Genomic DNA, 230,686 nt, shown 5'->3' on the forward strand with positions numbered 1-230,686 from the left:
GTCAGGCCATCGAGCACAGGAGCCGGAATATGCGCCCGCGCTTCCGGCGACAACATCGCGCGCGGGTCGTGAACACCGCTTCCAAACGCTCCTTGAGCCATGCCGCGAAACTGCTCAGCCAATTGATCCGTAAACAAGTTTCGCTGAATGATTCCAAACACTGTAATGCCGACGGTCATGCCGAGCGACCGTACAAACGAATTCGTAGAGCTGGCCGCGCCCCGCTCCGTTTCGGAAAAGTGGTGGATCGCCGCCATGCCGAGCACAGAAAATGAAGCGCCGATCCCCAGACCGACAATGATCATATACCACGTCACCACAAGCCGTGTCGTATGTTTATCAATCGTCCCTAGAAGCCCGATCCCGACCGCAAACAGCAGCATAAACCCGAGCATCACATTGCGATAGCTCGTTTTTCCAGCCAAAAAACCGCCGAACTGGGCGGATACGGTCGTCGCCAGCATCATCGGCAACAAGATCAGCCCCGAATTTGTCGCTGAACCGCCTGTCACCCCTTGGATGAAAATCGGGATGTACACGGTGGCGACAACAAACGTTGCGCCAGAGAAAAAGGCGACAAGAGTCGTGGACGCAAACAGACGCTCGCGAAACATATGGTACGATACGATTGGCTCTTGCGCCTTCGTTTCCACATACAAAAAAGCTAGAAACAACAACGCGAACGCGGAAAACAGCCCGATGATCACGGCCGAGTCCCAGTCATACTTCTGACCGCCAAGCTCCAAAGCAAACATGAGGCAGACGATCGCCGGCACGAGCGTCATCACGCCAAGCCAGTCAATGCTTTGTTTCGAATGCTTCGACGACTCGCGATAATAAACCCAAAGCAACAAAAACGCAACAAGCCCAAGCGGAATGTTAATGTAAAACACCCATCGCCAATTTAAATAATCGGTGATATACGCCCCAAGCAGCGGACCGAAAATGCTTGACAGGCCAAACACGGCGCCGAACAAACCGCCCATTTTCCCACGTTTCTCGGGCGGGAAAATATCAAACATAATGGCAAACGCGATCGGCACCAGCGCCCCACCGCCGATGCCTTGAATAGCGCGGAAAATGCTGAGCTGCACGATCGTTTGCGCCATGCCGCACAAAATCGAACCAAGCAAAAACACGACCATGCCAAATAAGAAAAATCGCTTTCGCCCGTACATATCGGACAGTTTCCCGAAAATCGGCATCCCGGCCATCTCGGCCACCATATACGCCGACGTCACCCAAACGAACTGCTTGAGCCCGCCCAAGTCAGCGACGATCGTCGCCATCGCAGTCGCCACAATCGTATTGTCCATTGAAGCGACAAAAATGCCGAGCAACAATGCAATGACCACCAATCCCATTTTCGTTTCTTTGTTCTCCATCGTCCCCGTCTCCTTCTACCTTTGTCTTTTTTCTTCCACCGCAGCCTGCTCATCCTGAGCAAAGGCTGTACGATATTCGACAAGCCCAATTTCGCAGCCTGGGCCGATCGTCACCCGATCCCCCCTGACGACTGCGGCTTTTGTATGTTCCAAATAAATGTCATCTCCTTCAATCGTGTCTGCCACTAACGTAGCGGTCAATGGGGAAAGACGTGTCAACCAATGAACAGCCTTCCATGTTTTACCTCGTTTAATGCGAATCATCCGCCCGCCGATTTCCTTGATCGAGCTGTCGGCAAAATACAACGACAATTCCACTTGCTCCGCATTCAACGTCTGTCCGATTCGCACGACCCCGGTCAACGAAACGCTCTCCGCCTCGCAGCTCCCCGACACCGACAGCTCGCCATAGCCGAGAATGGCATCCGCTTCGACATTCCCCTCAACCTGCACCATTCCGCGCAGCTGAAGATGCTCGAGACGGGCATGGCCGCGGATGTCTGCTTCCCCGAACACATCCATTTTCTCCGCATGCACAGGGCCCTCCACGTTCGCCTGGCCAAACAGCCGAAACGTGCGGGCGGTGACCGCTCCTTTCACATCCGACGAGCCGAACACTTTCCAGCAATCGCATTCGATGTCACCTCGAATCGTCGCATCGCCGCGAATCGTGACGTGATGGAACACACCCCCGCCTGAAAGCGCCGATCCGTTAATCGTCAAGTTTCTCTCCGCCATCGTTTTCACCCTTTCTCTACCGTTCCAATTTTCGCCTCTTCATCGCATTCCAACGCATCCCGATACTCGACCCTCTCGATGCGGCACCCTGGCCCGATCGTCACGCGATTGCCGCGCACCATTTTCGCGGTCGTATGTTCAAGATGAACGGAATCCCCTTCAATGACATCGACGGTCAACTCCGCTGGAAAAAACCATTTTTTCAACAACGAGCTTCCTTGCCGCTTGACGACAATCGTTTCCCCGCCGATCTCCTTTACGCGGCTCGGGCCTAACAGCTTCACTTCGATATAGTCCGCATTCAACAGCCCGCCGACCGTGAAATGACCTTCGACCTCCATCCGTTCAGCCGAACAATCGCCGCCGATGGTGAGCTCGCCATGGACGCGAACCGTCTCCGCCGTCCATGAGCCTTTCACCTCTCCATGGCCGCGAACGGTCGCCTCTTGGCATTGCACGTTTTCTCCAATTTTCACACTCCCGCTCACTTTCATCCACTCGCACCCCATCCCGCCTGCCACATGTCCTTTCCCGGCAATATGAACGGTGTTGGCTTTCACGCTTCCTTCCACCGCCGCATTTCCTTGCACTTGTAGCTCGATGCAATCGATATCGCCATACAGCTTTCCATTCCCCGATAATTTCACCAAGTTGTACAACCCGCCGGACGCATGCCCGGTTCCGGCAATGACCAAATCTCGACGCTCCATCTTTTTATCCCTCCGAAATGTTTAGTTTCAGCTCCTCGATGAACGCTGGCACGTGCAACCGGGCAACGAGCTTCGCCCCTTCTTCCGCGTACAACCCACCCGCCCCTTCCATCAGAAGGCAGGCCGTCACCCCCATTTTGCGCAGAACAACCAGCTCGCATGATTTCCCTTGCAGTTTTGGATAATGACTTTCGAACATCCTCCATATGTTCTTCCCTTCTTCGAGACTGATCTCACCGGAGCGGAGGAGTCGGTCAACGATGTAAAAGGAAAGAAGCTCTGCAAACGACACGTCTTGGCGGTCTCCCAACTCATCATTCAACCATTGCAGCACCATATCCGAAACAATGTGACGTTTCGCAATTTCCTCTTTCGTCAAGACGACCGCCGACGGATCAGGCGCAAACATGCCCGCCAGCTCATCAAGCGACAGCTCATCTTTCAGCTCTTTGATTTTCTCAATGCGCGCCAATATTTTTTCTTTCGGGAAAAAGGTCTCTTGTCCGGTGAATGTCGATTTGCGAATAAACCATTCTTCCGGAATGAGCTTTTTCCGCTTCCAGCGGTACAGCTGACCGTACGAAATGCCGGTCAGCTCGAGCAGTTCTTTTTTCGAAATTAATTCCTGTTCCATAAGCGGCTCACCTCTCGTTATAAACATAACATAACATTGTTACGTTGTAAAGAGGCATATGTCAAAAAAATGAACGGAAGCGGTTGACAACCTGCCGTCTAGCTCAGTACAATGAAGCCAATTTCCACTGGTGATCACGATTCACAGGCAGAAAGGAGAATGAACGACATGACTTCGACATTGCAGACGCGAATCGCTGCCGCCGCGAAACAAACGAAAGCCGACCTTGTCATCAAAAACGGGAAAATCGTCAACGTGTTTACGCGCGAAATCATCGAAGGGGATCTCGCCATTGCGGAAGGGATGATCGTCGGCATCGGCCGCTATGAAGGAAACGAAACGATCGATGCCGAAGGGCGTTATATATGCCCGGGGCTGATTGACGGCCACGTGCATATCGAATCGTCGATGGTGCCCCCAAGCGAATTCGCCCGCGTCGTTCTCCCGCATGGGGTGACGACTGTCATCGCCGATCCGCACGAAATCGCGAATGTTGCTGGCGTCCGCGGCATTCAATTTATGCTCGACGATGCGAAACGGGCGCCGCTCGATGTGTATATCATGTTGCCGTCATGCGTGCCCGCCACTTCGTTCGAACATGCCGGAGCCTCCTTATCCGCTGCGGAACTGGCGCCGTTTTTCGCTGATGAGCGCGCGCTCGGATTGGCGGAAGTGATGGACTATCCGGCATTAAGGGAACAACAACCATCGATGCTTGACAAACTGGCGCTCGCGGCAAACGCCAACCGCCCCATCGACGGCCACTTGGCCGGCCTTGATGCCAACGCCATCAACGTCTACCGAAGCGCCCGCATCCATACGGACCATGAATGCGTCACCGCCGACGAAGCGCTTGAACGCGTTCGCCGCGGTATGTACGTGCTCATTCGCCAAGGATCGGTTGCCAAAGACCTCGAAAAGCTTCTTCCTGCCGTCACTGAGTACAACGCGCGCCGCTTTTTGTTTTGCACAGACGATAAACATCTCGACGACTTATGGTTCGAAGGCAGCGTCGACCATAACGTGCGGCTTGCCATTCGCGCTGGGCTCGACCCGCTTCTTTCGATCCAAATGGCCACTTTAAACGCCGCCGAGTGCTACCGGTTGCCGACGAAGGGAGCTGTCGCCCCGGGGTATGACGCCGACTTTTTGTTCGTTGAGGATTTGGAAACGCTGAACATCACCCATGTATTCAAACAAGGGGCGCTCGTGGCCGAACATGGAAGGGCAACGTTTTCCTTCCATCCGGCATCCAGTGAAACCGAACCGAAATTGCTTCAATCCATTCGTTGCCGACCCGTCACCGAAGCGGATCTTCGCATCCCGATGATGAAAGGAAACAAAGCCAATGTCATGGAGATCATCCCGAATCATTTGCATACGAACCATGTCGTCACCGAGGTGGATGTCCGGGACGGGGCCTTTTCCCCTTCGGTCGAGCGGGATTTGCTGAAGCTTGTTGTCGTCGAACGCCATCGCGGTCTCGGCATTGGCCTTGGCATCGTCCGCGGTTTCGGATTCAAAGCAGGCGCCATCGCTTCTTCCATCGCGCACGATTCGCACCACATCATCGCCGCCGGCACAAACGACCGCGACCTCATCGTTGCCATTGAACAGCTCCGCCAACAACAAGGCGGGCTTGCCGTCGCCAAAGACGGAGCGGTGCTCGCTGGATTACCGCTTGAGATCGGCGGATTGATGACAAGAAAAGATTATACTGAAGTGTTAAATGGATTGAAACAGATCCATGAAGCTCTGGACTCGCTCGGCTCAAGCCATGCCTTCAACCCGTTTATCACGCTGTCATTCCTCGCCTTGCCGGTCATCCCGGAGCTCAAGCTGACCGACCAAGGGCTGTTTGACGTAAGGAAATGGGAATTCATTCCTATTGAAGCAGTTTAAACCCTTCTATTTGCGCTGACGCTTCGATGCGATAAGATTTGGCGAGCACTCGCCTTACAGCAAGCTTCCACTCAAAACCGCCTCACCAAAAAACCAAGTCCCTTTGTCTCCTCCATTTATCAGTCGAGGGGATGAAGGGATTTTCTTCGCCTCGCCTATTTTTTCTCTTTTTTACAACGCCATGCGGCATTGGCATAATCACGTTCTTGTATGCTTCATATAGTAAAACAAACAACATTGTCTAAGGGAAGGTGCAAGGAAATTGATCACCATCAGCCTTTGCATGATCGTCAAAAATGAAGAAGATGTCCTTGCACGCTGTTTGGACAGCGTCCGACATCTCGTAGACGAGATCGTGATAGTTGATACAGGGTCCACAGATCACACGAAAAACATTGCTCAATCTTACAACGCACGAATCATCGACTTTCCCTGGAACGATGATTTTGCTGCGGCGAGAAACTTCTCCTTTTCCCACGCCACAATGGACTATATTTTTTGGTTGGACGCTGACGATATCCTGCCGGAAGAAGAGCAAACAAAATTTCTCACGTTGAAGCATTCGCTTCCTTCCGATATTGATTCGGTCACCATGATTTACAGCCTTGTCCAAGATGAATATGGAAGGACCCTCTCCAGCGTTCGCCGAAACCGTCTCGTCAAACGGTCCAACGGCTTCCGATGGCATGGGATTGTTCATGAATATCTAGAAGTATGGGGAACGATTCTCAACAGCGATATTACGGTTATTCATCAACCGACTCACTACGCTTCAGATCGAAATTTGCAAATTTATGAGAGGCAGCTGGCACAAGGAACAGAATTTTCACCAAGAGATCTATTTTACTTCGCCAACGAACTGTTCGATCACCAGCAATACGAACGAGCCATTCAGTATTATGAACGGTTTTTGCAGACAAAAAGAGGGTGGGTGGAAGATTGCATCGCCGCCTGCGGAAAATTAGCTGACTGTTTTTACACTCTTGGTAATGAAGAACAGGCTTTGCGATATGTGTACCAATCTTTTGAATACGATACCCCCCGGGCTGAATTTTGCTGTCGGCTCGGCTACTATTTTCTCCAACGGAAACAATATCGGCTCGCAGCGTTTTGGTATCATTTAGCCACTCAACTCACGATGCCATCGGACAGTTGGGGATTTTTTCATCACGCTTGTTGGACTTGGCTTCCTCACTTGCAACTTTGTGTATGTTACTTCTATTTAGGCGAGTATGAACTGGCGTACAAACATAATGAAAAAGCTAGGGAATATGCGCCCGATCATCCCGATGTTTTGCACAATCAATGTTTGTTAGAATCCATTCTTTCTGCCAAAAGCACGTTCCATTCAACAGATGAATAGTTATCCTTTAAATCGAAAGGAGGTTGTACCATTTGTTCAACCGCCATCCTATTCGTGTAAAATGCCTTTCCCCCTTATGCGGCGCCTTGCCGCCAATCGTGAAAGTATATACCGGACCCACGGGACCTACCGGACCCACAGGACCCACAGGGCCTACAGGACCCGCTGGACCAATCGGACCCACAGGACCCACAGGGCCTACAGGACCCGCTGGACCAATCGGACCCACAGGACCCACAGGGCCTACAGGACCCGCTGGACCAATCGGACCCACAGGACCCACAGGGCCTACAGGACCCGCTGGACCAATCGGACCCACAGGACCCACAGGGCCTACAGGACCCGCTGGACCAATCGGACCCACAGGACCCACAGGGCCTACAGGACCCGCTGGACCAATCGGACCCACAGGACCCACAGGGCCTACAGGACCCGCTGGACCAATCGGACCCACAGGACCCACAGGGCCTACAGGACCGGCGGGGGCTGGCGCAATCATCCCATTTGCATCAGGTACAACGGTTATTCTGACCGCGACCATAGCAGGTTTGGCGGATACTGCCAGCTTAATTGGGTTTGGAAATTCTGCTTCGAGCATTAGTCTAAGCGGAAACACCATTAACCTCGACGGTGTATCCAACTTTTCATTTACTGTTCCACGCACTGGAATCATTACAGCTGTAGCAGCTAACTTTTCTGCCACCACGGGCACAGCGCTTTTAGGAACGGCTACGATCCGGGCTCAACTATACATCTCCACCTCTCCTTCTAGCAACGTATTCACCGCCATTCCAAGCACTTTAGTCACGTTAAACCCAACTATCACATTTCCAATCTCCTTACTGCAAAATGCCAGCGGAATCGTGACAGGGTTAAACGTGCCTGTCAATACCGGTGATCGCTTGCTCATGGTGTTTTTCACTACTACTTCCGGCCTCTCTATCGCCGCATCCATCACTGGATATGCCAGTGCGGGAGTAGCCATTAGTTAGCCGCTGTGAACGACCGAGCACATTTCATTTTGGTCTTTTTCATTTGCCTAAAATGGCCTCAAACCTGTCGAACTCGGGGGAGATAAAAAAACAAGAAAAAGTCTTCCGACTTCCCCACGTATCACCGCGAAAAACAACCATAACGGTTCTTTATTTTCGATTAGAAATATGATTGCGACCTCTTAGGCACGAAAAATTAGCGGACGGCTTCACGTGGACACCGCCGTGAAAGTCCGCCCGCTTTCCTCTTAATTTATGATTGTAACATCGAAAACACTTGCTCGACATCTTTATCTCCGCGCCCCGACAAATTCACAATGATGATTTGGTCTTTTCTTAACGTCGGCGCGAGCTTGATAGCGTACGCAACCGCATGGGCGCTCTCGAGAGCTGGGATGATTCCTTCTGTTTTAGACAGCAGTTGAAACGCCTCAAGCACTTCTTCGTTCGTAACTGTATAATACTCAGCCCGCCCGGACACTTTCAAGTAGCTATGCTCCGGACCGATGCCCGGATAATCGAGCCCAGCGGCAATCGAGTATGTCGGCTGCGGGTTTCCATTTTCATCAAGGAGCACCAAACACTTGAATCCATGCAACACGGCCGGAACGCCCTTCGTTAGCGTCGCTGCCTTCTCCGGCTCGACACCGATGAGCCGCACGTCCGGTTCATCCAAGTAGTGGGCGAACGCCCCGATGGCATTGCTTCCCCCGCCGACGCAGGCCACCACCGCATCCGGAAGCCGTCCTTCTCTCTCTACAATTTGCCGCTTGCTCTCTTCGCTAATAACCGACTGAAAATGTTTCACCATCGACGGGTACGGATGCGGACCAACCGCCGAACCAAGCAAGTAAAACGTAGTTTTATAATTTTGTACAAGATCGTTCAACGCCTCGTCAACCGCATCTTTCAACCGCCCTTGCCCTTTCGAGACCGGCACGACTTTCGCTCCCAACAGCTCCATACGGAACACATTGAGCGCCTGGCGCTTCGTATCCTCTTCCCCCATATAAATCGTGCAATCGATGCCAAACATCGCGCAGGCTGTGGCGGTCGCCACCCCATGCTGGCCCGCACCCGTTTCCGCAATGACCCGTTTCGCGCCCATCCGCTTCGCCAATAAAATTTGCCCGATCACGTTGTTGATTTTATGCGAACCGGTATGGTTCAAGTCTTCGCGCTTCAAATAAATCTTCGCCCCGCCGAGCTGCTCTGTCAACCGCGCCGCAAACGTGAGCGGACTCTCGCGGCCGACGTACTCTCTCAAGTAAGTTCGAAACTCTTCATTGAACTCCGGGTCGTCTTTATATTTCAAAAACTGCTCTTCCAAGTAGTCAAGCACTTCCTGCAGTTCAGGCGGAACAAAGCTGCCGCCAAACTCGCCGAAATAGCCTTTTCTTTCCTGCACTACGCTCATCGCTCATCTCTCCTCTGCTAAATGTCGTGACAGTACCAGCATAGACTGTTTGGCCACATAAGTCAACAAAATATTTTTGAAAAATTTAAAAATACAGAACTGACCTACAGTGTTTCTTCTCTCCCATTGCACAGCGGGATGATCCGTTCCTTACCGCCCGAAGCGTTTGGGAGGACGCCATTGATTTTCAAAACCGTTGATGATGGAATAATCATACCCGTGGTGCTAGATAAACTCAAACAAGCATAAAAACAGCCCTTGCCTGCGGATCTCCTGTAGAATGAAAGTGCCAACCATCATTCGAAAGGAGAATCCCCATGCAAGAGCCCCTTCATTTTACTACAGATCGAGCCAAGATTCAAAAGCAATATGCCGCCATTTTCTTTTTTGTCTCTGCCCAACTGTCATCGATTCAGATGCACCTTCAGCGCCGCAACCGCCATTTGGTCAAACAGGAAGACGCCGTGGCCATCGCGATTCATATTTTAGGAAAGTTGCTCGGTTTTACATCCGAACGGGCATGGCATCGCTTTGTCACTGGAAATTTGTTCACAAACGGCTCGTTTCTCGAACGTTCCCGGTACAACCGCCGTTGTCGAACGCTGCGCTTCGCCATCAAATGGATCCGCCATAGTGAGCAAAACGCGGCCGACATCATGCCTATGCCGTGGTCGACAGATCGCCGCTCCCGTTGCGCCGTACCGCCAGAATGCATCGCGTCAAACGGTTTCAAGGGATCGCCGACATCGGGTATTGCACTTTCAAAAAGCAATGGTACTATGGGTTGAAGCTGCACCTTCAAGTGACCGATCAAGGGTTGCCCATGGGCTATGTGGTGACCGATCGTATCGCCGCTGAAAGCGTAATGACTCAAATTCCTCATCCCTATCACTTGGGGAACAAAGGATTCATTAGCCGTGAGTTGCAAAGAAGGTTGTACGAAGAGTACCAAATGGCGCTTTGGACTCCGTCTCGAAAAAACGAGAAACATTGCTCGTCCGAGGCATGGGAGAAATGGATCCGACAAAAACGCAACGTGATCGAGACGGTGTTCTCGATTCTGGTTGACCAATACCGGATCACAGAGATTCGAGCGAATTCCATGATCGGATTTGAAGCAACGCTCGACGGCATATTGTTAGCCTATTCCCTAGTTACACTTGGGCTAGTTGAGTTCTGACGCCCAACTAGCACCACGGGTAACGAAAAAATTATGTGGCTGACGGAAGAAGAATTTGGGGACTTATTGCATCGGATGCGGAAAAAACCGGTTCACAGCCGAGGAGTTGATTCATAGGAAAAGTATCGCCGCGACCGTGCGGTGGTGTATCTGCTTACCTACGCAGGAGTGCGGGTGGAAAAGTTATCAAATTTAAAATTAACGGACTTAGATTTAGAAATGAAACGAATCCGCATCGTTGGGAAAGGGATGAAGGTCAGTACCGTACCGATCTCGAATATCTTGCTGGCGGAACTCGAGGATTGACTCAAGTTTCGTGGGGAAATGGCGAAAAAGAAACCGCATGTGGCCGCATCGCCATACGTCTTTTACAGCCAGCGCTCGCCGAGATTTTCCGTCCGCGGCATTCAGCGGATGATCGAGAGATACAGTCCGCCGGGTAAGAAGCTGACGCCCCACATGTTTCGGCATACGTTCTGCAAGTGGATGTTAAAGGCGACAAATAATGACATTGAAAAAGTGCGACGACTTGCCGGCCACAGCCACATTGCCACGACGTCGCGGTACTTAAAGGATACCTATAGTGATTTGGCTGATGCAGTGGAGGCGTTGCCGAAGTTTTAATCTTGTTGCATGTGGAGAGGGGAGAAAAGCAACACTATATGAGGGTGACAGCGCTGGTTTATTGTAAAATGAGGGGCGTTATGGATCCTTTACATCCACGGTTCAGAGGGATCGGCTTTTCTCTGCAAAAACCAGTTTTTCTACGAAAAAAGAGACTAAACTAAAAGACCGTTTTTCTTCACAGTCGTTTGACGAAAGTGTTTCGCTCGCATATACAGTGATTAGAAAGGGTGTCCCGCTACGTTTGGGACACCCCCTTGTGTGATGTTTCTTTCAGCTTGCTGATAAAACACCCGCGGCTTTCACACGGACTCGGGCCGCATTGCCTGGCAAATAAGCTAAAGGAACGTCTTCCATATCGACGATTTCGATAGTTTCTGGGTTTGCCCCTGCTTTAACGGCCTCGTCGATCGCCATTTTTTTCGCCAATTCCAACGTTTTTTCCCTTCCCAGTTCATCCAGGGCGAAAACTCTTTCCACTTGGCCGCTTACTTGAGCGATCGCGGCCCCGATCGCGTTGGCAACCCCAAAATGGTCTGGACGGACCACTTTGGAAGCACCTTTCAGCTGATCCGGCAAAAGCACGCTTCCTCCCCCGACAAGAATCACGGGAATAGGGCCTGCACTTGTTTTCATTTTATCGATCGCTTCTTCGACCATCTCCACCATTTTCTGATAAATCCGCTTAAGCAACCCTTTATCTAAATGGGCGACTTTTTGCGGATCGCCAATATTTGCCTTTCCTAACGCAACCGCAACGTCCGTGGCCGTTAAAGTGTCGCCCCCAAACACCATCCCTTTTTCTAGGAGCTGGTATCCTACGCTATCTGGGCCAATCGTGAAACTTCCATCTTGCTGAACGCGGATAATGGTTCCCCCGCCTAATCCGATGGAGACTAAATCAGGCATGCGGAAATTCGTACGCACGCCGCCGATCTCCACAGCCAAGGACGATTCTCTTGGGAAGGAATGAATCAAGACGCCGATGTCTGTCGTCGTTCCTCCGACGTCCACAACAAGCGCATCCGATAATTTCGCAAGATAGGACGCCCCGCGGATGCTGTTTGTTGGGCCGCAAGAAATCGTCAGAATCGGATACTTCATCGCGTATTCCACGTTCATCAATGTTCCGTCATTTTGGCCAAAAAATACTTTCGCGTTAATGCCTTCCGCTTTTAATGCATTGATAAACCCTTCCGCGGCTGTTTTGGCGACATGGACCACCGCCGCGTTCAAAATTGTGGCGTTTTCCCGTTCCAGTAAACCAACGCTACCGATTTCATGGGAAAGCGAAACCGCAATGTCGCTTCCCAACACTTCCTTGATGATTTCGGCGGCTTTCTGCTCATGATCTTTCGATACCGGTGCAAAAACGGAAGTGATGGCGACGGAATCCACCTTCCCTTTTATTTCGTTGGCAATGCGGTACAGATGCTCGACATCCAGCGGTGCGATTTCTCTTCCGTCAAATTCATGACCGCCCCGCACGATATAAACATATTTTTCAAGCTGGCTGCGCAAATCTTCCGGAACTCCGACTAAAGGCTTCACCGCCAAAGTGGCGGGTGCGCCAATGCGAATAACGGCGACCTTGTTTAGCCGCTTCCGTTCTACGATCGCATTCGTGCAATGAGTCGTTCCCAACATCGCATAACGTATTTTTTCACGCGGAACCCCTGCTTTTCCGATCACTTCCCGCATCGCTTGATAGATGCCTGTGCTGACATCGACGGTGGTAGGGGTTTTTGTTTCGGAAATGACCTGATATTTCTCGTCCAAAAGCACCGCGTCTGTATGTGTTCCGCCAACATCGATGCCGATTCTGTAGCTCACTTAATCGTCGCTCCTTTCTTGACAAGCTCTTCTACAGGTGTGTATTCGACGTCATAGCCAAAATAAGCAGGCCCGCAAGTTTCGATGCCTTTTGGCGTGCGCCATTTCGGATGGCACGGGATGCCAATGACGATCGTGCGCGCTCCGTACCGCAAACCTTCCGTTGTGATCGGGAGCCCTGTCTCGCTGTCTAGTACCGCGATTAAATCAGGAGTGACGCAAAGCAGGCGATCTTCCGTTTTCGCAAGCAAATGTTCATTTTGGAAGCGGAGCTCCAACGTCTCCCCTTTGTAGTTCTCCAATCCCTCGATTTTCGCAGTTCCTCTGGCGAATCCGGTTTCCGTCTTCCGGTTCACGTCCACCACTTTGCCACGGAATAGCTCAAACCCATTCGTCAATTGAAGAATTTCATCGATAGGGTCTCGGTTGTTTTCTTTCGCCAGGCGTATCGAGCGCCCGATTTCCTCTTCCAATCGCAAAATATCGTGGATGCCGCTCTCTTTCAGGTTTTTGCCAGCCATCGGGTAGATTGCGAACATCACCGATCCGCCTTTTTGGACAGTGGCGCTTCTCGCAATTCTTTCGGCCCATAAATTATCAATCGTATTCAGCAACGTCACGTTTCCTTTTTCATCGGCAATCACCATCGGCGTGGCAGAAATCCCGTCTAAATAAAACGTCACCATTTGCAACTCTGGAAAAGCCCTTCCCATGCCGTCAACATCGACTACCGGCAATCCGAGTTGCGCCGCCAGCGCCAAAGGCAGCATGGAATTGACCCCACCGGCTTCAATCGGGAAAGTAGCGAACACTTTTTTTCCTAAGTATTTTTCCAGCGTTTGAAACGCCACTTTCGCTTCATGGCCACTCGGAATTTTCTCCACCAATACGGTTGGCGCCCCCATCATACCTGACGATACCACTAAGGCGTCTTCCGGAACTTCGTCCACCGACAGCAAAGGAATTGGGCCGAATTCTTCAATGGCTTGCAGGGCCATCAATTTGCCTACATAAGGATCTCCTCCGCCTCCTGTCCCCAATAATGTTGCGCCTACTGCAATGTCCTCTATTTCTTGTTTTCCTAAAAGCCTCACTGTTTCTCTCCCCTCTTTAGTGAATATTTTCGTTTGTTTCCAAGTTGCTTTGCTTCGACATATGGAACATTTTCATCCCAATCCAATACACAATGGCACTGACCAGCAAAGAGTTTAACGAAGGGATTCCAAACTGGATGAAATACCCGGCGAAAAAGCCTAACGCCCACGCGATCAAAGTGATTGGATTAATCGACTCGGCATCTTCCGGCAATCGACCTTGCATTCTGCTTTCATCCAGTCGTTTTCTTCCTCTTTTCAGAATAAAATAGTCTACCACCATGATCCCGGCGATTGGCGGAATCCAAACTCCCAAGAAAACGAGGAAGTTTTGAAATTTTTCGAGAATTCCCATAACAGAGAGCACCGTTCCGATGACTCCGATGATAAATGTTATCCACCCCCTGTTGATTTTTTTGTTAAAGACAGAATCAATCAAGTTGGATAAGCCTAAAGAAGCGGAATAAAGATTCAGATCGTTAATCTTTACCGTCGCAAAAATCACAATCGCTGCGCCAAGCCAGCCAGCTGTTTGCAGCACAATGGTTACGACATCGTCGCTTCCAACTGCGTGCGCCATCAACACGGCGACCATGTTAACCCCCAGCTCCCCAACGAACGTGCCGATTAAAGTCATCCAAAACACATCTTTACCGTTGCGGCAATACCGGCTCATATCCGGCGTGATGACCGCCCCGATCATAAACCCTCCGGCCACCATCGTAGCGGCGACGCCAAGGGAAAGATCCGGCCCGGGATGAGGAGAATGGATTAATTCGGCTACCGAGTGATCGCGCAACACTTGATAGATCCCGTATCCGATGACCGCCAGGAAACCGGGAACCGCAATTTTTGCTGTCCAGCTTAGCCATTTAAACCCAAAAATTACAATCTCTGTGACAAACAATCCGGTTAACGTCGCTGCTAAAGGAAATCCCAGCGCTCCGTTCAGCGCTTCATCAATCCCTTTGGCAAACACCGCGTTTTGGATGCCAAACCACCCAATTAGTCCAATCGAAATGACAGCGCCGATAATGCTGGATCCGTACCTACCAAAGCCTGTCCAACGCGCCAATAAACTCGTGGATAGCCCTTCTCTTGCTCCTGCGATTCCCATCAATAAACTGACGATCTCCAGCACCACGCTTCCGAGCATCGTCGCCCAAAAAGCTTCCCAAAATGTCATTCCGTAGCCTAATGCGGCTCCAAGCATAAATTGCGATAATGCCGTTAGCGCCCCGATTCTTACTAAAAGCACTTCCCACATTGGCAGGCGTGCTTCCGCCGGAACCCGGGAAAGCGAAAAATCATCCGTCAACATTTTCCCTGCCATTGATTCTCCCTCCTTCATTGGAAAAAGTGTCTGGATTTGTTGTTGACTAAGAATAAATCTCACATAATTACAACCTACATTCCCCCTTTCGAAGAAAGCGATAATGTGCCGATGACCTTGACTCTTACTCTTAATGCCTTGCTCGGGACATAAGCCAAAGGGATGGTTTTCGCATCTTGGATGGCAACTGTTTTAGGATTCGCCCCGGCGCTTATCGCCATATGTGTCGCTTCGTCGATCGCCGAATGTAGCATTTCATTTGGGTTAAAAGGATCCATCCAAATCATCCGGTCGATATATCCGCTCACCGGGGCAACGCAAGCTCCGATGGCATTCGCGTATTGATGGTAGTCGGGGACAATGACATCCGCCCATGGATAATGAAAACGTTCGGCCAGTTGTTGCCCGCCGCCTCCGACAAAAATGATGGGAAGCGGCTCGTACCGTGGCTGGAACCGCTGAATGGCTTGATACAATTTTTCGAGAAATTCCTCGTTGCCAAGCTGCTCTTGCTGAAAAGGGAGCGAAACAATATCAGGCATCGGGACGTTGACACGCACACCATCGATGAGCTGGTTCCGCCTTTTTTCTTTCGGGAATCCGTTTTCTAGCAATGCGACATGAACGGAAGAGCCGCCAACGTCCACGACGACGCCGTTTTTTAATCCGGTCAGAAAGGAGGAACCAAGCAAACTGTTGGTGATTCCCGACCATAACGTTCGTATCGGGTAGCGTAGCGCATATTCATAAGACATAAGCGATCCATCATTTTGCGTAAAATAAATATCGCAATTGATTCCAAAATGTTTAAACATGAACTGCAATCCATTCAGCGCGCAGTCCATCGCTTTGGATAATAACGCGTTAATGATGGACGCGTTTTCCCGTTCGATAAACCCGATACTTCCAATTTCGTGAGACAAAGTGACCGGAATTTCCGTTCCGACTAGGCTGCGAATGTGACTTGCGACCATGTTTTCATGTTCTGGATTCACCAGCGAAAACGTTCCTGTAATCACAATCGCCTCAACGGTTTCTTTGGCGCGCAAGCGAGAAAAAAACTGATCGATTAGCGAATAATCCATCGTTCCTAAAGGTTTTCCCGTTACTTCGTGCCCCCCGTCTATCTCCAAATGATTTGGCATAACGTAACGGCGAAGTGAATCATTGCCTTCAAATAACGGGGGACTGCGTTTTTTCCGCTTCCTATGCGGATTACGCAAACACTGGCGAGATTTTCTTTTTTCCTTAATGCTTGTAAACAATGGGTCGTCCCGATCATGACAGCGGCAATATCCTTTGGGTTCGTTTTTTTGCGACCGATGATTTCTGTCAAAACATCGCAGATGCCCGACACAATATCGGGAGAAGTAGGTTTTTTCACCGTTTGCACAACTTGCGAATGGTGGTCAAGCAAAACGGCGTCGGTATTCGTTTCGCCCACATCGATTCCCAACCGGTACATCTCCTATCCCTCGTTATCATTTGGTTTTATTCTTTCTTCCATCGGAATAAAATGTTCCGCTATGCCAAATTGCGCAGGCCCCACTACATCAAGCATTTTTGCGGTTTGCAGCAAGAATGGGCCTGGGATTGCGATCACCCATACTTTCACGTGATTTTCCAGTTCTTCAACGGGCAAAGGGTAGCCCGTTTCTTCATCAAGCACGCAAATCAAATCCGGTACGGTCACTAAAGTGGCGGCATCTTTTTGGATCAATAAATATTCGTTGTGAAAGAAAACTGATAAATATTCGCCAACATATGATCCGCTTCCTTCCACAATGAGCGAGCCTTTCAGCATTCCTTCGATGATATTTCTTTGCAAATCGACAATTTTGCCTTCGATCAGCTTGACTGGTTTTCCGTAGATAGATGTTTGAAAGACTTTTTGCATTTTTTCCATTACATCGTGAACGTCGATTGCGGCGGATAGGGCTTCGCCAAGCCGTATAGTTAACGTATACGTTTGGAGAATGCCCGCTTCTCTTATTTGCCATCCTTGCATCGGATAGCAAGCGATCGCCGCCCACCCTCCTAAACTGGTGACAAGATTTCGCGCTTGCTTTTCGATTTCTGTGTTTTCGTCTGATAAAAGGAGATACGTTTTGTCGGGATGATTCGAAATAACGGCGGGGCTCGCTTTCATCCCAAAGCCGTGATATGTCGTCATTTGTAGCTCTGGAAACGCTCGCCCCATGCCATCAGCGTTCAGCAGTGGAAGATTGGTCAACGCGGCGGTAATGACCGGAGATAGGGCATTCATTCCGCCAATTTCGAGACCTGCAATTGCTGATGCTGCTATGTTTTTTTCTTTTTCGATCGTTTCCACCACCTTCTTTAGCTCATTTCCCGACGGAAGATGTTCGCTGAAAATGGTCGTTGAACCCATGATGGCTACCGGTATCACCCATGCTTCATCTGGAAAATGGAACGGGGATATGAGAGGGACAGGCCCATTCTCTCTAATGACCCGTTTGGCCATCAGCTCCGTCAACTTGACGTCTCCCCCGCCGCCTGAACCTAAATACATCGCTCCTTGCGAAAGAGCAGAAACGGTTTTTTCGTCAATGTATCGTTTCATTGTTTCCTCCTGCATAATTAAAATGCAAATATCGTGCCAACATTTTAAAGTGGAAAACCATAAATTTTCTGACTTATTAATGGAATAAGTTACAATAATTAGAATATACGGAAAACTTATTAACTATCTCCGCTTGTTTAAAATCAAGTATTATCTCTGTATTTCTCTTAAATTCTCGATTTTTCGCATAATTCCTCATAATTCTCATTTTGAGAATTAGCACCGGCGTTTCATCTTTTCTAATTTCCGGTAAAGGGTGGCTAAGCTAATCCCCAACGCTTCGGCCGCTTTTCGTTTTCCTTCCGTGTTGGTGCCAAATCGTTGCAATGCTTGGATGATCAGCTGTTCTTCCATTTCATTTACCCTGTACAGCGACTTGGAGAGATGATGGAATGTTTGTGACTCTTGTTTTTCTTCCGCCATATCGCGATTTTCATTTTCGGACATTTCTCGTATCGGTGCCGGCAGGCTACTGACGGTGACAAGATCGCCGATTTCCAAGTTGACGATATACTCCACCATATTTTCTAATTCCCGGATGTTTCCGGGCCAATGGTAATCAAATATTTTTTTAAAGGCTTGGGAGGAGAAACGTTTCGGTTCTTTTCCGAAACGTTTGCAAAATTTGTTCATGTAGTATTGGATTAACTCGTATAAATCCTCTTTTCTTTCCCGCAAAGGAGGGACGTAAAGCGGAATGACGTTTAAACGAAAGTATAAGTCCTCGCGAAATTGGTTGTTGGCGATCATAGATTCTAAATCTTTGTGAGTAGCCGCTATAATCCTTACGTCCACCTCTATCGCTTTTGTGCCCCCGACTCTCTCAATGCGCCGTTCCTGCAAAACGCGCAGCAATTTAGCCTGCAAATATAAAGGCATGTCGCCTATTTCGTCAAGAAATAACGTTCCTCCCTTCGCCAATTCAAAGCGTCCCGGCTTCCCGCCTTTTTTGGCTCCAGTAAACGCGCCTTCTTCATATCCGAACAATTCGCTTTCAAGAAGCGATTCTGGTATGGCGGCGCAATTGATCGCCACAAACGGGCCTTTATTTCTATGGCTTAAGCGATGAATGGATTGCGCCAGCACTTCCTTTCCCGTTCCGCTTTCTCCCCGGATCAGCACCGTTGATTCGCTTTTAGCAATTTTCACAACTTGTTCTTTTAATGCGGCAATGGCCGGGCTTGACCCGATGATGTCATCCAATGAAAATCGCGTTCCATAGCGGAGCGATTTTTCCTGTTCTTGGCGCAATGCCGGCTTGGTGAAAAATAAAATTGCCCCTTCCACTTGCGCATCGACGAGCAATGGATGCAACCGGCAGGAAAAGTCGAGACGGGCGCCTTTGGCATTAATCACATTTACAGCAAGATTGGTCACCGGTTTTCCTTGCTTGATATATTTAGAAAGTGATTCTGATTGAACGAACTCCGTGACATGTTTGTCGATCATGATGATTTGGGAACGTCCTAAAATTTGCTCCGCTGCGGAATTTGTATGAACGATATGTCCTTTTGCATCGACAACCAAGACGGGATCTGTGATAAACGATAAAAGCCCCTCAATTTCCCTAAGCAGTTTCAGGCGTTCTTGTCTTGCTCTCTCCAAATCTCGCTCGTTCATGTTTATCACCTCTCAGATAAAGGTTCGTGTTGAATATTGTCTTTGGTTAATTTTTATCAATTTTTTCAATCATTCATATTGGTGTGTTTATATCTCACATTTCGCACCCTAACAGGGTAGAAAGAAAGGATTTTTTATTTGGTTTTTCAGAATAACTTTTCGACCAACACGACGAGCGATGGCAATCCTTTTTTTTACCATCGCTGGTCGTTCCGTATCACGTTACACGTAGATGCTCTCATCCATGCCCAATCCCTGCAGAATCCTTCGCTGATCCGGGGTAAGGGAGCGATCCAGTGCGCGTTGGATGCGCCCATCCGGCAGCTCCAGCAGGACGACGTTCACATATTGAAACAGCTGAAAAATCGCCTGTCCCGTTGGACGGGTCAGCTTGCGGCCTCCAGCGCCCTTTAACCGGCGTTCCGGTGTGATGAATTGACGCACTCGGCGCTGGAAGACACGGTAAATCGCCAAGGCCAACAGAAACAAATAGCCCAATACGGCAACCCGCTCTGGCTTTTTGACATCAATCTCATCCGTGAAAAAAGGGTCTTTCAAAAAAGCGAAGTTCATTTCCACGGAGATCTGCCCTTTATATAGCTTCAAGATCTCTTGGGCATCCATTTGTTGGCCCTTCCATTCCTTCGGAACGGTCGTCACGAGGACAAACCGGGACGCTTTCCGTTTCGCCTGTTCCCACGCGTCTTGGTCGAATTCGACGTCAAGGCGCAGGAGATGCAGCGTCTCCATCTCGGGTTCCGCCCCTTTTTTCGGCCGTCCGCGCCGTTTTTTCAGACGCACGATCTCTTCGACGACGGCCTCGACCCGATGGAACCGGGGACGGAGGGAGGCCTTCAGGGATGCTAAGGCTTGTTCGGCGTCTTCGCGGCAGGAGAATGGGTGACGCTCCCAACGGATTTGTTCCTCGCGAAGAAGCTCCGCTTCTTTGGCTCGTTCTTTTTCAAGCGTCTTTCCTTTTCGCTGGTCGAGCGCGCTCGATTCGACGACGATCAGCTGAACCGGATGGCCTTCATACGTTGATGTCGTTTCCCATACCCGGTACGTGGCGCCGTTTCTCTCCGCCAGCGCAAAGGGATCGCTCCACGGGATGTGGGCCGAATCGGCCTCGGCCAATGCTCGTTTCACGATCCGGAGCGACGAAGGGCCTCTCGTGATCAAAAAGGCGTTGGCGGCTTTCGTTTGCGCCAAGGTCTCTTTCGTCATCGCAGCGGAATCGGCCACATAAATCCATTCGTCTTCGATCTTGGCTTGTTTGAGCTGTTCATGGACTCGCGACAGCACCTCTGGATTCCACGTTTTGTCAGGCAGGTTGCCGTCGTGCACATCGCCGTAAAACGGGATGCCGTCCTCGTTGCCGACCAGTCCGAAACCGATCTGTTTTTGCCAACGATGATGGAGGTTGTAACCATGTATGATCTGTAAGGCTTCTAACGAGGCCGATTCATAGGCGCCGTAAACGGTCTTGTCCGTCGCATCGGCGTGAAAGGCTCGGAGAGGAAGGCCTTCTTTCCGGTAAATCTGAATCAAGCAAGCGCTGATGACGTTGTGAATGCCAGCCTCGTACAGACGGTCGAGGTGACGGGCCAACGCATCGTCATTCAACCAGGAAGGATGGAGCCCGGAACGGATGAGTTTCTCCAGATCGATCCCCTGAGCCCATCGTTCCAGGTGAACGAGGGCTTGCCGGCCGTCAAACATATTGTAGAGGATGGCCTGAACGGCATCGCTGGTTCGAGTCTGGCACTGTGGATCAACGGGAACGAGATGGTCAATCAATGGGGGAAGGCCCAGTTCCTTGACTAGAGCACTTATGATATTCAAATAAGAATTGCGATAGACCGCTTTGACTTGCACATCCATGAGAGAAAAACTCCTTTACGTTCCTTGTGTGTCAAGGATTCATTCGACGATGGGCGCAAAAAATCCTCCCGATTTTCGTTGAGAGGGTGCGAAATGTGAGTAAAACATCAGTTCTGTAATGGTATCTTAATTGGTTAAAACTCTTTAAATCCCTCTCCGTTCAGATAAAACTTTATGCCGTCTCTAAGTCAAAAAAATTCAGCAGACTTTAAATCCCTCTCCGTTCAGATAAAACGTAGTGATTGTGTCGAACAAGGTGTTAGCATCTCGTGCTTTAAATCCCTCTCCGTTCAGATAAAACGATATGATTTGGTTTGATCCCAAATGCCGCGGCAATTCTTTAAATCCCTCTCCGTTCAGATAAAACCCGGGGGATGGAGCCATCAGCACTCCCACGCTTGACGACCTTTAAATCCCTCTCCGTTCAGATAAAACTCGTCACAGCTAACCTCCCCTTTTCTGTTTTTTGACTTTAAATCCCTCTCCGTTCAGATAAAACAGCTTCCGCCAGGCGTTTGCGCCACTCTCGCAGCCTTTAAATCCCTCTCCGTTCAGATAAAACGCTGATTCGTTTTGCTTGTGTCGTCATGTTCATCATTCTTTAAATCCCTCTCCGTTCAGATAAAACGGTTCAAATTCACGAGGAATGCCGAACGCCAGCCCTCTTTAAATCCCTCTCCGTTCAGATAAAACGTGAATCGATACAAACGCACGCATATCATTGCTCCCTTTAAATCCCTCTCCGTTCAGATAAAACCTCAATATCCTGCATCTTGACGTGTTTAGTGCAAAATAAAAATACAGAGTTCTGCAACGAAACGTGCAGAGCCTAAGGCAAAGAAAAAAGGCTTGCCAGCCCCTAACATTTCCTCTACTGTGGAAGTTGTGAACACATAAACCAAACAGTGGAGGAGCGAAAGGATGCTGGCAATGCCCGAAATGAATCGTATCAGAAAACTGCGTGAAAAGAAAGGGTTATCGATTGCGGAAATTTCCCGCGAAACGGGATATAACTGGAGAACGGTCAAGAAATACGCGGATGGCGGCATTTCTGTCCAACCAACCATCAAACGCAAAAAGGGGATGATGGAGGAAGAAGGATACGGGCAAATCATTGATGACTGGTTGGAGGAGGATGCCAAGCTGCCGAGAAAACAACGGCGAACGAACAAGACGATGTTTGAAGCGCTTTGTCGTGACCATGGATTTCAAGGCTCGTATCGCACCGTTTGCGCGTACGTGCAAAAACGAAGACCGCAGCTCAAACTCGAGAAAGAACAGCGCTATGAACGACTTGAGCACCCGCCAGGCGAGGCGCAGGTGGATTTCGGGAAGATGACGGTGGTGACGAAGGAGGGGAAGGAAGAAGAACGATCGGTTTTGATCGTAAGCTTCCCGTATAGCAACGCTGCGTTTGCTTATCCGCTGCCGGCGGAAAACAGTGAATGCTTCCTCCATGGGTTGACGCAGCTGTTTCGTCAGGCTGGGGGAGTGCCAAAGGCATTGCGCATTGACAATTTGTCCGCGGCCATCGTGTCGATTCGAAAAGGGGGAGAACGCCAATTCACCGAGGCTTTTGAGAAATTTCAACTCTACTATCGGTTTGATGTACAAGTGTGCAATCCATACAGCGGACATGAGAAAGGAAATGCGGAGCGAAAAGTCTATTACACTCGCAACCTTTGTTTCGTCCCGGCTCCGTTGATCGAGTCGGATCCGGAGCTGGTGGAGTGGTTGCATCGCAAGATGGTCGAGGACCGAAACCGCCCTCATTATGAAAAGGGGCGGTTGATAGAGGAGCTATGGCAGGAAGAGCGGCCGGAGCTGTTGGCGTTGCCGGAACAAGATTTTCCGATCTTCTCCCTCGATCACGCTTACGTGAATAAGTACGGAGAAGTGATGGTGGATGGGAAGGCGTTCGTCGTCCATGGCCTGTCCGTCCCCAACCGGGTATTGGTGAAAAAAGAGTGGGATCGTTTCTTTGTGCTCTCTCCTGACGGAGGCATACATCTTGAGATGCCAAGGCCGTATACGAACGTGAAACGCGAGATCCCTTGGAAAGAGATTTTCGCTGAGTGGGAGACCAAACCCCAGGTTGTCGGGCATTCCCGATACGGGGCGTACTTGCCGGAAGCGATCCGAACGTATCTGGCTGGCACCCCGCCCCAGGTGGCGGCCCGTTTGAAAGGGCTGCGAGCGCTGTTGGATCGTTGCACGCTTTATGAAATCGCCCAGTGGCTCGATGAGAACCAGCGATGGGACTTGGCTCCTCATGAAATCGGGGTGTTGATGGAAGCCGAGCAATCCCATTACCCGGCCAAGTGGAAAGAATCGTACACCCCTTCCGTCCTGATCGACTATGAAACGGACTTAACGGTGTATGATCAACGTCTTCATCCTGTTCGGGAAGGGGTGTCCAGGGATGAGAGCAGAGGTGAAAGAGATTTGTAAAGCGCTGCATTTGGCCTATATCGCGGATCGATTGGAGGAGGTGATGTTCGAAACGAAAGAGCAGTTTTTGCGGGATGTATTGGCGCTGGAGCTGTCGTGCCGCCAGCAGGCGAAACAGGCCCGGCTGATCAAGAAAGCCAAGTTTCGGGAGTTGAAATGGCTGAAGGATTACGAATGGTCGGATCACATCCACTGGCCGACCACGACATCGAAGAAGGAATTGTGTGACCTTCGCTTTTTGGAGCGAAAGCAAAACGTTCTGCTTTTAGGCTCGCCCGGGACAGGAAAAACCCATCTCGCCACAGCGCTCGGCATCCAGGCGTGCCAACAAGGCCATGAGGTTCGGTTTTTCCGCGTCGCGGATCTCGTCGCCCAGCTGGAAGAGGCATTGAAAAATGGCACGCTCGGGCGGCTGAAACGAAGCATCGATGCGTGCGAACTGTTGATATTGGATGAACTCGGCTATGTGCCGTTTCAAAAGCAAGGATCGGAGCTGTTGTTTCATATTATCGCCGACTGTTATGAGCGAAAAAGCGTCATCGTGACGTCGAATCTGGAATTTGGACAGTGGAATCGGGTGTTTGGGGACAACCGCTTGACAGCTGCGCTGGTGGATCGCTTGGTTCACCATGCCCACATCCTGGCCTTTACGGGAGAGAGCTATCGACTGCGGAACGCTCTCTCCGCGATCCAGCCGTCCTCTTCCCCCGGTCTGGAACCTTAAGTCTTGAGCTGGCAAGCCTATGTATTTTTTCTTGCACTTCTCTGCATTTTTTGCTTGCAAAAAACAGGTACATGCTGCCGGGGAAGCGGGCCGTATCAAAAAACGAATCGAAAATAAACGACAAATCGTCGATCCGCACGACCCAAAACGACGTCGTCATAAGCATCATCCATAGCGAGTAAATAAGCAAAAGAGAAGCGGCCATCACGATGAGAAACATGAATACGTCCGCCGCCGACGGCACATAGCGCTCGACATACAAGCCGTATCCGATGACGCCAAGGCCGAGCGCAACATCGATGAGCCGCCAAAAAACAAGATGGCGGAAGCTGACGTAAAACATGCTGTCGACCGGCTTCGTCAACACGTAATCGAGCGTGCCGCGCCGGACGTGCTCAAGCAGTCTTGGCATGTTCGGGCGGAGGGCAAAATCGATGAACCCGCGCAGCGCATTAAAGACACCGAGCAGCACAAGCACTTCCCCATACGTCCAGCCGCCTAAGCGGTCCGTCTGGTAAAAAAAGATATGGACGGTCAACAGCGCAACCGCGATGCCGAAAAAGCTGGCGATGAAATTGCCAAAAAACTCGCTCCGGTATTCCATTTCCTCGACCAAACAAGCGCGGAAAAACTCGCGGAACACTCGTCCGTATCGTCGCATGTTCACCCACCTACCGCCTGATTTTTTCGCATTCCCGCCTTCCACAGCCATTGCAAAGCGGCAATCAAGGCAATCATCCACCCGGCAGCGATCGCAAAACCGCGCGCCACCTCTCCTCCATCCGCCGCCCCAGTGGCGATTTCAATTGGAAAACTGATCATATAGCGGAACGGCAGCCACTCACTCCATTCGCGAAGCTGCGGCGGAAGCATTTCCAGCGGTGCAATCCGCCCCGACAAAAACAAGGAAATGACGTCGATCACGCCGTACACAGCCGCCACCTTTGTCACCCAAAACGCGAGCAGCCCGCACGAGTAGCTAAGCAAAAAGCGGAGCGCCGCTCCCAACACCACCGCCAGCAAAAACAACACCACCTGGCTTCCCGTCATATGCGGGCGAAGCGCTGGCCAAAATACCGCCGCCGCCACCCAGACAGGCACTAAAATGACGGCAAACAGCCATTTATAAATGATGTTCTCCGCGATCGCCCAATGAATGGGATGAAGCGGCCGCAGCAACAAGTTCGAAAACGTCCCTTCGCGAATTTCGCGGTCCAGCTCCCATACATCCCACGCGCTCGTCATCCGCTCGACGAAAATGACCGCCATAAAGTAGAAAACGAACGACTCGCTCTCTTCTGGATGAATGTTCATCCAGACAAACATCGTAATGAGGGGCTGCGCAACGGCGCCCGTCATCCAGACGAACGTCGCCAAGCGGTATGCAAGCATTTCTATATATTTCATCCGCAACAGGGCGATATATTTGCGAATCATACACTCTCCTCCTGAAACGCGCGCGTAATCACTTCCTCAAGCGGCGGGTCTTCAATATTGATGTCGCGGACATCAAACCGCTCCAAAAGCCGCGCCGCGGCCTCCGCCGCCGCCTCGCGCGCCACCCTGAGCACAATCGTCCCTTCTTCGATTTCCGCCACTTCGCCGTACTCGCTCCAATCGACATTCGGCAGCCGCGAAAACCGAACCTCCAGCCGCTTGTACGGCGCCAACTTCTCCGTCAGCACCGCAAGATCCCCGTCGTAAATGAGCCGCCCATAGTTGATGATCATCACCCGGTCGCAAAGCGCCGCGACATCCCCCATATAGTGCGACGTCAACAAAATCGTCGTTTCATGTTCCCGATTGTAATCAACGATAAAGCGGCGCACGTTTTCTTGCGTATGAACGTCCAGCCCGATCGTCGGCTCATCCAAAAACAACACGTTCGGCCGATGCAAAAGAGCCGCCGCCAGCTCGCAACGCATCCGCTGGCCAAGGGACAAGCTGCGAGTCGGTTTGTCCAATAGCGGCGCCAAATCCAGCAGCTCGGTGAGCTCATCGAGCGTCTGGCGGAACGACCGATCGTCGATGTCATAAATCGCTTTATTGACCAAAAACGTCTCCATCGGCGGAATGTCCCAAATGAGCTGGCTTTTTTGTCCCATCACCAAACTCATCATTTTTTTAAACTCCCGCTTTTGCTCAAACGGCACAAACCCGCCGACCGTAATCTCCCCTGATGTCGGATGCAACAACCCAGCCAACATTTTCATCGTCGTCGTTTTCCCCGCCCCGTTCGGGCCCAAAAAGCCGACAATCTCCCCTTTTTCAATCGTAAACGAAACGTCTTTCACCGCCTCAATGACGCGGTAGTCGCGCCGCCATAAACTGCGCGCCGCCTCAAGCCATCCCGCTTCGCGGCGATAGACGCGGAACGATTTATGCAAATGGCTGACACGGATCACCATGTTCATCCCCCAGTATGTGCATGCTGTTGACATTCCTTTGTTATATCACATTCGAAGGACGGGCCGCAAAGAAAAAATTTTCGTCATTTTTCCTCTATGGTTTCCTTCTTTTGTCATGTATAATAGAAAAAGAATCGAACCGGAAAGGAGATTGTCGAATGGGAACCATCTCAAATGAAATGATTTGGCAAGCCATTAAAGAACTCGCCGATCAGCTCCAACAGACAAACGAACAAGTCGGACAGCTTAGCAAACAGATGCGGCAAACGAACGAGCAAGTACAGCAGCTCGGCGGACAAGTGCAGCAATTGAACAAACAAGTGGAGCAAACCCATGTGCAAGTCGAGCAACTCACCAAACAAGTGCAGCAAACCAATGAACAACTCAGCCAATTAAGCCAGCAAGTATCCGACATGGACAAACGGCTCAACGACGTCGCCAACGGCCAAAAAATTTTGGTCGAAGAGCTGTTTGAAAGCAAGAAGGAGATCAAGCGGATCAAGACGGCGTTGAATATGTATTAGACGTCAGTTCGAGCTAATTTCGTTGACTTCCTCAGCGTTTACCAACCAACATTCCTCTGCTCATCGTCATCCTAACACTTCCAGCCATCGTTGCCGTGAAAGAAGCCCGAAAGGTTCCCCTAAACGAGCCTTTCGGGCTTTCTACTATGTGAATCTCGCTTCATCATCGCCAATCTCTTTCACCATCGTCCGCTTCTGCATCACCGATGGATTTCCAAACTATATAAATGCACCTTGAAAAGTTAACTTTTCGATTACGCGGCACACCCCAAGCGCCGCAACACTTCCTCCGGGCGTTCCTGAATGTAATGAGCAAATCGTTGAACCGCTTGCAGGATCTCGTGGCGGTCTTTGTGAAAGGCGTTGGCGATCACCGTATCCTTCAGCCATTTCCACAAACGCTCGATCGGGTTGAGCTGCGGCGAGTAGGGCGGCAGATACAGGAAATGAAAACATTGTCCTTCTTCTCGCAAAAAGTCCTTCACCATTCGAGCGTGATGAATCCGGGCATTGTCCAAGACGAGCGCAATCATCCGGTTGGGATGCCGCTCTTTGAGCAGGCGCAAGAAATCCAAGAACGTCGTGGCGTTGGCGGCTTCTGCTTGGTGAAGCACGGTGTCCCCATCGTGGACGTTCACGGCGCCAAATACCGAAACATGGGCATGATGGCCGAATGTCGGCACACGTTTTTGACGGCCGACCTCGGACCAAGTGGATCGCAAGACATGATAAGAGCGGATATGCGTTTCATCGATGTACAGAAGAACGGCATCTTCTGTCTCCTTGGTGATCAAGTTTTTTTTATCAAATCCATTTGCTTTTCAAATTGCTTTTGCTCATCCGGATTCCCTTTCGCCAGCGTGTACGTAGGGCGAGTCCATGACAGACCTTGACGGTGCAGGAGTTTTCGCAGCGCTTCACGGGAAAGCCAAACACCAAAGTGCTTTTCGACATAGGATTGCAGGAGTTTGGTGTTCCACGCCGAAGCGACGTCCCAGCCCAGTTCCGCGGGAGTGGTGGTCAACACAAGCTGTTTGATCTCTTCCTGCTGTTCTTCGGTGAGAAACGGCTCCCGTCCGGGGGCGAAATCCCGATGAAGCAAGAGCTCCAGACCGCCTTCGTTGAACAGCGACACATAATGGGAAACGGTTTGTCGGCACACGTTGACCATGGAGGCCGCCTCTTTGCCCAAATAACCTTCCATGACCAAACGAACCGCCATCACCCGTTGGCGAAGAAGCGCGTTTTTGATTTTCCGTTCCTGTTTGCGAAGCGTCCGTGGCGTCCATCCGTGATCATGGGTGATGTTGAGACGTTTCATGAATGATCCCGCTCCTTTTCCATAGGTTTCCTTAGGAACAGGATAACCGGAGTGTGCACCGGTTATACGAAGGTTAACTTTTTAATGAGCATGTATATAGGCCAGCCCACTTGCTTTCTTCCCTCATCTGATTCTTTTCATTATAATCACTCATACGCAGAAAGGTTGTTATTAAGAGTCGTCACTTAATAACAACCTTTCGCACGTTTCAGGAAAAGGGCTTTCAGCTTATCTGCGTCTTTGCCCCCAGCGTCTTCGCCAGCTCGAGGAAAAAGTCGAGCGCCTCCGGATTGGCCATCGAGCCCGGGTTGACCGCCTTTTCGAGCGGGAAGCCAAGGAGCAGCTTCCGGATCGGAATCTCCATTTTCTTGCCGTTTAACGTTTTCGGAATTTGCTTCACTTCGTAAATTTCATCTGGAACAAAGCGCGGCGAAACGTGTTGCCGAATCGACTGGCGGATGCGCTCTTTCAACTCGTCATCAAGCACCGCGCCCGGTTTGAGAACGACAAAGAGCGGCATGAACGATTGTTTTCCCATCATTTCCAAATCGATGATAAGGCTTTCAAGCACCTCATCGACGGCTTCGACCGCGCGGTAAATTTCACTTGTGCCCATGCGGACGCCGGCGCGGTTGATCGTCGAGTCGGAACGGCCGTAAATGACGCAGCCGCCTTGTTCGTCAATTTTAATCCAGTCGCCGTGCTTCCAGACGCCCGGGTATGTGTCAAAATAGCTGTTCCGATACCGTTCGCCGTCCGGGTCGTTCCAGAAAAAGAGCGGCATCGACGGCATCGGCTTCGTGATGACGAGCTCGCCGACCTCGTTCACGAGCGGCTGGCCGTTTTCATCAAACGCCTGCACATCCGCGCCCAGCGCGCGGCACGAGAGGACGCCGGCGCGCACCGGCAAAATGGGGGAGCCCACGACAAACGCCGTACACACATCCGTTCCCCCGCTGCATGACGCTAGGCAAATGTCGTCTTTGACGTTTTCATACACCCAGGCAAACCCTTCAACCGTGAGCGGCGAACCGGTCGAAAGCACGGCTTTGAGCTTCGATAAGTCATATTGCTCTTTCGGCTTCAGGCCGAGCTTCATGCAGATGTTGATAAACGCCGCGCTCGTGCCAAAATGGGTGATGCCTGCTTTCTCCGCAAGATCCCATAAGACATTGCCATCCGGGTACGTCGGGCTGCCGTCATAAAGCACAATGGTCGAGCCGGCAAGCAACCCGCCGATCAAAAAGTTCCACATCATCCACCCGGTCGTTGTAAACCAGAAAAACGCGCTGTCTTTCGTCAAGTTTTCCGCAATCGTGAGCGCTTTCAAATGCTCAAGCAAAATGCCGCCATGCCCTTGGACGATCGGCTTCGGCAATCCGGTCGTGCCCGAGGAGTATAAAATCCAAAGCGGGTGATCAAATGGAACGTCTTCATAGACGAGCTCCGCTTTGTCCGCCACGACATCATCCCACAGCACGACGCCCTCATCCGGAGCTTCCATCTGCCCTCGCCAATACGGAAGCAGCACCGTCTTTTTCAATGACGGCAATTTGGTGCGCAATTCCGATACGACCGGCATTTTGTCAAACTCTTTGCCGTTGTATTGGCAGCCGTCAACCGCAAACAACACGGTCGGCTCGATTTGTGCGAACCGGTCGATGACGCTGCCGGCGCCAAAATCCGGCGAGCAGCTTGACCAAATGGCGCCGATCGAGGCGCAGGCCAAAAATGCCATCACTGTTTCCGGAATGTTCGGCATATAGGCGACGACGCGATCGCCGCGCTTCACTCCCATCGCTCGCAATGCTTTGGCGATCGCCGCCGTTTTTTCGCCGAGCTCCTGCCATGAAACTTCCCGGTACGGCACGCGTTCCGAGCGGAAAACGATGGCCGGGCGGTCAGCGCGCGCATGCCGGAAAATATGTTTCGCATAGTTGAGCGTGGCGCCTGGAAACCATTCCGCCCCCGGCATCTTCCGCTCCCGCAGCACACATTCATACGGTGTCGCCGCCTGCACGCCGCCATATTCCCAAACCGTTTCCCAAAATTCTTCAAGATGTTCAACCGACCATGTCCATAGCTCGCGATACGAATCAAATGACAGCCCCTTTTTTTCTTTCAGCCAGTCCATATACCGCCGAATGTTCGATTGCCGGATTTGCTCCTCCGTCGGCTGCCAAAGAATCGTCCCTTCCGTAATCGCTTTCATTTCATCGTGCGTCACTAGACGCCGTCACCGCCTTTCTGCCGATAGTTTGTTCAGACTATTCATATGATAACATGATTTCCTTCTATTTTGAATAGTTGTCGGTTCGACAACTCTGTCAGAAAACGATGAAACAAATTCGTTGACAACAGCGAGGCAAATGGAATATGATAAACACAAAAGTTGGTCTAAGCAAAAAAAATGTCTTTAGTAAAAAATATTAACCGGAGGGAAACTTTTATGGCACAAACAAAATACTGCCGCCTCTCCGATACGAAACCAGGCGATCGATTTCGCATCGAAAAGGTTGATGTTCCTGATCCTGTGTTAAAAAGGCGGTTGCTTGATTTGGGATTTGTACCCGGCGGGGAAGTGAAGGTTGGACAAAGAAGCCCGCTTGGCGACCCGACCGCCTATCGCGTTTGTGGAACGACGATCGCATTAAGGAAAGAAGAAAGTGACTATATTTACGGGGAGAAGATCCACCATGACTGATATGACGTATACGATTGCCTTAATGGGAAATCCGAACACCGGAAAAAGCACGTTGTTTAACGTCTTAACCGGCCTGCGCCAGCATACCGGCAACTGGCCGGGAAAAACGGTCACCCATGCGGAAGGAGAATGCCGCCACCGCGGCGCATTGTACCGGATCGTCGACTTGCCGGGAACGTATTCGCTCTATTCCAATTCAGCCGATGAAGAGGTGGCGCGTGATTTTCTTCTGTTTGAACGTCCTGACGTCACGGTCGTTGTTGTCGACGCTACGGCATTAGAACGCAACCTAAATCTGGCGCTTCAAGTATTGGAAATGACAGACCGCGTCATTGTCGCCGTCAATTTGATGGATGAAGCGAAAAAGAAAGGCATTCATATCAATACAAAAAAATTAGCCGCCAAACTCGGCGTGCCGGTCGTGCCGATCTCGGCCCGCAATCGGGAAGGAATCGATGCGCTGCTTGATACAGTGGATGCCATGGCGCATGGCCGCATCAACACCAACCCGCTTTCCATCCGGTACAGCCCGGAAATCGAACGAGGCATTGCCAAACTTCTTCCACTCGTGAAAGACGTAATGGGAGACACGTATCCTGCTCGCTGGATCGCTCTTCGTCTCCTTGACGGCGATTCATCGCTGCTTCAAGCGCTGAAGCAGCCGCCGCAACCATTGATCAAGGAGGGGAACGCGTATGCCTGCTGCGGATCCATCAAATCGGTTTGACCGCTTAATGGAAGAAGCGGCGTCACTGGCGCCGGACAATGTACGCGAGCAAATCGTTGCCGCCATCTTTCAAACATCGGCTGAGCTTTATCGGGAATGTGTCAATCACACGAAGAGCGTGAAACGCGACCGAACGGAACAGATTGACCGGATCGTCACATCGAAGCGGTGGGGATTTCCAATTATGCTGGCGCTGCTCGCCGCTGTCCTTTACATGACGATCGCCGGCGCCAACGTATTTTCCGATTCGCTCGCCCGCTTGTTCGGGACGATCGAAACGTATCTCACCATGGCGTTTCAAGCGATTCACGCCCCCGACTGGCTGCACGGCCTCATCGTGCTTGGCTTGTATCGCGGCACGGCTTGGGTCGTCAGCGTGATGCTGCCGCCGATGGCGATTTTCTTTCCCGTATTCGCTTTGCTCGAAAATTATGGCTACTTGCCGCGTGTCGCCTTTAACATGGATCGCTTGTTTAAAAAAGCGGGGGCGCATGGCAAACAATCGCTGACGATGGCCATGGGCTTCGGCTGCAACGCGGCGGCCATCATGTCGACGCGCATTATCGAATCACCGCGCGAACGGATGATCGCCATTTTGACCAACAACTTCGTCCCCTGCAATGGACGTTGGCCAACGCTGATCCTGCTTTCTTCCTTATTTATGGCGGCCGGTTATACAGGCGGATGGAACACGTTCGTGACAGCGGGTGTGGTCGTTGCCATGGTGTTGTTTGGCATCATCGTCACGTTAACCGTCTCGTGGATTCTATCCAAGACAGCCTTGCGCGGCATTCCGACCCATTACACGCTAGAGCTGCCGCCGTATCGGCGCCCGAAGATCATGGAGACGATCATCCGGGCCACCCTCGACAAATCACTCTATGTGCTGAAACGGGCGGTAACGGTTGCGGCGCCGGCTGGCATTGTGACATGGATCCTCGGCAATATTCACGTGGGAGATGCGACCGTGCTGGCGTATGTAGCCGACTGGCTTGACCCGTTTGCCAAAGCATTCGGATTGGATGGCTACATTTTGATGGCGTTCATTTTAGGATTGCCAGCCAATGAAATTGTCGTGCCGATTTTGCTGATGGGCTATTTATCCGCGGGGGCGCTCACTGAAGTCGATGGCCTGCATTCTCTAAAACAAATTTTGCTCGACCACGGCTGGACGTGGCTCACCGCCCTCAATATGATGTTGTTTTCCCTGCTTCACTACCCATGCGGCACGACGCTCGTCAACATTTACAAAGAAACGAAAAGCGCGAAATGGACATTCGTCGCCTTTGCCTTGCCAACAGCAATTGCCATGGCGGTCACCTTTACGACCGCGCAGCTGGCGAGATGGTCGGGGCTTATTTGATCTCCTGGCTTAACAGGCTGTCCCGCCCCGAACTTTCTCCTCTCTCGTCTTCTATTCCAAGGGAAAAGGGTTTATAAGATAAGTATATAGATGCAGTTTGAAGCTTCCACATTTGTAGCTTGTTTTTTGCAAAGAAAAGATACAGAGCTTTGCAAGGAAAAGTTCCATGGGCAACGTTTTGCCCTCCACCCGGGCATGAAAATCACCCTTGAAGGCGCACGCATTTTCACGGAAAAGACGAGCAGCGGTCAAGCGCCCGTCCTTCCTGTCTTAATCAATTATTCAGCGCTATACTTCCCTTACCTCCTCAATATGTGACACATCTCCTTCAACGACCACGTGAAACGTCCCACCATTCACCTCAACGATCGTCACACTCGTGCCGTACATATACGGCGGCGACCATAGGTGGGCAAGCGGTGTGTCTTTGAATGCCGCCATGAGCGTTTTCAGCACGACGCCGTGGGTGACGATCAAGACGGTCTCCCCCTCGTGCCGCTCGACGATGCGCCGCACCGTTTCAAGCGCCCGCTGCTGCACGTCACAAAACCGCTCGCCGCGCTCGGGAGCGTACAGATGGGGCGTTTTCCAAAAATAGTCGAACGCAACTGGATCCATTTGCCGAATCTCGTCATGCGTCTTGCCTTCCCAATCGCCAAGATGAATCTCGCATAGCCGCTCGTCTTGATAAATCGGAATAAGCCGCCCGCCGCGGACAAGTTCCGCCGTCTCAAGCGCCCGACCGCTTGTGCTTGTGTAAATCGCGGCCAACTCCACCGCTTCAAGCCGTTTTCCAAGCCGCATGGCGTCTTGCCGCCCTTTTTCCGTGAGCGGCGAGTCTTTCCATCCTTGCATCCGCTTTTCGACATTCCACTTCGTTTCCCCATGTCTTGTCAAATACAAGGTTGTCACCATGTCTTCCTTTGTTTCTCCTCTCTATCCATCTATCGATCATTCAACCGCCCGCTCAGGCAAGCGAAACGCAACAGATCCGCTTTTATCAGTTTTCATCTCTGCTTGAATGCCTTTTGGCAACACTGCCTTCGGATTCTGTATGGTCAAAATCAGCATCATGCGCAACCGGAAACTCGTACCCGCGTGTCATCCGCTTCGTTTCACGAGTTTCGTTAACTCGATTCTTTCTGGCGTTTCGATGCGCTCGATGGCACGAAACCCATGGTGTTTGTAAAAGCGAATGGCCGACGCGTTGCCGCTTCCGGTCGTCACGACGATCTCGCTTATCGACGGTTCTTGCCTGATAACAAAGTCGAGCAACGCGCTGGCGATCCCTTGGCGGAAACAATCCGGGTCGACCATCAACCGACAAAGGTGAAGCGTCTTTCCATTCCGCTCGCAAGCGATCGCCCCAACGAGCCGTTCACCTTGAAAATAGCCAAAAAAGCGCTCGCCGCATCGCTGCAGAGAAGCGATCGTATCGTGAAGCGGCCGGAGCGCCGTGCTACCGATGATCTGCGCCTCGATCGCATACGCGCGCCGCTGTAGGTGCAGCACCTTAACGGCCGTTTCGTAGTCTGCTATGTGAAGTTCCGCAATCATGTTCCTCTCCCTTTCAATGGCTAAAAAGCGGCCGAGCCCGGCCGCTTATCATGAATGAATCACTTCCTCCATCGCCTCTTGCAGCGAATGAAAGCCTTTTTTCTCTCGGCCGTCTTTTCGAACGGTCCATTCCTGCTTCTCAAGCGCCAGTTCACCGCGTTCGTTTTTTACAAACGGCATGTGAATGGTGATCATCTCATCGTCTTTGTTGATCGTATAGCCGATGTAATAGCGATTGCCTTCACCATGCTCTTCAAAAATACCGACTTGGTCGAGTCCATAGGCTTCCATCATCGGCTCGAGCGTATCGATGAACTCCTTGATCATGACGCTTCGCGGCGCAAATTCCATGGTTTTTCCTCCTCTTGCCTAGTCATCAAGTGTAGTTTGCGGCAAGCTGAGGAAACTCATGAGTGGAAATGACCGACTTATGACGAAGGCCCATTGCAAGCCGTGCGGTTGTACTCCTCAAGCCATTGCTGCAGCTTTTCCGCTTCGAGCGAGCGGCTGAAGTAAAACCCCTGCGCATAGTCGCAATGCATTTGCGAAAGAAGCGCCACTTGCGATTCGGTCTCCACCCCTTCGGCCAATACTTCAATATCCAGGCTTTTTGCTAAATGAATGATCGTATCGACAATCGTTGCATCTTTCGAGTTTTCCGCAATGCCTTGAATGAAACTGCGGTCGATTTTCAACAGTGACACTGGCAAGTTGCGGATATAAGCCAATGATGAAAAACCAGTTCCAAAGTCATCGATCGCGGCCTGCACACCAAGCTGCTGCAGTTCTGTTAAAATGTGCCGCCCTGTGTCGATGTTTTCCATCAATCCGCTTTCAGTCACTTCCAAAATGAGCTGGTCGGGCGAAAGCCCCGTCTCCCGTAAAATGCGCTTCACATGCTCAACGAGCTCCGGACGGTTGAGCAAAAATGGCGACAAGTTGACGGCGAGCTTGAGGCCTGGAAATTTTCTTTCCCACTCTTTCACTTGGCGGCATGCCCGCTCAAGCACCCATAACGTAATTTCAAAAATAAACCCGCTTTCCTCCGCCAACGGAATGAAATCCAGCGGCGGAATTTCACCGAGCGACGGATGACGCCAACGCAAAAGCGCTTCAACCCCCATCGCCTTTCCTTTAGCAAGTTGCACTTTCGGCTGATAGCATACATACAACTGCCCGCGCATAATGGCAAACGGCAAATCTTGCTCGATCACCCCATGCCGATGCTCGGTCGGCCGGTAAAACGCATAGCCGTTCCGCCCCCGCTCTTTCACTTCGTACAGCGCCTGATCGGCGTATTTCATCACTTGCTCGATCCGATCGCTGTCTTTCGGGAAAAAGGCGATGCCGATCGACAATGTTGATTGAATCAGCTGTTTTTCGTAATAAAACGGCTCATGAAACGAACTGACAAGCCGCTCCGCCAAGGCGGCCATCTCAGATTTGGTCACATTCGGCAGCAACAAAACGAACTCATCGCCGCCGATGCGGGCGAAAAAGTCATCGGGCCGGAGCGCCTGCTGAACGCGCTTCACCGCCTCACGCAAAAAGTAATCGCCGGCTTGATGGGAAAAATGGTCATTGATCCATTTAAATTTGTCAAAATCCAAGTAACAAAGGGCAAACGGCGTCTGGCTGGCGATCAGCTCATGAATATGCCGCTCAAAATAGCTGCGGTTGGCGATGCCGGTGAGTGAATCGAAGTAGGCGAGCTGACGAAGCTTCTCTTCATACTGTTTCCGCTCGCTGATGTTTTTCACGGTCACAATGACACAATCGAGCGTCCCCGCTTCATCGATGATCGCCTTCCCTTGTGCCTCCATCCAAACCCATTCGCCTTTCTCGCCTTGCTTGCGAAATTCGGCGGATTGCGTCTCGTATGTATCGTACAGCTCAGCCAATTTTTGTGCCACGATCGGGACGTCATCAGGGTGGACAAACGTCAGCACCTCTTCGTATGACACTGGAAGACGCGTGTTTGTTTTTCGCTTCCATGACAGCGGAATGTATGACAATTCACGATTGGGAGAAAAAATCAACACGTAATCGTTCGAATGCTCGACAATCAACTGGAGGCGCCGTTCCGCTTCGGCGAGCCGCTCTTGCAGGCCGCTCTCCTCCGTCTGACGTCGAAAGACGCATAAGATCGCCGAGACCTTTCCGTTTTGATCGATGATCGGCGACACTCCCGCAATCAATAAGCCGTCAAGCAAATCCAAGCGGAACACGGCTGGCGTCTGTTTCATACGTGCAGCCAACATCTGGCCTTCCGCCAACAGCGCTCTCTGTTCTTCTTCGCTCAGCGCCAAATCGGCAAAAGCCGGATTATGATAAATCATCACGCCTTGCAAATTCAAGATGGCTACTGCTTCTGTGAAGTGATGGAAAAAGGCTGTATATTGATCCATGCAATTGTTACCTCGCCGTTTTACCAAAATAAGCGATGTCCACACTTCCATTTTCACGAAAATCCCGGCAAAAATCAACAAATTTCGCAACTCTTTTGTCCCAAAATAAAACACCTCACCCTCGGCTCGCCGGTCACCCGGTTTGCCGCTGGCGGGCGCGAATGGGACACGTTTGGCAGCACGTTCCCCCGTTTGTTTGCACGTACAGGCAGCATGTTGTCCGCTGCATGCCGCTTGCGCCTTTAAAAAAGCGGCGAAGCGGATTGTCCTTCTGTCCGAACAGGCGGCCGTCGGCTTCATAAACAAGGAAGTGGAAATCATCGCGCAGCCGGTCGGCGATCGGGGCAAGCGACTCGTCCTCAAGCCATCGGTCATATACCCAATACACATAAATCGCAATGTTTTCCCATAAGATAAGCGGCGACACACGAGTCAGGCGACGCAGCTTGGCGACCAGCGGAGCAAACAAGCCAGCAAACACATCGCGCACGACTTGTTCTCGCCAACGACGGCGTTCTCCACGGCACGCCTCCGCTTCGGGCGGCTCAAGGTGAAAACGCGGCATCCACGTCTCCCCTTCGCCGTCCGTGTCAAGCCAAATTCGCCCAGGATTGAGCACAAGCCGCTTGTTCCATACTGACATGGCGTATAGCGTCATCGGCGCCAAAAAGCTTAATCGTTTGACGAACATCGACGCCGCGACGGCATCGTTCGCCGCCCCCATTTCAGCGCGCACATGCGCGACATAACTCGCAAGCTGTTCGTCGTCCTCAATCAACCGGGAAAACAACATCGATGACGAGACATCGGTCTCCTTGCTTGAAAAACGGTACGTTTCCAACGCTTTCATTTCGTCTTCACGCAGTCTCATCATGATACGCCTTCTTTCTGTAAAATGCGCCGCCCTTTCCCATACGGGATGCAAAGCGGGGTGCCAAAGATCGGATCGTACATAATTTGGCAATCCATCTGAAACACGTCTTTCACGAGCTGGCGGGAAATGACGTCTTCCGGCTTTCCTTCGGCATACACCGTTTTATCGCGAATGGCGACGAGATGATGCGCATAGCGGCACGCCAAATTCAAGTCGTGAAGCACCATGACGATCGTTCGTTGTTCCTTTTCATTCAGTTCAAACAATAAATCCAAAATGTCGATTTGATGCGCGAGATCCAAATACGTCGTCGGCTCGTCAAGCAAAATGATGTCTGTTTCTTGCGCCAACGTCATAGCGATCCATGCGCGTTGGCGCTGTCCACCGGAGAGCGAATCGACCGGCCGCTCGGCGAGTTCGGCAAGCCCAGTTGCCGCCAAAGCGCGCTCGACCGCCCGCTCATCTTCGGCGCTCCATTGCTTGAACCACGTTTGATACGGGTAGCGCCCTTGCTTCACAAGTTGCAACACGGTCAGTCCTTCCGGAGCCATAGGCGATTGCGGCAAAATGGCGAGCCGGCGGGCGATTTCTTTTGTCGGTTGTTTGGCAATCTCTTTTCCATCAAGCAAAACAACCCCGCCTGTCGGCTTTAGCAGCCGCGCCAAGGCGCGCAGCAACGTCGACTTGCCGCAGCCGTTCGCGCCGATGAACACCGTGATTTTTCCTTTTGGGATCGTCAAGTCTAAACGGTCAATAATGGTCGTCTCGCCGTATGATAGTGTCAACTCCTTCGCTTGCAATGCGGGCACGCGAACCCCCTCCTTTTTATGCTTTCCGATTCTGGTACAACAAATAAATAAAATATGGCGCTCCAATCGCGGCGGTAAACACCCCGGCCGGAATTTCCGTCGGCGCAAGCAGCAGCCGCCCAGCCAAATCCGCCCCCATGACTAACACACCGCCCAACAGCGCAGCGGTCGGAAGAAGAGCGCCAAACGCCGAACCGACGAGACGGCGCGCCATGTGCGGCGCCATCAGCCCGACAAAGCCGATGCCGCCGGCGAAAGCGACCGCGCCGCCGGTGAGCGCCGTGCTCAGCAAAACAAGTCCTAGCCGTTGCCGTTCGACCGCGCCGCCAAGCCCCATCGCCAGCTCATCGCCCAGCTCCTGCACATTGACATGCCGCGCGGCCAATATCGCCAGAAGGAGCAGTCCGATGACCCATGGCGCCATGAGCGAAACGTGCTTCCAAGAAGCACCATACACACTGCCGGTGATCCACACGTTTGCCTGGCTCGCCCGATAGATGGGTCCTGTGATCATCAACAGTGTCGTCAACGCCTGCATGAGCGCAGAAACGCCGATGCCGACCAACACGAGCCGAAACGGGGCGAGGCCGTTTTTCCACGCCAGCATATACACGAACCAAGCAGCGGCCGTAGCGCCGAGAAAGGCAGCAAGCGGCAGCCAGTGGATGCTGACGGTCAAAGAGTTGTTTTCATCGCTAAACAGCGCCAAAAAGGCGACAACCGACGCCGCCGCTCCGCCGGTGATGCCGAGCACATCCGGCGAAGCGAGCGGATTGCGCACCATTCCTTGCAAAACCGCGCCGGCGACAGCCAGCGCCATCCCCGCCATCCAGGCAACCAACACGCGCGGCAGGCGGAACGTCACAATCACCGTCTGATGAATTTCCTCCCCGTATCCGAGCAGCGCAGCAGCGGCCTCAAGCGGGGACATGCGCATTTCGCCGCTGCCAATGCTGATAAGGAAAAGTAAGACAGCCACTGCTATGAGCGCGGCGAGCACTGCAACAGCTTTTTTGTCATAGAAAAACGAGATATATTTTCCCATTCGGACCGTGATGTATTTTTTCATTTTGCGGCGATCCCCCTGCGGGCAATGTAGATGAAAAATGGAACGCCGAGCAAGGCGGTGACGATGCCGACCGGCACTTCGCGCGGCATCAGAACGTAGCGCGCCCCAATATCGGCCATAAGAAGCAAAATCCCGCCGAGCAAGGCGCAATACGGGAGCAGCCAGCGGTGATCAACGCCGGCGAGCGCCCGCGCCATATGCGGCACCATCATGCCGATAAAGCCGATCGGACCGGCGACAGCCACCGACCCGCCAGCCAACAATACGACTAAAAGCGCAACGGCGGCCTTGATCACATTCGTCCGCAGCCCGAGCCCTTTCGCTACATCGTCTCCCATCATTAAGATGTTGACATGGCGCGCCAGCAACAAGGTTCCAAGCCAAGCGGCGGCCAAATACGGAAAGACGGCTGCCAACAGCTCGAGCTTCCGGCCGGCGACCGACCCGGCCAGCCAAAAGAGCACTTCTTCAAGCGCTTTTTCATTCATCGCCAGCATTCCTTGCGTCAGCGAGGCAAATAAAGCCGCGACCGCCGTGCCGGCAAGCGTCATCTTCAGCGGCGTCAGCCCGTCCTTCCCCGCGGCGCTGATCACAAACACGATCAACGCCGCCATCGCCGCCCCCATAAATGCAACCCATGACAACATTTGCAATGAAGAAATGGAAAAAAAGGTGACCATCACAACAATGAAAAAACCGGCCCCGGCATTAATACCGAAAATGCCTGGCGAAGCGAGCGGGTTTCGCGTCAGCGCTTGCATGAGCGCTCCGGCCATCGCCAAACTGGCGCCAACTGCAGCCGCAATCAACGCTCGCGGCAGCCGAACCGTCACCACAACTAAATGGGCGTTCGATCCATCATTGTCGATAAGAGCCGCCACCGCCTGCCGCCAACTCGTGTCGGTATATCCGCAAACGATGCTCATCCACACGGCGGCAAGCAGCACAATCAGCAAACCGATGAGGCCAACTATTTTTTGACGGTTTGTCACCAGCATCTCTGAGATCTCCCTTGCTTCATTCTCTATCGTCAAGTCTATTTGATAATGACTATCATCGTCAATGTTTTTTTCGCATTTTCTTATGATTTTTTTAACATTTTTTCATTTATGATTGACAATGATTCTCAATTTTATTTATTATATCAACGTAAATGAAATTCATTATCAAATTCAAAGGGGGATTGACTAATGAAATCAAAGCATCTCACCCTTCTTTCCGCCTTCATCCTTTCCCTCCTGCTTCTTGCCGGCTGCGGCGGAAAGCAGGAAGAAACAACAGCCAAACCAACGGAAAACAATGGGGTGAAAGCGGAAGCGAGCTACACGGTCGTGCACGCCATGGGCACGGTCGAAATCAAAGGAACGCCAAAACGAGTCGTCATTTTGACGAACGAAGGAACCGAGGCGCTCCTCGCGTTAGGCGTGAAACCAGTCGGCGCTGTCAAATCGTGGACGGGTGATCCGTGGTACGACCATATTAAAGATAAAATGGATGGGGTCAAAGAACTCGGTTTGGAATCAGAGCCAAACGTCGAAGCGATCGCCGCCTTAAAACCAGATTTGATTATCGGCAACAAAATGCGCCATGAAAAAATTTATGAACAGTTGAACCAAATTGCCCCGACCGTGTTCTCAGAAACGTTGCGCGGCAAATGGAAAGACAACTTTCTGCTCTATGCGAAAGCGGTGAACAAGGAAGAGAAAGGGAAACAAGTCATTGCCGAATATGACAAACGCATTGAAGACTTAAAAGCAAAACTCGGCGACAAACTGAAGATGAAAGTATCGATCGTCCGCTTTATGGCCGGCGATGTGCGCATTTACCATAAAAATTCGTTCTCCGGCGTCATTTTGGATCAACTCGGCTTCGCCCGCCCGGAATCGCAAAACGTAGACGACTTCGCGGAAATCGGCGTGACGAAAGAACGCATCCCGGCAATGGACGGCGACATTTTGTTCTACTTTACATATGAGACGGGCGACGGCAAAGCGAGCGAACTCGAAAAAGAATGGATCAACGACCCGCTCTTTCAAAACTTAAATGTCGCGAAACAAGGTAAAGTGTACAAAGTGAGCGATACGATTTGGAACACAGCTGGCGGGGTGCTTGCGGCTCATTTGATGTTGGATGATATTGAAAAGTACTTCCTGCAAGGACAATAATCGCCCGCTAATCGAAAGGCAGAAGCGGTCAGTTGCTTCTGTCTTTTTCCTTTTCCAGTATTCCTGCCCTCCGGTTCGTCTTGATGCTCACTTCATTTTCCAAGGACCAAAACAGTTGCTGCTTATCGCTCAATATGGTACATTCAAAATGCAAACCTCGCACGGAAAGGAAGAAAGATGGTGAAACGCCCTGCCTTCATCACCGCATGCGTATTATCATTCAGCTTTCTGCTCTCAGGCTGCGCCGATGCCAGCAACCAAGAACAAAGCCACTCGCAGATGACGAAAACCGCCACCGGCGATATTCGGGAAACGACAAAATCGGTCGAGCATTTGCCAAGCTTTTTGAGCGCGTTTGAAGAAGAGATGGCTGTCTTGTACCAGCAGGCTGCTGAACACCGCGAGCTGCTTGAGAACATCCCGTGCTACTGCGGTTGCGGACAATCAGCCGGCCATAAGAACAATTATGACTGCTTTGTCTATAAAAATAAACAAGACGGATCGGTCGTCTGGGATGACCATGCGACCAAATGCGGCGTCTGCCTCGACATCGCCGCTGAATCGATCGCCGCTTACGATCAAGGGAAATCAATCAAAGACATTCGGCATATGATCGATGAAAAATATAAAGAAGGCTACGCCGAACCGACGCCGACAAAGCCGCTCTAATACCAACGAAAAAAGCGCCAAGTTTGGCGCTTTTTTCGTTGCAGCCATCCCTCTTTTTTGTTCCATCGAGCGTTCATTGCTTATTGGTCAAGACAGGCTGTTGAAACTTGAGTTTCCCTGCCAAAGACAATCGCCAAAGGCTTCTCAGCTTGGGCAACATCAACACCGGCTGAGCGCGGCGTACAGATCATGCAACGTGTCGATGCCGCGCTGTCGGAATTCATCAAGCAAGATGGCCCACAGCTTCACCATCGCTTCCACATCCCCATCTGCCGTATGGCGGCGAGGGCAACGGATGCCGTAACAAGCTAACGCATCGTCAAACGTCGAGCACGAATGGCCGATCAACTTCATCATCGACTGCAAGTCGACAAAACGTCCGCTCCATTTTTGCCGGTAATGGCGCCAAAGGGCATGACGCAAAAACGCCAAATCATGGCCAATATGATAGCCAATTAAGACGCCGGCGGCAATAAACGGCACAAACGTGCGCAGCGCCTCGGCAAGCGGCGGAGCAAACACCACATCCTTCGCCTCAATCCCGGTCAAGACGGAAATATGTTCCGGAATCGGCTTTTCCGGCTTAACGAGCGTCATGTACGCATCCGTCACGACTCCTCCAACCGTTTTCGCCGCCGCCATAGCCAAAATTTCATCGCCTTGCTCTAGAGAAAAGCCCGTCGTCTCGAGATCAATGATGACAAACGGAATGTCAGTCAGATGGTCATGCCAATCGATAACCTGCTGTTTTTCTTTTTGCAGCGAACGAAGCCATGTTTCCTGTTGCAGCGAATAGTCATGACCAAATAAGGCGGATGACGCCTCGCGCGGAACGCCGAGCGACAACAGGCGGAGCGCCCGTTGCCAAAAACGGTGCCGCTCATGCATAAATGTTAGCCACCCGCCGGGCAACAAAGCGCTGCAGCCGTTTTGCGGTGCGCATCGCTTGCTTCAGCTGCTTTTGCTCTGTCCGCTCAAGCGTCCGCCATAACACATAGTCACGCCCGTCCCCCGCCTCGGTGCTGTACTTAAGACGAATCGAATAGTAAACAGACAGCGCCTCGCAAACGGCGGCGGAAAGCGGCGCCGTCAATACGCCAGCCGCCTCAAGCGCCCGCCGCCGCTCTGCCGTGTCCGCCGCCGGGACGCGCGCAAAACAGGCCAACCATTTTAAGGCGTTGGTGAGCTGCACGTAACCGCTTTGTTTCATATGAACACCCCCGCTGTGCGGCCCCCATCGCTCCGTTTGCACATTGCCCAGCCAACCGAGCGGAACCGGGGGAAATTGAATGTGCTCCCCCATGCGCGCCAACAGCGGCGGCCGTTTGGCCACCGCCGAAAACAGCATCCTCCTGCCCTCCTCAGCCAATTCCGCCTCGCCATAAAGCGGCCGCATATCCATCGCGATCAACAAAAAGCGAATGTCGTTCGGCCACCCGTTGTCTAAATAGGAAGAAAGTTGTTGCTCCCAACCGCGGACCGACTGCGCCCACCGCTTGTTCGTCGCCATCACATAGCCGGGACAGTATGGATAGCCAGCTTCATGCAACATGTCCACCCCAACCGCCGCCATATGGCGGATGAATTCATAACAGGCCGCCTCTTCTTCCTCAGGACAGTCGAATAAAATGCCATGGTCTTGATCCGTCCAAATCGTCGGCTCACGTCGGCCGATGCTTCCCATCACATACCAGCACCACGCCAGGGGACGAATGCCGACCGACCGTTTCATCGTCTCCCGCTCCGCAAGGAAAAACGCGCGGCGAAGCATGGCTTCATGCACGCAAACGACGTCGCTTGCAAGCTGGTTCATTTGTTCAGATGCTAGACAGCGCCGCAGTTCGCGCGCCAGTTCATCATGACAAAAACGAAGTTCGGCGGCCGACTGGGCTCGGTTTAGCCGCTTGACCACCTTTTCTGCCAACGATTCCATACCTTTCCCCTCCTGGCTACTGCTGGGCGAGGGTCTTGGGCTGATACGCCGGATCGAGCTGTTCCGGATAGCCATAAGAACCGTGCTCGCTAATATCAAGACCTGAAATTTCTTGTTCCGCCGTGACACGCAGCCCGATCGTTTTCTTCATGGCATATAAGATGACAAATGAAACAGCAGCGACATACACCGCAGCGACGAGCACCCCGACCGTTTGCACAATCAGTTGATCAAATCCGCCGCCGTAAAACAGTCCAGCCTTCCCGACGCCCATGATCTCAACTAAACGCGGCGAAGCGAAAAACCCAGTGGAAATCGTGCCAATAATGCCAGCGACACCATGGACGGAAAAAGCATAAATCGGATCGTCAATCCCTTTGCGTTCAAAGTAGATGGATGTCCAGAACGTAAACGACCCCGCCACTGCACCGATCACAACCGCCGCCCACGGTTCGACGAACGCGCATGCGGCGGTAATGGCAACCAAAGCCGCGAGCACGCCGTTGACCATCGCGGGAATGTCCGCTTTGCCGACCAAAATTTTCGCCGTCACAATCGCGGCGATCGCTCCTGCCGCGGCGGCCAAATTCGTCGTCAGCGCGACATAGCCGAAAAATCCGTCGCCAACCGCCATCGTGCTGCCAGCGTTAAAGCCGAACCAACCGATCCATAAAATCAGTCCGCCAATGACCGTATATACTTGGTTATGCCCAGGAATGACGTTTGGAGTCTTATCTTTATTGAACTTGCCGATGCGCGGCCCGAGCAAAATGGTAGCCACGAGCGCCGCAATCGCTCCTTGCAAGTGGACAACGGTCGAACCTGCGAAATCTTGCATTCCCATTTTTCCGAGCCAGCCGCCGCCCCACACCCAATGGCCGATCACCGGGTAAATGGCGATCGTAAAAATCGTGCCGAAAAGAAAATAAACAGACAGTTTCGCCCGCTCAGCGAAGCCGCCCCAAGCGATGGCCAGCGACACGCCGGCAAAGCCGAGCTGGAATAAAAATTTGAGCTCGAGCGGCACATTCGCCCACGACAACGAGTCAAACGTTCCTTTTCCTTCTCTTAAAAACCATCCTTCCGTCCCGATGAAGCTGTTCCCAGCCCCAAACGTAATGGCAAAGCCGAACGCCCAAAACGCCAATGAGGCGATGGCAAAGCTTAAAATTTGCTTGCCAGCCACATGCCCGGAGTTTTTCATGCGCGTTGATCCAGCCTCAAGCAAAGCAAATCCTGCCTGCATGCCGATGACAAGCACCGCGCTGAGCATGACCCAGAGGGCATCCAGCCCAAGCATCAACGTTTTTTCATCCATTTACGCATCCCCTTTTTTGTCATTTATTATATCTTTTATATGTCATAATATATAACATAAAATCACCGAGAGCAACGTCTATTTTCTATTGTAAACGGTTACTAAAGAAAAAACTTTGTTAAATTTCCTTACAAAAGAAGAATGCCCCTCATCACGAAGGGCATTCCTTCCTCACAGTGTTACGCCACGCGAATCGGCTTGCCAAACGGCACGCGCGGCATATAATCGTCCGGCACAAGCCAAAACACTTCATAGTCGACTTGCAGTTCTTCATAAAAATAGCCGGTTACATCGGTGATGTAAAACAACGTATCGATTTTTTGCGCAGCGGCCCATTCCAGCACTTCGGTGTACGACGATTTCCCGTGCTTGAAATATTGAATCGTCGCCACGCCAACCGGAGATACATCGCGAATTTTAAAATCCGCTTGGACGAGCAGCGTGTCCGGGCGCAGCTTTTCAAACAGCCTCACGATATTTTGAATGAGCATTGGCCGCTCCGGACGGTTTGATGTGTCGATCGCCAGCGCGATTGAATGGTCTTTCCGCTCTTTGAGCAACGCCAATAAAGCCCGCTGCCATCTCACGATGATCATCCCCCTTATATCGGTGAATCGCCGTGCGCACTACTAGTATAGACGACGATGGCGGAAAGTACGAACTGTTTTTCTTTCCTTTTTCCCCTCCCATTTCACAAACATAAACCAAAACCCCAAGGAACAGCTCCTTGACGTTTCTTACTCCCGCGGAGAAAGGGGGAAGTCTGAGCCATTTTTGTGTCCGACCGTGGCCTCGATGGTTCCCTCCGCATACATATCGCTCACTTGTTCATGTGTTTCAGCCAATGCTGAACCAAGAAACGAAGCCGTCTCATCATTCGACGGGACATACTGCTGTCCAGCCATCTCAAGCGATTGTTTGTTTTCCGTCATCTGTATTCCTCCTTGTTCATGCCGTTCATTATATTTTAATGTAGAACAGGGGGAAAATAAAAAGAGGAAGTTTATGGATCATGTATGTATACATCAAGACAAACGCGGCAAACTAACGATAAACAATGGAAAGAGAGGATGATGGCCAATGAGACAGCCAAAGCAAAACAACAGTCTTGAACAACAAGAAAAAAAACAACAACCGGACAAAGACAGGGAAAAACAGCCGGGGTACGGCGATAAAAAACTGGAAGGTCCAAACCATCCAGCAGAATAAAGGCGGCGAATCCCAATGAGACATTTGCTTGCGTTAGTACTGAAATATTTGCTGACCGCCACGGTGATGCTTTCCATTTTACCGCTGTTTTTGCGCTTTTCATCGGCAGAGATTTTATGGTTCAGCCTTTGGCTGACGCTCGTCGCCTATGCGCTCGGCGACTTGTACGTTCTGCGGCGCCTTGGCAACGTCTCAGCGGCGATTGCCGATTTTGGGCTTGTGTTTGTAGCAGTATGGATCGGCATCGGCGCGTTTTATGACATCGCCGGCGCCGCCATCTTAAACGCGGCGTTTTTCTCTGCTCTGTTTACAGCGTTCGGAGAATTGCTGTTTCACGCCTATGTGCTGCGATTTGTCACGATCGAGCACGGTGAAAAAGACGCCCCACACATCGGCCATCAATGGCAAACGGAGACGGCAGAAGAGTTTGATGTCCGCACCGCCCGCCCGGACGGCAACGATCATGAACGAACGGAACAAAAGGATGAACAGCATCATCAAGAGCCTCCCCATCCCCCCATCCTATGAAGGAGGAACAAATGTTGGCAGCTGCAGTCCGAGATGCCAGCCGCTCCTCCTTCCTTCCAAACAGGGCTTCAACGTGAATGACTCCACCTTTGTTTGGAACATTCAATGGCTGCATCTCCACTTCGTTTTGGGTTGCGCCCTGTACAAAATGGAAGCGGGGGAGCTTCAAGTGGGAAATCATAAAACAGAGGGCGATTGAAAAAACGGGCGTCTTCTCGTTCGCTAGACACCCGTTTCGCATGAAGATCTTTGGTTTTTCAGCGCTTTCTTCTACAATCATGGGCGGATCCATCGGACGCTTGGCCGCAAGCCGAAACAGAACGATCTCCTATCCGCCCTTATGGCTTCGGTCGTTTCAGCGCGAGCAGCGTCTGTTTCAATTCCGCTTCCATCGCCGCCAGCTCGCGTTCGGCCTGCTGCCGTTTTAATCGGCCTTCCGCTTGGATTTTCAACGTTTCTTCGAGCGTAGCGATCAAATTTTCTTGTGTTCGCTTCAACGTTTCGATATCAACCAAGCCACGCTCGTTTTCCTTGGCGATTTCAATGCTGTTTGTTTTTAACATTTCCGAATTGCGCAATAACAGCTCATTCGTCGTTTCGGCAACCTGCTTTTGCGCCACAGCCGCCTTTTGTTGGCGGAACAGCGTCAAAGCGATGACCACTTGATTTTTCCAAAGCGGAATCGCATGCAAAATCGACGATTGAATCCGCTCGACAAGCGTTTCGTTCATATGCTGAATCATGCGGATTTGCGGCGCCGTTTGAATCGTCACTTGCCGGCTGAGCTTTAGGTCATGCACCCGCTTCTCAAGCCGCTCGGCAAACTGCCGCAAATCCTGTACATCCTGCCACGCCATTTGGTCGCCGGAGCGCTCCGCTTCCGCTTGCTTTTCTGGAATCGTCTTCGTCCGTAGCTCTTCGAGTTTGTATTCGGCTGCCGCAATATAAATATTGAGCGCTTCAAAATAGTCTTTGTTTTTTTCATAGAGCGTCTCAAGCATCATGATGTCGCGAAGCAGCAAATGCCGGTGCTTCTCAAGCCGATCAGCGATTTTGTCAATTTCAACGCCGATTTTTTGGTATTTCGCCACCATCTCTTGTAGCGGCTTGGCCACTGCGCCGAACAAGCGGGACAGCCACCCTTTTTTCGCCGGCATTAGGTCATCAGGGTTGACCTCCTTAATTTTGGCCATCAGTTCGCTGATCACTTCGCCGACCGGCCCAACGTCTTTCGTTTGCACATGATGCAAAATCGCATGAGAAAACTTCGACAGCTCAGCTTGCGCCGCCACACCGTATTGCAAGACGGCCTGATGGTTGGCCGGGTCAATTTGTTTGGCGATCGCAAGCGCTTTTTCCCGATGCTCGGGCTTCAACGTATCAAGTGCGCGCACCGGCGTTTCGTCTTCCTTTCGCCGCGGTTCGGCCGGCGCAGAAAACGGTTGGGCCAGCAACTCATCGAGGGAATTTGTCCGTTCCAACCCTTGCAGCCAATCTGCCGAGTCTTTCTCGTAATTCCGTCCGTCCATCGTCATTCTCCTTTCTTTGACAGCGGAAAGCGAAGTCCGTCCGCTTGTTGAAGCGACCGTCTCAGCAGTTTCGCTTCCGTTTGCAACGACCAGACGTCATTCGATAACACTTCGAGCAGCTGCCGTTCAGCCGCTGAAGTCAGCTCGTCAAGCACTCTTTCCGTCTCCTGCAATGCTTTTATCATATCGGCGCTTTGCACCGGCTGTTGCGACAAATAAGCGTATTTTTCCACCATCTCGACCGCCGTCGGCCATTCGTTTAAGAAAAACGGCTGGGCAAAGCGCAGTCGATGTGGTTGTTGCTCGATGGCGCGAATGATTCGATCGACGATGGCACTCAACCGAGAAACCGTCTGCCACATCGCTACAGAACGAAGCCGATAGCGAGCGCGACGCAGCCGCTTCCATAACGCGCGCGCTTCGCCAAGCTGGCTGCGAACATAGACAAGTTCCTCAGCGGACACATCAGCCGGCAGACGATGATGCCGCCTTTTCATGATGGCGGACACCCCCCACATCGCCCCCATTCCGGATAAAATCGAAGGCCAAAAGCGAAAATCAGCGGCGATGAATACGACGACCGCAACAATGACCCCTGCGTTCCATGAGACAAACCAACGCCATATCGTACGAAGCAGCTGCTTCATTATCCCTCTCCTTCTTTATCTTTTCTTTCATTATAGCATGTCCATTCCATGATACGTACAAGCACCCAAAGAAGTTTCATCGCCAACTGGACGGCGCGCATAGGACAATGGCCGTTTCGAATAAGCTATAGTAACAGGGCCATGGAAAGGGGAATGGGGATGAAAGCGATCGATTGGCAGCTTGTCTCCTTTGTTGCGATCTCGCTGTTGAAAGAATATTGGTGCTATGCCGGACTGCCACGCATCTACTATTGGCAGGCGGCGGATGATGACAAAAAAACTGCCTAACAGCAGAAGGAGGGAACACGATGCCGCCTTGGCACCGCCCCACACCGCCAACCACCTCCCGCGCCGCACTGACCGTCACCGGCCAAGGGACAGTCAGCGCCAAGCCAGACACCGTCCTCATTGCGCTCGGGGTGCGCACCGAACACATCCATATTCAAGAAGCTCTTGCTGACAACGCGAAACGCACCGACGCAGTCATTGGAGCGCTCAAGGCGCTTGGCGTGCAAACAGAAGATTTGGAGACGACGGCGTTTTCCATCTATCCCCAATACGAACATCACAATGGAGCCGACGTATTATCCAGCTATGGAGTCGAACATTGGCTTGAAATCACCGTCCGCGACCCTAAAAAAGCCGGCGCCATTTACGAGGCGGCCGTTGCCCATGGAGCAAACCTCGCCCGCGGCTTGGAATTCCGTCTAGCAAACGAACAAGCCTATTACCAGCAGGCATTGACGTTGGCCGTGAAAAACGCCAAAGAAAAAGCGCTGGCCATCGCCCGCGCTCTCGGCTTGCCGCTTTACGACACACCGTTGGAACTAAAAGAACAGCCGCCCGCCCGATCGACGCCGTATCATCCGGCCGTTCTCAGCATTTCCTCATCAGCACCGCCTGTGCAGACGCAAGATGTTGTCATTACCGCCGTCGTGGAAGCGGTATTTGCTTATTCGTTCATTTCGTGATATCGATTTCATGGACACGGGCGCCGCCAAACAACTCGACGCGGGTGGTTTTCTTTTTCCCGTTCGAATGGACGATGGTCACAGCGTACGCGCCCGGCAAATACGGGCCGATTTTTTTGACAAATGGGTCTTTCGTCTCCTCCTCTTCCGTTTTCACCCCATTGACGACAAGCGACGCCTCCGGATCATCAAGACGCACATGGAGAAAATAGAGAGTCGGCTCAAACACGTACCGGTCCTCAAACACGTGAATCGTAAACACCGGCGGGTGAGATGTCAATCCTTTAATATACACGTGGCCGTTCTTGCGCTGGCGGGCAAACTCCCGATCTAGCTGTTTATACGCTTCTGGATGCCGTTCCACATACGCGAACAACGGCGCCAACGTTTTCTCGTTGATCGGCACGGTTTCCTCCGTCACCCGCAACATCGCCTGCAAAGCAGCCACATCGCGGTCTTCGATCGCATCTTTTAAACGCATAATGGCCATTTCTCGGCTCGCGGCCGTCTTCAACGCCCCATACCCGCTCCAAAGAAGCGTGCTCGTCCCCCACAGAACAACGATGGCGACAAACAACCAGCCGATGAGACGGTATTGCTTTTTTCTCCTCTCTTCCCGAGACAAAACCCGAGCCTGCTGCCTCTTTTCGCTGCGCGCCAACGCCGCAGCGCCGTTCTGACCGCCGCGGCTTCCCGTTTCCCCCTCAATTGCATCCGGTTCGAACACGCGCGGTTTCATGAGCGCTTCCCCTCTCCTTCTCGCTGTCTAGTTCCACTTTATGTCAGAGACAGGGAATATATGTTACACGAACAATGGTGCGCTTTTTATTATACCCACCTGAGCGAAAAACGGATAGCCGTTTGCACCGCCTATTATCGCGAAAACGAAGCGTTCGGTCGCTCCATTCGCCGCCCGACTTGTTGAAACATCCAAGCGTATAAGACCGCGCTTCCTAGCGCCAGCATCCCAAGGACAACGAACGTCCATGCATAGCCGATCCATTCCGCCGCGACGAGCGACAGCGGCGCCAACATCCGCCCGATCGTAAAACGGAGACTGGCGGCGGCAAAATATTGGCCGCGCATCGCCTCCGGAGCCAAGCGGGAAATGAACGACTGCTGCAAGCCAGCTGTCATCAGCTCAGCCAGCGTAAACAGCGCCATGACCGCGATCAATCCGAGCAGCGAAGATGTTTGACTAAACAGCCACATCGAGATGCCGTATAAGACGGAGGAACCCACAAACGCCTGCCGCTCCGAGTAGCGAGACATCCAACGCGTCACAGCCACCGTGCATAGTGCGACCAACAGACCGTTTTCGGCAATGAGCCAACTAAAGGCGCTCGCGCCGTCAATTGTCCATCCTGCCAATGTTTCGGCTTGGACCGTTTCTTTTGTATATACCGGAATCAACAAGTCAAGCTGTGTAAACGTTTGTGCTACCAACACTCCAGCAACGATAAACAGGAAAAAGACACGGTCGCGGACAATGATGGCATACTGTTTGAACTGCATGCGCAAAAAAGACTGCCATGTCTCCCTCCTTTGTTGGCCGGCTGCGGCTAGCGGCGCCGTCTCACGCAACGTCTTGGAGAGCAGAGTTGCCATCACAAAACATGAACATGCCGCCAAAAGCAATAAGGCAAACCGATGCTCAGCATAAAGAAGGCCGCCAACAATCGGTCCGATGACAACCGAAATATTGATGGATGTGTAAAACACGGCAAACACATCGCTCCGATCTTTCTCCGGAACCACATCGGACACCATCGCCTGGCTCGCCGGCCAATAAAATGACCCGCAAATGCCAGCCAATGTCAAACAAAGAAAACCAGCAAACGGCGACGACCACCATGGGGAGCTGGCCAAAGCGAAAACGAAAAACGCCGCCCCTTGACCGTAGGCGGACAATACCATCATCCGCTTGCGTCCCAATACATCAGCGCAATAACCGCCCATCAAATTGGCAATGACCGAGAACAACTGCGAAACAATCAACAACACCCCCGCTGTCTCTGTGCCAAAGGAATCGGCAAAATAAATCGAGATAAACGGAAAAAACATCCAAAAGGTCGTATTCATGAGCGCCTCACCAAACAGGCGCACTTTTAGGTTGCGGTCCCAATCGCGTATTCGCATCCGCTGTCCTCCTAATCTTTCGTCTTTCGAATTTCTTTGGAAATTATATCATATTTTTGTAGAGGATCAGAGAAATATTTTTCAAATAAAAAAACCTGCCCATCTTGCTGATGGACAGGAACGTTGATTTGGCCTATTACTTGCGGATGAATTGCTGTGTCCAAATATAGCCGTTTTCTTCAAAACCAACACCGATGTGCGTAAAGTTTTTGTTCAAAATGTTTGCCCGATGGCCTTCGCTGTTCATCCACGCATTGACCACTTCTTGCGGGGTGCGTTGGCCTTTGGCAATGTTTTCCCCGGCAGCCGTGTACGAGATGCCAAATTTTTTCATCATCTCAAATGGAGAACCGTACGTCGGGCTGTTGTGCGAGAAGTAGTGGTTGACCGCCATATCGCGCGATTTTTCGCGGGCGACTTTGCTGAGGGCCAAGTCCACTTGAAGCGGCGGCAAGCCGTATTTCGCCCGTTCTTTGTTCGTCAGTTCAACGACTTGTTGCTCATAGGCGTTTAACCCCGTTGTTTGTTGTGTTGTTGTCTTTGGCGGCGTTGCTGTCGTTTTCGCCGGTGCTTGCGTATTCGCAGCCGGTTTCGTCGCCGGCTGTTTCACTGTTGTTGGAGCTTGCGGTTTCGCCGTTGCCGGCTGTTTTACTGCCGGTTGTTGTGCTGCCGGTTTCGCTGCTTGGAACGACACAAACGGGAAGTATTGTTGCAGCCATTTCTCGAAATCTTGAATGTTTGTGCTTGTATATTTCACTTGATATACGTTCGCTGTCGGACACGTCGTCCCAGCTGCCTCCGTTTTCCCTGTTGCCGCAAACGAAGCGCCAACAAGAGTGACCGAAGCGACGATTGTTGCTAACGTTTTTTTGTTCATCAGAATTCCTCCTTGTATCCTCTATTTGAAAGTTTCAGAGATATTGCGTCCGTCAGTCATGCTTACAAAACGAGATTCGAAGAGGGACGGTTGCGTTGTTCCTTCTCCTTCACCCTCATTATAGCACGGGTTTTTTGTAATATTTTTGGGTTAAAATGGAAAAAACGAGGACTGGAAACACCCGGAAAAACAAGCGCTTGTTTTCATTGCCAGTTGGCTGCCCATCACGGCAGTTGCAATGATTGGAAACGGCATCCTTTCACTAACTGTCATTCCTTTTTCCCCTCTATTATTCTATCCACCCACATTTTTTCAGGAAAAAGGGAGTTGACAGCCTCTTTTTTGGACCATTTCGTTTAACAATTGTTACAGTTGTGTTACAAAACAGATGACAACGTTCATCCTGTTGTGACAAACAGAAAAACCGGAGCGGCAAGCCCCGGTTTCCATTGAGATTGTACCAAATTGTTGACAGCTCAACTTCATCTACAGACACATAACATACTGCTTGACGTTGCTTCCCATCATCCACTAATTTAACAACAGAATTCGCTCTTTATACTTCTCCATCCATCGGCGGTTATATTCATCCGCCCCTTCGATATTGCCGCTTAAAAAGACTGGGGGTTCAAATCCGCTTTCCACCATAAGAACAATAGCCTCGGCGAAAACCACATGTAAAATCGCACTGCCGATCACCGTCGATGTAGGAGCGAATGGAACGGGGACATTTGGATGGGCCAAAATTGCATCCCCTTTCACAGAATGGTTGTCAATCACTAAGTCTACCACTTCGTACAATAACCGGCCGCTCTTATGCCGCGACGGCTGACTCTTCGAGTATTCCAAGGACGTGATCGCGATCGTGCAAGCCCCCTTCTTCTTGGCTGCCAACGCCACATCGATCGGAACAGGGTTGCGCCCTGACGTAGACAAAACAAAGAAAACATCCCCCGAACGAATGTCTTCATGTTCCATAAAATTTTGTGCAAAATCATTCATCCGCTCTAACCTCGACGACCGCACCGCCCCTTCATGAAGCATGAGCGGCTCGACAAAAATCGGTTTCACCGGGACAAGCCCACCCGCTCGGTAAAACACTTCCTCTGCTAAAATATGAGAATGGCCGCACCCGAACAACTGAATGATTCCACCGTTTTGAATCGCTTCGCTTACTGCATGGGCGGCCTTTTTTAGATTGTTCTTTTCATGGCTTAAAACGAGTTCCAGACGTTCGTTGATTTTTTGGAAATATTGATCGATCATCGTCCTTTCGCCCCTTAAGCGCTTGATTTTCTATTTTTCTAAACCGGGCTTACTATTTAAACGCTCCTTCAGCCAAAAAAACGGCTTCCCCTGCAAAGGAAGCCGCCCATCGGTTCAATTGTATCGCTCCTTTACTGTCCTGTATAACCTCCAACCGGAATATTGTCCTTCCGCGCCACCCCAGTGCGGTAAGCGGCTTCGATGACCGCTTGTCTAACGCGTTCGACGACTTTGCTGTTGAAGACGCTCGGGATGATGTATGTTTCGTTCAATTCATCCTCCGTCACAACAGAGGCAATCGCCTTCGCAGCGGCAAGCTTCATTTCCTCGTTAATTTCTCTCGCCCGGCAGTCAAGCGCCCCACGGAAAATGCCCGGGAAGCAAAGAACGTTGTTAATTTGGTTTGGATAGTCGGAGCGCCCGGTCGCCATGACGCGCACGTACGGTTCGGCCAACTCCGGATCAATTTCCGGAATCGGGTTGGCCATCGCAAACACGATCGGGTCGCGCGCCATTTTTTTCACGTCTTCGACTTTTAAAATGCCCGGAGCCGAAACGCCGATAAATACATCGGCGCCGGCGATGACGTCCGACAAGCTTCCTTTCAGATTATCCGGGTTCGTGAGTTGCGCATATTCTTGCCAGTACGGATTTTCGTACGTTTCATCGCGGTGGATGGCGCCGTGGCGGTCGACCCCGATGATGTTGCGTACGCCGGCCGCGAGCAAAATTTTCGTGCAGGCGATGCCGGCCGCACCAATGCCGGTTAAGACGACTTTAATGTCCTCGAGCTTTTTGTCAACGATTTTCAACGCGTTGAGCAACCCCGCAAGCAATACAACGGCGGTGCCGTGCTGGTCATCATGAAAGACCGGTATGTCAAGCTCTTCTTTCAGCCGTTTTTCAATTTCAAAGCAGCGCGGAGCGGAAATGTCTTCGAGGTTAATGCCGCCGAACGCTGGAGCGATCGCTTTTACGATTTGGATAATTTCTTCCGTGTCTTTCGTGTCCAAACAAATCGGGAACGCGTCCACTCCGGCAAATTCCTTAAACAGCATCGCTTTTCCTTCCATGACCGGCATCGCTGCATACGGGCCGATGTCGCCGAGGCCGAGCACCGCCGTGCCGTCCGACACGACCGCGACTGTATTCCGTTTAATCGTCAGCGAATACGCCTTGCGCGGATCCTCGGCGATCGCCGTGCAGACGCGCGCCACGCCCGGCGTATACACCCGCGACAAGTCATCGCGCGTTTTCACTGGAATTTTCGAGTTCGTTTCAATTTTTCCCCCAATGTGCATCAAAAACGTTCGGTCAGAAACGTTGATGATTTTGACGCCTTGAATTTTTTTCAGCGCCTCAATGATCAAATCGCATTGCTTCGTATCGAGCGCGCTGACGGTGATGTCGCGCACCGTATGCACTTTGCTTGACGAAATGACGTCAATCCCAACAATATCTCCGCCCGCTTTGCCAATGGCTGTGGCGATATCGCTGAACGAGACGATATCTTTTTCAAATTGGAGACGAATCGTAATGTTCATCGCTGCCCCGCCTGGTAATGCCATAATGATCGTCCTTCCTTTTTTCTATATTTCTTAATTTTTCATGATAAATAATCCTACGGTACAAATGTTATCCGATGAGCCGGAAAAAGACAACCCTAAACACGGAATACGGCCAAATGTAGGTAAATTTGTCATTTGTCTTTCCGCATCAACGCTAATACACGGCTTTACAATTTTGTTTTACATCCAGCCGATCACTCGCAAAGTTATAGCATAGTCGAATTGTATGAGGGTCAAAACAGAAACGAAAAATCAGAAATTCTTTATTGCAACTTATATAGCCTCATCGAAAAAGAAACGTCAAACACAAGCCAACAAAAAACTAAAGAAGGAAGTGGGACGCGCAACGGTGTAAAAGTAAAAAGCAGGAAAACACAAGACGGGAGCGAAAGAAGATGAAAGAAAAACTCCTTTTAGTGTTGGCCAACCTGTTTTGGGCCGGCAATTACATCATTGGCAAGTCGGTCATTACGGAAACGGGCCCATTTTGGCTGACGTTGATTCGCTGGTGCACCGCTTTTATCGTGTTGGTGCCCGTATCGTACTGGCTCGAGCGGCCGCGCTACCGGGATGTCATGAAACAATATTGGCTGCCGCTCGCGGCGGCCGGAGCGCTTGGCGTCATCGGCTACAACTTGCTTTTATACGGCGCGCTCGCCTATACGTCACCGATGAACGCAGCGATCGTCAACTCGCTCAATCCGGCGATCATTGTCGTGTTGTCATATGTATTGCTGCGCGAGCGGCTGTCAAAAACGAATATCGTCGGCTTTTTATTGTCACTCACCGGTGTGCTCTTTATTTTAACAGACGGGCACGTAGCACACGTCTTCCAAAGCGATTACAACCGCGGTGATTTGATGATGCTCGCGGCTGGCGTCGTCTGGGCGCTGTATTCGATCATTGGCAAAAAGCTTCCCGTTCCGCCGATTACAGCGACAACGTGCTCCGTTTTTTTCAGCTTGCTGCTGTTATGGCCGTTCGCATTCTTTTATCCGTTTCCGGCCGATCACGTAAGCACAGCCGGGCTCGCCGGGATTTCCTATATTTTCCTGTTTCCGTCCGTACTCTCTTTTTTGTTTTGGAACATTTCGGTGCAAAAAGTTGGCCCGAGCCATGCCGGCGTATATTTGAATTTGATCGCCGTGTTTACCGCCATCATCACGTTTTTGTTTGTCGGTGCTCTGTCTATCCCGCAGCTTGCCGGTGGTGCAGTCGTCTTATTCGGCGTCTATTTGGCGACGAAAGCGGCGAAAGCAAAGGCGGAACAAGTGGATATTGCAGGATGACAGTCGGGCCGTTTGAGCGACAGGATGATAAAAAATACGACCCGCCATAACAAGCGGGAACTTTCGGCCATCAAAAAACAACGCCACCCGCGGCGCCCAAAGCCCTGTTGCATGCAAAAGCGGTCTCCCTTCACCCAAAGGGAGACCGCTTTTTGGCTATTGAAGCAACCGGATAAACTCGCGCATAAACGCCGGCAAATCCGGCCACGCATGAGCGGAGACAAGGTTGCCGTCAACATGGACCGTATTGTCGGACACATACGTCGCTCCGAGCGCCTCAACCCCTGGCTTGCAAGCAATATACGCCGTCAAGCTCCGGCCTTTCAGCACATCCGGCATCGTTTCAAAAATAAGTGAAGCGTGGCAAATCGCGGCAATCGGCTTATTCGCTTCAAAGAAATAGCGGACGATGCGTTGCACGTTCTCATCGAGGCGGATGTATTCCGGCGCGCGCCCGCCTGGGATGACCAACCCGTCGTATTGCGCCGGGTCAATCTCGGCGAACGACGCATGAGCGTCAATCAAATAGCCTTGCTTTTCCACATACGTATCCCAGTCGGCAAAATCATGAACGACCGTGTGCAGTTTCTTTTTCTTCGGCGCAGCAATCGTGACTTCATGCCCCTCTTCGAGCAATCGATAGTATGGATAGTACACTTCAAGCGCCTCCACCGCATCGCCGGTGATGATTAACACCTTTTTCCCCATGTTCCTTACCCCCTTGTCCATTTTTTCCTTCTCTTTTATCATAATGGAAACAGGCGGAAAGGAAAAGCAAATTGGTTGTCGAACTTCTTATTGGATTCATCCTTTTGCCGAAACGCAAGAAGGATTGGACGCACATTTAACATAAGGAGGGAAAAAGCATGACCATCGCTTCATGGCTGGCCGCCTCGCGTCGCACCGTCGTGCTGACCGGCGCCGGCATGTCAACGGAAAGCGGGCTGCCTGACTTTCGCTCGCCGCGCACCGGACTGTGGGCTCGCTTTAACCCAAGCGAGCTCGCCACAGTCGAGGCGTTGCATCATCGCCGTGAATCGTTCATTGAGTTTTACCAATATCGCATTCGCACATTGCAACAGTGTCAACCGCATGACGGACACCGCTTGTTGGCCGATTGGGAGCGGCGCGGACTCGTCCACACGATCATAACGCAAAACGTGGATGGCTTTCATCAAGAAGCCGGCAGTCAACGCGTCATCGAGCTCCATGGCTCGCTTCGCACCGTCCATTGTCAGCGATGCGGGCAATCAAAGCCAAGCATTGTCTATTTGCACGGGATATGGACTTGCGAATGCAGCGGTGTTTTACGTCCGTCGGTCGTGTTGTTTGGCGAGCCGCTGCCGGAGAAAGCCATCGACCAAGCTTGGAAAGCGGCCCGCCAAGCGGACTTGTTCGTTGTGCTCGGCTCCTCTCTGCAGGTATCCCCAGCCAACCAGCTGCCGCTTGTCGCCAAGCGGAACGGAGCAAGACTTGTGATTATCAATTGGGAGCCGACTGACCTAGACGATCTCGCCGACGCCATCATCCACCAGCGAAAAATCGGCGAGGTGCTGAACGAGCTTAATGAGCAGTTGACGGAGGTGAACGGATGAACAAAGAAACGATATTGCAAGAGGCGCTCCAATCGATCGGCGACCATTCCCGCATCCGCCATTGGCGCCGCGTCTCGGGCGGCGACATCAATGACGCCTACCGCGTCCAAAGCGATAAGCAAACGTACTTTGTGAAAATGCAATGTTTTCCGCCAGTTGGATTTTTCGCTGCCGAGCAGATGGGCCTCGAGCTGATCAGGCAAGCACGCGCCATCAACGTTCCGCATGCCTTCGGCTTCGGGGAAACGGACGGCTGGGGATGGCTCGTCTTGGAATGGATCGAAGGAACAGAAACGGCGCAGACAGCCGAACAGCTCGGATACGGCCTTGCCCGCCTCCATCAATGCCGCGGACCGGCGTTTGGCCTTGACCGCGATACTTATATCGGGACGCTGCCACAGCGCAACGGCTGGTACGACCGTTGGCTCGACTATTACCGCGACACCCGCCTTAGACCACAAATAACGCGAGCGGCGGAGAGAGGGCATCTGCCCGCCAAGCGGCGCAAACGTCTCGAATGGCTGCTCGAGCGGCTTGACCAATGGCTCCCGGATGACTGTTTTCCGTCGCTTTTGCATGGCGATTTATGGAGCGGCAACTGGATTCCAGGGCCAGACGGAGTGCCGTATTTGATCGATCCGTCTGTTTTGTACGGCCATCATGAGTTTGACATCGCGTTTACTGAGCTGTTTGGCGGTTTTCCATCCCGGTTTTATGAGAGCTATCGTGAGCTCATGCCGCTCCCGCCTGAATATCATGAGCGGAAGCCGCTCTACCAGCTGTTTTACTTGCTCGTGCATTTGAATTTGTTCGGTGAGGCGTACGGTGGGGCGATCGATCGCGTGCTTGAACGTTATACGGAGGATTGACACTCCCCACAGCTAAATCCGTGGGATTCTTGGGTCGTTAGCGTCCTCGTCCATTTTTGTTCCACCCTTGCCACAACGATGTATCGCAGCCCAAGGTTTACCCCTATGACTTTCGTTTGCTTGTCATATGACGCATCCAGTGATTCATGGAAACAACCAAAAAACAAACGCCCCTAACGCGGAGCCCGCTCTCTGGCGGGCTCATTTTGCGCTGATCGCCTTAAGCAGTGCATCGCCATTTTTGCTCACACGCACATAGGCAAACCGAGCATGTTCTTGCCGTTTCATCCCCGTTTTTTCTGGAACGAAATACGATTCAATGCCATACACCACTTGCGGGCCGTGAAACGTGCCAGTGATGATCACATCCCCCGGCTGCGGCTTGTATCCCGGCCTTTTTTCCCCATTGACCGCATATACTCCAGCAAAACGATGCACCCCGTCCCCTCCTTTTCGCAACCCGACTTGCACCCGTCCGCTGCCGTCAAGCGACGGAATTGTGGAAATATCGTACCGAAGCTCGATATAATCTCCTTGCAACAGCGAGCGCGGGTCCAACGGTTCAATCTCAAGCTTCACGACATCACCATATTGCAATAGTCGCTCCTTTTGCCACACGGTATAACCTAAGAATGAAAATTGGGCGACCACAACAGCGAGCACAAGCAGCGAAACGCGCCGGCTCCAGCGCACTCCTCCAGTCCATGTGAAGCCATTTCGTTTCTCCAGCCAAACCGCCCATGCGAGCAACACAACTCCCGCGGCGAGCAAACTGACCGATTTATGAAGCAAATTCCACGCCAGTTCATAATATTTCAGCACAAGATAAAGCACGAAATACACCGAAGCGACCTTTCGCTCCAGCCGCCGCCCGCGAAAAAGAAAGAAGGCAAGTGCAGCAATCATGGCGATATTCAGAGCCGCGTACAGTCCATCAGCCGCAAATACATCAACGCTGGTCGCGATCCCAAGTGCGCCAAACGCCAAGACAAGCGGAGTGAGAAACGGCGTTCCACTCCAGCGTCCATACGCATACAGCCCGCCGTTGACGAAAGCCAGCACGAGCAACGCCTTTCGTCCGTCATCCATGACCAAATCCATTCCGATTCCCAAGTATAGCGTCAGCGCCACCGTCGTCAGCCGGCGCACCCCACTGTCTGACGAGCGGACCAACCCGATAGCAAGCCCGATGGCATAGATGAACAGCGCCGCCCAAGACACCTCCCACGCCATCGTCAATCCAAGCCCATATCCGACAGCAAGCAGTGTATAACGAACCGCGGCATTCCAGCGCCACCCAAGCGAGGCGGGAACAACAAACCCAAAAATGGAGATGAAAAAGAGCACATACGGCGACCATGACTCCGCCCAAAGCAAATACAAGCCGAGCAGGCTCGCCGTTGCCAATGCCGAAGCCGCCAGCGTGACAATGGCTTGAAACGCCGCCAAAAACCGCCTCCCGGCTTTCGTCTCCGCTGAAAACAGCCCAGTCCGCCGCAATAGCACAATGCCGCCGTATAGCACAGCAGCGGCTGCCATAAGACCAATAAGAAGCAACCACGTTTCAAAATGATCAGCGAGCAGGCGAATGTATTGAATCAACAAAAACAGTCCGGCAAACAAACTCGTCAACAACACATACGACCGCTGCTTGGCGATGACAAGAAAATAATAAAGCAGCCCGGCAAGCAACACCGCATAAACGTATGGCCACCATGCGTCGCGTCCATATGAAAAACCGGTCACTCCAACAGCAAGCAGCCAGCCATGCATGGCCATATAAGCGAGATGGGCGACTAACGGCGTACGGCTGACACCAATCAGCACGCCATTGATCGCTGCAAACAATAAGAGCAGACCAAACGATGACCATTCCGTCCACTCAATCCGATAAGCGGACGGAAAATAATAAAACCAGCACGAAAGTTGCAACAAACCAAGGGCGATAACCGACAGCAGCCGTTCTTTTGTCAGTGACGCCAGCACAGCAGTCGGCACAAGCCAGGCAAGAAACAACCAATAACTGTCAGCGTGCGAATTGTAAATTTGTCCAAGCAACGCCAATGCGATGCCAAATGACAACACCCCGCCGATCAACATCCAGCGCCCTAAAAAACGATGGCGGCCCAAAAGCGCCGCGCTTGCGATGTAAAATGCCGCCATCACGCCGATGCTGATCCCGACTTTCGCCTCACGTCCCATCTCAGGCCAGTTGGCGGCAAAAAAGTAAACAATACCGGCAATGATGCACAAAAACGCCAACGCATACCCCGTTTTCACGATACGGGCCGCCATATCGCTTCCCCCTTGTAACTTGATGTTTTCTATAACATATGCTGAAAAAGCTGTCTAGAAGACCAGTGAAACACGCCTTATTCCATATTCAATCGCATTTTCCTAGTTGCCACCGGCCTTCTCGGCTTTTTCTTTGTTGCGGTGAAGAACATTATGGTTGGAGATAATTTTTTAAGTGGAAAATTTCCATATCATGCTCTGCGACTTTTTTCATCAAATAATCGATGGATGTCTGTTTGGAAGAGAATTCGCGCGAAGCCATATCAAGAGCAGCCTGATGCTTATGGAGCATGTTTTCGATGTGGCGGAAGTGGCTCCGCATTTCTGTAGCAAGGTAGTCCACTTTTTCTTCAAGCCGTTGCTGTCCTTCTTTCAATGTTTGAACATCATCCTTGACCGCGTCCATATCGGTTTTCAATGTTTGAACGTCGCCTTTCACTTCATCCATGTCGGTTTTCAATGTTTGAACGTCGCCTTTCACTGCTTCCATATCCACTTTTAAGGTACGCACATCATCCTCAACCCGATGAAGCCGTTGCTCCAAGCGGACTTGTCCCTTCTGCAGCAACTGCACTTCATCTTCGAGGCGCGCTTGCCCTTCCTTGAGCGCTTGCACTTCTCCTTCGAGGCGCGCTTGCCCTTCCTTGAGCGCTTGCACTTCTCCTTCCAGACGCGCCTGTCCTTCCTGAAGCGCTCGGACATTTCCTTCGATTCGATCGAGCCGGACATGGACGGGATACAGCTTTTGGTCAAGCAGTTCGGCCATCATTTGCACTAGTTCGGCTTGTCCCATCGTTTCACCTCCTTTCTCCCATTGTATCACTATCCCGATAAACACGATAGTATGTATAAGAAAAAGAGATTTTCTCCTTCCTTTCGACAGCGTCAAGACCCAGCATAAAGCCGCAAATCCACTTCACAACCGACAAAAATGGGACAAAAATCGTTTTTTGTTATTCTCTAACTATAATCGTACTATAAACGCTCGCGCCGCTTGACGAGCGTGCGGTAAAGAGCAAGGCAGGCCGATACGTAGGCACCCCCAAGCAAAAACCCGCCGAGCACATCAGACGGATAATGCACTTGCAGACTTAACCGGCTTAAGCCGGTCAACAGGGCAAGCGCTCCAAAAACGCCGTAAATCGCGGCCCGCTCGCCGCGCTTCATGCGCGTTTGCGCCAAAAAGTACGCCAAAAGCAACAAGTAAATCGTCCCAATCATCGCATGGCCGCTTGGAAAACTGAACCCGCCGATTTCAGCATGAGGCGGTCGAGCCCGTCCAATGATATGTTTTAGCCACTCATTGATGCCATATCCCCCGCCAACAGCCACTGCTACTAACACCATCCCATACACATCGCGCCGAAAAAACCATAAACAGATGACCAACATCACGCTAATCGCGCCGATTGTTTTCCCATTGCCCAAGAAGGTGAACGGATCAAACCATTGCCATGAATCAAACAACCGCAGCCCACCTTGATCGATGGCCTTTGTCAACCCATTGGCCATCGCCGCCCAAACAAGCAAAAAAAGGGCAAAGCCTATGACCGACGTGACCCATAATCGTCGATTCATGTTGAGCACCACTCTCCTCCTTATATTTCTTTTCCAGCAAAACAAAAAAATCCTCCTTAAAAAAGCGGCGCTTTTTAAGGAGGAAACAACCATTACGGCAATTTCGTCTCTCCCATCAGGAACCGGTCGACTTCACGGGCCGCCCCCCGTCCTTCATGGATGGCCCAGACGATCAAGCTTTGGCCGCGGCGTGCGTCGCCAGCCGCAAACACCCCTTCGACGTTGGTTGTATATTTGCCGTAAGGAGCTTTCACTTTGTTGTTGGTCGTTTCAACGCCAAACTGCTTCAACAACGGCTGCTCTGGCCCTTCAAACCCGATGGCGATAAACACCAAATCGCACGGCCATACTTGTTCCGTCCCCGGAATTTCTTGAAAGATCGCTTTGCCGTTTTCATCGATGATTTTTTCCATTTGAATCGTATGCAGTTCTTTCACGCGGCCGTGCTCGTCGCCAACGATTTTCTTTGTTTGAATGCAATATTGACGCGGGTCGGCGCCGAATTTCGCTTTTGCTTCTTCATACGCGTAGTCAAGCGTAAAGACGAGCGGATATTGCGGCCACGGATTATCGTCCGGGCGCTTGTCCGGCAAAGCCGGGTGTTTGCCGAACTGGACGACGCTTTTACAGCCTTGGCGCAGCGCGGTCGCCACGCAGTCAGCACCCGTGTCGCCGCCGCCGATCACGATGACACGTTTTCCTTTGGCATCGATAAACTGGCCGTCGGCAAAATTCGAATCCAATAAACTTTTCGTCACGCCGGTCAAATAATCCATCGCAAAATGGACCCCCTCAAGCTCCCGGCCTTCGATGGCCAAATCGCGCTGCTTTTGCGCACCGATGCACAAGACGACGGCGTCGTACTGAGCACGCAGTTCGTCAGCCGTAATATCTTTGCCGACTTCAGTGTTCGTCATAAACGTGATGCCTTCCTCTTCGAGCAGACGCACCCGCCGTTTTACAATCTCCTTTTCCAGCTTCATGTTCGGAATGCCGTACATCAATAAGCCGCCGATGCGGTCAGCCCGCTCATACACCGTCACCGAATGGCCGGCTTGATTGAGTTGGTCAGCGCAGGCCAACCCGGCCGGGCCGGAGCCGACGATGGCCACCTTTTTCCCCGTGCGCGTCTTCGGAATACGCGGTTTCACCCATCCCTCGGCAAACCCTTTATCAATAATGGCCCGTTCGATTCCTTTAATCGCAACCGCTGGGTCGGAAATGGCCACCGTGCACGATCCTTCGCACGGCGCCGGACAGACGCGGCCGGTGAATTCTGGGAAGTTGTTAGTCTTTAAAAGCCGGTCAAGCGCTTCTTTCCAGCGGCCTCGGTACACCAAGTCGTTCCATTCTGGGATCAAGTTGTGCACCGGACACCCCGAAGTAAGGCCGTTCAGCTCCAATCCCATATGACAAAACGGCGTGCCACAGTCCATACAGCGGGCGCCTTGGCGGGCCAGCACCTCTTCCGAAAACGGCTGTGTATATTCTTTCCAATCATCAAGACGGGAAAGCGGGTCGCGCTTTTTTTCTTCCTCGCGTGCATATTCCATAAACCCTGTTGCTTTTCCCACGATGGTTCCCCTCCTTCTTTCCGTACACGTCCTCTCTTCTCCCCGATGCGGCCTTCCCGCCTGTTAGGCCAGTCAAAAAGCGAGCCCCGCGCGGCCACGGGGCCAAAGCAGCGCCGCCATGCCACAGCCGTCCGAAAGGAAGACCTTATTTCGCGGCCGCTTGCAACATATGGACACCGACGGCAGCCGCTTTTTTCCGTTTCGCCACCGTTTCAAACGCCACCATGACGGCTTCTTCATGTGAAAACCCAGATTGCTCGAGCGTTTGAATCGTTTCCATCATCAGTTTATAGTTGCGCGGAATAACTTTGACAAACCGGAGGATATACGCATCCCACTCTTCGAGCACTAACGCCGCCCGCGGGCTTCCCGTATAGCGGTAATGGTTTTCGACCATCCGACGCACGTCGCGAATTTCTTCCTCGTCTTCGAGCCGCTCAAACGAGACGAGCTCAAAGTTGGCGGTTTGCTGCCAGCTGTCTTCATCAGCGAGAACGTAAGCGATGCCCCCGGACATGCCAGCGGCGAAGTTTTTGCCAACCGAACCAAGGATGACGACGCGGCCGCCGGTCATATATTCACAGCCATGGTCGCCGACTCCTTCAACGACGGCATGGACGCCGCTGTTGCGCACACAGAACCGCTCGCCGGCGCGGCCGCGAATGTACGCTTCACCACTTGTTGCTCCATAGAAAGCGACGTTGCCGATAATGACATTGTCCGCTGCGGCAAACGGCGCCTCATGCGGCGGACGGACGATCACTTTGCCGCCCGAAAGTCCTTTGCCGACGTAGTCGTTCGCGTCGCCGACGAGCTCGAGCGTCATCCCTTTCGGCACAAATGCCGCAAAACTTTGCCCGGCCGATCCGGTGAAATGGAGGCGGATCGTATCGTCCGGCAGCCCATCTTCACCATAACGTTTCGAGATTTCGCTTCCCGTCATCGCCCCGACCGTGCGGTGGACGTTGCGGATGGCAAGGTGAAGTTCGACCGGCTCCTGCCGCTCCAACGCTGGTTGCACCGCCGGCAAAATATCTGTATAATCAAGCGTTTCTTCCAAACGATGGTTTTGCCCTTTACTGCAAGTGCGCGGTCCATCAACTTGGTACAGAAGACGCGACAGGTCGAGATGTTTCGCTTTCCAATGTGCTTTCGCCCGCTCGCTTACCTTCAACAAATCAACGCGGCCGACCATTTCGTCGATCGTTCGGAAGCCGAGCTCCGCCATAATTTCCCTCACTTCTTGAGCGACAAAGTACATAAAGTTGACGACATGTTCGGGCTTTCCGGTGAACTTTTTGCGCAACTCCGGATTTTGCGTCGCTACGCCGACCGGACACGTATCCAAATGGCAGACGCGCATCATGACGCAACCGAGAACAACAAGCGGCGCAGTCGCAAACCCGAATTCTTCAGCGCCAAACAGCGCCGCCATCACGACATCGCGGCCGGTCATCAGTTTGCCGTCGGTTTCTAGAACGACGCGGTCGCGCAAGCCGTTGAGCATGAGCGTTTGGTGTGTTTCCGCCAACCCAAGCTCCCACGGCAGGCCGGCATGTTTGATGCTCGTTTTCGGCGAAGCGCCCGTGCCGCCGTCATAGCCGCTGATGACAATGACATCGGCGTTCCCTTTCGCCACACCAGCGGCGATCGTGCCAACGCCGGCTTTGGCGACGAGCTTGACGCTGATGCGCGCGTCTTTGTTGGCGTTTTTCAAGTCGTAAATGAGCTGGGCCAAATCTTCGATCGAGTAAATGTCATGGTGCGGCGGCGGGGAAATCAATTCCACTCCCGGCGTCGAGCCGCGCACTTTGCCGACCCACGGGTACACTTTGTTGGCCGGAAGCTGCCCGCCTTCGCCCGGCTTTGCCCCTTGCGCCATTTTGATTTGCAGTTCATCGGCATTGACCAAATAATGGCTTTTTACGCCAAAACGTCCGGACGCCACTTGTTTGATTGCGCTGCGCCGCCAGTCGCCATTTTCATCTTTCACATAGCGGGATGGGTCTTCGCCGCCCTCGCCGCTGTTGCTTTTTCCGCCGATCCGGTTCATCGCGATCGCCAGCGCCTCATGAGCTTCCTGGCTGATCGAACCGAACGACATGGCACCCGTTTTAAAGCGGCGGACGATCGACTCGACTGGTTCGACTTCCTCAATCGGCACCGGCTGTCGACTCGAATCGAAATCGAACAAATTGCGCAAGAACATCAACTGTTCTTCATTGGCCAGTTTCGAATATTGTTTATAGAGGTTGTAATCGTTTTTCCGGCATGCCCACTGCAACAAATGAATCGTCTTCGGGTTGAACGCGTGATGTTCGCCGTTGCGGCGCCATTGCAACTCGCTGCCTGCATCCAGCACATCGTCTTCGTACCGTGCTCCAAAAGCGGCCTCATGACGCATTTTCGCTTCTTTGGCGATTTCCGCAAGCCCGATGCCGCCGATTTGCGACGCCGTGCCGGTAAAGTACTCATCGATGACATCGTTGCCGATGCCGACCGCCTCAAAAATTTGTGCGCCGCGGTAGCTTTGCACCGTCGAAATGCCCATTTTCGACATCACTTTGACGACGCCGTCAACAGCCGCCTTGATATATGTTTTCACCGCTTCACGGTAAGACAAGGGGATCGTGCCGTTTTCTGACGCTTGGCGGATCGTCTCCAGCGCCAAGTACGGGTTGATGGCGTCCGCCCCGTAGCCGATAAGCGCCGCAAAATGATGCACTTCACGCGCTTCACCGCTTTCGACAAGCAGGCTGACGTTCGTGCGCGTCCCTTTGCGGACAAGATGCTGGTGAAGCCCGCTTGTCGCCAACAAAACCGGAATGGCGACATGTGTTTCATCCACGCCGCGGTCGGACAGCACAAGAAGCGACGCCCCGTTTTCGATCGCTTCATCCGCTTGGGCAAACAGCTCATCCAGCGCCTGTTTCAAATCATCGGTAAACAGCGTCGGCAGCACCGCGCACGCAAACTCCGGGTACGGATTGGCTTTTAACGCTGCGAGCTCTTCGTTCGTCAATAGCGGAGTTTCCAAGCGGATGCGCCGCGCCGCTTTGGCGTCCGGATGCAAAATGTTCCCTTCTTTGCCAAGCAGCGTCATCGTCGAGGTGACGACATACTCGCGAATCGCATCAATCGGCGGATTTGTCACTTGGGCGAACAGCTGCTTGAAGTAGTTGAACAAGCTCTGCGGCCGCTCCGACAGCACGGCAAGCGGAGCGTCCATGCCCATGGCGCCGGTCGGATCTTTTCCTTCCGCCGCCATCGGCAAAATCGTTTTTTCCACATCTTCAAACGTGTAGCCGAACGCTTTTTGCAGTTTGACGAGCTGATTCGGCGCTTCGACGTCCTCCGGAATGTCCAGATCGCCAAGCGTGATCATTTGCTCGTGAATCCATTGGCGATATGGCTTTTCATGAGCCATTTCTTCCTTGATTTCCCGGTCGGAGATGATGCGCCCTTGCTCGAGGTCAACCAAAAGCATTTTCCCCGGGCTCAGCCGTTCCTTATATAAAATGTTGTTCGGATCGACATCAATGACGCCGACTTCGGATGAGAAAATAATGTAGTCGTCTTTGGTGACGTAATAGCGGGCCGGACGCAGGCCGTTCCGGTCCAAAATGGCGCCGATTTGCTTGCCGTCCGTGAACGAAATCGCCGTCGGGCCGTCCCACGGCTCCATCAAACAGCTATGATACTCGTAAAATGCCTTTTTCGCGTCGTCCATCTGCTCATCCCAAAACCACGGTTCCGGAATGAGCATCATCGCGACATGGGCCGGCTTCCGGCCAGCAAGAACGAAAAATTCGAACGCATTGTCCAAAATCGACGAGTCGCTGCCGTTCGTATCCAAAATCGGCACGACTTTTTCCAAATCCGCGCCGAACGCTTCCGACACAAATTGCTTCTCGCGCGCCGTCATCCAGTTGACATTGCCGCGCAGCGTGTTGATCTCGCCGTTATGGATCAAATAGCGGTTCGGATGGGCCCGCTCCCAGCTCGGGAACGTGTTTGTGCTGAAGCGCGAATGCACGAGGGCGAACGCCGAGCGGAACCGTTCATCTTGCAAATCCAAATAAAATGCATCGATTTGTTCCGGCGTCAAAAGCCCTTTATAGACGATCGTCCGGCTTGAAAAGCTTGCTACGTAGCACTCGTTGTTTTCCACGCATTTTTCAAACTGTTTGCGGATCACATACAGCTTCCGTTCAAACGCCAGCTCATCAGCCACGTCATCGCTTGCCGCGACAAACACTTGGCGGATGAACGGCTGGCTTTGCCGCGCCAGTTTGCCAAGCTTTTCACGATCGATCGGAACTGTCCGCCATCCGAGCAGCCGTTGTCCTTCCTGCGCAATGATTTCGTTCAATTTCGCTTCATAACGCTCCCGCTTTTCTTCATTTTCCGGCAAAAAGAACATCCCGACCCCGTAGCGCCCTTTTTCCGGCAAGTTCATCCCTCCGCACACCGCTTGAAAATACTCATGCGGAATTTGCGTCATGATGCCCGCGCCATCGCCCGTTTCCGGATCACTCCCTTGTCCGCCGCGGTGTTCAAGCTGGCGAAGCATATGAAGCGCCTTTTCGATAATGTTGTGCGACGGTTTTCCTTTCAAATGCGCATAAAACCCGATCCCGCATGCATCATGTTCAAATTCCGGGCGATACAACCCCTGCACTTCCGGTAATCCGTAGTGTTTCATGCTGCCTTCCCCTCCCGTTCCGAATTGTCTGTAATATTCATTGTAGTTTTCAAAATTAATATAAACAATATATAATTTAGATAAAATCCATCGCATTTTGCGATCAATCAAAAGGAGGGAGAAACATGGAGCTGCGGCAGCTGCAATATTTCGTGGAAGTCGCCCGGCGCGAACACGTCTCCGAAGCCGCCGATGCGCTCCATGTCGCGCAGTCGGCGATCAGCCGGCAAATCGCCAACTTAGAGGCGGAGCTTGGCGTGCAACTCTTTGAACGAGAAGGGCGGAACGTGAAGCTCACCCCCATCGGCCGCCACTTTTTGCCGCACGCCGAAGCGGTGTTAAAGGCGGTCGAGGATGCAAAGCAACAAATCGAAGAATATTTAGACCCGGAGCGCGGGACGATTAAAATCGGGTTTCCGACAAGCCTAGCGAGCCATATGATGCCGATGGTCATCTCCGCCTTTAAAGCGGAACACCCGAACGTTTCTTTTCACCTTCGCCAAGGATCGTACCATTATTTGATTGAAGCGGTGAAAAAGCGGGAGATCGACCTCGCCTTTCTCGGACCGATTCCCGCACGCGAAATCGGCATCAAAGGGGAAATTTTATTTTCTGAACTGTTTGCCGCCCTCCTGCCGAACAGCCATCCGCTCGCCCGCCGCGATCGGATCGTGTTAAACGAACTGCGCCACGACCCGTTTGTCACGTTCCCAAAGGGATACATTTTGCATCAAATCGTCATTGACGCTTGCCACCAAGCTGGATTTTCGCCCAACATTTCATCGGAAGGCGAAGATCTCGATGCCATTAAAGGGCTTGTCTCCGCCGGCATCGGCGTGACCCTCTTGCCGGAGAGCGCCCTGTCGGAAAGCTTGCTTCGCTACGCCGCCAAAGTGCCGATTGAAATGCCGCAAGTGAAGCGAAACGTCGGCATCATCGTCTCCGACCACCACGAATTGGCTCCGTCGGTGAAAGTGTTTTACCGGTTTGTGAAAGACTTTTTCTCCGAGCTGGAGCGGTATCAGCTCAGGTAAGAAGCACCAAAGAAAAAGGAAGGGGAGACGTCTCTTCCCCCTTCCCGCTAAACAAAATGAGAACGTTCTTTGAACGGGATTTTATTTTGCCATTTTGACCATTTGTTTCGCCGCTTTCCTTCCGGACAATCACATTCGTCCCCTGCATTCGTCTCACTTGCCGAGAATGGGAGGCCACAAATCTTTCAACATATCATCCACTACGCGCTGTGGATCATTGATCAATTTCTTCAAGATTCCTCTCCCCCTCGACCAAGAATGATAAAAGGGAATCCCGACCTAATATCTGGAAGGGAAAAACCGCGATTTTCCCCAATCAGGACAGCCGCACGACCGTCCGGCCGCGCAGCTCGCCGCGCAAAATGCGCTCGAGCGCCCAAGGCAGTTCATGAAGCTTGACACTCCACACGGCTAAAGCCGTGGGATTCTTGGGTCGTTCGCGTCCTCATCCATTTCTGGTTTGGACAACGCCCAAGTTTAGGGGTGTGTCATCACCCCGTCCCATCGGGTTAAGATGTACCCCAATGGGCGGCACACCTGTGACCAGTGCGCTAGAGGGATGGTGAAAAACGACCGATTTCGCCGAACCCGTTGCTTTCGGATGACAGAGAAGCGTTGATTTTACAGGACTTCTCAATTTGAGAAGGGAGTCCGTTTTCCGCGACTTTTCACTAAATCACCATCCTTCTAGGTTGGGCGGCGAGTCCCGAAATCGCTTTGGCGATGTTGATCGCGCCATTCAAGTCGGCGTGGACGGTGTATCCGCACTTTTGGCATCGGAAGTGGATGCCGTTCCGGTTCGCTTTCTCCCGATGCCCGCATCGGCATGTTTGGCTGGTGTAGGTCGGATTCACCCACTCGACCCGAATGCCCGCCATTTCCGCTTTATAGGCAATCATCGTTTGCAGTTGATGGAACGCCCATGAATGAAGATTTCGTCCTGCTTCTTTGGCCGAAGCGGCTCGTTTCCGAATCCCCGCCAAATCTTCCATCCGAATCACGCCAACACCGTTGGCGAGCGCAAAACGGACGATTTGACGGCTGATTTTGTGGTTCATATCCTTCATCCAGCGGGACTCTTTACGGCCGATTTTGCGAATCATATGAAGCTTCTTCGCTTGGCCCAACGTTCGCCGCAAAGCCGCGTATCGTCGGCGTATGAAGGCGCATGGATTCCCTTTGAAGAATAACGATTTGGTTCCGACACTCGCAACAGCGATATATCGCAGCCCTAGATCAACGCCCATTACCTTGGTTTTTTCCCGCTGTTAGACGTCAAATGTGACCGGGACAGCCAAGTACCATTTCGTTTTCTTTTTATAGAGTGCAGCGGTTCCTTGTTTGGCAGTCCCGTCTATGATTCGATCAAGCCATGTTTGTTGATCGGGACGCACGACAACGGGTACGCCTATTTTTTTCTCCAATGTTGGAAAAGCAACCGTGTAGAAATCTCCTTTCTTTTCTATTTTTAAGTTTTGGTTGTTAAAGCAACACCATCGTTTTTGAAACGTCTTTGCCTTCTGATTTTTTCTTTTGGGACTTTACTTCTCGAATCGTCTGATTCACGATAGCAGAAGGAAACTTTTGTGGCGAAAAGTCTTTGAATATCTTGCTCGTCGCTTGATTCAGCTCGGGATGATCTAACAGCCAATTCGCAAACGCTGTATTCACTTCTGTCATCCGTTCATACATGTCTTGTTTGGCTTTCGTTGGTTTGTGCAGTTCCAGCCTGAGTGTGATCGTCGGCATGGATTCACCCCGTTTTCTTTTGAGATTTCACATAGCGTTCAGTTGTTTTCGTTCTTCGATATTGTTGTTCCATATTATGAATTGTATCAGTTTAGTGGTTATACTGTAACATCCAAATGGTTGATCTAATCAATTCCTTTCTTCCCTTCTTCATCCGACACAAAAGCCTAACACCAGCCGCTCGCTTCCATTTTCCCTTGACTGCCTGCACGAAGGCAAACAAAACGCCAGCCTGTCGATCCAGCTGGCGTTTGTCCTTCTATTTCATTGCCGCTAACGCCCCAGTCAAGACACGGACCACAAACGAAAGTTCATCATCCGTGATGCAAAGCGGCGGCGATAAGGTGAGCACGTTGTTGTATCCGGCGACCGTCGTTCCGTTTTTGCCGATGATGAGGCCGTTTTCTTTGCATCGATTGATCACTTGATTGACAAGCGCCACATCGAGCGGCTCTTTCGTCGCTTTGTCAGCGACAAGTTCAATGCCGACAAGCAGCCCTTTGCCGCGCACATCGCCGACATACCGGTGATCGGCCAAATTCGTTTTTAGCTCATCAAGCAGCCGCTCCCCTGCTTCGCGCGAGCGGTCAAACAACCGCTCCGCTTCCATGATCTCGATGTTTTTCAGCGCCACCGCACAAGCAGCCGGGTGGCCGCCAAATGTATTGACATGGCGGAAGTAATCGTATTCTTCCGTTCCTTTAAACGCCTCATAAATCTCTTTCCGCACCGCCGTTGCCGCCAGCGGCAAATATGCGCTCGTAATGCCTTTCGCCATCGTGATGATGTCTGGCTTGACGCCGTAGTTTAGAAATCCGAACGCTTTTCCCGTCCGGCCAAAGCCGCAGATGACTTCATCGACAATGAGCAAGGCGCCGTGCTTTTCGCATACTTCTTTGACCGCTTTCATATACCCGTCCGGAGGAATGAGCACTCCGCCCCGGTGATGATCGGCTCCATGATGACCGCGGCGATCGTTTCGCTCAACTCCCACGTCATGACATCGTCAATGGCCTTTACCGCCCGCAGCTGGCGCGGATCGTCGGCTGAATCGGGGTCGCGGTAGACATCCGGCGGCGGCACATGGATGAAACCTGGCGCAAGCGGCTCGTATTTGTATTTCCGTTGCGCCTGCCCGGTCGCTGAGAGCGCCCCCATCGAGTTGCCGTGGTACGCCCGGTAGCGGGAAATGATTTTGTACCGATGATGCTCCCCCCGCTGCTGGTGGTATTGGCGGGCGATTTTAAACGCCGTTTCGTTCGCTTCCGACCCGCTGTTGGAAAAGAAGATGACATACTCATCGCCCAACAGTTCGTTGAGCTTTTCCCCAAGCTGGATTGCCGGCCGATGGCTTTGCGTCAACGGGAAATACGCCAGCGTCTTCAGCTGCTCATACGCCGCTTCGGCGAGTTCCTCGCGCCCGTAGCCGACGTTGACGCACCAGAGCCCGGCCATCGCATCCAAATACTGATTGCCAGCTACATCCGTCACCCAGCAGCCTTTCGCTTCGGCCGCAATCAACGTTGCTTGTGGATTATATGGCTTCATCGAATGCCAAATATATCGGTCATCTTTGTCGAGCCACAGATGGTGGGTTTGTTCAGTTTTCATCTCACCTCTTGCTCCCTTCCATTGAAATCGAGTCATGTTAGAGACATTATCACTCAACTTCTGTCGCTATTCATTAGACAGAGTGTCAAAACGGTGAACACATTTGTTCCACAGTTTGACCACTGCGTTCGCTCCCAACCGCGACCGCAGGATATTTTTAAGCGAAAAGCTTTTTCACGAATCCGGCATCTTGTCCGATCACCCTCAATCGGCCCAACGCTTCGCATTCCGCAGTCCGTATGAAATCCTGCCCGCATCCATTAAGTAGTCGTACGCTTTGATCATCAGCTCAATGGCCAGTCGCTTATCGGCCACCATGAAATCTGGCCCAAGGAAGCTTTCTAATTTCTCTATGCGGTGATACAATGTTTGCCGGACGATAAACAGCCGTTTCGCTGTCTCTTGTTTCGAGCCGTTGCACTGCAAGTACATCTTGAGCGTTTCTAGCAGTTTCCCGTTGTACTTCCTGTCGTACTCGATAATCGGCCCTAAATATTGGCAGACCGTTTCGTGCAGATTGCTATATTTATCTAGAACCGTGATCATCCGGTACAAATGCAAATCATCGTAAAATGGACTGGCCGCTTTATCTTTCAACCGGTTTCGAATTTTCAGCGCCTCCAGCGCGGCTCGATAGCTTTGATTCATGGCAGAAAGAGAGCTGACAAACGTTCCAACGCCCATGGACAAGGAGGAAAGACGCGTCCGTACAAAATCTAACGCCATAATGGATTCAATTCCATCTTCGACCCGCTTTTTCCACGTGGACTCACCCCGCCAATCAAGGGCGATAAACGCCAGCTGCCGGCCTATCTCCACAGAAAATAAGAAAAACCCGCGCTGCTCAAATAGCGAACGGCATAAAAGCTTGAAATATGTCGAATCAAAATTTCCTTTTTGATGAGCCCTTTCCACCTTGCAAACCCACACAACTCCCCGACGGCTGTCAAGGGAGGGATGATGATCCAACAAAAAGGAAGAAATCTCTTGGTCTGAGTATTCTCCTTCAAGCCATCCTTTCAGCCACTCGTTTTCTTCCGTGCGCCGTTTCTCCTCGGCATAAAGGTTCCGCAATAAGTGTTGCGCCAAAGCAGTCGCGGTGCGGTCCAAAATGAGAAGGTCAAACTCATTGACATCGCGGCCGTCAGGGAGAAGGGCCAGCTCCGCATACTCGGCGCCGAACAAAGAAATCGGCTTGACGACCGCATCTACGGGCCAGCCGCCGTTCCTCGAACAGATGTTGGCCTCGCGTTTCTGCCTCGGCCGATACGGAATGTACTCCACATCCCCGTCCTGCATTTTAAAAGCCACTTGATGGCCTAAACAATCATGCAAACACGTTAAAATCTCCCGATGATCATGAACGGTCAACAGCTTTTTGTTCAACTCTTGGGAATACGATTCAAGCTGGGAAATCATTTGATATTGTTGGTTGATCAAATGCGTATGGATGTCATGGGTGATTTCAACGAACGGGACTTCTTCAAGAAAAAGAATGATCGGAAAGTCGTGCTGATCCGCCAGTTTTAGCGCTTCATCAGGGATTGAAGAAGCATATGTTCCTAGTTCGATGCACAACCCGGAGGCATCGCATTCGATCAGCTGCTGAAGCAGTGATAAAAACAGTGAAGCATCTTCCCTCCACCCGATTCCGGTGGACAAAATCAGCTCTTTGCCCCGCAACAAATTGCTGATTTTCGTCACCTCGACGACATGCACCCATTTTACTGTTCTTGACAATCCGTTTTTTCCAGCGGCAACAATGGCGTTTTCAAAATGTTTTCTCCTTAAAACGTCAGCGACCGTAAGAGGAAAGCTGCATTCCATCCTTGCCTCTCCCCCTCTTGCTTTGTCTTTATTATCATAAATATTCGAAACTTTATAACTAAACTCCTTCTATAACCGAGACGCCTATTGACAAATTGTCCAATGGAACTCCATTTTTAGTTGGCGTTTTGTCTAATGTGTAGAGTGAATTTTTCCATATACACTAAAAACAATCATGTAGTCAGATTATTTCATAAATTTAAACTCTTTTCGAGAGGGGGAATAGGGATGAATCATTCCGGTCTGCAAAAAGGATTGAAAGAGCGCCATATGGCTATGATTGCCATCGCTGGGGTCATCGGCGCCGGATTGTTTGTCGGAAGCGGGGCGGTCATTCACTCAACAGGTCCGGGAGCTGTGTTTTCCTATGCTTTAGCGGGCGCCTTAGTCGTTCTCGTAATGCGAATGCTCGGGGAGATGGCGGTGGCCCGCCCGACGAGTGGATCATTTGTCGCCTACGCCCATGAAGCCATCGGCCCATGGGCAGGATTTACGGTCGGATGGCTTTACTGGTTTTTCTGGGTGATTGTCGTTGCCATTGAAGCCAATGCGGGAGCAGCGATCATCCAATATTGGTTTCCTGACGTGCCGTTATGGCTGCTCAGCCTTGTTCTGACCATTTTGATGACACTTACAAATATTTGGTCAGTAAAATCCTACGGGGAGTTTGAATATTGGTTCGCTTTCATCAAAGTGACAAGCATCGTTGCCTTCCTTATTATTGGCTTAGCGTTCATTTTCGGCCTTGCCCCGGGAAGCAATCCGGTCGGCTTGAAAAACTTGACTGGCCACGGTGGATTGATGCCGCATGGGATCGGTTCCATCCTTGTCGGCATTGTCATCGTCATCTTCTCGTTCTTTGGGGCGGAAATCGTGACGATTGCCGCCGGAGAATCGGCCGAGCCGCAAGAAGCAGTATCGAAGGCGATCAAATCGGTCACATGGCGGATTTTAGTGTTTTACATCGGCTCCATCGCCGTTGTCGTTACGTTGCTCCCTTGGAACTCGGCGAGCGTGTTGAAAAGTCCGTTTGTCGCCGTGCTCGAACATGTCGGCGTCCCTGCGGCCGCGCAAATCATGAACTTTATCGTATTGACCGCCGTTTTGTCCTGTCTCAATTCAGGGCTGTACACGACGTCGCGTATGCTTTACTCCTTAGCTGAAAAAGGAGAAGCGCCGCAACAATTTTTGAAGCTGAGCAAAAACGGCGTTCCGATTCGAGCGGTCATCGCCAGCACGTTGTTCGCCTATATCGCCGTCATCATGAACTACGTCTCTCCAGACAAAGTGTTTCTGTTTCTCGTCAACTCTTCAGGGGCCATCGCACTGCTCGTCTATTTAGCCATTGCCGTCTCACAATTGCGCATGCGGCAAAAACTCGAGCGAGAAAACAATGCCGCCTTAAAAATCAAGATGTGGTTGTTTCCGTACTTGACTTATTTTACGATTCTCGTTTTGCTTGTCATCCTAGCCTCAATGTTGTTCATCCGCTCAATGGTTTCGCAGTTGTTGCTGACGTTGCTCATCACTGCCGTAGTCATCGTTTGCTACTTCGTCTTCGCCCGGCGCCGCCTCGATCCAAACTACCAGCCGGCGGCATCCACAACAGCGAAAGATTGATCCCTATCACATGAACGAGCGCCCGTCGACACGGGCGCTCGTTTTGTGTGGAACAGATCTTTTCCGCCCCTATCGTCCAAATCGCGCCGTCATGTAAAAATGACAACTTTTCAAACTTCCGTCAGCGCCTATTATATTAGCTGCCGTTCTGTTGTATACTTATATTGAGAATAATTTCACAAACTAGGAGGACTAAACATGCTCGTCCACGAACTGACGGACATCGAACATCTATTCACTGAACAATTGCAAGAAGGATACTACATCATTCGCGAAACGTACCAAAACGTGCTCGTTGAACCGGAAGACGGCGACACCGTCCGGCAAGTGGACGCCGGAACGGAAGAAGTCGTCACTATCGTATTTGATCCCGGTGACGAATACTCCCTCCTTTGCCTTGACACCTACACTTTCGCCGACGGCATCCCGTCTTTAGCGGAGCTCAAAGAAACGATTGCCGCGGAATACGATGTCTTTGTCAACCACCGTTAGACCGCGCCGTCGTTGTAAAAAGACCTGAAACGATGGACAGCAGGGGCTTGGAACACACGAGCAATACTCACTTCAACCAAGGCGTCTTTCTCAACCTAGTCAAGGAACAGCCCGTTCGCCTAGCGAGCGGGCTGGTTGGTTCTCTCAATCCGAAACACTTTAAAGCCGATATCAAGCTCCGTCTTCCCTGTTTCACGGACGATTTTCTCCCCCGCACGGTAGATGCGCTCGCGGCCAATGTCGCAAATTGTCCGAAACCCTGCCCGATACGCCGCTGACGTTTTCGCAAGCCGCTCGGGGAGCTGCACCATCATAAACGACCGCCGGCCGCCGTCTTCGGCGTTTTGCTGCATCACCGCATGGGCTGTTGTCGCCGAGCCGGAAAAAAAGTCGAGGATGAGATCGTCGTCCCTCGTTGTCAACGCCACCATGCGCTGAATGAGCTTCACCGGCTTCGGGTAATCCATGACCGCCAGCCCATCGAACAGCTCCTTCAACTCTTTTTTCGCCTCTTGCGAATGGGATACTTCGTCATGCGTCCAAATCGTAAGCGGCGTCACGGTCGGCTTCACTTCGCTTAAAAACCGCTTCAAGCGCGGCACCCCGTTGCCGTCTTTGCCAAACCAAATGCGGTTGTCCGCTGCCAGCTCGGCGAAGCGCTCTTTCGTCACCCGCCAGCAATACCCATTGGGCGGTGAAACAACTCGGCCGCCTGGCGTCACGATGTCATAAATCTTTTCCGGAATCGGCGGGCCGACCGACAAATCGCCTGACGTCCATGGCCCCCGCGGATCATTATCCGGATTGGCATACCGCCCGTCCGCTTCCGGATGGCGCGGCAAGCCGTACCAAGCTAAACGGTCGATATTTTTCGCATAACATAGGATGAAGTCATGGTTGCGCGAGGCGAACTTGTTCATATTCACGGGAGAAAACGCCCGCTGCCAAATGAACGTTGCGACAAAGTTCCGCTCACCAAAAATTTCATCGCACATTTTTTTCAAATTCGCCTGCTCCGTATCATCAATGGAAATAAAGATCGCCCCCGTCTCGGCCAACAGCGTTCTCGCCACCCAAAGGCGCGGATACATCATATTGAGCCAGCCGGCATGAGCGTGCGCTTCCTCCTGGATCCCGCTGGAAAGAGCTGCTTTCCCCTTGCGCCAATTGTCTTTATACGTGAACGATTTTCCGGTATTGTACGGCGGGTCGATGTAAATCATTTGAATGGTTCCTGCGTGCGTTGTTCGCAGCAGCTTTAACGCCTCTAAGTTGTCCCCTTCAATATACCAATTGTTCGTCGTCTCCCACCACTTGCTCGCCGCCCCATCTAGGCGCAGCACTCCTCTAGGGGGTGTCTCGGCCAACCGCTTCGCCTCCGTCTTCCCCGGCCATGTGAACTCATACGATTCTTCCCGACCCCCACAGCCGAGTTCCTTCCGCAGCCGATCCCAATCGATGTCCCCGTCCACCACCGCTTCAGGAAAGAGCTTCTTTACCGCTTCAAGCCTTGCATCCGCCACCTGTTTCCTTCTCCCACCGACGTTTGCCATGGCACGCTCCCCTCTCCTCCCGCGCCGCTCGATCCGTAGCGCGGGACTGCTTGTCCTCGAATCTTATTTCCATTATTTCGCCATGGCGCGGCGGTTTCCTTCCTTCTTCCATAAAAACACCCCCGCCTTCTGCAAAAGAAAGCGGGGGAACGAAATCCTCTAAAACGAGGCCTCCCTTATTTCAAGAGCACCTTCATTTTACCATTGACTTTCTAAGGTTGCAACGAGCATTTTTGCACACCCCTTCCACCCCGCAAAAAAAATAAAATGTGTTTATGTTAACTTGTACAAGTGACTAAAATCGTCAATCGTCCAAACCATTGGTATATCAACACAATATTTCTGCTCCCGAAAGAAAAACCGTCATGCACACCTCCCCTGTTTTTTGACCGTTTTCGGACCGTGCACGGTTGCACTCCGCACCGAGAACCGGCCAACGAAATGGAGAAGGCGGCATGGCGGATGGCGCACGCTTATGCGATTTTCAGAGAGATGGATGATCCACCTCTTCAGGCTTAGGACAGCCGACCCGGTACATTCGCAGCGCGGCGCCGTCGACAACGAACGTTTGGGCTTTCCCATGCCGTGAAGCATAGTTTTCTAGCCTAAGCATAAAGTTCACTCCTTCATGGTATTCCTCGTTGCCGATCACTTGAAGCGACGGCGACATGAGTTGGCGCGAGAGGAAGATGATCGCCTTTTTCCGCGCCCGTGTGAGCGAGACGTTGAGGCGGTTCAAGCTGTAGATAAACTCCCCTTCCATCATGGCCAGTTCAGGATCGGCGACTCCATAGCTGATGATCACGGCTTCCGCCTCCTGTCCTTGCATTTTATCGACCGTGTCGACAAAAAACGGCGGACGCAGCCCTTGGCGTTCAAGCTCGCGGCGAATGGCGCGGATTTGGGCGCGATGCGGCGAAATGATAAACAGTCCATGGCGCCAAAACGCTTGATCGCCGTCTGATGTATCATCATACCGTTGTCCATTGTCATCAAGCAGACGCTCCCGAAGCACTTTCGTGATGCTCGCCACCCAGCGCGCTTCCGCCTCGTTTTCCTGCGTGCCGTATGCACCGTCGTAAACGCAAACAACAAGCGGATAATCGGGGTCAAGCGCCGCTTCCACCCATTCATCGGCAGAACGTGCGGCGGCAAGCGCCAACGTTTGAGAAGCAATACGCTTATTGAACGCCGTATAGTCCGACCCGTAAATCCGCTCGGCCGGGTAACGGCAAAGCGCTTCATTCATGCGGAAATTGTCCGTCAATTGGCAGGTGAACCGCTTCTCGGCATCGGCGTCAAACAGCAGGCGGAAAATCGAGTCGAACAAGGGCGGCTCCCCTTCGGTGACCGCATACGTCCCTTGAATAATTGGCGGCAGTTGGAAGTGATCGCCGACGATGAGCAGACGGCCTGCTTTTTTGACGTGGCTCAACGCCAACAATGAATCGGCAACGCGAATTTGCGACGCTTCATCAAGGACGATGACATCAAACTCTTCATTTATATATCCTTTTTCGTACGCCTTTTGAATGCTGTACAGCGTAGCGCCAAGCACCCGATGGCCGCCGTTGCTGAGCCAGTCAGAAAGTTCGCGATCCGCCACTTCGGCCATCCCTTTTGCTTTTTCCGTCTGAATCTCGCCGAGCTTGGCAATGTGGACACGGCGCCGCGGCACAAGCTCCTGAATTTTACGCAGGCAGTTTTCAATCGCCGCGTGGGTGAAGCCAGAAACAAGAATAGCGAGCCCCCGCCCCCGCTTCTCATAAATCGTCATAAGCAACTGAAGGGCAGCAGCGATAAAGTGCGTTTTCCCAGTGCCAGGCGGCCCCCAGACGAGCGTCAACGTATGGTGGAGAAAGTGGAGAAATGCCTGACGCTGGCTTTTTGTCAGTCCGCTTTGGCGGAGAAGCATCTTCACTTCATCTACATCCCAGTTTGGCCGAAACGTTTTCCGGTAGCGAGCCGGGTCGCGAATCAAACTAAGAATGCGGTGATTTTCCTGATCCAACTGTTGCAACGCCCGCAAGACGCGCGGCATAGTGAAATCAGCATGCCGGAGCGACAGCCAATACTCCTCTCCTTCCACAAGCGGGAAACGGTCGAGCCATTTGGGCAACTCGAGCTCGAGTTCAACCTTTTTGCCATGATCATGAATGGCGCGAATGCGGGTAAAGTACAAGTTGGCCCCTTTTGGCGCTGACCAGTCGCCTGCGTATTTGATATCAGGAAACGTCTGCTGCGCCTTTTCCCCTTCCTCATTGCACTCGGTGAGCAGCCAGTTCGCTTTGGGATCGAGCGCTTCAAGCGCCTGCCGGTTGTTCAGACGGAACCGCTCGCCGCCAAGGTACGTGACATGAAGCGTCACCCCGTTCTCAAGCCGCTCCGGAAGCGGGAGCAGGCGGCTTTGGCGAATATCCAAGTAGTTTAATAGCGCCTCGTAGCGCGCCATAAACGCCAACTTGGACACAAGCGGATCGCGGTAATCCGCCGAAGAGGGAAAACGGAATTTTTCCGGCCAAACGACAAGCGGAGAAGGATGGACGTTGGCAGCCCACGCGCGGATGCCTTGAATGACGCTGCTCGCCGCCCAAAGGCGCCGGCTCAGTTCCTTCTCGACCGCTTTTCTTTTCTCCTCGTCCCCTGTTTGCCATGCGTCGTGCAGCACGTCCATTTTCATGGCGTTCGTCAAACGAAACGAAAAACGCTCACTCGCCGAGTACAGAAACGGCGAGTCATTGTAGGCCGCAATATATCGCGACAAGTCTTCAAGACGGTAAGCGACATGCACGGGCAAGGCGAACAACTGGCTCGCTGCGGTTGTCAGGACAACGACAGGAAGCGGAACCATTTCGCACGGATGATCGCTGGCGCTTGATAACACACTGCTATGAAAATAAGACAGCAACCGAACCGCTTTTTCGTTATATTCCGAATCCAACAAAAGCTCATGAAACAACTGTTGCACATTTTCCCATTCATAGTTGTCGACGACGTACGCCTGCACCGACTTTTGCGCCCGCCACTCACGCGTTCGGTTGTAATCGTGCACCGTCTGAAGCAGACGATCAAGCGCATCGGCAAAATTCCGGCCGACCGCGTCGCATTCCTCGAACGAACCGGCGATAAAATGATGCATTTCCGATCCTGTTCCAAACACATCTGCCCCACCGACGCGGTACAACGATGCCGCCGCGATCTTCCCCGTCAACGGATCGCGTTGAGCGGTGAGAATAAGACGGATGTCTTCCCATATAGGCATATGTGTCACCGCACGATCATACGGAACGACTTTTTCTTGTGCGATGGCCTCAAGCTGCGCTTCAAGTCGTCGAAGTTGGCGCGCCAGCCCAGCGTTTTGTTTCAGCACATGCCTGTTTTCTTGACGTTCAAGAAATTGGCGAAACTCGCCGATCGTCTCGGGCAGCTGCCGCTCACGGATAAAGCGGGACGCGTGGCTCGATAAGTACGGAACGAGGGAAATGTGCTTCTGTTGCCGCGCTTTGTCTAAACAATAATCGTAAAACGGGCACCATTCGCAACGGTAATCCAAGTGCCAAAACAACTCGTCCGCCTGTTTTGTGGCCAGCGCTGTCAATTCGCTAGTTAAAAACTGTTCGATATACGGAAGCAGTTGACTGATATCAGCTGCTTGCGGCTGCCCTGCCCCGTACGTCCATACGCCCGCTTCGCGCAAATCAACGTTGCCCGCAATGCCGTGCTCCTCTAAAATCAAAGACAAGATTAACGCATACAACGCCGTTTGCACGCGGTGGGAAAGTTTCAATACATCTGATGATTTGATGTCGATGATCCGAAACGCAAAGCCGTCTTGTTCCGATCTGCACTCAATCAAATCCGGACGGCACGCCGCAAACCGGATCACGTGTGGATCCAACCCGTACCGTTCATAAAAGCGAGGCGGCGCGATCAACGTCGGCTGATACAAGTAGCGTTTGCTCGGCCGTTTCAGCTCTTGGATCGTCTCCACGCCATCCAAAAAGCAGTGGGAAAGCGGCATGCCTGGCAATCGCTTCCCCATTTTCACCTGGCCGGCCAAATGTGTCGAAATCACTTCCTCTTCCCACTCAACTCCGCGGAGCAACACACTCTCATGAACGCTAGGCCGCTCAAACAGCTCTTTGGGCACATCGAGCTCGCCGCGCCGTTCTTTCGCCAATGACTGAAAGTAAAAATTCCGCTCGCATTCATGGTAAAAATAGCTCGCCATTTTCGCCGGAGAAACGTAGAGCATACATTGAATCCCTTCTTTGCTAGAAATGTACGATAAATCCAACTGTCGGAATTCGACAGTCTATTAATATTATATCATATGGCCAACCCCTCCCCCTCATGCACACTATATGCATAAATTTGCTTGTCCATAGGGAACGTATGTGCTATAATGAAGGAAGATTTTGTGAAAGAGGTGACACGATGAGCGAGGAGGTCCTCTTGCAATTATTCGATCGGCTCGGCCATATTGAAGACACACTGCATTTGCTCGTCGAAGGACAAAAACGGTTGGAAAAAGAACAGCAAGCGATTCGGAAAGAGCAACAAGAAATCCGAAAAGAACAGCAGGAAATTCGAAAAGAGCAACAAGAAATGCGCAAAGAACAGCTCGAAATCCGAAAAGAACAACTCGAAATCCGAAAAGAGCAACAAGAAATCCGCAAGGAGCAGCAACAGATCCGACAAGCTCAAGAGGAGATGCGCAAAGAACAACAACAATTCCGGGTACAGCTGCAAGAGTTCCAAAAACAACAAGAAGGATTCCAAAAACAACTGGAAGAACTGCGCCGCGTACAACAAGACCTTTTTCAAGGCCAAAAACGGTTAGAAGAACAAACATACTTAAAAGCCGGCCAAAAAGAACTGTATGACCTTATGTCCGCTCTGCTTCACCGTCAAGAGGAAACTGACGCCACACTCGAAGCCCTCGCTATGGATGTACACAAGCTCCACGGTGAAGTGTCTTCCATCCAACAAAAACTTAGCACCTTGGAAGAGAAAATCGATTCCTATGCCCAATCATTCACGGAACAGCTCAACAGCATGAAACTCGATATTCCCTTCCTCTCCAACAAAACGATCGAACATGAACGGGAAATCTACAAAATTAAGAATCTTATTTTATGAGCAAATGCGGCAGGCGGGCTGTCTAAGCCCGCCTGTCCATCATTCAAGCCCTTGTCCCACTTGTTTGATCATTTCCGACACCGACGTCAATCCGCCGCCCGAGAGGCACCAATAATTTGGATTCGAGTACACAATATGGCCGTTTTGGTACGCTTTTGTCTTTTTCACCAGCGCGTTTTCAATCGTTTGTTTCACAGCTGCCCTCCCTTTAATAGCAGCGTTTCGATTCATCAAAAACAGATAATCCGAGTTTTTTTCAGCCGCGTATGTGAACGACACATTTTACATGGGGACTCAGTGGGCTGTCATATGAGTCTGGATCATTTTGTTGCAACGATTCACAAAGTCCAAAATCACAGCCAGCTCTTCTTCCGAATAACAGCGCAATAAGCGAATGGTGTCTTCCATTACCGGGTGGAACAGGGCATCGATACGGGCGATGCTTTCTGGAATAGCCTCGACCAAGACTTTTCGTTTATCATCAGCATCTTTCCTTCTGCGCACATATCTTTTTTCCTCTAATCGATTGATGATCCCGGTAACCGCACCGGAAGTCAATCCCGTATATGCCATAATTTGACCGGCCGTGACAGGGCCGTTGCGAATGATGTAATCCAAACATTTGTGATCGGTCTCGTTCAATCCAAATTTTTTGGCAACCGAAGCATGAAACAGCACGGTGTTTGTGCTGTTTTCACGCAAAGCGGTCAACAGTTTCTGTTGTGTCGGCGTAAGATGGGAAAATTCACTTGACATATGTAACAACTCCATTTATATTTATCTTATCTTAATAAAATAAGATAATAAAGAATGTACAATTAAATTATAGCACATCTTTTTCCAGGCTGTCATGAACCTGAAAAAACAAGGAGGGAAGGGCAAATGTTTGATAAGCGGAAACACGATTTGCTAAAGCTGGGAATTGCCGCGCCGTTACTGCTGAACGGAGTGGCCACCGTCGACGCGCTTACCAGACCGGAATTCGATATCATCCGCCATTGGATCAGCCACCAGAGCCTTGGTGAACGGGGTTGGCTCGGGACATGCAATCTCCTACTCTCAGGGGTGCTCTTTTGCGCTTACGCCATCGGACTCAAATGGACTCTTTATTCAGGAAGAGGTTCGAAATGGGGACCTCTTTTAATGGGAACATACGGAATCGGGCTACTGCTGGCTGCCTTGTTTCCCATCGATCCCAGTCTAGGTTGGCCCCCTGGGACGCCGGCTATCCGTAGCACATCAGGCTTGGTGCATGACATTGCAGGTGCATTGGTCTTTGGTTCATTGACAGCCGTTTGTCTCGTCTTATCAGGCAGGTTCAAAGGAGAGCGGGAATGGAAAGGTTGGCGTGCGTATTCCCTGCTCTCTGGACTGGGAGTATTCATCGCATTTGTCGCCTGCTGCGTACTCGCATCCATGGACTTCGCCCAGACGTGGCCCGAAGCACCCAGCGGTTTGTTCGAAAGAATATCTATGCTGATCGGCAACTTATGGATTCTGCTCTTTTCTGTTCGATTGTTGCGCATCAAAAGCAACAATCCACCGAGCCACGGATAAAATATGAAGCGAAATCCCAAAATAGCCCCTCGGAAGGAGGGAAAACTTTTGGTTAAAAGACGTGAGAATATTGGTACATCAATCATTGCAAGTTACAGGACAAATCATCCATTCTGAAGGTGGATTCATGAGAACATAGCAGGAAACAACAATAATTGGAAGAACGGAGTGGACATGCCAAGAAAATAAACGCATAAAATTGGCAAGCACGCTGATCTCCTGATGGCCTCTTGATCAGGGAGGATGTCTATATCGAGAGGATGAATAAAAACAGCGCCCACGCCATAGCGGGACGCTGTTTTTACACTCTTTATCATCCTTTGACCAACACCGTTTTCATCGCCGTGAAAAACTCGATGGCCGCCCGCCCTTGTTCCCGCGAGTGGGAGCTTGACTGCTTCATCCCCCCAAACGGCGCTTGCAGTTCAACCCCGGCGCTTTCTTCATTAATGCGGACGAGCCCGGCCTCGATGTCTTGAATAAACGCCAGCATCTTTCCGATATTTTGCGTAAAAATCGACGCGCTGAGGCCAAATGGCGTGTCATTGGCGAGCGAGATCGCCTCTTCAAACGTATCGACTTTGATCAAGGCGAGCACGGGGCCAAAAATTTCTTCGCGGGCGATCGTCATGTCAGGCGATACGTTTTCAAAGATGGTCGGCTGCACGTAAAACCCTTTCGCCCGCTCTCCGTCTGTCAAACGTTGGCCGCCGTAAACGAGCGTCGCCCCTTCTTCGATCCCTTTTTGGATATAATAAAGAACCGTTTCGAGCTGCTTCTGGCTGGCGCACGGACCCATCCAGACGCCATCTTCGAGTCCGTTGCCAATGTTCAGCTGTTGCACTTTTGCCAACAGCTTTTCTTTAAATTGGCCATAGACGGAGCGCTGGACAAACACGCGGCTTGTCGCCGTACACTTTTGTCCGGTTGAACGAAGTCCGCCGCTGATTGTCGCTTCCACCGCACGGTCAAGGTCAGCGTCCTCCAGCACGATCACCGGATTTTTCCCACCCATTTCCAACTGGTATTTCGCCCCTCTGGCCACCGCTTTTTGAGCGATCATTTTGCCGACTTCATTGGAGCCGGTAAAGGTGATGCCATGAATGTGAGGATGTTCGGCAATCGCATTGCCGATGACCGATCCTTTGCCCGTCACCAAATTCACAACGCCGGCCGGCAACCCCGCTTCGTCAAAGCATTCGACCACTTTCGCGGCGGTGACCGCCGTTTCCTGCGCCGGCTTAAACACAACGGTGTTTCCATAGACGATGGCAGGAGCAATTTTCCAAATCGGAATGGCGACCGGGAAATTCCATGGCGTGATGACCCCCACCACGCCAAGCGGCACGCGCGTTGTAAACATAAGCGCTTCGCTGTCCGTGGATGGAATGACCTCGCCGATGGAACGCATCCCCTCCCCAGCGTAGTAGCGCAAAATATTGACTCCCCGCTGCACCTCCCCTTTCGCTTCGGGAAGCGTTTTCCCCATTTCCCTTGTCATCGTTTCGGCGATCTCGTCAAGCCGTCTCTCCAGCATGTCAGCCGCGCGGAACAAATACTCTCCACGTTTCGGACCGGACAACTTCCGCCATGCCGTCTGCGCCTGCCGCGCCGCCTCGACCGCGGCGTTCACATCTTCCACGCCGGACTCTTGGACGCAGCCGACGATGTCATCGATGTTGGCTGGGTTGAGGCTGGCTTCCGTTTTCCCGGATGAGGACGGGATCCATTCCCCGTTGATGTAGTTCAAATATGTTTGTTTTTCTGTTCTCATCTTCATAATATCTTCTCCCCCTTTCCATTTACGTGATCGCTGCATACGATCTTGGAAAAAATGTTTGCCCTTGGTCATGATCTGAAAAATACAAGTTCATAACACTACTATAATATAGTTGAAATATTTTGTGAATTATATAAGTTGCAATTTTTTTACATGGCATTGTTCGCTCTTCTTGTCACCGTGCCAGCTTGTCAAGTGATAAAGACAGGACCTGGAGATCGGAAATTCTTTATTACAACCTATATAGATTGAATTCGGCTACGATGAACAAAACGCCGAAGCCATTGCATGGAAGCAACAAAAAAACAACCTCCCCTAAACAAGGAGAGGCTGGTTTCCATTTCACCCTGACCACCTTAATCGTGAAAATTCGTCCCGTCCGTCACTTCTTTGACGATGCCAACGCGGATGACAAAATCGCCGAAATGTTCGCCCTCCAGCCGCTCTTTCGCATAGCGGGACAAGAGAACGCGCAGTTCGCGCAAAATTTCTTCTTCACCGATGTTTTCGCGGTACAGTTTGCCAAGGCGTGTGCCGTTGAACGCGGCGCCAAGGTACATGTTGTATTTGCCGACCGCTTTACCGACAAAGGCGATCTCGGCGAGCACGTGGCGGGCGCAGCCGTTCGGACAGCCGGTCATGCGGATCGTGATTTCGTCATCGCGCAAGCCGTTTTCATCGATCATTTCCTCGATTTTATCGAGCAGTTTCGGCAAGTACCGCTCGGCTTCCGCCATCGCCAAGCCGCATGTCGGCAGCGCCACACAGGCGAGCGCGTTGCGGCGCAAGGCGGTGTACCGCCGGCCGTCGGTTAAACCGTATTCGGCGATGAGCGCCTCGATTTCCGGTTTTTTCTCGCTTGTAACATTGGCGATAATTAAGTTTTGATTCGCCGTCAACCGGAAATCGCCGGTATGGACTTTGGCGATTTCGCGCAGACCGGTCATCAGTTTGTAATCGTCATAGTCTTTGACACGGCCGCCTTCGACAAAGAGTGTGAAATGCCATGTGCCATTGACGCCTTCGACCCAGCCGTAGCGGTCGCCGGTATGCTCGAAATGGTACGGACGCGCTTCACCAAGCTTCCAGCCGAGGCGGCGCTCCAACTCCTCTTTGACCGTCTCAAGGCCGAGCCGGTCGACCGTGTATTTGAAGCGGGCGTGTTTGCGCGACGAGCGGTTGCCGTAGTCGCGCTGGATCGTCATGATTTTTTCCGCCACTTCAACGACTTGGTCCGGCTTGCAGAAACCGATCACTTTCGCCAGCTGCGGGTACGTCGCTTTATCGCCGTGGGTCATTCCCATGCCGCCGCCGATGGCGACATTAAATCCGGCGAGTTTGCCGTCCTCGACAATGGCGATCAACCCGATATCTTGCGAGAACACATCGACATCGTTGGACGGCGGAACAGCGATGCCGATTTTAAACTTCCGCGGCAAATACGTCGGACCGTAAATCGGCTCTTCTTCTCCGTCGACTTGCGGTGTGCCGGCGACTTTTTCATCATCCAACCAAATTTCGTAATACGCCCGCGTCCGCGGCAACAAATGATCGCTGATCAGCTTCGCCCATTCGTACACTTCCGCGTGCACTTCCGACTGGTACGGATTCGGATTGCACATGACGTTCCGGTTGACATCGCCACAGGCGGCGAGTGTCGTCATCAAGGCGCCATTGATGGCTTGCATCGTTTTTTTCACGTTCCATTTCAAGACGCCGTGCAGTTGGAACGCCTGGCGCGTCGTCAGTTTCAACGTGCCGTTGGCATATTTGCGGGCGAGTTCATCCATGACGAGCCACTGCTCCGGCGTCGCCACCCCGCCCGGCGTGCGGACGCGGATCATAAACTGGTACGCCGGCTCAAGCTTTTGTTTTTGCCGCTCGGTGCGGACATCCCGGTCGTCTTGCAAGTAGCTGCCGTGGAACTTCATCAGCCGGTTGTCATCATCTGGAATGCCCGCGCTGAGCGGGTCTTCCATCGTTTCGGCGAGCGTGCCGCGCAAGTAACGGCTTTCCTGCTTGATGCGTTCAACATCGCTTGGCGGTCCGTCCGGCGCTTTTAACTCGACTTTCGCCATTTTGGTCCCCACTCCTTTGGATGATTAGTAGACATCGCGTTGGTATCGTTTTTGCTTTTGCATCTCAGCGACATACGCTTCCGCCTGTTCGCGGCTCATACTGCCCTCTTTTTCAATAATCTCGATCAACGTTTGGTGAACGTCGCGCGCCATATGTTCCTTATCACCGCACACGTAGACGACGGCGCCGTCTTCCAGCCAGCCGAACAATTCTTTGCTTCGTTCTTGCATCCGGTGCTGGACGTACACTTTTTTCTCCGTATCGCGCGAGAAGGCGACATCCATTCGGGTCAGCACGCCGCTTTTCAGCCATGCGAGCCATTCCGTTTGATACAGGAAATCGGTCATAAAATGTTGGTCGCCGAAAAAGAGCCACGATTTTCCGTTGGGACCCGTCGCTTCGCGCTCTTGCATAAAGGCACGGAACGGCGCCACCCCGGTGCCCGGTCCGATCATGATGATCGGCGTATCGGGGTCTTTCGGCAGCTTGAAGTTCGGGTTCGGCTGAACAAAGATCGGCAATGTGTCACCGATTTGGATGCGCTCCGCACAGAACGTCGAGCACACCCCTTTGCGCAGGCGGCCGTGCGATTCGTAGCGGACAGCGCCGATCGTCAAATGCACTTCATCCGGATAGGCCGCCAAGCTGCTTGCGATTGAGTACAGGCGCGGCGGCATTTTCCGCAAAATCGAGATGATTTGCTGCGGCGCGGCGTCCCACGGGCCAAAGTCGCGCAGCGCATCCAACAAATCGCGGCCTTTGGCGTATTCTTTCAGCTTCGCCTCATTGCCAGGCGCGACAAGCTCTTGAAGCGCGCTGTTTTTTGATAACGGCGCCAGCTTTTGCAACAGCGCTTTTGTCAAGACCGTGATTTCAAAGTGCGAGGTGAGCGCCTCTTTGAGCGACCGCACTTCTCCATCCTTGTCGATCGTCACCGTTTCTTCCGGATTCCACTTCATTTCTTGAATGACGAGATCGACAAGCTCTGGATCGTTTTTCGGGAAAATGCCAAGCGCATCGCCAGGCTCATACTTCAAGCCCGACCCTTCAAGCGACAATTCGAGATGGCGCGTTTCCTTGTTCGAACCGCGGCCGTTTAAGTTGATGTTTTCAAGCACCTCGGCCGGAAACGGGTTTTTCCGCGAATACACGGCGACCGGTTCCGCTTTCGGAGCTGCGGCAACAGCCGACAAGAGCGGAACTGCCCCGGCGTTGGCATTCGCTTCTTTGCTTAACTCGCCAAGCACGCCATCGAGCCATTTCGCTGCTGCTTCTTCGTAATCGACATCGCAGTCAACCCGCGGATAAAACCGCGTTCCGCCCAACTCCTCAAGACGCTTGTCAAAATCTTTCCCCGTCTGGCAAAAATGTTCATACGACGTATCGCCGAGCGCTAAGACGGAGAAGCGAAGATGATTCAGCTTTGGCGCCCGTTTGCTGTGGAGAAATTCGTAAAACGACACGGCGTTGTCCGGGGGATCGCCTTCTCCGTGCGTGCTCACAACAACGAGCAGCGTTTCGACTTTCTTTAGTTCATTCGGCTTGAAATCAAGCATGGACAACACTTTCGCTTCGAAACCGCGCTCCTTGAGCGCTTTGCCGGCTTTCTCAGCCAGCTTTTGTGCATTGCCGGTTTGCGAGCCGTACAATACCGTCACTTCTTTCGAAACCGGTTTGCTGCTTCCAGCAAACAGCGCCGGCGCTTCGGCATCCAAAACGGCAACCGCCGCCTCAGCCGCGGCCAAATACCCGCTCAGCCAAAGCTTTTGCGCCGGCGTCAACGTCGGCAACAAACGGTTCAAAAGCTTAATCTGCTCCTCGGTAAACGGACTGTTGGTTACTTGCAGCTGCAACGGTGTCCACCTCACAATATAAAATAAAATGGAACGATTGGCGTTGCTTGAGCCGTAATCATTGGGCAGACGCCAAATTCTATTATTCCTATAAGTCAAGTATACTTTATCCAAGGTATCATATTTACACTTTACCGCAAAACAAAACATTAGTAAAATAAATATAAATTATTAAAACTATTATTATTTCTAATAATAGAGCCTCATCGGGACGGAGGAGAGGCGAACATGTACTATGAAGAATTAAAAACATTTATCACCTTAGCCGAGGTGAAAAACTTCACCAAAACAGCGGAAATTCTTCATTTATCGCAGCCAAGCGTCAGCCTGCACATCAAAAATTTAGAAAAAGAGTTTCAGACGAAACTGTTCATCCGCTCCCCGAAACGGCTGCGCATGACGCCGACCGGCGAGCTCTTGTACGACCGAGCTAAACAAATGGTGGCGCTTTATGAACAAACGAAACAAGACATTTTGGAGCACCATCATTCCGTCAAAGGAAAATTGAAAATCGGGGCGAGCTTTACAATCGGAGAGTATATTTTGCCGCCGCTTTTGCCCGATTTCCAAACACGCTACCCAGAGTTAGAGCTTGAGGTAATGATCGGCAACACAAAAGAAATTGTCGAACTGGTCAAATCATATCAAGTCGACATCGGCTTGATCGAAGGGCAAACGAACGAAAAGGAACTGTCCGTTCATCCGTTCATGCAAGACGAACTCGTCATCGTCGCCTCCAACCGCCACGCACTGGCGCAAAAAGGCGAGGTCACGATCGCCGAGCTGCAAAACGAAGCATGGGTGGCGCGCGAAGTCGGGTCGGGGACAAGGGAGTATTTCAACCATTTCATCCGCTCGAACGGGTTGAAAGTCAAATCGCTCATGATCATCAGCAGCAACCAAGGCATTAAAGAAACGTTGATCAACGGCAATGCCCTGTCCTTGCTGTCGCGCAGCGTCGTCGCCCGCGACATCGAGCACGGCCACCTGTCCATCGTTCACTTGAACCATCCGCCGTTTTCCCGAATGTTTTCCTATATTTATGCACCGATTATGGAAAACAAGCAAAACGTGCGCATCTTCCTTGAAACGCTGCAACACAATCGGAAATCCTGAAAAAGAACATGGGGGAGAAACTTGGAAGCCCTCCCCTATACTTCCATCTCCCCATGGCGGATGTGCGGCATTTCGATTTGAATCGTCGCGTGGCGAATGTGAAAGCGCGTTTCGACCACATCAATCGCCCGCTGCAAAACCGACTGTCCATCGCATCCTTCTTCAATGAGCAAATGGCAGCTTAACGAATCAAGCCCCGAGGTGATCGTCCAAATATGCAAATCATGGACCTCGATCACCCCATCAATGCCAGAGAGCGCCGCTTTCACTTCCGCATGGTCAATCGCCGCCGGCGTTCCTTCCATTAAGATATGCACGGTCTGCTTGACGACGGCAAATGCTCCTTTTAAAATCAACACCGCCACCGCGATGGAAATGAGTGGATCGGCCGCGTACCAATCGAACAGCCAAATGACAAGCCCTGCCGCCATCGCCCCGACCGAGCCTAACGCATCGCCGAGCACGTGAAGATAGGCGCTGCGAAGATTGACGTTTTCCTTCACATCCCCTTTGCGCATCAATACCCAAGCGCTCACGAGATTGGCCAACAACCCAACGGCGGCCACCGCCATCATCGGCCCGCTTGCGACAGCAGGTGGATTCACAAACCTCCCGATCGCTTCCCAAATAATCCAAGCAGCAATTGCCACCAACGTGACCCCGTTCACTAACGCTGCTAAAATCTCGAACCGGTAAAATCCATACGTTCTCTTCGGCGACGCGGGCTTTGACGCCAGCCACACCGCCGCCAGGCTTAACAGAAGCGAAGCGGCATCACTCAACATATGCCCCGAATCCGAAAGAAGAGCAAGGCTGTTCGTCACAAGCCCGCCGACAAACTCTAACACCATCATCCCAACAGTCAGGCTGAGGGCGACCGCCAACCCTTTTTGATTTCCTTCACGGCCATGGCCATGGTGGTGATGATGGCCGCAATGACCGTGCGCATGATGATGCATCAATCCTCTCCCCCTCATTGGTGTTGTGCGTGATCAATCGCTTGCCTTAACAGTGAAATGACATGCTCATCATCGCAAGAATAAAACAATGTCTTCCCTTCGCGACGGTATTTGACAAGCCGCAACGTCCGAAGCAGCGCCAACTGATGGGAAACGGCCGATTGCGACATGCCGAGCATTTCCGCGATATGGCTCACATGGCATTCTTCCTGTGACAACAAATAAAGAATCTTCATCCGGGTCGGATCCGCTAGGGCTTTAAAGATCCGTGATACTTCCTCAATCACACTTTCATCTAAAAACGAATGATCCTCTGCGTTCATGGCTGTTCCCTCACATTTTAATATATGAGCATTTGTTCATATATGTGAATCATAAACGTCTTTTTTTCCTCTGTCAAGCCTATTCCACGCTGCACAACTCCATCAGCCTAAACCGAGGACGCACACCCCCAACCGGCCAAACAAAAAAGCAAAGGGCGAAGAACCCTCTGCTTTTCCATTACGATCTCACACGCACCGCCGTCCCTGTCGCAATGCACATCATCATGCCGTCGCGCAGCGTTTCAAAATCAAGATCCACCCCGATGACGGCGTTGGCGCCAAGGCTTCTCGCCTTATTGACCATCTCCTTGATCGCCATTTCCCGCCCTTCAGCCAGCTTGCTTTCATACGTTCCGCTCCGCCCGCCGATAATGTCGGTGATGCTGGCGAGAAAATCGCGGACGACATTGGCGCCCAAAATGACCTCTCCCGCTACGATGCCCAAATACTCCTCAATTTCTTTTCCCTCAATCGTATTCGTGGTCGTGACAATCATGGCGATGCCCCCTTACGGCTTATCATAATTGGGTAAACCACCCCACTTCATTATACTACTTTTCATCGTATAACGGCGCGGATAAATCCGTGCGCGGTGCAGCCGATGTGGAATAAGTCCCATACAGCAACAACTGCGCGATGCCGACAAAATACTCCGATTCGCGAATGATGTGATCGAGCACCACCTTGGCGGTCGGGTTTTGGCTGACGGCCTTGCTGCGGGTTTTGATTTGCCGGCATAATCCGATGAACTGAAGGCTCTGCTCTAGGCAGTACGACACAAAATGGAGCACTTGTTGATGCAGTTGTTCAGGAACATAATGGCCGGCCCGAACGATCGATTCGATATAACGGACCGCGTGCTGATGCGTAGCCGAAAGCGCCCCCTCCCATTTTTTCAACGCTTCTACATATGGCGCTTCCAATCCAGACACAAGCTCGCGAATGACGACCGTATGTTCTTCCTCTTGGTGCTTCCAAAATTCAATCTCGTCCAAAATGCGCAGCGGCATGTGTGGGCCGTAGTAAAATTGCACGCTCTTCCCTCCCCTGTTTCCCCTCTTCTTTCAGTGTATGAGCCAATCAGTGTAGATATGCAGCATGATCGAAACAATGCCAGCCTTCGCCCTTGTTTCATAACCAATACACATCAGGCGCCCGGGGAAACTTTATGCATAGGCAACAGTGATCCACCCAATTGACCGAGCGTGATCGATCAAAAAGCTTCTAAAGCTGTAACGTTTTAAACAGCTTCATCGTTTTTATTAGCGTAAATAGCCCGGCCGGGAAAAAGGAGTTACGATGTATGGTTCATGGGAAAGAAGACAACCGCGTCAACTGGATCGAACAGGTTATGTCTTTCCGCTTGGGAGTCAGTTTACCGATTGATCTATTTTAAGGTCCAAAACCGTGAAGAAGCAGAAGACATCACACAAGAAACGTATGTCAGAGCCATCCCCTATTTACAAAAAAATCGTGTCTCTCCTGATAAACAGATGGCCTTTCTAAAAACAGTAGCCTTGAATATCATCCGGGATCGCTGGAGGCAGCACCAACGGCGGGGAACTACGGCTGATTTGGAAGCCATTAGAAACGAACACTAATCCCCCACTGCCTGCACCATGAAAAAAGGAGAACAGTCATCCCCTGTTCTCCTTTTTCTCTTCTTATTCCTGCGCGCGAACCAACTCCTCATAAAAACACAAAAATGCCGTACAAAATCGATGCGCCGATCAACTTAAGCGGCAGCTTCCCTTGCCGATATACCGCCACCGAAAGCGGCTGCCCTCGATACGCATCCAAAAACACCCAATAGACCGCAATGCCAAGCGGAAGCAACGCCACCGTATACAACAAACTGACCAGCTGGGCCGCAAAAGGCGGGTCCTCTTGCGCCATCCAACCGCTCCATCCCCCGCTGAGCACCATTTCCAACACGGTTGGGATGACCGTATTCAACACAAAATAAACGAGCATAATAAGAACTGCCATTCCCCATTTTCCTTTTAACGCCTGCCTCGCTTGCCTTCTGAGCTGTGATAATGTCATGATAGTTTCTCCTCTACGAAACGTAAAAATAGTCAATGAAATGTTATGAATGATAACTGAAATTTATCATCATTTCATTTTTATCTCCGAGCCATTTTGTACACATACAGCACCAATCCACTGATCATCGCCACTCCGACAAATGAAAACAGATACACAACCGACGACCCCGCTTGACCAAACACAACCTCATTTTGCAACATATCGACGTGCTCCCAAGCATTGGCCACATCAGGCTTGTAAAGCTTCGTTTTCCAATACCCGATGCCGATCGTTGCTGCGAAATACACGATATGAACAACCAGTGAAATCAATAAGGCTTGGATAACGGTTTTCAATTCATCTCCCTCCAAACGGTTCGAACGATCGCTTGACGTTCTCTTGGATTCAGCGGCTGGAACGCCCATCCATCATCCGACTTGATTTTGCAACACATAAACACCTTTCCGCTGTCAGAAGGCTTTCCGAGCACCCCATTGCGACCAAAAAAGCCGACACGCTTGCATCCATCGCCCTTTCCCCTGTCGATTGTCTATGTGTTTCCCTAAGTTGGAAATGGTGGATCCTTCTCTATCAAAATGACCCAATGAATCGTTTTCTACCATTTTACTATATTAACGAATATAAGAAAATCCTTCCCCGTCATTCTAACCTCCCCCGAAATGTTGATACAGCGCTTAATCCCCCGAAAAGAAGGGATGCACAACGATTGGTGACTGAAGTAAGCTTAACAATAGGCGACTTGTCTTGATCGGTCGCGCCTCGACCACCGGGCAAAGCACGCTTTGACGTTCAGCGCGTTTGAACAAAAAATGAATGAACACTCATTTTTTTATGATATAATGAACACAACCATTCTTGCGGCAAGGAGGTTCCCTGTATGCTGCTCGAGAAAGTGATCAAAAAGCGGTTTGAAACCGAGACGGTGCAAAACGTGCGCATCGCCAAGGGAACGGCGATGTTTCAAGGCGTTCGGCTCACTGTTCGCTGCTTTGTCATCGATGACGTGCTCATTGACACCGGCGCAAAATCGATGGAAAACGAATTCACTTCATTTTTTCAACAACAAGACATCGATCAAGTCGTGATCACCCATTTTCACGAAGACCATACCGGCTGCGCGGCGTTTTTGCAGCGAAAGATGGGCTTGCCCATCTATATGAATGAGCGAATGATCGACTACTGCCGCCAAAAAGCGGACTATCCGCTTTATCGAAAAGTGTTTTGGGGCAAGCGCGAACCGTTTGCCGCCAAGCCCATCGGCTCGACGTTTTCCTCGCGAAACGCAACGTGGGACGTCATCCCGACGCCGGGCCATTCCATCGACCATATGGCGTTTTTGAACCGCGAAACCGGCCAGCTGTTCAGCGGTGACTTGTATTGTCAAGAGAAAACAAAAGTCATCTTGCGCGAGGAAAACATCCCGGCGATCATCGCCTCCTTGCAGCACGTGTTGACGTACGATTTCGGCGACGTCTTTTGCGCTCACGCCGGCTATCTCCCGAACGGGCGCGAGGCGTTGCAGCGGAAGCTTGACTATTTGCTTGAACTGCAAGGGACGATCATCGATTTATACGAAAAAGGAACACCGCCCAAACAAATCCAAGCGATTTTGTTTCCGAAAAAATACCCGATCGTCTTTTTCTCGGGCGGAGAGTGGGACTCGCTCCATATTATCCGGTCGGTCATTGAGGAACATGAGGCGAAACAAGCGAGCTGAGGCGGGGCTGCTCGAGATGGCCATGATATGGCGTCGTGGGGCAGCCTTGTTACGCCCGGCGTTGCTGCTTTCTTTTCTGCCCCCATCTCCCTCAACTCTCGTTGTCTTCCATTTTATCATGGGCCGTCACATCTTTTTGGCGCTAGACGGCCCAGCGGCCGTTCAGGCAGGCGGCTGCGGTTCCCCATTGGCGCTGCGTATGTTATGCTAATAGAGAAAAATGAAGAAAAGGTGTTAGAGAATGAAGTCATGCATCGTCATTGGAGCCGGCATTTTAGGGGCCTCTGTCGCCTACCATTTGGCGAAAGAAGGCGCAACAGTCATGATCATCGACCGCGGCGACAAGGGCCAGGCAACCGATGCGGCCGCAGGCATCGTGTGCCCTTGGCTGTCGCAGCGCCGCAACCAAAAATGGTATCGGTTGGCGAAAGGCGGAGCGAAATTTTATCCTTTCCTCATGGAAGAGCTGGAATCATACGGGGAAACAGAAACCGGTTACGCACGCGTCGGGGCGCTATGGTTGCACACGGACGAACAGAAACTGGAACAGATGGAGGAGCGCGCTCTCCAACGGCGCGAAGACGCGCCAGAAATGGGAGAGATCGTGCGGCTTCATCCCCAAGAGGCAAAGGAGCTGTTTCCGCCGCTTGCCGGCGAGCATCATGCCTTGTATGTCAGCGGCGCCGCCCGAGTGAACGGTCGGGCGGTGCGAGACGCCCTCATGAATGCTGCTCAAAAGCGCGGCGCCGCCTACATCCGCGGAAACGCCCGGATCCTGTTTGAAGGCTCCCGCGTCATCGGCGTGGAAGTCAATGAAGCGAAATACAAGGCCGAAGCCGTCATCGTCACGGCCGGCGTGTGGGCTGGCGAACTGCTCGAACCGCTGGGCGTTCGGTTTGCCGTCAGTCCGCAAAAAGGACAAATCGTTCATCTCGAATGGGGGGCGGACGAGACCGGCCGATGGCCAGTCGTCATGCCGCCGAATAATCAGTATATGCTCGCCTTCCCTGGGGGGCGAATCATCATCGGAACGACCCATGAAGATGAGGCGGGCATGGACATCCGCGCAACCGCAGGCGGCATCCATGAAATATTAGACAAAGCCCTCGCCGTCGCACCGGGGCTGTCGGCGTGCACCTATGTGGAAACACGGGTCGGATTCCGCCCGCGCACGCCCGGATTTCTTCCTGTCTTCGGGGCGATCCCTCGGTTTTCCGGCCTGTACGTCGCCAATGGGCTCGGCTCCTCAGGCCTCACCGTCGGCCCGTATTTAGGAAAAGAGTTGGCGAAACTCGTCATCGGCCTGCCGACAGAACTCGATCCAAGCGATTACGACGTGGCAAACGCCATCGCACCGGTCATTCCATGAGGAGAACAGGGAAACCAACAACGCATTTTCTGCGATCAACCAGCCAACGCAGCCGTTGACCTCCCTTTCCCGCCGCCAGGACAAAGCGGGCCATGTTTGGTCAGCTTTGTCCTTCATATTTTTTCAGCTGTTCCGTCAACTTATGAAACAGTTCCATATCTTTGCGATCGAGCGCCTGATCAATTTGCAGCTTCAGCCTCGACACTTCGTGGCGTTTCAGCGCCTCATCCAACACTTGCTCGGCCGCCTTCGCCATTTTCTCATGCCGCTCGTGCCGCCTGACATTTTCAAACGCTTGATGATCAATAAGCCGAAGGTACGAAAAATTCCTTGCCTTTCCTGGAAAATGAAGCGTCAAATAGAGCGGTTCGTTCGGATGCAGCGCCAAATCACCCATAATGGCAGCGAGGCTCGTGCTTTTTTGACCGCGTCGATAAAAGACGAGCCCTTCCTCTTCCGCCATCGCGGTCGAAATGATCAGCCACCGCGCCTGCTTTTGCTCGGTTTCCGTAAAATGGACGTTCTCAAGCAAATGGGGGTGTTGAAGCAAGTATTGCAACACAAATCGGGCATCGGGATGTTTTAGGCGATAATGCTGCAAAAACGTTGTTAAGAAATGCCGCTTTTCTGAATAGGACACCCACCTTGTCATGGCCTCACCCCCTTCAGCTGCTTCTCGCCCTCAAAGCCAACAGCGGCCACAGCGCAAGCCTGCCTCAACAAGCAGCCGATGATACAAAAAGCCCTACCGCTATTCCATCCGTGTCTTTACTTTACAGTATAACCGATTGCGGTCCGCCGTGCAGCCGCAAACCGTGGTCAAGACTCCAAGCGAACATCTTTCATCCCATAACCGAGCGGCAAACGAAATAGAAAAACAACTGCCCTTGATCTTCGGGCAGTTGCTCCTTACAGGCGACTAGTATACGATCTCCCTTTAGACCGCTAAAGCACAGGCTTACGCCAACTGCAACGCAAAGTGGCCGTTCAACCCGAGCGCTTCCGCTGTAGAGGCTTGCACTTGGCGCAAAAGCGATTCGTTTTTCATCAATGATTCGCCGTAGGACGGAATCATTTCTTTCACTTTCGGCCGCCATTCTTTCATCTGTTCCGGGAAGCATTTCTCAATCACTTCGAGCATAACATAAACCGCCGTTGACGCACCCGGCGAAGCGCCGAGCAATGCCGCGATCGAACCGTCAGCCGCGTGGACGACTTCCGTGCCGAATTGCAAAGTCCCTTTGCCGCCAGATTCTGTGTCTTTAATCACTTGCACACGCTGACCCGCAACGACGATGTCCCACTCGTCGCTTTTGGCCATTGGGACGAATTCACGCAGCTCTTGCATGCGCTGTTCTTTCGATAACATCACCTGCTGGATCAAATAGTTGGTCAAGGCCATATTTTTCACACCAGCGGCCAATATCGTCAATACGTTGTGCGGCTTGATCGAGGTGAACAGGTCGAGCATCGACCCGTTTTTCAAAAATTTCGGCGAAAAACCCGCAAACGGCCCAAACAGCAGCATTTTTTGATTATCGATAAACCGCGTGTCCAAGTGCGGCACCGACATCGGCGGTGCGCCGACTTTCGCTTTGCCGTACACTTTCGCGTGGTGCTTTTCCACAACCTCTGGGTTGTTGCATACCATAAACAGTCCGCTCACCGGGAAGCCGCCGATCCCTTTCCCTTCTGGAATGCCAGATTTTTGCAACAAGTGGAGGCTGCCTCCCCCGGCGCCGATGAAGACAAACTTGGCCGCATGACGCTCCACGGCGCCCGTGTCCAAATTCCGCACCTTCAACTCCCACAAACCATCGCTTGTCCGTTTGATATCCTCGACATGACGGCGGTAGTGAATGCTGACATGTTTCCGTTTCAAATGTTCAAACAATTGGCGCGTCAATGCCCCAAAGTTGACGTCCGTCCCCGACTCGATCCGCGTCGCCGCAATCGGCTCGGTCACAACCCGATCTTCCATCATGAGCGGCACCCATTCGGCCAACTTTTTCGGGTCATCAGAAAATTCCATTCCTTTAAATAGTGGATTGGCCGCCATCGTTTCATGCCGCTTTTTCAAAAACGCGACATTGTCTTCCCCTTGCACGAAGCTCATATGCGGCAATGGGCGGATGAACTCTTTTGGATCCGCGAGCACCCCGCTGTTCACTAAATGAGCCCAAAACTGCAAGGAGACATAAAACTGCTCATTGATTTTGATGGCTTTGCTGATGTCGATCGACCCATCGGGCTTCTCAACGGTGTAGTTGAGCTCGCAAAGCGCCGCATGTCCGGTTCCGGCGTTGTTCCACTCGTTGGAGCTTTCCGCCCCCGCTTCTTCAAGCCGTTCAAACACAGCAATCTCCCATTCGGGCGCCAATTCCTTGAGCAGCGTTCCCAACGTTGCGCTCATAATGCCAGCGCCGATTAAAATGACGTCCGTTGTTTGTTTGTTCCCCATGTTTACCATCCCTATCTATGAATAGTTGTAAAAGAGCATCGAGCGACCGCTCGAAATGATTCCACCGATACCCCTTTGGATTTTGAGGGCGATTACAAGATTTATTATAACACAATTGATTAATAGCATGTCATTATTATCGAGCTCAACAAAAATATATTAATATAATTCAATATATCGTCGCCTATTCATTACATCGACGTGGCCCTCGGCAATCGCCCTTCATAATAATTTTACAAAATCGTTGAATATTTCGCCACCATCCTCGAGAAAAAATGCAGAGATTTTTCAAGAAGGCTGATGAAAAACAAACGAAATCATTTTTGTTCCATATCCGCGTCATTTTCTTCCCCTGCAAAACGATCGCGATTCCATTAACTATTTCCAAACTTCTTTTTCCGTCAAGTCAAGCATATGGGGATTCGACTCGTCCACTTCCAGTATACCCCATTCAGCAATCGGATTGTCATGCCGAATGTCATTCCGTTAGAGTTGCTTGCGCAGCTCCACCGGGAAAAAGCGAAACTGCACTACCTCGCCCCAAAGGGAAACTCGGTCGAAAACACGGACGGTTCATCGCGGAGGGCCTCGTAGCTGAAGAGAGCGATTGGTGCAATGTTGCGGTGGCATTTCTCAAATAGGCGGCTGAAATCGAAAAACGCACCCTTAGGAAATAACAGTTGTACACAATCGCCTTCTCATTCCCGTCGAATGCTGTGGAGAAATTCCGCATCGATTACTTTCCTGTCATCGACAAGATCTAACAGTTCATCGTGCGGCCGAATCTCATCATTTCCGTCGGAATAATAAAGGGTGATATGCACTCCTTCTGATTGGGCGATTTGCAACGCGGGCAAAAAATCACTGTCCCCCGTCAACAATGCCGCATGAGTGATTAATTTCTTCGTACTATGCATAACCAAATCGGTTGCTAGCATCACATCGATCCTTTTTTGCTCAAACACTGGAAACCCGCGCTCATCAATGCCGCGAAATGCTAGCTTCCCTTCCCGGACGGTAAAACTACCAAGTCGGTTTAGTCTTTTGAAAAAACGTTGTGCATGGGAGAAATAGTCTTTTTCCTCTAGAGATGGATAGGATGATTGATGAGGAAGGCAATGGTAGTAGTACGTTCGTAAAAGCAGATGGCCTTGAGCCATTTGTTGAGCAAGCTTGCTGTAATCGATTTTGGCTTTTCCATGCCATTTCAACACATGGTCGAGATATCCACCATCAATAAATAAGGCAATTCGCGAATACAAAGCATTCCCTCCCGTCCATGGCAAAGAATACAAAAGGAGCGGCGATGCCGCCCCCTCTCTTGACCTGCCATCCATCCGAACGGCAGCGGTTATTCTAAATATCATTATAATTGGAAAAACGGTGCATGTAAATCCCCCAGTTGAGACGAACAGACAATTCGCGTCGAGCCGGTTGGCCCCGAGAAGCTGTTGGATTTCCAAGGCATAGGCAGCGTTTTTGTGATGTTTGACTTGCTCTCGATTTCGGCTTGGCCTCGCTGGACACTTCATTTGCCTTTTTCAGCAACTGTTCTTTTGGTTGAACACATGTCTTTGGGTTCCCAACCGCGCCATCCGATCGATGCGATGCCTTTTCCAGCCAAAAACGGAATAAGTTCATTGCGGTCACCCGCTCGGATCATCCCACCATTTTTTATTCGAATTCCTCACCTTTTCTAGCGATGACAAATATATAAAAACAACCGTTCCAGTTCCTCCGACTCTAACTTTCGAACCAGGCTAATAAACTCCCTATGGAATGAAGGATAAATGCTGCTAATGCTTTCTATTTCGTATTGCAACGCTTCTTCAGATGGTGCCGATTGTATCCCCGTTAGTAATTGCCTTTGTTTCTCGACAGAGTACTCTTTTTCGTTCATAAATATTAGCACATTCTTGAGTTGTTGAATAAATAACGGAGCGTTCTCCGTCCATTCATCGATTCGTTTCCACCAATCCTCATTTTGCACGCTGGAGTTTTTAGATGAATTTTCCTCAAACAGCTGTTTTAATGCGTAATATAACTCCTTCGCTTCCGCTTCTGAAAGGGTAACTCCTTTTCCCATTTTCGCATGTGAGACATCCCAATCCCGTATATCATACTTCGGGGGATATCCGTTCCAACTCACAAGATTTAGTTCCTTATTCCATCCTTTGGGAGAACTAGACAACGTCGCAATTCGTTTTTTGATTTCAAACTGAATCGTTGCCAAACAAACCGCTCCCTTACTTGGAATATATACTTGAATCAAAGCCAAAGGCATCGTAATCTTCTTTATGAAAATTTCTTACAAAAGGACAAATACTTTTAAAGTTGCGGCCAGTATACATCAACTGCACTTCTTTTTTCGCCCTAGTGATTGCAACATAAAGAACTTTCTTTTCGTCATTGAGTATAGCTTCAAAATCCGCCTTGTAGCCGTCACTATTTTTATTGTCACCGGCTCGTTTATCCAGCTCTTCAATCCTCTTTTTATTCGGATAATGATCACGGTCAAAATGAATCAAAAATACATAATCAAACTCAAGCCCTTTGACGCTAAAAGCATCCGTAAACAAGATCGGCTTTTTTTGTTTGTTCAAGTCAAATCTTCTTCTACAGCCAACACAGTCTTTACACACTTGTATGGAATAAGCAGTCCCTCTTGAACCTCCAGTTGCGTTAGGGGGTATGATAAGGGAGAGACTAGCAAAAGAAAGCATTCCTGTTAGGAGCTTTTCCGGGGGACTTGATCAAAAAAAGTCCTCTTGGTATGATGCAGGGGTGTCAAACATTACTCACCATACCAAGGAGGACTTCAGATGAATTGTACACAAAACTATAAAATTGATCAAGTAACCGAACAAACGCTTGTCGTGGGAATCGATATCGCGAAACGAACCCACTACGCCTGCTTCGTGGATGACCGGGGGCGTGTGCTTCGCAAGTCTTTCCCGATCTTCCAGTCGAAAAAGGGCTTTCGGCAGCTGAATGAAGCGATTCAGGAGGCGATGCAAGCATTCGGGAAGTCGCAGGTGATCGTCGCCGTGGAACCGACCGGGCACTACTGGTTGAACCTGGCCTACTTTCTCGAGGAAAACGGGATCCCGCTGGTCATGGTCAACCCGGCGCATGTGTGCCGGTCGAAAGAACTCGATGACAATCTGCCGACGAAACACGACGCCAAAGACGCCCTGGTCATCGCCAGACTGGCGAAAGACGGACGATTCCTCGTCCCCCGGCTGTTGCACGAGATCGAAGCAGATTTGCGCGTCGGGAGCACCCTCAAAGAAAAGCTCCGCAAGGAACAGACGGCGGTGAAAAACGCGATCATCCGCTGGACCGACCGGTATTTTCCGGAGTTTTGGACGGTGTTTCGCGATCTGGGAAAAACGGCGCTGGCGGTGCTGGAGTGGACGCCGCTTCCGGCCGATGTGGCCGGCCGGACGGTGGAGGAGCTTCTTACGGTGCACCGGCAAAGCGAAGGGCTGAAATGCCCGCAGAAAGCCAAAATTCAGGCGTTGATCGACGCCGCGAAGGACTCGATTGGGGTGAGGGAAGGGACGACGATGGCCCGGTTTGAGATCGCCGCGCTCGTCCGCCAATACCGCCAATTCGAGGCCGAGATCGCGGCGCTGGACGCGGAGTTGAAGGCGTTGGTTCAAACGACGATGGGGTATCAATGGCTGAAAACGGTCGACGGGTTGGGGGACGCCACCATCATCGACCTGCTGGCGGAGATCGGCAGCTTCTCCCACTATCGGGATCCGCGTCAATTGGTGAAGTTGGCGGGCCTGACGCTTAAGGAGAACTCCTCCGGCCAGCGCAAAGGGCAAAAGCATATCTCCAAACGGGGACGGAAACGGCTGCGATCGGTGCTGTTTCGGGCGGTGATTCCGCTGATCCGGCACAATGAGGCGTTTCGCGACCTGCATGAGTATTACACGACCCGATCCGTCAACCCGTTGAGCAAAAAACAATCCATCGTCGCGTTATGCCGAAAACTGCTGAATGTGCTGTTTGCGATTTGTACGAAGAAACAAGCGTTTGACGCGGAGCGAATGATGCAGGACATCTTGTCCCAGGTTCAAAACCGGGCGGCCTAAGGCCTCCCCCCACGAACGAAATTCATGGACAACAGGATGACACCGGAGAAGCTGGCGTGATCGTCACCATGCGACCTCGAGTCCCAAAGAAAGCTTGGCCGGCCTCCGCCTGATGACGAGACCGAACGAGGGAATGTTGGCGCCAAGACGCCCGGAGACATGGGAGGGTTCGTCCTCATCAGCGATGCGGAGATCCAAGGGTGCATCGAATACGCTTCCCCCCCACGTCAGGAAAATGTATCCAGACGTGGCCGCGAAGCGCACCCTGGGTCTGTAAGATATCCACAAAACTGAAAAAGGATGTAAGGGATTTTGTCGAAAAATATTTTTTTGACACCCATGAGAGGCCGCAAAGCCTTGATGTTTTTTGCAAGCAAAAAATGCAGAGAAGTGCAAGAAAAAATACATAGGCTTGCCAGCTCAAGACTTAAGGTTCCAGACCGGGGGAAGAGGACGGCTGGATCGCGGAGAGAGCGTTCCGCAGTCGATAGCTCTCTCCCGTAAAGGCCAGGATGTGGGCATGGTGAACCAAGCGATCCACCAGCGCAGCTGTCAAGCGGTTGTCCCCAAACACCCGATTCCACTGTCCAAATTCCAGATTCGACGTCACGATGACGCTTTTTCGCTCATAACAGTCGGCGATAATATGAAACAACAGCTCCGATCCTTGCTTTTGAAACGGCACATAGCCGAGTTCATCCAATATCAACAGTTCGCACGCATCGATGCTTCGTTTCAGCCGCCCGAGCGTGCCATTTTTCAATGCCTCTTCCAGCTGGGCGACGAGATCCGCGACGCGGAAAAACCGAACCTCATGGCCTTGTTGGCACGCCTGGATGCCGAGCGCTGTGGCGAGATGGGTTTTTCCTGTCCCGGGCGAGCCTAAAAGCAGAACGTTTTGCTTTCGCTCCAAAAAGCGAAGGTCACACAATTCCTTCTTCGATGTCGTGGTCGGCCAGTGGATGTGATCCGACCATTCGTAATCCTTCAGCCATTTCAACTCCCGAAACTTGGCTTTCTTGATCAGCCGGGCCTGTTTCGCCTGCTGGCGGCACGACAGCTCCAGCGCCAATACATCCCGCAAAAACTGCTCTTTCGTTTCGAACATCACCTCCTCGAATCGATCCGCGATATAGGCCAAATGCAGCGCTTTACAAATCTCTTTCACCTCTGCTCTCATCCCTGGACACCCCCTTCCCGAACGGGGTGAAGACGTTGATCATACACCGTTAAATCCGTTTCATAGTCGATCAGGACGGAAGGGGTGTACGATTCTTCCCACTTGGCCGGGTAATGGGATTGCTCGGCTTCCATCAACACCCCGATTTCATGAGGAGCCAAGTCCCATCGCTGACTCTCCTCGAGCCACTGGGCGATTTCATAAAGCGTGCAACGATCCAACAGCGCTCGCAGCCCTTTCAAACGGGCCGCCACCTGGGGCGGGGTGCCAGCCAGATACGTTCGGATCGCTTCCGGCAAGTACGCCCGGTATCGGGAATGCCCGACAACCCGGGGTTTGGTCTCCCACTCAGCGAAAATCTCTTTCCAAGGGATCTCGCGTTTCACGTTCGTATACGGCCTTGGCATCTCAAGATGTATGCCTCCGTCAGGAGAGAGCACAAAGAAACGATCCCACTCTTTTTTCACCAATACCCGGTTGGGGACGGACAGGCCATGGACGACGAACGCCTTCCCATCCACCATCACTTCTCCGTACTTATTCACGTAAGCGTGATCGAGGGAGAAGATCGGAAGATCTTGTTCCGGCAACGCCAACAGCTCCGGCCGCTCTTCCTGCCATAGCTCCTCTATCAACCGCCCCTTTTCATAATGAGGGCGGTTTCGGTCCTCGACCATCTTGCGATGCAACCACTCCACCAGCTCCGGATCCGACTCGATCAACGGAGCCGGGACGAAACAAAGGTTGCGAGTGTAATAGACTTTTCGCTCCGCATTTCCTTTCTCATGTCCGCTGTATGGATTGCACACTTGTACATCAAACCGATAGTAGAGTTGAAATTTCTCAAAAGCCTCGGTGAATTGGCGTTCTCCCCCTTTTCGAATCGACACGATGGCCGCGGACAAATTGTCAATGCGCAATGCCTTTGGCACTCCCCCAGCCTGACGAAACAGCTGCGTCAACCCATGGAGGAAGCATTCACTGTTTTCCGCCGGCAGCGGATAAGCAAACGCAGCGTTGCTATACGGGAAGCTTACGATCAAAACCGATCGTTCTTCTTCCTTCCCCTCCTTCGTCACCACCGTCATCTTCCCGAAATCCACCTGCGCCTCGCCTGGCGGGTGCTCAAGTCGTTCATAGCGCTGTTCTTTCTCGAGTTTGAGCTGCGGTCTTCGTTTTTGCACGTACGCGCAAACGGTGCGATACGAGCCTTGAAATCCATGGTCACGACAAAGCGCTTCAAACATCGTCTTGTTCGTTCGCCGTTGTTTTCTCGGCAGCTTGGCATCCTCCTCCAACCAGTCATCAATGATTTGCCCGTATCCTTCTTCCTCCATCATCCCCTTTTTGCGTTTGATGGTTGGTTGGACAGAAATGCCGCCATCCGCGTATTTCTTGACCGTTCTCCAGTTATATCCCGTTTCGCGGGAAATTTCCGCAATCGATAACCCTTTCTTTTCACGCAGTTTTCTGATACGATTCATTTCGGGCATTGCCAGCATCCTTTCGCTCCTCCACTGTTTGGTTTATGTGTTCACAACTTCCACAGTAGAGGAAATGTTAGGGGCTGGCAAGCCTTTTTTCTTTGCCTTAGGCTCTGCACGTTTCGTTGCAGAACTCTGTATTTTTATTTTGCACTAAACACCTTGATACATCAACATTTCTAGAGGGAGGTGGGAAGCTGCCATGGAGACGTATTCGATCGGCGAAATCTCAAAAAAGACAGGTGTGTCAATCCGGACATTGCGGTATTATGATGAAATTGGACTATTGCGACCAGCTAAGGATCCGTCATCAGGACATCGAATCTATACGGAAGAAGACATTCTTCAGTTGCACAAAATTATGAGTTTGAAGTTTATCGGTCTTAGCTTGGAAGAGATTCGTCAATATATTCACCAACCAACGTACGACCTTACATTAAAAGAAACGTTAATACTAGAAAAGAACATGTTAGAACAAAAACGGAGCCAGTTAGAAAGATCCATTCAAGCCATTGAATATGCCATCACCCTTTTAGAAGAAGAAGGAGAGATTGACAGCCTTCTCTTGATGAGTTTAATCCGCAGCATTCAAACAGAAGAGGATCAAAAACGATTGATGACACATTACCTAGATCAAGAAACCATTGATGCCATCTTTCATAATGAAGAACTCAAGCAAAAAGAGAAAGAAATGATTAAGTCCTATGCTCAGTTTGTCAAACAAGTTCACGAAATGTACGGGCTCCCCATCGATCATCCTGACGTACAGCACATGATTGAAACGTTCCTGCGCTCTACTGTTGGCCTTTTGAGCTCTCAGACCGTCGAAAAGATTGCCGATCTACTTAATAAGAAAACATCGGAGTCCTTTGAGTGGGAGGAAGAATGGGATGTCCTTAGCCCTCTCCCCTTTTCCAAAGAAGAGGTGCAATGGCTTGAACAAGCGATGGATTACTACATGCAACGTCTTGAGCACACTGGTATAGATTGGGAGGAGCCACAGAAAGGAGAGAACGATGGACATGGAGAAAAAAGGTAGTCCGAAACAATTTTGGCATTTGCTCAAACAGGGACAATTGAAAAAATCGCTCATTGTTTTTGCGCTCATTCTTGGATTGATTGAAAGCGGGGTTGGTTTGATCATTCCTCTCTTCACCAGAGACTTCATTGATCTCTTAGCCCATGGCGGAATTAGGTGGCAACAAATCATTTTACTCTTATCCGCCTTTTTCGTTCAAACGGCGGCAGGTGGCGTCTCGTTTTATCTCATGTCATATGCCGGAGAAGCTCTAGTCGCCCAGATTCGAAAAAAATTATGGAACCACGTCCTTCATTTGTCTATCCCCTTTTTTGATCGCCATGAATCGGGGGAAACGATGAGCCGCATTACTCAAGATACAGCGGTCATCAAATCGCTCATTTCCGATCATCTCGTCACATTTTTTAGCGGCATTGTCTCTGTGATTGGTTCCGTCATTTTACTGATTATTCTTGATTGGCGAATTACTCTATTTATCTTTTTGGCAGTTCCGGCTGCTATGCTCATCGTCATGCCATTAGGAAGAAAGATGCATCAAATTTCTTTGCGCACGCAAGATGAGCTGGCCAAATTCTCAGGACATCTTGGCCGGATCTTGCAAGATATTCGTCTCGTGAAATCTTATAATGGTCAAGACGTGGAAGCGGAAAAAGGGGACAAAGAGATCAAAAATTTAATGAACTTCGGTTTGAAAGAAGCGAAAGTCTATGCGGTCATCTCACCGATGATTGCCACTGTCATGATGCTTGTTGTCGTGGTCATTGTCGGTTATGGCGGTGCCCGGGTTGCGTCGGGACATTTGACGGCAGGGGCGCTTGTGGCGATCATTATTTATATTTTTCAAATTGTCATGCCTTTCACTGCCATGGCGTCCTTTTTCACCACCTTTCAAAAAGCGTTGGGAGCTACAGAACGGATCAACGAAATGTTTCAAGAAAAGCAGGAACTCTCGGGATCACAAAAAGAACCCGACTTCAATCAAACATTGCAATTCGAACACGTTTCCTTTTCTTATCATAAAGACAAACCGGTGCTGAAAGGGATTCATTTTACGATTGAGCCAGGCAAAACGTACGCTTTTGTTGGTCCCAGTGGTGGTGGAAAAACGACAATTTTTTCACTCATTGAGCGCTTTTATCTGCCAAATGAAGGACGGATTTTGTTAGGAAATGTCCCTATCCACGAGATTGATTTAAAAAAATGGCGGCAAGCGATTGGCTACGTTTCTCAAGATATTCCCATTTTGTCAGGCACCATTCAGGAAAATATTTGTTATGGGTTAGAAAAAGTGCCTAGACATGAAGAAATCGAACAAGCTTCTCGTTTGGCCAACGCTCACGAATTTATCCAACGATTACCAAATGGTTATGAAACAGAAGTCGGGGAACGAGGAGTCAAGCTTTCAGGTGGACAAAGACAACGAATTGCTATTGCTCGGGCCATCTTAAAAAACCCCAAACTCCTGCTATTGGATGAAGCCACATCCAACTTGGATAGTGAATCAGAAGGTCTAGTGCAGGAAGCGCTGAAAAACGTTATGAAAGGCCGAACGACGTTGATTATTGCTCATCGACTTTCTACTGTCACCGATGCCGATACCATCTTCGTCATAGAAGACGGACGCATTACCGGACAAGGGAACCATGAATTATTACTGGCTACCCATCCTTTATATCGAAAACTAGTGAATCATCAGTTTATGCAAGGCAAAGACCGACATATATGCACAAAATAGACGAAAAACCCCCGCATCGCAAAGGTTTTGACTAGCGGCCCCGAGAGGATTCGAACCTCCGACGCACGGTTTAGGAAACCGACGCTCTATCCACTGAGCTACGGGGCCGTTTTCATCACTCTCCTTTTCCATTCTATCCATCTGCATATAAAAATTCAATAGCTGATAGAAAAACAACATATAGAAGACGGACTCCAACCCCGATCTCTCCAAGGTTCGCTCTTCGTTCCCGGCAATTTGGATTCGTCAGCTCGGATCGACCCACGATTTCCCACGGAACGTCCAAATCGTCTACCCATTTCAGCAATCAAAAACATCTCGCTCAATGCCGAAAACAACACGGATCGTTCGTTTTACAATGACTGCTCATATTCGTCTGGATTGAGGATCATATGCACTCTCGCTGCATCATCCTCGACACTCAGAAAGTGGCTCGTTTCCTTTGGTCCCAGTCCTCTAGCCGCCCCATGAATGCACCCGATTTTCTCCAGCTTCCCGCTTCTGACGTTCCAGCTGTACAGTCCCTCCTTCGAATGATAGCTGCTGCCAAAATACGCATAGTTCCCCCTCACACATAGAGCGGTCGATCCGCGCAGCTGCTCGGGCGCTTTGTATCTCTCCACCGCCTTTGCGCAAGGATCCACATGAATAAGCGAAAAATCGTCGTAAGGAAAGAGCCATAATGTCGAGGATTTCCCTTTACAAATCGCATAGCAGTCAATGATCATGGGACGATCTGTTAAATGGGAATGATATTTGAAGGCCGGGGAACCATCAAATCGAAACAAAACCAATCCTTCCGCAGAAATTCCTTTGCCAAAAACCCCTTCATCAAAGTAGCTGATCCATATCCCTTCTTTTCCAACCGCTATATCTTCAATCCCGTCGCCGCCGCAAAAGGAATGCCGGACACGGCCGTGCAGATCGAGCAAAAACACATTATCGCGCTTCCCATCGCTTCTCGCATCCGCCAGCAAAAACCGCTCGCTGTCGACCCATCGAATGATGGGAAAACGCACAGAGACGTCCGGATGGAGAACAGTTCCATTCACGACGCACTCCAACCGTCGGCGGCTTCTTTGCACAACGATCCATCCGCACCGGTCGCTCCAATCCGCATCCATCAGCCGAACCCCACTTCGTTCGGAAACAATCGAATAGAAAGTATAGGTGACGATTGGCAACATTTATCCCCCTCAGAAACGTCATCTTTACAACCACACACCCCTATTGCCCCCGCATTTCTACGAGGCGCCCTCATCTGCACGACAACGCGAATCGATAAGGTGAAGCAATGGGATTCGCTGCGGTCCTGCACCGTTGCTTCTCCTCCGATCGCAGGCAAGACGCTTCCGCCGTCACCGCTTCACAAACGCCGCAACTGGATCAGCGTCCTCAGGGAGCGCTGTACGCACGACGAACGGTTGGCCGTTTGTCATGATCAACATCCTTGGCGGAATCGTTCCCATCGTGGAAAGGACTGTTCCTCACGGAGGACATCAACAATGAGGGATATCATTCGTGAGCACGAGGCGAAAATCCTGCATGGAAGAAGAAAAAATGGAGAGCCCGGAAAGGCCCTCCGTCATACAAACGGCAGTGAATGCGAGTGAAAAACGCTCAGTGGAAAAAGGCTGCATCACAAAGTTATCGCATCATCATCTTTCATGACCGCCCTTCACCAAGTACATCACCAACCACTAGCATTTGCTTTTACTTTCTTAGAACGGTTGGCGGGTGTTTCAGCTCAGGATGCAACATTTCAAACACATCAGCAACATTTAATATCGTTCCTTCCCCAAAGGCTGGGCCGATGATTTGCATCCCTACGGGAAGGCCTTGAACAAAACCGCACGGCACCGTTACAGCAGGCAAGCCCGTCAAGTTAAACGGTCCTGTAAAACGGATGATATGGTCAAGAAAGTTCACTTCCTCTCCATTGATCCATACCGTATTCTGCCCGATTTTTGGAGGGAGAAACGGAATGGTTGGAGTGATCAAAACATCTACCCTATTGAATATTTCCATGAACTCACGATCCAATTGCAAACGAATTTGTTGCGCTTCCAAGTAGTCTACAGCGGAAGGGATTTCTCCAAGCTTTAAAAGGAAACGGACATCATCGCCAAAATCTTCTTCCTTTTCTACTAAATGATTGTGATGAATAGCGCTGGCTTCCGAAAGAATCGTGATCATTTCCGCATACTGCGCATACTGCAATGTTGGAATTCGCACGGTTTCGACAACAGCACCTTCGCGTTCCAAAGAAGCAATCGCCTGTTTAACCGCCCTTTCGACTCCTTCATCCACATGATCAAAGAAGTACGGTTCTACGCCAATTTTTACACCTTTAACAGACTCCGTGAATTGTGTGGAATAACTTGTTGTAGGGGCATCGGTGGAAGTAGGATCTTTTGGGTCGTATCCTGCAATGGCTTCTAAAATATAGGCGGCGTCCCTCGCCGTTTTCGCCATCGGACCGATATGGTCCAACGACCATGCAAGCGGGAAACAACCATATTTGCTTACTAGCCCATAGGTGGGCTTTAAACCGACAATACCGCAAAACGAAGAAGGAATTCGAATCGAACCCCCGGTATCTGTTCCTAGGGAAGCAATCGTCATATGCGCCGCCGTTGCGACCCCCGACCCTCCGCTTGAGCCTCCGGGAATGCGTTCAGGATCCCAAGGATTTCGGGCAGGTCCGAAATGAGGATTATTGTTCGTTGCTCCCCAAGCATACTCATGCAAGTTTGTTTTTCCAGGAAACACTGCTCCCGCTTCCGTCAACTTCTCGATTACTGTCGCACTGTAAGTTGGCCGAAAGTTTCGGTGAATTTTTGACCCCATCGTTGTTGTTTCATTAGCTGCGTAAAGAATATCTTTGATTGCTATTGGAATGCCATGTAGCGGGCCGCGGTAATTTCCAGATAGGATTTCCGATTCCGCCAACTCAGCTTGCTTGCGTGCTTTCTCTGCTGTCACCTCTATATAGGCATTCAGCTTATCGTTTAATGTTTCGATTTGTTCAAGTACATCGTCAACGAGTTCAACAGGTGAAACTTCTTTGTTTTTTAGAAGAGGGGAAAGTTCAGCGATTGTTTTCGTATTTAGCCGTTTTTCCACGATACACACCTCCCGGTTGGTGGACGACGCCAATATCCGCCTCATTCAACCCGAGTTTTTCGACTCCCTGTTTTAGTTGCTGAATTGCTTTCCACTGATGCTCAAGCATCATTAATTCCTGTTCGGAACACCCAATCCCTTTTTCTCTTAATTTCTTTTCTATGCTACTGCTCATTTCGTTTCCTCCCTTCTAATTTTTTATTATATATTTACAAGAGCCAGATTTCAAAATATTATAACTAAATATAATTTACTGAATATACATTCATTTATTTGACAACGCTCCCCTGAATTTTCTAAAATACAGTTATGCATCACCTATCACAAAATCGCTTGTCTTGTTCGCTGATTCGTTGCCCGTAATCCAAGGTTCTTTGTAACCGATTCCAAAATCTTAAAGTAAGGAAGGGAACGCCATGGAAGCGAAACAAACCGTGTTTGTCAATGAGTTCACTAACGGCATCTTAGACCCTCATGGAAACATGCTTGGCCCTGTGCAGGATGGGGGATACATTGTCGCCAATACTACTCCTGGTTGCTGGGGACCGATGATCACCCCTTGCATCCGCGGTGGCCATGAAGTGACGAAGCCCGTTTTTGTCGAAGGCGCTGAAGTAGGAGACGCCATTGCGATTAAGATCAAATCGATTCGCGTCACATCTATCGCCACATCCTCAGGAAATGATAAGCCAATGGAAGGGCGGTTTGTCGGCGATCCGTTCGTTGCCGTCAAATGCCCACAGTGCGGAACGATGTACCCGGAAACGAAAATCGAAGGGATCGGCCCGGAAGCCATTCGGTGCGCGAATTGTGGCGCGGACGTGACCCCATTTGTATTTACGAACGGCTACACGATGACGTTTGATCCAAACCGACAAATTGGCGTGACCGTGCATAAAGAAGCGGCAGAACACATCGCCCGACAAGGACGCTACTACATGGCGACGCCTGACAACTCCGTCCAAAACCCGATTGTTACGTTTGCGCCCCATGACTTAGTCGGAACGGTGGCCAGACTCCGCCCGTTCCTCGGGCAGCTCGGCACCACCCCAGCGCGTCCGCTACCGGATTCACATAACGCTGGCGACTTTGGCCAATTTCTGATCAACGCCCCGCATGAATACGGGATTACGAAAGAACAGCTGGAAGATCGCACGGACGGACATATGGACATTAACCGTGTACGCGAAGGCGCCGTGTTGATCTGCCCTGTGAAAGTGCGGGGCGGAGGCGTTTATCTCGGTGATATGCATGCCATGCAGGGCGACGGGGAAATCGCCGGGCATACGACCGACGTATCTGGCATCGTCACCCTTCAAGTGAAAGTGATCAAAGGGTTGACCATTGACGGACCGATTCTTCTTCCTGTTGCTGAGGACCTCCCCTACTTGGCAAAGCCATTGACAAAAAAAGAAAAAGAGATCGCCCTCGATTTGGCACAATCATGGGGAGTAAACAAGTTGGAAGAATCGTTGCCGATTTCCTTTGTCGGGACAGGTGCCAACCTCAATGAGGCAACAGAAAACGGGCTGCAACGGGCAGCGAAAACGTTAGGCATCTCTGTCCCTGAGGTGATGAACCGTGCCACGATTACCGGGGCCATCGAAATTGGCCGACATCCTGGGGTCATCACCGTCACCTTCTTGTGCCCAGTTCGTTATTTAGACAAGATTAGCTTGACCTCACTTGTGTATGACCAATACCGCGACCTTTTGGAGTAAACAAGCAAGCCAATATGCAAGCCCATTGAACAGCGAGCGGGAGGGAATGGTCTTTGCCCCTCCCGCATGCCTGTACTCGCTAAAGTAGTGCGGCTCAAATTTCCGGGCAGACATCGAGCGTTGCTTCACGTGAAACAAAGGAAATTCAAGCATGACGCGGCGTTTTCCATGTGTACCGTTTGGCCGCTCGTCTACATTTTTCTTACTCATCCTCTTGAACTAACGCCCATACCCTTTTCAAAGGCAGCTCCGCCTGCAGCGAATCGGGGAATTTATCGTAATTGCGCAATATCGCTTTCAACAACTCATCTGAGTCCCAAAGCCTTACCTTAAAAAAGTTATGTTTCGCATCTTTAATCACATAGTTTTTAAAACCGCCCCAACTCACAAGCAACCCTTGGTCGGCGCCAAATTTGCTGATGGTCCCTAACAATTCACTGAATACGTTAGAAACGACAGGGGACTGCGAAGATTTCACTTGGACGCAAAGTTTAAGAAATCCAAACCCCATTGGCCCAGTACCTGCTAAAATATCCACCCCTCCATCTGGCCCCGGAGGAGAAATTTCCGTTGTATAACCTTCTGCTTGCAAAATCGCATTCAAAAATACTCTTTACCATAAACATAGATAGCTCTACTGTATGGATATAACAGGATGACAAAAAATTTGTCGATTGTCATTTTCCTTTTCAAACAGCGCCGGCGCCAGTCCCCCGTTGACCAACGCAGAAAGCAGCGCTCCATAGTAGTAATCCGCTTTGCGAATGGCAGCCATCTCGTTCCCCTCCCAATTGATTCTGTCTAATTCGATTGTATCAAATTTTGCAAAACACTAATACACAAATTTGGTAATATATCCTAATGACACAGCAAGGATCCAGTGGCGACCGACTCCTTTTCTTTCACAAAAGCATATAAAACGGAACTCATCAGTTTGCGCCAGCTCTTTTTTCAATTCTGCAAACGCATATAACGTAAAATGGGCCGCTACAATTGATAGTTTGCTGCCTTTTGTGATATGCGCTTTCAACGCATCGCCGACTAGGCCGTTTTGTCTGTTGTCAATCATCCCTTTTGTCTTCATGCACGAATGGCTCCTTGTTCCTTTTCTTTTATGGTTTTATTTTACGAAAACAACTTGTAGGATGTTGTTGAAATTTGTCGAAACTATAGATTGATTATCATAGACACAGTTTAAGAACGAGGACTCTGTTTCGATCTAGGAACGAGTTGATCGAACTTGACGTCAAGGAGCAAGAGACCAGCCTCTTCATCGACGATGGGCGCAAAAAATCCTCCCGATTTTCGTCGGGAGGGTGCAAAAAGTGAGTGATTAAGCTTTTCCGGCTCTTCACCACAAGTTGTGCTTGATCATTCAAGGCAAGATAGGTGCGCATTGGGAAAATAGAGGATACAAAAAATGCGAATTTTCCCGTATGGTAAAGGAGCCGGAACCAAATCATCGGAGGAAAATTCACATGTACTCTCAGTTGATCAAAGAACTCATCGATTTCCCTATTATGCGCTAAACCCGAACATTTAGGTTATGATCCTGTCTGCTTGTACCATCAATGATAAAAGGAGTATTCAATGCCTGCGAAATTTTAAAAAGTGTCTCTACCCTAGGACTTGTAAGTCCCGATTCAATTCTCCCAATCGTGGATTTTGGAACTCCAATGCGATCTGCCAGTTCCTGTTGAGACATATTCAGCTGCTTTCGTCTTGTTTTAATCTGTGCAGCTATCGTTCCTTCCAATCGAAGTTTTTGAACATGTTGCTCGCCTCGAATTGCTGCATATTTCTTAAAAAAATCACTCATTGTTTTTCCCTCCCAGTCCATTAATAAAGGCAAGGGTCGAAAGCGCAATAACGTTCATATGCTGATTCAGCCGGCACAATATCCTCTCGTCTTATCGCTCCGTTATACTGCTTGTCAAAATAATGAAGCAATATGACTTTTGAAAAATTGTGAATCGCAAATATAATTCTGTGATTTCCAGTTCTTCCACCTCTTATACCCCATCTGTAAAAATGATCATAACGAGTATTCATGCTAAGATGTTTCAATGACGGAGGGGTGATATCATCCGGAAAGCTGTTGTCCTCTGGATCAGAAGGATATGGATGATGTTGAATAATCGTAAGTTGCCTTGCATATACATCAGCAACATGACACCATATACCCGGACGACCTTTTTGTCTAAGTTCTTGCTCGGCTTTACTCAGTAGATGATTTTCAAATTCCTTTACATTTCCTGTGTATATTACCTCAAACAATATCCTCTACCCTTTGCCAATTATTATACACAATGATAGCATTTATGCTACTTACATGCAATCATTTATAACTGTAGATGAGCCTTTTTCGTTACAGTAATTTCTATTGTTAGAAAGACAAGCAGGACCCCCCCCTTATACGATACGGAGCTGTTTTTTGATCACACCAACGGGAATATCGTGGCGTCATCAATGAACTCGACGACGCTGCGGCCTTTCTGCGATCGAAGCTGTTCCCGTTCGGCGAAAAGAGGGTTGTTGAGATTCGGCGATGCTGTACATGCAGTCGGGAAACACCGCCGCCCCATACCGTTTCATCCTCCCGAATGTGGCGAACGCGGTATTCATCCATCTTCAGCTGGCCTTTCGCCGGTCAAGACATCGACGATATGAACGAGAGGCTTGATGACCGGTTTGGACAGCGGCGGCGGCAACCCTAACGTGAAGAAACCTTGTCAATTCCTAGTATGTTGGTGAATTTGCACATCTACAGTCGCTAAAACATTCCAGAAAAATATGCCAAAATGGATTGAAACAGACATGGATCATCAGGAGCGGCCCCGTTTCTCGATCATACCTGCATGGTTATCCATCATTCACTCCCCCATCATCCCCACCACTTCGCGAAACACGGCCGACGGCTGCTTGCGGAGCAGTTCGGCGGCGATCGTTTTTTGCTTCGTGCCGTTCGTGATCATGAGCAGACCGTCTTCTAGGCGGATGAACAAGTTTTTGACGCGGTACGCGGTGATTTTGGACGCCTGATCCAAGTAGCGGGCGTCAAGGTCGAAGCGGATGCGGTCGGACAGCCGCCGCAGAATGCGCCAAAGGGCGATTTCGTCCTTTGATTTCATGAACAGCTCGGGCAGTTCTTTCGCCTGTTTGAGCGTGTTGAGCGTCGTCATCGCATAGACGGCGATGCCGTAGCCGACCGGGCGGATGACGTGTTGGAGAAAGTGCCAGCTTTCGACTTCGAAGCGAACGTATTCGTCATCGCTTCGTTTTGGCAGTTCGGTGATGGCCGAGCGTTTGACGATGTTCACATCGGCGATTTTGCCGAGGCACGTGACCCCGTTTTGCGGGGCGGCTCCTTGTTTCGGGTAAAGGGCGATGTAGCGCGCGTTTTGCCAGCCTTTTTTCAGCTGCTTGACTGGGATGTGGTAGAAGCGGTGCTTCACGTAGGCTTCGTAATGCCGCGCGCTTGGCACCATGCCGACAAGCACATGCTCATCGAAAGCCGACCGCCATTCTTCGATGATCCCTTGCGGTAAAATGCCTTCGTTTTGCAGTTCTTCGGGATTGTTTTCGATCAGCCGCTCGATCAATTGTTCGACTAACCGGGTCGCGTTCGGCAAAAACGGCAGACCGCCGATGTTGACGTCGTTGATGCTTTTGTACAGCGGGTGCGCTTGGTAGCTGTCCTCGTCATGCCACGGGAAGAGCACGTAGGCGCCAAAGGCGGTGCGTTCGTATGGGCCGCCGCGGCGGGCGACAAGCGAATCGCGGTAGCGGTGCATCGTGTTGATGTCGTCTTCCATCGGTCCCGGCATTCCGTACCGTTTTTCATACGCGCTGCCGGAAACGGCGAAATCAAGGCGGTATTTGGCGTCGAAAATGTAGTTGAACGTATAGTCTTTTCCTTTCTTTTCAATCGCCAGAACCGTGTCGGGCATTTGGGGGACGGTTGGCAGCCTTCCTTCGTACGGCTGATACGTCAGTGTGATTCGCTCGCCGGTGTATGGGTGTTCGTACACCCGCTTGGCGGAGCGGTTTTTTTCGAGATTGACGAACAGCCCCAAGCGGTTCACTTGGATGACATTTTGGCTGATGAGTTTGTATTTTTTCCCAAGGAGCTGTCCGAGCTTCAGAAACGTCCAATACTCGTACAACGTGGCGACGTCTTTGACGGACATTCGGTACAGCTTCCCTTGCAAGGCGAGGCCCCGGGTGATGATGAGAAACAGCTGATAGGCGTCGCGGTACCCGGGCGCCATTTGCAGGACGAGGCTCATGACGGAGCGGTCAAGCCGCCCGATCGGCCGCCAAAAAGAGTGATGAAGCCGGTTTTCGAGCGCACGGATCATCGATTGGATGCGCTCAAGCAAATCCGGATCCGGTTCAGTTTCGTACCGCTTTTGTTTCCCTTGCACGTGTTCGAACAAATCGCGCAGCTTCTCGACAAGGCGCATCATCATCCATTTGACGAACCGGTTTTCGAGCGTGTCGTACGTCAGTTCTTTTTTCGCTTTGAGCCCCGATTGCGGCATGACGGTTCGACTTCCGATGTCGATGCCGCGCTTGACGTCACGGAACACGTGCGGCCGCTTGCGCAACTCATTCCGTCCTGCCGCATCCAAACGGCCGAGCTGGTCGCCGCGCACCCTCACATGGACGGTCGACAGTTGATGGTGCGGCTGCCGCTCGATATGGCGAATGGCCTGCAAAAAATCGCCGATATGCGACTCCATAAGCCGGAAAAACTCGCTTCGGGACGGCGCGCCGCTGCGCTTCGTTTTCGCTCGCTGGTACGTGCGCTTGATGAAGTGAAACGCCAAGTTGTAGATTTCTTCGCTTACTTCGTCAAGAAGGATTTGGTAGTCTTGTTTATATGTCAGCTTCGTCGGGAAAATTTCGATCGTCACGTCCAAAACCGAGCGGCTGCCGTCGCGGATTTCGAATGTCGACAGCCCGACTTCATTCGGGAAGTGGAGGTTTCCCATCAACACCGCTTGTCCGCCAATGTCCACAAGGCTGATGGCGTTTCTCAGCGCCAATGATTCGTGATAAAACGAAAGAATCCGGTCGGTTTTCGGAACGACAAGCAGCTGATAGACGCCGTTTTCAAAGAAAATCGGGCGGTGGCCGCCCGACCAGTCGACAAGCTCACCCGCGTCCACGTCGAACAGTTTGACGCTTTGCACCTCTTCGCCGCTCGCAAAAAACTCCATCGTCTCATGGAAATCGAGGCGGCGGTACTGCTGGAGACTTTCGTATTGTTCGTGGTACGGCTTTCCTTTGATCACGAGCGTGAGATGTTTCGTTTCGATATGGACGAGCTCATAGTCGTCACGCCCCAAGCCAGAACGAAGTGAAGCCATCGTCCTCCAACCTCCGCAACATGCGCCAAATTTTCTCCGCGCTTTTTGGATAGCGGGCGTACGACACATCAAGCGCGCCGCTGTAGTCCCCGTCCGGTTCGAAGCCGGCGCAAAGGACAAACAGCTGCTTGAGCGCCCGCTCGAGCCGCGCATCGCTTCCTGAAAGGCGCGGCAAAATTTTTTGAATCAAGCAATAGTCAAACGCTTGTTGAAACTCCATAAACTGTCCCTCTTCGTTATAGGACAGGTAGAAGCAAATTTCGTCGCGGACGCGGTAGCCAATATGCGCCCCGAGCGGCTCGAGGATGCGGTTGATGTCCACGAGCTGTTTCGTCGCGTCTTCTACCAGCTTTGGATAATCGGCATATACATCTTTCAAATGCAAATACCGCGCCGCAAACAGCTCCTGTCCGACGGGCAGGGGCGCGACGGTCGGCACATCGCGCAAAAAGTCAAGATGATCGAGTTGGACGCGGTTGAACTCGATCGTGTTGGCGCGGTCGAGCACTTTTTTGCTGAAGGGGTGGGTCGTCTCGTCCATGTTGACCGTGCCGATGATGTAGACGTTCGGCGGGAGAAAAAGGTCGCGCCCCGCCGTTTCTCGCGGCAGCAGCCGCGATGACGTGATGCACCCATTTTCCCAGCGGCGGCTTTCCATGACGCTTAAGACATCGCTGAAGTAATGCTCGACGCGGGCGAGGTTCATCTCGTCCAACACGACGAAATACGGTTTGTCCGGATGCTTCTCCGCTTCGATCATGACGTTAGTGAGCGGTCCAGGCTTGAAATCGCCTTTAATATCGACATAGCCAAGCAAATCAGAGCCGTCGTTCCAGTCCGGGCGGACGGGAATCAAGGTGAAGCGGCCGTTGTCTTCCGTCGCGCCGACGCTCTCGGCCAACCATTGGACGATTTTTGTTTTCCCGGTTCCAGAAATGCCCGATAGAATGACAAACGGTTTTGTTTTTAACGATAGAAAGAGGTTGGTCACTTCCTCTTCGGTATAATAGAACCCTTTGGACGCGATGTACGAGTGAATATGCTCCACGACCGTTTGATAGGAAAGCCGAGCCCCAGGCGGCGCCATCATTTCTGTTCGCTCCACATATTGTTGGTAATAACCGATCATCGTTTCGAGATCGCGCGCGAGTTGTTCATCGGATGGCAGATCGTCAAACGAATAGGCGATATACGCCGCCACCGACCGTTCGTAGTCTTTCGCCCGTTTGCTTTCACCAAGATGGATGTCATCATCCGTCCGCACGCGTTCTTCAGTGGGAATGAGTTGGCGGATGTCCCGCTTCACCCGCTCCATTTCGTCTTTCGGCGTCTCCGTCACCCCTTGGGCGAGTGTCAAATACAGCCGACGCATATCCTCGCTGAACAAGTAGACGATATAATAGCCGCGCTGCGTGGAATCCGTCACTTCTTGGTCCATCACCGCCACCCACGGTACAGCGGCCCAATTGCCGCTCTTCCCCACCGACCCTTTCACCACATACCGGTCAGGCGGCAGAAACGGCAACGCTTTCAACGCCTCTGGAATTGCTCGCGTCACCAACTGAAACGACCGCCGCTCTTTTGACAGTTTTTCGCGTCTTTCTTGTTCGTAAATGGCCATCACTTGGCGGAAAAGATCGTGCAATGACATTGGGAATAGCTCCTTCGTGTAGAAATTTCATTCTTCGTTTCTATTTTTCTTCTATTCTACTAAAAAAGCGGCCGTCCCCACCAGCGGGAAAGCCGCTTTTCCGTCAGGAGCCAGCATCTTTTGTCATGCTTTGCCGTCAATTCGCTTGTTCGCTATTCAGCCGCCAGGGCGTCGGCTTTTGTTCGGTGCACAGTACCGCGCGGATGCTGCGGAGGTGCATAGATGGAATAGAGCTTCAGCGGGACATTTCCGGTGTTGATGACATTGTGCCATGTTCCAGCTGGAACCATAATCGCGGAACCGGCGCGCACGTTTCTTTCCAACGTCAACTCGTCTTTCCTCTTGCCCATTCGAACAATTCCTTGACCTTGTTCAATGCGCAAAAATTGATCGACGTGATGGTGAATTTCCAATCCAATATCTTCCCCGACATTCAGGCTCATCAACGTCACTTGCAAATGCGGCCCGGTCCATAAAGCAGTGCGGTACGTATCGTTTTGTTTCGCGGCCTCGTTGATCTGAACGACAAACGGCTCCGGCCCGTAATCTTTCAGCTTTATGTTCTCTCTTTCCAGCCTGTAAGGAACCGGCCAGTAAACAGGCGGCCTTCCATAGTAGTGCACAGGCGTGTAGGCATGGGACGGATATGAATAAGCATACGGGTAGGCGGGCATAAAAGAAACGGTGTGCATCTTTTCACCTCTTTCTAATTTGATCATCTTATCTTATGCACAACGGTGAGGAATTCGACTAGCGTTTTTGGTTGTCGAATAATGGTTTTATGCTCCTCCGTTAACTCAAGATCAACGAGCTTTACTTTATACGTCGGGGGCAAATAAGCAACACTAGCCTCTCCAAAAGAGGCAAGCAGCTCATAATAATCATCCATGATCCGATTCACTTGATTTTGATCAATCAGACGAAAGTTTCCTTTAGGGTTATCCGCGCGAAACATGAAAGAAGATATTGGTTCACGCTGATCATCTGAAGAAACGATCAAATCCTTCATCGGGATATTCAAGCGTCGCGACAGAAGAAATAATTTTGCACTGTCAGGAATTTGTTCCCCTTTTAAATATTTGGCAATCGTTTGTCTCGTCACGCCCATCAATTCGGCTAAATCTTGATTCTTCAACCCCATCTCTTTTTTGACCCGATTTAGATTTTTCGCGATCGTTTGTTTAACACTCTAAATATACAAGAATACCAATGAAAACACTGACAGCGACAGCGGCCGCAACGATGGTGATCGGCAGCCAGTCAGTGGCAAAAGATGAATGAGTGATCATTTCAGCCATAGCAACGCCCCTCCTTTATCCATCATCAACGAAATCCCGTCAGATTTGAAACCGTTGTTCCTTCTCGCAAACTCGCTTGTCTGATATACTAGAGTGGAAAGGAGGTGAATGTTATGGAAGAAAAAACGATATTGGCGCAAATTTTGCAAGTACTTGATCTGTACGCGGCTGACGTGCGCAAGCAGTTCGAAGCGCTCCATGAGAAATTCGACTCGCTTCAACGCCAAGTCCAAGCATTGAACGAACAAACGAACACCATGAACAAGCGCATCGAAGACATGGATGAGCGCATCGAGGAGATGGATGGACGGTTTGAGCGGCAGATCGCCCAGTTGGAGCGCACCATCAACGAACGGTTCGAACGGCTTGAAGCGAAACTCAGCCACGTCCGCATCGAACTAGTTGAAACACAAGAAACGGTCGACTTCCACTCCGTCAAAATCGCCCAGCATGATCGAAAAATCCGCCATTTGCTTCACGCTCGATAAATCCTCCACTGCCATCATGCCCCTGCCCTTCCATCAGGGCGGGGGCGTTCGCATCAAGACAGTTCGCAGGCAAGATCGGCCGCCAAGGCGGCGTTGTTTTTTACTAAGGCGATGTTCGCTTGCAAGCTTTTGCCTCCGGTTAACGTTTTCACACGGTCAAGCAAAAACGGGGTGACCGCTTTTCCGGTGATGTGCTGCTTTTCTGCTTCCTTGAGCGCTTGTTCGATGATGGCAGTGATATACGACTCCTCGAGTTCGTCTTCTTTCGGAACCGGGTTGGCGACGACCATGCCGCCTCGAAGCCCGAGCGCCCATTTTGTTTCAATGAAGCGGGCGATCTCTTCCACGCTGTCGAGGCGATAGTCGACGCGAAACGGGCTCGTCCGCGAATAGAACGCTGGCAGGACGTCCGTCTGATAGCCGATGACCGGGACGCCGTGCGTCTCTAGGTACTCAAGCGTCAATCCTAAATCCAAAATCGATTTCGCCCCGGCGCAGACGACCGCGACGTTGGTGCGCGCCAGTTCCTGCAAGTCGGCCGAGATGTCCATCGTCTGTTCGGCGCCGCGGTGCACCCCGCCGATGCCGCCGGTCGCAAACACGCGGATACCCGCCATCTCAGCGCAAATCATCGTCCCCGCCACGGTCGTCGCCCCGTGTTTTTTCATGGCGACGACATACGGCAAATCGCGGCGGCTCACTTTTTCCACATCATGGCTTGTCCCCAGCTGTTCAAGTTCGTCTTCGGTCAACCCGATTTTGATTTTTCCGTTTAAAATGGCGATCGTCGCCGGTACGGCACCGCGGTCGCGGATGATCCGCTCGACGTCTTTCGCCGTCTGCACGTTTTCCGGATACGGCATGCCGTGCGAGATGATCGTCGATTCCAAAGCGACGATCGGCTTTTGTTCGGCCTTCGCTTGAGCGACTTCTTCGGAAAAGACGAGAAAATCATTCATCACTTCGTTCCCCCTTCGCGAAAATACCGCGCATAGGCGGCTTGCAGCATGTATTCATTCAAAGCAGGATGCACCGTTTCGGCCGTTTGCAGCGTAAGCGCCGCATTGCTCATCCCGAAGCGGCAGGCAGCTTCGAGCGGATAGCCGCCTAAGACGCCGTACAAAAATCCTGCCGCAAAGGCGTCGCCCGCTCCGGTGGCATCGGTGACCGCAACCTTCGGCGCCACGATCACCCCTGTTTCCCCTTGCTTGGCGGCGTATGCGACGCCGCCCGCCCCGCGCGTGACGACGACATTCTCTGCGCCGGAGCGAAGAAGCGTCTCCATCGCTTCGTGCACGCTGCAATGATCATTGCCCGCAAGCGCCATAGCCTCTGCTTCATTCGTCACAAGCCATGTCACGCCTGTTAAGTCGGCAGGCAGCCGTTTCGTTTTTGGAACGGACACGGTCACGACACAAAGCAACACATCCTCTTGCCGGCACTGTTTGATCACCCACAAAAGGATATCCGCAGGCAAATTCACATCAAGCACGACGGCGGTCATCGGGCCGAGTTCAGACCACCGCTGCTTTATCCACTCTTTTCCCACTGTATCATAAATCGCCATATCCGCCAAGGCGAGGACCATCTCGCCGCGTTCATCGAGCACCGCTGTATACGTCCCGGTGTTCGCTTTTGACGTTCGCACGATGTGCCGTGAATCCACGTACCGACTCGTCACGTCAATGAGCCACTGTCCGTCCTGGTCGTCGCCAACGGTGCTGACGAGCGAAACGGCTTGGCCGAGCCGCCCTAAGTTTTCGGCGATGTTTCTCGCCACCCCGCCTGCCGTTTGCGTCGTGGCGACGGGATGGGACGTGCCGAGCCGAAACGGAGTGAGCAACCGTGCCTTTCGGTCGACGTTCGCCCCGCCGATGCAGACGATCGATGCCGCTTTCCCCATGCCTTTCCCCCTCTCTTCCAATGATCACAGCCGCGCGATCCCGCTTCTTCCCAAACATAGAAAACGATTTCAAAAAAACGGACAGCTGCACGCTTCGAAGCCTCACCACCCATTGTACCACATACCGACTGGCAAGAACGGCATAAAAAAGGCACCCCGCCAAAACGGCGGGATGCCGACTTTCGGACGTTTAGTTTTTGTACGCGCAATACGGACGCAGTTTGACGCCAATCAGACTGCCAAGGAAAGCAAAGACAAACCACGCCCAGCCGTGGGCGCTGAATGACGCAATGCCGCCGAAATACGCGCCGATGTTGCAGCCGAACGCCAGCCGGGCGCCATATCCCATCATTAAACCGCCAATGAGCGCGCCGATCGTCATGCGCGTCGGACGCTTCCACTGAATCGGCTTTGTGTAGCGGCCCGCGAGCGCCGCCGCCAATAAGGCGCCGACCATCAAGCTGATGTCCATCACGGTCGTTGTATCGTAGTAGAGCGGCTTCGCGAGCGCCTGCCGCTTTGCTTCATCTTGCCAGTACGCCCAAGTGGTCGGATCGACGCCAAACAGCTGCACGAACTTCGCGCCCCAAAGGGCGAAAGCGGATGTAATGCCCCAAGGCTTGCCGCTAATCATCAGCACAAGTGCGTTCGTTACAGCCAAGAGCAACGCCCCGACCAAAAGCGGCCACGGCCCTTTGTAAATCGCTTTCCAGCCATGATGGTTCTCAAGCGATGCAGCAACGCGTTGGCCGTAGCGTCGTTTTTCCGCCACGGTCACCACATAGTAGACCGCTGCCAGCAAAACCAACTGAAGCAAAAACCCTCCCAAGGCGCCGAACGCGCCAATGAACGAGAACGGCTCCCATTGCGGCATCTTCGCCCACACGTCAAAGTGAGTCGTCGCAATGACTGAGCCAGCGATGAACCCGATGAGCGTCACAATGCCGTTCGCATCGCCCCCGCCGATATGGTACAACGTCCCGGACGCGCAGCCGTCGCCAAGCTGCATGCCGATGCCAAACAGGAAGGCTCCGACGATGACCGACACCCCGACACCAAATACATAACCTGACACCGGGTGCCCAAGAACGGACCCTTTCACGAGCAGCGGCAAAAACAGCGCGCTGGCCACGGCCATCATGATCATCTGTGCCCGAATGCCTTCCCCTTGACGGTACAAAATGAATTTCCGCCATGCCGAGGTAAAGCCAAAATGCGCCTGGTACAATACAAATCCACCAAACGCCCCTAACACATACAAAAGCGCCTGTTGCCAAGAAACGCGGCTATATAAGAACAACGTTCCGCCGATCAATATGAGGCAGGAAACCACAATAATCCACGCAGTCGGATGTTTCGGGGCGTTCGTTGCTTGTTTCGCGCGAACGTCTCGTTGTTGCGCGGTCATTTCCACGATGCGTTCCCCCTTTTGCTTTGGTTGATGAACGTATTCTATAATACTATAAAACCAATTGATTTTCTACGATTTTAATCAAAAAGTTTCAATATTGCGGTTGATCGGGTATAATTGCAAACGAATCATTTTCACAAGGAAGGGGATTGGCATGTGGAATGAGTTTAAAAAATTCGCCCTTCGCGGCAATGTCATCGATTTGGCCGTCGGGGTCATCATCGGCGGAGCGTTTGGCAAAATCGTCTCCTCGCTCGTCAATGACATCATCATGCCGCTCGTCGGTTTAATTTTAGGCGGCATCAATTTCAGCGATTTGTCTTGGAAAGTCGGCAAAGCCGAAGTGAAATACGGAGCGTTTATTCAAACGGTCGTCGATTTTTTGATCATCGCTTTCTCCATCTTCCTATTTGTCAAACTGATCAATACGTTGTACGAACGAATGAAGAAGCAGGAAGAGGTCAAAGAAACGGCGCCGACGCTGACGAAAGAGGAGGAATTGTTGACGGAGATTCGGGACCTGTTAAAGCAACAGCGGGAAACGATTTGACACTCCACACGACAAGCCGTGGGATTCTTGGGTCGTTCGCGCCTTCTTCCATTTCTGGTTCGGACCACGCCCAAGTTCAGGGGTGTGTCATCACCCCGTCCCATCGGGTTAAGTTGTACCCCAATGGGCGGCGCACCTGTGACCAGTGCGCGAGGCTAGGCGGCGAAGCCCGAAATCGCTTTGGCGATGTTGATCGCGCCATTCAGATCGGCATGAATCGTATATCCGCATTTTTTGAATTGGAAGTGGATGCCGTTTCGGTTTCCTTTATCTCGATAGCCACAACGACAAGTTTTAAGTTTTGGTTGTTGAAGCAACACCATCGTTTTTGAAACGTCTTTGCCTTTTGTTTTTCTTTTGGGATTTTACTTCTTGAATCGTCTGATTCACGACGGCAGAAGGAAATCGTTGTGACGAAAACTCCTTAAAAATTTTGCTCGTCGCTTGATTCAGCTCGGGATGATTCAACAGCCAATTCGCAAACGCTGTATTCACTTCTGTCATCCGTTCATACATGTTTTGTTTGACTTTCGTTGGTTTGTGCAGTTCTAATCTTAGTGTGATCGTGGGCATGAATTCACCCCCCTTTTCTTTTGAGATTCCACATAACGAGTCAGTCAAGACTTTGTGGAGAACTTTTTTCGGTTCACTACGGTAGTTGTAAATCACTAGTTAGCGAACCATTTTCAGGAATTAATATCGTAAGCGCTTTCGGACTCTCATCCCTCATCTTGAGGCGATGATACGGTATTCCATTTTTTTACACCCAACCACCATCCCGGAGCGCCGACAACGCTTGATGGATCGGCGTCCCGGATGACCGCTGCAGACACGGTAGATTCTGACGCACCACATCCGCCCACAACCGTCCTGCCTTCCGTTTGGCCTGTTTGATCCGCTTGGACGTTGTTGAGGCCAAGGCGGCCGGCCGGGGCTCTTCCTGCTCCAACCGTCCCTTTCTCCACCCGATCCCGTCGATTCGCGCCGCCATCGCCCTAAGAAACGCCCGAAGGCCTTGGTCTTTCCAGCTGCGGCGGGATTTCACCCGGTGCGCAAACCGGCTCATCACGCTCTCCGCGTGGCCCATCGGACGCATGCCGGTCGTCTCCACCCCCTGCTCCGACAGCCACTCCCGATAGTCCCGGATGCATCCCGGCATCGACTCGATCCGGCGGATCATGGCAGCCAGCTGCTGTTCTTTCGCTTCGTCCTCCAACGTGCCGACCACGCTGTTCAGCTCCACGAGAAGCCCTTCTTCGTCTTGTTTCGCCAGCTTCTTCCGCACCTCCCGCCAACGCGGGTGGCCGGACAGACACTGACGCAGCTCCCGCGCCACATGAAATCGATCCAGCTGAAAGCACGCCCGCTTCCCAAAATACTCCCGGCAGGCCGTGATCCACGACGCCGCGTCGCCGTTGATGACCAACAGGTCTCGGCACGGATCATAGGCATATTCCTGCATCAGCCAATCCTCAAACCGTTCCCACACGTCCCCCGCCCCTTCATGGAGGCAGCGGCGCCGGTTCACGAGCTCAAGCTGCGACCCGTTTCGTCTCCATCCCTCGTGAACCGCCAAGATCTTCTCCTCTTTCGCCCGCTTCCCTTTCCCCTGGCGAGAAACAAACAGTCCATCCGCCTCCACAAACAGCACCTGGCCATGCCGTTTGGAAACAGGGCAGTGCAACGAGACAGGGGCCTTGAGCACCAACTGGCGAATGGCCTCGTGGCTCATGACCGCATACCCCACGATCGACTCGAGCGTGCGAGCCGCTTTGCGGTAGGAAGAGCACTCCACGGCCAACTCGACCGCCGTTTCCTCGAGGCAAGGGCTGATCGACTGCGCTCCATCAAAGCCTAGTTCGGCATCCAGCAAGAACGTATACGCCCCCGTTTGCCGATCATAGTCATAGTTCCGGCGGAAAGTCACTTCCCCAAACAGCGTTTGGATCGTGGTCGGCCGTTTGTCTTTCAGCTGATACCGGCGCTTGTCCCGCGCTTCCGCCAGTTGTTGATCGATCTCCTCCAAAAGGGCGGCCAACAAGACAGCGAACACCTTTTGGAGAGTTCTGACTCATTGCTCCTCCAGCTCTTTGAATAAAGGCCATTCTGTGGTAAGATGTTTCATGGACTCTCTCCCTCCTGTTTGATTGATGTTGGTCATCACTATCCTAGCAGGGAGAGAGTCCTTTTTGCATGACATTTGCTTTTTTCTACCGCGCTTCGCTTGGTGGACCCGACGAGCGTCACGAACAAAGGTTCGTAACCCTCGTCGGGGATCATTTCGGAATGTCACCCACAAATATTTTACTCACACCGCTATTGCTTAGAAGTCGGGTTCTCCTCGCTTATTCCCAAGATGAAAGGAACATAACCCCCTTCTGTCCAAGCACCAAACCATTGTCAAAGCAGCCAGTACGCAAGCGGAGCGGTGAGGATGAGCGTCAATACGGTCCGCTCGAACCAAATGACAAGCAGCCTCGGCAAGCTGAGCGGAATTTCCGTAGACAAAATGCATGGAATGACAGCGGAAAAGAATAGGATCGCCGATACGGATACGACAGCAATAATGAATTTCGTGACAAGCGGAGCTTCGGTGACAAGCAAAGCCGGCAAAAACATTTCCGCAATTTCAATGGCCGATGCTTTCGCTGCCAACAGCGGCTCGGGAATTTGCAAGAGAAGGGTGAATGGATAAAATAAATAGCCCAACCAATCAAACAATGGCGTATATTCAGCAAGCAACAGCCCGATCAGTCCGACGGACATAATGGAAGGCAAAATGCCCATCGTCATGATGAAACCATCGCGCAAGTTCTCCCATATGTTTGTCCCAATCCCTTTTGACTGCTCTACCGCCCTCATTGCTTCGGTCCAAGCTTGTTTCATATAGTTGCCCGTCACTTTTTGCTCAGGATCCCCCTTGCCATTGTAATACTCATCGCTCATGCGGCTTAACGGCCAAAGCCGGGCGGTGAGCGCCGTGACAGCAAACGTCACAAGAAATGTCACCCAAAAATACGTATTCCAGATCGACATCAGCCCTAATGTTTTCGCGACAACGACCATGAACGTAACAGACACAGTGGAAAAACCAGTGGCGATGATCGCGGCTTCTTTCACTGTATATTTGCCTTCTTTAAACACTTTATTGGTGATCAATAACCCAATGGAGTAGCTGCCGACAAAGGAAGCGACGGCGTCAATCGCCGAGCGGCCTGGCGTTTTCCAAATCGGCCGCATGACGGGTTGCATCCAAACACCGACGAATTCGAGCAACCCGTAACCGACAAGCAAAGCGAGAAAGACGGAGCCAATTGGCACAAGGAGTCCAACGGAAATGACGAGTTTATCATACAAAAACGGCCCCATATTCGGTTGAAACAGCCACGACGGACCGATACGAAACACCAACATGACCGCCACGATGAGTCCAAGAACTTTCAACACCGAAAAAACGACCGTCACGGCATCTTTGTTCCACGTTTTCTTGTAAAATGGATAAATCGCACCGAAAGCGATCACTATAAGAGCATAATACGGAACAAGTGCTGAAAACTGTGAGCGAATCCATGTCACGATGTGATCAAGCAAAATGGACGATGTGCCTCCGATCGACACGGGGACGAAAAACACGAAAATCCCGATGGCGCTGTAAACGAAAAACTTCCATGCGCCGCTTGTCGGCGTTGGAACGGATGGCTGTACGCCTGCATTTGTATCCGCTTTCATTATTTATGATCCCTCCACTTTTTTTGTAAGCGTTCGACGAAGGCAAGCGCAGCCGCTCATGTACGCTTGCCCTGACCTCTTTTCCCTGTCTAGCCGTTGACAAAGGCAACAGATTTTTTGGTTCATTTCGTATGAAACGGTTTCGTCATGCTCCTTTCGTTTCATTGCGCACCTTGCCGTCTTTCACCACCACCTCCCCGCCTTTGATCACCATCTCGACATGATTGACTCCGTAATAGTACATGATCTGCACGTAATTCGGCACGTTGAACATGACCAAATCCGCCTTTTTCCCCGGCTCAAGGCTGCCGACGAGATGCCCGCGACCGATGGCGTGGGCGGCATTGATCGTGGCAGCGGCCATCGCTTCAGCGGGAGTCATGCGCATGTGCAGGCAGGCAAGGCTCATCACAAGCGGCAGCGAGACGGTCGGCGATGAACCTGGGTTGCAGTCGGTCGCCAAGGCGACGGGAACGCCGGCGTCGATCAAACGGCGGGCGTCGGCGGCTTTTGTCATTAAGAAAAATGCCGTGCCTGGCAAGAGAACACCGATGACGCCGCGCTCCGCCATGCGGCGAACTCCTTCGTCCGACGCGCGAAGCAGATGGTCGGCGGAAATCGCGCCGACTTCGGCGGCCAGTTCCGCCCCGCCGTATGGCTCGATTTCATCGGCATGGATTTTCGGCGTTAAGCCGTATTCGTTTCCAGCTTCCAAAATGCGGCGCGCCTCATCGGGAGTGAACACGCCGCGCTCGCAAAAGACGTCGTTGAACTCAGCGAGCCCCCGCCGACTCACTTCGGGAATCATTTCGTTGATGATGAGGCGGACGTATTCATCCGGATCGTGCTTCCACTCCGGCGGAACGGCGTGGGCGCCAAGAAACGTGGAGACGACATCGACCGGATGAGTGTCATGAAGCCGCTTGGCGGCTTCGAGCTGCTTGATTTCGTGCTCAAGGCTTAAGCCGTAGCCGCTTTTCGCCTCGACGGTCGTGACCCCATGAAGCAAAAACTGATCAAGCCGCTGTTTGCTTTCTTCATACAACGTTTCTTCCGACGCTTCGCGCGTCGCCTTCGTTGTCGCATGGATGCCGCCGCCGGCGTTCATGATCTCCATGTACGCCGCTCCATCAAGGCGCATCGTCCATTCGCGTTCGCGGCTGCCGGCGTAAACGAGATGGGTGTGCGGATCGATGAGGCCAGGCGTGACCGTTTTGCCGCGTGCGTCAATCACGTCAGCCTCATCGAGACGGTCGGCAAATCGGCGGGCCAGTTCATCATCCGAACCGACGGCTGTGATCGTGCCGTTTTCGATCCAGACGCTGCCGTTTTCGATGATGTGAAGATCGCTCATCTTCTCTTTGACGAGCGGGGCCGCGGAGCCCCCCGCCAGCGTGACGAGCTGACGGGCGCGGCGAATGAAAAGCGGGCGCATGTGGCTCTCCCCTTTCTACTTGAGCATCGGCATATCGATGCCTTTTTCTTTCGCCGTCCGGATGGCGAGCTCATAACCGGCATCGGCGTGGCGGACCACACCCAACCCCGGATCGGTCGTCAACACGCGTTTCAACCGTTTTTCCGCCTCTTTCGTACCGTCAGCGACGATGACCATGCCGGCATGGATCGAGTAGCCCATGCCGACGCCGCCGCCGTGGTGAACCGACACCCAGCTCGCGCCGCCGACCGCGTTAAGAAGCGCGTTTAAAATCGGCCAGTCGGCGATGGCGTCGCTTCCGTCTTTCATTCCTTCCGTCTCCCGGTTCGGCGAAGCGACGGAGCCGGAATCCAAATGGTCGCGGCCGATGACGATCGGCGCTTTCAGCTCGCCTTGGGCCACCATGTCGTTGATGATTTTGCCAAATTTCGCCCGCTCGCCGTAGCCGAGCCAACAAATGCGCGCCGGCAGCCCTTGGAACTTGATGCGTTTTTGCGCCATGCGGATCCAATGGCAAAGATGTTCATTGTCGCTGAATTCGCGCAAAATCACTTCATCGGTTTTGTAAATGTCTTCAGGGTCCCCCGAGAGCGCCACCCAGCGGAACGGCCCTTTTCCTTCGCAAAAAAGCGGACGGATGTAGGCCGGCACGAAACCTGGGAAGGAAAAAGCGTCCTCGACCCCTTCGTCTTTCGCCACTTGGCGGATGTTGTTGCCGTAATCAAACGTCACCGCCCCTTGCTTTTGCATCGCGAGCATCGCCCGCACATGCGCGGCGATCGACTGTTTCGCACGGGCGACGTACTGCTTCGGATCGCGCGCCCGCAGCTCGGCCGCTTCTTCAAGCGCAAGGCCAGCCGGGATGTAGCCGTTTAACGGGTCGTGGGCGGACGTCTGGTCGGTCAGTACGTCCGGAATCCATCCCATTTCGACGAGACGCGGCAGCACCTCGGCCGCATTGCCGATAAGGCCGATCGAGAGCGCTTTTTTCTCTTTCTTCGCCTGTTTCGCCATCTCGAGCGCCGCCTCCAGGCTGTCAGTCATCGTGTCGAGGTATTTCGTGTCAAGGCGGCGCTGGATGCGGGCCGGATCGACTTCAATGGCGAGGCAAACGCCGCCGTTCATCGTCACGGCGAGCGGCTGCGCCCCGCCCATGCCGCCAAGGCCAGCAGTTAGGGTGATCGTCCCGGCCAGCGTGCCGCCAAAGTGCTGGCGCGCCACTTCGGCAAACGTTTCATACGTCCCTTGGACGATCCCTTGGCTGCCGATGTAAATCCAGCTCCCGGCCGTCATTTGCCCGTACATGATCAATCCTTTTTTGTCAAGCTCATGGAAATGGTCCCACGTCGCCCATGCGGGCACGAGGTTGGAGTTAGCGATGAGCACGCGCGGGGCGTCCTGGTGCGTGCGAAACACCGCCACCGGCTTGCCGGATTGGATGAGCAATGTTTCATCGTTTTCTAAACGAAGAAGGGTGTCCACAATCGCCTCGTAACATTCCCAGTTGCGCGCCGCCTTGCCGATGCCGCCGTAGACGATCAACTCATCCGGCCGCTCAGCGACATCGGGATGCAAGTTGTTGTGTAACATGCGCAGCGCCGCTTCTTGAATCCATCCTTTCGCCCGCCGCTCGGTTCCCGCAAGCGGCTGGATCGTTCGTTTCTCCGTCATCGTCATCCTCTCCTTTTCTCTCTTTGCGTTTTATTGTAAAGGAAGCGGCAAAGGAGAAGATAGGCGTGCTTCTTTTAAAAACAATAAAATTTTTTCGAAATTTCTGTTTTATATTTGTTTTATATGTCCATTTTTTTCGATATAGGTTCATTTCTTTTGAAACACGCGCCGAAGTCAGCCGCGCCCGCTGTCTGGCAAGGTGCGCTTTTTCACAAACAAAACCGCCTACCGAGGCGATGACGGTTTCGGCCGTTGTTCATCGCGGTAGGCGGTCGGCGTTTGGTTCATTTCTGCTTTAAAGACGCGGGTCAAATAATGGGCGGTGCGAAACCCGGTTTGTTCGGCGATTTCTTTGATCGGCAAGTCTGTCTGCCGAAGCAGCCGCTTCGCTTCCTCAAGCCGCCGGTTTGTCAGCCACTCGCGAAACGTCACCCCCCGCTTTTTCGACAACAAATGGCTGAAATATGCGGGGCTGCGCCCGGCGGCGGCGGCGGCTCGCTCAAGCGTCAACGACGGATCGCGAAAATGCGCCTCCATATAACGGAGGCCGCGCTCCACGGCGTCGACGCGCGCGTTTTCCTCGGCCCGTTTCGCCTCATGGAACAGTCTGTATAAAAATAAAATCAATTCTTGAACGATGCGATACAAAACACGGTTGTACAAAATTTCTTGAAAGATGCGCATATATTCCCGCTCAGTCCCGCCGCGGTCAAGGCCATACGTTTTCATAAATCGGCGGATTTGCGCCAAAATGCTTGTCAGCCGCGTCCGCACCATTTCCGGGCTCGGAAACGGCGGGGACCAATGCCAAAACTCGCGCTGCAGCCATCGCTTCACTCCTTCGTGGTCGAACCGCTCCAACATCTCGATCCATTGCCGCTGCTCCTCGGGCGTCAAAAACGGATCGAGCTCGCGCCACTGTTCGTATTCCGAAGCGGGAGCGATCACTTGCCGGTAGCCGATGAAAAACGTCGTCTCCAGCAACCGGCGGGCCGCTTGGTATTGCGCACGCACCGTTTGCTTGGCATTAGGCGGCATCGCGACCACCGCGAGCGGCTCATGATGTTCTTCCTCCCAATCGCGCAGCAGCTTCCATGCCTCTTCTTTCCCGTCGCCCGGCAAATCGGGAAGCAGGCAAACTGCCATCTGGGTGAGCGGCAATATCCGCGTCTGTCCGCGAAACGGATAGTTCGTTAAAAAGCGGATCACTTCTTGAGACAAGGCAGGCTGTTCCGCTTGCACGAGCCATACATGAGCGGAGGACGCGGAAGGAAAATCGCAAAATAATGAGCGGTAGTCGCCGTGATGGCCGTCAAAACCCGCTGGCAGGCTCGAGCGGCTGTTTGAGGAAAGCGAAGTCGCCGTCCTCAGCGCTTGCTTTAGCTTCGCCGGCTCGAGCGGCTTGACGAGCAAATCAACGCATTGCCAGTCGATGGCTTGTTTCGCCCGCGCAAACGTCGCCTCGGCCGTTGCGGCAATGACGCGTTGGCAAAACAAGCGGACGTGGGATGTCGCCTTCGGCCATCGTTCATACGGAATCATATCCAGTTCGACGTATAACAGTTCCGGCGCCTCCCGCTCAAGAAGCGCCATCATCTCCTCCACATTGGCCGCCGTGTACACATGCTCGATTGGCAGCGAATACGCGGAAACGAGCCAGCGGATCGCCTCCCGTTCCTTGTCGTCCCGTTCGGCAATAACCAATTTCACGTTCTCACCGCCTTGGCTGTAAGCGTTGGAAATGAAGGATCGTCTCCATGCAAAAGGCAGCGGCTAACGCCACCGTTTTCCCGCCTTCATCCAAGAGCGGGTTGACTTCGCAAAGGTCAACGCTGACGGTGTTCGGATGGGAGACGATCCGGCGGATGAGGGCGCGCGCCAAAGATGGAGCGAGTCCAAACGGCGACGGCGCGCTCACTCCCGGCGCAGCCGCGGCGCTGATGGCGTCCATGCAAATGGTGAACATCACGGCATCGTGATGAGCGGCAAACTCCTCGATTTGTGCATAGGCGGCCTCAATCGGCCCTGCGGTCAGCTCGTCTTCCATCATGTACCGGCAACCGTACTTCTCGGCCGCCGCAAACAGCGCCGCTGTGTTGCCGAGCCGTTGAATGCCAAGGCAGAAGTAGCTGGCTCGGCCGTCTTGATCCAATATTTGCCGAAACATCGTTCCCGATGTCGGACCGTCATCGTATGGACGCAAATCGAAATGGGCGTCAATGTTGATGATGCCAATGCTTGCCTTGGGCCCGAGCGCTTCGCGAACGCCTAAGTAATGGCCGTACGCCGTCTCATGGCCGCCGCCGATCACAATAGGCGCAATGCCGCTTCGCAACAGGCGGGCGACCATCGTTCCAAGTTCCGCCTGGCTTTGTTCGAGTTGTTCATCAACGCAAACGACATCGCCTGCGTCATAGACGACCACCCCTTCCGGAAGATGCCAAGGCAGCCGCGCCAGTGCCGCTTTAATGGCGGCCGGCGCCTCTTTCGCTCCTTGACGGCCTTGGTTGCGGCGCACTCCTTCGTCGCACGCAAATCCAATGAATGCGGCGGCGCGCTCCAATGATTCGAATCGATTCGTTAAATCAAGCAGGCGAATGCGCTGATGAAGGCGAAACGCCCGCTCATCGCTCACGCTGTCAATCCGCCCCGTCCAACGGAAGGCGTCTGGCGGTTGATACATGAGACCATCTCCTTTCCATCATCAGCTTCTTGTTTCTTTCGCTGCCGCTTTGCCGTTCTCCTCCTCACGGACGTGAAAAGAGGAAATCGCCGCCGTTTGGCGAATAAAAAAACATGATTGACAACAGAAAGGGTGTTCCAGATGAAGCCAATGACCAACTTGCACGATGTCATCGCCGGTCAAAGCGCGCCGCCGCCGTGCGACAAGTCGCTTGGCGTCCGCTTGACGGAAGCCCGAGACGGCTGTGCGAAAGGCGTATGGACGATCAGCGAATCGCTGCTCAACGGCAACGGGGTGATTATGGGCGGATTTGTCGGAGCGGCGGCGGACATTCTCATGGCTTATGCGGTGACGACCTTGCTTCGCGATGACCAAATGCACGCCTCCATTAACTTGCAGACGACGTTTCACCGCCCGGTGGCGGCTGGAGAAGCCGAAATCGAGGCTAGGGTGGAAAAGTTCGGGAAAACCGTCGCTTATGTGACCGCCATCGTGCGGCAAAACGGCAAAGACGTGGCGAGCGCGACATCATCGGTGCTGATTATGGATAAACCGTGAAAAAAGCGCTTTTATCCATGGACCAAAGGGGAATCATGCGCGGAAAGCCGATGCCAAAGCGGCCCGGGCGCAACGAGCGAAGCACCGGAGAAAACGCTGTCAAAAACAGCCTCTCTCCGGCGCTTTTCGCTGCTTGTTAGGTGCGGACAAACGTTTTCGGCATGACGACGGCCACGACTTGGCCGCGAGCGCACAGTTCGCCGTTGGCGAACACTTCCGTATCAACTTTCCATTTTTTTGGATGAATTTCTGTCACCGTCCCGACGGCGACAAGGGGCACCCCGTGCGGCGTCGGTTTGACGAAATCAACGTGAAGCGACGCCGTGACAAAGCGCGGCGGCGTTTCCCCACTGCCTGGTTCATGGCCGTTTTTCCGATGCAACGCCAGCGCCGCTGATCCTGTCCCATGACAGTCAATAAGCGAGGCGATCAGCCCGCCGTACACAAACCCAGGAATCGCTGTATGCTCCGGGCGCGGCGTATACACCGTCACCGTCTTGTCCCCTTGCCATCCGGTGCGGAAATGGTGGCCGTGTTCATTCAGCCGCCCGCAGCCATAGCACCAGGCAAATTCATCCGGATAGTCGTCTTGAATGGCGTGAATAACTTGCGGCTCCATCTCATTTTCCTCCTCTCTCTTTTTACTATACGTGGTGCGCCTCCCATTTTCCTGCTTCTTTGGCCAAACAGCGCTGAAACGGACAAAGGCGGCCCATGCGGCCGCCTTCTCCTTGCCGGATTTATCGTCCCGGCTCGTAAAACTCGATCCATTCCCCATCCGGGCCAAGGAAAAACAAATATTTCGCCCCGTTCGGAAGCGTCGTAATGTCGTCCCAAACAAGCGGGACACCGAGCGACTTGAGCCGTTCTTTCTCTTGCTCGATGCCTTCCACCGTAAACGCCACATGGTGCACTTTTCCTTCCGTCGGCAAGTTCGGGTTGTACCCTTCGATCAACTCAACGATGATCGAACCGTCAAGTCCTAAAAACGCCAGTTTCATCGTTCCGTTCGTATGGATCATCTCGCTTAGCAGCTCAAGGCCGACGACATTTTGATAAAACTCCTTCGATGTCTCAATGTCTTTCACTTGAATGCCGACATGCTCGAACTTTTTAACTGCCATTGCTCGCTCTCCCTTTCCATTATGGACTTGAAAACACCGACCATAAATACGGCGTCATGCGCGCAGGGAAAATCTCTTTTTTCCCGAGCTCTGTCCATATGTAGCGGTCAAGGGCGTACGGTCCGTCCGCCTTCCATTCGTCCGCCTCGCTGTTGGTCAACAAAACCGAAAAGGCTGTTCCTTGCGCTTTTCCATACAAATGAACGTATCCGTCCCCGCGGTCGACATGCACCGCCGCTTGCGGGTCAAACCGGATGAGCTCCGCCTGCACGCAGCGCATCACATGAACAGCGAACGCCGCGGCCGGCAAGTGCGACACCATGCAGGCGCGGAGAGAATAAAGTTCCGCCACCGTTTCTCTCACCTCCCATCAATCAAAAACCCCCTGCGCCTCGGAATGATGCGAAGGGGGTCATGAGCCATTCTTATCATCCAAAGCGAAACCGCTTTGCGGGTGTTAGCACCTTGCCGGCGGCAGGTTGCTGTGGGGTCATCAAGCCCGTTCTCTCGCCCACTCTTGATAAGGCGTATGCAATTTGTCTTTTATGTGATCATACACAACCCGCGACAGCAACCATTTTTCGCTTATTCCGCCACTTCCGGCTGTTCTGATGTGACTCCGACGTCTTTCCATGTCAGCTTCGAGCTTGGATCGACCGTGAAGTTGGCGACGCGGTTGTTGACCGCGTAGAGGGCCGAACGATACAACGTTGGAATAACCGGCACTTCTTCGTTCATCAACTTTTGCCACTCACTATAAATTTTCCGGCGGTATTCTTTGTCAAATGCCTGCTCGGAATGGCCTTTTTCAAGCAGTTCATCGTTTTTCTCATTCACCCAGCGCGAGTAGTTGAACATGACGTTGCGGCCGTACAATCCGTACGGGTCGACGTCTGTTCCCGTCCCCCACGCGGCGGCGTACACATCGACTTTCGGATCGTCTTTTTCAACCATGTCATAGAACGAGTTAAATTCCGCCAAGCGGCCGTCCACTAATTGGACATCCAAGCCGACATCTTTCCAGCCTTGCATATAAAACTTCGCCAACGGCTCGGCAATGTCGCCGCCGCTCATCGCCAAGAAGTTGATCGTGAACTTTTTGCCGTTCGGGTCTTCGCGCAGGCCATCGCCATCCACATCTTTATAGCCGGCCTCGTCGAGCAGCTGTTTCGCTTTTTTCGGGTTATACGTGTACCCTTTGATTGTTTTATCATGATAACCCGGGAACGACGGCGGAATGAGCGTTGTCGCCGGGAAGCGCAAGCCGTGGTACAGGCGGTCGGCCACCTCTTGGTTGTTGATGGCATATGCCATCGCTTGGCGCAGCTTTTTGTTTTGGAATTTCGGGTTGTCCATCACATTTTCTTGCTTTTTCGCATCCCAATGGCCGAGTTTAAAGCCGATGTAGTTGTAGGCCAAGTCGACTTTGCCAATAAACTGAATGTTTTTCGTTCCCTTCGCATTCGGATATTGATCCGTCGGGAATTCCGCAATGTCGATATCGCCTTTTTTCAACGCTTGCAGCACCACTTTCGGGCTGACGACTTTCAGAATGACCCCTTCCAAATTCGGCTTGCCGGCCCAGTAGTCATCGTTTCGGACGAACTCCACCGATTCGCCTGGCACGATTTTCTTCACTTTAAACGGGCCAAAGCCGATCGGATTTTTTCGGATTTTATCCGATTGCGCCAATTGTTTGATTGGCACGTCTTTCAAATAATGCTTCGGCAGCGGGTACGCCCAAATGCCGGTCAACACAGACGGGTTCGCATGCTTCCATGTGATCGTCAACGTCTTTTTGTCGACCACTTTAATGCCGGCGATTTTATTGGCTTTGCCGCTATGGTATTCGTCCATGCCGACGATGTCTTGGATGAGCGCGTCGCCGTAGCGGACACCGGTATAATCTTTATGGCCGATGACCAAATACGCATACTCCAAGTCTTCCGCCGTCACCGGCTGGCCGTCATGCCAGTTGACATTGTCCTTAATGCGAATCGTCATCGTTTTTTTGTCGTCGGACAGCTCATACGTGGCGGCGCCATCGTTCGTAATTTCATAGTCGCCGTTCGTACGGAAAAGCGACTCATCAAAAAATTGCAAAATTTCAGCATCTGGAGCTCCCGTGTAAAATGCGTAGCTGAGCGTTCCTTCAAATGGCGTGTCGGACACAAGGCCGTATTTCAACACGCCGCCATCGATGATTTTCCCGTCGTTTTTCACGGTCATCGGGAATTTGCTGATGTCTTCTTTTTGCGCAGCCGGTTTGTTTTTGTCTCCTCCTCCAGTCGTCGACGAGTTGCTCGTGCATCCGGCGAGCACGAGCAAGAGCGCGGCCAGCGCCGCCAACCACTTTTTCTTCACTGTTTTCTTCCCCCTTTATCCTAATCGTTGTCTTGCATCAGCCGCACGTTTTAACGCTTGGCCGATGAAATTTATGCACAGCATCATCACTAAAATGAGCAATGATGCAGGCAGCCATACCCACCATTTGTTTTGCAGCACGTCCGGGTTGGTCGCATAGCTGACCAACGTCCCCAAGCTCGGCGTGCTTTCCGGCAGGCCGAATCCAAGGTAAGTGAGCCCGGATTCAATGCCAATGTTGCCGGCTAAATTCAACGTCAAATTGACGATGATAATGGAGCTTAAATTCGGCAAAATTTGAAACAAAATGATTTTCCAATCCGGCGTTCCAAGCGTCTTTGAGGCGCTTACGTAATCCAACTCGCGCTCAGCGAGCGTTTTCGCACGGATGAGCCGAGCTTTGCCGGTCCATAAAAATGCACTCATAATCAAAATAAACGTCATGACGTTGTATTTCGGCACAATCGCCACAAACACGATGACCAGCATCAAAAATGGCAAGACAAGAATGAAGTCGATGATGCGCATAATGACATTGTCAACCCAACCGCCGAAATAGCCGGCCACCAACCCGACAACGAGGCCGATCGCCCCAGTGATCAACGTAATGGCCAGCCCGATCGTAAAGGAATTGCGGGCGCCGATAATCAGTTGACCGAACACATCGCGGCCGCCGTAGTCAGTACCGAGCCAATGTTCCGCCGATGGCGGCGAGTGGATGGCCAAAAAGTCCACTTTCACAATTTCCTCTTGATCTAAAAAAATCGAAGCTCCATAGACGATCAGCAAAATGATGGTCAATATAATAAGAGAGACAAGAGCGAGCCGATCACGGACGAGCTCCCGCCACATAATCGAGAGGGCGGAAGGGCTTTTTTCAACGGTTATGTCGACTGGTGCAGGGCTGTTGACCTCGATTTTCATGTTCAATGCCTTCCTCCCTTCCTACTCAATGCGAATGCGCGGGTCGACCGCACTTAAAATGATGTCGGACAACAATGTCCCCACTAGCGTCGCCACGCCGGAAATCATGACGAGCGCCGTCACGACGCTGTAGTCGCGCTGCATAATCGACTGCAAAAACAACTGACCAAGCCCAGGATAGCTGTAAATCGACTCTAAAAAGACCGACCCGCCAATAAGCCCAGTAATTTCATATCCCAAAAAAGCCGCGATCGGCAAAAACGAATTGCGCAAAATGTGCCGCCAGTAAACGTGCCGCTCCGGCACTCCTTTGGCGCGTGCCGTTTTCACGAAATCTTTCACTTTCGTATCGATGATTTCGCTGCGCAAATATTGAATGGTCACAACCGTGTTAATAAGCGCTCCGGACAAGGCCGGAAGCATGAGATGGTTCAGTTTGCTTAAATAGTAGGCAAGCGTCCCTTCCTCAACTTGAATGTCCACACTCCCGCCGGTCGGAAACCAACCGAGATGAAAGCCGAAAATAAACAACATAATCAACGCAAAGATAAAGAGCGGAGTCGCATAACCAATATAGCTGTAGCCGACAATGAGCTTGTCAGCCCACGTGTCGGTCCACCGTCCGGACACGATGCCAAGCGGAATGGCGATGAGATAGGTCAAAACTAAAATAGCCGCCGATAACAATACGGTATTTCCTATTCTTCCGGCCAGCAAGTCCGTGACCGGCTGCTGATGGGTGTAAGACAGGCCGAGATCACCGTGAAGCATGTTTTTCACCCAGCGGATGTATTGAATATGTACCGGGTCGTTTAACCCAAGCTTTTCTTTCATCTCTTCCAACGTTTGCGGATCCATTTTCGGATTGGCTGCCAGTTGGCCGGTCAACGCATCGCCCGGCATCGCCTTTGCCAGCAAAAAAATGAGGACGCTTAACAAAAACAGCTGCGGAATCATGATCAAGATTCGACGCAAAATAAACTTCAGCATCGTTTCGCCTCCTTCTTTACGGAATGGCTACGGAATGAGTCGGCGAAATGGATTTAAGCGGATACGCCCGGCCGCTTTCATCAAAATAGCGCGAATACGCTTGCGCATATTCCATCTCCACCTCACGGCGCAACGCCGCCTGTCGACCGCGCTCACGCGGGTCAGCGTTCGGAATCGCGGACAAAAGCCGCTTCGTATAAATGTGTTGTGGATTCGTGAAAATATCTTCACTCGTCCCTTCCTCGACAAGCCGGCCGCGGTACATAATGCCGATCCGATCGCACATATGGCGGATGATGCCCAAATCATGGCTGATGAACAAATACGTGAGTCCATATTCTTGCTGAATATCTTTCATAAAGTTCAACACTTGCGCCTGCACCGAGACATCAAGCGCTGAAACCGGCTCGTCGGCGATGATCAGCTTCGGGTTGAGCGTGAGCGCACGGGCGATGCCGATGCGTTGGCGCTGTCCACCCGAAAACTCGTGCGGATACTTATAGATCGACTCGGCGCTTAGCCCGACCCGCTCAAGCACATACTGCACTTTGCGCCGCTCTTCTTGTGGCGACAATTTTTCAAAGTTGCGCAACGGCTCAGCGACAATATCGAGCACACGCTTGCGCGGGTTGAGAGACGAGTACGGGTCTTGAAAAATCATTTGGATGTCTTTTCGGTACGCATGAAACTGACGCCGATTCAGCTTTGTCAAGTCCGTCCCTTCAAACAGCACTTCGCCGGCCGTTGCCCGAATGAGGCCGATGATCGTGCGTCCCGTCGTCGTTTTGCCGCAGCCCGATTCCCCGACAAGTCCGTACGTTTCCCCTTGATTCAAAGAAAGGCTGACATCGTCGACCGCCTTGACATAGTCGACGATCCGGCGGAAAAAGCCGCCGCGCACCGGATAATGCACTTTTAAATGTCGCACGTTAAGAAGCACCATAATCGACCTCTCCTACTATTTGATGACCATCGGGAAAATAAAAGTATTGGTAGCATGTGCAACGCACCCAATGCCCCGGCTCCACTTCCCGCAGCTTCGGATCCGGTTCGTGCCGATCCGCCCCAATCCAGCTGATGCGCGGCTGGAAGCGGCAGCCTTGCCGCGGCAGCTTATGCAACGGGGGAACGATCCCTTGAATGACATGAAGCCGTTCCTTTTTCGTCTGCGCGGACGGGATCGACTGCAACAACGAGCGAGTGTATGGATGAAGCGGGCGGTGGAAAATGGTGTCGACATCCGCCAGCTCAACGATTTCCCCTGCGTACATGACGGCCACCCGATCCGCCATTTCCGCCACGACCCCTAAATCATGCGTGATCAAAATAACGCTCGTTTTCATTTGCTGTTGCAGTTCTTTCAAAAGTTCCATAATTTGCGCCTGAATCGTCACATCAAGCGCCGTCGTTGGCTCATCGGCGATGAGCAGCGCTGGCTCGCAAGCGATGGCAATGGCAATGACAACCCGCTGCCGCATCCCCCCAGAGAGCTCGTGCGGATAGAGATGGTACACTTTTTCCGGTTCAGGAATGCCGACCCGCTCAAGCAAACGGATCGTTCGTTTCTTTTTTTCCGCCGCCGACAGCCGTAAATGATAATCCATGCTTTCCTCGATTTGTCGTCCGACGGTCATGAGTGGGTTGAGCGCCGTCAACGGATCTTGAAAAATCATCCCAATCTCTTTGCCGCGGATTCGGTTCAATTCAGAAACGGACAACGACAGCAAGTTCGTCCCTTTAAACTGCAGACGCCCTTCCACTTTTGTCTTCTCGGGCGGGTGCAGCCCCATGATCGAAAGGGCAAGCGCACTTTTTCCGCACCCCGACTCGCCGACAAGGGCGACGACTTCGTTTTCCGCGATCGTCAAGGAAACATCATCGACTGCCGCATAATACTTGCCGTCGATCTGAAACGAAACTCGCAATCGATCAATTTCCAAAAGAGGTTGTTTTTCCAACGCACCTTTCCCCTTTGATTTAGTTTAACGAAATTTTAGACTATATACAATTTTATAATAATATTCTATCACATCTTTTTGTCAGTTCAACATTTTTTGTAACTTTATCCTTCTGTTGTATGTTTATTTAGCATAATGTTTTATAAAATAATTAAGGACATACAAAAGATTTTTCAGCTTTTTCTCTTTATGTTCGTCCAACAAAAAAATTCGACTTTGCTCGACAGGTGTAGGAGCTGGTGTATCGTTTATGAAAGAAAAATATGTAAACAATAACTTTTATCGCTAAACTTGATGCGAATGGTTCGTCACCCTCTCCTGCTCGACAAAATGCCGCGGAGAAGTGAGACGTGCGCTGCATTCATCGTTTTATACGGTCAGTAAAAAATACAGCAGCCGTTCGACAAAAATAGATAAAAACAGATAAAAACATGGTAAAATGGTATAGTGCACCTATTTTTTTGAAGATTGGAGGATTGCTTCCGCATGGATAAGCAGTCGATCATGACGCATTATGGGGCCCTTTATTTTTTTATGCCTGCTGTGCAATGGGTGGTTAATGAACATGGAGTAATTGCCGATATGAATGACTATGCGGGTGCATCGTTGGGCTACGATCGGATTGAACTCATCGGCGCCCCATTTCAAACTATTTTCCATCCTGACGACTGGGCGTCCCTCGTCCACTTGCTTCCTCAACCGACCGATGAAGCGGTTCGCACATTCACGGCCAGAACGGTGCATAAAACCGGCAAATTATGCCCTGTTCGCGTGCATATGCGTTGGAAAGCATTGAACGGTACGCCGTTCCTCCTCGTCTCGTGCTCTGACATGACCGCTGAAACGCATGCGGAGCGGCTGCTCGCTGAACAGACTCACATTTTGAAGCAAATCGCCAAACACGAGCCGCTCGATGCCATTCTCACGTCCATTGCCAAGGCGGCCGAAGCATTGCGGCCTCCAGCCATTTGTTCGATTTTGCTTGCCGATGACAACGGACGACGCCTTTACCATGGAGCAGCGCCAAGCTTGCCATCCGCTTATATCCAAGCCATGAATGGAATCGAAATCGGGCCGCAATCTGGATCGTGCGGCGCGGCCGCCTATCAAAAAGAGATCGTGATCGCAAGCAATGTGGCAAATGACCCCCGCTGGACGTCTTATGCGCAATTGGCGTTGGCGCACGGATTGAGAGCTTGCTGGTCCATGCCCATTCTCTCGTCATCCGGCCATGTGCTCGGAACGCTGGCGTTTTACTATCCGACCGAGCGCGAACCGGAACCGGAAGATATGGAGATTATGTCGGCGCTGTCATCGCTCGCGAGCCTCGCCATGGAACATGAGGGAACAAGGAAAGCTCTCGAAGAAAACAGGCGGCTGTATGATTCCCTGCTCCATTACCATTATGATGAGCTCACTGGATTGCCGAACCGGCGGCGATTTTTGCAACTTGCCGAGGCAATGCTGCTGAAACTAAACGAAACGAAACAACACGGCGCCATTTTGTATATTGATTTAGACGGCTTTCAATATATTAATGATTCGTTCGGCCATCATATCGGCGACAAGCTGCTTCAACAGACGGCCGCTCGGCTTCGTGAGCGCGTCCGCCCCCATGGCATCGCCGCCCATATGAGCGGAGATGAATTCATCGTGTTGCTCGCGCCAGTCGCCGGACACCAAGAAGCATCAGCCATAGCGGAAGATTTGCTGGCACTCATCGCCCAGCCGTTTTCGTTGGCCGAACAAACCATTTTTATAACGGCCAGCATTGGCATCGCTCTTTTCGACGGTGAGCAAGCCAATGTGGACACGGCCATCCGCCAGGCGGACATGGCCGCCATGGAAGCGAAACGAAAAGGCAAAAACAGCTATTGTCTTTATGAAGAAGCGCTGCGGCATCAGCGCCTTCCTAATGTATTTTTGTTAGCGGATTTGCACCAAGCAGTCAAACAAAACATGGATGGGTTCGTCCTATTGTACCAGCCGATTGTCGATGTGCGAACAAAAACCGTTTCCGCTATGGAAACGCTCATTCGTTGGCATCACCCCACCGAAGGCGTTGTGCCGCCAGGGGATTTTATTCCGCTCGCCGAGGAAACGGGTCTCATTATTCCCATCGGCGAATGGACGATCCAACAGGCCTGCCGGCAGCACGAACGTTGGCGTCAGCAAGGATTCGCGCCGATTCGAATGGCCGTCAACATTTCCGTCAAAGAGCTGCACCATCCGCAATTCGCCGCCCGCGTGGAAGCCATTTTGGCGGAGACGAATATGAAACCATCGTGGTTGGAACTTGAAATTACAGAAACGATCGCCATTTATCAAGAAACGACCGTTTTGACCAATTTGCGCCGGTTGAAAGAGATGGGGGTGCGCCTGTCCATTGATGATTTCGGCACTGGCTATTCCTCGCTCGCCTATTTGAAACAATTGAACATTGACACCGTGAAAATCGACCGTACCTTCATCGCAGATTGCCCCCATTCGCACTATGGCAGCATCATCACAAGCACAATCATCTCCCTCGCCCGCCATCTTGGCATGAACGTTGTCGCCGAAGGAGTAGAGCGTGAGGAACAGCTCGAGTACTTAAGGCAAAAAGGTTGCCACGAGGCGCAAGGCTACTTGTTCCGGCCCCCTATGCCGGCAGATGAAGCAGCGGGCGTGCTAGCACGCAGCATCGAGCGAAGGACGTAAAAACGCGGATGCCTGTCATCAAGGCATCCGCGTTTTTCCATCATTTAAACGCCATCGCCGCCCGCACCGCTTTTTTCCAGCCATCGTAAAGCATCGTTCGCTTGTCATCATCCATCTTCGGCTCAAACCGGCGCTCAAGCTGCCATTGGGCGGCGATGTCATTCCGGCTGTTCCAGTAGCCGACCGCCAGCCCGGCCAAATACGCCGCGCCCAAGGCCGTCGTTTCATTCACAATCGGACGTTCGACCGGAACGGCAAGCAAATCGCTCTGGAACTGCATGAGGAAATTGTTTTTCACCGCTCCGCCATCAACGCGCAGCGTCGTCAGCGAGATGCCGGAATCGGCTTCCATGGCGGCGAGCACATCTTTTGTCTGGTAAGCGAGCGATTCCAAGGTCGCCCGGATGAAATGCTCTTTCGTTGTGCCGCGCGTGAGGCCAAACACCGCCCCGCGCACCTCGCTGTCCCAATACGGCGTGCCAAGACCGACGAACGCCGGTACGACATACACCCCGTCGGTCGACTCGACTTTTTCAGCGTACGCTTCGCTGTCAGCCGCGGTTTTGATCATCCGCAAGCCGTCGCGCAGCCATTGAATGGCCGAACCGGCGACGAAAATGCTGCCTTCAAGGGCGTATTCAACCTTGCCATCAATCCCCCAGGCGATCGTTGTCAGCAGCCCGTGTTTCGACTCGACCGCTTTTTCCCCCGTATTCATCAGCATAAAGCAGCCGGTGCCATACGTATTTTTCGCCATCCCTTCCGTAAAGCACGCCTGGCCGAACAAAGCCGCCTGCTGGTCGCCCGCGGCCCCAGCGATCGGCACCTCCACACCAAAGAAATGATGCGGAACCGTTTTCGCATATACTTCCGACGACGGCCGCACCTCCGGAAGCATCGCCTTAGGCACGTTTAAAATCGCAAGCAATTCGTCGTCCCACTCAAGCGTATGAATGTTAAACATCAACGTGCGCGACGCGTTTGAATAGTCGGTCACATGAGCGCGGCCGCCTGAGAGTTTCCAAATGAGCCACGTATCGATCGTGCCAAAAAGCAATTCGCCGCGCTCCGCCCGCTCGCGCGCTCCCTCGACATGGTCCAAAATCCATTTCACTTTCGTCCCGGAAAAATAGGCGTCAATGAGCAAACCGGTTTTTTCGCGAAACAGCGGGTCATATCCTTTCGCTTTCAGCTCGTCGCAAATGCCAGCTGTCTGGCGAGACTGCCAGACGATGGCGTTATAAATCGGGTTGCCGGTGTCTTTCTCCCACACGACCGTCGTTTCCCGTTGGTTCGTAATGCCGATTGCGGCCACCTGTTCCGGCTTCACTTGCGCCTCAGACAACACGCTGGCAATGACGGCAAGCACCGAGCCCCAAATTTCGTTAGCATTGTGCTCAACCCAGCCGGGCTGCGGGAAATATTGCGTAAACTCTTTTTGCGCCATATGAACGACTTCGCCCTTTTGATTGAACAAAATGGCGCGTGAGCTCGTTGTGCCTTGGTCAATGGATAAAATGTATTGATTCATGGCTTTCCCCTTTCTCCCTTCTTTGGCTCATTTGGCGTATTACTTATGCGCCGGTTAAAGAGATTGACGGCTTGCGGCGCTCACTGTTTTTCCTTTTGCGATCTTCGCCGCCGCCAAAACGATTGCGGTTGCCGCCAGCACTACCCATAGGGCGCCTGTCGGTTTTCCTAAGAAAACGGCTTTATACACTAAACTGCCTAACGCGCCGCCGAGCAGCGGTCCGACGATCGGCACCCACGCATACGACCAATTCGATGACCCTTTCCCTGGAATCGGCAACAAAAAGTGGGCTAAACGAGGCCCAAAGTCTCGGGCCGGATTGATGGCATATCCCGTCGTGCCGCCGAGCGACAGGCCGATCGCCACGATCAAAAAACCGACGACAAACGGATTGAGCCCATCAGCGAATTTGTTGGCGCCAATAGCCAAGATGGCTAAAACCAACACAAACGTTCCAATGATCTCGCTAAGCAAGTTGGCCGCCGTATTCGGCACGGCCGGCCCGGTGGCGAACACGCCGAGCTTGACGCCTGGGTCGTCTGTTTCTTTCCAGTGCGGCCAATAGTGGAGATAGACAACAGCAGCCCCTATCATAGCACCGAGCACTTGCGCCACCACATAGCCAGGGACATCTTTCCACGGAAAATCACCGCTTATGGCCAATGCCACTGTCAACGCCGGGTTAAGATGGGCGCCGCTATACCGGCCGACAGCGTATACGGCCACGGCCACTGCCAACCCCCATCCCATCGTAATGACGATCCAACCAGAATTGGCTGCATACGATCTTTTTAAATTCACGCCGGCGCACACCCCGGCTCCAAAAAGGATGAGCAATGCGGTGCCGATGAGTTCTCCTAAAAATGGCGACATTTGGCCTCTTCCCCCTTTTCATTCGAGATTTTTCTTGTCACTTCCTGCTAGAGCACCCCTCCGGAGGGTTGCAAGTTGGGCAAAAAAGCAAAAACCCACACACTCCCCCGTCCATCAACGAGGAATATGTGTGGGTCTCCGCTTCTCCACCACAACAAGATTAACTTGCTTTCAGCATACCACCATTTGAAAACGCTGTCAACCTATTTTTTCGGCAAAATTTGCACGTAATCGAAGTCGAGCGTATCGACCGCGTCTTCGATATGAAGGCGGGTGATGAACCGGTACGACCGACCGGGGCGCGATGGCGGCAAAGTTTCCGGAATCGTATAGGAAAACGGGATTTCCTTTTTCTCGCTCGGCTTGATCGAAAACGCTCCGGCCGCCGGAATGACGGCGACAATGTCATCCAGTTCCTTGCCGTTTTCGATCGTTTTTTGCACGAGCTCCACATCGAGCCGCTCGATCATTTGTTCCACTGTCCCGCCGTAAATGTGGACGATCCCTTGAATCATTTCCCCTTGGCGCCATAACGATTTATTTAAGATCAAGTCGACGTGCGCCGACCCGACTCCGACTCTTGACATCATTTTGCGCAATAACACCGTAGTCACCTCTTTGTCTCTCTTGTCATATCATCATACGAAAAAACAAAGCCACCTGTTTCAACGCGAGCCAAAAAAATAAACAGACGATGCTGGCCCGGCACGTCTGCCCCTGGGAGAAACAGGGACGAATGCGGCTTGTTTTGTTACCGCTTACAAGAGAGATTACCGCATTCGCCTTCCGCTGTCAATTGGTTACTCGTACACATTTTCGTTTTCGATAATGTAATCGATCCGAATGACCGGGACGTCCTGTTGCTCGACTTCCGCAACAATCAAGCCGACGCGGTCATTATAGATGCAAAACATATCCTGCCCTTTCCGAAACGCCGACTCTCCGTACGAAAGAACCATGTGGTAAATTTTATTGTCGCTGAAATAGCGGCGGCTGACCCGGTTGCCCAATCGAACGATCACTTCTTTTCCCGCGATTTTTCCGCGGTACATCCGTTTCTCCCCCTTTTTGTCGTTCCTATTCCAATGTATGGCCGTTGTTGCCCGCTCATGACTTTTTTCTCCCCAAGCGGCCCGTTTTCCTTTGTAACCCATGGTTTTTCAGACAGGCAGACAACTTTTTTCGGAAATTTCCTTTCTTTTGCTTGACGCGGCCACCCTCGGTAGTGTATAGTAAAGTCATCACATAACAGAATATATTTCAGGCGCTCATCATGAAGAAGCATCTTGGATGGCTGTGAAGTATATTTTGTTATTTGATAAAAATCTTGAGGTTAGCCAAACAGGCTAAAGGTATTAGGAGGAATTCAGTATTATGCAACGTGGTAAAGTAAAATGGTTCAACAACGAAAAAGGCTACGGTTTCATCGAAGTGGAAGGCGGTTCGGACGTATTCGTCCACTTCACGGCGATCCAAGGTGAAGGGTTCAAAACGTTAGAAGAAGGCCAAGAAGTTTCGTTTGAAATCGTCCAAGGAAACCGCGGACCGCAAGCAGCGAACGTTGTCAAATTATAAGGCTTCGTTGACATAGACGAGAGAACGGGAGCGGAACGAAAGACATCCTGCAGCATCGCAGGATGTCTTTTTCATTTGATTGGCATAAATTTCACCAAACGGCGAACAATAAGGAAAGGGAGGTGTTCATATGACGAGGCGCGATGCCGACGTACATACAGGATACAACGACTTGAAGCAAGTGGAAATGTTCGTCGAGACGGCGGAGAAAATGGTCGGCCAGGCGACGATGCAACTGGATCCGGAAATGCTTGACCATGCCGAACAGGCGGTGAAAAACGCCCGCGACCAACTGGCGCGCGCCCGCCAAGAAGCCACGGGCGTCGACGGGGATTTTCTCGACCGCTGCGAACAAACATTGGCCCGCGCTGAGCATCAGCTTCGCGAGGCGCAACAATAGCCCGAACGAGACGGAGCTTCGCTTGGCGAAGCTCTTTTTTTCGCTACACTCCCAATCGAGCGGCAAGCGGCAACGAACAAAACATACGCGCCTGCCGAAATGCTTGTCGGCGCGCATGAACAAAGAACGCCCTCAGCCGCAGCTTCCTGCACCGTTCGGTCCTACTGGCGAGGATGCGGCGGCGCTGATAGGAGCATCTCCCCGTACTGCCGCATTTGTTCCCCGACCGTGCATTGCTGGATGCAAAACGACTGGGCGTACGTTTTGCCGTACTCTTTCCGGAAGGTGCTTTTTAAAAAGCAGCCGTCGCAGTACGTTTCCTCCAGCCAAGCGATTTGGTCCAATATTTCTTTGCGTCGGTTCCGCTTCTGTTTCATACGTCCTTACCCTTTCTCTGTCAATTCCGTTCGACTCGTGATGATCTGCCCCCTAAGCGCCTTTTGAGCGAGCGAATCCGCCTCTTTATTTTGCTTGCGCGAAATCGGTTCATATGCCGGCTCGATGCCAAGCTCGCGCATTTTGGCTTCAATGCGGTCAAGCCAGATGTTGAAATCGTCCTCAAAACACGGCCAATCGCCGGACAGCTGCTTTAACACGACGTGGGAGTCGCCGCGGAACGTCACCGGCAAATGGTGAACGCCGAGCTCTTCAAGCAGCTGCATGACAAACCAAAACGCCGCATATTCCGCTTCGTTATTCGATTTGATTTCGTCAAGCTTTCGGTTGGCGCGCAGCCGATAGCGATGGTCGTTTTGCTTATAGTATACGACCGCGCCAGCGCCGCCTTGGGACGTCTCGTGGTCAAAGCCGCCGTCGAAATACACAACGATCTCATGCGGCTCGCCAGCGATCTCCTCTAGCAGCTTTTTCAGCTCTTTTTTTGACCACACCGTGCCATTTCGATCGACGAACTCCACTGTTTTCGTCCGCCCGGTTTTTTCAAAATCATCCGCCAAAGCGAGAGCCTTTTTTGCATCAACCCAATCGGAAACAAGAAACGCCTCTTGTTTTTTCGGTGTGATATACGTCCAGTGGATTTGTACGTCCAACGCATTGTCACCCTTCCGCGCGGCGATGATCAGAGCTGGTTTTTATTTTACCACACTTGCGCCCTTGTTCATTACCTAATATTATGCGCAATTTCTTCTTGTATCAACCATCTTGCCGCAGGCGCCCATCTTTTTTTCCAAAATAATCTATCTTTTTCGGCCTATTTGTGGTACACTAGCGGCTAGCACCTAAAATGAGATGGGGCGCAAGCATAGGAAGAGGGAGGATTCGAATTGAAGCGTCAAACCATAGCCGATCTGAGTCTGCTAATGGTAACGTTCGTCTGGGGCGCGACGTTCGTCGTCGTCCAAAATGCCATTTCGTTTTTGGAGCCGTTGTCGTTTAACGCCGTTCGCTTCAGTTTGGCCGGCTTGCTGCTTCTCGCTTGGATCGCTGCCGCTTCCCGTCCACTCTTCGGCCAGTTGTCATGGCGGCTCATCGGCGCTGGGGCGTGGATGGGGCTATGGCTGTTTTTCGGCTACGCATTCCAAACAATCGGACTGTTGTATACCACTTCCTCGAAAGCCGGCTTTATTACCGGACTGAGCGTTGTGCTCGTTCCCTTGTTTTCCTTTTTGATTTTGAAGCAAAAACCGTCTGTGAATGCGGTCGTTGGAGCGGTGCTTGCCGCGTTCGGCCTGTATTGGCTGACAGGGGGAGCGGAGCTGTCGTTCAATCACGGTGATTTCTTTGTCTTTCTTTGTGCTGTTTCCTTTGCCATGCACATTATCGTCACCGGCCGCTATTCCTCTCAGTATTCGACGATGCTGTTGACAATGGTGCAAATTTTTACTGTCGGCATCCTCTGTTTCGTCTTTGCCTTTTGGTTTGAAGATGCCGCCCAAATGTGGAACATGGCGGTGCTCCGCCGTCCGGAAGTATGGGGGGCGCTCGCTGTGACATCGCTTTTGGCGACGACCGCGGCGTTTCTCATCCAAACGGCGGTGCAAAAATATACGACTCCCGCTCATGTCGCGCTCATTTTCGCCATGGAACCGGTGTTCGCCGCTTTGACCGCCTGCCTTTTGGCTGGAGAGCGGCTGTCGCCATCGGCCTGGCTTGGCGGCGTGGCGATTTTGGCCGGCATGATTTTCGCCGAACTGCCAAGCATGCGTCTCTGGGGCAGGCGGTGGCGGGAAAAACGAAACATCCCGTCATAGCCGCAACGGCTGCTCTCAACGAAAAAACAGGGCGGCTTTTTGGCGGCTAGAGGCGTGCCGTTGTCCATCATCCCATGTCGCCGACCCCTGACGCGCTTCGCTGCCTGAGGCCGTCAGCTGCAGCGCCGACAACCCCAATGCGATAAAGCGCCCGCGGCCATGCCTAAGAGCGCCCCGCCGACGACTTCGATCGGCTCGTGCCCGAGCCGGGCGCGCAGCTGCCGCTGTCGTTTTTGATAAACGGTTTGTTTTGGGTCGCCTTCCAACTTTTCCACTTCCTCGGCGAGCTCGTTCAGGCGAAGGGCGAGTTCGCCCGCTTGGCGCCGCACCCCTTGCGCATCGTACATGACGATCAGCCCAAACAACGCGGCCAAGGCAAAATCGATCGTGCGCACGCCTCGCTCGAGGGCGATAAATGTCGCTAAGGCGGAAACACCGGCAGAGTGGGAGCTTGGCATTCCGCCGGTTTCGAAAAAGAGCCGCCAGTCCCACCGGCCGGTTTCCAGCTGTTTGATCGGGATTTTCAGAAACTGGGCGAGCGCGATTGTCGCGAGCGCCGTCTTCAGCCCCTTGTTCATCACGCTTTCCTCCTTTTGCTTATATTTTGGCCAAGGGCAGCCATACTATCCATAAAGAGCGGAGGTGAGAGCAATGACCAAAAACGGCGGCCGAAACCGCGGCACGAAGGCGCCGGGCGTCAACCCGCAAGGCTTTGGCCAAGACGGAACGTTCACCCCGGATCCCAAAAGCAAGCTTGAGAACGCAGCGAAAAAGCTTAACACAAAATAAAAGCAGGCTTCCCGATGTGGGAGCCTGCTTTTTGCCGTTATCGCTTCACTTTCGCCAATTTTTCGCGCAGCACCATTTGCAAAATGCCGCCGTGGCGATAGTAGTCGATTTCGACTTCGCTGTCAAAGCGGACGATCGCTTCAAATTCTTTCTTCTCGCCCGTATCCGGGTCCGTCGCCGTCACTTTGACGAGGTCGCGCGGTTTGACGCTTTCATCAATGTGAATGTCGAACGCTTCTTTGCCGGTCAAGCCGAGCGTCTCCGCATTTTCGCCTTCTTTGAATTGCAGCGGCAGAACGCCCATCAAGACGAGGTTCGAGCGGTGGATGCGCTCAAAGCTTTCGGCGATCACCGTTTTAATGCCAAGCAAGAACGTCCCTTTCGCCGCCCAGTCGCGCGAGCTGCCCATGCCATAGTCTTTGCCGGCGATGACGACAAGCCCAGTGCCGTCTTGTTTGTATTTCATGCACGCATCGTACATCGACATCACTTCGCCGGTCGGCCAGTACGTCGTATAGCCGCCTTCCGTGCCCGGCGCAATTTGGTTGCGGATGCGGATGTTGGCGAACGTGCCGCGCATCATCACTTCATGGTTGCCGCGCCGCGAACCGTACGAGTTGAAATCTTTCGGCTCGACGCCTTTCGAGATCAAATATTGGCCTGCCGGCGTGTTTTTGCCGATGGAACCTGCCGGCGAAATATGGTCGGTCGTGACCGAATCACCGAACTTGCCGACGACGCGCAAGCCGGTGAGCGGTTCAACTTTGCGCACTTCCGGCGACAAGCCTTCAAAGAACGGCGGATTTTGAATGTACGTCGAGTTTTCATCCCATTGGTAAAGCGGCTCGTCCGTCGTTTCGATGGCATTCCAACGCGGATTGCCGTCGAACACGCGCTCATATTCTTTGCGGAACAGTTCCGGATCGACTGCTTGCTTGACGACATTCTTCACTTCTTCCATCGACGGCCAAATGTCGCGGAAGTAGACGTCATTGCCGTCTTTGTCTTTGCCGATCGGTTCGTTGAGCAGGTCAATGTCGACCGTGCCGGCGAGCGCATAGGCGACAACAAGCGGCGGCGATGCCAAATAGTTACCTTTGACAAGCGGGTGGATGCGGCCTTCAAAGTTCCGGTTGCCGGACAGGACGCTTGTCACGAGGAGATCGCTTTCCGCGAGCGCTTTTTCGAGCTCCGGCGCAAGCGGACCTGAGTTGCCGATGCATGTCGTGCAGCCGTAGCCGACGATGTTAAAGCCAAGCTGCTCGAGGTATGGAAGCAGTCCTGAGTCACGCAAGTAGCCGGTGACGACTTTCGAGCCCGGCGCGAGCGACGTTTTCACGTATTTCGGCACTTGCAAGCCTTTTTCCACCGCTTTTTTCGCCACTAAGCCAGCGGCGACGAGCACGTACGGGTTCGACGTATTCGTACAGCTCGTGATGGCCGCAATGACGACGGCGCCCGTTTTCAATTTCACTTGTTCGCCGTTCAGCTCGACCGTAATTTCCCGCTCCAAGTCCGCTTCCGTCAAGCCGAAGCCTTGGTTGCCTTGCGGCGCTTTCACCGCGTCGCGGAACGATTGTTTCATTTTCGAAAGCGGGATCAAGTCTTGCGGCCGTTTCGGGCCAGACAAGTTCGTTTCAATTTCCGACAAGTTGATTTCGACAACGTCCGTAAACACCGGCTCCGGCGCATCCGGCGTGTAGAACAGGCCGTTTGCCTTGCAGTACGCTTCGACGACTTGAACGTGATGTTCATCGCGGCCGGTCAGGCGCAAATAGTCAAGCGCTTCGGCGTCGACTGGGAAGAAGCCGCACGTCGCCCCGTATTCCGGCGCCATATTGGCGATCGTCGCCCGGTCAGCAAGCGGCAAGGTCGCAACCCCTGGTCCGAAAAATTCGACGAATTTGCCGACGACGCCTTTTTTCCGGAGCACTTGCGTCACCTTAAGCGCCAAGTCGGTGGCCGTCGCTCCGTCCGGCAATTTGCCTGTCAGGCGGACGCCGATGACTTCCGGCACCGGGAAGTATGACGGCTGGCCAAGCATGCCGGCTTCCGCCTCAATACCGCCGACCCCCAGCCGAGGACGCCGAGGCCGTTGATCATCGTCGTATGCGAGTCCGTACCGACAAGCGTATCCGGGAACGCTTCATACTCGCCGTTTTCCCCTTCGACTGCGTGAACGACGCTTGCCAAATACTCCAAGTTCACTTGGTGGACGATCCCCGTTGCCGGCGGAACCGCACGGTAGTTGTTAAACGCTTTTTGCGCCCATTTCAGAAACTTGTACCGCTCGGCGTTCCGTTTGAATTCCAAATCCATGTTGTACTCGAGCGCATCGTCCGACCCGTAGCGGTCGACTTGCACCGAGTGGTCGATGACGAGGTCGACCGGAATTTCCGGGTTGATTTCGTACGGGTCGCCGCCTAGATCCGCCATCGCTTTGCGCATCGAAGCCAAATCGACGACGGCCGGCACGCCGGTGAAGTCTTGCAAAATGACGCGCGACGGCTTAAACGGCACATCGATGTCTTTCATTTCCGGCGTTCCCCATTTCGCCAAGTTTTCGACGTGCTCTTTCGTGATGACGCGGCCGTCGACTTGGCGAAGCACCGATTCAAGCAACACTTTGATCGAGTACGGCAGGCGGCTCACCTGGCCGATGCCCGCTTCTTCAAGCGCTTGCAAACGGTAATAGTTGTATTTTTTACCATTTACCTCGAATGAAGCGCGGGCATTGAACACATCTTGTTTCGCCATATGTATTACCCCCTTCACTTCACAATAATACTATACTATTTTTTCGCACAAAAGTCGAAAAAATAGCATGAATTCTCCCAATCCCCATAAAGTTCGGCACGACTTTATCTTATTATAGAACAGGACAAGTTGTAAATAATGACTTCCAATGTCTCGCCCATATTACTTCCTTACCGCAGCAAAAGAGGAATAAGGCGCCCGTTTCGTCGCAAACTAGAAGCGGAGGTGAAACGAATGGCGAAACGGAAAGCAAACCACGTGATCCCTGGCGTCAACTACCCCCACTTAACTAACGTTTGAAGTGGGGGCTTGCAACTCCCCAGAAGTGCGAACGGACGTTATCCTCCTTCCTTGACTTGGGGTTGCATGACGGGCAGGTTGACGACTACCCAACGACACAGGTCATGCCTATGTCGTTCCTTCAACGATGTACTCGATTCCTTTTCGTTGAAGGTTCATCGCCCCAATGCGGTCATCGTTTGAAGTGTATCCGCATGTTCGGCAACAAAAGGTGTGTATGCGTTTCTTTCGGTTGTCTTTTTCTTTATGCCCACACTTTGGACATGTTAAAGACGTGTAATGTGGAGCGACGACAATCACTTTTGCCCCATGCAAACGTGCCTTATACTCCAGCATTTGACGGAATTGATAGAAAGCCCACGTTACGGTTTCATATCGGTCATGAATACATATGCGTTCTGTTTTTTTCCGAATGCCTGTTAAATCTTCTAATACAAAAAGGGTGCGTTCTCCATATTGACGAACGAGTGCCTTCGTGACGGCATGGTTCACATCCGTCATCCAACGGTTTTCTCGTTGTCCAATGGTTTTCAGCTTCCGACGTGCAGAAGCCGTCCCTTTTTGTTGGAGGGTTTTTCGCATTTGTTTGTACTTTGCACGTCTATGTTTAATGTTTCGCCCGTGAAAAAAGGTTGTTTTCCCTTGTGAATCATAAGCAACGGCAAGAAAGTTCAACCCTAGATCGACACCGACCACTTGGCGAATGTCGTGTTCATCTACGGTTGGAATGGTTTTGATCATAGGGATGTGCAAAAAGAATTTGTTATGCTTATAGACGAGTTTGGCTGTACCAAACGTCCAAGAGCCATCAAAATATCGTTCCATGCCTTTTGGTTCAAACGGTACTTTGATTCGTCCTTCTAGCGTATTGACAGAAAACACTCCTTGAACAAGCGAATAATCTCGATTCCACACGAGATCATATTCCGGCTTTTTAAAGCGAACCAATGTCCATTCATGCCCATTGCTTTTTAAGGAACGGTATCTAGCGATGACAGTCTTAATTACTGATTGTGCCATTTGCGAACGCAATGCGTAGTTGGCTCGAAGTTGGCGATAGGTCATGTCGTGCAACTTGGCTTGTGCAAGTATGTTTGTGTCAAAAATGACAGCAGATACAGCGTTGCATGCTTGTCGATAAGCAGAAAGGGCAGCTTTCAATAATTCTGCTTGTTCCGCTGTTGGGTAAATTTTGATTTTGGCGGTTAACGTCACATCCATTTGTCTCACCTCTCTTTCACTAAATGTAGTATATCATATTGATTTTTTAGTGATGCAAAAACAAAAAAGCGATTTCTCCCGCACTTATTCCCTTCGGTCATTGAAGTGGGGGGTCTCCTCGCTAAAGATGATGAACCGCTGACAGAAGCCCAGCGCCAAAACAACAAAAAACGAAAAAAGAATCAATAGCGCGGCGGCCGTACCGCCATCCCGGCCTGCCATAGCATGCAAAAAGGGAATGGCCGCCGCGGGCATTCCCTTACTCGTTTCGGTTGATGTCATCGACAATCGCCTGCAGGTCGCTGCGGAATTTTTCGAGTTGCGCGCGCTGCGTCTCGGATGCGACTTCGAGCGCGTTTTCAATCTGGGCAAACGCCTCGTTTACTTCCTGCCGCAAATGGGCCAATTGGTGGCCATAGTCGGCTTGGTCGCGCACTAAATGGTCATGCCATTCTTTCGCTTCCATCGTCGCCTTTTGCGCCGCCTGAAACGCGTCTTGTTTCGTTTTATGGTAAACCATGGCTCGTTCCTCCTTTTCCGGTCATGGCGGTCATCCATTACTTATCGTCTCAAACCGGGCGCAAATTATACGCTGAATAAACGTCAGCCGCCGCCGGCATGCTAATAAAAAAGGAGGGACAAGGAGATGGCGAACAAAAACGACGGCAAAGATATGCGCAAAAACGCGCCCAAAGGCGACAACCCTGGGCAGCCAGAGCCGCTTGACGGTTCGAAAAAAGTGAAGAACCGCAATCACACGCGGCAAAAGCACAACACAAGCCACGATATGTGACGCTAACAAGCGGAATTGCCCTTCTCGTTTAGCCGCGCCCGGCTGCCGCCGGGCGGGCTGAACGGCTGTTATTTGTTTACATAATAAAATTATTGTAAAATCAACAAAGCGGGCGGTCTCTAGAACATCCCGTTGCCGCCCGCCTTGGGTTCATTCCCATTGAAGCGAATCATTCTCACCCGGGCAACAAGCCGGCCGACGACGATTATGATTCGGCTGTTTGCCGCTTTAGCGCTTCATACAGCTCCACGAATTCAGCGGCTAAATCCTTGACCGTGATCGCCGTCATTAAATGATCTTGGGCATGCACCATCAGAAGCGTCACCACCGGCTGTCCGCCGCCCGCTTCTTGTTGCAGCAGCGCGGTCTGCAGCCCATGGGCCGCCTGCAGTTCCGCTCCCGCCTGTTCAAGCAGCCGGCGCGCCTCGGCAAATTCTCCTTTTTTCGCTGCTGCAATCGCCTCCATTGCATAACTGCGGCCGTTTCCGCCATGAAGAATCAGTTGGAATACAGTTTGTTCATATATTTGCATAACGCCATCTCCTACATGTTAGTAAATTGCCGGTAGTTGATCAGCCGGACTCCGCGCTCGGCGAGCGCCTCAGCAAGCTCCGGATTGGTCAAGACGGCAAGCTCCCTGACCCGCTGTTGGCAATAGGAACTTCCTACAGCGAGCGGGACATCAATGTACGCTGGATGGCACATCACTTCCGCCGTCTGCCCGTCGTCAATCCGGTCAATGAGGGTCAAAAAATGGTCCTTTGTCAACCCGTCGCCGTAAAAGTCGGGAAAAAAGACATCGACGGTTGTCAGCCGATGCGGCCGTGCCGTCCGCACTGGGCGGATCGGCAGCCGATAACGTTCGGCCAATTGTTCCACAACCGGAAACACATTCGGATGCTCATGAACGTGATGATGGCTGTCGATATGCGTTGGAGAGAGCCCGAGCGAGAAAAACCGCTCCAATTGGGCAGCAAGCTCCCGCTCGATATCGCTGCGTCTAGCGCCGGCAAGCGCCTCCCCGCGCCGCGGAAACTCCCCGTTTTCGTTCACAAGCGACGGAACATCGGCCAGCGGCCGGCCGCATGTCAGCACAAAATGAATGCCGACGCCGAGTTCCGAATGTTCCTTCGCCAGCCGGGCGGCGTGTTCTGCCGCTGGCATGTTGGCCATCAGCGTCGCCGACGTGACGACACCGTGTTGAAACGCTTCCAAAATTCCGTAGTTGACCCCTTTCGAGTAGCCGAAATCATCGGCGTTGACTATGCAATAGCGCGGCATTTCGTTTCTCTCCTTATTTACAGCGAGTGCGTTGTTCCCGCTCCGCTTGAGATCATTGGATCGGTCTGCTCTTCAGCCGCTTTTTGTTTGTCCCAAATCGAGAAAAATGGATAGTAGATGGCAAACGCGATGAAGAAGTTGACGATTTGCAAAATGCTCCCAGAAATTTTGCCTCCCGTCGCTAAATAGCCACTGATCACGATCGGTGTCGTCCATGGTACAGCCACCCCGCTCGGTTTGGCGACAAGCCCGGTCGCCATCGCCGTGTAGGAGACAACAACGAGCACGACAGGCACGAGAATGAATGGAATGATAAGCAACGGGTTCATGACGATCGGCATACCGAATGTAATCGGTTCATTAATATTGAAAATGCCAGGCGCGATCGCGAGCCGCCCTAAGCTTTTCAGCTGCCGGCTGCGCGCCCGAAGCATCATGGTCAACGCCAACGCCAATGTCGCTCCTGAACCGCCGATGTAAATCCAAAGATCGAAAAACTGTTGCGTGATGACGTTGGGCAGCTCGGCATTCGGATTTTGCTGGAACACCATCCGGTTTTCGTCCATCAGCGACAGCCAAATCGGCCCCATTACTCCTCCTACGATCGCCGCCCCGTGCAAACCAGTCGACCATAGTAGCTGCACAAGCAATACAGCGACAATGGCGCCAAATAAACTGCCGCCGAGCACACTGAGTGGTTTGTTTAGGAGTACAGAGACAATATTATGGAAACTTTCAAACGGCGTCATTTCCAAAATAAGTCGAGCCACCCAGACAACGACGAGAACAGCGGCTCCCGGAATCAAAGCGACAAAAGAGCGGGCCACGGCAGGCGGCACTCCATCTGGCAGGCGAATGACAATGTTTTTTTGGATGATTTTTCGATAAATTTCGGTCGACACAATCGCCAAAATCATGGCGACAAACAAACCTTTGCTGCCGACCCATTGCACCGGAATTCCCCCGCTGACCATAATGGCTTCTTTCGCTCCTTCCGGCGTGAACGGCACTTTATACGGAGTGGCGAGCAAAAAGGCGGCAAGTGAAATCGCCCCGGCTGAAAGCGCATCAACTTTGTACTTTTCCGCCAACCGGTAAGCGACTCCGAAGCTGACGACAAGCGCCATAATATCGAACGTCGCCCCGACTGGGTACAGCAGCTTATCTAACCAATGTTCGCCGAACCATTTCGCCATCCATTCGTTATAGCCAGGAATCGGTAAAAAGCCAAGAATCAAAAATAAAGACCCGATGATCAATAACGGCATCGACAAAATAATTCCGTCACGAATCGCCTGCAAATGGCGCTGTTCGGCAATCCTGCCGGCGACAGGCATCACACGCTCTTCCAACACACGAATGAACCGATCCATTGACCCTGCCCCCCTTTATTGTGTTAGACGCAAAGCAAATTCCAATACCCCCGCGCCGTTGACCCGCCCATAGTCGGCCGGACTGATGACATCGACCGGAATGCCGCGGGCCTCACCCTCTTTTTTGAAGGCGGCGAGCTTATAGCGGATTTGCGGGCCAATCAGCACAACATCCGCCTGATCGAGATGGCTTTTCGCTTCATCGGCCGACACAGCCCAAATGTTCGCCTCAACCCCTTTTTGCTTTGCCGCCTCTTGCATTTTCGTTACAAGCAAACTCGTCGACATACCAGCGGCGCAAATGAGCAAAATGTTCATCATTGTTCCTCCTTTGTTTGGTGATCACCATCTTAACAAGCAAATTCCATGCCAACAATAAAAAACCACCGAAACAGCGAGATCGGTTCATTGTGTGTCAGTCAGCGATAACTGTGTATTGAAATCGTTTTCAATCTACAGCGCAAAACAAAGAAACAAACGCCTTATGTGTCCCGTTTTTGCTGCAGCGAGCGGAAGAAGCGAATAATGTGACACAGTTCGCTCTCGCCGATGCGGACGCCATATCGCTGTTCAAGCGGAAACAGCCCCTCCTTCACGATCGTATACAGCGGTTCGTGTTCACGACAACCATCACCCATCTCAGCAGCGCTCGATGATTCACCGGCCAACAGCCGATCAAGCAGGCAGCACAAATGAAGGACAAGCCCGGCCATATCGCGAGACTGCGCCGGAAATCCAATCTCTTGGCTGATCGACGCAAGCACCGCACGGATCGACGGGATCGCCTGTCCCGGGGAGAGGTGGCGAAGATGGCCGTCGAGTTCTCGTGTCATATGCATATACGTTTCCTCACTATCGACAAGCGCCTGTATCTCTTTGATGGCTTTCAAACTGAGCACTTCGTCCAAAGCAAAGTGCGGAATCCGTTCATCGAGCTGGAAATGGCTGACGATGGCAACGATTCGAACATGTTTGGCCATGTTTGACAACCGATTTTGTGCTTCTTTTTCGTCAACGATATGAATAGGAATAATTTCCCACCATTGTTCATCAAGGTGCAAGTAAGTTTCCAGTATATGCTTTAATGCAAGCGCACTTCCTTTTCCTGTCAAACAAGCCGTAACAATCGCCAGTCGATCTTGCTCCGCCCCCTCCTCTTCCCAAAACGGTTGGCGTACGTAATATGGCGCTGCGGTTTTCACTTCGTTATAAATGTCGGCAAGAGAATAGCCGAGCATCGCTTTGCGGGCGGCTTCCAATACATGCGGCGTACTTGCTGCAGAAATGATTTTCACTGGAATGGCAAGCTCTTTTTCTAAAAAATGGGCAAAAGACACGAGCGATCCCATATCGACAAGCAGCAGCGCCCCTTTCATCGATGCAACCGGCTGCAAGATGGCTTTTACTTGCTCGTACACTTGTTTCGGATCGGCATCGAGCGGCATATCGACTGCTTGCACACATGCGGCTGCCAACAATTGGTTGACGACATCCGCCATAGCTGACGCAACGCCGTTGCCATGCATGATGACAACAACCGCCACCCGCTCTTCCTGTTCTTCTTTTTTTTCGTCACGGTGCGCGAAAAACATAGTCAAAAACCCCGCTTCATCGATGGGAAAATCCATGTGCATCTGTTCTTCCATGAACTGCAAGCAGTCCAAAGCAACGGCAAACTCTTTTTTATAAGCGGTGCGCACCTGGTTGAGCCGCGGATGGGTCACTGCGTTCCCAGCCCGAAGGCGATTGAGCGCCGTTTGAATGTGCAATGCAAGCGCATACCTGACCTTCTCCGGCAACCGGCATTCCAGTTTGTCCTCCGCGTAGGCGATCAGCGCCTCGGTGAAGGACAGGACGTCAGGCGCGATTATTTTCTCCAGATCGCGGCGATCGCGTATGCGGCGATAGAGCCCTTTCATATATTGCGAAATGTAACGCTCAATGTCCATCTCAAGCAGCAAATCCAGTTCATCGCCCGTGACGCCCTGCTTTTTCAACTCACTGTATTTGCGCTCAATATTGTCATAAATCGATTGCTGGTCCTCATTCCCCAGTTCTGGTTGGCATTCGCCTCCATGCGCCGAAAACACGCATCGACCGTGCGGCAACGGAAAAGTAGCGGCCTGCGGATGCTTTTTCTCAAGCAGCAACCCGCTTTGCACCTCAAACGGCAAGTCCGCGCGCTGAATGCGGACATCGTCTTTCTTTCCGGTAACATAGTCGGCATACGCCTTGGCGCAAACGAGCTGAATGTCGGCTTTCAGCTGTCCGACGTTGTTGGGACATGGGTAAAACAAAAAGGCGCGCAACGCATTGGCAGAGACATGAATGTCTTTCCCGAGACGCACCGCTTCTTGTTGAAAAAATTGCACGACGAGGCAATATCGTTCCTCGAGCGTCCGCTTCTCAAGCGGCGGCAGCCAAATATGCATCGGAATGCGGCGACGAAACGTTTTCAGCAAGCTGGATTCCGGGTTTTCGGTCGTTGCGCAAATCAACAGTACATCAGCCTTTCGTTCCGTATCCGTTTCCCCTAGACGGCGGTAGACGCCGCGGTCAATGAAGGTAAACAGCATCTCCTGCCCTTCCGCTGGCAGGCGGTGCACTTCATCTAAAAATAAAATGCCTCCGTCCGCCTTCTCAAGCAGCCCTTTTTGTTCATGCGCTCCCGTGTATGCTCCTTTCCGGATTCCAAACAGTTGTCCGAGCAACAGTTGCGGATTGTTGGCGTAGTCAGCACAGTTAAAGGTGACAAACGGCGCCGCGGGCGAAAACCGGCGAACGGCAACGGCAAACTCATGAAGTAGCTGGGCAAACATCGACTTTCCCGTTCCTGTTTCTCCGACGATCAGCAACGGCAGTCCTTTCGGTGGATACAAGATGGCCGCTTTGCCCTGCTCGATGGCCATGGCCAGACTCGGCTGCTCAGCAGCGAGCCGGTCCAACCGCGGCGCTGCCGCTCCATTGCCGGCGGCCGCAAATCGCACCGGCCTCCCCGGCCGTTTTTGCACTTTTCCTTCCCTCCACAATCGATTCAAATCGCGGCTGACATTGGCTCGATCCAATCCAAGAGCATCAGCTAGTTCCTCCGCGCTCACCCACCGCTCTCCGCTCTTCTTCCACTGACACAGCGTGTTATAGATGAGATTGATTCTTTTCACGATCGCTCCCCTCCTCGTTACACACATTCGCAGCCGTTGGCTAAAATTCCTGCCGAATCGTGATGAAACAACGCCTGCCCGCTGCCATCCGCAAAATAAAAGAAAGAGGCCCCATTTGGCCTCTTTCACTTGGCAAATACATGATGCCCGATGCGGATCGTCACCGGACGCGACAGCATCCATTTGTCTTTCGTAATTTTCGGGTTGTAGAAATAGAGCGAACCGCGGCGATCAGTTGGGAATAAGGCGAGCGCCTTGTCGACCGCCTCGTAATCTTGCTTGGTCGGCCGAATGCGGGGCAGTTTTCCCGTTTTCACCGGCACAAATGCATAGCCCGATTTCGTTTTTTGATAAATGACGCCGCGCACCGTTTTCGGAAATTCAGGATGTTGAGTGCGGTTCAAAATGACGAGCGCCACTTCCACTTTGCCGGCGAACGGCTCGCTCGAACCGGTCTCCGCTTGCACGAGCTGGGCGAGCAACTTCCGATCAGCCGCGCTTAATGAAATGGCCTTCTTCTTTGCCGGCGCCGAAGCCGATCTCTTCGCCGCAGCCGGCACTTTCAGCCTTTCGCCGATATAAATCACATTGCTTTTTAACCCGTTCAATGACTTTAACGAGGCAACCGTGATATGATATTGTTTGGCGATCTTTGACAACGTATCGCCTTTTTTCACTTGATAGTATGTATACAGACCAGCCGCTTCGACCGACAGCCCATGAGAGCTTAACGCCATACAGCAAGTGATCGCGAGCGCTGCAATCATCTTTTTCACTCTGCGCATCCCCCTCATCGTTGCCTTTTGGCTTTTTTTCTGTTTTCTAGATTAGCAGGCAAAGAAGGGAACGTCACTGTATATTTTTTCCACACAAAGTGGCCGGCGACTTTCAATCCATTGGCGCTGTAGGGCGGGACAAGCTTTTTTACAGTTGCATTACGGTTATGTAACAGTCTGTAACGAATCAAGGTCCTGTCGGATATCCCCCTGAAACTTGCCAAACAGCGCGCTTTTCGACATAATAATAGACGAATCTCGCTCAAAGCGCGGGTGGAAGCAGCATAACGATCAGCGCATCTTGCTTAAAGAGCCTTAACGACTCGAAGCTGCTTGAGAAGAAAACATTGAATCAACGCATTGGGGTGAGGATCGTGCTGACCGGGTGGTTTCTTTGGTTTATTTTGTTGTGGGTCGTCTTTTTGCTTGTCATGATGTCGATCGGCGGCTTTTTCATGTTCCGCAAGTTTTTGAAGCGGCTGCCGAAAGAAGATGGAAAATCGGAGCTCGACTGGCAGGAATATTACATTGAACAGACGCGCCATTTATGGGGGGAAGAAGAAAAAGCGCTGCTTGAGGAATTGGTTCGCCCTGTGCCGGAATTGTTCCGCGACGTCGCGCGGCAAAAGATCGCCGGCAAAATCGGCGAGCTTGCCTTGAAGGAGCAGGCGCCGCGCATCACACGCGACTTGCTGATCCGCGGCTACATCATCGCAACCCCCAAGCGCGACCATAAGTTTTTGATCCGGACATTGCAGGCGAAGAACATCGATCTTGCCCCTTATCAACATTTATTGGAAAGCCGCTGATCGGCCTCTCGATTTGGTCCGAATACGAGCGGCTTTCGTCTTTTTCAACATAGCAAAGCTGCCCAAACAAACGGCTGGTTGGTACAGGCGGCTTCACGGCGGCGAAATTCCGAAAAAAGCAAAATGGCTTGGCGCAATAAAAAGGGAGCTGTCCATCAGCGGGACAGCTCTTTATGTCAGCACTGGCGGTTTCAGCTGCGCCGCCAGCTTTCTGTATGAAACGTACATCGCGATCCGCCATGGGACAATCATCGAAAACGCGAGTAAATAAAACATGCCGCTTAACTGGCGGTAGTCGATGGTTCTTCCTAAATACGTTTTCAAGCCAAGACGAATGACAATCAACCCAAGCAAAATCCAAATAAAGGATTTTGAGCGTTTCAAATAAATATCGTTACCGCGGATTTCAAACTTCGACGTTTTAATGAGAAACAGCGAGAAAAACAGGCCGAGAATGACCGCTTCGATGAGCTCCCCACGCGTAACGCGAAAGACTGGATCGATGAACATCAGCGCCCCGGTGCTCATAAACAGCGGCGGCAAAATAATTTTTTTGGCATTCGTCGGCTTTTCCGACGCCTTCATGCGCACAAAAAAGATGAAAAACGCCATCACAACGGCGATGAGCGATGTAATGAACGCCAAAGCCATCACCTTCTTCCGACAAAATTCACGGACAACGCCATTATAGCAAAAACCGCTCGGCTTGCCTACCGTCCTCTCCAGCCGCCCCGCCTTCACCAAACACCGCGCTCGCTTCATCCCTCTCGCTTGCCAAGAGGAGCGCAGCCAGCTGTCTTCCGGCGGTCATAAGCGGCGCCTTCGTTTACAAGCGTGCCTACAAAAGGCGGGCGATCGCCTCGAGCACGCGGGTTTCTTCAAACGGCTTGACGATAAAGTCAGCGGCGCCGGCTTCAATCGCCTCAACGACCATGCGCTGCTGCCCGAGCGCCGAGCAGATGATGATTTTCGCCCCGGGATCGATCTCCTTAATCGCCCGCACCGCTTCAATCCCATTCATGACCGGCATCGTAATGTCCATGATGACAAGATCGGGGTGCAGCCGGCGATACAGCTCGACCGCCTCTTTGCCGTTTTCCGCCTCACCGGCTACGGTGTGATCCGTTTTTTCCAGTATGCGCGCCAGCGTTATCCGCATAAACTTTGCATCGTCAGCAATTAAAATGGCAGCCATCTTTCCATCGCCCTCTCCTCAACGATATTCCTCCAACAACAGCCGCTAAAAACCAGTAAACCCTCCAAACAAGCTTGTCGTATAAGCAATCAGCTTGGTCATCCAGTCAAAATACAAAACGACGCCCATCGCCACCATGACATAGCCGCCCGCCTTCATGATGGATGCGCTATGGCGGCGGATCCATTGCAGCTTGCCGATAAAAAACGACAACAAGAAAAACGGAACGGCAAATCCGAGCGTATAAGCAAGCATATACACCATTCCTGAGCCCGGGTTGGTGGCGGCTAGAGCGACAACCGCCACCAAAATCGGCCCCATGCACGGCGTCCAACCGGCGGCGAACGCCATGCCGATCAGCACGGAGCCGACATATCCCGACGGCCGTTCACGAAACGAAATGCGCCGGTCTTTCAGCAAAAACGCCGGCTTCCACAGCCCGGCGACGACGAGGCCGAGAGCGACGATCACGACCGCGCCGATTTGCCGGATCGCATCTTGATAATCAACAAACAGCCTTCCAAGCAGCGAGGTGCCAAAGCCAAGCGAAATAAAAATGAGAGAAAAGCCAAGCAAAAAACAAAGCGTATGCCATAAGCTGCGGCGGTTCATCATCGCGTTTTCCTCTTTCAGCTCGCTGACCGACACGCCGGTGATATACGATAAAAACGCCGGATAAAGCGGCAGGCAGCACGGAGAAATAAACGACAAAAACCCGGCGCCGAACGCTAAAAATAGATTGAGATCATTCATTGGTGAACCAGCCCCTGCTTTTTTACTTTTTATTTTAACAGAATTCCTTCTTCCCGTAACGTGTTTCTCATTGTTCCTGGTCAATTTTTCTATTTTCCATTTTGGCGTTCACTGATAAAATAGTATAAAGCACCATACACAATACTTCAAGCAAAGGACGGTCGATTCGTGCCGAAATGCAAATTGTTGACCTTGATTGAACAAAAGCGGATGGAGCTTGTCGACACGGTGGCCAAAATGGGGTTAAACTCGGCGGCGGCCATGAAAATCAGCAAGGAACTCGACACACTGCTCAACGCCTATCAGCATGAACAAATGAAACAGCGAAAACAAAGCGCCTCCCGCTAGGCGGGACATGGCGCTTTCTTCTTTTTCTTCCAAGCAGGGGCGGCAAAACGCCGCCATTTACGCATGGACGTCGACAAGGCCGTTTTGCAACAAGTACATTTGGTAGTAAAGCCCTTTTTGCGCCAGCAGTTGCTGATGTGTGCCGCGCTCGATAATTTCGCCTCGATGGAGGACGAAAATTTGATCGGCATCTTGGACCGTTGATAAACGGTGGGCGATGGCGATTGTTGTCCGCCCTTTCCGCATGCGCATGAGCGCATCTTGAATCGCTTCCTCTGTTTCGGTGTCAATATGGGCGGTCGCCTCATCGAGCACCAAAATTTTCGGATCGGCAGCGATCGTGCGAGCAAAGGAAAGAAGCTGGCGCTGACCGCTTGATAACGTCGCCCCGCGCTCGGCGAGCACATGGTCGTAGCCGCCGGGCAATTGTTCAATAAACGCATCGGCCTGCACGAGCCGAGCAGCCTCCTTAATGGCTTCGTCGTCCAGTTCCTGATTATACATGCGAATGTTCTCTTTGACCGTCCCGTAAAACAAAAACGGATCTTGCAAGACAAGACCGAGGCGGCGGCGCAGCTCGACGCGCGAGTAATCGCGGATCGAGCGTCCGTCAAGCAAAATATCGCCGCGGTCAAACTCATAAAAGCGCATAAGCAAATTGATGATCGAACTTTTGCCGCTGCCGGTATGGCCGACAAACGCGACCGTCTCGCCTGGACGGATGACAAACGACAGCCGTTTCAGCACATCCCGTTTGCCGTCGTAGGAAAAGCTGACATCCCGAAATTCGATTTCCCCGCGCTCGATCACATGCGGCGACCAATTTGGATTGGCCGGCGCCTCTTCTTGATGATCAAGAAGGGCAAACACGCGAGAGGCGGAAACGATCGCCTGCTGGTAAAGAGACAGGCGCATCATCATTTGCGTCACCGGTTCGAAAAAGCGCTCCAAATAGTTGACGAACGCGTACAATACACCGATCTCAACTGGACTGTCAAGCGCCGTGATGCCAAAAAAGCTGAGCACGACCATGATCGACAACATATACACCACATCGATTGCCGGTCGAAGCAGCAGTCCATCGAGGTGGATGTTTTTCATCCCCGCCTTGTAATGCGCTTCATTGACGGCGGCAAACTCTTGATATAAACGGCGCTGCTGGCGGAACGCTTGAATGACGGCCATTCCTTGCAGCGATTCGTTCAATTTGGCGTTCAGTTCGCTCAGCCGCTCGCGCATCTCTTGATAAAACACCGAGCTGTAGCGTCGGTATGTGTGCATGATGAACGCGATCGCCGGAAGGATGAACAGGCAAAACAAAGCAAGCTTAGCATCAAGCGAAAACATGGCGACAAACACGCCGATGACAAACAAGCCGTTTTGCACAAAGGCCGCTAGGACGCTGATGAACATGTCCTTGATCGCTTCTGTATCGTTCGTCACCCGCGAAACGATGCTTCCGCCCGGCGTCCGGTCAAAATAGCTCATCCCGAGCCGGTGCACTTTCGCAAACACATCCATCCGCAGCGCTTGAATGACGTGCAAAGCGAGCCGCTGAAACTCGACAAGCTGGAAGTAGGAAATGATTGTTTTCAAGACGAGCACACCGAGATAGGCGGCGGCCAGCGCCGCCACCGGTCCAAAAGCAAGGCGGCCCGGCACCAAATAGTCATCAATGAACACTTTCACCAAATACGGCCCGGCAAGCTCCCCGGCCGTTGCCAACAGAAGAAGCGCAAATGCAAGTGCAGTTTCCTTTTTGTATCTTCCCATATAAGCGAGCAGCCGCCATAAGACGCGCCGCTGCTCTTTTGTTGTCAGCCATCGGTCGTTCATCCACTTCCCCCTATCTCACAAACAACTTGTATTTTCAGGCTTTTCGCTCCGCTCGTTTTTGACGAGATCTCGAACGTTCAGACCTGTTGTCACTCCGCAAGCGCCTCAAGCTGCTGGCGTCGGTGCATGTCACGATACCAGCCGTCTTCTGCCATCAGCTGCTCGTGCGTTCCGGCCTGCACAATTCGCCCCCCGTCAAGGACGAGAATCCAATCGGCATGCTCAACCGCACTTAAACGATGGGCGGCGATGATCGTCGTTTTTCCGCGCCGCTCCTGTTTGAGCGCCGCTAAAATCCGCGCCTCGGTCTTCGCGTCCACGGCCGACAACGCGTCATCAAAAATGAGCACTTCTGGGTCAATGAGAAGCGCCCGGGCGATTGACAGCCGCTGTTTTTGCCCACCGGATAGGGAAACGCCGCGCTCGCCGATGACCGTCTCATACCCGTCGGGAAACTGCAAAATGTCATCATGAATATCGGCCAGCCGCGCCGCTCGGACTATCTCATCCTCTCTTGCTTCCGGTTTCGCAAAAGCGATGTTGTCGCGGATGGAAGTGGAAAACAAAAAATGGTCTTGCGGCACGTAGCCGATCGCCGAACGGAGCGCGAAAAGCGTATAATCGCGGATGTCGCGGCCGCCGAAGCGAATCTCGCCGTCATAACCGTCAAACTCGCGCAGCAGCAGGCGAAGCAGCGTCGTTTTTCCCGCCCCCGTTTTGCCGACGACGCCAAGCGTCGCCCCGCGCTTGAGCTGAAAACGAATGTCCCGAAGCGCCGGCTTCGCCTCCCCCGGATAGGCAAATTGACGAACATCATACTCAACGTCGCCTTGCGGAGCGATGTGAAGGGCATCAGGACGTTCGTTGATTTCATCTCGTTCAGCCAACAGCGCCCGCACCCGGTCGTACGAAGCGCGCCCTCGCTCAACAATGTTAAACAGCCAGCCGAACGCCAACATCGGCCAAATGAGCAAGCCAAGGTAGGCCGTAAACGACACAAGCTCGCCGATCGTCAATTCGCCCGCCAGAACCATTTGACTGCCAAACGCCACAGCGAGAAAAAACGACAGCCCAACAAGCAGCCCGATCGTCGGGTCGAACAAAGCGTCAATTTTGGCGACGGCGATGTTTTTCGCCACGACGTCTTCCGATTGGCGGCGAAACGCCTCGACATCGTGTTCCTCATAGCCGAACGCCTTGATAACGCGAATGCCGCTGATGCTTTCTTGCACTTTGTCGTTCAGCGATGAAAACGCCTCTTGCGCCGTTAAAAACCGACGATGGAGCATCGTTCCATAGCGGCTCGTCGCCGCCGCCATCACGGGCATCGGCAATAGGCTGATCAACGTCAGCTTCCAACTGATCGAAAACGCCATCGTTGCCAACACGAACGCGCCAAGCGTCACCGAGTCAACAAGCGTCAAAATGCCGCTTCCAGCCGTCTGCTGAATCGCTTGCAAATCGTTCGTCGCATGGGCCATTAAATCGCCGATCCGCTTCCGCTGGTAAAACGACGGCGACATGTTCGTAAAATGTTGGTATAACTCGTTGCGCAGCTGGCGGGCGAGCTTGACCGCCGAACCGAAAATGAAAATGCGCCAAGCATAGCGGAGCCCATAAAGCGCCGCCGCAACCGCGGCTAGGACGGCGAGCCAGCGGATGAGCACTTCTTTTGTCATCGTGCCGTTTTTCATATGATCGACCAACAAGCCGATCACTTTCGGCGGGATTATCTCCAAAAACGCCACGATGACAAGCATGAAAATGCCGGTGATATACGCCTTCTTTTCTTGGCGGAAAAACCAAAACAAATCGCGAAACACGCGCATAAGGCCCGCCCTCCTTTCATTTGGCTGACGAACAATCGCCATATTATTGTAACAAAACTAAAAAAATTTTGAAAGAACATTTTGACAAAATAAAAAGACACTCTCGATCGAGTGTCCGTTTCGCTTATTTCAGTTGATTGTTCATCATTTTCATCATCTGGTTGATTTTCTTCTGCGACGGAGTCATGCCCATTTGCATCATCATCATCCGGATCATTTGTTCATTGATCGGCGGGTTTTTCTTCAAATAATTGATCATCGTTTTGCGGGCGACGAAAAATCCGATCGCCACCCCGGCGATGAGCGCCAGCACGCCAACGAGAATCGTACCCCACATAACAGCGATTTTCCTCCTTCTTGTTGTCTCCCTAACAGTGTACTAAACGATGCGTCATTAGACAATATTTCGCGACAAAAATCTTTTCATTACGCAAATTTTCTTCCTTGCCGAGGCGCGGACAGCCAACAGTAATCGGCAAAATCAGCGTCGACCGCCAAAAACGTCGGCGAAAGCCGAGCGAGCGCCTGGCCGATGTCCGCGGCAAGCGGCGCGCTGTCAGCGACAAGAAGCAAACGGCGCTTTTGCACGACAAGCAACGCTTCCTCGCCGGCGTCGTTTTGCAAAACAAACATATTGCGCTCCAAATTTTTGCCGACGCGGCCGGCAAAATATTGCTTTAAGCCGAGTTCCAGACGCGAAAATGACAGCCGTTCGGTGATAAATTCGACTTGCTTGCGGCAAATCGCCTTCAGCGGCGCTTTCGCGTATTGATGCTCACGAAGCAGTTCGACAATTTTTTCCGCCCGATGGCGGTAATGCGACGCCACATCGTCATTCAATAAATAAATCCAATAGCGGATCATGCCCCATCCCCCATTTCTGTTCATCTATTTTCTATTATAGAAAAGGAAAGGGGAAAAATATGTCTATTAACGGCAAGTTTTTTCACTAACATTGTCGATTTTTGTTTGCGGCGGCCATGAGGCCGCAAACAGGCAACACGTCACGAACTAGCTTTTGCCCTCGATTCAACCCCGAAAATACTTGACCCAGGCGCAGCCATCTTTCACAAAAACAAGCTGCCCCTGCAACAACGCAAGGACAGCTTTCCCGGTTACTTGCCGAGCAGCGCTTTTGTGCGGTGGACGACGTTGTCAACCGTAAAGCCATACTCGGCCATGATTTTCTCTCCCGGAGCGGAAGCACCGAATCGGTCGATGGCCAAAATGTCGCCCTCGGCGCCGACGTAGCGCTCCCAACCGAGCGACGCGCCCATTTCAATGGCGAGCCGCTTCGTCACGGCCGGCGGAAGCACTTCATCGCGGTACGATTTTGGCTGCGCTTCGAAACGGTCCCACGATGGCATGCTGATGACGGAGACATGGATGCCCTCAGCGGCGAGCGCTTCTTGCGCTTTTACGGCCAGACCGACTTCCGAACCAGTCGCCAACAGCAGCGCCTCTGGAGCGCCGTTTTTCGCCGGTGAAACGACGTACGCCCCTTTTTTCACGCCTTCATACGCCAACTCAGCTGTTGCCGCCAACGTCGGCACATCTTGACGCGTCAAGACGAGCGCGGTCGGCTTGTCCGTCGATTCGAGCGCCAGCCGCCATGCCGCCGCCGTTTCATTGGCATCAGCCGGTCGAATGACTGACAAGTTCGGCATCGCCCGAAGCGAAGCGAGATGTTCGACCGGCTCGTGCGTCGGGCCGTCTTCGCCGACGGCGATGCTGTCGTGCGTCAAGACGTAGGTGACTGGCAAGCCCATGAGCGCCGCCAAGCGAATCGCCGGACGCAAATAGTCAGAGAACACGAAGAACGTGCCGCCGAACACTTTCAACCCGCCATGAAGCGCCATGCCATTGAGCGCCGCCCCCATGGCAAACTCGCGCACGCCAAACCAAATGTTGCGCCCTTCGTAGCTGTCCGGCAGGAAGTTGCCGCCGCCTTTGATCAAGGTTTTATTCGAGCTCGCCAAGTCAGCCGAACCGCCGATAAACTGCGGCACCGCTTTGGCGATGGCGTTGAGCACTTCCCCGGACGATGAGCGGGTCGCCAGGCTTTTGCCCGCTTCATACACCGGCAGCGCCGCCTCCCAGCCTTCCGGAAGCTTCCCTTCAATCGCCCGCTTCAGCTCGGCGGCCAATTCCGGATGCGCCCGTTCGTACGCGGCGAACTGTTCGTTCCATTCCGCTTCTTTTTTCGCTCCTGGCTCTTGCACCGTTTCCCGGAAGTGAGCGTACACTTCTTCCGGTACATAAAAATCTTCGGCAAACGTCCAACGGTACGCTTCCTTCGTCAGCTTCGCCTCCTCCGCGCCGAGCGGAGCGCCGTGGACGCCGGACGTGCCCGCCTTGTTTGGCGCGCCGTAGCCAATCGTCGTTTTTACTTCAATGAGCGTCGGCCGGCTGAGGTCCGCCCGCGCTTCTTCCAACGCTTTCGCAATTTCTTCAATGTTATTGCCGTCCTCAACGCGCAAATATTGCCAACCGTACGCTTGGAAACGTTGGGCGACGTTTTCCGAGAACGACAAGTTAAGCTCGCCGTCAAGGGAAATGTCGTTCGAATCATACAGAACGATCAAGCGGCCGAGCTTCAAGTGGCCGGCGAGTGACGCAGCTTCGCTCGCCACGCCTTCCATCAAGTCGCCATCGCCGCAAAGGGCGTACGTATAATGATTGATGATCTCAAACCCGTCGCGGTTGTATGTAGCCGCCAAATGCCGTTCCGCCATGGCCATGCCGACCGCCATCGCAATCCCTTGGCCGAGCGGTCCCGTCGTCGCTTCCACGCCCGGCGTATGGCCGTATTCCGGATGGCCCGGCGTTTTGCTTCCCCATTGACGGAATTGTTTCAAGTCATCCATCGATACGTCGTAGCCGCTTAAATGGAGCAAGCTGTACAACAGCATCGACCCGTGCCCGGCCGACAAGACAAACCGGTCGCGGTTGAACCAGTTTGGATTCGCCGGGTTATGATTCATAAATTTCGTCCAAAGCGTGTACGCCATCGGCGCCGCGCCCATCGGCATGCCCGGGTGCCCAGATTTCGCTTTTTCGATCGCGTCAATCGACAGCGTTCGAATCGTCGTAATCGCCAACTCCTCGATTGAATGCGCCATCGTCTTCCTCCCTTTCATCAACATGGTGTCATTTACTATCATATAGAAAATCGATCGGCTTGTACAACGTTATTTTCCGGGCCGCCCCTCTTTCGATCGTTTAATGGAAGCGCCGCCGCTGGCTTTCCTTTAATTTTTTCGGCGTCACGTCGTTGCCGGTTGGGTCAATGACCGTCACCGTATGCAGCATATCGGTCATCGTCTTGCGGAACGCTTGAATGTATTCGCGGCGCAGCTTCGCTTGTTCCAGCGTCTCCTCGGCCGACAAGCCGCCGGTTTTCGCTTTTTTTGCCAGTTCATTGATGCGGGCTAATTTATGTTTGGCAAGCATTGATCATCTCTCCTATCTGCCATATTCTCACTCTGTTTTATCTTATCTGATCAACCAGGAAAATGGCAACGATGGCATCTTCGTTTCCTTTTGCCCGCTCACCGCTTTAGGGCCAGGCGCCGCACACAATCAACACCGCCTTTGTTGCTCGTCCATATATTCCTGGTAACGGCGATGGACGGTCGCCTTGGACGCCTCGTAGCCAAAGCTTCTCAGCGTCGCGGCAATATCAGCAAACGTCAGTCCGCGCTCGCGCAAGCGGACGATCTCCTCAACCGGCAGATCGATTCGGTCGCGCCCGGCGTTTTCGCCCCGGCGCCTTAAGTTCCGCTCCGGCCGGTAGCCGCGGGCGATGGCCCGCTGCATGCCGCGCTTAATTTTGGCGTTATGTATTTTTCTTTGGTACTCCTCGACAATAGCGATGATGGATAACACCATCTCATCGGCCTCCGACAGCGGCATCTCCCCGCGATGGCTGGCGCTGTATATTTTCACCCCTTGCTTTTTCAAGCAATGCAGCACCGCCATGCGCGCATGGCCGCGCCCAAGCCGCGTTTCATCTTGAATGAGCAGCACATCGACCTCGCCTTCCTCGCAAAGCGAAAGCAGCTCCAACACGCCGTCGCGGTCGGCTTCATAACCGCTCGCCTGCTCAGCGATCACTTTGACGACTTCCAATCCACACTCGGCCGCCAGCCGCTCGAGCTCATCTCGCTGCCTCGCGAGCGACGTTTCCTGTTCAGCTTTGTCCGTGCTGACTCGGCAGTAAATGACCGCCCTCATGGCCCATCCCTTCTTTCCATCACTGATTGACGGCCACCGAGCCGCCCTGCTTTGATTTTAACACAGGAATGACAATTTGTTCACCGGCGGCAAGGCGCGGGCTCGGCAAATGGTTGGCATCGACGACCCAGCGGATGAACTCATCAGGCGGCATATGATGCTCCTGCTCGTACTGTTTTGCCAGCCCCCAAAGCGTATCGCCGGGAGCGACCGTGATCGTCACGTATTCTTTTTTATCGACCGGGCTGCTGGCGTAAACGAACCCCGCCAACACGAGCGCAAACAAAAATGAAAACAGAAAGTAATGCAGCAACGTTTTCTCCATTTCCCCCACCCTTTTCCAGAATGTTTGTTCGCTTGCTTTCATTATAACCAAGAACATTTGTTTGTGTCAACAAAAAATTCGAACTTATGTTTGTTTTTTCATCTTCCTCATGGTATAATGAAAGCAAACGATGTGGCGAGAGGTGTTAAAGAATGACGAAACTATCGAAACGGCAACAGCAAATTTTAGAGTTTATTAAACAGGAAGTAAAAACAAAAGGCTATCCTCCGTCGGTGCGGGAAATTGGGGAAGCGGTTGGACTGGCGTCAAGTTCGACGGTCCACGGGCATCTTGCGCGCCTAGAAAGCAAAGGGTACATCCGCCGCGATCCGACGAAGCCGCGCGCCATTGAAATTTTGGACAACGATATGACCAAGGAGAGAGAAAAAGAGGAGATCATCTCGGTGCCGATCATCGGCAAGGTGACAGCCGGCCAACCGATTACAGCGGTGGAAAACATCGAAGGCTACTTTCCGCTGCCGAAGCGGCTCGCCGTCGGCGAGGAGCAGGTGTTTATGCTTGAAGTGATGGGCGACAGCATGATCGAAGCCGGCATTTTAGACGGCGACTACGTCATCGTCCGCCAGCAGTCATCGGCCAACAACGGCGACATCGTTGTCGCCATGACGGAAGACAATGAGGCGACGGTGAAGCGGTTTTTCAAGGAAAAGGATCACATCCGCCTGCAGCCGGAAAACGCCCATCTTGAGCCGATCATCGTCCGCGACTGCACGATTCTCGGCAAAGTGATCGGCGTCTATCGCCTGTTCGACTGACTCGTGCCGGCCTGCGCCCATAAAAAAAGCTGCCCTGAAAAAAACGGGGCAGCTTTTTTTATGAATCAGTAGAGTTCCATATATTGGTCCAATTCCCATTGATGAACCGTTGTCCGGTACATATCCCACTCAATTTCTTTCGCCTCGACGAAATGCTCGAATAAATGTTTGCCGAGCGCATGAACCATCACTTCATCCGACTTCAAGTTTTCCAACGCTTCATGCAGCGTTGCCGGCAAATCGACGATGCCTTCTTCGAGCCGTTCTTCTTTCGTCATGACGTAAATGTTTCGATCCACTGGCGCCGGAGGAGTGAGCTTGTTGCGAATGCCGTCAAGCCCAGCGGCTAAAAGCACCGCCATGGCCAAGTATGGGTTGGCCGACGGGTCAACGCTTCGCACCTCAATGCGCGTGCTCATGCCGCGCGAAGCGGGAATGCGGATGAGCGGGCTGCGGTTGCGCGCCGACCAAGCGACGTAGCACGGCGCCTCATAGCCTGGAACAAGCCGCTTGTACGAGTTGACGGTCGGGTTCGTCACCGCCGTAAAGTTCGGCGCATGCTTCAGCACGCCCGCGATAAACTGCCGCGCCGTATCGCTCAACTGCAAGTCGCCGTTCGGATCGAAAAAGGCGTTTTCACCGTTGCGGAACAGCGACAGGTTGCAATGCATTCCTGAACCGTTGATCCCAAAAATCGGCTTCGGCATAAAGGTCGCATGCAATCCGTGTTTGCGGGCGATCGTTTTGACGACGAGCTTAAACGTTTGAATGTCGTCGCACGCTTTAATCGCATGGGCGTATTTAAAATCGATCTCATGCTGGCCCGGAGCGACTTCATGATGGGACGCTTCGATTTCAAACCCCATTTCCTCAAGCTCGAGCACAATGTCGCGCCGGCAGTTTTCCCCGAGATCCGTCGGCGCCAAATCGAAATAGCCGCCGCGATCGTTCAGCTCCATCGTGGGGTGTCCTTTTTCGTCAAGCTTGAAGAGGAAGAATTCCGGCTCAGCTCCTAAGTTAAAGGCGTTGAAGCCGAGCGCTTCCATCTCTTTCAGCATCCGCTTTAAGTTATAGCGCGGACAGCCTTCAAACGGCGTGCCGTCCGGGTTGTAAATGTCGCAGATAAAGCGGGCGACTTTTCCTTTTTCTGCAGTCCACGGGAAAATGACGAACGTATCCAAGTCCGGATACAAATACATATCCGACTCTTCAATGCGGACAAATCCTTCGATCGACGACCCGTCAAACATAATTTTGTTGTTAAGCGCTTTCTCCAGCTGGCTGATCGGAATTTCGACGTTTTTGATCGTGCCCAAAATATCGGTGAATTGCAGGCGGATGTACTTGACATTTTCCTCTTTGACGATGTGTAGAATGTCGTCACGCGTATATTTTGCCATGTCCAAACTCCTCCCCGGCTCGGAAATCATTTTCCGTCATTAATGAAAGAAGCGAGCGAGATCTCCCTGGCGAAGCGATGCGCGCTGGAACCGGCCGGCCTGCAGCAATTCATTCCGCAAAATTTCGCGCAGTTCTTCGTCCGACAGCTTCGGTTTTCCTGCTTTTTCGACTTTCTCCGCCTGCCCGTGGCGCCCTTCCTCCCGCGCGGCAAAAATTTGCTTAATGCCCGCCAAGTTGACTCCTTGGTCGATCAAATCTTTAATCTCGAGCAAGCGGTCAATGTCATTGAGCGAAAACAGCCGCCGGTTGCCTTCCGTACGCGCCGGCGTGACGAGGCCATGTTCTTCATAATAGCGGATTTGCCGGGCCGATAAGTCGGTCAGCTGCATCACAATCCCAATCGGAAACAATGGCATGGAACGACGAATTTGGCTGCTCATGCCAATTCCTCCTCGCTTTTGATACCTTTATTTTACCATAATGTTAGGAAATGAGTCAATGAAACGTGACGTTTCCTCACAAACAAATCAACCGCTGTTCAAGCAAACGCTCAATGGCGGAACAGACGGCGATTTTCACATGCGAATACGTCAATCCGCCTTGCACATACGCGACATATGGGGGGCGCAACGGCCCGTCGGCCGTCAACTCAATGCTTGCCCCTTGGACGAACGTGCCGGCGGCCATGATCACTTTGTCTTCATAGCCGGGCATGTCGCTCGGATACGGAGTGAAATGAGCGTTGACTGGGGAGGAAGCCTGAATCGCTTGGCAAAACGCCACCATTTGTTCCGGATCGTCAAAACGGACGGACTGAACCAAATCCGTGCGCTTCGCCTTCCATGATGGCGAGGTTTTTAGTCCGATCCGCTCGAGCATCGCCGCCGTAAAAACCGCCCCCTTGAGCGCCTGGCCCACGGTGTGCGGCGCAAGGAAAAAGCCTTGATACATATCCGGCAAGCTGTAAAGCGACGGACCGACTTCCGCTCCAATGCCCGGCGAGGTCATCCGATAGGCGCACGCCTCCACATATTCCCGCTTGCCGACAATGTAGCCGCCCGTTTTCGCCAATCCCCCTCCCGGGTTTTTAATGAGCGAGCCGGCCATCAAATCGGCGCCGACATGGCATGGCTCTTTCTCTTCGACGAATTCGCCGTAGCAATTGTCGACAAACACGACGACATCCGGTTTGATCGACTTGACGAATGCAATCATGTCGCCGATCTCTTCGACAGTAAACGACGGCCGGTCCGCATAGCCGCGCGAGCGCTGAATGCCGATCATTTTCGTCCGCTCGTGGATCGCTTCGCGAACAGCTGGAAAGTCGACTGATCCGTCTTCTGTAAGCGGCACGCTCCGGTAGCTGATTTGAAATTCTTTCAACGAACCGATGCCGCGGCCGCGGACGCCGACGATTTCCTCAAGCGTATCGTACGGAGCGCCCGTGATGTAAAGCAATTCATCGCCCGGGCGCAACACGCCAAACAGCGCGATCGCAATCGCGTGCGTGCCGGAAATGATTTGTGGCCGTACAAGGCCTGCTTCGGCGCCGAAGACGTCGGCGTAAATACGGTCGAGCGTATCGCGGCCGGTATCGTCATAGCCATAGCCGGTCGACGGGATGAAGTGGGCGTCGCTCACTTGATGGCGGCGGAAGCTCTCAAGCACGCGGTATTGGTTGACATCGACCCGTTCATCGATGCGGTGGTGAATCGGCGCGATTTGTGCTTCGATTTCCTCGATGAGAAGAGCAATCGTTTCTCCGTGTTTCCATTGCGTCCAAAACATAGATGAACCCTTTCTATCGTTGGAATGGTTGCAGCTCCCCATACAAGGGGTGCGTTGGCAGCACGTACCCTTGGCAGTCGTACGTGCCACCTTGCTCATTATAGTGCCATTCGTGCAAAATGGTGTCCGATTTTAACCGAGCGAGCAATTTTCCTTCACGGCTTGGGATCGACACGTCGTAACAGGCCATTTGCTGTTTCACCGCCGCTTCAAGAAAATAGCGGAGCCGATCAATGTCGACGGCGGACAGCGCGCTCATCACGATGGAAGCAGTTGTTGTCGGAATGAATTCCGGCGTTTTTTGATCACTTTTATTGTACACCGTGACCATTGGAATGGAAGAAGCCCCCAATTCAGCGAGCAGCCGCAACACCGTCCGCTCGTGCGCGGCGTAGTCCGGATGCGACGAATCGACGACATGGAGCAACAAATCGGCCTCTTTCACTTCCTCAAGCGTCGAGCGGAACGCGGCGACGAGCGTCGTCGGCAAGTCTTGGATGAACCCAACCGTATCGGTGACAAGCACCGTGTAGCCGCATGGCAAGACGCATTTGCGCGTCAATGGGTCAAGCGTGGCAAACAGCAAATTTTCCTCGAACGAATCCGCAGCGGTCAGCCGATTGAAAATCGTTGATTTGCCGGCGTTTGTGTAACCGACGAGCGCCACTTGAAACGCTTGGTTTTTTTGCCGACGCTCGCGGTACCGCCCGCGATGCTCGGCGATGCGCCGCAGCTCAGCTTTAATGTCGTCAATGCGTCGGCGAATATGGCGGCGGTCGGTCTCCAGCTTCGTTTCCCCCGGACCGCGCGTCCCAATGCCCCCGCCCAAGCGGGATAGCGCCTCTCCTTGGCCGCTAAGGCGCGGCAGCATATACTCCAGCTGGGCGAGCTCGACTTGCAGCTTCCCTTCTTTTGAGCGGGCACGCCTTGCAAAAATGTCTAAAATCAGCTGCGTCCGGTCAATCACTTTCACCTCGCCAAGCATTCTTGTCAAATTGCGCGCTTGGCTTGGAGAGAGCTCGCTATTGAAAATGACGACGTCCGGCTCCAGCTGCTTGACCAACGCGGCGAGCTCTTCCGTTTTCCCTTTGCCGATATACGTCGCCGGGTGCGGCGCTTCACGTTTTTGCGTCAATTCTGCCACAACCTCGCCGTTCGCCGTCGCAACGAGCGAAGCGAGCTCCTCCATCGAATAGCGAAACCGCTCATCGTCGACGCCGGCGAGCTGGCAGCCGACAAGGATCGCTTGTTCACGGCTCATGGCATCCCCCTTCCTTTCCCTCGCGGCGAACATGTTCCCTACGTTCATGATACCAAATTCCACCGTTGGTCTGCTAGTTCGTTCCAAAAAAACGATTGATTTTCCGCCGCTTTTGCCTCTACAATGATACAAGAACACCGCACGGAAAGGAACAGCAAGAATGACGTGGGAAGTATTGAGCATTATCGGCACGGTCGCGTTTGCCATCAGCGGGGCGATCGTGGCGATGGAAGAGGAGTACGATTTGCTTGGGGTGTACATTTTAGGGATCGTCACCGCCTTTGGCGGCGGGGCGGTGCGCAATTTGCTGATCGGGGTGCCTGTGTCGGCGTTATGGGAACAAGAGCCGCTCTTTCTTGTCGCTTTGGCGGCGATGACGGTTGTGTATTTGTTTCCGAAGCAAATGCTGCCGCCGTGGAAGCGATGGGGCAACTTTTTTGACGCCCTTGGGCTGTCGGCGTTTGCCATCCAAGGAGCGCTGTATGCCGTCAAAATGGGGCATCCGTTAAGTGCGGTCATCGTCGCCGCGGTGTTGACTGGAAGCGGCGGCGGTATTATCCGTGACGTGTTGGCGGGAAGAAAGCCGCTCGTGCTGCGCGCAGAAATTTATGCCGCCTGGGCCATTCTCGCCGGCCTCGCCATCGGGCTGAAATGGGCCGAGTCGCCCGTTGAGCTGTATGTGCTGTTGATCGCCGTCGCCGTCCTCCGCATTTTGTCGTACACATACGGCTGGAAGCTGCCGCGGCGGGCGGTTGGAGAAAAAGTGGGCGGACAATGATAAAACGGCAAAAGCAACATCTACTCATTGATTCGTACGAAAAGATAGACAACTCCTCGCTTTTGGTTTGCTGACGCCTTCCTTACGCACTTTGCTCGCTTCGCACCGCCACGATCACCCCAACAACGATCAGCGCCCCGCCGAGCCAAAACGAGATTTGCTCACGACGTACATCCCGCCCCAAATGCTGGCGGCAAGCGATAAATACAAGGAAGCGAGAACGGGTTGTTTCATGGCATGGATCCCCTTCGGCTTTTTGTCTATTTAGAGGCCGCAACTTTTTTCGCAAAAGCCACCCTGGCAAAGCGACACAAAAACCTTTGCCAGCTGCATTACACTTCGCTTTCTTCCGGAGGAAACACCGAGGCGAGCGAAACGGTTAAATCCGGCTGCCAAAAGGAAACGAGTTCATCGCTCGGTCCGAAGACAGCTCGCTGTTGAAATCGCCCATCTTGCCGGCTGAACACTTCGACTGTCCAGTTGCTCGGATCCACAATCCAATATTCACGCACCCCATGTTTTTCGTATAAATGGTACTTCTGGTTTCGATCGCGTAAAGCGGTGCTTGGCGACAGAACCTCAACAATCAGATCGGGAGCTCCTTTCATTCGACGGCTGCGGATTTGCTCAGTCCGGCAGACGACCGATAAATCCGGCTGAACGACTGTTTTCGCCGTCCGTTCCGGCTCTTCGGGATCAAGCTGAATGTCAAACGGGGAAAGGATGACATGGCAGCCGCGCGCTTGGAAATACGAAGCTAAAGCCAAGTGCAGCTGTCCAACAACATATTGGTGCGCAAACGAAGGAGAAGCCAGTAAGTATGGAACACCATCAATCAGTTCCCAATTTCCTTCCCAATTTTCAATATCACTATACGTGTAAAACGGTTTCTCCTTTTGCACAGCGCTCCCCCTTTCACTTTGTTTTCTTTCATCTTATCACACGGCTTCGACTCTGTCCTATATTTTTGATTTTCCCATCACGAAAGAAAAAAACAGCGGCCGGTCGGCTTGCTGGCCGCCACCGCTGTCCAATGCTTCGTCAACCTGCTTTTTTCACGCCTTGCTCTTACTCCCGCTCGATGATTGTGGCTGTCGCCATCCCGTGGCCGATGCAAATCGTCAATAGACCATAGCGGCCGCCGCGCCGTTCAAGTTCATGGACGAGCGATGTCATGAGCTTCGCACCGGTCGCGCCGAGCGGATGGCCGAGCGCGATGGCGCCGCCGTTGACGTTCACCTTCGAAAGCGGGGCGCCGATTTCCTTTTGCCAGGCAAGTACGACCGGGGCGAACGCTTCGTTGATTTCAATGAGGTCGATGTCATCGATCGCGAGGCCCGCTTTTTTCAGCACTTGCCGCGTCGCCGGGATGACGCCGTCAAGCATGTACGTCGGATCCGAGCCGACGACCGTCTGCGCGACGATGCGCGCTTTCGGCTTCAAACCGAACCGCCTCGCCGCCTCCCGTTCCATTAAAAGCACAGCGGCCGCCCCATCGCTCATTTGACTCGCATTGCCGGCGGTGATGACGCCGTCTTCTTGAAATACCGGCTTGAGCGCGGCGAGCGCTTCCGGCGATGTGTCGGCGCGCGGGCCTTCGTCATCAACGACGAGCATCTCCCGGCCGTCGCGGTCAAGCCCTTTCACCGGGACGATTTCGGCGCGAAACTTCCCTTCGCGCAAGGCCGCCAAGGCGCGCTGATGGCTTTCGTACGCGTAGGCGTCAAGCTCGTCGCGCGTCAAGCCGTATTTTTTGGCGATCCGCTCAGCCGAGACGCCTTGGTGGATGAATTCGTATTTTTCATGAAGCGACGGCGGAATCGTCCGATCGTTGCCATCGCTTAAAATCGGCACTTTCGTCATGCTTTCGACCCCGGCCGCGATCGTGACATCCATATCCCCGGAGCGGATTTCCTGGGCAGCGAAATGGATCGCCTGCTGCCCCGAGCCGCACATTCGATTGATTTGCACGGCGGGCACTTCGACTGGAAACCCCGCCTCAAGCGCCGCCAGCCGGCCGATGTTGTATCCTTGTTCGGCGATCGGCGTCACGCAGCCCATGACGATGTCTTCGATCACCCGCTTGTCGATGCCTGCTCGGCGCACGACTTCATCGAGCACCACCGCGGCCAAATGGACCGGATGAACATCCCGAAAGACGCCGTTCCGCTTGCCAACAGGCGTCCTGACCGCTTCGACAATGACCGCTTCACGCACCATTTTCTCCCCCTTGTTGTTTTTTTGTCATCGCCATGCCTTGACGGTGCAAACCGCACCTTTTATCCAATGGCGCCCGCCGACCGATAAGCCGCGGGCGCTGCCAAATGGGCGCGTTTCTGCTCTCATGGCCTTTCCTGTGAAATAGCGCTTGTTCATTTTGTATACATGTAAAACCCTTTTCCCGTCTTCCGCCCTAAATGCCCGGCTTCAACGAGCTTGCGCAAAAGCTGCGGCGCCCGGAATCGATCGCCGTACGCTTCCGTCATGTTTTCGCTCACAAACAGGAGCGTATCAAGCCCGACCATGTCGGCCAGCTCAAAGGGCCCCATCGGATAATTGAGGCCAAGCCGCACCGCTTTGTCGATATCCTCAGCGGAAGCAACCCCTTCTTCGTACATGCGGATGCACTCGATCATATGGGCGGCAAGCGCCCTTGTCGTCACAAACCCTTGCCGGTCTTTCACGACGACCGTTTCTTTGCCAAGCTCCACAGACAGCCGGCGGATGGCGTCGACTGTGTCGTCGGAAGTCGTCTCACCTTTCACAATTTCGATCAACTTCATCACTGGCGCCGGATTGAACCAATGCATGCCGATGACGTTCTCCGGCCGGTTGGTCGCGGCGGCAAGCGCCGTAACGCTCAACTCCGATGTGTTGGTCGCCAAAATGGCGTTCGGCTTCGCCAGTTGATCAAGCCGCTGAAACACGTCTTTTTTCAGCGCCAAGTTTTCCGGCACTGCTTCGATGACGACATCCGCCCCGTGCACCGCTTCAGCCAAATCGACGGTCGGGCGGATGCGCCCAAGTGCTGCCGCTGCCTCCGGCTCGGACAGCTCGCCGGCTTTGACAAAGCGGCGCAAGCTTTTTTCCGCCGAAGCGAGCCCGTTTTGCAAGGCCGCTTCAGACACATCATACAAACGCACCGTTTTTCCCGCCATCGCCGCCGTTTGCGCGATGCCGCTTCCCATCACCCCGGCGCCGATGACGGCAATCGTTTCTGCCACGGTGTTCGCCTCCTTTACTCCGTCGCCGCATCGGCATAACGCGCCGCCATCTCATCGCGCAGTTTCCGCTTCAAAAACTTGCCGACGCTCGTTTTTGGAATTTCATCGAGAAACACAATGTCATCCGGCAGCCACCATTTCGTAAATTGCGGGCGCAAAAAGTCGTACAGCTCTTCCTTCGTCACGCTTTTTCCTTCTTTCAGCACGACGCAGGCAATCGGCCGCTCCTGCCATTTCGGGTGCGGCACGGCGACAACCGCCGCTTCAAACACCGCCTCGTGCGCCATGAGCGCGTTTTCCAAGTCGACGGACGAAATCCATTCGCCGCCGCTTTTAATGACGTCTTTTGTCCGATCGACGATTTTGACGAATCCTTCTTCGTCGACGGTGACGACATCGCCGGTATGCAGCCAGCCATCGCGAAATGCTTCGTTCGTTCTCTCGTCGTTGTAATACTCAGAGGCAATCCACGGCCCGCGCAAGCAAAGCTCGCCCATTTCCTGCCCGTCCCAACGAACCGGCCCGTTTTGGCCGATCACTTTCATCTCAAGCCCTGGCGCGAGCAGCCCTTGCTTGGCGCGAATGTCCAGTTTCTCCTCGTACGACAGCCCGTCGTGATAGCTTTTCGGGCGCGACACGAGCACAAGCGGGCTCGTTTCCGTCATGCCGTACGCGTGAATGAACGGAATGCCGTACTTTTCTTCGAACGCCCGGATGACCCCTTTCGGAGCTGCCGATCCGCCGCAAATGACGCGCGTTAAGCTGCTTACATCGTAGTTTCCTTTCTCGAGTTCTTGCAAGAGTCCAAGCCAAATCGTCGGCACGCCGGCGGTGATCGTCACCCGTTCGGCGTCAATCAGCTCGGCAAGCACTTTCGGGGTAAACGCTGGCCCCGGCATGACAATCGTCGAACCGAACCAAGTGGCGGCAAACGGCAGCCCCCACGCGTTGACGTGAAACATCGGCACAACCGGCATGACGACATCGCGCTCGCACAATCCTTGCGTGTCAGCCAGCCCTAGCGCCATCGCGTGCAGAACCGTGCTTCGGTGCGTGTAGACGACTCCTTTCGGATTTCCGGTTGTCGCCGACGTATAGCACATACCAGCCGGTTGGTATTCATCGAGGTCTTTGAAGAACGGAAACGCTGGATCGCCCTCAGCAAGCAGTTTCTCGTAATGGTACACCGGAGACAACGTCGTTTCCGGCAGCTCGTCGGCATCGGTCATGACGATGAAGGCGCGCACGTTCGGGATTTCATCCTTGACCGCTTCAATTGCCGGCAGCAAATCATCATCGATCAGCAGCACGCGGTCATCGGCATGGTTGATGATGTACGCGATATGCTGCGGCGAGAGGCGGATGTTGATCGTATGGAGCACCGCCCCGATGCCCGGAATGGCAAAATACGCTTCCAAATGGCGGTGATGGTTCCAGGCGAACGTGCCGACGCGGTCGCCGACTTCCACCCCGAGCCGCTTCAACACGCTTGACAGCCTGCGCGTCCGCCCGCCGATCTCCTTGTATGTATGGCGAACGACGCCTCCTTTCATGCGCGAAACGACTTGCTTTTTCGGGAAAAACAGCTCCGCCCGCTCAAGCATCATGGAAATGTTTAACGGTGTTTTCATCATGATTCATTCCCCCTCCCCTAACAAATAAGCATGTTCATTAATGTCCGGAGCCGCCACACCGCCCCATTGGCCGTCCGGACCATGTGCGGCCGTCCATGCTCCGTTTGGCTGCAGCCGGACGAGATGGCGGAGCCGGCTGTCAGCAAACAGCGCCTTCGCCTCACCCGTCTCCAGCACCGGAGCGAGGCAGGCGTCAATCGCTTTGGCGAACGCGCTCCACTCATCCAATGTCTTTTCACGGAACAAGGCGGCGAGCCGCCGGGCTTGCTCACGCCCCGCCTTCTTCTTTAAATCAAGGGCGATGCTTTGTTTACCGGCGTTGTAAGCGGCAAACATCCGGCCCCCGGCGAACGGGCGCAGCCGGTCGCCGGACGGGGGCTCGATTTTGATGACTTCGGCTCCGAGCTGGGCGAGGCGCCAGCTTGCAAACGGACCTGGCAAGTAATGAGAAAAATCAACGACAACAATGCCATGGAGCATATCTTTCCCTCATTTCTACAAATCTAGCTGCCGGGCGATGATCGTTTTCATCATCTCGTTCGTCCCGGCATAAATGGCGCTTACAGGGACATCGCGGTAGCGCCGGGCGATCTCGTATTCTTCCATATAGCCGTAGCCGCCGTGTAGCTGCATCGCCTCGGCGGCTACGCGTTTCGCCATCTCGGTAATCCACCATTTCGCCATCGACACTTCGGTGACGATCTGTTTTCCCGCCATATGCTCTTCAATGACGCGGTCCACAAACGTGCGTCCGAGGGCGATCTCCGTCGCCATTTCCGCAAGGCGGAACTGGACGGTTTGAAACTCGCTCACTCGTTTGCCGAACGCCGACCGCTGTTTAACGTACTGCTTCGTGAGCGAAAACATGACCTCTGCCGCCGTTTGGGCGGCGATGGCGACAACAAGCCGCTCCTGTTGGAGCTTTTCCATCAAATAGTAAAATCCTTTTCCTTCCTCGCCAAGCAAATTATATGCCGGCACTTTCGCATCTTGGAAAAACAGCTCGGCCGTATCTTGGGCGTGCAGCCCGACTTTCTCCAGCTTCCGGCCGCGCGTAAACCCCGGCGTATCCCGCTCCACGACGAGCAGGCTGATGCCGCGGTGCGGCGGCTTCGCCTGCGGGTCGGTTTTGCAGGCGACGACGATCAAGTCGGCATGAATGCCGTTCGTGATAAACGTTTTTTGCCCGTTGACGATGTAGTAGTCACCGTCTTTTACTGCCGTTGTCGAAATGTTGGCCAAATCCGAACCAGCCCCCGGCTCGGTCATGGCAATCGCTGTAATGATCTCGCCGCTGACGCATTTCGGAAGCCATTTTTGTTTTTGCTCTTCCGTGCCGTACGACGCGATATACGGCGTGACGATGTCGTTGTGCAAACCGATGCCGATGAGGCTCGATCCGACTTTTTCCAGTTCTTCGTTGATGACGACTGAGTAGGCAAAATCAGCGTTCAAGCCTCCATACTTTTCATCAACCCACGGGCAAAGAAAGCCGTTTTCGCCCATCTTCGCCCAAAACGAACGCGGAATGATGCCGCGCTTCTCCCACTCGGTATAATGCGGATATGCTTCTTTTTCCAAAAACTTGCGGAACGCATCGCGGAATATATGATGTTCTTCGCGCAAATAGCGGGCTGTCATCTGTCCTCCTCTTTTCTGTTCCGTCACTTTTCTGTTGTTCCCCCCGCCGCCTGTTTTTTCAGCTGTTCCCGCAGCAAAAACTTTTGGATTTTCCCGCTCGCGTTGCGCGGCAGGGCATCGATGAAATAGTAGGCGCGCGGACGTTTGTACGGAGCGAGGCGGTCGCTCGTTTTGCAAAACTGCTCGAGCTCATCGGCGGTCAAGAGGTCATCTTTTTTGACGACGAAGGCGACGACTTTTTCGCCCCACAACTCATCCGGCTCGCCGAGCACAGCGACATCCAGCACTTTCGGATGCTCGTACAATACGTCCTCGACTTCGCGCGGATAGACGTTTTCCCCGCCGCTGATCACCATGTCATCGACCCGGTCGGCGACATACAAATAGCCGTCTTCATCAAGGTAGCCGAGGTCGCCGGAATGGTACCAGCCTTTGTACAACGCTTTTTCCGTCGCTTCTTCGCGCTTGTAGTAACCCATCATCATGCACGGCCCACGCATCACAATTTCGCCGACTTCGTACGGCGGCAGCACATCGTCCGGGTCGGACGGTCCGTCTTCACGCGCGCGGACGACGCGGATCTCATGGTTCAGACAGGCCCGTCCGGCGGAACCGGGTTTCGCAAGCTGCTCGTCTTCGAGCAAAAACGTCACCGCCGGCCCCATTTCCGTCATGCCGTACGCTTGAATCAGCTCGATGCCGAGCTGCTCTTGGCATTGCCTGACAAGCGCCGGAGCCATCGGAGCAGCGCCGTATAGGCCGAGGCGAAGCGAAGATAAATCGTAACCGCTTACATCTTCCTGCAAGATCATGTTCCACATCGTCGGGGCGCCAAATAGAATCGTAATCCGCTCCCGCTCGATCATTTCGAGCACGAGCTTGGCGTCGAAATGGTGCAAAATGACGCTCGCCGCTCCGGCATGCACGCGCGGCAGCAAGCAGCAATGCAGCTCGGCGCAATGGAACAGCGGCGCTGCCGCCAGCCCGCGATCCGTCTCGCGGATGCGCATCACGCCATGGCAAATGACACTTTGCTCAATCATGTCGCGGTGGCGGTGCATGACCCCTTTCGGCCGCCCGGTCGTGCCGCTTGTATACATAATGGCATAAAGGTCGCTCTCTTCCACATGAATGCGCGGCGCTTCCTCTGAGGTCCGCGCAGCCTGCTCGTGAGCGTTTTTGGCAAACGGCGGCGGATCGCGGTCGATCGACCAAAATGACACGTGCGGAAAACGGCTGTGAATCGCGGCAAGTTCCGGTTGCACCGCCCGTTCAAACAGCACGATTTTCGGCTCGGCGTCTGCCAAAATATAGGCGATTTCTTCGGCTTTCAGCCGGAAGTTGATCGGATTGAACACCGCCCCAATTTTGGCGCAGGCAAACAAGGCAGTCGCGAGCTCAAGCGTATTATACAGCACCGTTGAGATGCGATCTCCCTTGCGTACGCCCGCTTCCAAAAACGCGTTCGCCCACCGGTTCACTTCCCTCTCCCATTCAGCATACGTATAGCGGTGTCCGGTCGCCGCGTCGACGACCGCCTCCCGGTTTGGAAACTTTCGCACTGTCTGGGAAAACATCTCCCCAATCGTCATGTACAAGCGTCTTTCCCCCTTTTCTCCGAATGGACGGAGGGCGTGCAGATCCACTAGACAGATAATTCAGATAAATAGGTGCATGATGCCCCCTGCTGTTTATGTATTCGCTCTTTTTGATCCCATTCCTCTTTTTTGCGGCACAAAAAAGAAAGGAAGACCTCTTTCTTCGACAAGAAAAAGAAAGAGGCGCCTCCTTTGCTTTTATCATCTCACGCCGAGAAGACCCTCACTTCCGCGCATGAGCGCAGGTGGGTGAGCGTTCAAGCATGAATCACTAAATCGCGGTCACGGATCGTCATCAGTTCTTTTTTGTCATATCGTCCTTCATGCAACAGACGGACCGCCTGCTTGCGGATCGCTTTTTCGATTAAGTTGCGCACATAGCGACCGTTGCTGAACTTGAGGCGGCCGGTCGCTTCCAGCGTCCCTTCGAGATGGATGTACAGTTTCCGCTCCGCTTCCAGCGTCATTTCATACTCGCGCTCGCGCAACATTTGCTTGGCGATTTGCACGAGCTCCTCGACCGTATAATCGGGAAACTCGATCGTGAGAGGAAAGCGCGACGGTAAGCCGGGATTCAGCGACAAAAAATAGTCCATTTCTTTCGGATAGCCGGCCAAAATCACAACCAAGTCGTCGCAATAGTCTTCCATCCCTTTGACGAGCGTATCGATTGCTTCTTTGCCGAAGTCTTTTTCCCCACCGCGGGCGAGCGAATACGCTTCATCGATAAACAAAATTCCGCCGCGTGCTTTTTTGATCAAATCGCGCGTTTTGCTCGCCGTATGTCCGATGTACTCTCCGACCAAATCGGCCCGCTCCGCCTCGATGAAATGCCCTTTGGACAGCACGTTCATCTCAAAAAACAGCTTGCCGAGCAAGCGCGCCACCGTCGTTTTGCCGGTGCCGGGATTGCCTTTGAAAATCATATGGAGCGCCTGGCGGTTAGCCTTTAAGCCGTTCTCCTTGCGCAGCCGGTTGATGTACAGCCAGGCGTAAATTTCCTTGATGATTTTTTTGACATGATCAAGGCCGATCAGTTGATCAAGCTCCTTTTGAATATTGCGGAGCGCCTGATGCTCTTCGCCATCGAGCCAGTCGTTTTTCTCTTCTTTCACTAAATGGTTTACCGTTTTGGAGTTCAACACGATGTTGATTTGCCCTTTCGCCTTGTTCATCGTCAATTCTGACAAGGGGCGTCACCTCGCTTCCCGTTTTCTGCCATCCGCACCCGTTCCGACTTGGCTTTTGACGCCTTGCCTTTTCGTTACTAGTATACGTACGCCGCCGCCGATCCGTGACAATCGCCCAAACAAACAGCAGGTCGGCTATAGCGGAAAAAGTTTGTATATGTTTATTCATCAAAGCGGCGGTTTACGCATCGGAAATGAAAAAGCGGCGCCCACGCTTCAGGAGAAAGGGAATCCGGCAACGCCCGCTCCATCAACAAGAAAAAGACGCCCTCCTTAAAGGAAGGCGCCTTTTTCTGACAGCTTATGTACCATCAGCTTTGCTGTTCGGTTTCAAAATGGATGTTCCGCTCCGGCGCAAACGTCGAAATGGCGTGCTTGTAAATGAGCTGTTGTTTTCCTTGCACTTCCAAAAGTACGGTGAAGTTGTCAAACCCTTTAATGTACCCGCGCAGTTGGAAGCCGTTCAATAAGAAGACGGTCACTTGAATGCCCTCTTTGCGCAACTGGTTTAAAAACTGGTCTTGAATATTGATCGTATTTTTCATCAAACGTCCTCCTCTTTTCTCTCTAAGGATATAATTATATATTCGCTTCAAGTTGAAGCTTTCCTGCTACATAGCGAGAAATTTCCTCCGCCTTGGCGGCGAACTGCCCGGCGTCGGTCATGTCAAACCATTTCACCGGCATTTGATTGCGAAACCAAGTGAGCTGCCGTTTCGCATAGCGGCGCGAATTTTGTTTCAGCTGCTCGATCGCTTCATCAAGGGAAACGCGACCGTCAAAATAGTCGTACAGCTCCTTGTAGCCGATGGCTTGCACCGCCTGGCAGTCGCGCAGGCCGCGGTCATAAAGCGCCCTCGCCTCTTCGATCAACCCTGCGGCGATCATCTCATCGACCCGCTCGTTGATGCGGCGGTAAAGCGCCTCCCGCTCCGCCGTCAAGCCAACGATGGCCGCCTCATACAAAAGCCGCTTTGACTGCCCTTGCTGCCACTCGCTGAACGGCTTTCCCGTGCAATGATACACTTCTAAGGCGCGGATGACGCGGCGGATGTTGTGCGGATGAATGCGGGCCGCACTGATCGGATCAACCGCCTCGAGCCGCCGGTGAAGCGCTTCGGCTCCTTGCTCGGCCGCCAGTTGTTTGAGCGCCCGGCGGTACGCTTCGTCGGAAGGGGCGGCGGAAAATTGGTAATCGTAAAGGGCTGCCTGAATGTACAGCCCCGTGCCGCCGACGATGATCGGCAACCGGCCGCGCGCCGAAATCTCGGTGATGAGCGCACGGCAAAGCCGCTGAAATTCGACGACGGAAAACGGTTCGCACGGCTCTTTAATGTCAAGCAAATGATGTGGAATCCCTTCCATCTCATCCGGCTTCACTTTCGCCGTCCCTATGTCCATTCCTTTATAAATTTGCATCGAATCGCCGCTGATGATCTCCCCGCCCAGCTTTTTCGCCAAAGCGATGCCGAGCTTCGTTTTGCCGACCGCCGTCGGCCCGACAATGACGACGACTTTTTCGGCCATGGTGCGTCACTGCTTTCTGTTGTTGGACTTGTGTCAACCATCATTATACGTGAACTGCTCCCACTTCGCTTTGCTTGAAGTGGGAGCTTCTCAGTTCCACGACGAAAGCAGCCTTTCGTCTCCCTGAGCGTCACTTCGGGTCGTTCCAACCCTAGGGCTTTTCCTTGTCTTCGCATTGGATATTCTCCATGCAACCCTCTATATCCCGTTCACAAAGAACATGATATACATTAATTTTATCATGTGTTTTGGCTGATGCCAACCGACATTCATCTTCCGCTTATCGCTGGGCTGCGCCCTTCACGCGCCTGAAGCGGAAGTCTTCTTTCGGAACTATGATAAAAACGCCAACGCATGGAACCATTTCTTTCATACGTTTTCGCCATCCGCCAATCATTTTATACATGGCAACGCGAAAAATCGCCTTTCTTCCCTTTCGCCATAACCATATGAAAAAATGAACGCCATAAAAGGCGCTCATCATAATGAAAACTTGTTGACAATCGCCTGCAAATCGTCGGCCATTTTCGAGAGCGACGCGGCCGAAGCTGAAATTTCCTCCATCGAGGCCAGCTGTTCCTCAGTCGCCGCCGACACCTCCTGCGCACCAGCCGATGTCGACTCGGCCACGTCGGCGACAAGCCGGACGGAGCGCACCATTTGTTCTGAAGAAGAGACCATGTCGCTGACCGCGGTGGATACGGCGCGGATTTGCGCCGCAACTTCGTCCACGGCGGAACGGATGCGGGCGAACGTTTCACCCGAGGCGCGAATAACGTTCGTTCCGGCCGCCACTTCGTTGACGACCGATTCCATCGATTGGACGGCATGAACCGTTTCTTCTTGGATGGCGGCGATCAATTCCGCGATTTGCTGGGCCGATTGGGCCGATTGCTCGGCGAGCTTCCGCACTTCGTCAGCGACGACGGCAAAACCGCGCCCGTGCTCGCCGGCGCGCGCCGCCTCAATGGCGGCGTTTAAAGCGAGCAAGTTCGTCTGCGCTGCGATGCTGCGGATTGCTTCGATGATCGAGCCGATTTGCTCGGAACGGTGGCCAAGTCCTTTAATGAGGTCAGCCAGCCGCTCGACCGTATCGTTCACTTTGTTCATTTGCGCGACGCCCGCCTCGATCGTTTGCCCGCCCTCAGCCGCTTGCCTTGACGCCTCAGCAGCGATGGCGGACACGCTTTGCGCCCGTCCGGAAATTTGCTCGATTCTCTCAGACATCGAATCGACGGCGGCGGACGTTTCTTCCACGCTTTGCATTTGCTTGTCCATGCCGGAAGCAACGCTCTGTATCGTCATGGCGATTTGCTCGGTCGCCTTGCTCGTCTGCTCGGCGCTCGCTGCCAGCTCCTCCGACGAAGCGGCGACTTGCTCGGCATTTTGCGCCACTTCCTGGAGCACTTCGCGCAAGTTTTTGGCCATTTGTTCAAACGAAGCAGCCAGCTCGCCGATTTCGTCGCGGTTGCGAACCGAGAGCCGCCCGTCCGTCAAATCGCCGGCGGCGATCCGCTTTGCCGCTTCCGACAGCACCAATAGCGGGCGGGAAAGCGAGCGGCTGATGAAGTAGCTGACGGCCGCTCCAGCCGCCGCCGTCAACAAGCCGACGATGATGATCAGCCGCTGGACAGCTGCCGCCGATGCGCTCGCATCGTCATTCGCCTCCTTCATTTCCCGCTGCTGGAGAGCGACCAATTGATTCACCTTTTCATCAAATTGGGTCGTTAAGTCGCGCCCTGTTGTGGTCACAAGGGCGATGTACTGCTCCGGTTTGTTTTGCGCTTTTAAGTCGAACGTTTTTTGCCCAAGTTCGTAAAACTGCTGTTCAAGCAAATCGAGCTCGGCAAGCAGCTGTTTCGTTTCTTCCCGGGCCAGCTCCGCCTCAAACGTTTTGCTTATTTTCTTGTACTCCTCATGCACTTTTTCAAAGTTTTCTCTTGACGTCTCATCGCCGGTCAACAAATAGCCGCGCATGCTGCCGACCTCGCGGCGGATCAATACTTCAAGTTCTTTGGCATTGACAAGTTTCGTCACCCGTTTGTCGATCACATCGGTGTATGTACGATCAAGAGTCGAAATCTCGTAATAAGAAAACCCGACTAACAACGCGATCAACACGTAGACGAGGCCGAAGCCAGCCAACAGTTTTTTGCGCACGGTCATTTTCATGTTCATTGGCAAGTCCTCCGTCTGTGAATCAGTAATGTTGTTCCATCTACATTATCGGATGATAACAGCCAATGTTTAGTATATTTTTTTGGCTCTTTCGCCATCTTGATGAAAAGGTCTGTTTCATTGGGAACATCAACTGGATTTTCTCAATGGGCCTCCTCTTTCACCGTAAACTCGCAAGAAGCGCAAACAGGCCGCACCCATGCTGCTTTCCTGCTTTTTCGCCTTACGCCGTTCCTTCCGGCTGCCACGTGTCTCGGCCGGCTTCGGCTTCATCATGAATGAAAAGCGAGGTGACAAGCGCCGCGATGCTGCCAATGAGTCCGAATAAAAACAAATGATGGATGCCGGCCATAAACGTCGGCGCCTTCGTCAAAAACGCTCCCATGACGGTCACGCCGATCGCCGTGCCGATATTGCGGCAAAACATAAAAAAGGATGTCGCAATTCCTTTTTCATGAGCGTCGGCAAGCTGCTGCGAGCCGATGACGCCGACGGTCGACGTCAACCCGAACGACAGCCCTTGAACAAACATGATGAGGAAAACGTACCAAAACCCATGGCTCTCGTTAAGCAGTGCAAGAAGCAAGCCGGACGCAACCAGTAGCACATTGCCGATGATGAGAAGCGGACGGTAGCCATAGCGCAAAATCCATTTCCCGGCCGGCACGGCGGCAATCATCCAGCCAATGGACGAGCCAAGCAAGGCAACACCGCTTATAAATACGGACAAATGGGCGACGTTTTGCAAAAAGAGCGGGATGTAACTTGACGTCCCAAACAGCGCAACGCAACTGACAAAGCCGTTAATGTTCATCCATTTGAGCGTCCGGTGCTGGACAAGCGACAGCGGCACGAGCGGAGACGGCTGCCGTTTTTCGAAAAAGTAAAACGCAACAAGCAAGAGCGCGCCGGCCGCCCCGTACCACCATCGCCCTCGCGCAACGACAGTGACGAGCAAAAGCAAACTGACCGCCGCCGCAAACAACGCAGCCCCCATGTAATCGACCGCCGCCCGCTTCGGTTCATATACCTCTTTATACGGAAGCAGCGTCACAAGCGAGAGCAAGCAAATGGGAATGTTGACATAAAAAATCCAGCGCCATGTCGCGTATTCGACAAACAGGGAGCCTAAAAGCGGCGCCAAGACGGCGGAAATGCCCCACATGGCAGTAAAAAACGCCTGTATCTTTCCGCGCTTTTCCACCGGAAACAAATCGCCGGCGATAATGGCCGGAAACGGCATCATAAACCCTGCGCCGACCCCTTGTACGGCGCGGAACACAACGAGTTGCACCATATTTTGCGACAAACCGCAAAGAAGCGAGCCGATCAAAAATAAAATGATGCCAAAGCTGAATACGTTTTTGCGGCCAAACAGGTCGGACAGACGGCCGGCGATCGGCGACAGGACAGTCGTGGTAATCATGTATGACGCAAACGCCCAGGCGTACAAAGAAAACCCTCCAAGTTCTTTGGCGATGATCGGCATCGTCGTGTTCATGATCGTCGTATCCATCGAGGCGACAAGCATAGCGAGCACGATGCTCACCATCACGGACAGGCGGCTGTTCATACCAATGGCCTCCTTTTTGATCACCTATGAATATTTTATTTTACATGATGAATCATCATGGCACCAAATGATACGCGCCAGAAAGTCGGACTATTTGTGGTTGTTGCGGTTTTTGTCACCTTAAAAGCAGAAAACCTCAAAACCGCTAACCCGTTCTCCGAAGCATCATCCTGCTTCTTTTTTGGATTCGGCTTTCACTCGCATGAACAACAAAAAAGCTGTTCACCGAAGCGCCTGAGGCTTCGCACGAACAGCTGCGTTCATCGTCTTGCATTTAGTTGATGACCCGAACCGCTTTTACATACCGCGTTTTCCAATAAGATGACGTCAGGGACGAATACGCAACGCCCAACGAAACGGTCGCGTTGATCATTTGCCCGTTGCCAGCGTAAATGCCGACATGGTTGATCGACCCGTTTGAATCGGTGTCAAAAAAGACGAGATCGCCTTTTTGCAACTGGCCAAACGACACCGTTCTTCCCGCTTGCGCCTGAGCGGTGGATGTGCGCGGCAACGAAATGCCGGCTTCGCTGAAGACGCGCATCGTAAACGATGAGCAATCAAACACATCGGTGCGCGACGGGCTTGCTCCGTACAAATAACGCGCCCCTAAATATTTTTCCGCAATATCGATGATTCGGTCGGCAAGCGATGCAGACGACTCGGCAACAGCCGAGTTGGCGGCCGATACTTGCTGCTTGGCTTCCCGGACATCAGCCGTTCCGCCCGCCACTTTAATGGCTTGGCCAATGCGGATGGTGTTCGGGTTTGTAATTTGCGGATTCAGCGCCAATAGACGGTTGACCGTCGTTTGAAACTTGTTCGCAATTCCCAACAGCGTATCCCCCGCCTGCACGATGTACCGGCCGCTTGTCGGCACGGCTGCCGGCTGCACATTGTATGTATTGGAGCGTTCCTGTCCCCCTGCTACTTGCAGCTTCTGCCCAGCGCGAATGAAGTCTGGATTCGCAATGCTTGGATTGAGCTTGAGCAGCGCATCCACAGTCGTGCCAAACTTGAGGGCGATTCCGCTTAACGTATCACCGGGCTCGACCGTATATGCATTCAAAGAAGTTTCGTTCGATTCATTTGGCTCATGGACGCGCAATACTTGTCCGGGAAAAATCAAATCCGAAGACAAATCGTTTTCTTGCTTTAACGCTGCGACCGTCATGCCGGATTGCCGGGCAATCTTCCAAAGCGTATCGCCTTTTTGCACCGTATAGCTCGCCGCCGATGCCGCGTGGCCGGCCAACAAGGAACCGATCAACGTGCTTGTCAATACCACTGTTTTTTTCATGCTGCATCCCCCTATGACGTCGATGTATCCATCTTGGTGTATCCATGTTTATACAAAATTCGCTATCACTCTACAAAATTCACCATGTATGCCTGCACATGAGCCATTATAGTAAAATCAAAGCAATCCGTCTGTAACAGAAAGAATAAAAGTAGATTACAAAACGATTACAAAAAGCGCCCCCTTTGTCGCGCAAAAGGGAGCGCAGGCTACATTACCCGTTTAAATAGTTTTTCAATTTCATATGTCGAAAAATGGACGATGATCGGCCGGCCGTGCGGACAAGTAAATGGGTCCGTCGTCTGCCGCAGCGCCTCAAGCAAAGCGAACAGTTCATCCTGGCGCAAATGTTGGTTTGCTTTAATGGCGCGCTTGCAGCTCATTAAGATGGCCGCTTGTTCGCGCAATTGCTTGATGTCGACCGTTTTTGCCGCCAACACTTGTTCGATCATTTCCTCGATGATTTCCTTTTCTCTCCCTTTCGGAAACCACGTCGGATGGGAGCGAACGAGAAACGCCCGCGGCCCAAACGGCTCAAGAAACACGCCGCAGCGCGCCAGCTCATCGCGGCAGGCGGCGATCCGCTCGTACTCGTCGGCTGGATATTCAAACATCAACGGAACGAGCAGCTCCTGCACTTCCTTCGTGGCTTCGCCGAGTTTTTCTCGGAAATATTCATAGTTGATCCGCTCTTGTGCCGCATGTTGATCGATCATATACAACCCATGTTCGTTCTCGGCCAAAATGTACGTCCCATGCAATTGTCCGATCGGATAAAGCGGCGGCAGGCGATCGGCCGCCGCTTTATCCGCCTCTTGCCCATCTGTCGTCAAGCGGAGGGCGCGCCGTTCTTCTCCCGCCTCTTCCTCCTGCTTTCGCTCGAAAACGGCCCCATGTTCATCCGGTATGCCCCATTCATCCGTCTGCACAGCCGCGGATGGCTGCTCAGCCGGTGCGTCACCGGTTAGCGGCGCAAGAGGGGCGGTCGCATCTTCCCCGCGGCCGATGCCGCTCGATAAGACAGACGGCTCGCGGACGCGATGAGTGAACGTCCAAGCCGCCTGCTCCGCCTTTGGTTTTGCCATCTTGCTGTCGGCGGATACGGACGGAATGAGCGTCCGCTCGCGAAATGCTTGGCGGATCGCGTCCGTCACGAGCTCATTCAGCTCTGCTTCTTTGCTAAAGCGGACTTCGAGCTTTGACGGATGAACGTTGACATCGACAAGCACCGGATCCATTTCAATGGATAAAAACACAATCGGATAGCGGCCGATCGGCAAGAGCGTATGGTAGCCAGCTTCAATCGCTTTCACAAGCGGCACGCTGCGCACGTAGCGGCCGTTGACAACAAGCGAGATGTAGTTGCGCGAGGCGCGCGTCACATCAGGCGGCGAAATGTAGCCGCGAACGGTAAAATCGAGCGATTCCGCTTCGATGGGGATCATTTGTCTCGCCGTCTCGGCGCCGTAAATAGCGGCGAGCACGTGCCGGACATCGCCGCTGCCATTGGTGGCAAGCAATGTTTTGCCCTGGTGGCGGAGGCGAAATGATATGTCCGGATGGGCGAGCGCTAGCCGGTTGACGACGTCGGCCGCATGGCCGAGCTCGGTGTGGATCGTTTTCATATATTTCAAGCGCGCTGGGGTGTTGAAAAACAAGTTCGATACGGTAATATCCGTCCCTTTGCGCCCTGCCGCCCGCTCGCGGGAGACGAGTGCGCCGCCTCGAAGCACAAGCTTCGTTCCCGGTCCGCTGCCCGTGCCGGTCGTCAGCTCCACTTCGGATACAGAAGCGATGCTCGGCAGCGCCTCACCGCGAAACCCGAGCGTGCGGATTCGGAACAAATCGTGCTCGTCATGAATTTTGCTTGTCGCATGGCGTTCAAAAGCGAGCAAGCAGTCGTCTTCCTCCATGCCGTCGCCGTTGTCGCTGACGCGGATTTTCGCCATTCCCGCTTCTTCAAGCTCGATGTTGATGACGGTACTATGGGCATCAATGGCATTTTCTACCAACTCCTTGACGACCGAAGCCGGCCGCTCGACGACCTCGCCGGCGGCGATTTTGTTTGCCAGCAGGTCATCGAGCTTGCGGATGCGTCCCATCGGGCCTCCCTCCTTTACTTGAGGAGCTTTTGCAGTTCATACAGTTTGTTGAGCGCCTCAAGCGGCGTCATCTCGAGCAAATTGATCTCTTTCAGCGCCGCGAGCGCCTTTTTCTCTTTGTTTGAAAGAGGCGGCTCCACAGGCGCCGGAGCAAGGTCAGGAAACATACTCAGCTGCTCAAACGCCGCTTCCGTCAAAACGCCCTCCCACGCCGCGCCGGCTGACGGACGGGAGGCCTTCTCGCGCTCAACCGCGCGGCCAACGTCTAACGCTTCGTTCCCCTGAAAAGCCAAACCCGCTTCCACCAAAGCGCCATCGTCCATCCTGCCTGCGGCGGCTTCCTGTTTTCCCGCCGCTTTCTCCAATTCCGCTAAAATGGCCCGCGCGCGTTCAATGAGCGAAGCCGGCAGCCCGGCCAGCTCAGCGACGTGAATGCCGTAGCTCTTGTCAGCCGGCCCATCGGCGATTTGATGCAAAAAGACGACTTTGCCATTTTCCTCGATGGCGCGGGCATGGACGTTCGCAAGCCGCGGGAGCGAATGCTCCAAGGCGGTGAGTTCATGGTAGTGGGTGCTAAATAGTGTTTTCGCGCCGATATGGTCGTGAATGTACTCAATAATCGCCTGGGCGAGCGCCATGCCGTCGTACGTCGATGTGCCGCGCCCGATTTCATCAAACAAAATGAGGCTGTTTTGCGTCGCATGAGCGATGGCGTGGCGCGCCTCCAACATTTCGACCATAAACGTGCTTTGTCCTGCCGACAGGTCGTCAGCAGCGCCGATGCGGGTGAACACTTGGTCAAAAATAGGCAGCACCGCCCGCTCGGCGGGAACGAAACAGCCGATTTGCGCCATGACGGCGGTGAGCGCCACTTGCCGCATGTACGTGCTTTTTCCAGCCATGTTTGGTCCAGTGATGAGCAGCATTTCCCGCTCGCGGTTCATGCAACAGTCATTCGGCACGTACATTTGCGCGCCGAGCACTTTTTCGACAACCGGGTGGCGGCCGCCTTGAATCACCAAGACGCGCTCCGTGGAAAACTGAGGACGCACATAGCGATACTCGTCGCTGATCGTTGCGAATGATTGAAGCACATCAAGCTCGGCAATGACTTTCGCCAACGTCTGCAGGCGCGGGATGTATTGCTTCACTTGCTCGCGAATGGCGACAAACAGTTCATATTCGAGTTCGATGCTTTTTTCTTCCGCCTCCAAAATGAGCGCCTCTTTTTCCTTCAACTCCGGGGTGATAAAGCGCTCGGCATTGGCGAGCGTCTGCTTCCGCTCGTAACGTCCTTCCGGAACAAGGGGGAGATTGGGCTTTGTCACTTCAATATAGTAGCCAAACACTCGGTTGTAGCCGACTTTGAGCGATTTGATGCCGGTCGCTTCGCGCTCTTTCGCCTCAAGTTCAGCGATCCACGCTTTGCCGTTGCGGCTCGCGTCGCGGTAGCGGTCGAGCTGCTTGTCATACCCGTCTTTGATGAGGTTCCCTTCTTTGACAGAAAGCGGCGGCTGTTCTTGAATCGAGCGCTCGAGCAAATCGACGAGCTCTTCGCACGGGTCAAGGCGCTCGCACAGCTTGTCCGCTTCAGCGAGCGGCAGCGCGCCAACAGTCTGGCGGAGCGCCGGCACTTGAAGAAGCGACTTTTTCAGCTGCACGAGATCACGGGCGTTGGCGTTGCCGTAGGAGACACGGCCGACAAGGCGCTCAATGTCGTAAACGCCGCGCAGCCTGTCGCGCAGCTCCTGCCGTTCAAAATAGCTCGTTTTCAACGTTTCCACAAAATCGAGGCGCCGTTCGATTTCGCGCCGATCAATGAGCGGCCGGTCCAGCCATTGTTTTAAGAGCCGCCCGCCCATCGCTGTCACCGTTTCATCCAAAAGCCATAACAACGAACCTTTCCTTCCTTTTGATCGCACCGTTTCGACCAATTCCAAATGCAGCTTGGAATGTCGGTCCATTTTCATATAGTGGTCAACTTGATACAACTCAGCCGGCTGCAAATGATCGAGCCGCCGCTTTTGCGTGCGCACAAGGTAATGAAGCAAGCGGGCGACGGCCGTCCGCAGCTTTTCTTGCGCCACGTGGCCGATGACGCCGTTCCATTCGTCGCATAGCGATGTGTCGTCCTCATAAGAGACCGCCGCCTCGTACCGCTCTTTCAGCTCGCGCACCCACTCTTCGCTGCTGTCTGTGGCAACGATGATCTCCCGCGCTCCAACGGCGTGCAACTCGTTCGCCGCTTCCTCCCACGAAGAAAGAAGTGTCAACCGGACCTCACCGGTCGACAAATCGGCGTAAGCCAATCCGTATGTACCATCAGCAAACGGCGTGAGCGCCGCCAAGTAGTGGTTTTCCTTCTCGGTGAGCCCTTTGCCTTCCATGAGCGTCCCCGGCGTGATGAGCTGCACAACTTCGCGGCGAACGACGCCTTTGGCCGTTTTCGGGTCTTCGATTTGTTCGCAAATGGCGACTTTATATCCCTTTTCGATCAACTGTTCAATATATCCTTGCGCCGAATGGTACGGCACCCCGCACATCGGCACCCGTTCATCGCCGCCATCGCGGCTTGTGAGCGTAATTTCCAGCTCTTGCGCCGCCTTGATGGCGTCGTCAAAAAACAGTTCGTAAAAATCGCCAAGCCGGAAAAATAAAAACGCGTCCGGATATTGCGCTTTAATGTGCAAATATTGCTGGATCATCGGTGTGTACGATGGCATCGCTTCTCCCCAACCTTTTCGGCCCGAAGGCTCGTTGATTGCGCTACTATTATAACAAGCGGCAAAAGAAAAAACTAGGAAAGAAATTTCCTAGTTTTATTCTTCTTCGCCAAGCAGCAAATCTGGGCTTAAATCTTCTAATTCTTCATCAAGGTCGTCCTCGTCGCAAAAATCATCGTCCTTGCCGCAGCCTTCCGGATTGATGGCAACGCACACCTTCGTTTCGCCGATCACTTCGGCGACAAACTCCCGCTCAACATCGACAACGATTTTATTGCCGTTTGGCGAAATCGTGCACTCGAGGCAGTTCGGCTGCTGGAGGACGCGGACGATCACATCGGTGTCGTCGCTAATCAAATGGTCTTTATCACGATATTTTAATTTGACGACGTCCGTATACGACACCGTTTCAGTGACAACTTCAGTTTTTGTATTATGGTTGTACGAATACCAGACGTTGATGTCATAATGGCCGTGAATTTCGACCGTTTTATCGCATTTTTTCGCTTCATAGCGATGGTTGATGATCCAGCAGCCGAGAATGCTTGACGGGCGGTTCGGCGCCGTCACCGTATGGGTCGATTGCGTAAACTTGCGGCCTTTGCCGACAACGGCTTTCGTAATAATTTCTCTGTATTCAGACATCGAACGGAACCCTCCTCAAATGAATCTTCATTTCATCCTATGCGCCATCTCCGCTAATGTGCACAGCAAATGAATGATTATTCCGTATAGTTCATTGTATGCGCCTGCTCCGTTCGATGTGCCTTCTTTTTTGCCGGCAGGCAACCGCCCGCGGTTCGGGGAAAGGGAGAGCGCGCCCATAGGAAAAAAAGCGCCTTTGTTCATGATGTCGGTCGGGCGCTTATAAGAGCGCGCCCATAAGAAAAAAAGCGCCCCGAAGGACGCTTTTGCGCCGCATGCCATCAATGGCAGCCGCTGTGTTTGTTGTAGCGAAGCGCGGCGCCGGTTTCACCGCGCAGCACGTCGCCGCCCGTTGAAGCGAGAATTTCATCAGTCACCGTATTCGAAATCGTCGAGGCGACGAGCTGAAGCAGGTCGTTCACATCGGATTGGGACTGCTGGAATTCACTGACGATCGGGATTTGCGCCAACTCTTCGTAAATGGCGTCAATTTTGGCCTCAACCCGTTTCAGCGCTTCATGTTTTCCGTAATGCTGGAGGTTGACCGCTTGCTTTTGCAGCGATTTCAGCTCGTTGATCAACGTGCGCACTTTTTCGTTTTGGTGGATTTTTTCTTCCGCTCGTTTGAAAAAGTCGACTTCTTCCGTTTCGGCGATCATTTTCGCCAGCTGCTTCGCCTGGACTAAGATATCATCCCGCGTATATTTTGCCATATTCATTCACCTCGGTCGCTTCATTGACTAGCTCGCCCGTCAGCGTCCACGTTTTCGCCTGTGTAATGCGCACGTTGACCAATTGGCCAATGAGCGATTTTGGGCCGACGAAGTGGACGAGCTTGTTTTTGCGCGTATAGCCGGCCAATACATCTGGATTGGTCTTGCTTTCGCCTTCCACGAGCACTTCGACGACTTGCCCTTCGTATTGCTTCATTTTCTTGGCCGCGATTTCTTGAACAAGGGCGTTCAACCGCTTGAGCCGCTCTTTTTTCACTTCCATCGGCACGTTGTCGGCCATTTTCGCCGCCGGCGTGCCTTCGCGGGGTGAATAGATGAACGTGTAGGCCGAGTCAAATTCGACTTCGCGGTAAAGCGACAGCGTTTCTTCAAACTGCTCGTCCGTTTCGTTCGGGAAGCCGACGATGATGTCAGTCGTCAAGGCGACATCCGGAATGGCCGCTTTAATTTTGCGAACGAGCTCCAAATATTCCTCGCGCGTATATTTGCGGCCCATCATTTTCAAAATTTCCGTGCTCCCTGATTGCACTGGCAAATGGATATGCTCAACCAAATTGCCGCGTTTGGCGAGCACTTCGATCAGCCGGTCATCAAAGTCGCGCGGATGGCTCGTTGTGAAGCGGATGCGCGCAATGTCAATTTTGCGCAGCTCATCCATTAAATCGCCAAGTCCATACTGGATGTCGGTGAAATCTTTTCCGTAAGCGTTGACGTTTTGCCCAAGGAGCGTAATTTCTTGATAGCCTTGGGCGGCGAGCTGGCGCACTTCTTGGATGATGTCTTCTGGACGGCGGCTTCGCTCCTTGCCGCGCGTGTACGGAACGATGCAGTACGTGCAAAACTTGTCGCAGCCGTACATGATGTTGACCCACGCTTTAATCTTCCCTTTGCGCACTTTCGGCAAGTTTTCGACGACGTCTCCTTCTTTCGACCATACTTCAACGACCATTTCTTTCGACATGTACGCCTCATGCAAAATGTACGGCAGGCGATGGATGTTGTGGGTGCCGAAAATGAGATCGACGTATTGGTATTGTTTTAAAATTTTATTGACAACCGATTCTTCTTGCGACATACAGCCGCACACGCCAAGCAATAAGTCCGGGTTCGTCGTTTTGAGCGGCTTTAAGTAGCCAAGCTCGCCAAACACTTTGTTTTCCGCGTTTTCACGGATCGCGCACGTGTTGAGCAAAATGACGTTTGCCTCCTCGGGACGGTCGGTCGGCTCATAGCCGAGCGCCATGAAAATGCCGGCCATCACTTCCGTATCGTGCTCGTTCATTTGACAGCCATACGTGCGGATGTAAAACTTCCGTCCGCGCCCCATGCCGCGAAACTCTTCAGGAATCGCAAAGTCTTTGACGTACTTGACTTCCTCTTTGCCGCGTTTCTTCGCCTCTTTTAAATTCGGCGGGAGAAACACGCTCGTGAAATATTTCTCATAGTCTTTCGTCGTTTTTTCTTTCAGCCGGTCCAAGGCGGATTTTCTGTCCGCTGGATGGCTTTCCGTTTTGATTTGTCCCGTTTGCTCCAAACGTTGTTTTTCGTTCATCGCAATCTCCATCTCCTTTCTGTCCAACATCATTATCATTGGATGCCCTCGGCAAATTTCTTCCAACTACACATTATCATAGTATATCGTCAACTGCCAAGAAACACAATGGGAATTGTTCCGAAAACCCGGAACATGCTATGATAGCAAAAAACACCCGATGAGGCAAGACCCCATTGGGCGTTAGTTGTTTCCATTTTACATAAACTCCGCCACAAGTTCGGCGAACTTTTCTTTGCTCATTTTCAGCTCCGCCTTGGCAAGCGGCGCCTCGCTGTAGCCCGGCACAAGCTCTTGGTACGACTTTTGTTCTTTGTTTTGATAAATGATCCCGGTGACGAGCCCATCGTATTTCATGACCGTCTGCATCGCCATCTCCCGGTCGGATGGGTCGTATCCTTCGATGTCGCTCACCTTGATGAGCCGCTCTTTGAACCACTCGTACGTATTCACTTTGTTGTACGTCACGCAAGGGCTGAAGACGTTGATGAGCGCAAAGCCTTTATGCTTGACGCCTTCTTCAATCAAGCTCGTCAATTCTTTTAAATCGCTTGAGAAACCTTGCGCGACAAACGTTGCTCCGGCGCTTAACGCGATCTCGAGGGGCGACAAAGCCGGCTCGATCGACCCGTGCGGCGTGCTTTTTGTTTGGAAGCCGGCAGCGCTGCGCGGCGATGTTTGTCCTTTCGTCAATCCGTAAATTTGGTTGTCCATGACGATGTATGTGATATCGATGTTGCGGCGAATGGCATGAACCGTGTGCCCCATGCCGATCGCGAATCCGTCGCCATCCCCGCCGGCGGCGATGACCGTCAAATCGCGGTTCGCCATTTTCACCCCTTGCGCCAGCGGCAAAACGCGGCCGTGCGTGCCGTGAAAGCCGTAAGAGTGAATGTAGCCGGAAATGCGGCCTGAGCAGCCGATCCCGGAAATGACCGCGAGTTCATGCGGCTCCAACCCGAGATTGGCGGCCGCGCGCTGGATGGCGGCCTGCACGGAAAAGTCGCCGCAACCTGGGCACCAGTTCGGTTTCACATCATTGCGGAAATCTTTAAAGGTGGCCATTGCGCTAACAACTCCTTGCATTTAGTATAGACGTCGCCCGGCAAAAACGGATTGCCGTCGAATTTTAAGACGCTGGCGATTTTGTCGGCATGCCCAACGTTCATTTTCAACAGGCTGGCCAGCTGCCCGGTGGCGTTTTGTTCGACGACGACGACCCGCTTCGCTTTCTCGACAAGCGGCCGCACGTCGTCAACCGGGAACGGATGAAGCAGACGGATGTGCGCATGGTTGACTTTGACCCCGTCTTGTTCGAGGCGCTCCATCGCTTCTTCAATGGCTCCGCGCGTCGATAAAAAGCCAACAAGGAGCAAATCCGGCTCTTCATGGCGGAGTTGTTTGTGCACCGGCGTCGGAAAGTGGATGTGCTCGAGTTTACGCATCCGCTTTTCCATTTGCGCCCGGCGGTTTGCCGCCGTCTCTGACGGGCGGCCCGTTTCAGCGTGTTCGACCCCGGTGACATGGTGGATGCCGTATTTTGTTCCCGGCAGCACCCGCGGCGAAACACCGTCCGGCGTGATTTCATACCGTTTGAAGTTGTCTTTGTCCGGAAGCGGGGGCAGCTCGCCATTCATCAGCTTGCCGCGGCGGATCTCGATCCGATCGTAATCAAGCGGTTCGACCGTCTGCTTCCCGAGCGACAGCTGCAAGTCCGACAGAAAAATGACCGGGCATTGGTATTCCTCGGCTAAGTTGAACGCTTCCGCCATATCGTAAAATGCTTCTTCCACCGTGCTTGGCGCCATGACGATTTTCGGAATCTCCCCGTGCGTGCCGTAGATCATCGCCAGCAAGTCCGACTGCTCTTGCTTCGTCGGCAAGCCGGTGCTTGGGCCGCCCCGCTGCGTGTCAACAACGACAAGCGGGGTTTCCGTCATGCCGGCTAGTCCGATCGCTTCCGCCATAAGCGACAGCCCCGGTCCAGCGGAAGCCGTAAACGCCCGCACGCCCGCATAGTTGGCGCCGATCGCCATCGTACAGGCGGCGATTTCGTCTTCTGTCTGGATGACCGCGCCTCCAAAATCGGGCAGCTTTTTAATCAAATACTCCATAATCTCCGAAGCCGGGGTGATCGGATAGGCGGCCATAAAACGCGCCCCGCCGGCGATAGCGCCCAAGGCGATCGCATCATTGCCGATCATGAACATTCTCCGTTTGCCGTCGGCTTTGGCCAGTTTCATCGTTTTCGCTTGACTGCCGAGCTCGTCTTTCATATATTGGGCTCCAGCGCGAATGGCTTCCATATTTTTCTCAACGACTTGCGCCCCTTTACGTCCAAATGTGTCCACGACAACGCTTTCGAATACGGCGGCGTCCAAGTCGAGCACCGCGCTCGTCGCACCGATGGCAACCATGTTTTTCATCAGCGGGTTGCCAAGCTTTGTGGCGATATCGGTGAATGGAACGGCGTAAAGCGCCACTCCTTTCCCCTCTGGAATCACCGGATTGAATTTGGCGTCCGCGATGACGATGCCGCCGCTATGAAGTTCGTGAAAGTTGACATCAATCGTCTCTTGGTCAAACGCCACCAAGATGTCTAAATCATCGGCAACCGCTCTCACCGGCTTTGTGCTGACGCGGATTTTGTTGTTTGTATGCCCCCCTTTGATGCGCGAAGAGAAATGGCGGTATCCATACAAGTAATATCCAAGGCGGTTCAGTGCTGTGGAGAAAATCTCGCCTGTGCTTTCGATTCCTTCCCCTTGTTGGCCGCCTACTTTCCATGAAAGCTGCTCAATCATGCTTTACACCCCTTTATGTTCACTCCAGCCTTTCGGCACTATTGTACCACTTTTCTGACAAGGAAACTAGCATTTTAGACGCCTTTTTCAGCCGGCGCCGCGGATGCCCTGTCTTCTATTCTAGGATACGCAGAGCCGAAACTCAGTGATATTCGTCACTCCGGCAAATGGGCGTAGAAATTGCCGAATAAAAAGCGGGACGCTTGTTCGGCGGAGTAATGCTTGTACAACTCGTTGACAAGCCTCGCATATTCCCTTGCCGTTCCAAGGCCCGCGACCGTCTCCGTTATGCCATCGAAGTCTGAGCCGAACCCGACGTTTTGTTCCCCCCGAGCGCGCATATATGGTCAAGATGACGAAGCACATCGGCGATCGTGGCCCCGTTTTTGTCCATCGTCAAAAAATACGGAACGAAATTCACGCCGATCAAGCCGTCTTTTTCAATCAGCGCGTTGATTTGTTCATCGGTTAAGTTCCGCGGGTGCGGGCATAGACGATAAGCGTTGGAATGGGAAGCAATGGGAAACCGAGCCATCTCGATGACATCCCAAAACGCTTTCTCCGATAAGTGGGACACATCGACCCATCGTTTCGCTTCATTCAGCAATTCCACGACTTGCCGACCAAACGCCGTCAACCCGGCCCCGCGCTTCTCCCATGCCCCATCGGCGACGGCGTTCGGAAAGTTCCACGTTAATCCGACGGAAGCAACGCCAAGCCGAAGAAGCGTCTTCAGCTTGACAAGGCTCGAACCGATCGCATCGCACCCTTCCAGCGTCAACATGGCGCCGATCTCCCCTTCTTTCAAGGAAGCGATATCATGTTTGGTCCGCACGAACTTCATGGATGGAAATGCCTCGATCACACGGGAAAAGAAGATGTCCACCATCTCCAGCGCAACAGTGAACCGAGCTTCCTCCGGCACCGTTTCCGGTATGTAGATGGCAAAGCATTGCACTTTCACCCCTGCTTCCGCCATCCCGGAAAGCGTGACGTGAAGCGAAGCTCCGTCGTAAAACGACAGAGACCGATCTTGCCATAACTTCATCAACACATCACAATGGGCATCAAAGATCATTCCGTTTCCTCCTTTGAAAAAGCAAAAAATAACCTGCCTGCCTTCGCCGACGAAGGCGTCAACAGGTTATGGCCGCCATTGTCCAATCATCCAATTAACGAGGTTCGACAATCAATTTGATCGCCGTTCGCTCTTCTCCATCGATGACAATATCCGTAAACGCTGGAATGCAAATCAAGTCCATGCCGCTCGGTGCCACAAATCCTCGTGCGATCGCTACTGCCTTAACGGCTTGGTTCAATGCACCTGCGCCGATTGCCTGAATTTCCGCTGCGCCGCGTTCGCGCAACACCCCGGCAAGTGCACCAGCTACAGAGTTCGGATTCGATTTTGCTGAAACTTTTAATATTTCCATTTTCTAGCTCCTCCCTCGTTTCCTTGGAAAATGGATTTCGCGAAAAGGTCTTCATTGTAACTATATTCACTGTTTCGACAACTATTCCTGCAAGGAAGGAGCTTGTTTTTAAAAATTTTTAAAAAACGAACTATTCGAAATAAGGGTGGTCATCGTTAATGATCAACCGTTCGATGCCAAGCGCCCGTCCGCTCTTTTCGTCCACATCGACATAAACGGCGTTCAGCTGGCTTCTTCCTTCCTTGACGCCGAAACGGACCGGCAGCCCGGTTAGAAATTTGCGCAGCACCGCCTCGCGATCGACGCCTAAAATGCCATCGTACGGTCCAGTCATGCCGACATCGGTGATGTACGCCGTGCCTTTGGGCAAAATGCGGTTATCGGCCGTCTGGACGTGTGTATGCGTGCCGATGACGGCGGATACACGGCCGTCTAAGTACCAGCCCATCGCCTGTTTTTCGCTCGTCGCCTCAGCATGGAAATCGACGATGATGACCGGCGTGCGCTCCGAAGCAGCGACGATCAATTCATCCGCTTTTTGAAACGGGCAGTCAATGGCCGGCAAAAACGCCCGGCCTTGCAAACTGATGACGGCGGCTTCGCCGTGTTCGGTCGGCACGTAGACGATTCCTCTTCCCGGGGTGCCAGGCGGGTAATTGGCCGGGCGGATGAGCGCTTTCGCTTGGTCGATAAACTCAAAAATATCGCGTTTGTCCCATGCGTGGTTGCCCAACGTGATCACATGAGCCCCCAAGCGAGGAGCGCCCGGTAAATCGGTTCGGTGATTCCTTTCCCGCCGGCGGCGTTTTCGCCGTTGATCACCACAACGTCCGGCCGATGTTTTTCCTTCAGCTTTGGCAAATAGTGCTCCACCATTTTTTGCCCCGGCGAACCGACGACGTCGCCGATAAATAAAATTCTCATCCCTGATCCCTTTCTAAACGAAAAATATCGCCTTGCGCCCATATCCGCATCGTTATACCCTCCTATTTTACGCACAAAAAAAGAAAGTGGCAATAGCCACTTTATTTCGCGTATTCGACCGCCCGCGTTTCGCGGATGACCGTCACTTTAATATGGCCCGGGTAATCGAGCTCTTCTTCGATTCGTTTGCGGATGTCGCGCGCCAGCCGGTGCGCTTCCAAATCGTCGATCATATCTGGTTTGACCATAATGCGCACTTCACGCCCAGCTTGAATGGCGTACGATTTTTCAACGCCTTCGTACGATTCGGCGATTTCTTCAAGCTTCTCTAGGCGGCGGATATAGTTTTCCAGCGTTTCGCTGCGCGCCCCCGGCCGCGCCGCCGACAGCGCATCGGCCGCCGCGACGAGCACGGCGATGACCGACGTCGGTTCCGTATCGCCATGGTGGGAAGCGATGCTGTTGATGACGACCGGATGTTCTTTATACTTCGTCGCCAGCTCGACGCCGATTTCCACATGGCTTCCTTCCACTTCGTGGTCGATCGCTTTGCCAATGTCATGAAGCAAGCCGGCCCGGCGCGCCAACATTTCGTCCTCCCCGAGCTCGGCCGCCATCAGTCCGGCTAAAAACGCCACTTCCACCGAGTGTTTCAAGACGTTTTGCCCGTAGCTCGTTCGGAACTTGAGCCGCCCTAAAATTTTGATCAAATCCGGATGCAAGCCGTGAACGCCGACTTCGAACGTCGTCTGTTCACCGACTTCGCGGATATGCTCATCCACTTCACGGCGCGCCTTTTCGACCATTTCCTCAATGCGTGCTGGATGGATGCGGCCGTCTTGGACAAGCTTATCGAGCGCGATGCGCGCCGTCTCGCGGCGAATCGGGTCAAATCCGGACAAAATGACCGCTTCCGGCGTATCGTCGATGATCAAATCGATGCCGGTCAACGTCTCGAGCGTGCGGATGTTCCGCCCTTCCCGTCCGATGATCCGCCCTTTCATTTCGTCGTTCGGCAAATTGACGACGGAAACAGTCGTTTCAGCGACATGGTCGGCGGCGCAACGTTGGATGGCAAGCGACAAAATCGCCTTTGCCCGTTTGTCTGCCTCCTCTTTCGCCCGTGTTTCCGCCTCTTTGATCATCATCGCAATCTCATGCGACAGCTCTTTCTCAACGCGCTCTAAAATGAGCTGGCGGGCATCGTCGCGCGTCAGGCCGGAAATGCGTTCAAGTTCGGCTTGTTGTTGTTTGACGAGCGCTTCCACTTTGCTTTCCATTTGTTCAATATGCTGTTGTCTTTCGTTCAACGCTTCTTCCTTTGCCTCAAGCAACGCCTCACGTTTGTTGAGCGCTTCATCTTTGCGGTCGAGATTTTCTTCCTTTTGCATCAGGCGGTTTTCTTGTTTTTGGAGCTCGCTTCTCCGGTCGCGGATATCACGCTCCGCCTCCGTACGCAGTTTATGAATCTCGTCTTTCGCTTCGAGAAGCGCCTCTTTTTTCAAGGCGTCCGCCTCGCGTTTCGCCTCCTCAATCAGCTGTTCGGCAGCGGCTTTCGCTCCGCCTATTTTCGCTTCGGCAATCGATTTGCGAACAAAAAAGCCAACAACGGCACCAATGACTAAGGCAAGCAAAGCGGAGATGATGATCGAACCCATCGTTTCACCTCCTCTTGCTGTTCGGTTTCCTTTCGCTCTCTCTTCTCACCGCCATGACCGGCGCAGATGGACATTCCCGTTTTCAATGCATTAGCTCAGTCGCTTGGCATAGCAATCGCCCGCGCGGCCTTCCGCACGAAGGCGGTCCGCCGCAGCGGGCGGGCGTATGGCCCTGCCGCGCTTATGGACAAATATACATGTTCATTGTAAAGGCGGTAATAGGAATTGTCAAGATATTACACCGACGCGCCTAGAGGATGACAACGGAACAAGACCGTTCCACACGCCGTCCTTTTTAGGCTTACCGCTCTCCTTGGCAGGCGAACGGATGGAAAAAGGCGCCCCGGCAGCTTGCCAGGACGCCTTGGACCATTATTCTTCAAGCAATCCGAACCCGTCTTGCTGCGGTTCGCTCGTTCCCTCTTCGACGTCGATGCCGTAATGCTGGCGGATGGTGCGGGCGATCTCATCGGCGATGTGCGGGTTTTCCTTCAAAAATTGCTTCGCGTTCTCCCGCCCTTGGCCAAGCCGCTCATCTTTGTACGAATACCACGAACCGCTTTTTTGCACAATGTCAAGTTCGGACGCCATGTCGATAATTTCCCCTTCGCGGGAAATGCCTTCGCCGTACATAATGTCGACGTCAGCCGTTTTAAACGGCGGCGCGACTTTGTTTTTGACGACTTTGATTTTCGTCTTATTGCCGACCATATCGTTGCCTTGCTTGATTTGCTCAGCGCGGCGCACCTCTAGGCGGACGGAAGCGTAAAATTTGAGCGCCCGCCCGCCCGGCGTCGTTTCGGGGTTGCCGAACATGACACCGACTTTTTCGCGAATTTGGTTGATGAAGATGGCGATCGTTTTCGATTTGTTAATGGCGCCAGACAGCTTGCGAAGCGCCTGCGACATGAGCCGTGCTTGCAAGCCGACATGGGCGTCGCCCATCTCCCCTTCAATTTCCGCTTTCGGCACGAGCGCCGCCACCGAGTCGATGACGATAATATCGACCGCGCCGCTTCGCACGAGCGCTTCAGCGATTTCGAGCGCCTGCTCTCCCGTGTCAGGCTGGGAAAGCAGCAATTCATCGATATTGACCCCTAATTTTTGTGCGTAAATCGGATCGAGCGCATGCTCTGCGTCGATGAAAGCTGCTTGCCCGCCCCGCTTTTGCACTTCAGCGATCGCGTGAAGGGCAACGGTCGTTTTCCCGGACGATTCCGGGCCGTAAATTTCCACAATCCGCCCGCGCGGATAGCCGCCGACTCCTAACGCGATGTCGAGCGCCAGCGAACCGCTCGGCACGACCGACACTTTGCGGTCGACTTGCTCGCCGAGCTTCATGATGGCCCCCTTGCCAAACTGTCGTTCAATTTGTTTTAATGCCTGCTCCAATGCAGCTTGACGATCTTGGTTCACTAACCTAACTCCTCCTTATTCTAGGACTACTTATACTATACCGCGTTTCGCGGCCATTGCCAAGCAAAAAACGAACGTTCATTCGTTTTTTCGGTGGAGAAACTAGCAACAATCGCCATACTCATGCGGTGGAAAAAACGATGTGCGGTGGAGAATGGAGAAGAAGGGGGCGACCGATCAGCAGTCGGCCGCCAGCATCTCAAGCAGAAAAAAACAGCCGTATTTGGCGGTGCGGATGCGAATGGCATCACGCGTGCCGGACAGCGTCAAACGGTGGACAGTCGCATCGCGCCCGCGGACGGCGATGCCGATATACACAATGCCGGGCGGGTGGCCCTCAAGCGGATCGGGTCCGGCGACACCGGTGAAGCTGATGCCGATATCCGCATCGCACATCGCACGGACGTTTTCAGCAAGCAAACGGGCGCACGGCTCGCTCACCGCCCCTTCTGCCTCAAGCAGCGGGCGCGGTATGCCAAGCACCTGTTCTTTGACGCGATTTGTATAGCAGACGACACCGCCCTGCACGACTTGCGACGCGCCGGGGATGGCGGTGAGCTGTTCGAGGAAAAGGCCGCCGGTCAAACTTTCGGCCGACGCGACCGTCCATCCTTTTTCTTTTAACCGCTCGAGCGTCTTTGTAAACAACGTTTCATCGTTATATCCGTAGCAGTAGCGGCCGACGCGCGCTAAAATGGCCGCTCCCGCTTCGTCAAGAAGCCGCTTCGCCTCCGCCTCATCCTCATGTTTCGCTGTCAGACGAAGCATTACTTCACCGTCGCCGGCCAGCGGCGCGATCGTCGGGTTCGACTGGGCGTCGATCAAATCCGCAATCGCCGTTTCAAGCGCTGATTCGCCGATGCCAAAAAAACGGAGCACGCGCGACTCGATGCGTTCGGAAAGCGAAAACGTGCGGCGCAAAAAGGCGCTTCCGTATTTTTGGAACATCGGCTGCATTTCTTTCGGCGGCCCAGGCAGCAGCATGTACGTGATGCCATTGACCGAGAGAGCCATCCCTGGCGCCATGCCGTGCTCGTTTTTCAGCACCGTCGATCCTTCCAAGACGAGCGCCTGCTTTTTATTGTTTTCCGTCATCGGCCGGTTTGTGCGAGCAAAATACGCCTCAATCGCTCGGAGCGCTTCCTCGTCGATCACAAGCCGGCGGCCAAGCAAACGGGCGATCGTCTCCTTCGTTAAATCATCTTTCGTCGGGCCGAGGCCGCCGGTGAAAATAATGAGGTCGGCTCTCGTTTGCGCCGTTTTCACCGCCTGCTCGAGGCGGACGGTGTTGTCGCCGACGACGGTATGGAAATAGACGTTAATGCCGAGGGCGGCGAGCTGCTGCGACAAAAACTGGGCATTTGTATTGGCGATTTGCCCAAGCAACAGCTCGGAGCCAACGGCAATGATCTCCGCGTTCAACAGACTCCCCCCTTTTTGTGCCCGGCTATTTTGAATGGGAAAACGCATGTCTGTTTTTCGCAAAATAATCCCAGCCAGACCAAATCGTGAAAATAACCGCTACCCACAGCGCCAATTCAGCGAACGGAAACGAAATGAGCGAGAATGGGAAGTTATGTAACAATAAAGCGGAAACGGCGACAATTTGCGTCCATGTCTTGACTTTGCCAAGCATGTTGGCAGCAACGACTTCCCCCTCGCCGGCAAGCACGAGCCGCAAGCCGGTGACGGCAAACTCGCGGCTGATGATGACAATCACCATCCATGCCGGAACGGCCCCGAGCTCGACAAGCACGATAAGCGCCGCCGACACAAGCAATTTATCAGCAAGCGGATCTAAAAATTTTCCTAAATTCGTCACTAACCCGTATTTGCGGGCATAGTAGCCATCGATCCAGTCCGTCGCTGAGGCGATGATGAAAATGAGCGCGCCGGCAAGATGGGCAACCGGAAGCTCTGTCCCGCCTATTTGGATGCTTCCCCACCCAAACGGAACGAGCATCACAATCAAGAAAAACGGGATGAGCATAATTCGCGCTACCGTAATTTTATTCGGCAAGTTCACCACAAATACCTCCGCTCATTCAACATAGTTCAGTCCGTGCGAAAAGCAGGCGCCTTCCTGCGGAAAAGCGCCCTGTTCCATTATTTCTTCAACACGAAATGCAGCTTTTGGTACACTTCCTCTTTCGGGGCAAACGGATAGGCAAACGGCTGGCCATTTACCTTCATGTCGACGTCCAGCGTACGCCCGATTTTCACCCACACTTCGCTTTCGGCCGACAAATCGAACGTTTTCGTCTGCCCGCTTGCCAAGTTGCCGCGGTAAAACGTATGGCCTTTCGTATTGTATACTTCGACCCATGACGTTCCTTTGGATGAAAGCTCGATGGAGAACGCGCCGGAGCTGGCGACTTCAATCGTCGCCATGTTGCCGCGCTTTTCCGTCACATTCATCGCCGGCGCCGGCTGTTCATTTTGCTGCCCGTTTTCATTCGTTGCCTTCTCATCCGCTTCCTTCGCCGGCTGCTTTTGTTTTGCCTGCTCAAGCGGCGAATGTTTCGGTTTTTCGACCTCTGCTGTTTTGGGGCTTGTCTTTGTCGGCGGTTTATTTGCGGCGCCGTGCTGGAGCAACACCCAAACGAGGACAGCCGCCCCGATGACGACCACCGCGACAATCACTTTCGGCAGCCAATCGAGCCATTTCGCCCCCTCGGCAGACAGTTGCTGGCGCGTCTTCACGCGCGACAGCGTCTGCGGAATGTCATCTTGATAAGACTGGGGAATGTCCTGTTTATACTGTTCAAACAGCTCATCCGGATCAAGTCCGACCGCTTCAGCATATTGCCGGATGAAGGCCCGCACATAAAAATTCCCGGGCATGATGGCATAGTTGCCTTCTTCGATGCCGATCAAATACCGCTTTTGAATTTTCGTCATCTCCTGTAGCTCGTCCAAACTCATATTTTTTTCTTCCCGTGCTTCCCGCAAACGTTTTCCTAGTTCCGTCAACGGCCAACACCTTCCACTTTTTTAAATTAAAACCCAAATTCGGAAAACCCGTCATCGCCCAACAATGACGGGCGGTCAATCGCTTCGTAGGAAATATCTTCGTCCGGTTCATGGCGCAGCTCAATAATATAATCAAAATCATCGAGCGTGTATTCCGTATGGCGAACAAACATGTCCGGATGCTCGACGACTTTCGTCGCCTCAAGGCGCATGAGCTCACGGATGAGCTGCCAGTGTTGCTCATTCCCGCGGCGCGTTGAGACGATGCCATCGATAATGAAAATGTTGTCCTCGCTATACTCATCTTCCATCAACTGCGTGCGAACCGTCTGTTTAATCAGCGTTGATGAAACAAACAGCCATCGTTTGTTGGCGCACACGCTGGCGGCGACGATCGACTCTGTCTTGCCGACGCGCGGCATCCCGCGGATGCCGATTAGCTTATGCCCTTTTTCTTTAAAAAGTTCCGCCATAAAATCGACAAGCAGTCCAAGTTCATCGCGGACGAAGCGGAACGTTTTTTTGTCATCGGCATCGCGCTGGATATAACGGCCGTGGCGGACGGCGAGGCGGTCGAGCAGCTTCGGCTGGCGCAGCTTCGTCACCGTAATGTTGTCCATCGTCCGCAAGATCGTCGCCAACCGTTCAATTTGCTCGTTATTGTCGCACAAAAGCAACATGCCGCGGCGCGAATCCCGGACACCGTTGATCGTTACGATGTTAATGGACAACATACCGAGCAGCGAAGCAACGTCGCCGAGCAACCCCGGGCGGTTGACATGGATTTCATATTCCAAATACCATTCCTGCTTGCCCATCCCGTTTCCTCCCTTGCCGGTGTCCGCACGAACGTCTTATGCTAAGTTCATACTACTATAATTATAAATGGAAAAGCAACCGAAAAGGAGGAAGAAAAAAGAGAGGGAGACCCCCTCTCTTTTACCGGGTGATTATTTTTGTTGGACCAGCTTGACCATCATGTTGGCAAGGGCGTGCTGCTCTTTTTCATCCGCAACGCTCCAAAGATCGGCCAGCACCCGTTCTTCCGGGTTTTTCGGGTCGACGTGTTTCGCCAAATAATCCCCGATTTGGTAAGCGACATCCGTGATCACTTGCCGAGTCAATCCTTGCTGTTGCGCTTGTTCTAAACGTTCCGCCAAAAAGTCTTTCCATTGTTCAAAATTATCCAGTACCGACATGTCAATCCCTCCTTGTTGAATGTTTCAAGGATAGTTTGCCTGCCGAACCGGAAAATATACGTTCAACAATACCAGCCGCCGTTGACTGAAATGACTTGGCCGGTGATATACGAAGCGGCGTCAGACAGCAAAAACGCCACTGTTTCCGCCACCTCATCCGGGGTGCCGAGCCGGCCGGCTGGAATTTCGTCAGCGAGCGCTTTAAGCTCCTCAGCGCTGAACGACCGCAGCATATCGGTATCAATCGCCCCCGGTGCAACAGCGTTGACGCGAATGCCGCTTGGGGCAAGCTCCTTGGCAAGCGCCTTGGCAAACGCGTTCTGCCCTCCCTTTGTCATCGAATACACCGCCTCGCACGAAGCGCCGCACAATCCCCAAATCGAGGAAATGAACACGATATGACCGCGCTTTCTCGCCACCATTGATGGGATCAGCCTTTTGATGAGCAGCGCCGGGCTTGTCATGTGAAGCCGCACCATCCGCTCGATTAATTCATCGTTCATGTCGGTCAACAACCCATAATAGCTCGCTCCGCTGTTATAAATGATGACATCCACCGGACGGTTGATTTGTGCAAGCAGCCGATCGACCCCATCCGGTGCTGACAAATCGGCCTCAATCGGCACAATATGCACATCATGAAACTCTCCTTTCAGCGCTTCAATCGACGCCCGTCGCCGATGGTAATGAAGAAAAAGTCCGTACCCCTCCCGAGCGAGCACACGGGCGATGCTTTGTCCGATGCCCCCAGAGGCTCCAGTGATCAAAGCGTAGTGCATGAAACCATCCTCTCTTTTTTTGCCGTAAAAAAGCATCCTTCGCAGGAAGGATGCGTTATAGCTCTTTTGGAACGACTTGGCAAACAGCGATTTGCGAATCGCGGAAGCAAGAAGAGGCAACCGCTGCGATGTCGTCCATGACAAGGGATGAAAGCGCCGGCAAAATGTCAAACAAGTTGGATCCGTAAAACGCGTAGCGCGTGAACTGGTTGGCGATGTATTCCGGCGAGTTGAGGGCGCGCAAAAAGGCGCCGATTTTTTTCTTTTTCACCCGTTCAAACTCTTCCTTTTCTATAGTCTGCGCGGCAAACGACAGCAACACCGTTTGAATTTCCGAGGCGAGCCGTTCAGCGTCCCTCGTGTCGCCGCCGACCAGAGCAAAACCGAATCCACGCTCTTCCGTATAGTCGTACATGAACGTATCATCGATCAGCCCTTCGCGGTACAGCCGTTCATAATGCGGCGAACTTTTTCCAAACAAATAGTCCAATGCAACGTGGAAGGCAAGCTCATGCCGAAGTTTTTGTTCGCCGGCTTCCGGAACGGACGGCGCTTTGACGCCGACAAAACATTTGTTCGTCTTCACATGCATCGGAATCACTTTTTTCTTTTCCGCTACTGCGCTCGGTTCTTCATACGAAAAACGCTTGACTTCCGGGGCTTGCGGGAACGATTTTTTCGCCTGGTTATCGCGGATTTGCTGCATGATTTTTTGTTCATCGACCGGGCCGACGACAAACAAAAGCATGTTGCTCGGGTGGTAAAACGTTTCATAGCATTCATACAGCAGCTCTTTCGTAATTTGGGCGATCGATTCAACTGTGCCGGCGATATCGATTTTGACCGGATGATTGTGATACATACTTTCGATGGCGCCGAAATAGACACGCCAATCCGGATTGTCGTCATACATTCGGATTTCCTGGCCGATGATCCCTTTTTCTTTTTCCACTGTTTTGTCAGAAAAGTACGGGGTTTGCACAAAGTCCATCAACGTTTCCAAGTTTTTCTCGACGTTGTCGGTGCTTGAGAACAAATAGGCGGTGCGGGTGAACGTCGTAAAGGCGTTCGCTGAGGCGCCTTGTTTGCTGAACTGTTGGAAAACGTCTCCATCTTCTTTTTCAAACAGCTTATGCTCCAAAAAATGGGCGATGCCGTCCGGAACGCGCTTCATCTCCGTTTTACCGAGCGGGACGAACTGGTTGTCAACCGAACCGTAGTTCGTAGTGAATGTCGCATATGTTTTGTTGAATCCTTTTTTCGGCAAAATGTACACGTCAAGGCCGTTGTCCATTTTTTCATAAAACAGCTCTTCGTGCAGCGTCTCATACATCCGTTTTTCCATCTTCCGTCGCCTCCATTCCGGTCAAAAAGTACACCGTATCGAGCTCCACCTTGCCAGCGACGCGCACCACATCCTCGCGCGTCACTTGATTGGTGCCGGCAATCCATTCATCGATTGGGCGCTTTCGCGTTGAGACGACGTTATGGTACAACACCTCCACAAGCCCGCGCGGCGTATCGAGCGTCTCAAGCAGCTGGTTGCGGATGACCGCTTTCGTCTGCGCCATTTCGTCATCTGTGAAATCGCCGTTTTTCATCGCCTGCATTTGCTCATCGATGATGCGGCGCGCCTTCTCATAGTTGGCCGGTTCAATGCCGGACATGACCATCAAAAGCCCTTTATGGCTCTCAAGCCGTGAGGCGGCATAATAGGCAAGGCTCGCCTTCTCGCGGACGTTGATGAACAGCTTCGAATGGGAAAAACCACCAAAAATTCCATTAAACATTTGCAAGGCGTAATAATCGTCATCTTCATACGTCACATTTGTCCGATAGCCGATGTTGAGCTTTCCTTGCTTTACGTCCTGCCGCTCAATGACTTCGCGAACTTCCCCGCGCGGCTTGACAGAGATCATCGATGCGCGCTCCCGCTTTGGGCGGTCCGGCAAAGAAAAGCGCTGCTTCACCGCATTGAGCACCGCGTCTTCAGCCACGTCGCCAATGACATATAGATCCAGCTCATCCTCGGCCAGCGCTCGTTCATAATAGCGATACAGTCGTTCCGCCGTGATGCCGTCCACCTCTTCAAGCTCGCCGTTCGGTGAGAGGGCGTACGGTTCGCCTTTGCACATTTCTTCTACAAGGCGCATATTCGCATAGCGCATTTTGTCATCATACACCGCCTGAATGCGTTGACGGAGCGCCCGCTTTTCCTGCTCAACAATGTCAGCGACAAACCGACCGCCATCAAGCGCCGGGCGGAACAGAAGATCGGCCAAGAGCTGAAACGCTTTCTCCAAAAGCGGCGTTTGCTCCGGCAAAAATCGTTCATTGGCGACATCGATGCGAATCGTCATGATATGATGTTCGCCTTTTTTCGTTAAATCGACATTCAGCGTCGCTCCGTACAGTTCATCCAAATAGGTGCGCAGCGCCTTAACGCTCGGATAGTCGGCCGTGCCGCTTTGCAAAACGTATGGCAAAAGCGCGCGCAGCGTGACCGTCTCTTTAGCAAGAGGGGCCTTCATTTTCCAAACGATTGTGTTCGTTTTGTACTTATCGGTCGAAATCGTATGGACGCGAACCGGTCCGACCGCTGTAACTTTTTCGTCGACCAATCCAACTCCTCCTTACTTTTTCTCTTTGCCTTTATTGTAAAGCGTCTTATCAACAATATACCTTTTGCCAATGGAAAAATGCAAATCATTCCATTCAGCAAAAAAACGGCCGTCCGTTTTTCGGACAGCCGCTTTCATCACCGTTTTCCTTTGATGTATGGCGTGCCGGCCGCTTTCGGCGCCTCAGCGCGGCCGATGAAGCCCGCCAGCGCCAAAATGGTGAGCGCATACGGGGCGATGAGCAAGTAAACGGTCGGGACGTTTTTCAAGAACGGAATCGTTTGCCCGACGATGCTTAAGCTTTGCGCCAACCCGAAAAAGAGCGCCGCCCCCATCGCGCCGATCGGATGCCATTTGCCGAAAATCATCGCCGCAAGCGCCATAAATCCGTGCCCGGAAATCGTCGCATGGCTGAAATCGCGGGAAATGATCGTCGCGTATACTGCGCCGCCCAAGCCGCCGAGCGCGCCGCTGATCATGACAGCGATGTAGCGCATTTTGGCGACATGAATCCCCATCGTATCCGCCGCCATCGGATGTTCGCCGACCGCGCGCAGCCGCAGGCCAAACGGCGTTTTGTAAATGACATACCATGATACAAACGCCAGCGCAATGGCGATATACGACGGCGCATACGCATTGGAAAACAACAGCGGCCCGATGACAGGAATGTCGCTTAACACCGGCACATCAATTTTGTCAAACCCGACTTGAATTTGGTCCGTCTGCCCCTTGCCGTACATTTTTTTCACTAAAAACAGCGACAGGCCAAGCGCCAAAAAGTTGATCGCCACCCCGCTTACGACTTGGTCGGCGCGAAAGGTGACCGACGCGACAGCGTGCAGCAGGGAAAATACAGCGCCAACCACCATGGCAGCCAATAAGGCAAGCCACGGCGTCCATTCGCCAAATCGATCGGCAAACGTCAAATTAAAGACAATGCCGACAAACGCACCGATGGTCATCAATCCTTCAAGCCCGATGTTGACGACGCCGGACCGTTCGCTAAACACGCCGCCAAGGGCGGTGAAAATGAGAGGAGCCGCAAAGAAAATCGTTGTCGGGACAATCGTTTGCAAGACGTCATACACGCTCACTTACTCCGCCCCCTTTTGCCAACGAGATAACAGCCAGCGGATCATGTAGCTGGATGCAACAAAGAAAATGATGAGCGCGATAATAATATCGACAAGCTCGGTCGGCACGCCGGCGCTTGACGGCATTTCCAACGCCCCGACTTTCAAGGCCCCAAACAACAAGGCGGAGAGCACAATGCCAAACGCGTTGTTTCCTCCGATCAAGGCAACCGCAATGCCATCAAATCCAAGGCCGGTAAAGCCGGCTTTCGTCGAGATGTTTCCAAATGTGCCAAGCCCCTCCATCGCCCCGGCGACGCCGGCAAAAGCGCCGGAGATGACCATCGCTAAAATGATGTTGGCGCGCACATTCATGCCCGCGTACTGTGACGCATGTTGATTGAAACCGACCGCCCGCAGCTCAAACCCTTTTGTCGTCCGCTCAAGCAAAAACCACATGACAAATGCGGCGGCGACAGCGATGAAAATGCCGTAATGCATGGTGGAATGATGCGTAATGGCATCAAAAAAGTCGGAGTGAAGCGATGCGCTTTCTTTCACCGGCTTTGATTTAAATCCCTCATCAGACAAAACGGAACGGATGATGGCGTTCGTTACATGCAAAGCAATATAGTTCATCATGATCGTAATAATGACTTCGTGCACTTTTAAATACGCCTTCAGCACACCCGGAATCAAGCCCCATAGCGCCCCGGCCAACGCGGCGGCCAACAAGGCAAGCGGCAAATGGATGATTTTGGGCAAATCAAAGGACCCCCCGACCCAGACGGCAGCGAGCCAGCCGACGATCAGCTGCCCTTCAACCCCGATGTTAAACAAACCTGTGCGAAAGGCAAACGCCACCGCCAAGCCCGTTAAAATGTATGGCGTCGTCTGGCGGATCGTTTCGCCGATATAGTACGTATCGCCAAACGCCCCGTACACGAGAGCGCCAAAGCCGGCGATCGGGTTGTAGCCGCTTGCAAGCATCACGATCGAACCGGCGATCATGCCAAGAAGAACGGCCAACAACGGTATTAAAAATTGCTGGAGACGATTCGACTTCATCACGACACACCTGCTTCCTTCCGTTTGCTTCCAGCCATCAACAACCCGAGCTCCTGTTCGGTTGTTTCTTTCGGATCAACGATGGCGACGATGTTTCCTTCGTAAATGACAGCGATCCGGTCGCTGACGTTCATCACTTCGTCAAGCTCAAACGAGACGAGCAGCACTGCTTTCCCACGGTCTCGCTGTTCAATGAGCCGTTTATGAATAAATTCGATCGCTCCAACATCAAGCCCCCTCGTCGGCTGGGCGGCGATCAACAAGTCCGGATCGCGGTCGACTTCACGGCCGATGATCGCTTTTTGCTGGTTTCCGCCCGATAGCGCCCGCGCCTTCGTATATTCATCTGGCGTGCGCACGTCAAATTCGCGGATGAGCTGACGCGCTTTTTCGTAAATGGCTTGAAAATTCAGCAGACCCCGTTTCGAGTACGGCGGCTGATAGTACGTTTGCAGCACCATGTTTTCGCCGATCGGAAAGTCAAGGACAAGCCCATGTTTATGCCGATCTTGCGGAATATGGCCGACGCCGGCTTCGATGATTTTGCGCGGCGGCAAATTCGTAATGTCTCGGCCGTTGAGGCGGATGATCCCTGATTCCGCTTTGATCAAGCCGGTTATGGCTTCAATGAGCTCGGTCTGGCCGTTGCCGTCGACTCCAGCAATGCCCACGATCTCGCCGGCGTGCACCGTCAAGTTCAAACCGTTGACCGCTTTGATCCCGCGCGCATCCTTGACGACTAAATTTTGAATTTCCAACACCGGTTTTCCCGGCTCAGCCGGTTTCTTAGCGGTTGTAAACTGCACCTCGCGGCCGACCATGAGCGCCGCCAGTTCGTTCGGATTCGTCTCCGCCACATTGAGCGTCGCAATTCCTTTGCCGCGGCGGATGACGGTGACGCGGTCGCACACTTCCATAATTTCTTTGAGTTTGTGCGTAATTAAAATGATGGATTTTCCCTCGCGGACGAGCGTGCGCATAATTTGCATGAGCTCGCGAATTTCCTGCGGTGTCAAGACTGCTGTCGGTTCGTCAAAAATCAAAATATCAGCGCCGCGGTAAAGCGTCTTTAAAATTTCCACGCGTTGCTGCATGCCGACGGAAATGTCGGCGATCTTCGCTGTCGGATCGACCGCGAGTCCATATCGTTCCGACAATTCGCGCACTTCCCGCTCCGCCCGCTTCATATCGATCGTTCCGGCCCGCGTCGGCTCGCTGCCTAAGATGATGTTTTCCGTCACGGTGAACGTATCGACGAGCATAAAGTGCTGATGCACCATGCCAATGCCAAGATCATTGGCGACGTTCGGGTCGGTGATGCGCACCGGCTTTCCTTTCACGCGGATTTCGCCGCCGTCAGGCTGGTATAACCCAAACAGCACGTTCATGAGCGTCGATTTGCCGGCCCCGTTTTCGCCAAGCAGAGCGTGTATCTCCCCCTTTTTCACTTGCAGCGTAATGTTGTCATTGGCGACAAACGTGCCAAACACCTTGCGGATATTGAGCATTTCAATCACGTATTCCAAGCGATTCACTCCTTACTCAAGCAAGGTCAAAATCACAAAATGAAAGGCGGCAGCGAAACAGCCGCCCTTCATTTTGTGATTTTGAAGAAGGCTAGCGGCGCGCACTAGCCTTCTTCGCCGTTGTTCATCACTTGATCGTCGCTGCGAATTGTTCATACTCTTTCCGGTTGGTCGGAACTTTCACTTCGCCTTTGATGATTTTTTGCTTCCATTCGTCAACTGTTTTTAACACATTCTCTGGAATGTTGTCTTGCGTCGGGGCAATGCCGACCCCATTTTCCGGCAACCCGTACTCAATCGTTTTGCCGCCCGGGAAGTCGCCCTCTTTCGCCCGTTTCGCCGTGTCATAGACAGCGACGTCGACGCGTTTCACCATCGAAGTGAGCGTTACGTTGTACGTTTTGCCGCCGACTTTCACTTCTCCCTCCGGCGCTTGGTCTTTGTCAACACCGATGACCCAAATTTCGCGGTTTGGATCTTTCTTCTTCAAATCTTTCGCTTCCGAGAAGACGCCGTTCCCAGTCGCTCCAGCTGCATGGTAGATGATGTCGATGCCAGACGCGTACATGCTCGAGGCGATCGCTTTTCCTTTATCCGCTTGGTCGAACGCCCCGGCGTATTGCACTTCCACAGTCGCCTTCGGATTGACCGCTTTCACGCCGGCGCGGAATCCACTTTCGAATTTTTCGATCAACGGAATCTCCATCCCACCGACAAAGCCGATTTTATTCGTTTTCGTCATTAGCCCGGCGACAACACCGACAAG

At 52.5% G+C, this 230,686-nt stretch carries 204 protein-coding genes, 1 tRNA gene, 14 pseudogenes, 1 CRISPR repeat array and 1 riboswitch (2 of these 221 cut by a window edge); of the genes and pseudogenes, 47 read left to right on the plus strand and 172 right to left on the minus strand.

The window, feature by feature from the left end:
- The 4 genes in view from BJQ97_RS10015 to BJQ97_RS10030 are tightly spaced (at most 15 nt apart) and all read right to left on the minus strand, a layout consistent with a single transcriptional unit that may run on beyond the window.
- Positions 1–1,385, minus strand: partial view of an MDR family MFS transporter gene (locus tag BJQ97_RS10015; protein ID WP_160156454.1) — the 5' portion only. It extends 145 nt beyond the left edge of the window; the window shows 1,385 of its 1,530 coding nt (coding positions 1–1,385); its start codon is at positions 1,383–1,385; its stop codon lies off the left edge, out of view.
- A gap of 15 nt (positions 1,386–1,400) precedes the next feature.
- Positions 1,401–2,123 carry a polymer-forming cytoskeletal protein gene (locus BJQ97_RS10020; RefSeq protein ID WP_160156455.1) on the minus strand — a complete coding sequence of 241 codons (723 nt, stop codon included), beginning with the start codon at positions 2,121–2,123 and terminating at the stop codon, positions 1,401–1,403.
- A 5-nt stretch (positions 2,124–2,128) separates the two neighbouring features.
- Positions 2,129–2,833: a polymer-forming cytoskeletal protein gene (locus BJQ97_RS10025; RefSeq protein WP_160156456.1), complete on the minus strand. Its 705-nt coding sequence runs from the start codon at positions 2,831–2,833 to the stop codon at positions 2,129–2,131.
- A gap of 4 nt (positions 2,834–2,837) precedes the next feature.
- A complete protein-coding gene (locus BJQ97_RS10030) occupies positions 2,838–3,467 on the minus strand; it encodes a YhbD family protein (protein ID WP_160156457.1) in 630 nt (209 codons plus the stop codon).
- Positions 3,468–3,635: 168 nt separating this feature from the next.
- Here BJQ97_RS10030 and ade point away from each other — a divergent pair, with 168 nt between their 5' ends.
- From ade to BJQ97_RS10045, 3 genes are all read left to right on the plus strand, one after another.
- On the plus strand, positions 3,636–5,369 hold the full coding sequence (gene ade, locus BJQ97_RS10035; RefSeq protein WP_160156458.1) for an adenine deaminase: 1,734 nt from the start codon (positions 3,636–3,638) through the stop codon (positions 5,367–5,369).
- A gap of 262 nt (positions 5,370–5,631) precedes the next feature.
- A complete protein-coding gene (locus BJQ97_RS10040; protein WP_201451680.1) occupies positions 5,632–6,732 on the plus strand; it encodes a glycosyltransferase in 1,101 nt (366 codons plus the stop codon).
- Positions 6,733–6,764: 32 nt separating this feature from the next.
- Positions 6,765–7,724 (plus strand): exosporium glycoprotein BclB-related protein, encoded by a 960-nt coding sequence (locus BJQ97_RS10045; RefSeq protein ID WP_160156459.1) that lies wholly within the window; start codon positions 6,765–6,767, stop codon positions 7,722–7,724.
- A 253-nt stretch (positions 7,725–7,977) separates the two neighbouring features.
- Here BJQ97_RS10045 and trpB read toward each other — a convergent pair whose 3' ends face one another.
- On the minus strand, positions 7,978–9,141 hold the full coding sequence (gene trpB / locus BJQ97_RS10050) for a tryptophan synthase subunit beta (protein WP_160156460.1): 1,164 nt from the start codon (positions 9,139–9,141) through the stop codon (positions 7,978–7,980).
- 317 nt (positions 9,142–9,458) lie between these two features.
- On the opposite strand from trpB, the pseudogene BJQ97_RS10055 reads away from it, so the two are divergent.
- Positions 9,459–10,321, plus strand: a pseudogene (locus tag BJQ97_RS10055) (IS982 family transposase).
- A 21-nt stretch (positions 10,322–10,342) separates the two neighbouring features.
- Positions 10,343–10,945 (plus strand): annotated as a pseudogene (locus BJQ97_RS10060) (tyrosine-type recombinase/integrase); the annotation flags it as partial.
- Positions 10,946–11,218: 273 nt separating this feature from the next.
- Here BJQ97_RS10060 and BJQ97_RS10065 read toward each other — a convergent pair.
- The 8 genes from BJQ97_RS10065 to BJQ97_RS10095 form a co-directional block, all read right to left on the minus strand.
- Complete coding sequence (locus BJQ97_RS10065; protein WP_160156461.1) at positions 11,219–12,778, minus strand: hydantoinase/oxoprolinase N-terminal domain-containing protein; 1,560 nt, start codon at positions 12,776–12,778, stop codon at positions 11,219–11,221.
- The gene (locus tag BJQ97_RS10070) at positions 12,775–13,872 is read right to left on the minus strand and encodes an S-methyl thiohydantoin desulfurase family protein (protein ID WP_160156462.1); all 1,098 of its coding nucleotides are present in this window, start codon (positions 13,870–13,872) and stop codon (positions 12,775–12,777) included. Before BJQ97_RS10070 ends, BJQ97_RS10065 begins: the two co-directional genes overlap by 4 nt.
- Before the next feature lie 16 nt (positions 13,873–13,888).
- Positions 13,889–15,205 carry a purine-cytosine permease family protein gene (locus tag BJQ97_RS10075; RefSeq protein ID WP_160156463.1) on the minus strand — a complete coding sequence of 439 codons (1,317 nt, stop codon included), beginning with the start codon at positions 15,203–15,205 and terminating at the stop codon, positions 13,889–13,891.
- 74 nt (positions 15,206–15,279) lie between these two features.
- Complete coding sequence (locus BJQ97_RS10080; RefSeq protein WP_328718214.1) at positions 15,280–16,350, minus strand: hydantoinase/oxoprolinase family protein; 1,071 nt, start codon at positions 16,348–16,350, stop codon at positions 15,280–15,282.
- Positions 16,329–16,670 (minus strand): hydantoinase/oxoprolinase N-terminal domain-containing protein, encoded by a 342-nt coding sequence (locus BJQ97_RS18070; protein WP_328718216.1) that lies wholly within the window; start codon positions 16,668–16,670, stop codon positions 16,329–16,331. Before BJQ97_RS18070 ends, BJQ97_RS10080 begins: the two co-directional genes overlap by 22 nt.
- Before the next feature lie 3 nt (positions 16,671–16,673).
- Positions 16,674–17,789: an S-methyl thiohydantoin desulfurase family protein gene (locus tag BJQ97_RS10085; protein WP_160156464.1), complete on the minus strand. Its 1,116-nt coding sequence runs from the start codon at positions 17,787–17,789 to the stop codon at positions 16,674–16,676.
- A gap of 216 nt (positions 17,790–18,005) precedes the next feature.
- Positions 18,006–19,409 (minus strand): sigma-54 interaction domain-containing protein, encoded by a 1,404-nt coding sequence (locus BJQ97_RS10090; protein WP_160156465.1) that lies wholly within the window; start codon positions 19,407–19,409, stop codon positions 18,006–18,008.
- A gap of 222 nt (positions 19,410–19,631) precedes the next feature.
- A complete protein-coding gene (locus BJQ97_RS10095) occupies positions 19,632–21,290 on the minus strand; it encodes an IS1634 family transposase (protein ID WP_160156466.1) in 1,659 nt (552 codons plus the stop codon).
- Between the two features lie 142 nt (positions 21,291–21,432).
- Positions 21,433–22,047: a CRISPR direct-repeat array (repeat unit 29 nt; unit sequence CTTTAAATCCCTCTCCGTTCAGATAAAAC).
- Positions 22,048–22,211: 164 nt separating this feature from the next.
- Here BJQ97_RS10095 and istA (BJQ97_RS10100) point away from each other — a divergent pair.
- A complete protein-coding gene (gene istA / locus BJQ97_RS10100; RefSeq protein ID WP_160156467.1) occupies positions 22,212–23,741 on the plus strand; it encodes an IS21 family transposase in 1,530 nt (509 codons plus the stop codon).
- A complete protein-coding gene (gene istB, locus BJQ97_RS10105; RefSeq protein WP_160156363.1) occupies positions 23,713–24,465 on the plus strand; it encodes an IS21-like element helper ATPase IstB in 753 nt (250 codons plus the stop codon). The genes istA (BJQ97_RS10100) and istB (BJQ97_RS10105) overlap by 29 nt, the downstream gene beginning before the upstream one ends.
- Here the strand turns inward: istB (BJQ97_RS10105) and BJQ97_RS10110 are convergent.
- Genes BJQ97_RS10110 through BJQ97_RS10120 form a run of 3 tightly spaced genes read right to left on the minus strand, consistent with a single transcriptional unit; the run spans position 24,389 to position 26,870 of the window.
- Complete coding sequence (locus BJQ97_RS10110) at positions 24,389–25,126, minus strand: ABC transporter permease (RefSeq protein ID WP_236567366.1); 738 nt, start codon at positions 25,124–25,126, stop codon at positions 24,389–24,391. The genes istB (BJQ97_RS10105) and BJQ97_RS10110 overlap by 77 nt on opposite strands.
- A 2-nt stretch (positions 25,127–25,128) precedes the next feature.
- Positions 25,129–25,902 carry an ABC transporter permease gene (locus BJQ97_RS10115; protein ID WP_160156468.1) on the minus strand — a complete coding sequence of 258 codons (774 nt, stop codon included), beginning with the start codon at positions 25,900–25,902 and terminating at the stop codon, positions 25,129–25,131.
- Complete coding sequence (locus BJQ97_RS10120) at positions 25,899–26,870, minus strand: ABC transporter ATP-binding protein (RefSeq protein WP_160157597.1); 972 nt, start codon at positions 26,868–26,870, stop codon at positions 25,899–25,901. Before BJQ97_RS10120 ends, BJQ97_RS10115 begins: the two co-directional genes overlap by 4 nt.
- A 161-nt stretch (positions 26,871–27,031) precedes the next feature.
- On the opposite strand from BJQ97_RS10120, the gene BJQ97_RS10125 reads away from it, so the two are divergent.
- On the plus strand, positions 27,032–27,397 hold the full coding sequence (locus BJQ97_RS10125; RefSeq protein WP_160156469.1) for a hypothetical protein: 366 nt from the start codon (positions 27,032–27,034) through the stop codon (positions 27,395–27,397).
- A 254-nt stretch (positions 27,398–27,651) separates the two neighbouring features.
- Here BJQ97_RS10125 and BJQ97_RS17935 read toward each other — a convergent pair whose 3' ends face one another.
- The 3 genes from BJQ97_RS17935 to BJQ97_RS10135 all read right to left on the minus strand — a co-directional run bounded on the left by BJQ97_RS17935 (position 27,652) and on the right by BJQ97_RS10135 (position 30,930).
- The gene (locus BJQ97_RS17935; RefSeq protein WP_268892780.1) at positions 27,652–28,191 is read right to left on the minus strand and encodes an IS630 family transposase; all 540 of its coding nucleotides are present in this window, start codon (positions 28,189–28,191) and stop codon (positions 27,652–27,654) included.
- A complete protein-coding gene (locus tag BJQ97_RS17940) occupies positions 28,188–28,718 on the minus strand; it encodes an IS630 family transposase (protein ID WP_201451656.1) in 531 nt (176 codons plus the stop codon). Before BJQ97_RS17940 ends, BJQ97_RS17935 begins: the two co-directional genes overlap by 4 nt.
- Positions 28,719–28,941: 223 nt before the next feature.
- Positions 28,942–30,930, minus strand: a complete 1,989-nt coding sequence (locus tag BJQ97_RS10135; protein WP_201451729.1) for an acetoacetate--CoA ligase — start codon at positions 30,928–30,930, stop codon at positions 28,942–28,944.
- Between the two features lie 237 nt (positions 30,931–31,167).
- Here BJQ97_RS10135 and BJQ97_RS10140 point away from each other — a divergent pair, with 237 nt between their 5' ends.
- From BJQ97_RS10140 to BJQ97_RS10150, 3 genes are read left to right on the plus strand one after another with little or no spacing between them, the layout of a single operon-like run.
- Positions 31,168–31,422: a FeoA family protein gene (locus BJQ97_RS10140; protein WP_160156471.1), complete on the plus strand. Its 255-nt coding sequence runs from the start codon at positions 31,168–31,170 to the stop codon at positions 31,420–31,422.
- On the plus strand, positions 31,415–32,149 hold the full coding sequence (locus tag BJQ97_RS10145) for a FeoB small GTPase domain-containing protein (protein ID WP_160156472.1): 735 nt from the start codon (positions 31,415–31,417) through the stop codon (positions 32,147–32,149). The genes BJQ97_RS10140 and BJQ97_RS10145 overlap by 8 nt, the downstream gene beginning before the upstream one ends.
- Positions 32,118–33,512: a nucleoside recognition domain-containing protein gene (locus BJQ97_RS10150; RefSeq protein WP_160156473.1), complete on the plus strand. Its 1,395-nt coding sequence runs from the start codon at positions 32,118–32,120 to the stop codon at positions 33,510–33,512. The genes BJQ97_RS10145 and BJQ97_RS10150 overlap by 32 nt, the downstream gene beginning before the upstream one ends.
- Positions 33,513–33,800: 288 nt before the next feature.
- On the opposite strand, the gene BJQ97_RS10155 is transcribed toward BJQ97_RS10150, so the two are convergent.
- From BJQ97_RS10155 to BJQ97_RS10190, 8 genes are all read right to left on the minus strand, one after another.
- The gene (locus BJQ97_RS10155; RefSeq protein ID WP_160156474.1) at positions 33,801–34,427 is read right to left on the minus strand and encodes a histidine phosphatase family protein; all 627 of its coding nucleotides are present in this window, start codon (positions 34,425–34,427) and stop codon (positions 33,801–33,803) included.
- 186 nt (positions 34,428–34,613) lie between these two features.
- Complete coding sequence (locus BJQ97_RS10160) at positions 34,614–35,069, minus strand: GNAT family N-acetyltransferase (protein ID WP_160156475.1); 456 nt, start codon at positions 35,067–35,069, stop codon at positions 34,614–34,616.
- 48 nt (positions 35,070–35,117) lie between these two features.
- Entirely contained in the window at positions 35,118–35,420 is a 303-nt protein-coding gene (locus BJQ97_RS10165; protein WP_160156476.1) for a DUF5634 family protein, read from the minus strand.
- Positions 35,421–35,497: 77 nt separating this feature from the next.
- A complete protein-coding gene (locus BJQ97_RS10170; RefSeq protein WP_160156477.1) occupies positions 35,498–37,477 on the minus strand; it encodes a putative bifunctional diguanylate cyclase/phosphodiesterase in 1,980 nt (659 codons plus the stop codon).
- Positions 37,478–37,610: 133 nt separating this feature from the next.
- The gene (locus BJQ97_RS10175) at positions 37,611–38,348 is read right to left on the minus strand and encodes an IucA/IucC family C-terminal-domain containing protein (RefSeq protein ID WP_160157598.1); all 738 of its coding nucleotides are present in this window, start codon (positions 38,346–38,348) and stop codon (positions 37,611–37,613) included.
- A complete protein-coding gene (locus BJQ97_RS10180; RefSeq protein WP_160156478.1) occupies positions 38,348–39,160 on the minus strand; it encodes an ABC transporter ATP-binding protein in 813 nt (270 codons plus the stop codon). Before BJQ97_RS10180 ends, BJQ97_RS10175 begins: the two co-directional genes overlap by 1 nt.
- Positions 39,161–39,176: 16 nt before the next feature.
- Entirely contained in the window at positions 39,177–40,229 is a 1,053-nt protein-coding gene (locus BJQ97_RS10185) for a FecCD family ABC transporter permease (RefSeq protein WP_160156479.1), read from the minus strand.
- A complete protein-coding gene (locus BJQ97_RS10190; RefSeq protein WP_160156480.1) occupies positions 40,226–41,227 on the minus strand; it encodes a FecCD family ABC transporter permease in 1,002 nt (333 codons plus the stop codon). The genes BJQ97_RS10185 and BJQ97_RS10190 overlap by 4 nt, the downstream gene beginning before the upstream one ends.
- Before the next feature lie 192 nt (positions 41,228–41,419).
- Between BJQ97_RS10190 and BJQ97_RS10195 the strand changes: the two genes are divergently transcribed.
- Positions 41,420–42,394 (plus strand): ABC transporter substrate-binding protein, encoded by a 975-nt coding sequence (locus BJQ97_RS10195; RefSeq protein ID WP_160156481.1) that lies wholly within the window; start codon positions 41,420–41,422, stop codon positions 42,392–42,394.
- Between the two features lie 177 nt (positions 42,395–42,571).
- On the plus strand, positions 42,572–43,063 hold the full coding sequence (locus BJQ97_RS10200) for a PCYCGC motif-containing (lipo)protein (protein ID WP_201451681.1): 492 nt from the start codon (positions 42,572–42,574) through the stop codon (positions 43,061–43,063).
- A 159-nt stretch (positions 43,064–43,222) separates the two neighbouring features.
- Here the strand turns inward: BJQ97_RS10200 and BJQ97_RS10205 are convergent, their stop codons facing one another.
- The 5 genes from BJQ97_RS10205 to BJQ97_RS10225 all read right to left on the minus strand — a co-directional run bounded on the left by BJQ97_RS10205 (position 43,223) and on the right by BJQ97_RS10225 (position 47,246).
- Positions 43,223–43,951 (minus strand): 3'-5' exonuclease, encoded by a 729-nt coding sequence (locus tag BJQ97_RS10205; protein ID WP_160156483.1) that lies wholly within the window; start codon positions 43,949–43,951, stop codon positions 43,223–43,225.
- Positions 43,944–44,996, minus strand: coding sequence for a DUF294 nucleotidyltransferase-like domain-containing protein (locus tag BJQ97_RS10210; protein WP_160156484.1), 1,053 nt, complete (start codon positions 44,994–44,996; stop codon positions 43,944–43,946). Before BJQ97_RS10210 ends, BJQ97_RS10205 begins: the two co-directional genes overlap by 8 nt.
- A 16-nt stretch (positions 44,997–45,012) precedes the next feature.
- Positions 45,013–46,314, minus strand: a complete 1,302-nt coding sequence (locus tag BJQ97_RS10215) for an ammonium transporter (RefSeq protein WP_160156485.1) — start codon at positions 46,312–46,314, stop codon at positions 45,013–45,015.
- 179 nt (positions 46,315–46,493) lie between these two features.
- Positions 46,494–46,901 (minus strand): VWA-like domain-containing protein, encoded by a 408-nt coding sequence (locus BJQ97_RS10220; protein WP_160156486.1) that lies wholly within the window; start codon positions 46,899–46,901, stop codon positions 46,494–46,496.
- 150 nt (positions 46,902–47,051) lie between these two features.
- Positions 47,052–47,246, minus strand: coding sequence for a YozQ family protein (locus tag BJQ97_RS10225; protein WP_160156487.1), 195 nt, complete (start codon positions 47,244–47,246; stop codon positions 47,052–47,054).
- A gap of 148 nt (positions 47,247–47,394) precedes the next feature.
- Between BJQ97_RS10225 and BJQ97_RS17945 the strand changes: the two genes are divergently transcribed.
- On the plus strand, positions 47,395–47,523 hold the full coding sequence (locus tag BJQ97_RS17945; RefSeq protein WP_268892798.1) for a hypothetical protein: 129 nt from the start codon (positions 47,395–47,397) through the stop codon (positions 47,521–47,523).
- Positions 47,524–47,538: 15 nt separating this feature from the next.
- Complete coding sequence (locus BJQ97_RS10230; RefSeq protein ID WP_160156488.1) at positions 47,539–48,051, plus strand: YndM family protein; 513 nt, start codon at positions 47,539–47,541, stop codon at positions 48,049–48,051.
- Between the two features lie 338 nt (positions 48,052–48,389).
- Here BJQ97_RS10230 and BJQ97_RS10235 read toward each other — a convergent pair whose 3' ends face one another.
- Positions 48,390–49,580: a toxic anion resistance protein gene (locus BJQ97_RS10235; protein ID WP_201451682.1), complete on the minus strand. Its 1,191-nt coding sequence runs from the start codon at positions 49,578–49,580 to the stop codon at positions 48,390–48,392.
- A gap of 2 nt (positions 49,581–49,582) precedes the next feature.
- Complete coding sequence (locus BJQ97_RS10240) at positions 49,583–50,227, minus strand: 5-bromo-4-chloroindolyl phosphate hydrolysis family protein (RefSeq protein ID WP_160156490.1); 645 nt, start codon at positions 50,225–50,227, stop codon at positions 49,583–49,585.
- Positions 50,228–50,386: 159 nt separating this feature from the next.
- Between BJQ97_RS10240 and BJQ97_RS17950 the strand changes: the two genes are divergently transcribed.
- Positions 50,387–50,515, plus strand: a complete 129-nt coding sequence (locus BJQ97_RS17950) for a hypothetical protein (RefSeq protein WP_268892799.1) — start codon at positions 50,387–50,389, stop codon at positions 50,513–50,515.
- 20 nt (positions 50,516–50,535) lie between these two features.
- Positions 50,536–51,198 carry an SIMPL domain-containing protein gene (locus BJQ97_RS10245; protein WP_160156491.1) on the plus strand — a complete coding sequence of 221 codons (663 nt, stop codon included), beginning with the start codon at positions 50,536–50,538 and terminating at the stop codon, positions 51,196–51,198.
- Here the strand turns inward: BJQ97_RS10245 and BJQ97_RS10250 are convergent.
- From BJQ97_RS10250 to BJQ97_RS10270, 5 genes are all read right to left on the minus strand, one after another.
- Positions 51,188–51,937 (minus strand): zinc ribbon domain-containing protein, encoded by a 750-nt coding sequence (locus BJQ97_RS10250; RefSeq protein WP_160156492.1) that lies wholly within the window; start codon positions 51,935–51,937, stop codon positions 51,188–51,190. The genes BJQ97_RS10245 and BJQ97_RS10250 overlap by 11 nt on opposite strands.
- A 134-nt stretch (positions 51,938–52,071) precedes the next feature.
- Positions 52,072–53,337 carry an MDR family MFS transporter gene (locus tag BJQ97_RS10255; protein ID WP_160156493.1) on the minus strand — a complete coding sequence of 422 codons (1,266 nt, stop codon included), beginning with the start codon at positions 53,335–53,337 and terminating at the stop codon, positions 52,072–52,074.
- A 136-nt stretch (positions 53,338–53,473) separates the two neighbouring features.
- On the minus strand, positions 53,474–54,214 hold the full coding sequence (locus BJQ97_RS10260) for a CAP domain-containing protein (RefSeq protein WP_160156494.1): 741 nt from the start codon (positions 54,212–54,214) through the stop codon (positions 53,474–53,476).
- A gap of 531 nt (positions 54,215–54,745) precedes the next feature.
- Positions 54,746–55,480, minus strand: a complete 735-nt coding sequence (locus BJQ97_RS10265; RefSeq protein WP_160156495.1) for an SIS domain-containing protein — start codon at positions 55,478–55,480, stop codon at positions 54,746–54,748.
- 131 nt (positions 55,481–55,611) lie between these two features.
- Positions 55,612–57,048 (minus strand): NAD-dependent malic enzyme, encoded by a 1,437-nt coding sequence (locus BJQ97_RS10270; protein ID WP_160156496.1) that lies wholly within the window; start codon positions 57,046–57,048, stop codon positions 55,612–55,614.
- Between the two features lie 395 nt (positions 57,049–57,443).
- Here BJQ97_RS10270 and BJQ97_RS10275 point away from each other — a divergent pair, with 395 nt between their 5' ends.
- On the plus strand, positions 57,444–58,337 hold the full coding sequence (locus BJQ97_RS10275) for a DMT family transporter (protein WP_160156497.1): 894 nt from the start codon (positions 57,444–57,446) through the stop codon (positions 58,335–58,337).
- A gap of 156 nt (positions 58,338–58,493) precedes the next feature.
- Here the strand turns inward: BJQ97_RS10275 and BJQ97_RS10280 are convergent, their stop codons facing one another.
- Positions 58,494–59,045, minus strand: coding sequence for a DJ-1/PfpI family protein (locus BJQ97_RS10280; RefSeq protein WP_160156498.1), 552 nt, complete (start codon positions 59,043–59,045; stop codon positions 58,494–58,496).
- 158 nt (positions 59,046–59,203) lie between these two features.
- Between BJQ97_RS10280 and BJQ97_RS10285 the strand changes: the two genes are divergently transcribed.
- Complete coding sequence (locus BJQ97_RS10285) at positions 59,204–59,932, plus strand: NAD-dependent deacylase (protein WP_160156499.1); 729 nt, start codon at positions 59,204–59,206, stop codon at positions 59,930–59,932.
- On the plus strand, positions 59,929–60,801 hold the full coding sequence (locus BJQ97_RS10290) for a fructosamine kinase family protein (protein ID WP_160156500.1): 873 nt from the start codon (positions 59,929–59,931) through the stop codon (positions 60,799–60,801). The genes BJQ97_RS10285 and BJQ97_RS10290 overlap by 4 nt, the downstream gene beginning before the upstream one ends.
- A 201-nt stretch (positions 60,802–61,002) precedes the next feature.
- Here the strand turns inward: BJQ97_RS10290 and BJQ97_RS10295 are convergent, their stop codons facing one another.
- The 5 genes from BJQ97_RS10295 to gltB form a co-directional block, all read right to left on the minus strand.
- Positions 61,003–63,096 carry a GDYXXLXY domain-containing protein gene (locus BJQ97_RS10295; RefSeq protein ID WP_160156501.1) on the minus strand — a complete coding sequence of 698 codons (2,094 nt, stop codon included), beginning with the start codon at positions 63,094–63,096 and terminating at the stop codon, positions 61,003–61,005.
- Between the two features lie 151 nt (positions 63,097–63,247).
- Complete coding sequence (locus BJQ97_RS10300; RefSeq protein ID WP_160156502.1) at positions 63,248–63,889, minus strand: hypothetical protein; 642 nt, start codon at positions 63,887–63,889, stop codon at positions 63,248–63,250.
- Positions 63,890–64,071: 182 nt separating this feature from the next.
- A complete protein-coding gene (locus tag BJQ97_RS10305; protein ID WP_160156503.1) occupies positions 64,072–64,674 on the minus strand; it encodes a phosphatase PAP2 family protein in 603 nt (200 codons plus the stop codon).
- A gap of 92 nt (positions 64,675–64,766) precedes the next feature.
- A complete protein-coding gene (locus BJQ97_RS10310; RefSeq protein ID WP_160156504.1) occupies positions 64,767–66,248 on the minus strand; it encodes a glutamate synthase subunit beta in 1,482 nt (493 codons plus the stop codon).
- 145 nt (positions 66,249–66,393) lie between these two features.
- The gene (gene gltB / locus BJQ97_RS10315; RefSeq protein ID WP_160156505.1) at positions 66,394–70,953 is read right to left on the minus strand and encodes a glutamate synthase large subunit; all 4,560 of its coding nucleotides are present in this window, start codon (positions 70,951–70,953) and stop codon (positions 66,394–66,396) included.
- 125 nt (positions 70,954–71,078) lie between these two features.
- Between gltB and gltC the strand changes: the two genes are divergently transcribed.
- A complete protein-coding gene (gene gltC / locus BJQ97_RS10320; protein ID WP_160156506.1) occupies positions 71,079–71,987 on the plus strand; it encodes a glutamate biosynthesis transcriptional regulator GltC in 909 nt (302 codons plus the stop codon).
- 671 nt (positions 71,988–72,658) lie between these two features.
- On the opposite strand, the pseudogene BJQ97_RS10325 reads toward gltC, so the two are convergent.
- The 3 genes and pseudogenes from BJQ97_RS10325 to BJQ97_RS10335 all read right to left on the minus strand — a co-directional run bounded on the left by BJQ97_RS10325 (position 72,659) and on the right by BJQ97_RS10335 (position 77,174).
- Positions 72,659–73,736 (minus strand): annotated as a pseudogene (locus BJQ97_RS10325) (RNA-guided endonuclease TnpB family protein).
- 259 nt (positions 73,737–73,995) lie between these two features.
- Positions 73,996–75,347, minus strand: a pseudogene (locus tag BJQ97_RS10330) (aminotransferase).
- A gap of 204 nt (positions 75,348–75,551) precedes the next feature.
- Positions 75,552–77,174, minus strand: coding sequence for a PucR family transcriptional regulator (locus BJQ97_RS10335; protein WP_160156507.1), 1,623 nt, complete (start codon positions 77,172–77,174; stop codon positions 75,552–75,554).
- Positions 77,175–77,402: 228 nt separating this feature from the next.
- On the opposite strand from BJQ97_RS10335, the gene gabP reads away from it, so the two are divergent.
- Together gabP and BJQ97_RS10345 are read left to right on the plus strand one after the other, a co-directional pair.
- Positions 77,403–78,794 carry a GABA permease gene (gene gabP, locus BJQ97_RS10340; protein ID WP_160156508.1) on the plus strand — a complete coding sequence of 464 codons (1,392 nt, stop codon included), beginning with the start codon at positions 77,403–77,405 and terminating at the stop codon, positions 78,792–78,794.
- Positions 78,795–78,992: 198 nt separating this feature from the next.
- Complete coding sequence (locus BJQ97_RS10345) at positions 78,993–79,286, plus strand: hypothetical protein (RefSeq protein ID WP_160156509.1); 294 nt, start codon at positions 78,993–78,995, stop codon at positions 79,284–79,286.
- A gap of 119 nt (positions 79,287–79,405) precedes the next feature.
- On the opposite strand, the gene BJQ97_RS10350 is transcribed toward BJQ97_RS10345, so the two are convergent.
- Positions 79,406–80,839, minus strand: coding sequence for a site-specific DNA-methyltransferase (locus tag BJQ97_RS10350; protein WP_160156510.1), 1,434 nt, complete (start codon positions 80,837–80,839; stop codon positions 79,406–79,408).
- 484 nt (positions 80,840–81,323) lie between these two features.
- Positions 81,324–85,094: a bifunctional RecB family nuclease/DEAD/DEAH box helicase gene (locus tag BJQ97_RS10355; protein WP_160156511.1), complete on the minus strand. Its 3,771-nt coding sequence runs from the start codon at positions 85,092–85,094 to the stop codon at positions 81,324–81,326.
- Positions 85,095–85,276: 182 nt separating this feature from the next.
- On the opposite strand from BJQ97_RS10355, the gene BJQ97_RS10360 reads away from it, so the two are divergent.
- On the plus strand, positions 85,277–85,981 hold the full coding sequence (locus BJQ97_RS10360) for a hypothetical protein (protein WP_160156512.1): 705 nt from the start codon (positions 85,277–85,279) through the stop codon (positions 85,979–85,981).
- Between the two features lie 39 nt (positions 85,982–86,020).
- Here BJQ97_RS10360 and BJQ97_RS10365 read toward each other — a convergent pair.
- A pseudogene (locus tag BJQ97_RS10365) lies at positions 86,021–86,263 on the minus strand (ABC transporter); the annotation flags it as partial.
- A gap of 12 nt (positions 86,264–86,275) precedes the next feature.
- Positions 86,276–86,737: a MarR family winged helix-turn-helix transcriptional regulator gene (locus BJQ97_RS10370; protein WP_160156513.1), complete on the minus strand. Its 462-nt coding sequence runs from the start codon at positions 86,735–86,737 to the stop codon at positions 86,276–86,278.
- 126 nt (positions 86,738–86,863) lie between these two features.
- On the opposite strand from BJQ97_RS10370, the gene BJQ97_RS10375 reads away from it, so the two are divergent.
- Complete coding sequence (locus tag BJQ97_RS10375; protein ID WP_160156514.1) at positions 86,864–87,538, plus strand: DUF998 domain-containing protein; 675 nt, start codon at positions 86,864–86,866, stop codon at positions 87,536–87,538.
- Between the two features lie 313 nt (positions 87,539–87,851).
- Here BJQ97_RS10375 and gucD read toward each other — a convergent pair whose 3' ends face one another.
- The 3 genes from gucD to BJQ97_RS10390 all read right to left on the minus strand — a co-directional run bounded on the left by gucD (position 87,852) and on the right by BJQ97_RS10390 (position 93,250).
- Positions 87,852–89,318, minus strand: a complete 1,467-nt coding sequence (gene gucD, locus BJQ97_RS10380) for an alpha-ketoglutaric semialdehyde dehydrogenase GucD (protein ID WP_160156515.1) — start codon at positions 89,316–89,318, stop codon at positions 87,852–87,854.
- A gap of 356 nt (positions 89,319–89,674) precedes the next feature.
- Positions 89,675–91,396 carry an assimilatory sulfite reductase (NADPH) hemoprotein subunit gene (cysI, locus tag BJQ97_RS10385; RefSeq protein ID WP_160156516.1) on the minus strand — a complete coding sequence of 574 codons (1,722 nt, stop codon included), beginning with the start codon at positions 91,394–91,396 and terminating at the stop codon, positions 89,675–89,677.
- A gap of 24 nt (positions 91,397–91,420) precedes the next feature.
- Positions 91,421–93,250 (minus strand): assimilatory sulfite reductase (NADPH) flavoprotein subunit, encoded by a 1,830-nt coding sequence (locus BJQ97_RS10390; protein ID WP_160156517.1) that lies wholly within the window; start codon positions 93,248–93,250, stop codon positions 91,421–91,423.
- A gap of 228 nt (positions 93,251–93,478) precedes the next feature.
- Between BJQ97_RS10390 and BJQ97_RS10395 the strand changes: the two genes are divergently transcribed.
- Positions 93,479–94,366 carry a LysR family transcriptional regulator gene (locus BJQ97_RS10395; RefSeq protein WP_160156518.1) on the plus strand — a complete coding sequence of 296 codons (888 nt, stop codon included), beginning with the start codon at positions 93,479–93,481 and terminating at the stop codon, positions 94,364–94,366.
- A gap of 35 nt (positions 94,367–94,401) precedes the next feature.
- Here BJQ97_RS10395 and BJQ97_RS10400 read toward each other — a convergent pair whose 3' ends face one another.
- The 4 genes from BJQ97_RS10400 to BJQ97_RS10415 all read right to left on the minus strand — a co-directional run bounded on the left by BJQ97_RS10400 (position 94,402) and on the right by BJQ97_RS10415 (position 96,682).
- Entirely contained in the window at positions 94,402–95,325 is a 924-nt protein-coding gene (locus tag BJQ97_RS10400) for a cation diffusion facilitator family transporter (RefSeq protein WP_160156519.1), read from the minus strand.
- Positions 95,326–95,339: 14 nt separating this feature from the next.
- Entirely contained in the window at positions 95,340–95,648 is a 309-nt protein-coding gene (locus tag BJQ97_RS10405; protein ID WP_160156520.1) for an ArsR/SmtB family transcription factor, read from the minus strand.
- A 178-nt stretch (positions 95,649–95,826) separates the two neighbouring features.
- Complete coding sequence (locus BJQ97_RS10410; RefSeq protein WP_033017392.1) at positions 95,827–96,144, minus strand: YbjQ family protein; 318 nt, start codon at positions 96,142–96,144, stop codon at positions 95,827–95,829.
- Positions 96,145–96,199: 55 nt separating this feature from the next.
- Positions 96,200–96,682 (minus strand): DUF2935 domain-containing protein, encoded by a 483-nt coding sequence (locus BJQ97_RS10415; RefSeq protein WP_160156521.1) that lies wholly within the window; start codon positions 96,680–96,682, stop codon positions 96,200–96,202.
- 348 nt (positions 96,683–97,030) lie between these two features.
- Here BJQ97_RS10415 and BJQ97_RS10420 point away from each other — a divergent pair, with 348 nt between their 5' ends.
- Positions 97,031–97,249: an RNA polymerase sigma factor gene (locus BJQ97_RS10420; protein ID WP_236567229.1), complete on the plus strand. Its 219-nt coding sequence runs from the start codon at positions 97,031–97,033 to the stop codon at positions 97,247–97,249.
- Between the two features lie 88 nt (positions 97,250–97,337).
- Here BJQ97_RS10420 and BJQ97_RS10425 read toward each other — a convergent pair whose 3' ends face one another.
- Positions 97,338–97,694 carry a hypothetical protein gene (locus BJQ97_RS10425; protein WP_236567231.1) on the minus strand — a complete coding sequence of 119 codons (357 nt, stop codon included), beginning with the start codon at positions 97,692–97,694 and terminating at the stop codon, positions 97,338–97,340.
- An 80-nt stretch (positions 97,695–97,774) separates the two neighbouring features.
- Positions 97,775–98,032 (minus strand): hypothetical protein, encoded by a 258-nt coding sequence (locus BJQ97_RS10430; RefSeq protein WP_160156522.1) that lies wholly within the window; start codon positions 98,030–98,032, stop codon positions 97,775–97,777.
- Positions 98,033–98,574: 542 nt separating this feature from the next.
- Between BJQ97_RS10430 and BJQ97_RS10435 the strand changes: the two genes are divergently transcribed.
- Positions 98,575–99,414, plus strand: coding sequence for an MBL fold metallo-hydrolase (locus tag BJQ97_RS10435; RefSeq protein WP_160156523.1), 840 nt, complete (start codon positions 98,575–98,577; stop codon positions 99,412–99,414).
- Between the two features lie 241 nt (positions 99,415–99,655).
- Positions 99,656–100,783, plus strand: coding sequence for an NAD(P)/FAD-dependent oxidoreductase (locus BJQ97_RS10440; protein ID WP_160156524.1), 1,128 nt, complete (start codon positions 99,656–99,658; stop codon positions 100,781–100,783).
- A gap of 100 nt (positions 100,784–100,883) precedes the next feature.
- On the opposite strand, the gene BJQ97_RS10445 is transcribed toward BJQ97_RS10440, so the two are convergent.
- The 6 genes and pseudogenes from BJQ97_RS10445 to BJQ97_RS10465 all read right to left on the minus strand — a co-directional run bounded on the left by BJQ97_RS10445 (position 100,884) and on the right by BJQ97_RS10465 (position 105,847).
- Positions 100,884–101,435 (minus strand): YpiB family protein, encoded by a 552-nt coding sequence (locus BJQ97_RS10445; RefSeq protein WP_160156525.1) that lies wholly within the window; start codon positions 101,433–101,435, stop codon positions 100,884–100,886.
- 306 nt (positions 101,436–101,741) lie between these two features.
- Positions 101,742–103,244 (minus strand): malate:quinone oxidoreductase, encoded by a 1,503-nt coding sequence (locus BJQ97_RS10450; protein ID WP_160156526.1) that lies wholly within the window; start codon positions 103,242–103,244, stop codon positions 101,742–101,744.
- Between the two features lie 489 nt (positions 103,245–103,733).
- A pseudogene (locus BJQ97_RS17700) lies at positions 103,734–103,930 on the minus strand (DUF4351 domain-containing protein); the annotation flags it as partial.
- A 12-nt stretch (positions 103,931–103,942) separates the two neighbouring features.
- Entirely contained in the window at positions 103,943–104,506 is a 564-nt protein-coding gene (locus BJQ97_RS10455) for an NYN domain-containing protein (protein ID WP_033008850.1), read from the minus strand.
- Between the two features lie 767 nt (positions 104,507–105,273).
- Positions 105,274–105,477 (minus strand): annotated as a pseudogene (locus BJQ97_RS17705) (YdbC family protein); the annotation flags it as partial.
- Between the two features lie 13 nt (positions 105,478–105,490).
- The gene (locus tag BJQ97_RS10465; RefSeq protein WP_066234082.1) at positions 105,491–105,847 is read right to left on the minus strand and encodes a 3'-5' exonuclease; all 357 of its coding nucleotides are present in this window, start codon (positions 105,845–105,847) and stop codon (positions 105,491–105,493) included.
- Between the two features lie 219 nt (positions 105,848–106,066).
- On the opposite strand from BJQ97_RS10465, the gene BJQ97_RS10470 reads away from it, so the two are divergent.
- Positions 106,067–107,350 carry an IS110 family RNA-guided transposase gene (locus BJQ97_RS10470; protein WP_160156528.1) on the plus strand — a complete coding sequence of 428 codons (1,284 nt, stop codon included), beginning with the start codon at positions 106,067–106,069 and terminating at the stop codon, positions 107,348–107,350.
- Between the two features lie 427 nt (positions 107,351–107,777).
- Here BJQ97_RS10470 and istB (BJQ97_RS10475) read toward each other — a convergent pair whose 3' ends face one another.
- Complete coding sequence (gene istB / locus BJQ97_RS10475) at positions 107,778–108,530, minus strand: IS21-like element helper ATPase IstB (protein ID WP_021322668.1); 753 nt, start codon at positions 108,528–108,530, stop codon at positions 107,778–107,780.
- On the minus strand, positions 108,527–110,032 hold the full coding sequence (istA, locus tag BJQ97_RS10480) for an IS21 family transposase (RefSeq protein ID WP_160156529.1): 1,506 nt from the start codon (positions 110,030–110,032) through the stop codon (positions 108,527–108,529). The genes istB (BJQ97_RS10475) and istA (BJQ97_RS10480) overlap by 4 nt, the downstream gene beginning before the upstream one ends.
- A gap of 184 nt (positions 110,033–110,216) precedes the next feature.
- Here istA (BJQ97_RS10480) and BJQ97_RS10485 point away from each other — a divergent pair, with 184 nt between their 5' ends.
- Positions 110,217–111,053, plus strand: coding sequence for a MerR family transcriptional regulator (locus BJQ97_RS10485; RefSeq protein ID WP_160156530.1), 837 nt, complete (start codon positions 110,217–110,219; stop codon positions 111,051–111,053).
- A complete protein-coding gene (locus tag BJQ97_RS10490) occupies positions 111,031–112,788 on the plus strand; it encodes an ABC transporter ATP-binding protein (RefSeq protein ID WP_160156531.1) in 1,758 nt (585 codons plus the stop codon). Before BJQ97_RS10485 ends, BJQ97_RS10490 begins: the two co-directional genes overlap by 23 nt.
- A 35-nt stretch (positions 112,789–112,823) precedes the next feature.
- On the opposite strand, the gene BJQ97_RS10495 is transcribed toward BJQ97_RS10490, so the two are convergent.
- From BJQ97_RS10495 to BJQ97_RS10510, 4 genes are all read right to left on the minus strand, one after another.
- A tRNA-Arg gene (locus BJQ97_RS10495) sits at positions 112,824–112,896 on the minus strand.
- A gap of 245 nt (positions 112,897–113,141) precedes the next feature.
- Complete coding sequence (locus BJQ97_RS10500) at positions 113,142–113,975, minus strand: TetR family transcriptional regulator (protein ID WP_160156532.1); 834 nt, start codon at positions 113,973–113,975, stop codon at positions 113,142–113,144.
- 526 nt (positions 113,976–114,501) lie between these two features.
- On the minus strand, positions 114,502–115,914 hold the full coding sequence (locus BJQ97_RS10505; RefSeq protein WP_160156533.1) for an amidase: 1,413 nt from the start codon (positions 115,912–115,914) through the stop codon (positions 114,502–114,504).
- Positions 115,880–116,089 carry a hypothetical protein gene (locus BJQ97_RS10510; RefSeq protein ID WP_160156534.1) on the minus strand — a complete coding sequence of 70 codons (210 nt, stop codon included), beginning with the start codon at positions 116,087–116,089 and terminating at the stop codon, positions 115,880–115,882. The genes BJQ97_RS10505 and BJQ97_RS10510 overlap by 35 nt, the downstream gene beginning before the upstream one ends.
- 241 nt (positions 116,090–116,330) lie before the next feature.
- On the opposite strand from BJQ97_RS10510, the gene BJQ97_RS10515 reads away from it, so the two are divergent.
- Positions 116,331–117,635 carry an acetamidase/formamidase family protein gene (locus tag BJQ97_RS10515; protein WP_160156535.1) on the plus strand — a complete coding sequence of 435 codons (1,305 nt, stop codon included), beginning with the start codon at positions 116,331–116,333 and terminating at the stop codon, positions 117,633–117,635.
- 202 nt (positions 117,636–117,837) lie between these two features.
- Here BJQ97_RS10515 and BJQ97_RS10520 read toward each other — a convergent pair whose 3' ends face one another.
- From BJQ97_RS10520 to BJQ97_RS10560, 10 genes and pseudogenes are all read right to left on the minus strand, one after another.
- A complete protein-coding gene (locus BJQ97_RS10520) occupies positions 117,838–118,239 on the minus strand; it encodes a restriction endonuclease (protein ID WP_236567233.1) in 402 nt (133 codons plus the stop codon).
- Positions 118,240–118,269: 30 nt separating this feature from the next.
- Positions 118,270–118,410 (minus strand): hypothetical protein, encoded by a 141-nt coding sequence (locus BJQ97_RS10525; protein WP_160156536.1) that lies wholly within the window; start codon positions 118,408–118,410, stop codon positions 118,270–118,272.
- A 57-nt stretch (positions 118,411–118,467) separates the two neighbouring features.
- Positions 118,468–118,719, minus strand: coding sequence for a phospholipase D-like domain-containing protein (locus BJQ97_RS10530; protein WP_160156537.1), 252 nt, complete (start codon positions 118,717–118,719; stop codon positions 118,468–118,470).
- Between the two features lie 441 nt (positions 118,720–119,160).
- Positions 119,161–119,454 (minus strand): helix-turn-helix domain-containing protein, encoded by a 294-nt coding sequence (locus BJQ97_RS10535; protein ID WP_023634085.1) that lies wholly within the window; start codon positions 119,452–119,454, stop codon positions 119,161–119,163.
- A gap of 20 nt (positions 119,455–119,474) precedes the next feature.
- On the minus strand, positions 119,475–119,912 hold the full coding sequence (locus BJQ97_RS10540; protein ID WP_232722049.1) for a hypothetical protein: 438 nt from the start codon (positions 119,910–119,912) through the stop codon (positions 119,475–119,477).
- Between the two features lie 135 nt (positions 119,913–120,047).
- A pseudogene (locus BJQ97_RS18075) lies at positions 120,048–120,282 on the minus strand (IS701 family transposase); the annotation flags it as partial.
- 226 nt (positions 120,283–120,508) lie between these two features.
- Positions 120,509–123,010, minus strand: a complete 2,502-nt coding sequence (locus BJQ97_RS10545) for a restriction endonuclease-like protein (protein ID WP_160156538.1) — start codon at positions 123,008–123,010, stop codon at positions 120,509–120,511.
- A complete protein-coding gene (locus BJQ97_RS10550) occupies positions 122,979–124,661 on the minus strand; it encodes an MrcB family domain-containing protein (protein ID WP_160156539.1) in 1,683 nt (560 codons plus the stop codon). Before BJQ97_RS10550 ends, BJQ97_RS10545 begins: the two co-directional genes overlap by 32 nt.
- Positions 124,662–124,813: 152 nt before the next feature.
- Entirely contained in the window at positions 124,814–125,353 is a 540-nt protein-coding gene (locus tag BJQ97_RS10555; RefSeq protein WP_044731594.1) for a cupin domain-containing protein, read from the minus strand.
- A gap of 23 nt (positions 125,354–125,376) precedes the next feature.
- Positions 125,377–125,835, minus strand: coding sequence for a helix-turn-helix domain-containing protein (locus BJQ97_RS10560; protein ID WP_268892821.1), 459 nt, complete (start codon positions 125,833–125,835; stop codon positions 125,377–125,379).
- 237 nt (positions 125,836–126,072) lie between these two features.
- Here BJQ97_RS10560 and BJQ97_RS10565 point away from each other — a divergent pair, with 237 nt between their 5' ends.
- A complete protein-coding gene (locus tag BJQ97_RS10565; RefSeq protein ID WP_160156540.1) occupies positions 126,073–126,447 on the plus strand; it encodes a hypothetical protein in 375 nt (124 codons plus the stop codon).
- Positions 126,448–126,500: 53 nt separating this feature from the next.
- Here the strand turns inward: BJQ97_RS10565 and BJQ97_RS10570 are convergent, their stop codons facing one another.
- From BJQ97_RS10570 to BJQ97_RS10580, 3 genes are all read right to left on the minus strand, one after another.
- On the minus strand, positions 126,501–127,406 hold the full coding sequence (locus BJQ97_RS10570; protein WP_160156541.1) for a pseudouridine-5'-phosphate glycosidase: 906 nt from the start codon (positions 127,404–127,406) through the stop codon (positions 126,501–126,503).
- The gene (locus BJQ97_RS10575) at positions 127,406–128,350 is read right to left on the minus strand and encodes a carbohydrate kinase family protein (protein ID WP_160156542.1); all 945 of its coding nucleotides are present in this window, start codon (positions 128,348–128,350) and stop codon (positions 127,406–127,408) included. The genes BJQ97_RS10570 and BJQ97_RS10575 overlap by 1 nt, the downstream gene beginning before the upstream one ends.
- Positions 128,351–128,540: 190 nt before the next feature.
- Complete coding sequence (locus BJQ97_RS10580; protein WP_201451684.1) at positions 128,541–129,764, minus strand: YeeE/YedE family protein; 1,224 nt, start codon at positions 129,762–129,764, stop codon at positions 128,541–128,543.
- Positions 129,765–129,915: 151 nt separating this feature from the next.
- Between BJQ97_RS10580 and mscL the strand changes: the two genes are divergently transcribed.
- Positions 129,916–130,311 (plus strand): large conductance mechanosensitive channel protein MscL, encoded by a 396-nt coding sequence (gene mscL / locus BJQ97_RS10585; protein WP_160156543.1) that lies wholly within the window; start codon positions 129,916–129,918, stop codon positions 130,309–130,311.
- Between the two features lie 155 nt (positions 130,312–130,466).
- Here the strand turns inward: mscL and BJQ97_RS17710 are convergent, their stop codons facing one another.
- From BJQ97_RS17710 to hutG, 8 genes and pseudogenes are all read right to left on the minus strand, one after another.
- A complete protein-coding gene (locus BJQ97_RS17710; RefSeq protein WP_236567237.1) occupies positions 130,467–130,634 on the minus strand; it encodes a transposase in 168 nt (55 codons plus the stop codon).
- A pseudogene (locus BJQ97_RS10590) lies at positions 130,601–130,884 on the minus strand (RNA-guided endonuclease TnpB family protein); the annotation flags it as partial. The pseudogene BJQ97_RS10590 and the gene BJQ97_RS17710, both read right to left, overlap by 34 nt.
- A 187-nt stretch (positions 130,885–131,071) precedes the next feature.
- Positions 131,072–132,436: pseudogene (locus tag BJQ97_RS10595) on the minus strand (ISLre2 family transposase).
- Between the two features lie 275 nt (positions 132,437–132,711).
- The gene (locus BJQ97_RS10600; RefSeq protein WP_160156544.1) at positions 132,712–134,040 is read right to left on the minus strand and encodes a YjiH family protein; all 1,329 of its coding nucleotides are present in this window, start codon (positions 134,038–134,040) and stop codon (positions 132,712–132,714) included.
- Between the two features lie 145 nt (positions 134,041–134,185).
- Positions 134,186–135,475 (minus strand): imidazolonepropionase, encoded by a 1,290-nt coding sequence (gene hutI, locus BJQ97_RS10605; protein ID WP_160156545.1) that lies wholly within the window; start codon positions 135,473–135,475, stop codon positions 134,186–134,188.
- A gap of 15 nt (positions 135,476–135,490) precedes the next feature.
- Complete coding sequence (gene hutU, locus BJQ97_RS10610) at positions 135,491–137,146, minus strand: urocanate hydratase (RefSeq protein WP_407066443.1); 1,656 nt, start codon at positions 137,144–137,146, stop codon at positions 135,491–135,493.
- A 225-nt stretch (positions 137,147–137,371) separates the two neighbouring features.
- Positions 137,372–138,856 (minus strand): helix-turn-helix domain-containing protein, encoded by a 1,485-nt coding sequence (locus BJQ97_RS10615; protein ID WP_160156547.1) that lies wholly within the window; start codon positions 138,854–138,856, stop codon positions 137,372–137,374.
- A gap of 4 nt (positions 138,857–138,860) precedes the next feature.
- On the minus strand, positions 138,861–139,829 hold the full coding sequence (gene hutG, locus BJQ97_RS10620; protein ID WP_160156548.1) for a formimidoylglutamase: 969 nt from the start codon (positions 139,827–139,829) through the stop codon (positions 138,861–138,863).
- A gap of 141 nt (positions 139,830–139,970) precedes the next feature.
- On the opposite strand from hutG, the gene BJQ97_RS10625 reads away from it, so the two are divergent.
- Complete coding sequence (locus tag BJQ97_RS10625; protein WP_160156549.1) at positions 139,971–140,387, plus strand: PaaI family thioesterase; 417 nt, start codon at positions 139,971–139,973, stop codon at positions 140,385–140,387.
- A 136-nt stretch (positions 140,388–140,523) separates the two neighbouring features.
- Here the strand turns inward: BJQ97_RS10625 and BJQ97_RS10630 are convergent, their stop codons facing one another.
- The 8 genes from BJQ97_RS10630 to BJQ97_RS10665 form a co-directional block, all read right to left on the minus strand.
- Positions 140,524–141,006 (minus strand): PaaI family thioesterase, encoded by a 483-nt coding sequence (locus BJQ97_RS10630; protein WP_160156550.1) that lies wholly within the window; start codon positions 141,004–141,006, stop codon positions 140,524–140,526.
- Positions 141,007–141,127: 121 nt separating this feature from the next.
- Positions 141,128–141,511 carry a VOC family protein gene (locus BJQ97_RS10635; RefSeq protein WP_160156551.1) on the minus strand — a complete coding sequence of 128 codons (384 nt, stop codon included), beginning with the start codon at positions 141,509–141,511 and terminating at the stop codon, positions 141,128–141,130.
- A gap of 19 nt (positions 141,512–141,530) precedes the next feature.
- Positions 141,531–141,863 (minus strand): hypothetical protein, encoded by a 333-nt coding sequence (locus BJQ97_RS10640; protein WP_160156552.1) that lies wholly within the window; start codon positions 141,861–141,863, stop codon positions 141,531–141,533.
- Positions 141,864–141,933: 70 nt separating this feature from the next.
- A riboswitch (SAM riboswitch) is annotated at positions 141,934–142,038 on the minus strand.
- Between the two features lie 58 nt (positions 142,039–142,096).
- Positions 142,097–143,875, minus strand: a complete 1,779-nt coding sequence (gene opp4A, locus BJQ97_RS10645; RefSeq protein WP_160156553.1) for an oligopeptide ABC transporter substrate-binding protein — start codon at positions 143,873–143,875, stop codon at positions 142,097–142,099.
- 15 nt (positions 143,876–143,890) lie between these two features.
- Entirely contained in the window at positions 143,891–144,799 is a 909-nt protein-coding gene (locus tag BJQ97_RS10650) for an ABC transporter permease (protein WP_160156554.1), read from the minus strand.
- Between the two features lie 21 nt (positions 144,800–144,820).
- On the minus strand, positions 144,821–145,789 hold the full coding sequence (opp4B, locus tag BJQ97_RS10655; RefSeq protein ID WP_160156555.1) for an oligopeptide ABC transporter permease: 969 nt from the start codon (positions 145,787–145,789) through the stop codon (positions 144,821–144,823).
- Positions 145,790–145,805: 16 nt separating this feature from the next.
- Positions 145,806–146,732, minus strand: a complete 927-nt coding sequence (locus tag BJQ97_RS10660; RefSeq protein WP_160156556.1) for an ABC transporter ATP-binding protein — start codon at positions 146,730–146,732, stop codon at positions 145,806–145,808.
- Entirely contained in the window at positions 146,719–147,747 is a 1,029-nt protein-coding gene (locus BJQ97_RS10665; protein ID WP_160156557.1) for an ABC transporter ATP-binding protein, read from the minus strand. The genes BJQ97_RS10660 and BJQ97_RS10665 overlap by 14 nt, the downstream gene beginning before the upstream one ends.
- Positions 147,748–148,233: 486 nt before the next feature.
- On the opposite strand from BJQ97_RS10665, the gene BJQ97_RS10670 reads away from it, so the two are divergent.
- Positions 148,234–150,447: a sensor domain-containing protein gene (locus BJQ97_RS10670; RefSeq protein WP_160156558.1), complete on the plus strand. Its 2,214-nt coding sequence runs from the start codon at positions 148,234–148,236 to the stop codon at positions 150,445–150,447.
- Between the two features lie 40 nt (positions 150,448–150,487).
- Here BJQ97_RS10670 and glpK read toward each other — a convergent pair whose 3' ends face one another.
- The 4 genes from glpK to BJQ97_RS10690 form a co-directional block, all read right to left on the minus strand.
- Positions 150,488–151,978: a glycerol kinase GlpK gene (glpK, locus tag BJQ97_RS10675; RefSeq protein WP_160156559.1), complete on the minus strand. Its 1,491-nt coding sequence runs from the start codon at positions 151,976–151,978 to the stop codon at positions 150,488–150,490.
- Positions 151,979–152,032: 54 nt separating this feature from the next.
- A complete protein-coding gene (locus tag BJQ97_RS10680) occupies positions 152,033–152,851 on the minus strand; it encodes an MIP/aquaporin family protein (RefSeq protein ID WP_044731613.1) in 819 nt (272 codons plus the stop codon).
- Between the two features lie 203 nt (positions 152,852–153,054).
- Positions 153,055–153,456 carry a sporulation protein gene (locus tag BJQ97_RS10685; protein WP_160157600.1) on the minus strand — a complete coding sequence of 134 codons (402 nt, stop codon included), beginning with the start codon at positions 153,454–153,456 and terminating at the stop codon, positions 153,055–153,057.
- Between the two features lie 195 nt (positions 153,457–153,651).
- Complete coding sequence (locus BJQ97_RS10690) at positions 153,652–153,903, minus strand: hypothetical protein (RefSeq protein ID WP_013145664.1); 252 nt, start codon at positions 153,901–153,903, stop codon at positions 153,652–153,654.
- A 322-nt stretch (positions 153,904–154,225) separates the two neighbouring features.
- Between BJQ97_RS10690 and cspD the strand changes: the two genes are divergently transcribed.
- Positions 154,226–154,426, plus strand: coding sequence for a cold-shock protein CspD (gene cspD / locus BJQ97_RS10695; protein ID WP_003251474.1), 201 nt, complete (start codon positions 154,226–154,228; stop codon positions 154,424–154,426).
- A 130-nt stretch (positions 154,427–154,556) separates the two neighbouring features.
- Entirely contained in the window at positions 154,557–154,826 is a 270-nt protein-coding gene (locus tag BJQ97_RS10700) for a DUF2564 family protein (RefSeq protein WP_160156560.1), read from the plus strand.
- A gap of 161 nt (positions 154,827–154,987) precedes the next feature.
- Here BJQ97_RS10700 and BJQ97_RS10705 read toward each other — a convergent pair whose 3' ends face one another.
- Positions 154,988–155,203: a zinc-finger domain-containing protein gene (locus BJQ97_RS10705; protein ID WP_044736512.1), complete on the minus strand. Its 216-nt coding sequence runs from the start codon at positions 155,201–155,203 to the stop codon at positions 154,988–154,990.
- Between the two features lie 6 nt (positions 155,204–155,209).
- Entirely contained in the window at positions 155,210–155,875 is a 666-nt protein-coding gene (locus BJQ97_RS10710; protein WP_160156561.1) for a ribonuclease H family protein, read from the minus strand.
- A 234-nt stretch (positions 155,876–156,109) separates the two neighbouring features.
- Between BJQ97_RS10710 and BJQ97_RS10715 the strand changes: the two genes are divergently transcribed.
- Positions 156,110–157,036: a DMT family transporter gene (locus BJQ97_RS10715; protein WP_160156562.1), complete on the plus strand. Its 927-nt coding sequence runs from the start codon at positions 156,110–156,112 to the stop codon at positions 157,034–157,036.
- A gap of 113 nt (positions 157,037–157,149) precedes the next feature.
- Here the strand turns inward: BJQ97_RS10715 and BJQ97_RS10720 are convergent, their stop codons facing one another.
- Positions 157,150–157,614, minus strand: coding sequence for a divergent PAP2 family protein (locus tag BJQ97_RS10720; RefSeq protein ID WP_201451685.1), 465 nt, complete (start codon positions 157,612–157,614; stop codon positions 157,150–157,152).
- 73 nt (positions 157,615–157,687) lie between these two features.
- On the opposite strand from BJQ97_RS10720, the gene sspL reads away from it, so the two are divergent.
- Positions 157,688–157,825 (plus strand): small, acid-soluble spore protein L, encoded by a 138-nt coding sequence (gene sspL / locus BJQ97_RS10725; protein ID WP_011230846.1) that lies wholly within the window; start codon positions 157,688–157,690, stop codon positions 157,823–157,825.
- A 37-nt stretch (positions 157,826–157,862) separates the two neighbouring features.
- On the opposite strand, the pseudogene acnA reads toward sspL, so the two are convergent.
- Together acnA and BJQ97_RS10740 are read right to left on the minus strand one after the other, a co-directional pair.
- Positions 157,863–160,582, minus strand: a pseudogene (gene acnA / locus BJQ97_RS10730) (aconitate hydratase AcnA).
- A gap of 408 nt (positions 160,583–160,990) precedes the next feature.
- Positions 160,991–162,103, minus strand: a complete 1,113-nt coding sequence (locus tag BJQ97_RS10740) for an RNA-guided endonuclease InsQ/TnpB family protein (RefSeq protein ID WP_160156565.1) — start codon at positions 162,101–162,103, stop codon at positions 160,991–160,993.
- 105 nt (positions 162,104–162,208) lie between these two features.
- Between BJQ97_RS10740 and sspO the strand changes: the two genes are divergently transcribed.
- Positions 162,209–162,292, plus strand: coding sequence for a small acid-soluble spore protein O (sspO, locus tag BJQ97_RS18170; protein WP_407066455.1), 84 nt, complete (start codon positions 162,209–162,211; stop codon positions 162,290–162,292).
- Between the two features lie 70 nt (positions 162,293–162,362).
- Here the strand turns inward: sspO and BJQ97_RS10750 are convergent, their stop codons facing one another.
- Entirely contained in the window at positions 162,363–162,623 is a 261-nt protein-coding gene (locus tag BJQ97_RS10750) for a hypothetical protein (RefSeq protein ID WP_044731623.1), read from the minus strand.
- Positions 162,624–162,749: 126 nt separating this feature from the next.
- Here BJQ97_RS10750 and BJQ97_RS10755 point away from each other — a divergent pair, with 126 nt between their 5' ends.
- Positions 162,750–162,896 carry a small acid-soluble spore protein P gene (locus BJQ97_RS10755; protein ID WP_075261709.1) on the plus strand — a complete coding sequence of 49 codons (147 nt, stop codon included), beginning with the start codon at positions 162,750–162,752 and terminating at the stop codon, positions 162,894–162,896.
- 205 nt (positions 162,897–163,101) lie between these two features.
- Here BJQ97_RS10755 and BJQ97_RS10760 read toward each other — a convergent pair whose 3' ends face one another.
- The 6 genes from BJQ97_RS10760 to BJQ97_RS10785 all read right to left on the minus strand — a co-directional run bounded on the left by BJQ97_RS10760 (position 163,102) and on the right by BJQ97_RS10785 (position 169,505).
- Positions 163,102–163,428: a PTS lactose/cellobiose transporter subunit IIA gene (locus tag BJQ97_RS10760; RefSeq protein ID WP_160156566.1), complete on the minus strand. Its 327-nt coding sequence runs from the start codon at positions 163,426–163,428 to the stop codon at positions 163,102–163,104.
- Positions 163,429–163,439: 11 nt separating this feature from the next.
- The gene (gene chbG, locus BJQ97_RS10765) at positions 163,440–164,177 is read right to left on the minus strand and encodes a chitin disaccharide deacetylase (RefSeq protein ID WP_160156567.1); all 738 of its coding nucleotides are present in this window, start codon (positions 164,175–164,177) and stop codon (positions 163,440–163,442) included.
- A gap of 17 nt (positions 164,178–164,194) precedes the next feature.
- On the minus strand, positions 164,195–165,550 hold the full coding sequence (celB, locus tag BJQ97_RS10770; RefSeq protein WP_160156568.1) for a PTS cellobiose transporter subunit IIC: 1,356 nt from the start codon (positions 165,548–165,550) through the stop codon (positions 164,195–164,197).
- Between the two features lie 15 nt (positions 165,551–165,565).
- A complete protein-coding gene (locus tag BJQ97_RS10775; RefSeq protein WP_160156569.1) occupies positions 165,566–165,868 on the minus strand; it encodes a PTS sugar transporter subunit IIB in 303 nt (100 codons plus the stop codon).
- Positions 165,869–166,032: 164 nt separating this feature from the next.
- Positions 166,033–168,711, minus strand: a complete 2,679-nt coding sequence (locus BJQ97_RS10780) for a sigma-54-dependent transcriptional regulator (protein ID WP_160156570.1) — start codon at positions 168,709–168,711, stop codon at positions 166,033–166,035.
- A gap of 125 nt (positions 168,712–168,836) precedes the next feature.
- Positions 168,837–169,505 carry a cell wall hydrolase gene (locus BJQ97_RS10785; RefSeq protein WP_201451686.1) on the minus strand — a complete coding sequence of 223 codons (669 nt, stop codon included), beginning with the start codon at positions 169,503–169,505 and terminating at the stop codon, positions 168,837–168,839.
- A gap of 356 nt (positions 169,506–169,861) precedes the next feature.
- Here BJQ97_RS10785 and BJQ97_RS10790 point away from each other — a divergent pair, with 356 nt between their 5' ends.
- A complete protein-coding gene (locus BJQ97_RS10790; RefSeq protein WP_031410216.1) occupies positions 169,862–170,296 on the plus strand; it encodes a DUF2621 domain-containing protein in 435 nt (144 codons plus the stop codon).
- Positions 170,297–170,467: 171 nt separating this feature from the next.
- Here BJQ97_RS10790 and BJQ97_RS10795 read toward each other — a convergent pair whose 3' ends face one another.
- From BJQ97_RS10795 to BJQ97_RS10805, 4 genes are read right to left on the minus strand one after another with little or no spacing between them, the layout of a single operon-like run.
- On the minus strand, positions 170,468–170,947 hold the full coding sequence (locus BJQ97_RS10795) for a CcdC family protein (RefSeq protein ID WP_407059689.1): 480 nt from the start codon (positions 170,945–170,947) through the stop codon (positions 170,468–170,470).
- A 34-nt stretch (positions 170,948–170,981) separates the two neighbouring features.
- Positions 170,982–171,107 carry a hypothetical protein gene (locus BJQ97_RS17955; protein WP_268892800.1) on the minus strand — a complete coding sequence of 42 codons (126 nt, stop codon included), beginning with the start codon at positions 171,105–171,107 and terminating at the stop codon, positions 170,982–170,984.
- A 27-nt stretch (positions 171,108–171,134) separates the two neighbouring features.
- On the minus strand, positions 171,135–171,491 hold the full coding sequence (locus BJQ97_RS10800) for a response regulator (RefSeq protein ID WP_160156572.1): 357 nt from the start codon (positions 171,489–171,491) through the stop codon (positions 171,135–171,137).
- 45 nt (positions 171,492–171,536) lie between these two features.
- Entirely contained in the window at positions 171,537–172,244 is a 708-nt protein-coding gene (locus BJQ97_RS10805; RefSeq protein WP_160156573.1) for a cytochrome c biogenesis CcdA family protein, read from the minus strand.
- A 168-nt stretch (positions 172,245–172,412) separates the two neighbouring features.
- On the opposite strand from BJQ97_RS10805, the gene BJQ97_RS10810 reads away from it, so the two are divergent.
- Positions 172,413–172,592 (plus strand): aspartyl-phosphate phosphatase Spo0E family protein, encoded by a 180-nt coding sequence (locus BJQ97_RS10810; protein WP_044731630.1) that lies wholly within the window; start codon positions 172,413–172,415, stop codon positions 172,590–172,592.
- A gap of 57 nt (positions 172,593–172,649) precedes the next feature.
- Here the strand turns inward: BJQ97_RS10810 and BJQ97_RS10815 are convergent, their stop codons facing one another.
- The 8 genes from BJQ97_RS10815 to yneA all read right to left on the minus strand — a co-directional run bounded on the left by BJQ97_RS10815 (position 172,650) and on the right by yneA (position 180,818).
- Positions 172,650–174,428: an ABC transporter ATP-binding protein gene (locus tag BJQ97_RS10815; RefSeq protein ID WP_160156574.1), complete on the minus strand. Its 1,779-nt coding sequence runs from the start codon at positions 174,426–174,428 to the stop codon at positions 172,650–172,652.
- A gap of 89 nt (positions 174,429–174,517) precedes the next feature.
- Positions 174,518–176,257, minus strand: coding sequence for an ABC transporter transmembrane domain-containing protein (locus tag BJQ97_RS10820; protein ID WP_160156575.1), 1,740 nt, complete (start codon positions 176,255–176,257; stop codon positions 174,518–174,520).
- Between the two features lie 124 nt (positions 176,258–176,381).
- On the minus strand, positions 176,382–176,594 hold the full coding sequence (locus BJQ97_RS10825) for a YneF family protein (RefSeq protein WP_011230833.1): 213 nt from the start codon (positions 176,592–176,594) through the stop codon (positions 176,382–176,384).
- An 89-nt stretch (positions 176,595–176,683) separates the two neighbouring features.
- Complete coding sequence (gene sirA / locus BJQ97_RS10830) at positions 176,684–177,121, minus strand: sporulation inhibitor of replication protein SirA (protein ID WP_160156576.1); 438 nt, start codon at positions 177,119–177,121, stop codon at positions 176,684–176,686.
- A 251-nt stretch (positions 177,122–177,372) separates the two neighbouring features.
- Positions 177,373–179,379 carry a transketolase gene (gene tkt, locus BJQ97_RS10835; protein WP_160156577.1) on the minus strand — a complete coding sequence of 669 codons (2,007 nt, stop codon included), beginning with the start codon at positions 179,377–179,379 and terminating at the stop codon, positions 177,373–177,375.
- Between the two features lie 100 nt (positions 179,380–179,479).
- Entirely contained in the window at positions 179,480–179,710 is a 231-nt protein-coding gene (locus BJQ97_RS10840) for a DUF896 domain-containing protein (protein WP_044731638.1), read from the minus strand.
- A 129-nt stretch (positions 179,711–179,839) separates the two neighbouring features.
- Positions 179,840–180,493, minus strand: coding sequence for a YneB family resolvase-like protein (locus tag BJQ97_RS10845; RefSeq protein WP_160156578.1), 654 nt, complete (start codon positions 180,491–180,493; stop codon positions 179,840–179,842).
- 19 nt (positions 180,494–180,512) lie between these two features.
- Entirely contained in the window at positions 180,513–180,818 is a 306-nt protein-coding gene (gene yneA / locus BJQ97_RS10850) for a cell division suppressor protein YneA (RefSeq protein WP_160156579.1), read from the minus strand.
- A 152-nt stretch (positions 180,819–180,970) separates the two neighbouring features.
- Here yneA and lexA point away from each other — a divergent pair, with 152 nt between their 5' ends.
- Positions 180,971–181,594, plus strand: a complete 624-nt coding sequence (lexA, locus tag BJQ97_RS10855) for a transcriptional repressor LexA (protein ID WP_160156580.1) — start codon at positions 180,971–180,973, stop codon at positions 181,592–181,594.
- A gap of 65 nt (positions 181,595–181,659) precedes the next feature.
- Here lexA and glnA read toward each other — a convergent pair whose 3' ends face one another.
- From glnA to hflX, 4 genes are all read right to left on the minus strand, one after another.
- Positions 181,660–182,994, minus strand: a complete 1,335-nt coding sequence (gene glnA, locus BJQ97_RS10860; protein ID WP_160156581.1) for a type I glutamate--ammonia ligase — start codon at positions 182,992–182,994, stop codon at positions 181,660–181,662.
- Positions 182,995–183,033: 39 nt separating this feature from the next.
- Entirely contained in the window at positions 183,034–183,435 is a 402-nt protein-coding gene (locus BJQ97_RS10865) for a MerR family transcriptional regulator (RefSeq protein ID WP_044731642.1), read from the minus strand.
- A gap of 76 nt (positions 183,436–183,511) precedes the next feature.
- Entirely contained in the window at positions 183,512–184,783 is a 1,272-nt protein-coding gene (locus BJQ97_RS10870) for a methionine gamma-lyase family protein (protein WP_160156582.1), read from the minus strand.
- Between the two features lie 13 nt (positions 184,784–184,796).
- Positions 184,797–186,044 carry a GTPase HflX gene (gene hflX / locus BJQ97_RS10875; protein ID WP_160156583.1) on the minus strand — a complete coding sequence of 416 codons (1,248 nt, stop codon included), beginning with the start codon at positions 186,042–186,044 and terminating at the stop codon, positions 184,797–184,799.
- 160 nt (positions 186,045–186,204) lie between these two features.
- On the opposite strand from hflX, the gene BJQ97_RS10880 reads away from it, so the two are divergent.
- Positions 186,205–186,822, plus strand: coding sequence for a trimeric intracellular cation channel family protein (locus BJQ97_RS10880; protein ID WP_160156584.1), 618 nt, complete (start codon positions 186,205–186,207; stop codon positions 186,820–186,822).
- 156 nt (positions 186,823–186,978) lie between these two features.
- Here BJQ97_RS10880 and BJQ97_RS10885 read toward each other — a convergent pair.
- From BJQ97_RS10885 to BJQ97_RS11070, 38 genes and pseudogenes are all read right to left on the minus strand, one after another.
- Positions 186,979–187,056: pseudogene (locus BJQ97_RS10885) on the minus strand (DMT family transporter); the annotation flags it as partial.
- 98 nt (positions 187,057–187,154) lie between these two features.
- Positions 187,155–187,724, minus strand: coding sequence for a Uma2 family endonuclease (locus BJQ97_RS10890; protein WP_160156585.1), 570 nt, complete (start codon positions 187,722–187,724; stop codon positions 187,155–187,157).
- Positions 187,725–187,890: 166 nt separating this feature from the next.
- The gene (locus BJQ97_RS10895; protein ID WP_201451687.1) at positions 187,891–189,042 is read right to left on the minus strand and encodes a thiolase family protein; all 1,152 of its coding nucleotides are present in this window, start codon (positions 189,040–189,042) and stop codon (positions 187,891–187,893) included.
- 152 nt (positions 189,043–189,194) lie between these two features.
- On the minus strand, positions 189,195–190,046 hold the full coding sequence (locus BJQ97_RS10900; protein ID WP_160156586.1) for a 3-hydroxyacyl-CoA dehydrogenase family protein: 852 nt from the start codon (positions 190,044–190,046) through the stop codon (positions 189,195–189,197).
- Positions 190,047–190,060: 14 nt separating this feature from the next.
- On the minus strand, positions 190,061–191,680 hold the full coding sequence (locus BJQ97_RS10905; protein WP_160156587.1) for a long-chain fatty acid--CoA ligase: 1,620 nt from the start codon (positions 191,678–191,680) through the stop codon (positions 190,061–190,063).
- Positions 191,681–191,683: 3 nt separating this feature from the next.
- Positions 191,684–192,160: a CoA transferase gene (locus tag BJQ97_RS10910; protein ID WP_160156588.1), complete on the minus strand. Its 477-nt coding sequence runs from the start codon at positions 192,158–192,160 to the stop codon at positions 191,684–191,686.
- A 15-nt stretch (positions 192,161–192,175) separates the two neighbouring features.
- Positions 192,176–193,321, minus strand: a complete 1,146-nt coding sequence (locus BJQ97_RS10915; protein WP_160156589.1) for an acyl-CoA dehydrogenase family protein — start codon at positions 193,319–193,321, stop codon at positions 192,176–192,178.
- Positions 193,322–193,344: 23 nt separating this feature from the next.
- On the minus strand, positions 193,345–194,919 hold the full coding sequence (locus tag BJQ97_RS10920) for a fatty acid--CoA ligase (RefSeq protein WP_160156590.1): 1,575 nt from the start codon (positions 194,917–194,919) through the stop codon (positions 193,345–193,347).
- 257 nt (positions 194,920–195,176) lie between these two features.
- Positions 195,177–196,109, minus strand: coding sequence for a stage V sporulation protein K (gene spoVK / locus BJQ97_RS10925; RefSeq protein ID WP_160156591.1), 933 nt, complete (start codon positions 196,107–196,109; stop codon positions 195,177–195,179).
- Positions 196,110–196,420: 311 nt separating this feature from the next.
- Positions 196,421–196,654, minus strand: coding sequence for an RNA chaperone Hfq (hfq, locus tag BJQ97_RS10930; protein WP_160156592.1), 234 nt, complete (start codon positions 196,652–196,654; stop codon positions 196,421–196,423).
- A gap of 34 nt (positions 196,655–196,688) precedes the next feature.
- Positions 196,689–197,636, minus strand: a complete 948-nt coding sequence (gene miaA / locus BJQ97_RS10935; protein ID WP_160156593.1) for a tRNA (adenosine(37)-N6)-dimethylallyltransferase MiaA — start codon at positions 197,634–197,636, stop codon at positions 196,689–196,691.
- A gap of 480 nt (positions 197,637–198,116) precedes the next feature.
- Positions 198,117–199,814 (minus strand): methyl-accepting chemotaxis protein, encoded by a 1,698-nt coding sequence (locus BJQ97_RS10940; RefSeq protein WP_160156594.1) that lies wholly within the window; start codon positions 199,812–199,814, stop codon positions 198,117–198,119.
- 223 nt (positions 199,815–200,037) lie between these two features.
- Positions 200,038–201,387: an MDR family MFS transporter gene (locus BJQ97_RS10945; protein WP_160156595.1), complete on the minus strand. Its 1,350-nt coding sequence runs from the start codon at positions 201,385–201,387 to the stop codon at positions 200,038–200,040.
- Positions 201,388–201,661: 274 nt separating this feature from the next.
- The gene (locus tag BJQ97_RS10950; protein WP_160156596.1) at positions 201,662–202,687 is read right to left on the minus strand and encodes a C40 family peptidase; all 1,026 of its coding nucleotides are present in this window, start codon (positions 202,685–202,687) and stop codon (positions 201,662–201,664) included.
- A 209-nt stretch (positions 202,688–202,896) separates the two neighbouring features.
- Positions 202,897–204,789 carry a DNA mismatch repair endonuclease MutL gene (gene mutL / locus BJQ97_RS10955; RefSeq protein WP_160156597.1) on the minus strand — a complete coding sequence of 631 codons (1,893 nt, stop codon included), beginning with the start codon at positions 204,787–204,789 and terminating at the stop codon, positions 202,897–202,899.
- A gap of 14 nt (positions 204,790–204,803) precedes the next feature.
- On the minus strand, positions 204,804–207,512 hold the full coding sequence (gene mutS, locus BJQ97_RS10960; RefSeq protein WP_160156598.1) for a DNA mismatch repair protein MutS: 2,709 nt from the start codon (positions 207,510–207,512) through the stop codon (positions 204,804–204,806).
- A 96-nt stretch (positions 207,513–207,608) separates the two neighbouring features.
- Complete coding sequence (locus BJQ97_RS10965; RefSeq protein ID WP_160156599.1) at positions 207,609–208,157, minus strand: outer spore coat protein CotE; 549 nt, start codon at positions 208,155–208,157, stop codon at positions 207,609–207,611.
- A 281-nt stretch (positions 208,158–208,438) separates the two neighbouring features.
- The gene (locus BJQ97_RS10970) at positions 208,439–208,870 is read right to left on the minus strand and encodes a YlbF/YmcA family competence regulator (RefSeq protein WP_160156600.1); all 432 of its coding nucleotides are present in this window, start codon (positions 208,868–208,870) and stop codon (positions 208,439–208,441) included.
- Positions 208,848–210,443 carry a tRNA (N6-isopentenyl adenosine(37)-C2)-methylthiotransferase MiaB gene (miaB, locus tag BJQ97_RS10975; RefSeq protein WP_160156601.1) on the minus strand — a complete coding sequence of 532 codons (1,596 nt, stop codon included), beginning with the start codon at positions 210,441–210,443 and terminating at the stop codon, positions 208,848–208,850. Before miaB ends, BJQ97_RS10970 begins: the two co-directional genes overlap by 23 nt.
- A 198-nt stretch (positions 210,444–210,641) precedes the next feature.
- Positions 210,642–211,508, minus strand: coding sequence for a 2-oxoacid:ferredoxin oxidoreductase subunit beta (locus BJQ97_RS10980; protein WP_160156602.1), 867 nt, complete (start codon positions 211,506–211,508; stop codon positions 210,642–210,644).
- Complete coding sequence (locus BJQ97_RS10985; RefSeq protein ID WP_160156603.1) at positions 211,475–213,247, minus strand: 2-oxoacid:acceptor oxidoreductase subunit alpha; 1,773 nt, start codon at positions 213,245–213,247, stop codon at positions 211,475–211,477. The genes BJQ97_RS10980 and BJQ97_RS10985 overlap by 34 nt, the downstream gene beginning before the upstream one ends.
- Before the next feature lie 155 nt (positions 213,248–213,402).
- Positions 213,403–214,325, minus strand: a pseudogene (locus tag BJQ97_RS10990) (dipeptidase).
- A 94-nt stretch (positions 214,326–214,419) separates the two neighbouring features.
- Complete coding sequence (gene spoVS, locus BJQ97_RS10995) at positions 214,420–214,680, minus strand: stage V sporulation protein SpoVS (RefSeq protein WP_160156604.1); 261 nt, start codon at positions 214,678–214,680, stop codon at positions 214,420–214,422.
- Between the two features lie 130 nt (positions 214,681–214,810).
- A pseudogene (locus tag BJQ97_RS11000) lies at positions 214,811–215,604 on the minus strand (TIGR00282 family metallophosphoesterase).
- 101 nt (positions 215,605–215,705) lie between these two features.
- Positions 215,706–217,262 carry a ribonuclease Y gene (rny, locus tag BJQ97_RS11005; protein WP_011230797.1) on the minus strand — a complete coding sequence of 519 codons (1,557 nt, stop codon included), beginning with the start codon at positions 217,260–217,262 and terminating at the stop codon, positions 215,706–215,708.
- Positions 217,263–217,634: 372 nt separating this feature from the next.
- Positions 217,635–218,678 (minus strand): recombinase RecA, encoded by a 1,044-nt coding sequence (recA, locus tag BJQ97_RS11010; protein WP_160156605.1) that lies wholly within the window; start codon positions 218,676–218,678, stop codon positions 217,635–217,637.
- A gap of 177 nt (positions 218,679–218,855) precedes the next feature.
- On the minus strand, positions 218,856–220,100 hold the full coding sequence (locus BJQ97_RS11015; protein WP_160156606.1) for a competence/damage-inducible protein A: 1,245 nt from the start codon (positions 220,098–220,100) through the stop codon (positions 218,856–218,858).
- Positions 220,101–220,125: 25 nt separating this feature from the next.
- Complete coding sequence (gene pgsA / locus BJQ97_RS11020; protein WP_160156607.1) at positions 220,126–220,704, minus strand: CDP-diacylglycerol--glycerol-3-phosphate 3-phosphatidyltransferase; 579 nt, start codon at positions 220,702–220,704, stop codon at positions 220,126–220,128.
- An 80-nt stretch (positions 220,705–220,784) separates the two neighbouring features.
- Positions 220,785–221,651, minus strand: a complete 867-nt coding sequence (locus tag BJQ97_RS11025; protein ID WP_160156608.1) for a helix-turn-helix domain-containing protein — start codon at positions 221,649–221,651, stop codon at positions 220,785–220,787.
- Positions 221,652–221,677: 26 nt separating this feature from the next.
- Positions 221,678–222,469, minus strand: coding sequence for a DUF3388 domain-containing protein (locus BJQ97_RS11030; RefSeq protein WP_011230791.1), 792 nt, complete (start codon positions 222,467–222,469; stop codon positions 221,678–221,680).
- Between the two features lie 132 nt (positions 222,470–222,601).
- Positions 222,602–222,850, minus strand: coding sequence for a DUF3243 domain-containing protein (locus tag BJQ97_RS11035; protein ID WP_160156609.1), 249 nt, complete (start codon positions 222,848–222,850; stop codon positions 222,602–222,604).
- 62 nt (positions 222,851–222,912) lie between these two features.
- Positions 222,913–223,629, minus strand: coding sequence for an elongation factor P 5-aminopentanone reductase (ymfI, locus tag BJQ97_RS11040; protein WP_160156610.1), 717 nt, complete (start codon positions 223,627–223,629; stop codon positions 222,913–222,915).
- A 55-nt stretch (positions 223,630–223,684) separates the two neighbouring features.
- Positions 223,685–224,974: an EF-P 5-aminopentanol modification-associated protein YfmH gene (gene yfmH, locus BJQ97_RS11045; protein WP_160156611.1), complete on the minus strand. Its 1,290-nt coding sequence runs from the start codon at positions 224,972–224,974 to the stop codon at positions 223,685–223,687.
- Positions 224,955–226,250 (minus strand): EF-P 5-aminopentanol modification-associated protein YfmF, encoded by a 1,296-nt coding sequence (gene yfmF, locus BJQ97_RS11050; protein WP_160156612.1) that lies wholly within the window; start codon positions 226,248–226,250, stop codon positions 224,955–224,957. The genes yfmH and yfmF overlap by 20 nt, the downstream gene beginning before the upstream one ends.
- Positions 226,251–226,387: 137 nt before the next feature.
- Positions 226,388–227,347 (minus strand): ABC transporter permease, encoded by a 960-nt coding sequence (locus tag BJQ97_RS11055; protein ID WP_011230786.1) that lies wholly within the window; start codon positions 227,345–227,347, stop codon positions 226,388–226,390.
- Positions 227,348–228,394: an ABC transporter permease gene (locus tag BJQ97_RS11060; protein WP_160156613.1), complete on the minus strand. Its 1,047-nt coding sequence runs from the start codon at positions 228,392–228,394 to the stop codon at positions 227,348–227,350.
- Complete coding sequence (locus BJQ97_RS11065; RefSeq protein WP_160156614.1) at positions 228,394–229,920, minus strand: ABC transporter ATP-binding protein; 1,527 nt, start codon at positions 229,918–229,920, stop codon at positions 228,394–228,396. Before BJQ97_RS11065 ends, BJQ97_RS11060 begins: the two co-directional genes overlap by 1 nt.
- A gap of 127 nt (positions 229,921–230,047) precedes the next feature.
- On the minus strand, positions 230,048–230,686 hold the 3' portion of the coding sequence (locus BJQ97_RS11070) for a BMP family lipoprotein (RefSeq protein ID WP_160156615.1). Its footprint extends 453 nt past the window's final position; 639 of the gene's 1,092 nt are visible here — the last part of the coding sequence; its start codon lies off the right edge, out of view; its stop codon occupies positions 230,048–230,050.

This window comes from Geobacillus sp. TFV-3 (assembly GCF_009901865.1).
Taxonomy (GTDB): domain Bacteria; phylum Bacillota; class Bacilli; order Bacillales; family Anoxybacillaceae; genus Geobacillus; species Geobacillus thermoleovorans_A.

Excerpts from the sequence above, each read along its gene's own strand:
- BJQ97_RS10020 (WP_160156455.1), bottom strand. The coding sequence starts at position 2,123 with ATGGCGGAGAGAAACTTGACGATTAACGGATCGGCGCTTTCAGGCGGG.
- BJQ97_RS10025 (WP_160156456.1), bottom strand. The coding sequence starts at position 2,833 with ATGGAGCGTCGAGATTTGGTCATTGCCGGAACCGGGCATGCGTCCGGC.
- BJQ97_RS10030 (WP_160156457.1), bottom strand. The coding sequence starts at position 3,467 with ATGGAACAGGAATTAATTTCGAAAAAAGAACTGCTCGAGCTGACCGGC.
- ade (WP_160156458.1), top strand. The coding sequence starts at position 3,636 with ATGACTTCGACATTGCAGACGCGAATCGCTGCCGCCGCGAAACAAACG.
- trpB (WP_160156460.1), bottom strand. The coding sequence starts at position 9,141 with ATGAGCGTAGTGCAGGAAAGAAAAGGCTATTTCGGCGAGTTTGGCGGC.
- BJQ97_RS10075 (WP_160156463.1), bottom strand. The coding sequence starts at position 15,205 with ATGGCAGGGAAAATGTTGACGGATGATTTTTCGCTTTCCCGGGTTCCG.
- BJQ97_RS10080 (WP_328718214.1), bottom strand. The coding sequence starts at position 16,350 with ATGCCAAATCATTTGGAGATAGACGGGGGGCACGAAGTAACGGGAAAA.
- BJQ97_RS18070 (WP_328718216.1), bottom strand. The coding sequence starts at position 16,670 with ATGTACCGGTTGGGAATCGATGTGGGCGAAACGAATACCGACGCCGTT.
- BJQ97_RS10085 (WP_160156464.1), bottom strand. The coding sequence starts at position 17,789 with ATGAAACGATACATTGACGAAAAAACCGTTTCTGCTCTTTCGCAAGGA.
- BJQ97_RS10090 (WP_160156465.1), bottom strand. The coding sequence starts at position 19,409 with ATGAACGAGCGAGATTTGGAGAGAGCAAGACAAGAACGCCTGAAACTG.
- BJQ97_RS10095 (WP_160156466.1), bottom strand. The coding sequence starts at position 21,290 with ATGGATGTGCAAGTCAAAGCGGTCTATCGCAATTCTTATTTGAATATC.
- istA (WP_160156467.1), top strand. The coding sequence starts at position 22,212 with ATGCTGGCAATGCCCGAAATGAATCGTATCAGAAAACTGCGTGAAAAG.
- istB (WP_160156363.1), top strand. The coding sequence starts at position 23,713 with ATGAGAGCAGAGGTGAAAGAGATTTGTAAAGCGCTGCATTTGGCCTAT.
- BJQ97_RS10110 (WP_236567366.1), bottom strand. The coding sequence starts at position 25,126 with ATGCGACGATACGGACGAGTGTTCCGCGAGTTTTTCCGCGCTTGTTTG.
- BJQ97_RS10115 (WP_160156468.1), bottom strand. The coding sequence starts at position 25,902 with ATGATTCGCAAATATATCGCCCTGTTGCGGATGAAATATATAGAAATG.
- BJQ97_RS10125 (WP_160156469.1), top strand. The coding sequence starts at position 27,032 with ATGGGAACCATCTCAAATGAAATGATTTGGCAAGCCATTAAAGAACTC.
- BJQ97_RS17940 (WP_201451656.1), bottom strand. The coding sequence starts at position 28,718 with ATGAAACGTCTCAACATCACCCATGATCACGGATGGACGCCACGGACG.
- BJQ97_RS10135 (WP_201451729.1), bottom strand. The coding sequence starts at position 30,930 with ATGAAAGCGATTACGGAAGGGACGATTCTTTGGCAGCCGACGGAGGAG.
- BJQ97_RS10140 (WP_160156471.1), top strand. The coding sequence starts at position 31,168 with ATGGCACAAACAAAATACTGCCGCCTCTCCGATACGAAACCAGGCGAT.
- BJQ97_RS10145 (WP_160156472.1), top strand. The coding sequence starts at position 31,415 with ATGACTGATATGACGTATACGATTGCCTTAATGGGAAATCCGAACACC.
- BJQ97_RS10150 (WP_160156473.1), top strand. The coding sequence starts at position 32,118 with ATGCCTGCTGCGGATCCATCAAATCGGTTTGACCGCTTAATGGAAGAA.
- BJQ97_RS10155 (WP_160156474.1), bottom strand. The coding sequence starts at position 34,427 with ATGGTGACAACCTTGTATTTGACAAGACATGGGGAAACGAAGTGGAAT.
- BJQ97_RS10160 (WP_160156475.1), bottom strand. The coding sequence starts at position 35,069 with ATGATTGCGGAACTTCACATAGCAGACTACGAAACGGCCGTTAAGGTG.
- BJQ97_RS10165 (WP_160156476.1), bottom strand. The coding sequence starts at position 35,420 with ATGGAATTTGCGCCGCGAAGCGTCATGATCAAGGAGTTCATCGATACG.
- BJQ97_RS10170 (WP_160156477.1), bottom strand. The coding sequence starts at position 37,477 with ATGGATCAATATACAGCCTTTTTCCATCACTTCACAGAAGCAGTAGCC.
- BJQ97_RS10175 (WP_160157598.1), bottom strand. The coding sequence starts at position 38,348 with ATGAGACTGCGTGAAGACGAAATGAAAGCGTTGGAAACGTACCGTTTT.
- BJQ97_RS10185 (WP_160156479.1), bottom strand. The coding sequence starts at position 40,229 with ATGAAAAAATACATCACGGTCCGAATGGGAAAATATATCTCGTTTTTC.
- BJQ97_RS10190 (WP_160156480.1), bottom strand. The coding sequence starts at position 41,227 with ATGCTGGTGACAAACCGTCAAAAAATAGTTGGCCTCATCGGTTTGCTG.
- BJQ97_RS10195 (WP_160156481.1), top strand. The coding sequence starts at position 41,420 with ATGAAATCAAAGCATCTCACCCTTCTTTCCGCCTTCATCCTTTCCCTC.
- BJQ97_RS10200 (WP_201451681.1), top strand. The coding sequence starts at position 42,572 with ATGGTGAAACGCCCTGCCTTCATCACCGCATGCGTATTATCATTCAGC.
- BJQ97_RS10205 (WP_160156483.1), bottom strand. The coding sequence starts at position 43,951 with ATGCATGAGCGGCACCGTTTTTGGCAACGGGCGCTCCGCCTGTTGTCG.
- BJQ97_RS10210 (WP_160156484.1), bottom strand. The coding sequence starts at position 44,996 with ATGGAATCGTTGGCAGAAAAGGTGGTCAAGCGGCTAAACCGAGCCCAG.
- BJQ97_RS10215 (WP_160156485.1), bottom strand. The coding sequence starts at position 46,314 with ATGGATGAAAAAACGTTGATGCTTGGGCTGGATGCCCTCTGGGTCATG.
- BJQ97_RS10225 (WP_160156487.1), bottom strand. The coding sequence starts at position 47,246 with ATGACGGAAAACAAACAATCGCTTGAGATGGCTGGACAGCAGTATGTC.
- BJQ97_RS17945 (WP_268892798.1), top strand. The coding sequence starts at position 47,395 with ATGAGACAGCCAAAGCAAAACAACAGTCTTGAACAACAAGAAAAAAAA.
- BJQ97_RS10230 (WP_160156488.1), top strand. The coding sequence starts at position 47,539 with ATGAGACATTTGCTTGCGTTAGTACTGAAATATTTGCTGACCGCCACG.
- BJQ97_RS10235 (WP_201451682.1), bottom strand. The coding sequence starts at position 49,580 with ATGGACGGACGGAATTACGAGAAAGACTCGGCAGATTGGCTGCAAGGG.
- BJQ97_RS10240 (WP_160156490.1), bottom strand. The coding sequence starts at position 50,227 with ATGAAGCAGCTGCTTCGTACGATATGGCGTTGGTTTGTCTCATGGAAC.
- BJQ97_RS17950 (WP_268892799.1), top strand. The coding sequence starts at position 50,387 with ATGAAAGCGATCGATTGGCAGCTTGTCTCCTTTGTTGCGATCTCGCTG.
- BJQ97_RS10245 (WP_160156491.1), top strand. The coding sequence starts at position 50,536 with ATGCCGCCTTGGCACCGCCCCACACCGCCAACCACCTCCCGCGCCGCA.
- BJQ97_RS10250 (WP_160156492.1), bottom strand. The coding sequence starts at position 51,937 with ATGAAACCGCGCGTGTTCGAACCGGATGCAATTGAGGGGGAAACGGGA.
- BJQ97_RS10255 (WP_160156493.1), bottom strand. The coding sequence starts at position 53,337 with ATGCGAATACGCGATTGGGACCGCAACCTAAAAGTGCGCCTGTTTGGT.
- BJQ97_RS10260 (WP_160156494.1), bottom strand. The coding sequence starts at position 54,214 with ATGAACAAAAAAACGTTAGCAACAATCGTCGCTTCGGTCACTCTTGTT.
- BJQ97_RS10265 (WP_160156495.1), bottom strand. The coding sequence starts at position 55,480 with ATGATCGATCAATATTTCCAAAAAATCAACGAACGTCTGGAACTCGTT.
- BJQ97_RS10270 (WP_160156496.1), bottom strand. The coding sequence starts at position 57,048 with ATGGCATTACCAGGCGGGGCAGCGATGAACATTACGATTCGTCTCCAA.
- BJQ97_RS10275 (WP_160156497.1), top strand. The coding sequence starts at position 57,444 with ATGAAAGAAAAACTCCTTTTAGTGTTGGCCAACCTGTTTTGGGCCGGC.
- BJQ97_RS10280 (WP_160156498.1), bottom strand. The coding sequence starts at position 59,045 with ATGGGGAAAAAGGTGTTAATCATCACCGGCGATGCGGTGGAGGCGCTT.
- BJQ97_RS10285 (WP_160156499.1), top strand. The coding sequence starts at position 59,204 with ATGACCATCGCTTCATGGCTGGCCGCCTCGCGTCGCACCGTCGTGCTG.
- BJQ97_RS10290 (WP_160156500.1), top strand. The coding sequence starts at position 59,929 with ATGAACAAAGAAACGATATTGCAAGAGGCGCTCCAATCGATCGGCGAC.
- BJQ97_RS10295 (WP_160156501.1), bottom strand. The coding sequence starts at position 63,096 with ATGGCGGCCCGTATCGTGAAAACGGGGTATGCGTTGGCGTTTTTGTGC.
- BJQ97_RS10300 (WP_160156502.1), bottom strand. The coding sequence starts at position 63,889 with ATGGGACAAGCCGAACTAGTGCAAATGATGGCCGAACTGCTTGACCAA.
- BJQ97_RS10305 (WP_160156503.1), bottom strand. The coding sequence starts at position 64,674 with ATGAATCGACGATTATGGGTCACGTCGGTCATAGGCTTTGCCCTTTTT.
- gltB (WP_160156505.1), bottom strand. The coding sequence starts at position 70,953 with ATGAAACACTACGGATTACCGGAAGTGCAGGGGTTGTATCGCCCGGAA.
- gltC (WP_160156506.1), top strand. The coding sequence starts at position 71,079 with ATGGAGCTGCGGCAGCTGCAATATTTCGTGGAAGTCGCCCGGCGCGAA.
- BJQ97_RS10335 (WP_160156507.1), bottom strand. The coding sequence starts at position 77,174 with ATGGAATGCAGCTTTCCTCTTACGGTCGCTGACGTTTTAAGGAGAAAA.
- gabP (WP_160156508.1), top strand. The coding sequence starts at position 77,403 with ATGAATCATTCCGGTCTGCAAAAAGGATTGAAAGAGCGCCATATGGCT.
- BJQ97_RS10345 (WP_160156509.1), top strand. The coding sequence starts at position 78,993 with ATGCTCGTCCACGAACTGACGGACATCGAACATCTATTCACTGAACAA.
- BJQ97_RS10350 (WP_160156510.1), bottom strand. The coding sequence starts at position 80,839 with ATGGCAAACGTCGGTGGGAGAAGGAAACAGGTGGCGGATGCAAGGCTT.
- BJQ97_RS10355 (WP_160156511.1), bottom strand. The coding sequence starts at position 85,094 with ATGCTCTACGTTTCTCCGGCGAAAATGGCGAGCTATTTTTACCATGAA.
- BJQ97_RS10360 (WP_160156512.1), top strand. The coding sequence starts at position 85,277 with ATGAGCGAGGAGGTCCTCTTGCAATTATTCGATCGGCTCGGCCATATT.
- BJQ97_RS10370 (WP_160156513.1), bottom strand. The coding sequence starts at position 86,737 with ATGTCAAGTGAATTTTCCCATCTTACGCCGACACAACAGAAACTGTTG.
- BJQ97_RS10375 (WP_160156514.1), top strand. The coding sequence starts at position 86,864 with ATGTTTGATAAGCGGAAACACGATTTGCTAAAGCTGGGAATTGCCGCG.
- gucD (WP_160156515.1), bottom strand. The coding sequence starts at position 89,318 with ATGAAGATGAGAACAGAAAAACAAACATATTTGAACTACATCAACGGG.
- cysI (WP_160156516.1), bottom strand. The coding sequence starts at position 91,396 with ATGGCGAAAGTCGAGTTAAAAGCGCCGGACGGACCGCCAAGCGATGTT.
- BJQ97_RS10395 (WP_160156518.1), top strand. The coding sequence starts at position 93,479 with ATGTACTATGAAGAATTAAAAACATTTATCACCTTAGCCGAGGTGAAA.
- BJQ97_RS10400 (WP_160156519.1), bottom strand. The coding sequence starts at position 95,325 with ATGCATCATCATGCGCACGGTCATTGCGGCCATCATCACCACCATGGC.
- BJQ97_RS10405 (WP_160156520.1), bottom strand. The coding sequence starts at position 95,648 with ATGAACGCAGAGGATCATTCGTTTTTAGATGAAAGTGTGATTGAGGAA.
- BJQ97_RS10410 (WP_033017392.1), bottom strand. The coding sequence starts at position 96,144 with ATGATTGTCACGACCACGAATACGATTGAGGGAAAAGAAATTGAGGAG.
- BJQ97_RS10425 (WP_236567231.1), bottom strand. The coding sequence starts at position 97,694 with ATGACATTATCACAGCTCAGAAGGCAAGCGAGGCAGGCGTTAAAAGGA.
- BJQ97_RS10435 (WP_160156523.1), top strand. The coding sequence starts at position 98,575 with ATGCTGCTCGAGAAAGTGATCAAAAAGCGGTTTGAAACCGAGACGGTG.
- BJQ97_RS10440 (WP_160156524.1), top strand. The coding sequence starts at position 99,656 with ATGAAGTCATGCATCGTCATTGGAGCCGGCATTTTAGGGGCCTCTGTC.
- BJQ97_RS10445 (WP_160156525.1), bottom strand. The coding sequence starts at position 101,435 with ATGACAAGGTGGGTGTCCTATTCAGAAAAGCGGCATTTCTTAACAACG.
- BJQ97_RS10450 (WP_160156526.1), bottom strand. The coding sequence starts at position 103,244 with ATGGGGAACAAACAAACAACGGACGTCATTTTAATCGGCGCTGGCATT.
- BJQ97_RS10470 (WP_160156528.1), top strand. The coding sequence starts at position 106,067 with ATGAATTGTACACAAAACTATAAAATTGATCAAGTAACCGAACAAACG.
- istB (WP_021322668.1), bottom strand. The coding sequence starts at position 108,530 with ATGAGAGCAGAGGTGAAAGAGATTTGTAAAGCGCTGCATTTGGCCTAT.
- istA (WP_160156529.1), bottom strand. The coding sequence starts at position 110,032 with ATGCTGGCAATGCCCGAAATGAATCGTATCAGAAAACTGCGTGAAAAG.
- BJQ97_RS10485 (WP_160156530.1), top strand. The coding sequence starts at position 110,217 with ATGGAGACGTATTCGATCGGCGAAATCTCAAAAAAGACAGGTGTGTCA.
- BJQ97_RS10490 (WP_160156531.1), top strand. The coding sequence starts at position 111,031 with ATGGACATGGAGAAAAAAGGTAGTCCGAAACAATTTTGGCATTTGCTC.
- BJQ97_RS10500 (WP_160156532.1), bottom strand. The coding sequence starts at position 113,975 with ATGTTGCCAATCGTCACCTATACTTTCTATTCGATTGTTTCCGAACGA.
- BJQ97_RS10510 (WP_160156534.1), bottom strand. The coding sequence starts at position 116,089 with ATGAGCAGTAGCATAGAAAAGAAATTAAGAGAAAAAGGGATTGGGTGT.
- BJQ97_RS10515 (WP_160156535.1), top strand. The coding sequence starts at position 116,331 with ATGGAAGCGAAACAAACCGTGTTTGTCAATGAGTTCACTAACGGCATC.
- BJQ97_RS10525 (WP_160156536.1), bottom strand. The coding sequence starts at position 118,410 with ATGGCTGCCATTCGCAAAGCGGATTACTACTATGGAGCGCTGCTTTCT.
- BJQ97_RS10530 (WP_160156537.1), bottom strand. The coding sequence starts at position 118,719 with ATGAAGACAAAAGGGATGATTGACAACAGACAAAACGGCCTAGTCGGC.
- BJQ97_RS10535 (WP_023634085.1), bottom strand. The coding sequence starts at position 119,454 with ATGAGTGATTTTTTTAAGAAATATGCAGCAATTCGAGGCGAGCAACAT.
- BJQ97_RS10545 (WP_160156538.1), bottom strand. The coding sequence starts at position 123,010 with ATGGCTTCACTTCGTTCTGGCTTGGGGCGTGACGACTATGAGCTCGTC.
- BJQ97_RS10550 (WP_160156539.1), bottom strand. The coding sequence starts at position 124,661 with ATGTCATTGCACGATCTTTTCCGCCAAGTGATGGCCATTTACGAACAA.
- BJQ97_RS10555 (WP_044731594.1), bottom strand. The coding sequence starts at position 125,353 with ATGCACACCGTTTCTTTTATGCCCGCCTACCCGTATGCTTATTCATAT.
- BJQ97_RS10565 (WP_160156540.1), top strand. The coding sequence starts at position 126,073 with ATGGAAGAAAAAACGATATTGGCGCAAATTTTGCAAGTACTTGATCTG.
- BJQ97_RS10570 (WP_160156541.1), bottom strand. The coding sequence starts at position 127,406 with ATGAATGATTTTCTCGTCTTTTCCGAAGAAGTCGCTCAAGCGAAGGCC.
- BJQ97_RS10575 (WP_160156542.1), bottom strand. The coding sequence starts at position 128,350 with ATGGGGAAAGCGGCATCGATCGTCTGCATCGGCGGGGCGAACGTCGAC.
- mscL (WP_160156543.1), top strand. The coding sequence starts at position 129,916 with ATGTGGAATGAGTTTAAAAAATTCGCCCTTCGCGGCAATGTCATCGAT.
- BJQ97_RS17710 (WP_236567237.1), bottom strand. The coding sequence starts at position 130,634 with ATGGTGTTGCTTCAACAACCAAAACTTAAAACTTGTCGTTGTGGCTAT.
- BJQ97_RS10600 (WP_160156544.1), bottom strand. The coding sequence starts at position 134,040 with ATGAAAGCGGATACAAATGCAGGCGTACAGCCATCCGTTCCAACGCCG.
- hutI (WP_160156545.1), bottom strand. The coding sequence starts at position 135,475 with ATGCGCCCGCTTTTCATTCGCCGCGCCCGTCAGCTCGTCACGCTGGCG.
- hutU (WP_407066443.1), bottom strand. The coding sequence starts at position 137,146 with ATGACGGAGAAACGAACGATCCAGCCGCTTGCGGGAACCGAGCGGCGG.
- hutG (WP_160156548.1), bottom strand. The coding sequence starts at position 139,829 with ATGTATCAACCGCCAGACGCCTTCCGTTGGACGGGGCGGATTGACAGC.
- BJQ97_RS10625 (WP_160156549.1), top strand. The coding sequence starts at position 139,971 with ATGAAGCCAATGACCAACTTGCACGATGTCATCGCCGGTCAAAGCGCG.
- BJQ97_RS10630 (WP_160156550.1), bottom strand. The coding sequence starts at position 141,006 with ATGGAGCCGCAAGTTATTCACGCCATTCAAGACGACTATCCGGATGAA.
- BJQ97_RS10635 (WP_160156551.1), bottom strand. The coding sequence starts at position 141,511 with ATGGCAGTTAAAAAGTTCGAGCATGTCGGCATTCAAGTGAAAGACATT.
- BJQ97_RS10650 (WP_160156554.1), bottom strand. The coding sequence starts at position 144,799 with ATGAAAATCGAGGTCAACAGCCCTGCACCAGTCGACATAACCGTTGAA.
- opp4B (WP_160156555.1), bottom strand. The coding sequence starts at position 145,789 with ATGCTGAAGTTTATTTTGCGTCGAATCTTGATCATGATTCCGCAGCTG.
- BJQ97_RS10660 (WP_160156556.1), bottom strand. The coding sequence starts at position 146,732 with ATGGTGCTTCTTAACGTGCGACATTTAAAAGTGCATTATCCGGTGCGC.
- BJQ97_RS10670 (WP_160156558.1), top strand. The coding sequence starts at position 148,234 with ATGGATAAGCAGTCGATCATGACGCATTATGGGGCCCTTTATTTTTTT.
- glpK (WP_160156559.1), bottom strand. The coding sequence starts at position 151,978 with ATGAATCAATACATTTTATCCATTGACCAAGGCACAACGAGCTCACGC.
- BJQ97_RS10680 (WP_044731613.1), bottom strand. The coding sequence starts at position 152,851 with ATGTCGCCATTTTTAGGAGAACTCATCGGCACCGCATTGCTCATCCTT.
- BJQ97_RS10690 (WP_013145664.1), bottom strand. The coding sequence starts at position 153,903 with ATGTACCGCGGAAAAATCGCGGGAAAAGAAGTGATCGTTCGATTGGGC.
- cspD (WP_003251474.1), top strand. The coding sequence starts at position 154,226 with ATGCAACGTGGTAAAGTAAAATGGTTCAACAACGAAAAAGGCTACGGT.
- BJQ97_RS10700 (WP_160156560.1), top strand. The coding sequence starts at position 154,557 with ATGACGAGGCGCGATGCCGACGTACATACAGGATACAACGACTTGAAG.
- BJQ97_RS10705 (WP_044736512.1), bottom strand. The coding sequence starts at position 155,203 with ATGAAACAGAAGCGGAACCGACGCAAAGAAATATTGGACCAAATCGCT.
- BJQ97_RS10720 (WP_201451685.1), bottom strand. The coding sequence starts at position 157,614 with ATGAACAAGGGGCTGAAGACGGCGCTCGCGACAATCGCGCTCGCCCAG.
- sspL (WP_011230846.1), top strand. The coding sequence starts at position 157,688 with ATGACCAAAAACGGCGGCCGAAACCGCGGCACGAAGGCGCCGGGCGTC.
- BJQ97_RS10740 (WP_160156565.1), bottom strand. The coding sequence starts at position 162,103 with ATGGATGTGACGTTAACCGCCAAAATCAAAATTTACCCAACAGCGGAA.
- BJQ97_RS10750 (WP_044731623.1), bottom strand. The coding sequence starts at position 162,623 with ATGGTTTACCATAAAACGAAACAAGACGCGTTTCAGGCGGCGCAAAAG.
- BJQ97_RS10755 (WP_075261709.1), top strand. The coding sequence starts at position 162,750 with ATGGCGAACAAAAACGACGGCAAAGATATGCGCAAAAACGCGCCCAAA.
- BJQ97_RS10760 (WP_160156566.1), bottom strand. The coding sequence starts at position 163,428 with ATGCAAATATATGAACAAACTGTATTCCAACTGATTCTTCATGGCGGA.
- chbG (WP_160156567.1), bottom strand. The coding sequence starts at position 164,177 with ATGCCGCGCTATTGCATAGTCAACGCCGATGATTTCGGCTACTCGAAA.
- celB (WP_160156568.1), bottom strand. The coding sequence starts at position 165,550 with ATGGATCGGTTCATTCGTGTGTTGGAAGAGCGTGTGATGCCTGTCGCC.
- BJQ97_RS10775 (WP_160156569.1), bottom strand. The coding sequence starts at position 165,868 with ATGAACATTTTGCTCATTTGCGCCGCTGGTATGTCGACGAGTTTGCTT.
- BJQ97_RS10785 (WP_201451686.1), bottom strand. The coding sequence starts at position 169,505 with ATGAGGGGGATGCGCAGAGTGAAAAAGATGATTGCAGCGCTCGCGATC.
- BJQ97_RS10795 (WP_407059689.1), bottom strand. The coding sequence starts at position 170,947 with ATGGCTTTGGCGTTCATTACATCGCTCATCGCCGTTGTGATGGCGTTT.
- BJQ97_RS17955 (WP_268892800.1), bottom strand. The coding sequence starts at position 171,107 with ATGACCGCCGGAAGACAGCTGGCTGCGCTCCTCTTGGCAAGCGAGAGG.
- BJQ97_RS10800 (WP_160156572.1), bottom strand. The coding sequence starts at position 171,491 with ATGGCTGCCATTTTAATTGCTGACGATGCAAAGTTTATGCGGATAACG.
- BJQ97_RS10805 (WP_160156573.1), bottom strand. The coding sequence starts at position 172,244 with ATGAATGATCTCAATCTATTTTTAGCGTTCGGCGCCGGGTTTTTGTCG.
- BJQ97_RS10815 (WP_160156574.1), bottom strand. The coding sequence starts at position 174,428 with ATGAACGACCGATGGCTGACAACAAAAGAGCAGCGGCGCGTCTTATGG.
- BJQ97_RS10820 (WP_160156575.1), bottom strand. The coding sequence starts at position 176,257 with ATGCGCGTGTTTCGCGATTTGTTTTGGTTTTTCCGCCAAGAAAAGAAG.
- BJQ97_RS10825 (WP_011230833.1), bottom strand. The coding sequence starts at position 176,594 with ATGTGGGGTACGATTCTCGTTGGCGTGCTGGCGCTCATCGCCGGGGTG.
- sirA (WP_160156576.1), bottom strand. The coding sequence starts at position 177,121 with ATGATCCGCTATTGGATTTATTTATTGAATGACGATGTGGCGTCGCAT.
- tkt (WP_160156577.1), bottom strand. The coding sequence starts at position 179,379 with ATGGCGCATTCAATCGAGGAGTTGGCGATTACGACGATTCGAACGCTG.
- BJQ97_RS10840 (WP_044731638.1), bottom strand. The coding sequence starts at position 179,710 with ATGCTTGCCAAACATAAATTAGCCCGCATCAATGAACTGGCAAAAAAA.
- BJQ97_RS10845 (WP_160156578.1), bottom strand. The coding sequence starts at position 180,493 with ATGAGGGCGGTCATTTACTGCCGAGTCAGCACGGACAAAGCTGAACAG.
- yneA (WP_160156579.1), bottom strand. The coding sequence starts at position 180,818 with ATGGAGAAAACGTTGCTGCATTACTTTCTGTTTTCATTTTTGTTTGCG.
- lexA (WP_160156580.1), top strand. The coding sequence starts at position 180,971 with ATGACGAAACTATCGAAACGGCAACAGCAAATTTTAGAGTTTATTAAA.
- glnA (WP_160156581.1), bottom strand. The coding sequence starts at position 182,994 with ATGGCAAAATATACGCGTGACGACATTCTACACATCGTCAAAGAGGAA.
- BJQ97_RS10865 (WP_044731642.1), bottom strand. The coding sequence starts at position 183,435 with ATGAGCAGCCAAATTCGTCGTTCCATGCCATTGTTTCCGATTGGGATT.
- BJQ97_RS10870 (WP_160156582.1), bottom strand. The coding sequence starts at position 184,783 with ATGTTTTGGACGCAATGGAAACACGGAGAAACGATTGCTCTTCTCATC.
- hflX (WP_160156583.1), bottom strand. The coding sequence starts at position 186,044 with ATGAGCCGTGAACAAGCGATCCTTGTCGGCTGCCAGCTCGCCGGCGTC.
- BJQ97_RS10880 (WP_160156584.1), top strand. The coding sequence starts at position 186,205 with ATGACGTGGGAAGTATTGAGCATTATCGGCACGGTCGCGTTTGCCATC.
- BJQ97_RS10895 (WP_201451687.1), bottom strand. The coding sequence starts at position 189,042 with ATGGTGCGTGAAGCGGTCATTGTCGAAGCGGTCAGGACGCCTGTTGGC.
- BJQ97_RS10905 (WP_160156587.1), bottom strand. The coding sequence starts at position 191,680 with ATGATGAAAACACCGTTAAACATTTCCATGATGCTTGAGCGGGCGGAG.
- BJQ97_RS10910 (WP_160156588.1), bottom strand. The coding sequence starts at position 192,160 with ATGCTCCATGGCATTGTTGTCGTTGATTTTTCTCATTACTTGCCAGGT.
- BJQ97_RS10915 (WP_160156589.1), bottom strand. The coding sequence starts at position 193,321 with ATGACAGCCCGCTATTTGCGCGAAGAACATCATATATTCCGCGATGCG.
- hfq (WP_160156592.1), bottom strand. The coding sequence starts at position 196,654 with ATGAAAAATACGATCAATATTCAAGACCAGTTTTTAAACCAGTTGCGC.
- miaA (WP_160156593.1), bottom strand. The coding sequence starts at position 197,636 with ATGGCCGAAAAAGTCGTCGTCATTGTCGGGCCGACGGCGGTCGGCAAA.
- BJQ97_RS10940 (WP_160156594.1), bottom strand. The coding sequence starts at position 199,814 with ATGAACATGAAAATGACCGTGCGCAAAAAACTGTTGGCTGGCTTCGGC.
- BJQ97_RS10945 (WP_160156595.1), bottom strand. The coding sequence starts at position 201,387 with ATGAACAGCCGCCTGTCCGTGATGGTGAGCATCGTGCTCGCTATGCTT.
- BJQ97_RS10950 (WP_160156596.1), bottom strand. The coding sequence starts at position 202,687 with ATGAAAAAAACAGTGGTATTGACAAGCACGTTGATCGGTTCCTTGTTG.
- mutL (WP_160156597.1), bottom strand. The coding sequence starts at position 204,789 with ATGGGACGCATCCGCAAGCTCGATGACCTGCTGGCAAACAAAATCGCC.
- mutS (WP_160156598.1), bottom strand. The coding sequence starts at position 207,512 with ATGCCATCGTACACACCGATGATCCAGCAATATTTGCACATTAAAGCG.
- BJQ97_RS10965 (WP_160156599.1), bottom strand. The coding sequence starts at position 208,157 with ATGTCTGAATACAGAGAAATTATTACGAAAGCCGTTGTCGGCAAAGGC.
- BJQ97_RS10970 (WP_160156600.1), bottom strand. The coding sequence starts at position 208,870 with ATGGCAAAATATACGCGGGATGATATCTTAGTCCAGGCGAAGCAGCTG.
- miaB (WP_160156601.1), bottom strand. The coding sequence starts at position 210,443 with ATGAACGAAAAACAACGTTTGGAGCAAACGGGACAAATCAAAACGGAA.
- BJQ97_RS10980 (WP_160156602.1), bottom strand. The coding sequence starts at position 211,508 with ATGGCCACCTTTAAAGATTTCCGCAATGATGTGAAACCGAACTGGTGC.
- BJQ97_RS10985 (WP_160156603.1), bottom strand. The coding sequence starts at position 213,247 with ATGATTGAGCAGCTTTCATGGAAAGTAGGCGGCCAACAAGGGGAAGGA.
- spoVS (WP_160156604.1), bottom strand. The coding sequence starts at position 214,680 with ATGGAAATATTAAAAGTTTCAGCAAAATCGAATCCGAACTCTGTAGCT.
- rny (WP_011230797.1), bottom strand. The coding sequence starts at position 217,262 with ATGGGTTCGATCATCATCTCCGCTTTGCTTGCCTTAGTCATTGGTGCC.
- BJQ97_RS11030 (WP_011230791.1), bottom strand. The coding sequence starts at position 222,469 with ATGGGCAAGCAGGAATGGTATTTGGAATATGAAATCCATGTCAACCGC.
- BJQ97_RS11035 (WP_160156609.1), bottom strand. The coding sequence starts at position 222,850 with ATGTCGGTACTGGATAATTTTGAACAATGGAAAGACTTTTTGGCGGAA.
- ymfI (WP_160156610.1), bottom strand. The coding sequence starts at position 223,629 with ATGCACTACGCTTTGATCACTGGAGCCTCTGGGGGCATCGGACAAAGC.
- yfmH (WP_160156611.1), bottom strand. The coding sequence starts at position 224,974 with ATGGAAAAACGGATGTATGAGACGCTGCACGAAGAGCTGTTTTATGAA.
- BJQ97_RS11060 (WP_160156613.1), bottom strand. The coding sequence starts at position 228,394 with ATGAAGTCGAATCGTCTCCAGCAATTTTTAATACCGTTGTTGGCCGTT.